The organism is Paraburkholderia pallida, assembly GCF_004524855.1.
GTDB classification, from domain to species: Bacteria; Pseudomonadota; Gammaproteobacteria; order Burkholderiales; family Burkholderiaceae; genus Paraburkholderia; species Paraburkholderia oxyphila.
In genome coordinates this window covers 1,095,761-1,326,446 of sequence record NZ_CP038149.1, presented here as the reverse complement: position 1 = coordinate 1,326,446, position 230,686 = coordinate 1,095,761, and the positions used below count along the sequence as shown (strand labels likewise).

Sequence of the window (230,686 nt, the reverse complement as noted above, 5' to 3'; positions counted from 1 at the left end):
TTTCGCGGCGGGCCGCAGGCGTTGCCCCTGTGCGGGGCGGCACCTACTTTTCTTTGCCGCGGCAAAGAAAAGTAGGCAAAAGAAAGCCGCTCAAACCGCTAGTGTGACGCCGTCCCCCACTGCCCTGTATATCGGAGCGGCTCCGGGGCGTCTGTCATCACGCGGCGTATAGCGGAGTGACTAAGGGCTCATTCATCCGGCGGCGCTGCGCGCGCCGTGGGGCATAACCAAAACCGGTGGGATGCACGGATTTTCGTAGGACTCCAATGTACTCACGCGGAAGCGCTTGCGCGTATCTGTAGGAATCCAACATATTAGACGGCAGCACTTCTGCGTATTCGCTTGGCTGCGCGCCCGGTTTCCCTTGCAGACCCTTCCGCCTGCGCGTAGCGCGTGGCGGGAAGTATGAGTCCTTTGTCACTAAGGTGGAATGTGCGAGGAGACGGATGCCCCGGAGCCGCTCCGATAATAAGGGCAGTGGGGGACGGCGTCACACTGGCGGTGTGAGCCGCTTTCTTTTGCCTACTTTTCTTTGCGGCTGCAAAGAAAAGTAGGTGCCGCCCCGCACAGGGGCAACGCCTGCATACCGAATGCAAAACAAGGAAACGCGTAAAGCGCGTAAGGCACGTAAGGCACGTAAGGCGCGCCAAGCACGCAAGCCTGCGACACCACCGAAATACTCACTTGTGCCCCGTGCGGCACACCCAATCACCTGGCCCACGCGCCATGGACATTCTTGTCTAGTCAACAAGAACACCATTTAGTGTTCGACCCCATCGTTTCCCTTTATTTCCCGCAAAAAACCCCGGCCAGGGTAACTCCCTAGGCCCAACTCACCAAAACGAGTTGTATATACAACTTACCAGCGGTAGACTAGCTCTCACGTTGCAGCGACACCGCTTGAGGTCATCGCCCGGTATGGGCACACAGGCCGCGCCGCGCAAGAAACCCCATCCCGAGACGAACGAACGCCATGAACCATCCCAACTTCACCGATCCCCGCCTCGATCCGTCCCGCACGATCCGCGCGCCGCGCGGCAGCGAGAAGGTGTGCAAGACCTGGCTGGCCGAAGCCGCCTACCGCATGATCCAGAATAATCTGGACCCGGAAGTGGCCGAGCATCCGCACGCGCTCGTCGTGTACGGCGGCATTGGCCGCGCCGCGCGCAACTGGGAGTGCTATGACCAGATCCTCGCCTCGCTGAAGGACCTGAACGAAGACGAAACGCTGCTGATCCAGTCGGGCAAGCCGGTGGGCGTGTTCCGCACCCACGCCGACGCGCCGCGCGTGCTGCTCGCGAACTCCAACCTCGTGCCGCACTGGGCCACCTGGGAGCACTTCCACGAGCTCGACCGCAAGGGCCTCATGATGTACGGCCAGATGACGGCGGGCAGCTGGATCTACATCGGCTCGCAGGGCATCGTGCAGGGCACCTACGAAACGTTCTTCTCGGTGGCGAACCAGCACTTCAAGGGCGACCCGAGCGGCCGCTGGATCCTCACGGGCGGCCTCGGCGGCATGGGCGGCGCACAGCCGCTGGCCGCGACGATGGCGGGCTTCTCGATGATCGCGGTGGAATGCGACGAGACGCGCATCGACTTCCGCCTGAAGACGCGCTACGTGGACCGCAAGGCCAAGACGCTGGACGAGGCGCTGGCCATCGTCGAGGAAGCGAAGAAGACGGGCAAGCCGGTCTCGGTGGGCCTGCTGGGCAACGCGGCAGACGTGTTCGCCGAATGCGTGGCGCGCGGCATCACGCCGGACTGCGTGACGGACCAGACGAGCGCGCACGACCCGATCAACGGCTACCTGCCGCAGGGCTGGACGGTCGAGCAGTGGCGCGAGGCGCAGAAGGTCGCGCCGGAAAGCATCGTGAAGGCGGCGAAACAGTCGATGGCGCACCAGGTGCGCGCGATGCTCGCGCTGCAGGAACGCGGCGCGGCGACGCTCGACTACGGCAACAACATCCGCCAGATGGCGCTGGAAATGGGCGTGGAAAACGCGTTCGACTTCCCGGGCTTCGTGCCGGCGTACATCCGCCCGCTGTTCTGCGAAGGCAAGGGTCCGTTCCGCTGGGTGGCGCTCTCGGGCGATCCTGAGGACATCTACAAGACGGATGCGAAGGTCAAGGAGCTGATCCCCGACGATCCGCACCTGCACAACTGGCTCGATATGGCGCGCGAGCGCATTGCGTTCCAGGGTCTGCCGGCGCGGATCTGCTGGGTGGGCGTGAAGGATCGCTATCGTCTGGGCCAGGCGTTCAACGAGATGGTCAAGAACGGCGAGCTGAAGGCGCCGGTCGTGATCGGCCGCGACCACCTGGACACGGGTTCGGTGGCGAGCCCGAACCGCGAGACCGAATCGATGAAGGACGGCTCGGACGCCGTGAGCGACTGGCCGCTGCTCAACGCACTGCTGAACACGGCAGGCGGCGCAACGTGGGTGTCGCTGCACCACGGCGGCGGCGTGGGCATGGGCTTCTCGCAGCACTCGGGCGTGGTGATCGTGGCCGACGGCACGCAGGCGGCGCATGAGCGTCTGGGCCGGGTGCTGCTGAACGATCCGGCGACGGGCGTGATGCGTCACGCGGATGCCGGCTACGAGCTCGCGCAGCAGACGGCGCGCGAAGCGGGTCTCAAGCTGCCGATGCTGGGCCGATGAGTCAGGCCCACGAAACGGGTACCGCGCAGCTCACGCTGCTGCGCGGCGCCGATCTCGTGGCGTCGCCGTGGAAGAATGGCGGCGGCGTCACGCGGGAGATCGCGGTCGCGTATGTGCCCAAAGCGGTGCCCAATGGGGTGTCCGGCGCGGCGCTGGACGCGTTCGCGTGGCGCGTGAGCGTAGCGGACGTCGCGCAAGCGGGTCCGTTTTCGCGCTTCGAAGGCGTGGCGCGCACGCTGGTGCTGCTCGAAGGCGCCGGCATGGTGCTCGACGAGATGGCGGCCGATGGCGGCGCGCCCTCTGGCGGTGCGCCCTCTGGCGGCGCGCTCGTGCGCACGCATACGCTCACGCGCGCGCTCGATGTCGCGCGCTTCGATGGCGAAGCGCCGATCGACGCGCGCCTCGTCGACGGCCCCACGCGCGACTTCAACCTGATGGTGCGCCGCGACGCGGCGCGCGCGTCGTTCGAGGTGTGGCGCGATAATGTGGCGCGCCGCATCGAAGCCGACACGGTGCTGCTCTATTGCGCGCAGGGCGCAGTGAACGTAGGCGTGAATGGCGGCGAGCCCACGCGGCTCGCGGCCGGCGACACGCTGCGCATCGACACCACCGCTGCAGCGGATTCTGGACGTGCCGTTCGAATCGAAACCCAAGGCGAGGGCGCGCTGCTCGCCATCGCGCTGGACATCGTGAACGCGCACGCGGATTGAGAACCTGATTGATAGCGACGCGGCGCTTCGCAGCGCCGCGCAATCTCCATGAACCAGACTGTCTGGCATCACCTGAAACTGTGCGCGCAGGGCGACCCGCGCGACACCATCGAAGACGCCGCAATCGCCGTCGACAACGGCAAGATCGCGTGGCTTGGCGCGGCATCGGCCTTGCCGGCGCAATTCGCGCAGTGGCCGCGTGAAGACCTCGGGGGCGCGTGGGTGACCCCGGGCCTCGTGGATTGCCACACGCACCTCGTGTACGGCGGCCAGCGCGCCGACGAGTTCGCGCAGCGCCTCGCGGGCGTGAGCTACGAAGAAATCGCGCGCAACGGCGGCGGCATCGTTTCGACGGTGCGCGCGACGCGTGCTGCGAGCGAAGCCGAACTCTACGCACAATCGGCCGCGCGCCTCGAGCCGCTGCTCGCCGAAGGCGTCACCGCCGTCGAGATCAAGTCGGGCTACGGCCTCGAACTCGCCGCCGAGCGCAAGATGCTGCGCGTCGCGCGCCAGCTCGGCGAGCGCTATCCGGTCACGGTGCGCACGACCTTCCTCGGCGCGCACGCGTTGCCGCCCGAATTCGCGGGCCGCGCCGACGACTATATCGACGAAGTGTGCGAGCGCATGCTGCCCGCCCTGGCCGACGAAGGTCTCGTCGATGCCGTGGACGTGTTCTGCGAACGCATCGGCTTTTCGATCGCGCAAAGCGAGCGCGTGTTCGAAGCGGCCGCGCGCCGCAATCTGCCGGTCAAGATGCACGCCGAGCAATTGTCGAATAGCGGCGGCGCGGCGCTGGCCGCGCGCTACGGCGCCTTGTCGTCGGACCATCTCGAGTTTCTCGACGAGGCGGGCGTGGTGGCCATGAAAGCCGCAAGCAGCGTCGCGGTGCTGTTGCCCGGCGCCTACTACTTCATTCGCGAGACGCAATTGCCGCCGCTCGAATTGCTGCGCCGCTACGAAGTGCCGATCGCGATTTCGACGGACAGCAACCCCGGCACGTCGCCGACGACTTCGCTGCTGCTCATGATGAACATGGCGACCACGCTGTTCCGCATGACCGTGCCCGAAGTGCTGCAGGGTGTGACGCAACACGCGGCGCGTGCGCTCGGCGATGCCGAGCGCCACGGCACGCTCGCCGAAGGACGTCCGGCGGACTTCGCGGTGTGGGACGTGCAATCGCTCGCGGAGCTCGCTTACTGGATCGGCCGGCCGCTTTGCGCGCGCGTCGTGCGCGGCGGCAAGACCGTCTTCGAGCGTCGTTTGAACACGATTTGAACGCATGAATCAGGCATCGAACATGAATTCCAACTCTCGCGCGCTGTTCGCGGCGCATGCCTGGCTGCCGCAAGGGTGGCGCCGCAACGTGCTGCTCGAATGGGACGCTACGGGCACCCTGCAACGCGTCCAGGCCGATCTTCCCACCGCGCCCGCAGGCGTTGCGCAGGCGGCAGGCCCGGTGATGCCAGGCATGCCTAATCTTCATTCGCACGCGTTCCAGCGCGCGATGGCCGGCCTCACCGAATACCGCGCCAACCCCACCGACAGCTTCTGGAGCTGGCGTGATCTGATGTATCGCTTCGCCGCGCGCATCACGCCGGACGACCTCGGCGCCATCGCGCGCTGGCTCTATGTGGAGATGCTCAAGGCCGGTTATACGTCCGTCTGCGAATTCCACTACGTGCATCACGCGCACGATGGGCAACGCTATGCCAATCCGGCCGAGCTTGCTCAGCGCGTGGTGGACGCCGCGAGCGAGACCGGCGTCGGCATGACGATGCTGCCGGTGCTCTATCAATACAGCGGTTTCGGCTCGCGCCCGCCGCGCGACGACCAGCGCCGCTTCATCAACACGCCTGAGCAACTGCTTTCGATCATCGAGACGGTGCGCGGCGAGCGGCCCGAGCACGGCGCATTGCGCTACGGCGTGGCGCCGCATTCGCTGCGCGCGGTCTCGCAGGCATCGTTGCGCACGCTGCTCGAAGGGCTCGATGCGTCGTTGCCCGGTGCGCCGGTGCATATCCATATCGCCGAGCAGACCGCCGAAGTCGACGCCTGTGTAGAGACCGAAGGTGCGCGCCCCGTGCAATGGCTGCTCGACCGTTTCGACGTGAACGCGCGCTGGTGTCTCGTGCACGCGACGCACGTCGACGCACAGGAGACCCAGGCGCTCGCGAAGAGCGGCGCGGTGGCGGGGCTGTGCCTCACCACGGAAGCGAATCTCGGTGATGGCATTTTCCCGGCGCACGATTACCTCGAAGCGCAAGGCGTGTTCGGCGTGGGCTCGGATAGCCATATCGGCGTGGACTGGCGCTCGGAATTGCGCCTGCTCGAATACGGCCAGCGTCTCGTGAGGCGCGAGCGCAACGTGCTTGCCGCACCGCAGTCGGCAAACGTGGCGGACCGGCTCTATACCGCCGCGCTGGCGGGCGGCGCACGCGCGGCTGGCCGTGCGGTGGGCGCGCTCGAAGCGGGCGCGCGTGCCGACTGGATCGTGCTCGATCCGCAGCATCCCGATCTCGCGGAAAAGACGCCGCAAACGTGGCTCTCTTCGGTCGTGTTCTGCGAACACGGCGAAACGCCCGTGCTCGACGTCTACACGGCCGGCGAGAAAGTGGTCGAGGGCCGGCGCCATCGTGCGGAGGAGCGCCTCTACGCGGACTATCGCAAGACGCTCGCACGCCTGCTGACCGACGCGTAAGCGCCGCGAGCACGACAATGTGCGCCTTAGGGGCCTGTTCACGCTAATAACAGGCCCTAATCTATTGAATGGACCGACTCATGACCGATCTCTACACACTCGAGCGGGGCGACGCGCCCCTGCTCATTTCGATTCCGCATCTGGGCACGTCCATTCCCGAGGCGCTGCGCGGGCAATATACGGATGTCGCGCTGAGCCTCGCCGATACCGACTGGCATCTCGACCGCCTCTATGCTTTCGCGAAGGCACTGGGCGCGACGATTCTGGGCGCGCGCGTGTCGCGCTACGTGATCGACCTGAACCGTCCGCCCAACGACGAAAGTCTCTATCCGGGCCAGACGACCACGTCGCTGTGCCCGACCGAAACGTTTCGTGGCGAGCCGCTCTACCGTGAGGGCTGTACGCCCGACGCCGCCGAGCGTCAGCGCCGCGTGGCCGCTTACTGGCAGCCGTATCACGACACGCTGCGTGCCGAACTGCAGCGCCTGCGCAGCCAGCACGCGAACGTGCTGCTCTGGGAGGCGCATTCGATCGCGAGCGTGTTGCCGCGTCTGTTCGAAGACAAGCTGCCGGACTTGAATATCGGCACGCAGGAAGGTCGCACCGCGCACGCGTCGGTGCAGGCGCGCGTCGAGCAGGCGGCTGCGGGCAGTGCCTATACATGGGTGGCGAACGGGCGCTTCAAGGGCGGCTATATCACGCGCCATTTCGGCGCGCCGGTCGATGGCATGCACGGCATTCAACTCGAAATGTGCCAGTCTACCTATATGAACGAGCACGCTCCGTTCGATTACGCGCCCGCGCTCGCGGAGAAGGTCGAGCCGACGCTGCGCGAGATGGTGGGCGGCGCGCTCGATGCCGTGAAGGCCCTGAACGCCGCCGCGGCCTGAAGCCGCGAAGTCCACGCGATTACGCGCGTTGTGCGCAATAAAAATGGCTCTGGATGATTGTTCATCCAGAGCCATTTTCATTTCAGGGCATTCAAAGAGATCGTGCGCAGTGCGCCGATCGCGCACTGCGCCGGCGGCGCCTCACTCTTGCTCGACCGGCAGAATCAGGCGGTCGGGAATCGCCTGCGGAGCGCTGCGCAGGGTGACGTAGTAGACCACGCCCGGAACGACGAGCCCGAGTATCCACGAGATATCGGTGCCGCCCAGCGCGTCGACGAACGGACCCGTATAGAAGCTCGTGGAGATGAACGGCAACTGCACGATCACGCCCAGCACGTAGATGGCGATGGCCCTCACGTTCCAGCGGCCATAGCGCCCGTTGGGGTCGGAGAGCGCGGGCACGTCGTAGCGCGATTGCGTGAAGCAGTAGTAATCGACGAGATTAATGGCGCTCCACGGCGTGAAGAACGCCAGCAGGAACAGGATGAACGCCGTGAATTCCTTGAGGAACGAATGGCGCCCGGCGAGCGCGACCAGCGTCGAAAGCCCCACCATGCCGACGATATAGACGAGGCGGTGGTGCGTGGAGATCGTGCGCCGCGCGCGAAACGCGCTGACGACCGTCGCCATCGACATAAAGCTGCCATAGGCGTTGAGCGTGGTGACGGTGAGCTTGCCGAACGCAATGCTGAAATACAGCATGGCCGCGACCGCACCGCTCGCGCCGAGACCGACGATATAGGCCACTTCGTGATGCGCGAACGCGTGCCCGGCGAGTGCCGCGGCGAATACGCCGAACACCATCGCGGCCTGCGCGCCGATCACGGAGCCGAGGCCGACGGCCAAAAACGTCTTCGCAGGCGAAGTCGAGCGCGGCAGGTAGCGCGAATAGTCGGCGACGTAAGGGCCAAATGCGATTTGCCACGAGGCGGAAAGCGACATGGAGAGCAGGAAGCTCGCCATCGAGAAGTGGCGGTTGGCGAGCAGGGCGCCAACGTCGTGATGCGCGAAGAGCTGCCCGAACATGTAGACGAACGCGAGCACGCCGATCACGCTCGCAATGCGGCCCACGAAGTGAATCGAGCGGTAGCCGAGGATCGTCAGCACGACGATCAGCGCCGCGAACAGGCAAATTCCGGTCGTATCGGAAACGTTCAGCAACTGGGCGGTCGCCTGGCCCGCGAGCACGGTGCCGCTCGCCGAAAAGCCCACATACATGATGCAGACGAGCACGATGGGAATGGCCGCGCCATAGACGCCGAACTGCACGCGGCTGGAGATCATCTGGGGCAGCCCGAGCTGCGGCCCCTGCGCGCCGTGCAGGGCCATGACCGTGCCGCCCACGAGTTGTCCAATCAAGAGCGCAATGAGCGACCAGAACACGTCGCCGCCGAGCACGACGGCCAGCGCGCCCGTGATGATCGCGGTGACCTGCAGATTGGCCGAAAGCCACAGCGTGAACTGGCTGAACAGGCTGCCGTGGCGTTCCGCGTCGGGAATGTAGTCGATGGAACGCGTTTCGAGCAACTTGCGGCCTTCGGGCTCGAGCTTGACGACGGATTCGGGAATGGCCACGGGCGGCTCCGATTTCGATAAGCAGACAGGGCGCCCGCAGGCGCGGACGATGAGATAGTCCGATATTCTTGTATAGACAACTTTGAGGGAATCGGGAATTACCCGGGCGCAGCGCGCTGGGGGCGCGAGTTTCGTTTCGGAAAAAAAATGTGCAGTGGCGCTTACAGCAGCCACTCGATGGGGAGGATGGAGAAGAACCAGACCGCAAGGCGCGTGCTCCAGCGCGAGTTCGGCTCCGTGTCATAGCGGATGACGTTATCGCCGGATTGGCGGATCCAGTAGAGCGAGCCGTCGGGGGCGAGCTTCACCTGATAGGCTAGCTGGGGCACCTGGGTCCAGAACGCCGATTCGATGCGGCTCGCGAGCACGGGGCTTTCGATCACGAGGCCGAGTTCGGTATTCAGGTTGGCGGAACGCGGGTCGAAGTTGAGCGAGCCGACGAAGACGCGCTGAGCATCCACCGCGAAGGTCTTCGCGTGCAGGCTCGAGCCCGAGCTGCCGAACATGCCCGGCGCCTGTTCCTTGCCCGCGCCCGCGGCCCTGCGCAATTCGAAGAGCTCGACGCCGCTTTTCAGGAGCGGCTTGCGGCGGCGCGCGTAGCCGGCGTGCACGGGCAGCACGTCGGTGGCTTCGAGCGAGTTCGTGAGCACGCGCACGATCACGCCGCGCGAAGCGAGCCGCGTGAAATACTGCGTGCCCACCTCGCCGGGAACGAAGTAGGGCGAGACGAGGTCGAGCTCGCGTTCGGGTTCGCCGAGGATGTCGCGCAACTGGCTGAGCACGAGCGACTCCGGCGCGGCTTTGCCTTGTGCTTTCGCGGGGTCGTCGCTCACGAGCCGCGTACGGGCCCATTCGAGCGGCAGCGTGCCGTCCAGCAGCCGGCTCACATCGGTCTTCTCGTTAAGCGTTGCGGTATAGGCCGCAGCGGCGGGATTGTCCTGAACCGCGTGCGCCGCGCGGTCGAGCGCGTCGAGCCCCCCGGGTGGCGGCGCGGGCAGGATTTCATGCGCGGGCCATGCCGGCGCGCTCGCCCAGTAGCGGTCGAAGTCTTGCGCGACATCCGTGGCCGCCGGGCCGATCGCGAGCACGTCCAGATCGGCGAAGAGGACGCCATCGGTGGCGCCGAAGTACTCGTCGCCGATATTGCGCCCGCCGAGGATCGTGGCGATGCCGTCGGCGGTCAGCGATTTGTTGTGCATGCGCCGGTTCAGGCGCGAGAAGTCCGTGAGGTAGCCGATGAACTTCGGCTTGCGCACGGCGAACGGATTGAACAGGCGCACCTCGATGTTCGGATGGGCATCGAGCGCCGCGAGCGTGCCGTCGAGCGAATGGGGAACGCCGTTGTCGTCGAGCAGGAGGCGCACGCGCACGCCGCGGTCTGCGGCTTCGCGCAGTTCCTCGAGCAGGAGCGTGCCGGTGAGGTCGTTGCGCCAGATGTAGTACTGCACGTCGAGCGTGCGCTGCGCGGTGCGCACGAGATCCACGCGTGAGGCGAAGGCTTCGAGCGGATTCGTGAGCGGATCGATGCCGGTCAGGTCCGGATGCGTCGCCAGCGCGCCTTCGATCGCCACGCCCAGTGCGGTGCCGCGCGCCTGCACGGCGGTGAGGGCGACCGAATGCGTGCGCTCGCGCGGCGGCGGGAGCTGGCACGCCGCGAGCGCCACGGCGCACAGCAGGACCAGCGCCCAGCTGACGGGTCCGTGGCCAGGCTTCGTCATCCGGGAGAGGGGCGAACTTTGCATGGAGCGTGTGGGCGGAGGATGGCGCTAGCTTAAGCGATTGTCGGAAACCGTTCCATGAGTGCGTATGCACGATGTCGGTGTTCTTTCGGGGTGCCTTTCAGCTTTTAACCGTTGGATATCGGTTCGGATCGCTAATGATCGGTCAACGCAGCATTTCCGCGAGCGTAGTAAAAAGCAACGTCCGCTTGTTCGACTTACGGTGAATCATGCCCACCGTGCGCATGAACGGTGGATTGCAAAGGGGAATCAGCCGCAGGTTCGCATCGTCGTGCCAGTTGCCGTTGTGAAGGACCGGCAGCACGCTCACCCCCACGTCGTTGCGCACGAGCGAGACGATCGTTTCGATGGAGTTCAGCTCCAGATACTCCTGCGGCTTGATGCCGAGCGTGCATAACGCTTCGTCGATCACCACGCCTGTCGGCACGCGGCGGTCGAAGCGCAGGAAGCCGCGTTCGCGCAAGATGCGGCGCGCGTCGCCGCCTGCCGTGGCGCGGCTGGCCACCAGCATGAGCGGCTCTTCATAGAGCGGTGTCCACGCGAGCGACTCATGCAGGGTGCCGTCGGAGTTGCCGACCACCACCGCGAGATCGACTTCGCCGGCTTCGACCATGTGTGCGAGCTCCGCGGAGCGCGCGGAGGTGAGCCGCACTTCGAGCTCGGGATGCCCGGTCTTCAGGTGCGCTACGGCGAGCGAGAGCGCGCCGATCACGGAGACCACGGCGCCGACGATGACCGAGCCGCGGATCGTATCGTCGGCGCGGGCCGGCAACTCGTCGATCAGCTCGAGAATGCGCTCGACCTTCGCGCAGATATCGCGGCCCTCGCGCGTCAGCGCCACCTGGCGCGCGCGGCGGTCGAAGATCTGCCGGCCCAGTGCCTCCTCGAGCCCGCGCATCTGCAGGCTCACGGCCGCCTGCGTGAGCGCGGTCTTTTCCGCGGCGAGGGCGAACGAGCCGCTACGGGCCACGGCTTGCAGGGTACGCAGCATGCGCAGGGAAAGCATGAAAGAAAAATTTAAGTATCGAAAACAAAATATTAATATTTTTTCGCTTGAGCCTTCAAGATAATCGTCATATTGACGGGTGCATCCGTATTGTCTGGGCGCGCGGCTTGCCGCGCAGCCCGCACGGACTGCCTTTTTCCGACCATTCCAGCCCATATCGCCATGACACGCTTCGACTGGCAGAACCCTTATTCGACGCCGCGCCTGCCGGTGTTCGCCCGCAACATCGTTTCGACCTCGCATCCGCTCGCGGCGCAGGCGGGCCTGCGCATGCTCTGGAAGGGCGGCAATGCCGTGGACGCGGCGATCGCGGCGGCGGCGGCCATCACCGTGGTCGAGCCGGTGTCGTGCGGGCTGGGCGGCGACGCGTTCGCGCTCGTCTGGGACGGCACGCAGTTGCACGGGCTCAATGCCTCGGGCACGGCGCCCGCGGCCTGGAATCCCGATTACTTCCGGCGCAAATACGGCGAGGAAAACGGCCTCGCGAAACAGCCGAAACGCGGCTGGGATACCGTCACCGTGCCGGGCGTGATTGCCGGCTGGGAAGCGCTGCACGCGAAATTCGGCTCGCTGCCGTTCGCGGATCTGATGGCGCCGGCGATCGAAATTGCCGAGCGCGGCTACGCCCTTGCTTCGATCGTCGCGCGTAAATGGCAGGCCGCCATTCCCGAGCTGCGCGACCAGCCCGGCTTTGCGGACACGTTCATGCCGCGCGGCCGGGCGCCCGAAGTGAGCGAGCGCGTGTGCCTGCCGGGACACGCGGCCACGCTGCGGCGGCTCGCCGAGCTGGGACCGCGTGCCTACTACGAAGGCGAAATCGCCGAGCGCATCGCCGCGTTCGCGCGCGAAGGCGGCGCGGCGCTCACGCTCGACGACTTGCGCAACTATCGCGCGCAATGGGTCGAGCCGATTTCGAAGGCGTACCGCGGCTATCGGGTGCACGAGATTCCGCCCAACGGGCAGGGCATTGCCGCGCTCATCGCGTTGGGCATACTCGAGCAATTCGACGTCGCCTCGTTGCCGCGCGATGGCATTGAATCGCAGCATCTGCAGATCGAGGCGATGAAGCTTGCCTTCGCCGACGTCTATCGCTACGTGTCCGATCCGGGCTCGATGGAAGTGACGCCCGAGCAGATGCTCGACGACGCGTATCTCAAGTCGCGCGCGAAACTCATCGACCCGAAGCGCGCCACGCATTTCAATTTCGGCATGCCGAGGTCGGGCGGCACGATCTATCTGTCCGCTGCCGACGAACGCGGCATGATGGTGAGCTTCATTCAGTCGAACTACATGGGCTTCGGCTCGGGCGTGGTGGTGCCGGGGCTGGGCATTGCGCTGCAGAATCGCGGCTGCGGATTCTCGATGGACCCGGTCTCGCCCAATGTCGTCGGCGGCGGCAAGCGTCCGTTCCACACGATCATTCCCGCGTTCCTCTCGCAGCAGGTGGACGGCCGCGAAGAGGCGGTCATGAGCTTCGGCGTGATGGGCGGCGACATGCAGCCGCAAGGCCATCTGCAGACGGTCGTGCGCATGCTCGACTACGGCCAGCAGCCGCAGGCCGCGTGCGATGCGCCGCGCTGGAAGGTGAACCGCGATTTCACGGTCGATATCGAATCGACGTTCGATCCGCAGGTTGCGCGGGCCCTGGAGGCGCGCGGCCACGAGATCAAGGGTTTCGACGATCCGTACATGGACTTCGGCTCCGGCCAGTTCATCTGGAAGCTCGATCGCAACGATCCCGAGCGCGGCTACGTGGCGGCAAGCGATACGCGGCGCGACGGTCTCGCGGCAGGGTTCTGAGCACAGGGTTGCGCCGGTCCGGCTGCGTGCGCAGCGCAGCCGGACCGTGCTGGAACGCCTGCGACCGATTCGGTTGGATCGATGAGTAGAGCAAAACAATAGAGCAGGGAGACGGGACATGAGAAGCGATTCGCAGTCCGTAGCGGATGTCGTGGAGATGGAGGGGGCCGGCAGCGCGAAGCCGCCGCTCACGCGCGCCATGGTGCGTCGCATCGTGTTCTCCTCGTCCATTGGCAATGCGCTCGAATGGTTCGATTTTCTCGTCTACGGCTATTTCGCGCCCGTGATCGCGAAGCAGTTCTTTCCCGTGCACGACGAGTGGCTCTCGACGCTGCTCGCGATCGGCACGTTCGGCATTTCGTTTCTGATGCGCCCGCTCGGCGCCATCGTGCTAGGCATGTATGGCGACAGGCAAGGGCGCAAGGCTGCACTGACGCTCGCCATCGCGCTCATGATGACGGGCACGCTCGCAATGGCTGTGATGCCGCCGTATGCCACGATCGGTCTCGCGGCGCCGTTGCTCGTCCTGCTCGCGCGCCTCGTGCAGGGATTTGCAGTGGGTGGTGAATTCGGCAGCGCGACCGCGTTTATGGTCGAGCACAGCAGCACGAGGCGCGGCTATTACGCCAGCTGGCAATTCGCCAGCCAGGGCGCCGCAGCAATTCTCGCGGCGGCTTTCGGCTCGCTGCTGGCGCTCTGGCTGCCGCCTGCGGCGCTCGCTTCGTGGGGGTGGCGCGTGCCGTTTTTCTTCGGGCTCGTGCTGGGCCCGGTGGGCTATTACATTCGCTCGCATCTCGACGAAACGCCGGAGTTTCTCGCGAACCGCGAGGCGATGAGCGCGCAGCGAGCGGTTGCCGGGACGAACGAACCGGCCGGCCGCCGCGGGCTCGATTTGCTGCTCGCCGTGGGCATCGTCGCGCAATCGACGGTGGGCGTGTATATCCTCCAGCTCTATATGCCGCTGTATGCGGTCAAGCAACTGCATATGGCCGCGGCGACTTCTTTTGGCGTGGTCGTGCTCAACGGCGGCCTGCAATTCGCGCTTTCGCCCGTGATGGGCGCGTTGTCCGATCGCATCGGACGCCTGCGCATCATGCTCACCACGTCGATTTTGCTGGCGGCGCTCACGTACCCCATGTTCGCGCTGCTCAAGGCGCATCCGACGCTCGGATGGCTGCTCGTGCTGCAGGGGGCGGCGGGCATCTTCAAGGCCGCCTATTCGGGCCCGATGCCGGCGCTGATGTCCGAGATCTTTCCGGTGCGGATGCGCTCGGCCGGATTGTCGATCGCGTATAGCCTCGGCGTGACGCTGCTCGGCGGATTCGCGCCCACTATCGCCGAGTTGCTGATTCACTGGACCGGCGATACGCTGGCCCCCGCGTATTACGTATCGCTTGCTGCGGTTGTTTCGGGCATATCGCTGTCGATCGTGGGCTGGCGGATGCGCAAGCCATTACTTGCCCATTGAATGCAATACAGAAATTCTTTTTTTGCCACGCGTGCCCGCGTCACTGAACGGATTGCGAAGCAGTGCTATATTCGCGACTTCGTCGCAATTTAGCGATGAAATGTTTACGTTTTGACAGGTAGCGGAGGGTGTATGGCGATCGAATACCGAGGCTTTCAAATCAATGTCGATACGAAAGCGGACGCGACGGACACGCAATGGCTGTGCCGCGCGGAAATAAACGGGGCAAAGGATGAAGTGCGCGGCGTCGCCCTGCCTGGCGTGGAGCTTGTGTTTCCCAAACTCAAGATCGACGTGCTGATGGTGGTCAGCATGGTGGAGCACAAGGCGCGTCAATCCGTCGATGAATGGTTTGCAGCGCATCCGGCAATGGCGTGAGCGTCATGACGGAGATTGTCTTTCAAGTCTGAAAGACTGAGCGTCATTGCAGGGGCCCGCAAGGGCCCCTTGTCATTTGTTTCGCGGCATCGGCTCTTCATCTGTCGCTTGTTTCCGGCAGGAAACGCCGGTTTCGTAATCAATGTGGGTGCACGCTATTGCGCGGTTGGCCGGCATAAAAGCTTGCAATGTTGTCGATCAGTTGATCGGCGAGCGCCTGGGTGGCCTCGTCGCTGGCCCATGCCACGTGGGGCGTGAGAATGAAACCCGGGTGTGCGAGTAGCGCCTGAAACGGGTGCGTGGCCGGCAGGGGTTCCTCCGACACGACATCGAAACCTGCCCCCGATATTTGACCGGACTGCAGCGCCTGCACGAGCGCCGCTTCGTCCACGAGCCCGCCGCGCGCGGTATTGATGAGGAGCGGGCGGCGCGCCATGCGCGCGAACGCGTCCGCATCGATCAGGTGGCGCGTCGCGGGCGTGAGCGGGCAGTGCAGCGAGACGATGTCGCTGTGCGCGAGCAGCGCGTCGAGAGGCATGCGTTCGTCGTCCGAGCCTGTGCCACTCTCGTGATCCTTCCGCGTCTCATGAGCGGCGAATATCACGCGCAGTCCCAGCGCGCGCCCCATGTCGGCCGTCGCACGGCCGAGCGCGCCTGCGCCGACGATCCCCAGCGTCGAGCCGGCCAAGTTGCGGATCGGAAAATCGAAAAAACAGAACTGACCCGATTCGAGCCAGCGCCCGGCGCGCACGGCCTCGCGATAGGCCAGCAGACTGCGCCGCAGCGCGAAGATCAGCGCGAACGTATGTTCCGGCACCGTGTGCACCGCATAGTCGCGAATATTGCTGACGATGACACCGCGCGCAGCGCAGGCCCGCAGGTCGACGTTGTCCGTCCCCGTGGCGGCCACCGCGATCATGCGTAGCCGGGGTGCCGCCGCAAGCGCCGCCGCCGTGATGGGTGTCTTGTTGGTGATGACGATCTCGGCGTCGCCAATGCGCTGCGCGACTTCGGCGGGTGCGGTGCGCTCGAACGTATGCAGGACATGCTCGAACGGCAGCGGACGTAACCGCGTTTGCGGGGGGAGCGTAGCGCGGTCGAGAAAGACGATCTGGGTTGGCGCAGCGGAGCGGGTCATGGGCGGGCGCGAAAAAAATGAGCGGAAGCGGAAACGCGCGAAACAAATGGCGCGCTGGGTCATGGGGTACGACGAGGCCGCATTGTGGAGCGCGCCGGACCGGCGCGGCTTGCTCATTGCGACACTCGACTTTCCGATGCGGAAATTGGCGGCTCCCGTTCCCACTACGCGCGCCATGCCGCACGGCCCGGCGCCGCCCAGCCTTTCCATTTGATCAAGCCAGATTGAGCAACCGTCGATTATCAACGCGCGTGATCCGGCTCATCATGGTGTCCAGAGTCGAAACCATTCTGGAGACAGCCATGTCACGTCCCCTCACCGGCATCCGCGTGCTGGAACTCGGGCAGCTCATCGCAGGCCCGTTCGCCGGGAAAATGCTCGCCGAATTCGGCGCGAGCGTCATCAAGGTCGAGCCGCCGGGCACCGGTGATCCGCTGCGCAAATGGCGCCTGCTGCACGAAGGCACCTCGGTCTGGTGGGCCGCGCAGTCGCGCAACAAGCAGTCGCTCACGCTCGATCTGCGCTCGCCCGAAGGTCAGGATGTGATCCGCCGTCTCGTATCGGAAACCGATGTGCTAATCGAGAATTTTCGTCCTGGCACGCTCGAAGGCTGGGGGCTCGGCTGGGAAGCGCTTAGCGCGATCAATCCGGGACTGATCATGCTGCGCGTGTCCGGCTATGGACAGACCGGGCCCTATCGCGACCGGCCCGGCTTCGGCGTGGTCGCCGAGGCGATGGGTGGCCTGCGTCACTTAAGCGGCGAGCCGGGGCGCACTCCAGTGCGCGTGGGCATTTCGATCGGCGATTCGCTTTCGGCGCTGCATGGCGTGATCGGCGTGCTGCTTGCGCTGCGCCATCGCGAGCAGCACGGCGGCAAGGGCCAGGTCGTGGACGTCGCGCTCTACGAGTCCGTCTTCAACATGATGGAGAGCCTGTTGCCCGAGTATTCGGTGTTCGGCGCGGTGCGCCAGCCTGCCGGCAGCAGCCTGCCCGGCATTGCACCGAGCAATGCGTACCGCTGCAGTGACGGCAAGTACGCGCTGATCGCGGGCAATGGTGACAGCATCTTCCGTCGCTTGATGGAGCTGATCGAGCGGCCGGACCTCGGCAGCGATCCAGCGCTCGCACAGAACGACGGGCGCGTGGCCCAGGTCGAGCGCATCGATGTGGCGATTGGCGACTGGTGTGCGCGCCGCACGCTCGACGAGGTGCTTGCCGCGCTCAACGAAGCACGCATTCCGGCAGGGCGCATCTATGACGTCGCGGACATTGCCGCCGACCCGCACTATCAGGCACGCGAGATGATCGTCGAAGACACGCTGCCCGACGGCACGCCGGTGAGCGTGCCCGGCATCGTGCCGAAACTGAACGCCACGCCTGGCGTCATCGAGCGCAGCGCGCCCACGCTCGGCGAGCACACGGACGCCGTGCTCGAATCCATCGGCGTGGATACCGCGACGCGCGAAGCATGGCGTGCGCGCGGTGTGATCTGAACGGAGACGAAGGCAATGACACAAGAGACCAAACCGGCCACCCAGGCGCAGCGCCTGTATCTGAACGAAGTCGCCACGCGCGATGGTTTCCAGAATGAAGCGGCGTTCATCGACACCGACGACAAGATCGCGCTCATCGACCAGCTGAGCGCATGCGGCTACGCGAAGATCGAGGTGACTTCGTTCACGTCGCCGAAGGCGATACCAGCGCTGCGCGACGCCGAAGCGGTAATGCACGGCATCGCACGCGCGCCGGGCGTCGTCTACACGGTGCTGGTGCCCAACGTGCGCGGCGCGGAGCGTGCGCTGTCGTGCAACGTCGGTGAAGTGAACCTCGTGATGTCGGTGAGCGAAAGCCACAATCGCACGAACCTGCGCATGACGCGCGAGCAGTCGTTCGCACAGCTATCCGATGTGATCGAGGCCGTGCGCGGCACCGGCGTGGCCATCAACGTGTCGCTTTCCACAGCGATGGGGTGTCCGATGGAGGGCGACGTGCCCGCTGCAACGGTGCTCGAGTGGATGCAGCGCTTCGCGGAGCGCGGCGTGAACGGCTTCACCCTTTGCGATACGACCGGCATGGCGCATCCGGCCCAGGTTCGCGCACTGTGCGCCCGCGCGAGCGAGGCATTCGGCGCCCTGGAACTCACACTGCATTTCCACAATACTCGCGGCATGGCGCTCGCGAACACGCTTGCCGCGCTCGATGCGGGTATCGTGCGCTTTGACGCCTCGCTCGGCGGCCTGGGCGGGTGTCCCTATGCGCCGGGCGCGACCGGCAATGTCTGCACCGAAGAGCTCGTTCACATGCTCGAACTCGACGGCTACGACACGGGCGTGGATCTTGCGGCCATACTCGAGGCAGCCGCGCGTCTGCCGGTGCTGATCGGGCACGACGTGCCGAGCCAGATCCTCAAGGCCGGCCGCCGAATGGACCTTCATCCGTTGCCCGCCGGCGCGCAGGACATGCCGGAGCAGCGTGCATTTCTTTAAGGAGCGAAGCATGGCACTGATCGATCACCTCGACCATCTGGTGGTGACCTGCGTGGACCCCGAGGCCACGAAGCATTTCTACACCGAGGTGCTGCAGATGCAACTCGAGACATTCGGCGCGGGCCGGATCGCGTTTCGCTTCGGCAACCAGAAGATCAATCTGCACGTGCGCGGCTCGGAGTTCGAGCCGAAGGCGCATGTGCCGGCGCCGGGCGCGCTCGACTTGTGTTTCATCGCAGCGGTGCCGCTCGACGACGTGATCGCGCATCTGGGCAAGTTCGACTGGCCGATTGTGCTGGGGCCGGTCGAGCGCACGGGGGCGACGCAGAAGATCCGCTCGGTCTACGTGCGCGACCCGGATCTGAATCTCATCGAGATCTCGGAGCTGATCTGACGATCCGGCACGCGGCGTTTCCGATCGGGGAATAATTTTTCTCATTTTCTCGATCGGTGCCGCGCCGCATTGCGCGGGGCTTGTCGCTTTCGTTGCCCGCACAAAGACGCGCCGCGTGCGCGTCTTTTTCATTCTCAGCCGGCTTGCGGACCTCCACGGCACCGCTTTGCGCATCTGGACGCGATAGCCGCCTACCCTGCGGCGGGCTACTTTCGCGCGCGACATAGATGCCGCACAATGGCCACTTCAAACGGTTTTCCTCCAGCGTATCCACCATGGTCAATCCGCTTCATTTCGATCTGCAGTCGCTGCGGGTCTTTCTGCTCGTCGCGGAGCACGGCAGCCTGACCAAGGCGGCCGAGCATGGCCAGCTCACGCTTTCCGCGGTCAGCAAGCGCATCGCGGAGCTCGAAAGCGTCACGGACTGCGCGCTTTTCATCCGGCGCGCGCGTGGCGTGGAGCTGACCCCGGCCGGTCTCGCCTTGCTCGAGCATGCGAGCCGCGTCATCGACCAGGTCAACCGCATGGCGAACGAAATGGGCGATTACGCCGCCGGCGTGCGCGGGCACGTTCGCATGTGGGCCAATACGTCGGCGATCGTGCAGTTCCTGCCCGTCGATCTCGCGGGCTTTCTCAACGGCCATCCGGGCATCAAGGTCAGTCTCGAAGAGCGCCTGAGCCACGAGATCGTGGAGGCGCTCGGCTCGGGCAAGGCCGACATTGGCGTGTTCGCCGACAACGTGCCCGCGCAGGGCATCGAGCGGCGTCTCTACAGGCGCGACGAACTGGTGCTGCTCGTGCCGCAGGGGCATCGTTTCGCGCAGCAGGACATCATCCGCTTCGCGGATACGCTCGACGAAGACTACGTGGGCTTGAGCGACGGCAGCTCGCTGCTCGCGCGCATGACCGACGCCGCGTTCGCCGTGGAGCGCTCGCTCAAGCTGCGCATTCAGGCGTCGAACTTCGACGGCGTCTGCCGCATGATCGAGGCGGGCCTGGGCATCGGCGTCCTGCCGCGCGATTCGGTCAGCGACGAGCGCGGCAAGATCGGTGTTTCCAAAGTGAAACTCAGCGACGCGTGGGCGACGCGCACGCTCTGGGTCGGGGTGAAGGCGGGCAGTGCGTTGAGTTCCGATGTCCTGAGCCTGTTCGACTACATGTCGGCGCGCACCTGAAACGCGCGCGGGCCGTGGCCACGCGAGGCGTGACGCACGGCCCATGACACGGGAGTGGCGGCGGATGTGAACGTCAGACGGGATTGATCTCGTCCTGGCTGCGTCGCGTGGTGAGCGGCCCGAGCATGCGCAGTGTCACCGCGACAATGGCGAGGGCGGCGGAAATCACGCCGAACATCGCGAGCGGGCCGTGCTGGTTGAGCACGGGCAGCAGAATGAACGGCAGGGCGCCACTGACGAAACGCGAGAGCGAGTAGGTGCTGCCGATTGCCGTCGAGCGCACGCTGGCGGGAAAGATCTCAGCCTGGTAGACGTGGTAGGCGTTGCTGAACACATTCGACGCGCACGTGGTCAGGACACCGAACAAGACGATCAGGCCGATATGGTTCGAATAAGCGAAGCCGAGGCCGAACAGGGCGATCGCAACGAGCGAGGCGATCACGAGCGTGCGCCGCTCGATCCAGTTGAGCAGCGGCACGGAGAGCAGCGAGCCGATGGGGTAGCCGAGAAACGAGAGCGCGACGAAGAGCGTGCTGCCCGTCACGTCGAAGCCGCGGCTCTTCACCACGACACCGGCGAGCGTGCCGAAACCGTAATAGCCGAAGCCCTGGAACAGGTGGAAGATGGTGAGCATCAGGTAGCGCTTGCCGTACGGCGCACGGCCCAGCAGGGCAATGCGCTCGCGCAGCAGCAGCGGGTGCTTGCGTTCGCCGGATTCCGCAAAGGCGGCGGGCATGGCGACGCCCGCACTTTGCGCGAACCGGCCCAGCGTGGCATGCGCTTCCTCTACGCGCCCTTGCGCGAGCAGCCAGCGCGGGCTTTCCGGAAGGCGATGCTTCACGGCCAGCACGAAGACGGCGCCCAGTCCGCCGATCGCGAGGATCACGCGCCAGCCCGTGATCGCGCCGGCATGCAGCGGATTGAGCCAGACCGCGAGAAAGCCCACGAGCGGCACGGCCACATACGAGGTGGTATAGGCCCATGCCGCAAGGCGCCCGCGGCGGTCTTTCGGCAGGATCTCGGAGAGGTAGCTGTCGGCGACCGGATAGATCGCACCCACGCCCACGCCCGTGAGAAAGCGGCAGGCGACCAGCATGATGGCGTTGACCGAAAACGCGCCGATCAGCGAGAACGCGCTGTACCAGACGAGCGTGAGCAGGAACGCGCGGCGCCGGCCAATACGGTCAGCGAGGCTGCCGAGGCAAAGCGACCCGAAGAACATGCCGATGAACGCCGAAGCGAGCAGCAGCTTGAAAGCGTTGCTGTGGCCGTCGAGACCGTACTCGTTTTGCAGCGCCGAGCCGATCGAGCTGACGAGGAAAATCTCGTACATGTCGAAGAACAGGCCGATCCCCACAACCCACACCACGAAGCGGTGCAGCGCGCCCACGGGCATCTCGTCCATGAAGCTGCCGAGCGTCGTTGCCGCGCGGTTGAGCGCCTCGCGCTGGCCGGTGGCGAGCGGAGCGGGCGAGCTATCGCGGGCCGAGGCCCCGCCCAGATCCAAAGGTTGGCTGTTCATCGTGTCTCCAGATATCGGTATGCCGCGGCTCTGCCAACGGTCGATCTCGCTACGGAGCAGGGCCGATTGAACCGCTGTCCGTGGCATGGTGCGCCGCATGGAACCCGCAGGGCGCAGGGAATGGGCGCTGAGGCCAAGTGTGGGAGATTTTTGCCAGCACGAAAATTGCGGATGCCTCAAGCATGCTTTCCCGCGGAGAAAGGCTCGCGGCGGATTGGTATTGAGCGATGCCGCAATTGCTTCTTGACTGGTAGCACCCGCTTAATAATCAATCGCCCCGGCTCGCCGATGGAACCTTCTACGCGCCTTCACGCGAGCGGATGCATGCGAAGGTCAGGGCGTTGATGGCGTTTCTCATCGAAAAGCGCGAGCTGATGTCTGCGCCTCAGGCCGGGGTGCGAGCTGGCACGGCCAAGGGTAAAAGCCGCAAGCGAACGCCCGGGCCGCCTCGTCAGCCCAGTTAATTCGTCATGCAGATTAATATTGTCTGGTGAAAGGCATCGCCGTCGCTCTGGATGACCCAATACTCGCGAGGACGAAGCCGGCGAGCGGCGCCGATGATGCGACACGAACACCCCCGGCCATTCCCCGGGCACCCGATATCGCAGACGGGCTAAAATCCGCTCATACTTGCATTCGATCAGGCTCCGGATGCAAGACGCAGCAAATCCATGTGCGCCGCAAGCGCCCATGGCGCCGGGGTTATAAGCGCAATAATAAGTTCCACATGTGAATATCGCTATGGGCTCAAGCGGGTGCGGATGCCAGAATGCGGGCCGCTCCGCAAGGCACAAACTGTCGCCTTGGCGAGTCGCGCACGCACCTGGAGGTCCCCTCATGAAAAACCACGGCCTGTCACGGCGAGGTTTTCTCAAAGCCAGCATGCTGGCGGGCGTGGCGGTATATGTGGCGCCGTTCGGCAGCCGCGCATTCGCTGCCCTGTTCGAAGAAAAACTCCTCACACCGGTCAAATGGGATGCCGCCAACGGCACACCCAAGTTCCGTATCGACGGCATTGCCAAAGTCACGGGCTCGAAAATCTTCGCGCGCGATGTGCGCGCGTCGGACATGCCCCATTGGCCGCAGCAGCAGGCTCACGCGCTGATCCTGCGCGCGACCCAGGCCGACCGCCTCTATGAAGGCTTCGACCTGACGCTGCTCGGCGACGACCTCAAGCCCGACCGCATCGTCACCGCCGAGGACCTCGCGCGCGATGGTGTCGCGTTCCCGGCGTTCTACGGCGACGACATGCTGCTGCCCGCGGGCAAGACGCCGGCCTACCTGGGCCACGCGGTCGCGATCCTCATCTACCACGATTTCGCGCGCTTCCGCTTCGCGAAGAACCTGCTCAAGTTCCGCGACGACGTGATCCGCTACGGCGCGGTGACCGGGCCGCTCGAACGCGACCCGTGGGGCACCTTCCGCTTCGTCCGCGTGGGCGGCAAGACGCCGTATGACGACGATGCCTATTCGAGCCTCAAGGACGCGCCGATTTTCCCGAGCATGATGCGCAAGCATCTGCCGGTCTGGCCGGACGCCAACGCGCACGGCAAGGTCGACGAGCAGGGGATGGCCTACGCCGCCCAGATCGCCGATGAACTCGACCATCCGTCCGCCGACTGGCTCGTGTTCGACCGCGAGTACAACACGCAGTCGATCGACACCGCCGCGCTCGAGCCCGACAACGCGAACGGCTGGTACGACGCCGCCACGCAATCGCTGCACCTCGTGGTGCCGACGCAGTCGCCGCTCGAAGTCGCGGAATCGGTCGCGGAAATGGCCGCGAAGAGCCACTACCCGGTCAGGCAACTGTTCCTGCACCCGTGCTACACGGTGGGCTACGGCTCGAAGGATCACTTCAACGTGCCGTACTACGGGCTCGTGGCCGCGCTCTATGGCGACGGCCGCCCGGTGCGCTTCGCGAACGACCGCTATGAGCAGTTCCAGACCTCGCTCAAGCGCCACGCGTTCAAGATGCATTACCGCATCGCCGTGGACCGCAAGACGGGGCTGCTGCAGTCGTTCAAGGGCGACTTCGAGGCGAATGGCGGCGGGCGCTGCAACTTCTCGCCTTCGGTGGCGATGGTGGGCGCGACGGCCGCGCAATCGATCTACTACTTCCCGAAGAACGACTTCGCCACCGTGGCGATCGCCTCGCGCGCGATCGACGCGGGCTCGGCGCGCGGCTACGGCACGCTGCAGAGCATGGCCGCGACCGAGATGGCTATCGACGAAATCGCCGCGCAGCTCGGGGTCGATCCAATCGACTTCCGTCTGAAGAATGCGCTGCGCTCGGGCATGAAGAACACCCAGGGCGCGATCCCCGCGGGCGCGATCCGCGTGGACGACGTGCTTGAACGCGCGAAGGCCCATCCGCTGTGGACGCAGCGCGCGAAGCGCAAGGCCGAGTACGAGGTCGCCAACCCGGGCAAGCGCTACGGCGTGGGCTTCGCCTGCGTGCAAAAGGACTTTGGTACGGGCTCCGAAGCATCGCTCGCGAAGGTCGAGATCGACGAGAACGGCGCCATCACGCTCCATCACACGGGCGCGGAGATCGGCACGGGCATGTCGACCTCGCAGGCCGTGGCCGTGGCGAAGTGGCTCGGCAAGCCCGCAGCGGACATCCGCGTGGCCGTGACCGACTGGCCGGACCTGCCGATGGTCACGAGCGGCGACCCCTACATCATGAGCCAGGCCGATCAGGACAAGTTCAGCGTGAATCCGCGCTGGACGCCCAACATCGCCTCGCCGTCGAGCGCCACCAACTCCGCGTTCTACTTCACGCACAGCACGCGCGAAGCCGCGCGCGCCGTGTTCCGCTATGGCCTGTGGCCGGCGGCCATGTCGATCTGGTCGCAGGGCATCGGCGGCGGGCAGGCCGCACCGCTCGTCGTGCGCATCGAAGACGCGCGCTGGGTGGACGGCAAGCTCACGGCAGCCGGCCTCGAACCGCTGCCGCTCGAGCAGCTCGCGAAACAGGCCCACGCGATGGGCCTCGCAACCGGCGCGGTCGTGCACGTGTTCAATCGCTGGCAATGGGCTGAAGCCGAATTCGATGTCGGCGGTGCGGTCGAACGTCTGCCGATCGACGGTCTTTCGCTGCGCTACGGCACGGCCGGCACGGGCGAGAACGGCACGCCAGCGACCGCCAACGCGGGCGAAAACGGCACGCCCGCCGCCGCCCCGGACGCGGCCGCAAGCAAGAGCGCGCCAGTTGCCATGGCGCCCACGACGCTGCCGCTCACGGCGAACGGCTATCGCGTGCTGGACCGCAAGCGCGTGTTCATCCCGCCGATGAGCCGCAACAACGCGGCGGTGACCTACTACAGCGCGGTCGGCACGCTCGTCGAGCTCGCCGTGCACGAGGCCACGGGCAAGGTGGAGCTGCTCACGCACCACTCGATCATGGAATGCGGCAACCAGATCTCGCCGCAGCTCGTCTCGGGCCAGTTGCAGGGCGGTGTTGCCATGGGCATCGGCCACGCGCTGCACGAATATCTGCCGCTCTATGAAGACGGCCCCGGCAACGGCACCTGGAACTTCAACCGGTATCACGTGCCGCGCGCTTCGGACGTCGCCGTCTGGACGCAGACCGGCGAAGTGCTGCCGGTGCTCTCGGAAACCGATCCGCCCAAGGGCATCGCCGAAGTGGTGATGATTCCCGTGGTGGGCGCGGTCGTGAACGGCGTCGCGCACGCCATCGGCCATCGCTTCACCGACTTGCCGGTGACCCCGCAAAAAATCCTGGAGGTGCTCGCATGACGCTCGCCCAATCCGCTGCATCCGCGGCCAGCGCCAGCGCCGCCGCGGTGGCTTCTCAGGCTGCTTCTCAGGCTGCGCCGCAAGCAGCCAGCCAACCCGACGCTGCATCGGCCGCGCAACCGGCCTCGCAACCTTCCGCGCAAGCTGGCGCGGCAGCGCCCGCGCCCGTTGAGCGTCCGCTCGTGCAGTACAAGCCGAAAGCGCTCTCGCTCACCATCAACGGCAAGGAAGTCGGCCCGCTGCAGGTGCCCGAGGGCCTCATGATGATCGAGTTCCTGCACGAGTACGCGGGCCTGACCGGCTCGCGCCTCGGCTGCGGGCAGGGCGTCTGCCACGCATGCGTGGTCATCCTCGACAAGCCGGACGGCTCGAGCGAGGAAATGCGCACCTGCATCACGGGCGCGCACTTCTTCAATGGCCGCAAGATCCGCACGATCGAAGGCCACGCGAAGCGCAACGAAGCCGGCGAGGTGGTCGAGCTCTCGCCCATCCAGCAGAAGTTTCTCGATCACTTCAGCTTCCAGTGCGGCTACTGTACGCCGGGCTTCGTCAACGCGGCGACCGTGCTGCTCGAGCGCCTCAAGCGCGAGCCCGTTGCGAAAGCCGATGTCGAAAGCACGATCATGAGCGCGCTCGACGGCCACATCTGCCGCTGTACGGGCTACGTTCGCTACTACGAGGCGGTGAAGGACGTGGTGATGAGCACGCCCGGGCTCGTGAAGGACGCGGCATGAAGCGCGCTCTCCTCAACCGCCTCGCGCATGGCGTGCTGCTGGCCGCCTGCGCACTCACGCTCGCGGCCTGCGGCCGCGAGGAATCGTCCACTTCGGGCGCGGCGTTCACGTCCACGCCCGAGCAGGTTGCACGCGGCCGTTACCTCACCAAAGCCGCCGACTGCGCCGCATGCCACACCGCGAAGGACGGCGCGCCGTTCGCGGGCGGCGCGCCGCTCGCTTCGCCGTATGGCACCTTCTACGGCTCGAACATCACGCCGGACAAGGACCATGGCATCGGCAACTGGAGCGCCGACGACTTCTATGCCGCGCTGCACGACGGCAACGCGCGCGGCAAGCGGCTTTATCCGTCGATGCCCTATACGTCGTACCGGCAGCTCTCGCGCGCGGACACCGACGCGATTTACGCCTACCTGATGACGGTGAAGCCGGTCGCGCTGGCGAACCGGGAGAACGAGCTGAAGTTCCCGTACAACATGCGCTTCGGCATGGCGTTGTGGGACATGGTGTTCCTGAAGGATGCGTTGCCCGATGCCTCGGCGGGGCAGTCCGCCGACTGGCAGCGCGGCCGCTATCTCGCGAACGCGCTGGGCCACTGCGCCGAATGCCATACGCCGCGCAACGTGTTCGGCCAGCTCGTCGACGCGAAGCCGCTCTCGGGCGCCGCGCTCGGCCGCGTGGTCGCGCCGGATATCACGCCCGCGGGCCTCGCTGGCCGCGGCTGGACCGCCGCCGACCTGCAGACGTTCTTCAGCGTCGGCATCGCGCCGCAGGGTTCGGCGTTCGGTGAGATGTATCCGGTCGTGCACCTGAGCACGCAGTACCTGAACAAGGACGATGTGCGTGCGCTGTCCGTCTATCTGCTCGGCGACACGCCGCCCGCGCCGCAGCCCGTGAAGGCCGTGGACGCCGACGCGGCGCAGCTCGCGGCGGGCCGCTCGGTGTATCTCGCCGTGTGCGCGGGCTGTCACGGGCTGGCGGGCGAGGGCAAGCCGCACGTAGCGGTGCCGATGAACGGCAACTCGACGGTGCGTCAGGCCGATCCGCACAATCTGCTCGTGGCGATGCTCGATGGTATCGATACGCAGAAGTTCGCGGGTCTGGAGGATATGCAGGCGATGCCGGCGTTCGCGTCCACGCTCAGCGACGATGAGCTTTCGCAGTTGGCGAATTATCTGCGTGCGACGTGGGGTGGGCAGCCGGCGAATGTTGCTGCGGCGGATGTGAAGGCGCTGCGGTAGCGTTGGATTAAGCGCTGTGCGCGGTTGTTTCTGAAAAGCGGGCCTCGATTTTCGAGGCCCGCTTTTTTTTGTCTGTTGCGCGGCCTCGGACAAAGGCAGGGCGCGGGAACGCCCGCATAGGCCGGATGATACGTCGGCGCAGCCTATCCTGAAGCAGCGACAGAACGCAGAGGATTGCGCGGCCTTCATCCGCGCTTTCCGTCGCGATGAGCAACTCTCCCGGCGCGGGTTCGTGGACAAGCCCCCAGGCTCGCGGCGAAACGAAAATCGGCAGCGCGTCCGGGTGCCGGAATTTTCCCGCAAGACTCATGCGTTCACGCCTCGCGGGTCGGGCCGCCGTCGTCACGCCCCATCACGATCCACGTAACCGGGCCTACCTTGCCGTCGCGGCCGACGCCCTCGGGGAAGGCGTCGCCTTCCTTGAAGAAGCGCTCCTGCACGAACGCGCCCGGCGATTCGAGCACGCCCCAGCGGCCCGCATGCGGGCATTGCTCGCCGGTTCTGCGTGAAATATGCGGCTTCGGAGCGTCCGCGGCGCGTGCCACGGCCTCGCGCTCACGCGCGAAGTCAACGAGGTCCTTCGGATACACGAGGTTGTCTCTATAGCTGCTGTCGTCAATGTCCCACAGCACCGTCACCAGCGCGGCCTCGAGGCACCAGTACCCAAAATAAATGCCGTCCGTATGCGCGCCATGCCAGTAGGTCGGCTTCATGCCCTTGTACCAGCCCTCGACAAACTCCTTGACTAGCGCGGGCCGTTCCTCGGGTGCCCGAACCGTCGCACTCGCGAGCGGCCGATACGGCACAGCATGGAGTACCACGCGCGGCGCTTCGACGCATGTACCCGTGAGCATCCGAACCACGTTCTCGAACAGCCCGTCACGTCCGCGGTTGAACTTTCGGGTATTGTCCACCCAGCCGATGATGGTCGGAATGAAGTCTGAATGCTCCAGCAGCTTGCAGAGTGCGAGCAGCCAGAACACGTACACATAGGCGTCAAGCTGGGTGATTTCGAACGTATCCGCCACGTTCTCGGGTGGACTCTTGCTCCGTGGTGATACCTCTTGGGCAACATAGACATTGAAGCGCTCAATGATTTCAGGCAGTTGCGCTTTCAGTTCCTCGATGGGCTTGCCTGCCGTGTAATCAAGCAACAGCAATTGGAGGCTTTCAGACGCGATTGACCAACGATTGCTGGAGTCTGCGCCACTCGCCTTTGGCTTTTCCGACGCCAGTGATTCGTAAGATAGTTTTATACCGTATTTGTATCCTCGTTCGTTGTCCAGATAGTCTTTTTCACTAAGAAATTTTTGTCGTCGTGTATTTTTAAAGTCAGTCATTCAAAACTCTCCGATGTATCGCTTTCAGGTTGCGAGGTCTTCTCAAGATTCATTGAAGCCCCGACAACGTCGATTAGCACAGACGCCTTGGACGATGATCCTGTCGGCCCCGGCAAGCAAATAAATATCCAGCGGACGTATCTTGAATCCTTTATTTCTTGATATTTAGCCCTTCTTTCCTCTGACGTCATATAGCCATTTTTCACATCTCGATTCAGTGCTTGAGGAATCCGTTCTTCAGTCCACGGCTCGCTCATCTGCGTACCGTCGCAGGTTTCGCCCAGCCGCCGCTTCGCTTCTTTCTGGATACCATCAGTATCACTGGGATCGAAGCCTTTCGAGATATGCTTCGCCTCGAACACCACGAACAGCGGATAGGCTACCGCGCCTGCCACTGCCGGGTTGAGCGTCCTGTATTGAGGTTTCGGTGGCCTCATCGCTTCGGGAATGAACACCAGCTTGCCTCCAGGCGGCGGCTCGCTCACGATCTGCGGCATTGGGTTCGGCGCGCTCATGTCGGCCTGCTTTTCGAACAGGCCATCGAGCCCGCGTCCCTTTGGCGGATCGACAAGCCGTTTGTAGCCTAAAGACTTTTCCATCAAGATATAACCGTCGTTCTCGCACTTCGCGCCGTTCTGCCTGTTGATTTCTGTCTGTGGCTTGCACTCCACCGTGAGCGTATCGACTTTCACAACCGTCTGGACTTGCGGAGCGGGAATCGCCACTTTCCTGTACAGTGCGTCGTTTTGCTGCTGCTTGCGGATCTTCTTCATCACTTCGTCTTCGCCATCGTTCAGGCTCGGCGAATAGGTGAGCAGGACGACGCCAACGAGAAACGGAATCGAGGTGATCTTCGTGAGCAACTGCGTCAGCACCGAGCCTTCCGCTTCAGCCGCGGCGGGGAGGACGGGGTTCGGTACGTCCGTCACTGGAGGTGTCTTTAGCCACGGTGAATTGTCCGGCGCCAGGAACGCGACCAGACTGGCCCCGGCATTCAGCTTGCAAACTTCTTCCTTGAGCACGGCCAGCCACGCCTGTGTCTCAGCCTGCGCCTTCTTGCCGCCTGCCGACCAGTCGAACTCCTCCACGTAGCGCTTCGCATTGCCGTAAGCCTGGCTGTGCATGAACGCGCGCACGTCCGGCCAGGTGCCGCCGTCATTCACGATGCCTAGGAGGGTGCGCGCCGTGCCGTAGCTCGGCATGAAGCCCGCAAAAGCACGAGAGCTGGTCCGAGGCCAGCGAGCGCTCGCCGCCACTGAGCACCCACGTCAGGAAATCGCGCGCCAGGTACAGGAAATCGTCGTCGTCGTGAAACCCTTTTACGCGGGAGAGCCACTGACCGGCAATCGCCAGCGCGGACTGCTGCTGGCGAATCGTGTCGATGGGATAGAACAAGGCGAGAAAGCGTTCGATTTCTGCCACGGACATGCGTACCGCGTCCTTCAGGTCCGGTTTGACCTGGGTGATGGGCAAGAACCTCGCGATCATGAAAGGAACGTCCTGACAAGGTTGATGCCGGATGACGCGTCACTTGCCGCGCCCGAGTCGTTATTGGGGCGTTTCGGCTCGCCCGCCCACTGGCGCACATCCTCGCCAAGATCGGCCGTGCCCTGGCCTGGCTGCACGCCATCGAGACGTGCGAAGCCCTTGTCGTCAAGCGTTCCGGACAGGGTCGTGCCGTTCTTCAGGCGCACCGTGTAGGGTGCGTTTTTGACCGGTTGAAGGTCTTCGTAGTGGTGGCTGAGTTCGAGGAAGTGAGGCAGGTCGCCCACCTTGCCGGAAGGCAGCACGGGAAGGTCCGGCCCCTGCGATGCCGTGCCTTTCTTCTGCACGGTGATGGTCTTGAGGAACAGGTCACCAGGGCCGCCGAGCGTAATGCTGCCGTCCTTGATCTGTACGAACGCGCCGCCACATTCCAGGATGATTTCCTTTGCCGCCGAAAGATTGACCTTGCCGTTGACGCTGGCGACGTTCACATCCTTTGCAGCGGTGAGTGACATGGGGCCGCCCTGAGCCTGGAATTCGACTGGGCCTTTGGCCGCAAAAATCTTGATGCCGGCCTTCTGCACGAACAGCGAAATCTTTTCGCCCGCCGCGACGGTCCAGCGCTTCAGCACGCTCCAGTCGGCGTTTTTTCCCGGCCACGGTGGACATGCTGTCCTGCGCCGCGAACTGGATGCCCTGGGCCGCGACGATCCCCGCCGAAGCGGGCGTGCTGGCGAGCAATCCCGGCTGCTTGAGGCCGTCGAAATCGTCCTTCATCTGCTGATGCGCGTCGGTGTCCGCAGGCTCGGCCTTCGCGCTGCTGGCGGATGCCGCCAGCGCCTTCGCAGTCGCCAGCGCGCTTTCCAGCTGTGCAATGGTCTCCTGCATGTCCAGTTGCTTGCCGGTCGCGGCGGGCCGGTCGTAGGCCGTCAACATCAAGCCCTTGCCCGCGCGATTGACCCCGTAGCCCGATGTGCGAAGCTCATAGCCTTCGCCCCTGTATTCGAGCTTTTTGTTAACCAGGTAGCCGAGATTCAGTTGTGACTTGCCCGAATGTTCCGTGCCAAGTTTGATGCCTTCCTGGCCCGCCCAGTCCTCGAAGCGAATCTTGTTGTTCTTCTGCGTGCGGATCATGTTGCGCGAAAGCCAGCGCCGGTCATTCGTCACCAGGTCGCGCGCCTGGCTGTGGTGGTGAAAAGCGGTAATTTCCGGCTTGTCCGGGTCGCCGTCACGGCAGGCGATCGAGGCTTCGGCATCGTTCAGCGCCGGGAAGTGCATACCGGTCTGGAACTTGCCCGCGAAGGGCTTGGCAAGGCGTAGCGGGACGCTCTCGCCGCCTTTGGGCCACGTCTCGAAGTCCGCGTCGAAGCGCACCGTATAGTGGCCGTCGGCAGTTATATACGCATAGGTGTAGGAGTCCGGGCTTGTGACGCGAGCCGAGAGCGTGCCACTCACTTTGGCCCAATTCTGCGGTTCCAGCTTCAGGCGGAAACGCCGGTCGGCGGGAATGGCCTTGAAACAGTTTGTATAGGGCCTGTCGCGTGCACCGCTGTGCGTGATCTCGACAACCAGCTGCCCCTGGGGCGCGTCGGGCAGCAGGATATCGGTTTCGAACACGCGCCCCGGCTGCAAGGCCAGCACATTGCTTTCGCCTTCATAGACAATCTGCGAGGCGATGGCCGCTTCGTGGCGCAGTTGTGCTTCCCACTTTGCTCCATCCTGGTCGAGGTGGTGAGTCCCGTACACGTAAGACTGGCCGTAGGTCGTGGTATCGCCTGGGGCAACGTTGGCCGTTGCGCGATAACGCTCCCAGGCGCTTTGAGGGTTGTAATCCGCGACGGTAAGCGACTGCGGCACGGTCACGGCATGGGTCTTGATCGACGTGACCGCCTCCACGCCGCCCGCTTCGAGTCCCGCCGCCTCGCGGTACGGCACGATCAGGCGCGGCTCGTAGATGTAGTGATCCACGTCATCGCCATAGACCACCTGATCGCCGTGTTCGGACTCCAGGATGAAGAAAAAGATGCCGGACTTCTCCTGCATCATGTGACCATATGCGGCGTCGGTCATGCCGTACTGCATGCGAAAGGCGTGCTTCGAATAGGTGCCGCGCAGCCGGAAAGTGAATTGATGCTCGCGCATCCCGTGTTCGCGCATCCCCGCCGCCAGAATGTCAGGTGTGCTCGCGTGCTGATAGATCTTCGTGCGCGTGGTCGCCGCCAGCCGTCCAACATGCGACTTCAGCAGGAATTCATGCTTGACCTCGTCATATGAGGATTGAATCACGGAGATGCGTTCGATGAAGCCGCTCATTTTCCGTATGGTTCCATCATCCTGGGTGACGGAAAACGTGGCGTCCTGATTGAGAAAATCGGCACGCGCAAGCTGGTGCGGATGCGTCGCCACGATGACGACTTCTGTAGGTTCGCTTATTTTTTCGGTGGCAGTGAACGACACCACCGAGAGCGCTTCGGCGCCTGTCGCTCCGGGCACGGCGAGGTGGTACGCTTGTCTGCCAGTCAGCAGGATTGAAACCGCATCAATTGCCGCCATTCATGCGTCTCCATAATCGGTCGAACGCTCATGCTGGCGGGATGGTGTATCACCGCCAATCAGATCCGTCCGAAAAGGAGATGGCGAATTTTTAGCGGGGCTCGAATTCTCGATAGGCAATCAATTGCGCCCGCCTCGATGCAAGGCGTGCAATGCGTTCGTAAAATACAGTTGTGGCTCGCCGAGTTCATGAAGCTGGCCGATACATGACAACTGGTTCAGCGCGCCACTCGCGGTCGCGCTACGCACGACTCACGCCGGGGCACGGTGCGGCGTGAACCCATAAAGGAGTAATCTTCGATACGCTACGCGAGACGCGCGGCTTACCGGGTCCACGCACGCGCGTCATCGCACATGAGACCCTTGCGGATTGCCGACGATATGACCCAGGAGCCAGGCCTATGGGAAGCATGGACGGAAGCATCAACGCAGTCGTGGCGGCGTCAGTCGCCTTCGTGGGCAGTCATTTCATCTTGTCCCATCCGTTGCGCAAGCCTTTGGTGGGCGCTATCGGCGAGACCGCGTTTCAGGGCGTCTATTCGCTGGTTTCGTTCGCGACGCTCGGCTGGATGGTCGTGGCGTACAGGCGGGCTCCGCTGACCGAGTCGCTCTGGGCGGTCGGCGACGGCCTCTGGGCGGTGGTCACGGTGCTGATGCTGATCGCGTCGATCCTGCTGATGGGCTCGCTGATCCGCAACCCCGCGTTGCCCACGGGCGGGCGTCCCGGTGCATTTCCGGAAGCGGCGCTCGGCGTCTACGCGGTGACGCGCCACCCGATGATGTGGGCCTTCGCGTTGTGGGGGCTGTGCCACATCGCCGTGTATCCGGTGCCGAAGAACATCGTGGTTGCGGCGGCGATAGTGGTGCTCGCGCTCGTCGGCGCCGCCTTGCAGGACCACAAGAAGGAGCGGCTGCAGCCCGAGCAGTGGCCCGCGTGGGAGGCGAAGACGAGCTATCTGCCGTTCGCGGCCATCGCCGCGGGCCGCGCGCGGCTTGGCGGCTTCGGCATGCACGCGCTGGCGGGCGGCGTCGTGGTCTGGCTCGTCGCCAGTTGGGCGCACAGGCCGCTCGCCGGCATGGTTGCCGGCATCTGGCGCTGGCTGTAGTGGCCAGTCGCTGCGGATAGCCACTGCTGCCTGGCGTGCCTGGCGCTGGCCGCGCGAGCGCATCGCGCGACTGCGCCTCAAAGCTTCGGACGGTCGGTCGGATCCATCGAGGTTCCCGGGATACCCGGCGTGCGTGCGCTCACCTCCAGCTCTTGCGCAAGCGCCGCGCGGCGCTCGCCAGAGGGCTGCGCGCGCTGCGCATTGGCGAGCGCCGGCACGATATAGCCGTTCACCATTTGCCGAAAGATCTGCACGTTTTTCGCGTCGCGCAGACCGCCTTCGATCGGCAGCATGCTCGTCATCACGATCACCGTGTTGCGCTTGGGCAGCACCGTGATGAACTGCCCCTTGAAGCCCATCGCGTCGTACTCGGGCTCGCTCTGCACGATGTTGTTGACCCACCAGTAGTACCCGAAGTGCGGCGATACCGCCGGTGTCGTCATCTGCGCGATCCATTGCTGCGGCACTACCTGGCGTCCCTGCCAGCGGCCGTGATCGAGCACGAGCATGCCGATCTTCGCCATGTCGATCGCGCGCAGCCTCAGGCCCCAGCCCGCCGAGACCAGCCCCTTGCTGTCGGCGCGTTCCCAGGCGGCGTGCTTCATGCCGAGCGGCTCGAACAGATGCGCCTTCGCGTATCGCTCGACGGGCTCGTGCGCCGCCGCGCTCAACATGGCAGCGGTCAGAATCGGATTGATGTCGGTGTATTCGAACACGGTGCCGGGCGCGGCCTTTGGGTTCGTTGTGGCCGCAAGCTTCAGGCGGTCGGGCGCCGCGTAATAGATGGGATCGTCCTTGGGCCGGAAGTCGTAGTGCAGGCCGCTTGACATCGAAAGAACGTGGCGCAGTTCGATGTCGCGTTTATCGGCGAAATCGGCGCGCAGGTCGGGGCGCCAGGCGCTCAGCGCGTCCGCAACCGAATCGTCGAGACCGATGGCGCCCTGGCCGATCAGGATGCCCGCGACGAGCGACGTCACCGACTTGGTGACAGAGTACAGCTCGTAGTTCGCTTCGCGCGACGCGCCCACGCCATAGCGCTCGAAAATCAGCTTGCCGTCTTTCACCACGAGCAGGCTGTAGACATCGAGCTTCTGCTCGCGGATCCATTGCGAGAGCCGCACGAGCTCGCGCGAATCGACGCCCACGTCCTCGGGCGAGACCGCTTCGATGCCGGTTTCGTGCAGTGGGGCGGGCGCGGCGCTTGCCTGCTGCGCGCAAGCCGCGAACGGCACGAGTGCGCTCGCGCCGACCACGAACGGCGCAAGGCGGGCGAGCAGGCCGCGCGCGCCCGGCGATGCAGCGCTTCGTGAACTCGACGCACTCGACGTATTCGACGCGGCGCGTCGCGAATGAAATAGCGGGAACGGTTGAGTTGTCATCGTCGCGGTTTCCATCAGGTTTCGGGGGCGTCGTTGAATGCGGCTGCCGTGCCTGGAATCCCCTGGGTCTGGCGGCTTTTCTCGAGTTCCTCGCGCAGCGCCTGTGTTTTCGCGGCCGTGGCGACGGGTTGGCTGGCGGGCGCGAGGGCGGGAAGAATGTAGTCGTTGACCATACGGCGATACTGCTGGAGGTAGGTGGCATCGCGCAGGCCGCCTTCTGTTGGCAGCAGGCTCGTCATGACGACCACGGCGTGCTGCGCGGGCAGCACGGTGATGAATTGCCCCTTGAAGCCCATTGCGCCGAATTCGGGCTGGCCTTTCTCGACCACGTGCTGGATCCAGCAGTAGTAGCCGTAGTCGGCGGCGGCGGGCGAGGGCGTCCGCATCTGCTTGATCCACGCGGCGGGCACGATCTGCTTGCCTTCCCAGCGTCCATTGTCGAGCAGCAGCATGCCGATTTTCGCCATGTCGACGGCGCGCAGGCGCAGTCCCCAGCCGCCTGAGACCGAGCCGGTCTTGTCGGCGCCGGTCCAGCGGTAATGGGACATGCCGAGTGGCTCGAACAGCTTCTCGCGGGCGAACTGGTCTTCGGGCTCTTGGGCGGCGATTGCGACGGCTGTGCCCGTTAGCACGGGATTGACGTCGATATAGTCGAAGTGTGTGCCGGGCGCCGCGGCGGTGGCGCGGCTTGTGACTGCGACGTGGAGTCGGTCGGGTGCTTCGTAGTACAGAGGGTCGGTGCCTTCGCGCGTCTGGTAGCTGAGGCCGCTCGACATCGACATCAGGTGGCGGAGCTCGATGTTTTGTTTGTCGGCGAGCTCGCCGGCGAGGTCGGGGCGTGCCTGCGCGATCATCGGGGCGACTTTGGTTGATGGGCTCAGTTTGCCTTCGCCTACCAGGATGCCGGTGAGTAGTGCGGTGATGGTTTTCGTGACCGAATATAGTTCGTAGTTGTTGTCGCGGGTTAGGCCGGCGCTGTAGCGCTCGAAGATGATGTTGCCGTCTTTTACTACTACGAGGCTGCGCACGTCCATCTTTTCGGTGCGGAGCCATTGAGATAGGTGGATTAGGGGCGTTGAATCGACGCCTAGCGATTCTGGAATCACCGTGGCCATGGTATGTGGTGCTGCGCTGGCGGTATGGGATGCATGTTCTTGTGCATGTGCTTGTGTCGCGGATGCCGCTGTTATTGATGCTGCTATCGCTAGCTTACACCACGATTTGGGTTTTCTCATTGGATGATCCTTGTTCGTATTGCTTACTGATTTTTCTTCTGTTATCGATTTGAAGGGTTTTTCGCGTTTCCTTGTTTTGCATTCGGCATGCAGGCGTTGCCCCTGTGCGGGGCGGCACCTACTTTTCTTTGCAGCCGCAAAGAAAAGTAGGCAAAAGAAAGCGGCTTAAACCGCCAGTGTGACGCCGTCCCCCACTGCCCTGTACATCGGAGCGGCTCCGGGGCATCCGTCTCCTCGCACACTCGGTGTCAGTGACAAAGGACTCATACTTCCCGCCACGCGCTACGCGCAGGCGGAAGGGTCTGCAAGAAAAACCGGGCGCGCTACCAAGCGAATATGCAGGAATGCTTCCGCCCAATATGTTGACGTCCTACTAATGCGCAATAGTGCTTCCATGTAATTTGACTGGAGTCCTACTTATTTGAGAGAGTGATTCAATCAAAATGCACTGGATCCCCATGAATGCGCGTATATCCCGATGGTTTTGGTTATACCCCACGGCGCGCGTAGCGCCGCCGGATGAATGAGCCCTTAGTCACTCCGATATACGGCCCGTGATGACAGACGCTCCGGAGCCGCTCCGATATACAGGGCAGTGGTGGACTGCGTCACACTAGCGGTGTGAGCCGCTTTCTTTTGCCTACTTTTCTTTGCGGCTGCAAGAAGTAGGTGCACCACACAGGGCAAACTGCGGCCCGCCGCGAAAACAAGTTAAGGCCAACGCCTAAAAACCCACAGCAAAAGGCCGCCTCAATCGAGGCAAGGTTTGCCAGCCGGCAGAAACCGCCCGCGCCCGGCCTGCGCGGCGACCAGCTTGCCGTCCTCGACGATCACTTCACCGCGCGAAAGACAATGCCGCGGCCACCCCGTCACCTCGATGCCCTCATAAGGCGTGTAATCCACCGCATGATGCAATGCCTCATTAGCGATCGTCACACGTTTCTCAGGATCCCAAACAACAATATCGGCATCCGCACCGACGGCAATCGTGCCCTTCCGCGGATAAAGGCCGTAAAGCTTCGCCGGCCGCAGCGAAGTCAGATCCACGAACTGATGCAGCGAAAGCTGCCCCTTCCGCACGCCATCGAACAGCAGCGGCAGGCGCGTCTCGAGCCCAGGAATCCCATTCGGAATGTGCTCGAACGATACCTCCTTGCCACCCGGCTTCTTCCCTTGGGGATCATCATAAGAAAACGGCGCATGATCCGACGATACGATCGAGAACACACCCTGGCGCAACGCCTTCCAAACAGCCTGCTGATTCGCCGGATCACGCGGCGGCGGGCTGCACACACACTTCGCACCCTCATAACCATCGCGACCCAGATCCGCAGCCGTGAGATACAAATACTGCGGACAGGTCTCCGCAAGAATCGGCAGACCACGCGACTGCCCCCAGCGGATCTGCTCGATCGCATCGGCGCCCGAAACATGCACGATCAGAATCGGCACATCCACGAGCTCCGCGAACGCAATCGCGCGATGCGTGGCCTCACGCTCGACCACGGCGGGCCGCGCAAGCGCATGCGCATGCGGAGCATGAAGCCCCTTGCCCAGCAGCCGCTCGGTCAGCCAGCCAATGCAATCCGAGTTCTCCGCATGCACCATCACCAGTGCGCCATGCTCGCGCGCGACCGTCAGCACGTCGAGCATCTCGCGGTCGTTCAGCTTGAGGTCGTCGTAAGTCATGTAGACCTTGAACGACGTATAGCCATTGGCGATCAGGCGCGGCAACTCCTCAGCGAGCACGTGCGGTGTCGGATCGGCGACGATCAAATGAAAGCCGTAATCGATCAGCGCACGTCCTTCGGCGCGCCGGTGGTAGTCGTCCACCGCGGCCTGCAGCGACTGGCCCTTTTCCTGCGCGGCGAACGGGATCACCGTGGTCGTGCCGCCGCAAATGGCCGAGCGCGTGCCCGTGAAAAAGTCGTCGGCCATGCGCAGCCCATCGGGCATCGGCTGATCGAGATGGCAGTGCGCATCCACGCCGCCCGGCAGCACCAGCATTCCGCTTGCATCGAGCTCGCGCGGCGCGCGCGGCAGTCCCTGCCCGAGCATCGCCACGCGGCCCTCGCGGATGCCGATGTCGCACGAAAATCGGTCCGACGCGGTCACCACGTCGGCGTGACGGATCACGAAATCGAGATCGTTCGACATGGCCCCGTCCTCAAACGACTTCGCTGAACAGACGACCCCAGCCCTGCACGCGGCGCGTGTCGTAGCCCGCGAGCTGCAGCGACTTCCAGACCACCGTCGAGATCGTGTCGTAGACGGGAATGCCCGTCTCTTCCTCGAGTGCCGGCACGAGATGCGCGGCCTTCAGGTTCGTGCAGAAGGTCGTGATCGCGCGCGGTTTGGCCGCCGCCACGTCGCGCACCATCTCGCGGATCTGGTCGGCCGTGACTTCCGAGAACGAGAAGTTGACCTTCAGGTTCAGGTGCCGCTCGGCGATGCAGTTCAAACCTTCGCTGCGGTAGTTGGCGACGATCTTTTGCTGGACGTCGTCGAGGTAGGGCGTGACGAGGCCGAATTCGTCGGCGCCGGTCTTCTTCAGGATCTCATTGAGCGCGAGCACGGAGGTCGTGGCCGGAATGCCCGTGGCTTCGGTGATGCGGCGGCACAGGCGCTCGTCGGCCTCGAAGCCGAGCCAGCCCGAGGAGGTGCCGTTCCAGCCGATCACATCGACTTTCGCGTCGGCCAGCAGTTGCGCGGCCTGCAGGATCTTCGAGTCGTCGAACTGGCCCAGCGCCTGGTCCGAGAGCGAGATCTCCGTCACGGGAAAGCGGGCGAAATGCGCCGAGACATCGGGCAGGCCCGCGACCATCGCGCTCGTGAGCGGCTCGAGCGAGGTGTTGGACGAAGGCGTGAGCATGCCGAGAAGGGTGCGCTTGTTCATGTTGATAGCTCTGTGTTGAGGTGTTGAGAGAGTAACGCGATGTGCCGGGGTATCGGGGCGGGGAATCGCGTCAGACGGGAATCTTCTTTTCGTAATCGATGATGCTCGAGCACACCAGCAGGCCGACGCCGGCTGCCGCGAAGAACATCAGCGCGAGGAAGTACGAGTGAGTGAGCTGCACGATCGCGCCGACGATGATCGGCACGGAGATGCCGCCGATATTGCCGCCGAGATTCATGAAGCCGCCCAGAAAGCCGACCTTGTTGCGCGTGCCGAGCGAGGACGGGATGCACCAGTAAAGACCGCACCAGCGCAGGAAAAAGAGCGTCGTCGAGAGCAGGGCGACCACGGCCACGACGTTGGTCACGTAGGCCACCGAGAAGATCGACACCGTGGCCACCACGGCCGCGATGCCGAAGAGCGTGCGCATCACGACGTTCGGGCGGCCGCCCGCGGCCTTCCACTTGTCGGCGATCAGGCCGCCGATCAGCTCGCCGACAAAGCCGCTGAAAAAGATGATGAAGCTCGAGCCGCCCATCTGCTTGATGTCGAAGCCGTGCACCATGTGCAGGTAGTTCGGCATCCAGGTGAGGAGTCCGTAGAACACGGTGTTGAAGCACATCCAGCCGAAGAACATGCCCCACACCGAGCGGTACTTGAAGAAGTCGCTCGTGCGGCCCGAGAGCGTGGCGGGCTCGAGCGCGGCGTCCCTCGCGTGCGATTCCTCGATATACGCGGCTTCCAGTTCATTCACGTCGGGGTGTTCGCGCGGCGTATTGCGCACATAGAACCACGCGAGGATGCCGGCAAGCACGGTGCCGATGCCCGCCACCGCGAACGCGAGGCGCCACGAGTCGAGCATCGCGATGAGCCCGGTGATGAGGATCGCACCGAGCGCCGCGCCAAGCGGCGCGCCGCCGTCGAGCAGGGTCGCGCCGCGGCCGCGCTCGGTCTGCGTCATCCAGAGCGCGTTGAGCTTGCCGCCCGCGGGCATGATCGGCGCTTCGGAGGCGCCGAGTCCGAGGCGCGTGAGCAACAGGCTCGGGGCGCTCGTGCACAGCGCGGCGACGGCCTGGAAGAAGCCCCAGAAGACGGTGGCGCAGGCAATCACGATGCGCGGCTTGAAGCGGTCGGCGAGCATGCCGCCGGGGATCTGCATGAACGCATAGGTCCAGAAGAACGAGCTGAGGATGAGCCCCTCCATGGCCGGGCCGACGTCGAACTCCTTCGAAATGAGCGGCATGGCAACCGACAGCGACGCACGGTCGATGTAGTTGATCGCAATGAGGCTCAGCATGACCAGAAAAATCTTCCAGCGGACGGTGGACTTGCGTACCGCCATTGCGGCAACACCGGATGTTGATGACATGAACTGCTCCTGGGATGGGCGGATGTTTTCATGACGTCGCGCAACGTTGGTGCAGAGTATAGAATTAGAGATCTATAATTACAAATGCGTTAAGTTATTGATTTATATGAAAACACGAAGAAATTCATGGTATGTCCCAGGATCGTGTTAAGCTTCCACTACGATGAATCAGTCGAACGGAACCCCACTGTTGTTGCGCACCCGCGGCATGGCCGCGGAGATCGCCGCGCGTCTGCGCGTCATGATCGACGAGGGCGAACTGCCCCCGGGCGCGCGCATCGACGAGAAAGACATGTGCGCGGCGTTCGACGTCTCGAAGACGCCTTTGCGTGAGGCGTTGAAGGTGCTGGTCTCGGAAGGGCGCGTGACGCACCGGCAATACATCGGCTACCGTGTAGCGGCAATCGATCTCGACGACCTCGCCAGCACCTTCGAGATGCTGCACGGGCTCGAGGCCATGGCGGGAGACCTCTTGCGGCAGCGTGTGAGTGCGGCGCAGGTGGCCGCCATTGCAGCGAAGCACCGGCGCATGGTGGAGTGCCACAACTCGGGCAAGCGGCTCGAGTATTTTCGGCTCAACCAGCAGATCCACCAGATGATCGTGGATGCGGCCGCGAATCCGGTTCTTTCGACTGTCTATGCGACGCTGATGGCGAAGGTGCATCGCGCGCGCGGCGCCGCCAATGCCGACATGCTGCGCTGGTCCGAATCCATGGACGAGCATGAAGCGATACTCGCCGCGCTCGAAGACCCCGCCCACGCCGATCTGCCCGAGATCCTGCGCACGCACTCTGAAAATACGGCTCGCGAAGTGCTGGCCGTGCTCGATCGCACGCGCGCGAATAGCGCCTCTGTGCAAGACGCGCGCACGCCGGAGTCTTCCGGCGAGCCCGAAGAAGTGGCGGGTTCAGATCAGGTTTGACGCCCGCGTAGCGGCTGCGCGGTTAGCTTCGCTTCGAACGCCTGATGCGCTTGATGACGAGCAGGCATAGCGCCGGCACATGAACGATGCCCATCCCGCAGGCGATCACGGCCCACGGCGGCGCGACGGAGCCGGTCAGCATCGCGCTCACCACGCCGAACCCCAGACCCACGAGCAGCAGCGACGCATGCGCGATGAGCCGTTTCGGCCCTGAGGGCGTAAAGCGGGGAATGTTCGCGTGGACAAAGACAACGATCAAAAGGGCGAGTGTGGCGACCAGGGGGGCCATGAGATTCCTGTGTTTCCTGTGCTTGCGACGATGAGTCGTGCGCGAGTGCGTACTTCGTGATTGTGCACGGACGCGCGTCGGGCTGTCATGGGCCACGCCGACGATCATGCGGAAACGCGCGGCAAATCGCCTAAACTACAAAACCGGCGGCGACGGGCCTTTCCCGCGCCGCCACCCGCCATGGCCCACATCTTCTTCGCCGCCTCGATTCAGCGGCATGTCGCAACGCCCGAGCGCGAGATCGATGCGCGCACGCTGGGTGAGGCGCTGGAGGCCGTGTTCGCGGCGCAGCCGCGGCTGCGCGGCTACATCCTCGACGATCAAGGTGCATTGCGCCGGCATCTGGCCGTATTCGTCGACGGCCGGCCCGTGCGCGACCGGCAGCATCTGTCCGACGCGATCGGCGAGGCAAGCCGCGTGTATGTCGTTCAGGCGCTATCGGGCGGCTAATTTTGGCGCAGATCCGTACTGCGAAGCATGGGATCGCACCAGGCGCTTTGCATGGGGCCGGAGTCAGTGCTGAAGCACTCACGCCGGCGGACAGCTAGAGCGCCAGGTGCGGTTGACAGGAGGCACTCCACATGAGCGATCGATTGCTTGTTGCAACGCGCAAGGGATTGTTCGTACTGCAAGACGATGGCAAGGGCGGCTGGACTTCGAACGCGCCGCATTTCGCGGGCGAGCCCGTGAGCATGGTGCTGCCCGATCCACGCGACGGGACGCTCTATGCCGCGCTCAATCTCGGCCACTTCGGCGTGAAGCTGCACCGGCTGCGCGCGGGCATGACGGATTGGGAGGAGTGCGCGGTGCCCGTCTACCCGCCGCAGCCTCCGGACGAGACCCGCGCAGGCAACGGCGCGAACGCAAGCGCAAGTGCAAGTGCAAGTGCGGACAAGGGCACGGGTAGCGACGCGCAAGGCAGCACGGACACAGCGGTGGACAGCGGCACGGACAACGCGGACGCCGCCGAGCCGCGCCCGCCGTCCCCGCCCTGGACGTTGCAGCAAATCTGGTCGCTCGAAGCGGGCGGCCCAGACGAACCGGGCGTCCTGTGGGCCGGCACGATTCCGGGCGGCCTGTTCCGCTCGGACGACGGTGGCGACACGTGGGCGCTCAACCGCGCGCTGTGGGACCGTCCGGAGCGCCCCGAATGGTTCGGCGGCGGCTACGACGCGCCGGGCATTCACTCGGTGATGATCGATCCGCGCGACAGCCGGCACGTGACGATCGGCATCTCGTGCGGCGGCGTCTGGCAAACCTTCGACGGCGGCGCGAGATGGCGCCTGAGCTCCGAGGGCATGGAGGCCGACTACATGCCGCCCGAGCGGCGCGGCGACGCCAATGTGCAGGACCCGCACCGCGTCGTGCAATGCGCGGCGAACCCCGATGCGCTGTGGACGCAGCACCACTGCGCGATTTTCCGCTCGACCGACGGCGCGGCGCACTGGCAGCGCATCGAGGCGCAGCCGTCGAGCTTCGGCTTCGCGGTGGCCGTGCATCCGCGCGAACCCGACACCGCCTGGTTCGTGCCGGCCGTGAAAGACGCCTGCCGGATTCCGGTGGACGGCAAATTCGTGGTCACGCGCACGCGCGACGGCGGCCGCACTTTCGAGCGTTTCTCGAACGGATTGCCGCCCGCGCCGGCCTATGACCTCGTGTATCGGCACGGCCTTGACGTGGACGATACGGGCACGCGACTCGCGATGGGATCGACAACCGGCGCGCTATGGACCTCGAACGACGGCGGCGAAAACTGGCGCCTGATTTCCGCGCATTTGCCGCCGGTTTATTGCGTGCGGTTTGGGTGAGGATTCCTGATTAAAATCCCCGCGCGTTGGCGATGCCGGTGCCCTGCATAGATGAAGTGGGGCGGGCAGACCCGGCGCGCTCTGTGGCGCGCCGGTCGCCCGTATTGTGCGGGAGCAGCCGCTGCCGCGCCTGACGCGCGCGGGCATGCCCCCGAAAAGGCTTTACGACTTGACGTTCCAGACCCAGCCTGCCGGGTCGGCAACCTTGCCGCGCTGGATGCCCGTGAGCAGCGTGCGCAGGCGGCGCGTGACTTCGCCTTCGCCGCCGTCGCCGATCGAGAACTCGCCGTCCGTATGGCGCACGCTGCCGATCGCCGTGACGACCGCCGCCGTGCCGCAGGCGAACGTTTCTTTCACGCGGCCCGAGGCGGCGTCGTCGCGCCAGGCGTCGAACGAGTAGGGCGCTTCATTGACGGTGAGGCCTTCCTTGCGCGCGAGCTCGATGATCGAGGCGCGCGTGATGCCCGGCAGGATCGTGCCGGAGAGCGGCGGCGTGACGAGCGAGCCGTCGTCGAGCACGAAGAACACGTTCATACCGCCGAGCTCCTCGATCCAGCGGTGCTGCGCCGCGTCGAGGAACACGACCTGATCGCAGCCGTGCGCCGACGCCTCGGTCTGCGCGATCAGGCTGGCCGCGTAGTTGCCGCCGCACTTGGCCGCGCCCGTGCCGCCCGGCGCCGCGCGCGTGTACTGGTCCGAGACCCACACCGTGACCGCCGACTTGCCCGACTTGAAATAGGGACCGACCGGGCAGGCGATCACGCAGAAGATGTATTCGTTGGCGGCCCGCACGCCGAGGAAGCTCTCGTTGGCGAACATGAAGGGGCGCAGGTAGAGGCTGCCGTCGCCGCCCGGCACCCAGGCGCGGTCGATGTCGACGAGTGCCTCGACGGCGCGCAGGAACAGCTCTTCGGGCAGGTCGGCCATCGACATGCGCGCGGCCGAGTTACGGAAGCGCTTGGCGTTTTCCTGCGGGCGGAACAGCGAGATCTGGCCGTTTTCGCCGCGATAGGCCTTCATGCCCTCGAAAATCTCCTGCGCGTAGTGCAGGACGGCGCAGGCCGGGTCGATCTGGAACGGGCGGCGCGCCTCGACCTTGGCGTCATGCCAGCCGGTGCCTTCCGTCCAGCGGATCGTGACCATGTGATCCGTGAAAACGCGTCCGAACACCGGATTGGTCAGCCGCGCGGCGATCTCGTCGGCCGGCGTGGGATTCGGGTGCCGTTCCACGGCGATTTCAAGGGGACGGGGGGTGTTCATATGCGTCGTCTCTCGCGGTTATTGATCGAAAAAGCCCAGGCCGATGTTCTATCAGATTTCGCGGGGTTCGGCGAATCGGCTTTGCCGTTTTCCGCCGCGCCGCTACGGGGCCGGCCATAGCCGGATCGGCATAAACGTGGCAAACGCGACGAAATCGCCGATAATCCGGGCAAATTGCCAACCGGAGCGGGCATTTTGACAAGTTGGCATGGCGCGAGCCCATGCTTCGCTGCATATTCGCAGCTCTCTCGCTCCCGCCAGGAATAATTAAGACATGATCAGCCTCGACGACGTCGACCGACAACTCATTGCGCTGCTGCGCGACAACGCCCGAACTTCCGTCGTCACCTTGGCGAAGCAGTTGCGGGTGGCGCGGGCGACGGTTCAGAACCGGATCGCGCGGCTCGAGCAAAACGGCGTGATCGTCGGCTACACGGTGCGCCTGAAGCCCTCGGCGGAGAAGCACCGCATCCGCGCGCTGATGTCGATTGCCGTCGAGGGCAACCGTGCCGCCGACGTCGTGAAGGCGCTGCGCGGCTATCCGAACGTGGCGGCCATCCACAGCACCAACGGGCGCTGGGATCTGATCGCGGAATTGCAGGCGGATTCGCTCGAGAATTTCGACCGCGTGCTGGCCTCAATCCGCCTCGTCGACGGCATCGCCAACACCGAGACCAGCATCCTGCTCTCGACGCACAAGGCCTGAGCGGGCGCCCCCGCGAGCAAGATGCCAGCCGGGCCTGGCAAAGTGGTCAGTTTGCTGCGCGTTTTGCCAGCTTTGCCTGCTATTTGTTGGCGCGCTTCATCGAAATAATCTCCTCATGGCGCGGCGCACGAGCGCCGCAGGCCGTCCAGCCAACCCAGGAGACATTTCATGACCCGCTTTCTTGACGTTCCCGCCACCAGCAAGCTGATCGCGCAAATCGGCGTGCCTCGATGCCTGAGCGAGCTCGTCGATGCGCTCGAAGCCGATTACCGGCGCTGGGCCGATTTCGATAAATCGCCGCGCGTCGCCTGCCACTCGCGCGACGGCGTGATCGAGCTGATGCCCGTAGCCGACTCGAAACTGTTCGCCTTCAAGTACGTGAACGGCCATCCCGTCAATGCGCAGCGCGGCCTGCATACCGTGATGGCGTTCGGCGCGCTCGGCGACGTCGACACCGGCTATCCCGTCCTCCTTGCCGAGCTGACGCTGACCACGGCGCTGCGCACGGCGGCGACTTCGGTCATGGCGGCGAAACGGCTCGCGCGCCCCGATGCGCGCACGATGGCGCTGATCGGCAACGGCGCGCAAAGCGAGTTCCAGGCGATCGGCTTTCATACGCTGCTGGGCATCGACGAGATTCGCGTATTCGATATCGACGCGCAGGCAACCGACAAGCTCGTGCGCAATCTCGCGGCCTTTCCGCGTCTGAAGATCGTGCACGCCCGCTCGACGGCAGACGCGGTGCGCGGCGCCGACATCGTCACCACGGTCACGGCGGACAAGGCCAATGCCACGATCGTCACGCCGGAGATGATCGAGCCCGGCATGCATCTGAACGCCGTCGGCGGCGACTGCCCCGGCAAGACCGAGCTGCACGAGAGCGTCGTGCGCATGGGCCGCGTGATCGTCGAATACGAACCGCAGAGCCGTATCGAAGGCGAGATCCAGCAATTGCCGGCGGACTTCCCCGTGACCGAGTTCTGGCGCGTGCTGCAGGGCGAAGTGCCGGGCCGCGAAAGCGCATCGCAGGTCACCATTTTCGATTCGGTGGGCTTCGCGCTCGAAGACTATTCGGCGCTGCGCTACCTCTATGAGAGGGCGATGCAATACGGGGTGGGCGACGACATCTCGCTGATTCCGCCCGCCGCGGACCCCAAGAATCTGTTCGCGCTGATTGGCGGCCACACGCCTGCGGCGCCTGCCTCGCCCGTGGCCAGCGTGGTTGAAGCCGTCGTGCTGGCGGATTGAGCGCACCGCATCGCCTGGTTCCCGTTGCCCGACACTCGCTACCACCTATGAGCCTTCTTTCGATTCAGGCGCCGTCCGCTGTCGTGATGATCCGGCCGCACCGCTTTCACCCGAACCCCGAAACCGCGGCCGACAACGCGTTTCAGTGCACGGCGACGCCGGGCGACGCCCCGGCCTCCGACGCCATTGCCGAGGCGGCGCGCGACGAGGTCACCGAAGCCGCGCAACGGCTGCGCGACGCGGGCGTGCAGGTGCACCTCTTCGACGACTTCGGCGAGCGCAGCACGCCGGATTCAGTGTTCCCGAACAACTGGTTTTCCACGCACCCTGGGGGGCACGTCGCGCTTTACCCGATGTATAGCGGCAATCGCCGGCGCGAGCGTCGCACCGATGTGATCGAGATGCTCAAGTCCGAGTATCGCGTGCAGGACGTGATCGATTTTTCCGGACTCGAATACGACGATGTCTTTCTCGAAGGCACGGGCGCGATGGTGCTCGATCATGTTGCGCGCGTGGCCTACACGGCGCGCTCGCGCCGCGCCGATCCGGTTGCGCTCGAACGCTTTTGCACGCATTTCAATTTCGAGCCGATGTGTTTCGATACGGCGGGCAGCGATGGGCAGCCCATTTATCACACCAACGTGATGATGAGCGTTGCGACCGAATTTGTGCTGATTGGGCTCGATATGATTCGCGATGCTGCTCGGCGTGAGGAGGTTCATCGGCGTCTTGCGCAGACTGGGCGCATCGTGATTGCGCTTGAGAATGCGCAGATTGAGCATTTTGCGGGGAATGCTATTGAATTGTCGGGGCGGGAGGGGCGCGTGTTGGCGCTTTCTCAGCGGGCGGTTGATTGTCTTTCGGTGGGGCAGCGGAGGGTGATTGAGCGGTCCGCGCAATTGTTGCCGCTCGATGTGGCGACCATTGAAATGGCGGGTGGGTCAGTGCGGTGTATGCTCGCTGGGGTTCATCTCGCGAAGCGGAATTGAAGGCGCTAGTGCGCTGTCCTTTTTCCCGCGTGGGTCTCTTTGCTTTGGCCTTAACTTGTTTTCGCGGCGGGCCGCAGGCGTTGCCCCTGTGCGGGGCGGCACCTACTTTTCTTTGCAGCCGCAAAGAAAAGTAGGCAAAAGAAAGCGGCTCACACCGCTAGTGTGACGCAGTCCACCACTGCCCTTCCAATCGGAGCGGCTCCGGGGCATCCGTCGCCTCGCACACTGCGCGTTAGTGACAAAGGGCTCATTCTTCCCGCCACGCGCTACGCGCGGGCGGAACGGTCTGCAAGGAAAACCGGGCGGGCTGGCCGGCGAATGCGTTAAGGGTGCCGCCCGTAAATGCGCGGCGGTCTTGAACGGAAAATGCACGGGAGTGCTAACCGGTAAATGCGATGGGGTTCGAGCCGGTGAATACACTGGGGTGCTGACTAGTAAATGCGATGGGGTTCGAGCCGGCGAATGCACTGGGCTGCTGACCGGTAAATGCGATGGGGTTCGAGCCGGTGAATGCACTGGGGTGCTGACTGGTAAATGCGATGGGGTTCGAATCGGCGAATGCACTGGGGGGGTGACCGGTAAATGCACCGGGGTACTAACCGTTGAATGCACGGGCGTGCTGGCTGGCGAATGCGTGGGCAACGCGCCGAGCGAATATATGCGAGCGCTGCCAATGGGTGTACATCCCACTGGTTTTGGATATACCCTACGGTGCGCGTAGCGCCGCCGGATGGATGAGCCCTTAGTCACTCTGGCGTGAAGCAAGTGGCGACAGACCCTCCGGAGCCGCTCCGATGGACAGGGCAGTGGGGGACGGCGTCACACTAGCGGTTTAAGCCGCTTTCTTTTGCCTACTTTTCTTTGCGGCTGCAAAGAAAAGTAGGTGCCGCCCCGCACAGGGGCAACGCCTGCGGCCCGCCGCGAAAACAAGTTAAGGCCAAAGCTTTAGAGCCAACCACGAATCAAACTGCAACCTGCTGCGAAACAGCAGCCCCAACCTTAACGCGACTAACATAAGCGAGCGCCCACAAACTAATCATCGCGGTAAGAATCAGCCAATACCCAGGCGCGCTCTTATCGCCGGTAGCGCTGAGCATCCAGGTAACGATAGCCGGCGTAAACCCACCAAAAACGGTGACACCGATGTTATACCCAATGGACATACCCGTAGCCCGCGTAGCAGCCGGAAAAATCTCAGCCATAAGCGCGGGCAAAGCCCCGAAATAAATCGACTTCAAAAGCGCCAGCCAGGCAATCAACACAAACAGCGGAAGCGCACTCGAATGACTCGTAGCCCACACGAACCCAGGATAAGCGCTAGCGAGAAATAGCACCGCCACGCAAGTCATCTGCGTACGCCGCCCGATGCGATCAGACAGATACCCCGCAAACGGCGTAACAACCGTGAGAATCACCCCACCCGCCATAGTCGCCGCAAACCCGGTAGCCGCAGGCAAATGCAACTGCCGGATAGCAAAAGTCGGAATGTACTGAAGCAGATAATTGACCGCCGTAGAGACGGTCATCAAACCAATAGCCGTAAGCACGAGCCGCTTCTGCTGGCTCAGCACTTCTCGCACGGGCGTCTCGGTGCGCTCGGCGCGCTTGAAGTCCTCGGCATCCTCGATATAGCGGCGCAGATAAAGCCCCACCGGCCCAATCAGCAATCCGAAGAAAAACGGCAAACGCCAGCCCCACGCCGCGAGATCGGCAGGCGCCATGAGGCGCGCCAGCCCATACCCGAACGAGGCCGCCAACAGCGTCGCGAGGCCTTGCGTCGCGAACTGCCAGCTCGCAAGAAAGCCGCGCCGGTGCGGCGCATGCTCGATCAGCATGGCCGTGGACGCGCCGAACTCGCCGCCCGCCGAAAAGCCCTGGATCAGCCGCGCGGCAAACACCGCAAGCGGTGCGGTCACGCCGATGGCCGCGTAGTCGGGAACGAGCGCGATGATCGCCGTGCCAACCATCATGAGGCTCACCGATGCCATCAGCGCCGCCTTGCGTCCGCGCCGGTCGGCATAGGCCCCCAGCACCGCGCCGCCGAGCGGCCGCACCAGATACGACGCGCCAAAGGTGCCGAACGTCAGCAGCATCGACACGGTTTCGTTGACGGCCGGAAAGAAGTGCTTGCCGATGTACACCGCAAAGAACCCGTAGATGGCGATGTCGAACCATTCGAGCGCGTTGCCGGCAGAGGTGGCGATAACGAGCCTCACAAGGCTCACGGGTTGCTTTGCGGTCATGGCGGCGTGCCTTATTGGTGAACGGCGTCGGAGGACTGCGGGGCTTGCGCCTGGCTCGGTGCCTGCGCGTGCGTCGAGGCGAGGCGCGCGGCGTCGTCGCCCAGGTCCCACCAGAGTCCGGCCATCACGGCCAGCGCCTCGCGCGCAACGGAGCCGAGCAGGTGTTCGTTCGGCGCATGCTGCGCGCAGGCCGGATACGAGTGCGGCACCCAGAGCGTCGGCAGGTCGAGCGTGTACGCGAACACGTCGTTAGGCACCGTGCCGCCCAGGTTCGGCAGCAGCGCCGGCTTCTTGTCCGTGGACGCGCGCAGCGATTCGAGCGCCCAGTGCACCCAGACGTCGTTGGGGTCGAGGCGCGTGGCCGCGGAAATCTGCGTGACACGCACTTTCACGTCGTCGAAGCCGAGCCGCGCGAAATGCGCTTCCAGGTGCTCGCCGGCGCGCTCGGCGTCCGTGCCCACCACGAAGCGCAACTGGCAGGTCGCCTTGGCCATCGGCGGAATCGCGTTGACGGGCGCGTCGGGATTGCCGGCCTTGAACGCGAGCACTTCGAGCGTGTTCCAGGCAATCACGCGCTCGGTGGGCGTGAGGCCGGGCTCGCCCCAGTCCGGGTCGATCGCGGGCGCGTCCTCGTCGCCGCCGAGCACGATGTCGGCAAGCGCTTCGCGCACGCTCGCCGAAATGGGCGGCGGACGCAGGCCGTCCACGGCAATGGCGCCGCGCCGGTCGACAAGGCTGGCGATCGCGTGCGAGAGCACGATGGCCGGGTTGCGCAGCGCGCCGCCCCAGTTGCCCGAGTGATGGGCCCCCTTGCGCAGATCGACGAGCAGCTCGAACGCCACACCGCCGCGCGAGCCGAGAAAGAGGGTGGGCCGCTCGGCCAGCACGCGCGGGCCGTCCGAGGCGATGAAGACGTCCGCCTCGAGCGTCTCGCGATGCGCCGCGCAGACCGCGTCGAGGCCCGGCGAGCCGATTTCCTCGCCGGTTTCGAAGATCAGCTTCACGTTGTAGCCGAGCTTGCCGCCGCGCGCGTCGAGCACCGCGGCGAGCGCCGCGAAGTTCACGGAGTGCTGGCCCTTGTTGTCGGCGGTGCCGCGGCCGTACCAGCGGTCGCCTTCCACGGTGATCGTCCAGGGCGCGAGGCCTTCGCGCCACTGTTCGTCGTAGCCGCGCACGACGTCGCCGTGACCGTAGGTCAGCACGGTCGGCAGCGCCGGGTCCTCGATACGCTCGGCGATCAGGAACGGCGCGCGCTCGGCCGCCGGATTCTCGACGATGCGGCTCGTGAAGCCGAGCGGCGAGAGCGACGGCGCCACCTCGTCGGTCAGATAGGCGCGCACGGCGTCGGCCTGGGCGGGATTCTGGCTTTCGGTTCGAAAGCCCACGCGGCGCTGGAGATCGCCCAGAAACTGGCCGGAGTCGTAGACGCGCAGCGCGCGGTCGATGGCGGTCTGGCGCGACCCGTTTTGTCGGGATTCGTTCAAAGTGGCTCCTCTCTGGCGTTCGGGCGGGACATTGCAGGAAATGAGCCCAGTCTAGAAACGCCAAAAATTCGCAACAATTTCAATATTTGCGGATAGCATTGCCAAAATGGCAACGCACTGCACAAGCACTGAGCAGGCACTGAACGGATAAGCCGATGCTTCATGGAATCGCCTTGCGCTACTTCGTCGAAGTCGCGCGCACGGGGTCGCTGGCCGCGGCTTCGGAGAACCTGCACGTCGCCGTCTCGGCGATCAGCCGGCAGATCAGCAAGCTGGAGGAGGACGTCGGCACGGCGCTCTTCGAGCGCATGCCGCGCGGCATGGTGCTGACCGAATCGGGCGAGCGGCTCGCCGAGCACGCGCGGCGCGCGCTGCTCGAGGGCGACGCCGTGCTCGCCGAAATCGCCACAGCCAAGGCGCTCGGGCGCGGCATCGTGCGCATCGGCTGCACGGAGGGCTTCACACGCTCGTTCCTGCCGCATGTGCTTGCGGAGCATCACTCCGCCGCGCCGCAGGTGCATTTCAATCTGCGCTCGGGCACGCCTTCGCAGGTCGAGCAGTGGGTGGCCACGGGCGAGGTGGATCTGGGGCTGACGTTTTCGAGCGGAGACCCCGCAAAGGTCCAGGTGGAATACAGCGCCGAGGCGCCGGTCTGCGCGCTGCTCGAACCCGGGCATCCGCTGGCGCGGCGCGCGTCGCTCACGCTCGCGGATCTGCGCGACTATCCCGTCGCGCTGCTCGCGCGCGGCAATACCGCCCGCCAGTTGTTCGACGAATGCTGCGCGCGGCACGGCATCACGCTCGAGCCGATCCTCACCAGCAACAATTCGAGCGCGTTGCACGCGTTCGCGTCGCTGGCCGGTGCGATCACGCTCGGCAGCAAGCTTTCGCTTTCGGGCCTCGCGAACGATCTTTCGCTGGTCGCGAAGCGCTTCGACGAACCGCTGCTCAACCAGCGCAACGTGTGCGTGATGACGATGCGCGAACGACGGCTTTCGCGTCCGATCGAGCGGGTGTTGAAGGCCTTGATCGCGGAGATCGAACGCGCGTCGTGAAGGCTGCCTCGCTTGTCGCGGGCGGCGGGGCCAGAGGCATCAAGCCGCTGCGATCTGTGTCGATAGCGACGCTTGATGGTGCAGCCAGTCGCGTAGTTGCGAGACCGGCCCGGGATGTTGAAGCTTGCGTGGAAACACGAGATAGAAGCCGGCGCCCGTGTGCAATTCGTCGTCGAAGACGCGCACGAGGCGTCCGGCCGCGACGTCGCGCGCGACAAACGCCCAATGCGCCAGCGCAATGCCTTGTCCTTCCAGCGCCGCGTCGATCGCCAGGGAAGTCTGATTGAAGCGGATGTTCTTTTCCGCGGCCGACGGCAACGGCTGATGGAGCTGCGCCAGAAACTGCGGCCAGAGATTGTGCGCGTCGTGCAGTAACGCGTGCCGCGCAACGATGCCGTTGCTCTTTCGGGCGCCGGCCATGGCGCGCGGAGCGGCCACGGCAATCAGAATGTCGTCGAACAGTAGCTCGGCATTGAGTCCCGCCCCGAATGGCGGACTGCCATAGCGCACCGCGAGATCGACGCCATCGGTCTGGAAATGCGAGATCCGCTCCGTCGCCACGATGCGCAAATCGATTTCCGGGTGCGCCGCCGTGAAGTCGGGCAGCCGTGGGATGAGCCATTTGGCGGCAAACGTCGGCGTAACGCTAACCGCGAGTTTCAGCGCCTGGGGCCGCAGCGCCTGCGTGGCCTCGACCAGCAGGTCGAATGCGCGGCGCACGCTGGCCGAATAGCTCTGCCCGTTTTCGGTGAGCGCGAGCCTGCGCGGCTGGCGCTCGAAGAGCTTGAGTCCGAGCGCCGTTTCGAGCCCGCGTATATGCTGGCCGACGGCCCCCTCCGTGACGCCCAGTTCCTCGGCGGCCCGGCGAAAGCTCAGGTGACGGCTGGCCGCTTCGAAGGCGCGTAGCGCATTGAGCGATGGAAGCGGCTCGTTCGGATTTTTCATGCGATAGTTTTTCTACTGCAAACCGGGATGGAAACTGCGGCATCGGGAGGGGGCGCCGGTGCTATGCTTCTTGCGGTACATCGCGCATTTTGCGGCATGTTCAAAGCGTCGCCCAACATCCGGAGATTAACACCATGACAGTAGAAAAAGTGGCCGTCGTTACCGCAGGCGGGAGTGGCATGGGCGCTGCAGCCGCGCGCCGCCTGGCCGCCGATGGCTTCAAGATTGCGATTCTTTCGTCCTCGGGCAAAGGCGAAGCGCTTGCCGCGGAACTCGGCGGCGTGGGGGTGACGGGCTCGAACCAGTCGAACGACGACCTGCGCAAGCTCGTCGACCTGACCGTGTCGCGCTGGGGCCGCATCGACGTGCTGGTGAACAGCGCCGGCCACGGTCCGCGCGGCCCGCTCCTCGAGATCTCCGACGAAGACTGGCATCGCGGCATGGACACCTACCTGATGAACGTGATTCGCCCGACCCGGCTCGTCGCGCCCATCATGCAGAAGCAGCAAGGCGGTGTCGTGATCAACATCTCCACGGCGTGGGTTTTCGAGCCGAGCGAGATGTTCCCCACCTCAACCGTGTTCCGCGCCGGCCTGGCCTCGTACACCAAGCTCTTTGCGGATAGCCAGGCCAAATACAACATTCGCATGAACAACGTGTTGCCTGGCTGGATCGACAGTCTCCCTGCCCTGGAAGAGCGCCGCGAGAGCGTTCCGCTGCAACGCTATGGAACCAGCGAGGAAATCGCGGCGACCATCGCCTTCCTGGCGTCCGATGGCGCGGCCTACATTACCGGCCAGAACATCCGCGTCGACGGTGGCGTCACCAAATCGGTTTGAGTCCGTGATGCGCGAAGTCGTCGACCGTGTCTGGGCCATGCTGAGTGCGGGCGCGAACGCGGGGGCAACGCGTTCGCCGTTCACCATGCTTCAGGCCGCAACCGTGGGCCTCGATGGCGGGCCCAAGGTGCGCACCATCGTTCTGCGCGGCGTCAGCCCGGAGGCGGGCGCGCTGACCTTTCATACCGACGTGCGCTCGGAAAAGGTCATGGAGCTGAGAAAAGACCCGCGAATCTCGCTACTCGGCTGCGACCTGGACGCGGGCATACAGATCCGGCTGGAAGGCATCGCGCGGATGGTGGATAGCCTCGACGAGAGAATGGCGCTCTGGAAGACAAGCAGACCGCACAGCTTGATTGTCTACCGTGCGCAACTTGTGCCCGGCACGCCCATTGCCTCGCCGGAGGAGGCGCACAGGGCGCCGGGCGGCATGTCCGATTCAATGGCCGGCTTCGAGAACTTTTGCCTCGTCACGGTGGACGTGCAAACAATCGACTATCTCGACTTGTCTCCCAACGGTCACGCGCGTGCGAAGTTGTCCCGCCAGGATGGCGCATGGCATGGTGGCTGGGTCGCGCCCTAGGCGCGTGTGGCGCTGGGTGTGAACGCCCAATGACGCACATGGCCCACGACTAGGGCTCCACACGCTGGCTGTGCGCCTCGGCAAGGCGTTCGATGGTCTTGCGCGCCTTGTCGATCTCGCTGGTCTTGTCGAAGAAGTAATGCGCGCCTGCTGCAAGGCAGGCTTCGCGAAACGGCTGGCTCGATTGATTGGTCAGCACGACCATGACGACCGGCGGGCCGCGCCGCGCGAGCGCGTGCACCAGATCGAGCCCGCTGCCTTCGGCCAGGCGCAAATCCGTGATCACGACATCGGGGCGGCTCGCCGCGATGTCTCTGAGCGCGGCCGCGATCTCCTCGGCTTCGCCGACCACACGGACCCCGGGTATCGTGTGCAGCAGCGCCGCGATCCGGCGTCGCAGCGATGCCGAATCTTCGACGAGGAAGACCTTCAATTCTGCCGATGGGAGGTTCGCGTCCATGTACCGAAGTATCGTTGCCGCCATGCCCCGGCGGAATCGGTCGGCGTTGAACTTCGGGTAGGGGAAACGGAAGTTGTGTAGGTGAATTCCTACGCACTCAAACTTCGTCGTGATCGTCGAAGAGCTTGTGGCGCATGGCGTAGCGCACGAGCGCGGCCTCGTGCGGCAGGCGCATCTTTTCGAGGATGCGGGTCTTGTAGGTGCTGATGGTCTTCGCGCTCACGCAGAGTTCCTGGGCGATTTCCGTGATGGTTTCGCCCGCGGCGATGCGGCGGAACACGTCGAATTCGCGGTCGGAGAGGCGCTGGTGCGGCAGCGCGTCGACGGGCTCGTTCAGGCTCTGTGCGAACTGCTCGGCCATCGCGAGGCTCACGTACACGCCGCCCGCCGCGACTTTGGTCACGGCCGACACCAGCTCCGCGCCGGCGCTTTCCTTCGTCAGATAGCCGGACGCGCCGGCCTTGAAGGCTCGCACGGCGTATTGCTGCTCGGCGTGCATGGTCAGCACGAGAATGCGCAGCTCGGGCTTTTCTTCCTTGATTTGCTTGATCAGCTCGACGCCGTTGCGTCCCGGCATCGACAGGTCGAGCAGCAGCACTTGCGCCGGCGTCGAGCGGATCAGCGCGATCGTGCTCACGCCGTCGCGTGCCTCGCCCGCCACGTCGAATCCGCTGGCGTTCTGCAAGATATGGCGCAGGCCGTCGCGCACGAGCGCGTGGTCATCGGCGATCAAAACTCGGGTCATCAGTGTGCGTCCTCCAGCTGTACCGCTGGTTGTGAGTCAGTCATTGCGTCGGTGTCGCGCCTGACGCCGGCCGTGGCGAGTGCAACCGATTCGCGAGGCATAGGCCGGCTGTCACGAGAGTCATGGGGCTGGCCGGTCCGGGCCAGCGTGAGTCGCTGTGCATGGCGGTTGGCTACCGTTTGCAACAGGCAGTATGCAATAGTTGCCTTCGGTGTGCATCATCTGCTCAAATGCCTTACTCGGGATTCTCTTCCAGGCACGCGCATGGGTCGCGATCGAGACGACGCCAACCAGATGTTTCTGTCGACCTTGCCCGCGGGGCGCAGCGAGCGGCGGCTCGCGCTCACGGTGATCGTCGTGAGCTTCGTGCTGTTCGCCGTGTGCGCGCCGTTCGCGCAGCGCCCGCTGCCGGTGGTGGGGGCGTTCATCCCGAGCTACGAAGCGGCGCTGGTGATGAACGACCTGATCACGGCCATGCTGCTGTTCGGCCAGTTCAATTCGTTGCGCTCGCGTGCGCTGCTTGCGCTCGGCAGCGGCTATTTGTTCACGGCCGGCATGACGATCGCGCATGGCCTCACGTTTCCGGGCCTGTTCGCGCCTACGGGCCTGCTAGGCGCGGGCCCGCAAAGCACCGCGTGGCTCTACATGTTCTGGCACGCCGGGTTTCCCTGCTTTGTCATGGCCTATGCGCTGCTCGGGAGCGCTTCAGGCGGTCTGCGCGGCGATATCCCCAGGCGCTCCACACTCGCATCGATCGCATTCTGCGTGGTGGCCACGGCGGCGCTCGTCGGCGGCCTGACCGCTTTGGCCACAGCGGGCAAGGCGCTGCTTCCCGACCTCCTCGAAAACGGCCGCTTCTCCTCGGGCTACCGTTACGTGATCGGCGCCGTGTGGCTGGCGAGCCCGGTTGCGTTCGCCATGCTGTGGCGCTACGGCAAGCGCACGGCGCTCGATATGTGGCTGATGGTCGTGATGGCGGCATGGATGATCGACATCGCACTCGCGGCGATGCTCAATCATGGCCGCTTCGATCTCGGCTTCTATGCAGGACGCATATATGGCCTGCTGGCGGCGAGCTTCGTGCTGATTGTGCTGCTGGTCGAGAGCGGCACGCTCTATGCGCGGCTCGTCGCGCTCACGCGCAGGGATATGCGCGAGCGCATGCGCGTGAGGGAGCTCGAGCATCTGGGGCATCTCTCGGCCGGCATCCAGGCCGCGCGCGAGGAGGAGCAAAAGCGCATCGCTCGCGAGCTGCACGACGATCTCGGGCAGCGGCTGACCGCCCTCAAGATCGATCTGACGATGCTCGAAGGCGATCTCGACGACCGCACGATGGCGCCGGCATTGCGCGGGCGGGCGCGCTCGATGATGACGCTGATCGACGAGACCGTGAGGTCAGTGCGCCACATCGCGGCGGGGCTTCGCCCGACCGTGCTCGACGACCTCGGGCTCGTGCCGGCGCTCGAGTGGCTCGCCGGCGATTTCGAAAGCCGCAATGGCATCGTGGTGGAGCTGCACATCGATATCGGCGAGCTGTACTTCGATTCGGCGGCCGCCACCGCCGTCTACCGGATCGTCCAGGAGGCGCTGACCAACATCGCGAGGCACGCGGAGGCCACCGAAGTGGAGGTCGAGGTCGTGCTCGACGGCGAGGCCTGCCACGTGAGGGTGGCGGACAACGGGCGCGGCACGGCGGCGAGCGCGATGCGCAAGGAGCAGTCGTTCGGCTTGCTCGGCATTCGCGAGCGCGTGCGGCAATTGAACGGCGCCGTGTCGGTGGACACCGCGCCGGGCGAAGGCTTTCGTTTGTCGGTCAGCTTGCCGGTGAGTGCGCTCAATCGCGAGGAATCGGCATAGGGCGGGGCGGCTTTTCGGAGCGGGCTACGCCCCGCGCTTCAGCTTCCGTTTCGGTTTCAGTTTCAGTTTGCTTTTCAGCCTCCTCACTTGCTCCATCCGCGCCGCAAGACGCGGCGGGCGCCTCTTTGCCTTTTGCGCGCTTGCCGGCGCGTGAAGGGGGCTGGCAGATCGCGCAGACTTTGCCATCCGGCGCATCGTATTTGTGGATGACGAATTTGCCGGCGCAGCGGCGGCAGGCCGTCAACTGCAGCAGTCCGCCCTTGAAGAAGCGCACGAGCGTCCAGGCGCGCGTCAAGTCGAGCTGCATCTCGAGACGGTTGTGCGCGCAGTGCTCGCGGTACAGGCGGAATCCCTTGGTGAGCGCGTCGAGATGCGAGCAGCCCGCCTGGTCCTTGAGAAACACATAGGTGTTGTAGAACAGCGACGCGTGGATATTGGCCTGCCAGGTCATGTACCAGTCGGCGGACGACGGCAGCATGCCCTTCGGCGGCGATTCCCCCTTGATCTCGTGATAGAGCCGGATCAGCCGGTCGCGCGGCAGCGCGAGCTCGCTTTCGAGCACCTGCATGCGTGCGCCGAGCTCGATCAGCGCGCTCGCGCGCACGACTTCGCGCGCGTCGTCGATGATACTGGTCCTGGTCATGGCTCGCCCCGGGCCGTTCAGGCGAACTGTTCGGCGGGCTGACCCGCGAGCAGCAGGGCCGCATGCGTGTGCGCGACGTTCGCGTGCTTCGCGGGCGTGGCCAGCACGGACAGCATCTGGTGGTCGTTGATCCGGAAGAAGCACAGCAACTGATTGCACGCGGCGAGCTTGACGACCTGGGCCAGGGTCAGCCCGGACAGCAGATCGGCCACTTGCTCGGACAGGCCCAGCCGGAACATGCCTGCCGGGCGGTCCTCGCGCAGGAGGCGTTGCGCGAGCGCGAGGTAGGACAGGTTGAGTTCCTGAATCGATTGCAGCGTTTCAGTGCTATGCATGATGTTCCCCGTTCAAGGGCCGCGTCACTATTTCCTGACAACTGGCTTTCGCAGCCGAGGCGTGCCCGATGGTTGTCAAACGTTTGCTTTGCTGGAGTCGTTTTGTCAGCATCCGCCGCGCATATCGGCGACGCCCTGAGCGATCAGGTTGGTGGCCAGCTCGCGGAGCAGATGTTGTGTCAGCGCGCCGGCGCCGCCGCGGGCCAGGCGGAGTAGTTCGATCAGGTCTTGTGCGGTGAGGCTCATGGACGTCTCCAACAGGCGGCGTCGGGGCTGGGGCGCCCAACGACTCGTGTGCCGCTCTGGTGACTGAAGTATTGCTTTTGTGGGAGGTAAGAAAAATCAGCGGGCAGCGAAGTTGATGTAGTCGCAATAGTAGGGGTGTCAGTGTTTTCCTACAGAAGGTGGGGCGGCAGCTCGGGATGCTGCGTGCATGGACGGAGTGTCCCGTCGGGGTGTTTGGTGATAAACGGTGATGCCCGTTCTGCTTTTTGCCGGTGGCCTTAACTTGTATTCGCGGCGCGCCGCAGGCGTTGCCCCTGTGCGGGGCGGCACCTACTTTTCTTTGCCGCGGCAAAGAAAAGTAGGCAAAAGAAAGCCGCTCAAACCGCCAGTGTGACGCCGTTCACCACTGCCCTGTATTTCGGAGCGGCTCCGGAGCGTCTGCCACCTCGCGACGTCACCCGGAGTGACTAAGGGCTCTTCCATCCGGCGGCGCTGCGCGCGCCGTGGGGTATAACAAAAACCAGTGGGACGCACGCGTTTGCGTAGGACTCCAGTCCATTCGATCAGCACTCGCCCACGCATTCGCCAGTCAGCACGACCGTGCATTCACCAATCAGCACTCCCCTGAATTTGCCGATCGGTACTCCCGCGCATTTACCAATCAGCACCCCAACGCATTTGCCGGTCAGCACCCCAGCGCATTTACTGGTCAGCACCCCAGCGCATTTACTGGTCAGCACCCCAGCGCATTTACTGGTCAGCACCCCAGCGCATTTACTGGTCAGCACCCCAGCGCATTTATCGATAAGCATTCCTTCGCATTTACCTGCCAGTACCTTCGAGCACTTCGGGCGGCACCCTCAGCGCATTCGCCGGCCCGCCCACTTGGTTTTCCGTGCATACCCTTCCACCCGCGCGTAGCGCGTGGCGGGAAGAATGAGCCCTTTGTCACTGAGGCGGAGTGTGCGAGAAGACGGATGCCCCGGAGCCGCTCCGATAGTAAGGGCAGTGGTGGACGGCGTCACACTAGCGGTGTGAGCCGCTTTCTTTTGCCTACTTTTCTTTGCGGCTGCAAAGAAAAGTAGGTGCCGCCCCGCACAGGGGCAACGCCTGCGGCCCGCCGCGAAAACAGGTTAAGGCCAACACAGAACAGGTCCACGAATAAACTAAGGAATCCAAATTCAATAAACAATAACTCTAATAGAGATCGATTGAATCGATCGGCCCTTCACCCCCCATGCCCGCCGCCGGCCGACGTCGCAACCAGATCGAGCATCGATCCATCGCGCTTAATAGTCGACAGCACGATGCTCGAATTAATCGACATGACACCGCTCGTGCGGTGCAACTTGTGGATCACAAAATCGGAATAATGCTCCAGATCACGCGTGCGCACGACAAGCACGTAATTGGAAGCCCCAGTAATGACCTGCGCCGACACCACTTCCGGCCACTCCCGAATGGCCTCGACAAACTTGTCGTGCCACTCGGGCGCGTCGGGCCGCATCGACACATGCACGAGCGCCTCGAACGCAACGCCGAGATTCTTCGGCGAAAGCGTGCATCGGTAGCCCTCGATCACGCCGCGCTCCTCCAGTAGCTTCACGCGCCGCAGACAGGCAGACGGCGACAGCGCCACCGCGTTCGCGAGATCCTGGTTGCTGATGCGGCCGTCCTGCTCGAGTTGCCGCAGGATCCGCATGTCGGTCCGGTCGAGATTCATGTTGAAGATCCCCTCTATTTTTGTCGGAAACGCCGCAGACTCTACTGCAAATGAGATGATTTGTCTTCGAAATATGAAGCTCATTCTATTTCGTCCTCGATAACATGCGGTCCAACGATGATCGCATCGACAATAACGATCTGGAGGCGCACTTGAGACTGAGACCCCATTTTCTGAGTGTCCGATGCTGGGCGCGCACAACGCACGCGCGCTCAGCCTGATTCGCCACGACTACCGAATTCGAACAAGGTCTGATACTTATGCATTCAGAAGGACAATTCCAGCAGATCGCCGCGCGCGAGCAGGGGCTGCGCCGCACGCTTTCCGCGCGGCAGATGGCGATGATCGCGATCGGCGGGGCGATCGGCACCGGGCTATTTCTCGGCTCCGGATTCGCGATCGGCTTTGCGGGGCCGAGCGTGCTCGTGAGCTACGCGATCGGCGCGCTCATCTCGCTGCTGCTGATGGGCTGCCTCGCCGAGATGACGGTCGCGCATCCGACCTCCGGCTCGTTCGGCGCCTATGCCGAATACTATGTGAGCCCGTGGGCGGGCTTTCTCGTGCGCTACGCGTACTGGGCGTGCATCGTGCTCGCGGTCGGCACCGAGGTCACCGCGATCGCGCTGTATATGAAGTACTGGTTTCCGGCGGTGCCGGGCTGGATCTGGATCCTCGGCTTCTCGTCGCTGCTCGTGTTCGTCAACGCGCGCAGCGTCGACGTGTTCGGCTCGGTCGAGTACGGCTTCTCGGTCGTGAAGATCGCCGCGATCATCGGCTTCATCGCGCTCGGCGCGTATGTCGTGTTCGTGAATCCGGAACTCGTCGGCAGCGAAGCGAACGGCGGCGCGGCGGGATTCCATCACTACGTCTCGCACGGCGGCTTCTTTCCGAAGGGTATGTGGGGGATGTGGGTCGCGGTGATCGTGTCGATCTTCAGTTACTTGAGCATCGAGATGATCGCGGTCGCGGCCGGCGAAGCCGAGGACCCGCAGCGCGCCGTCACGCGCGCATTCCGCTCGACGATCGTGCGGCTCGTGCTGTTCTATCTGGTCACGCTCGCGCTAATGCTCGCGATCGTGCCGTGGACCGTCGCGGGCCGCGACGAAAGCCCGTTCGTGAAAGTGATGGAGGCGATTCACCTGCCGGCCGCGGCCGGCGTGATCAACTTCGTTGTGCTGATCGCTGCGTTGTCGGCGATGAACAGCCAGCTCTATATCACGACGCGGATGATGTTCAGCCTGTCGCGCGCCGGCCATGCGCCGCGCGTGCTCGGCGAGGTGAACGCGCGCGGCATTCCGCTCGGCGCGTTGATGCTCTCGACGCTCGGCATCGCACTGGCGACCGTGCTGAGCGTGCTCTATCCCGATGCGTCGTTCACGATCATGATGGCGGTGTCGATGTTCGGCGCGCTGTTCACGTGGATGATGATCTTCGTGACGCATTACTTCTTCCGGCGCCGCTGGGACGCGAGCGGGCAGCCCGCGCCCGCGTTCCGGATGCGCGGCTTCCCGGTGCTGACGCTGCTTGGCGCGGCGCTAATGCTCGCAGTCACGGTGACGACGTTCTTTACGCCCGAGTTCCACATGACGCTGATCTTCGGCGTGCCGTTCCTGATCGCGCTGAGCGTGGCGTATGCCGTGTGGTATCGGCGGCCGGCGCTGCGCGCGGACGTGACTGCCGTCGAGTAAGGCAGAAGGCGAGAACGTCGCCGGACGGTACGCCCGGCGACAGCGCGTCTCCACACCGTCATACTAGGGTCCTAAGCTGTCCAGGCGATGCGCTCGCCGCTCGAGGAAGCTTTGAACCATGACCCGCAATGACGCCTTCGAGCCAATTTCCGCCACAGCGGCACCGCAGGTGGCTGCTGATACTGCCGAGTATCGTCGTCATCGCCCTGGCCGCCGTGGTGCTGGCGGGCTGGCTGACCTTGCGCGCCAGCCTGCCGCAACTCGACGGCACGCATGCCGCGCCGTTGTCCGCCACGGTGACGATCGGGCGCGACGCGCTCGGCGCGCCGACGGTGCAAGGGCGCACGCGTGACGACGTCGCCTATGCGATCGGTTTCGTTCACGCGCAGGACCGCTTCTTTCAGATGGATCTGCTGCGCCGGGTTGCTGCCGGCGAGATGAGCGCGCTCATCGGCCCGGCGGCGCTTGCTCTGGACCGGCGCGACCGGCCGTGGCGTTTTCGCGAGCACGCGCAAGCGGCGCTCGCCGCGTTGCCGGCGGACCAGCGGCTACTGATCGAGCGCTATGCGGCGGGCGTCAATGACGGCCTGCGCTCGCTGCGCGCGCGGCCGTTCGAATACTGGCTGCTGCGCACGCGGCCGGCGCCGTGGCGCGCGGAAGACACGCTGCTTGTCGTCTACGCGATGTACTTCGATCTTCAATACGACCAGGTGACGCGTGCGCTGTCGCGCGCGGCGCTGCGCGAGCGCGTGCCGACCGATTTGCTCGCGTTTCTGCTGCCGGCGACGAGCCATTGGGATGCCCCGCTCGATGGGCCGGGCGCATCGGCAGCGCTGCCCGCCGCGTTGCCCGCGCCGCTGCCCGCGACGCCGCCGCCTTGGATAAGCTCGACGCCGTCCGCCACGCGCGACGAAGCGGTGGCCGCGGGGCTGACTGGCGCCGTGCCCGGTTTCGTCGACGCAGGGGGCGCGCTCAACGCGATGGTCGGCAGCAACGGCTTCGCGGTCGACGGCGCGCATAGTGCGCATGGCGGCGCGCTGGTTGCGAACGACATGCACCTCGGCCTGTCGCTGCCGAACATCTGGTATCGGGTATCGCTGGTCTATCCCGCGCCCGATGGCAGCACGCGGCTGATCACCGGCGTCAGCTTGCCGGGGGAGCCGCTCGTGGTGGCCGGCAGCAACGGTCATATCGCGTGGGCGTTCACCAACAGCTACGGCCGCTTCGTCGATCTGATCGAACTGCAGCGTGACCCGGCCGACCCGTTGCGCTATCGAGTCCAAGGCGGCGGATGGGAGAGGGCGCAGGTGATCCATGAGCGTCTCGACGTGAACGGCGGCGCGAGCGTCGATCTGCCGGTCGTGCAAACCCGCTGGGGACCGCAGCTCGTGGTCGGCGCGCATGCGTATGCCGTGCATTGGGTCGCGCAGGACCCGGAGGCGGTCAACATGAACTTCGTGCGGCTCGAAGGCGCGACGAATGTCGCCGACGCCTTGCATGCCGCGCAGACCTTCGGTTTGCCGACGCAGAACTTCACGGTGGCCGATGCACAAGGCCATATCGGCTGGACCCTTGCCGGGCCGCTGCCGCGCTTTGCCGATGCAGATGCGAGCACGGCGTCACTCGCCAGCTTGCCGTTCAGCTCTGACACGTATCCCGGTTGGCAGGGATACCTGTCACCCGATGCGTATCCGGTGCGCGTCGATCCGCCGGCCGGCCGCATCTGGAGCGCGAACAACCGGACCTTGCCGCTGGCCGAGGCGGCGCGCATCGGCGATGCCGGCACCGATCTCGGCGCACGCGCGACGCAGATTCGCAACGATCTTCTGGCGCTGCCGCATGCGACCGAGCGTGATCTGCTGGCGGTGCAGACCGACGACCGTGCCTTCTGGATCGAAACCTGGCGACGCGTCGCGCTCGACGCACTCGATGCGCAAGCGCTCGGCGGCCATCCCCAGCGCGCGGAATTCCGCCGGCTCGTCGAAAGCTGGGACAGCCGCGCGGATACGGATGCGGTCGGCTACCGGCTGGTGCGCGCGTTCTACTTCTCGCTGTACGACGCATGGTTCGGCGCGCTCGACAAGCAGATGGCCGATGTTGCGCCGGGGCTCGCCTATCGCGCGGCCAACACGCGTTATGAAGCGACGATGGAGACGCTCGCTGACCATCACGCCTGGATTCCCGACGGCTTCGCGGACTGGCGCGCGTTCATGCTGGAACGGATCGACGACTCGATCGCCCAGTTGCCGAAGGGCGTGAAGCTCGCCGATGCGCGCTGGGGCGAGCGCAATCGCTCGGCAATCGCGCATCCGTTCGCGCGGCTCCTGCCGCCGTGGCTGCCATGGGTACGCGCTTGGCTCAGCGCCCCGCGCGATCCGCTGCCGGGCGACATCAACATGCCGCGCGTGCAGTCGCCGGTATTTGGCGCGTCCGAGCGTTTTGCGGTGTCGCCGGGGCGCGAGCAGGACGGCATCTTCGAGATGCCGGGCGGGCAGTCGGGCAATCCTCTGTCGCCATACTTCATTGCGGGGCATGAATCCTGGGTGCATGGCGAAGCGGCACCGTTCCTGCCGGGCACGGCCGTTCACACGCTGAGGCTCACCGCGGTCGACGCGCGCTAGCACGCGGTTATTCGGCTGGCGTCCGCGTCTAAATCCCACGATGCGAAACGATGTCGCGTATGCCAGAAAAATCTCCCGCGACGCAACATACGGACGTTGCGTATCGTTGAGTGCCATTGCACATTGCGATATCAAGATTCTATGTAATTGAATTTACGGTATTTTTTCTTGTCAGTTCGGCGACGAATCTGGGGCCACGGCCGTCACGTATCTCGATACTCTCTTTCCATGGAGAACACAGACGGAGATTCGCAACACTCCGGCTTGCAAGGTGTACGCGTTCCGATAATTTTTTTAAACCTGTGGAGAGACGAGATGCTGCACGTTTATATCGAACCGGTGCCGAAGGGCCAGTGGGGGCCAATCGACGGATACCGCATTGAAACTCAGGATGGGACCAGGCTTTCTGGCGAACTGCTTCGCTCCGAGAGACTGGCGGTGAGTCAGGCCAAGCTGCACGGCTACGTGCCGCTGCTTGCGACGGTGCGCATACCGGACAAGGCAGTCGCCGAGCACTGGACACCCGCCGACAAAGCCCCCGTAACTGTCTAACTCATGACTGATGTGGCCACTATTTGCAGCGCGCACTTCCCGCCTGCGCAGGCGGGAAGTGCGTGTGCAATCAGCCACGATGACTTGCAGAGAATCCTTTCTCGCGCCCTCGAATTGAATCCTGCGTTCGCCTCGTCGTGAGGCGTCGATCACGGGCGCATACCGGCACCTAGAACCGTGTTTCGATGCCCACGCGGCCAAGAAACTGGTTCGGACTACTTGAAGTGCCGTTGACATCGAGCACGCCGCTGATCAGCGCTTGAGCGCCGGAATTGGTGCGCTGGTACACGGCCGCGGCATACACGAAGGTGCGCTTGGACAGGAAATAGTCCAGCGCGGCGCTCACCTGGTGCGCGTGGTTGTTGTCGAGGTAGCCGTTGCCCTTCATATACATATAATCGATCCCCAGTTGCACAGCGGGGTTGAAGAGATAGGTCGCCCCGATCTCGCCTTGCGCAATGGCGCCTCCATTCGCCGTGTTGCGTACCGTCGTAATGAGCGCGCTCGTGGAGAACTGGCCGAAGTCGTAGTGCGCGCCGACACCCCAGTTGCGAACGCCGACCTGCGGCCCGCCTGCCTGTAGATACTTGACCTCGGTGTACGCCGCCGCCACGCCGAACGGCCCACGATCGAAGTTCAGCCCCGCACTGATCGTATCGCCACTGCCGAACGCGCCCGGCACGCCGCCGAAGCCATAGAGCACGCCCACGCGAAAGCCATTAAGCGACGGCGACTGGTACTTGACCGAATTCGTCACCGTTTCGCCGGACATCCGGTCCCAGTCGAACTGGCCGGCATACGGCGGGTTATACGGCAGCGCAATCTTCTGGAAAGGGCCGGCGCGGAAGTTGTACAGGCCGCCCACCGTCATGGCCGCATCGGTACGGCTGAAGAAGAGCGAGTCGACCATGAAGTCGTACTGATTGCCGAGCTTGATCGATCCATAGCGATCGTCGGCGAGGCCGACCCACGCGTTGCGGCCAAATATCCCCTTGCCGGGCGGCTGGATCGCACCGGTCCCCACCGCGAACTGGTTGACGAGGTCGAACACCGCGTGCGTGCCGCCTCCGAGGTCCTCGTCACCCTTGATGCCCAGCATGTTCGGCGACATGATGCCGTCATCGAACTTCAGGTTGCCGTGTCCGCCGGAATTGCTGATGTAGGTGACGCCGGCATCCATCACGCCATACAGCGTGACGCTGCCGCTAGTGTCCGCGTACGCTTGCGCTGCCATGGCGAATATCGTCAAGGCCGTGCTCCACCGTGCCAAGTTCCTCATTTGCTGTCTCCGTAAACCTTGTTGGTTATATAGTTATTTCGTAATGCGAATAATGTTGCAGTCGATGAGTCCCGGGCTCATGTTTGGAATGCTTTGCTACAGGTGTTTCAAGCGAGGTTCCTCATGCCGGACATCTGCCAGGGCATAAGGGGCTGCCGAGTCCAGCGGCGGACGCCGCCCCTGGACTCGGCGCCGCTATCACACCGCACTGGGCCACTTGGCGGTGGCACTCGGCGCGCATTTACTGCTGGAGCGCTTGCGCGCGCTTCTTCAAATCAAGCGCCACGTCCACGATCATGTCTTCCTGTCCGCCCACCATGCGGCGCTTGCCCAGTTCGACGAGGATGTCGACGGTTTTCAGGCCGTACTTCTTCGCGGCCACTTCCGAGTGGCGCAGGAAGCTCGAATACACGCCCGCATAGCCGAGTGCGAGCGTTTCGCGGTCCACTCGCACCGGGCGGTCCTGCAGCGGGCGCACGATGTCGTCGGCGGCGTCCATGAGCGTGTAGAGATCGGTTCCGTGGTTCCAGCCCATGCGCTCCGCTGCCGCGATAAACACTTCGAGCGGCGCATTCCCTGCACCGGCGCCCATGCCCGCGAGCGACGCGTCGATGCGGTCGCAACCTTCTTCCACCGCGACGATCGAATTCGCCACGCCGAGCGAGAGGTTGTGGTGCGCGTGCATGCCCGTTTGCGTTTCGGGTTTCAGCACCTGTTTTACGGCGCGAAAACGGTCACGTACGTCGTTCATGGTGAGCGCGCCGCCCGAGTCCACCACGTAGATGCAGGTCGCGCCGTAGTTCTCCATCTTCTTCGCCTCGACGGCGAGATTCTCCGGCGTGGTCATGTGGCTCATCATCAGGAAGCCGACCGTGTCCATGCCGAGTTCGCGCGCGTATTCGATGTGCTGCTTCGAGATATCGGCCTCGGTGCAATGCGTGGCCACGCGCACGACGCGCGCGCCGGCGTTGTACGCCGCCTTCAGGTCGTGAATCGTGCCGATGCCGGGCAGCAGCAGCGTGGCGATCTTCGCGTGCTTCACCACGTCGGCGACAGCCTCGATCCATTCGAGATCGCTGTGCGCGCCGAAACCGTAGTTGAAGCTCGAGCCTTGCAGGCCGTCGCCATGTGCGACTTCGATCGAGTCGACCTGAGCCTTGTCCAGAGCGCGTGCAATGTCCTGAACGTTCTGGATCGAGTACTGGTGACGGATTGCATGGCTGCCGTCGCGCAGCGTTACATCGGAGATATAGAGTTTCTTGCTCATGGCGTTAGGCTCCTTGCACGCTAAGCAGCGTTTGCGCCATGCGCTCGGCGGTGGCGAGCGCAGCGGAAGTCATGATGTCGAGGTTGCCTGCGTACGCAGGCAGGTAGTGCGCAGCGCCTTCGACTTCGAGGAACACCGAGGTCTTCAGGCCGCTGAACTTGCCGAGGCCCGGAATATTGAGCGGCGCGCTGGCGGGAATTTCGTCGAATTGCACCTTCTGCTTGAGGCGATAGCCCGGCACGTACGCATGCACTTTTGCGACGGTCTCCTCGATCGACTGCTCGATCTTTGCGCGGTCCTCGAGATCGGAAAGCGTGTAGACGGTGTCGCGCATCATCACCGGCGGCTCGGCCGGGTTCAGCACGATGATGGCCTTGCCTTTCGCCGCACCGCCCACCACTTCAATCGCCTTCGAGGTGGTCTCGGTGAACTCGTCGATGTTCGCGCGCGTGCCCGGTCCCGCCGACTTGCTGCTGATCGACGCGACGATCTCCGCGTAATGCACCTTCGCCACGCGCGACACCGCGGCCACAATGGGGATGGTCGCCTGGCCGCCGCACGTGACCATGTTCACGTTGGGCGCATCGATATGCGCGTCGAGGTTCACCACTGGCACGCAATACGGGCCGATCGCGGCGGGCGTGAGGTCGATCATGCGGATCGAGGGTTTCAGCTTGCGCAGCAGCGCATCGTTCTTCACATGCGCGCCGGCCGAGGTCGCGTCGAACACAAAGTCGATGTCGTCGAACACGGGCAGGCGCGTGAGGCCTTCCGCGCCTTCATGCGTGGTGGCCACGCCCAATCGCGCGGCGCGTGCAAGACCGTCCGATTCAGGGTCGATGCCGACCATCGCCGCCATTTCCAGATGCTGGCTGTTGCGCAAGATCTTGATCATCAGATCCGTGCCGATGTTTCCCGAGCCGATGATCGCGGCCTTGAGTTTTTCCGAAGCCATTTGAGTTCCTCAATCAGGCGGTAAAGGTCGCGCGAACGCTGCCGAGGCCATCGATCTGCGCGGTGTAGGTGCCGGCGTCCTTCACGGCCACCATGGGCCCGAGCGCGCCGGTCAAGACCACGTCGCCCGCGCGCAGCGGCGTGCCGAGCTGCGCCATGCGGTCGGCGAGCCAGACTGCCGCGTTCAGCGGGTTGCCGAGGCACGCGGCACCATTGCCGCGCGAAAGCACTTCGCCGGCGCGCGAAAGTTCCATCGCGCAGGCGCTCAGATCGATCTGCGAAAGCGGCACGGGACGGCTGCCCACCACGAAACGGGCGCTCGATGCGTTGTCGGCCACCGTATCGACGAAGCGGATGTCCCAGTTCTGGATACGGCTATCCACCACCTCGATCGCCGCGAGTGCATATGCAGTGGCGTTCAGGATGTCGACGAACGTGTGCTTCTCCTGCGTGAGATCGCGTTCGAGCACGAGTGCGATTTCCGCCTCGACCTTCGGCTGAATCAGCTGCGAAAGTGGAATGGGTTCGCCGTCGCCATACGCCATCGAAGCGAACAGGGCGCCGAAGTCGGGCTGATCAACGCCCAGTTGCTTCTGCACCGCGAGCGACGTGAGGCCGATCTTGCGGCCCACGATGCGCTCGCCGTTCGCCACGCGCAGATCGACGTTGGCTTGCTGCACGGCATAAGCGGTTGCCATGTCGTCAAGCGGGTCGACGCCAGTAACGATCTCGCCACGCACGGGCTCGATCGCTAGACGCGATACTTCGGCTTCGCGCAACCGCGTGGCGAGGGCCTGAATGAGTTTGGAATCGGACATCGAATATTCCTTCTTCGGAGCAGGGCGGCCTGCCGCCAGTGCAGGCCCGCGCATCATCAGTTGTTCGCGATGAAGTCGATCACCGCCCGATTGAACTCGTCCGGATGCTCGATCATCGCCCAGTGCCCACAGCGATTGAGCAGCAGCAGACGCGAATCCGGAATGTTCGCGAGCAGGAACAGCGAAGTCTCGAACGAGACCACGCGGTCGTCCCGTCCGTGTATCAGCAACGTCGGCACCTTGATGGACGCAAGCAGTTCCGGCTTCACCCACTTCGGCAGCGGAGCGCCTTTCGGCAGGCCCGCCACATAGTTGCGCAGGTGCTCGGGGCGCGCGAGCGCCGCGTCGGAGCGGGCCTGGCACAAGTCGGGCGTGGCGAAGCGCGCCTTGTCGTACACCATGATCTCCACCAGGCGGCGCATGTTCTGCGGCGACGCGTCCTGATAGGCCTGAATCAGCACCTTGAGCCCTTCGGACGGACCGTCGCCGGCGCCGAAAAGCGTCGGCATGCGGCCGACCGGCGGCCCCATGGTGACGAGATGCGTGATGCGTTCGGGATGCTCGGTGGCGAGCCGCAGCGAGGTCTGCCCGCCCATCGAGTTGCCGACGAAGGCGGCCTTCTCGATGCCGAGCGCGTCCATGAACTGGATGGCCGCATCGACATGATCGAGCTGCTCGACGGTGGCGGCATCCGATTGCCCCCAACCCGGCATATCGACGGCATAGACGTGAAAATGCCTCGCGAGGGCTTCGATGTTGCCGCGGAAATTGCTCCAGCCGGTCGCGCCGGGTCCGCTGCCGTGGAGCAGGATCACGGGGTGGCCCTGGCCGGCTTCCTCATAGTGGAGCTGCCAGTCGCGGGTCTTGATGGTACGGCTCGTTTGAGCCTGCGTGAGCGTCATGGTGTAGGCCTTCCAAAATGGTTCGTTGAGCGGTGCCGCGGCACCGATGGGGCGGCGTCCGGTGGCGCCGCAATCACGCCTGAAGCAGGTCCGCCACGAGATTCGGCGGCCGATGCCCCCAGCTGCTGAGCCTGTCGAGGTGCTGGACCTGCCAGCTGGACTCGTCGATGACCAGCCCGCCCCAACCGAACTCCACGTTGAAGCCCGAGGGCGTGCGCACGTAGAAGCTGAACATGCGGTCGTTCGGATGCATGCCGAGCGTCATTTCGAACGGCTGCTTCGCGTCCATGCAGCGGTCGTAGGCCAGGCCAACATCGCTGATCTCGGTGGCCTCGACCATGAAGTGATGCATGCGCTTCGGAAACGGCATGTTGGCCAGCGCCACCGTGTGATGGCGGCCATTGCAGTGCAGAAACGTCACGCTTGCGACAATGCCCGGCGCCAATTCCTGATCGATGACATCGGTCACCTTGAAACCAAGGAGTCCATACCAGTCGAGCAGGACCTGGCGATCCATGCCTCGCTCGATCAGCACCTGATGCCCCGCGCCGCCCGCACCCGTCACGAAGTCCGATACCAGCCGCCCGGACGCGAACGGCGTATCGGCAACGGCCAGCCCGACATACAGTTCGACACGATTGCCGAGCGGGTCGGAGGTGACCACGATGCGCTGGACCTGTCGCGCTGCGCAGAGCTGCGCGTCGCCTTCCGTGACCGTGTTGCCGGCCGCGCGCAGCCGCGCGGCAATGGCGTCGAGATCGCTTTGCGTCGCGCAGCCGAAACCGGTGAATGCGAGATCGTCGGCATCGCCTTCGACGACGATCCAGCGGTGTACGGCATCGTCCATCCGCAGGGTCAAGGCCTCGTTGCTGCGGCTGCCCACCTGCATGCCCAGAAGATCGACGCCAAAGCGCTCCCAGGCCGCCAGATCGCTCGCCTCGATGCCGACATAGCCGAGCTCCGTCACTGTGCTCAATTCATTCTCTCCTTCATTGCTTCATTGATCGGCGCAGTTTCCCTGTCGCCCGGCGCATCAGGCGGGTACGGCGAGGCCGCTCACGTCGGCGGCGGCCACGAAGCGATCGGGCCGCAGCGCCACCGCACGAACGCCGTACTTGCGCAGCCAGGGACGCAGCACGCCGTCCAGATCGATGAACTCGTCGGGACCCTGCGTGTGCTCGTCCTGCTGACGCAACGCGATGTAGCGCGCGCCGAGCTTGTCCCACGCTGCCTTTTCCTGAGGCGTGAGTAGCGTGGCGGGGTCGATGTCGTCGCCGAGCAGCACGAAGCCGTCGCCAAGCAGATCGTCCAGTCGTGCCATCGCGCCGCGGTTGTCGCCCACGACCGGCTGCGGCACCATGCGGCCGACGATGCTTGCGTCGGCGAGCGGGCCGCGCAGCCATCCGGCGGCCAGCACCGGCGGTGCGATCAGCGGCGACTCGGGCGCATTCTCCGGAGGCGGTGCATGCAGCGCGGCCTGTTCCTCTTCCGAAAGCTCCTGCTTGATGATGCGGCCGAGCTGAACGGCGAGCTGCGTATAGAAGGTCGCGTTGGGCCGGCGTTCCGTCTCGTAGGTGTCCAGGAAGTGCTCAGGCAAGGTCTTGTTGAGCACGCCCGCGAGCTTCCAGCCAAGGTCGAACGCGTCGCGCATGCCGGTCTGCATCCCCGCGCCGGCCCAAGGCGGCATCAGATGCGCGGCGTCGCCCGCGAGGAAGACACGGCCAACGCGCCACTGGTCGGCCATGCGGGTGTGATGCCGGTAGAACGCGTACTGGTGAATCTCGACATCGGCCTCGCTCACGCCAAGGGCCTTGAGCAGCGGCCAAACCTGCTCGTGCGTCTGGAAGTCGGCTTCGCTCTCGCCGGGCTTGAGCGGCAGCTCCCAGCGGTGATTGCCGCCCGACAACGCGATGTCCACCACGGGCCGCTCCTTGTCGGACCAGAAGGTCAGCAGGTTGCGGTCCGGCCACCAGCGCTTGACGCGGCAGTCGATCACGATCCACTGCACATCGAGCGTATCGCCCAGCAGCTTCACGCCCATCATGCCGCGCGTGGCGCTGCTGCCGCCGTCACAGCCAATCACGTAGCGCACGCGTGTGCTGAGTGTTTCACCCGTCGCGGCGTCTCTCGAGGTGAGCGTGACGCCGTCGTCATCCTGCTCGAGCGACACCACTTCCTGGCCGTAGCGCACGTCGATTTCGCGGCCGTAGCGAGCGGCGCACTCGCGCAGGGCGGCTTCCATCGTCGGCTGATAGATGTTGAAGAAGCGCGGCTTGATGCCGAGCGTCGAAGGCGGATGCTCGATGCGCATGATTTCGGTGCCGTCGTAGCGCATCCAGCGCAGCGCGCGTTGCGGATCGATCTGCTTGAGCACGGGCTCGTCGACGCCCAGATTCTGGAAGATGCGCATCGTCCAGTCATTGACGGTCACGGCACGGGCGCGCGGATAAATGTCGCGATGCCGCTCGAACGCGACGCTGGAAATACCGTGCTTCGCCAGGGTGAGCGCGGCGATGACGCCGGTTGGGCCATAACCAACGATGGCAACGTCGGCGTCGAATTGCTGGGTCATATGAGGGTCTCCATTCGTTCTTTCGCCACGTGGCGGTGCAACCCACGCCTGCGACGAACGAATTGTACCGATGGGTCCAAAAGTGACCACCCAGGGGAAACGATTATTGGACCAATTGGTCCAATAATTTGCGGAGGTGCGTGGGACGTATACTTGCGGGATGGAAAATTCACAGCAAATCGGCAATCGGCGCGGTCAGCGATCGCGCCAGGAAATTCTCGACGCGGCAGCGCGCGTGATGTCGGCCTATGGCTACGCCGGCACCTCGATGTCGGCGCTCGTGGAGGCCACCGGCATCCCCAAGAGCGCGATCTACCATCACTTCGGCTCCAAGGCCGGCTTGCTCGCGGAGGTCATGGCGCGCGGCGCGCACGGCTTCTTCGCGGCCATGCACGAGGCTCACCAGAATCCACCGGAGGGCACGCCGCGCGAACGTCTGGGCTGGTACCTGCGGAAGACGGGCGAGGTGTTCCAGCACCGCGAGAACTTCCTGCGCCTGTTGTTCGTCATGGTCATGAGCGACGAGGCCGGGGAGCCGGAGGCCATGCAGACGGTGATCGAGGTGCGCAACGAAGGCCGCAACTACATGCAGGAGATGATCCGCAACGCGTTTGGCGCAGAGGGGGAGGCGATGGCGCCGGCGGAGGCCGAAGACCTTGCGTACTTCGGCATGATGGGTTTCGACGGCGCCTTCGTGTCGCTGCAGTCGGGCGATGCGCGATCGATGAAACGGCACATGGAGCAGCTCACCGACGCCCTGATCGCGCTGGGAGAGGCCCGCGCGCGCTCACTTCAGGAGAAGGGGGCGGCGTCGCGACGTAAGAGAGCTACGGCGGCAACGGGTGGCCGAGCAAAGAAAAAAGCGCAGGATAGCTAATCAATACGCAGGGCTGGAATTGTTGGCCAACGACGGGTGACGAACCCGGAAATTGTTCGCCACGCCATCACCCCTTCCTTGACCACGAACCCCGCGCCCGTGCGGGCGGCAAGACGCTAGTGGTCGGCACACGCGCCATCTCCCTTCCACCGCGCACGAAGATCGCGTGCCTCGGGCCCGGGAAACAGCTCGTCCTCGCCGGACAGTATGGCCTCGACAATCATGTTGGCCACATCGTGCGGAGAGACCTTGGCGACGGGGAGCCCGGCGCTCATCGGGGTGTCCATGGGGCCGGGATACACGCCGATGACACGCACGTTGGACGGCCGCAATTCCTCGCGCATGCCTTCCGTGAGAGAGTGGGCCGCTGCCTTGGATACCGAGTACGACCCGCATGCCACCAGGTGGTCAATCGAAAGCACGCTGAGGACATTGACGAACAGGCCTTCCTGCCGCTCTCTCATGAAAGGAGCGAGCGCTCGAGCGAGGCGCAAAGGGCCGAAGTAGTTGACTTCCATTTCTTCACGCGCCGCGTGCTCGTCGCGGCAAAATAAAACGCTATCCGCACGGTTGACGCCGGCATTGTTGATCACGATGCTGGTGTCCCGAAGGCGCGGTATCGACGCATCGATACTGGCTGGATCGGCCAGATCCATCGATATCGGCACGACCGTGGAAGGCAGACCTTGCTCGCGGAGGCGGCCCGGCGTTCGGGCAGCCGCATAGACCGTGCAGCCGAATCGCGAGAAGGTGTGAACCAGTTGCAACCCGAGCCCGCCCGTGGCGCCAGTGACCAGAACGGTTCTGCCTTTGAAGAAGTTCAAATCTCGCGGGTCCATCCCATATCCTCTCAAGATCGTGCCTCGCGGCCTTGCTGGCGGTGTCACGGTGAAGCCCGCGTGACTCGACGCCAATGTCAATCGGCAGGTGACAGCGCCTAGCCCTTCACCGGTCGAGCATCCTTTCTGGCCGCGCTCGTGCGGGAGAGCGCCTGGCCGGGCGTCTCGTCGAAACTCCCGCCAATAATGGCCTCCTGCGTGGTGTAGTAGAACGTCGCCGCGAGGCGCAGGCTGGCTGTGGTCTTCACTTTCGCGGCTTCGGCATCCGCGTGCATGAATGCCTCCAGAATGGCCCGATTGTTCTCGAGCGCCGCCTTCTGGACCTCCCTGTCGCGCAGCGTCGCCAGCCGAACTGCTTCGACATGGTCGCGCAGCCGATCGATGGTCTGGACGAGGTGCGGATTGGGCACCATGCCGATCCACGCTGTGCGAAACGCCTCCGACGCCTCGATGAATCGAGCCGCGTCGTCTGACGCGTAGGCCTGCTCGGCCGCCGATATCGCGGAGCGCATGCGGCCGAGTCCTTCGAGCGTGGTGTGCCTGCAAGCCTCACTGGCGGCAGTGGGCTCGAGAAGCAGGCGGGTCTCGAAGATGTTCGCGATGTCGGTGGGCGTGAAGCGCCTCAAGATGAAGCCGCGGGCCGTGCCTTCCAGCAGGCCCTCGCTTTTCATCTGCAACAGGGCTTCCCGCACCGGCATACGCGAGACGCCCAGCAAGGCCGCAATTTCGTGGTCCACGAGTTTGTGCTCGAACGAGACCTCACCCTTTCGGATCTGGTTGCGAACGTAGTGATAGACGCGTTCGCGGATGTTCTGTTTGGGTTCTTGACTCGCGGAGTCGACGGGGGTTTTCGTTGCCATAGTCAAAGGTGCATGGGTCGACGTTTTCGAAATTCTATCATGGTTGATCGCCGAATAGTATTCTATTTTTGTATCGTTAAGTTATTGATTTATAACGATAAAAACGTGCATATCAAAAATTTCTTGTGGGATGGCAAGTAAACAGTATACTGTTCTCAACAGTGCCGCAGCCTCAGGCCGCGAAGTGTGAGAACCCCTTGATGGTCGTGTCCTCGCGAACTGTGCGGCGCCTGGGAGTGGACAAGCCTGGAGGAGTCAGTGATGAGTGGTACGACGATCAGCATTTCTGAACATGGCAACACAAGCTTTACGGGATACCTGGCGTTGCCGCCGTCAGGCAGCGGTCCCGGCCTGATCCTTTGTCAGGAGATTTTTGGCGTCAACGCGCATATCCGTGAAGTCGCCGACCTCTACGCGCAAGAGGGTTATGTCGTGCTGGCCCCGGACTTCTTCTGGCGCCAGGCCGAGGGATGCGAACTCGAACCGGACGAAGCGGGCATGCAGAAGGCGATGGCGCTGCTGGAGGCGTTTCGCGACGACGAGGCGGTGGAGGATCTGCATGTGGCACTGGCCGTGCTGCGCGCAAGGCCCGAGGTCACGGGCGACTGTGGCGTGGTGGGCTTTTGTCTCGGAGGCAAGCTCGCGTATCTGGCCGCGGCGCACACGGACGCCTCCGTTTGCGTGGGATATTACGGCGTCGGCATCGAGCACCTCGTCGATCGCGCGCACGCGCTGCGCGGCAGGCTCGTGCTCCATTTCGCCGGCAACGACGCGCACTGCAACGAGGCCGCCCGCGCAACGATCTTCGCTGCGCTCGGACAGCGCGACAACGTCAGCCTGTATGTCTATCAAGGCGTGGACCACGCCTTCGCGCGCTTCGGCAGTCCCCATTTCGACAAATCGGCCAGCACGCTCGCGCACGATCGCACCATCGGCGCATTGCGGCGGGTGCTGGGACCGCACTATGACCTCGAAGCGCTGTGGGAACGGCATCTGCAACTCGAGTTCGAAACGCGCGACGCCGACGCGACGATGCAGACCATGGTCGCCGAGCCCTACGTCAATCATGTTCCAACCATGACGGGAGGCGTGGGCTACGCGTCGCTGAGGCGCTTCTACCAGCATCACTTCATTCACGCCAATCCGCCCGACACGCGGCAGATTCCCGTCTCGCGCACGGTTGGCGCGACGCAGATCGTCGACGAGATCCTGTTCTGTTTTACCCACACGCGCGAAATCGACTGGCTGCTGCCCGGTATCGCGCCGACTGGCCGCCAGGTCGAGATTCCGCTTGTGGGGATCGTGAAGTTTCGCGGCGACAAGCTTTGCCATGAACACATTTACTGGGACCAGGCGAGTGTGCTGGTGCAAATCGGGTTGATCGACGCGGGCGAGTTGCCGGTCGCCGGCATGGAAGCCGCGCGCAAGGTGATGGACGAAACGCTGCCCAGCAATACCCTGATGAATCGTTGGTCCGAAAGCGAAATGCTTTCGTCGTGAACTGATACCTGTCTTTTCGGACGTTCGGCGTTTCGTGCCTTGAATTCGTCCGGATTCATTTATTCATTTATTTAGTCATGCAAATGAAAATTTCAACGGACCCGACCCGGCCCGGTTTTTCCGACGTGGCGCCAGGATTACATGCACCGGCTTCACAGCGCACGGTGCCCGCCTTGTTGAAGGCGCGTGCTTCGGCCATGGGCGAAGCACCGCTGTTTTCCGACAGGACAACACAATGGTCCGGCGCCGACGCGCTCGAAGCGGCATCGCGCAGGGCTGGCGCATTACAGGCGGCTGGCATCCGGCAGGGCGATCGCGTTGCGTTGATGTGCTCGAACCGGGTCGAATTCATGGAAATCGTGCTCGGCTGCGGATGGCTCGGCGCAGTTGTCGTTCCGATCAATACCGCGTCGCGCGGCATGCAGCTGCAGCACATTCTTGCGAACTCGGGAGCCCGGCTGCTGGTCGCCGAATCGTCTTTGACCGGAGCGCTCGCCACGCTGGAACTGTCGGCACTTGCTCTGGAAAGCGTGTGGCTGATCGACGACGGCAAGGCCGCGGCGTCCCTGCCGCTCGCCTGCGAGCCCATGCCGCCACTTGGCGATGCGGTGGAGGCGTCGAATATCGGACCGGGCGATACGCTTGCGATCCTTTACACCTCCGGGACGTCTGGACTCTCGAAGGGCGTGGTTTGTCCGCATGCACAGTTTTACTGGTGGGGTGTGTATGCGGCGTTGCACATTGGCATTACGCGCGCGGACATCCTCTACACCGTGCTTCCGCTGTTCCATACCAACGCGTTGAACAGCTTCTTTCAGGCGCTGGTTTCGGGCGCCTCTCTGATTGTCGATACGCGGTTTTCGGCAAGCCGATTTTTCTCTTCGCTGATCGAGACTGGTGCAACGGTGACCTATCTGCTCGGCGCGATGGTTCCCATCCTGCTTTCGAAGCCAACGACCGACGCGGAGCGCGCGCATAAAGTCAGGATCGCATTGGCGCCGGGCGTCCCGGAGCAGTTTCTCAGCGACTTCACCGGACGCAGCGGCATCGAGCTGCTCGAAGGATTTGGCTCCACGGAGACCAACTGTGTGCTGGGGCGTGGCCTCGCGGACCAGCGTCCGGGATGGATGGGGCGCGTCGCTGAGGGCTTCGAGGCGCTCGTCGTCGATGAACATGACCAGCCCGTTGCGGACGGGCAGCCGGGCGAACTGCTGTTGCGCGCGACCGAGCCTTTCGCCTTTGCGACCGGCTATTTCGGCATGCCCGAGAAGACGGTCGAGGCGTGGAAGAACCTCTGGTTCCACACCGGCGACCGGGTCGTGCGCGATGCCGATGGGTATTACCGGTTCGTGGACCGGTTAAAGGACGCGATCCGGCGCCGCGGCGAGAACATTTCGTCGTACGAGGTCGAACAGACCCTGCTCAGCCATCCGGACATCGAGACCGCCGCGGTGTACGCGGTGCGCTCGGAACTGGCAGAAGACGAAGTGATGGCCGCCGTCGTATTGCGAGCGGGTTCGACACTGACTCCGGAGATGCTCGTAGCGCACTGCGAGCCGCGTCTCGCGTATTTCGCCATCCCGCGCTTCATCGAGTTCATGGATGACCTGCCCAAGACGGAAAACGGCAAGATCCAGAAATACCGGTTGCGTGAGCGTGGTACCGGAATCGATACCTGGGACCGCGAGGCGGCGGGCTATCAATTGAAGCGGGCCTGATCGGGTGAATCCAATCTGATGTCGGAACATTGCAATGAGTAAGCCAAAAAACTTCGATGGCGCCGTGATTACGGCCGCTGTCGAGATTCCGTACCGGCGGCGTCCCGAAGGTGTGACGACCGGCGGCCTGCTCGCTCAGGCCGTCGCGAAGGCGCTGGCGCAACTGGGCCTGCGGGCGTCGGACGTCGACGGGCTCGGTGTCGCTTCGTTTACGCTGGCTCCCGATCACGCCATCGACCTTGCGTGGCGCCTCGGCATCAGCCCGCGCTGGACGATGGACGACTGTCATGGCGGGGCAAGCGGGATCAATCTGCTTCAGCATGCGGTGCGAGCCGTGCAATCGGGCGATGCCTCGGTTGTGGTCCTCGTAGCGGGCGATCATTTCGGCCCCGGGGATTTCGCACAACTGACGGAGAACTACAACGCCACGACACGAAAGTACCTGCGCCCACTGAATTTCTCGGGCCCCAACGCGGTCTTTGCGATGTTGACGTCGCGCCATATGCAGCGCCACGGTCTTTCCCGTCACGACTATGCCGCGATCGCGGTGGCGCAGCGCGCATGGGCGTCCGGGAACCCCGACGCGGTATATCGCGCGCCCCTCACGCTCGACGACTACCTGGGCGCGCCGGTCGTCGCCGAGCCGCTGTGCCGCTTCGACTGCGTTCCGGTGGTCTCCGGCGCGAATGCGATAGTCGTCATGGCGTCGGACGACCGGCGCACGCCGTTGAACAGGGTTCGCGTGACTGCCCTGGAAGCACGGCACAACCCCGACCATCAGCAGGCAGACGGACTCACGACGGGCCTTGCGAATGTCGCGGGACGACTGTGGGCGACGGCTGGGTTTGGCCCGGACGAAGTCGATATCGTGTCTGTCTACGACGATTACCCGGCGATGGTCCTCATCCAGCTGGCGGACCTCGGATTCGCGCCATCCGGCGATCTACGCGACTTGATCGAGCGGATCGCCGCGCGAAAGCTGGCCGTGAATACATCGGGCGGCCAGCTCTCCGCGGGACAGGCGGGCGCAGCCGGTGGCATGCATGGTCTCGTAGAGGCAATCAGGCAGCTTCGCGGCGAGGCGGCGGGGCGCCAGGTCGAAGGCGCGCGCTCGGCCGTGGTGAGTGGCTACGGGATGGTCGAATATCGCTACGGCATGTGCGCGAATGCCGTCGTCATGGAGCGTATCGAATGATCTTTCACGTTTATCAATGCGCCGATTGTCAATTGACGCTCTTTCCCGAGCGCTACTTTTGCCCGGCGTGCGGTGGAATGCATTGGCGTGCTATGGAAGCCGGTGTCGGCACGATCGAACAGATCACACGCCTCTTCAGTCGCGCTGAAGCACCGGAAAACGAGCCGCTGGTACTGGCCACGGTACGCACCGAACCCGAAGCCTGGGTTGTCGCGCAGCTCGAAGGGACGATGGCGCGAGGCGAACGTGTCCGCCTGCAGATGCTCGATGACGGAAAAGTGATGGCTGTGCGGGCCTGACCTGCGGATTCCACCGGTCCGCCGATAGCGGGCTGATGAGGCTGAAGCATTTAACTACGGTTGAGAAATGGGATCGATCGACTCCCGGAAGGACTGTCATATGATTAGTACTCCATCATTCATTGCAGCAGCGATCCAGGCTGCGCCGGTGTATTTGAACACGCAGGCGACCATCGAAAAAGCGGTCAGGCTCATTCATGAGGCTGCCGCCAACGGAGCGCGCCTGATCGCGTTTCCGGAGGTGTTCGTTCCCGGCTACCCCTACTGGAGCTGGATGATGTCTCCAGTCAAGGGCAGCGCGTGGTTCGAGCGACTGGTGCGGCAGTCGATCACGGTGCCGGGTCCGGAAGTCGACGCGCTTTGCGAGGCGGCGCGGCAAGCGAACGCGTACGTTGTCATCGGGGTCAACGAGCGCCCGTCGCACAGCCTGGGCACGCTGTACAACACCATTCTGACCATCGGTTCGGACGGCCGGCTGCTCGGGCGACACCGCAAGCTCGTCCCGACCTGGGCCGAGAAGCTCACGTGGGGGAACGGCGACGCGAGCGGCTTGAAGGTGCATCAAACGGAGATTGGCCCGCTCGGCGCGCTCGCTTGCGGCGAAAACACCAATACGCTCGCCCGCTTCAGCCTGCTGGCACAGGGCGAACTGATTCATGTCGCCAGCTATATCGCGCTGCCGGTCGCGCCGCCCGACTATGACATGGCCGAGGCCATCAAGGTACGGGCGATGGCACATAGCTTCGAAGGGAAAGTCTTCACGATTGTCTCGTGCTCGACCGTGTCGGAAGAGATCGTTGCCGCAATGGAATCCGAATGTGATGAAGCCAGGTCGCTTCTCACGCGCCGCAATAGCGCATTTTCGGGCGTGATCGGGCCGGACGGGCGCGTCGTCGGAAATCCGCTGATCGACGAAGAGGGCATCGTCTATGCCGAAGTGGATCTGGCTCGCTGCATCCAGCCAAAGCAGATGCACGACATCGTCGGGCACTACAACCGCTTCGATATTTTCGATCTGCGTATTAACGCGAGTGAGCAGCCGCCCTTGCAAATCAGCAGGCCGTTACAGGCACGCGCTGACCTGTCTGCTTCGAAAACAGACGACACCACGGCCGCGGGCGTGCGCTGCACGGATCCATTCTTTTGACGATTGAGGAGACCAACATGCGAGACGACGTAATTGGCCGCGCGAACGTACAGGACACGCCTGAACTCGTGCAGTACTACGCGGAACTGGCGCAGTATGACGCCGGTGCGCTGTGGACGGTGGCAAACGACATCGAGCCTTGGGAGCCGCGCTCGTCCTCCGTGCCGACGCTGTGGCGCTACCGGGATCTGCGCGATCTCGTGATCCGCTCGGCCGAACTGGTGACACCGGAAAAGGCGGGGCGGCGGGTCGTGATGCTGACCAATCCCAACCGGAAGGACGTGAGCGCATGCGTCGGATGGCTTTACTCGGGCCTGCAGGTGATGCGACCCGGGGAGGAGGCGTCGGCACACCGTCATTCGGCTTCCGCGCTGCGCTTCATCATGGAAGGCAGCGGCGCCTATACCGTGGTCGACGGGCACAAGATTCCGCTCGGCGCGCGAGATTTCGTGCTCACGCCGAACGGCACCTGGCACCAGCATGGGGTGCGCGCGGACGGCGGCTGGTGCATCTGGCAGGACGGCCTCGATATTCCCTTGATCAACGCCCTCGAAGCGAACTTCTACGAAGTCCATCCGCAGCGCTTTCAGGAGGTGACAAAGCCCATCGACGACTCGGCCAAGACCTACGGCGGCCCAGGCGTCTTGCCCGTGAATCACGTGTGGGCAAAACCCTACTCGCCGTTGTTCAAGTATCAGTGGGACGCCACCTACGAAGCCTTGCAACGGTACGCGAGTGTTAGCGACGCTTCGCCTTATGACGGCACGATGCTGCAATTCGTGAACCCCGTCACCGGCAAAGACGTCATGCCGACAATCGGCGCGGCGATGCAGATGCTGCGTCCTGGCGAGCAGACCCAGGCTCACCGGCATACCGGAAGTGTGATGTATCAGGTGGCGAAAGGACGAGGCCACTCGATCATCGCGGGGCGCCGTTTCGACTGGGAGGAGCGCGACATATTCTGCGTGCCTTCGTGGGCGCTGCACGAGCATGTGAACGCGTCGGATACCGAAGATGCCTGTCTCTTTTCGTTCAACGACTTGCCGGTCATCCGTTCGCTGGGCCTGTATCGCGAGGAAGCATACACGGACAACGGCGGACATCAGGCCGAGCACTGACCACCAGCGTGGCAAACAAATGCCGAGTCCTCAAAGGACCGCGCAACCGTAATCGGAGAGCAATGTGAAGTTGATCACCTATCGTAATCGGGACCTCGAAACGCGCCTCGGCGCGATAGTGGGGAATCTGGCCATCGACCTCGAAAAGCTCGGCGAGGCACACGGCCTCGCGATACCGGGCAGCATGCTGGAGTTTATCGACGCATCGCCCACTGCGTTGAAGCAATGCGCCGCCTTGATCGCCGAGACGGGCGATGCGTGGCCGTTGGGTGTGGCGACGCCGCTCGAGAATGTGAAGTTGCTGGCACCCATTCCGCGTCCTCGCAAGAATATTTTCGGCATTGGTCTGAACTACGTCGAGCACGTTGCAGAGTCGTCGCGTTCGCTCGATACGTCCTCCGATTTGCCCAAGCAGCCTGTTATTTTCTCGAAGCCGCCGACGACGGTGATCGGCCATGGCGACGCGATCCAGCATAACGGCAAGATCACGAAGCAGCTTGACTGGGAGGCGGAACTCGCGGTCGTCATTGGCAAGACTGCCACGCGGATCGACGAGAGCGACGCGATGTCCCATGTGTTCGGCTACTGCGTCCTGAACGACATCAGCGCGCGCGATTGCCGCCGCGCAGGGCAGTGGATTTTCTCGAAAGGTCAGGATACCTATGCGCCTATGGGACCGTGCATCGTGACAGCCGACGAGATTCCCGATCCCCACAACCTGGCGATCTGGTTGAACGTCAACGGCGTGGAAAAGCAGAAGTCCAACACACGCTACATGCTGTTCAAGGTGCCTCAACTGATCGCGGATATCAGTTCTGGCATCACGCTGGAACCGGGCGACATCATCGCCACGGGGACACCGTCAGGGGTAGGCGCTGGAAGAACGCCTCAGGAATGGTTGAAGCCAGGCGATGTGGTGGAGCTGGGTGTCGAGGGGATTGGCACGTTGCGCAACCCCGTTGTCGCGATCTGAGAGGTTCGACATGTTTACCACAGAGAAGCCGCGCGCAATCCGCGTCGGCCAGATCGTGCCAAGCTCGAATACGACGATGGAAACCGAAATTCCCACCGTGTTGCGCGCGCGGGAGTCGGTCCTTCCGGAGCGTTTCACGTTTCATTCGAGCCGGATGCGGATGAAGCATGTCACGAAGTCTGAGCTGGAGCGCATGGATGCGGACTCGGACCGCTGCGCGGATGAGCTGTCCGATGCGCGCATGGACGTGATCGGCTACGCGTGTCTCGTCGCGATCATGAGCATGGGCCATGGCTATCACCGCCAATCCGAACTGCGGCTTCAGCAGCGCACCGTTCTGAACGGTGGATCCGCTCCGCTCGTCACCAGTGCCGGGGCGCTCATCGACGGACTCACTGCGATGAAGGCGCGGCGCATCTCGATCATCTGTCCGTACATGAAGCCGCTGACCAGACTGGTGGTCGACTACATCGAAAACGAGGGCTTCGAAGTCCACGACTATTGCGCACTGGAAATCCCGGACAACCTGGAGGTGGGTGCGCGCGATCCCATGGCGCTTGTCGAGATCTACAAAAAGGTTTCCCTGGCGAATATCGACGTGCTCGTCCTGTCCGCATGCGTACAGATGCCGTCTCTGGCTGCGATCCCGGTCGTGCAGGGCGCCTCGGGCATACCGGTGGTGTCGGCTGCGGCCTGTACGACCTGGCAAATGCTCAAGAAACTGGGGCTCGCAACGAAAGTCCCCAGCGCCGGAGCGTTGTTGTCCGGAGACTATTGACAGGACACGTCGAGCAACGCGCGAAGACATCCGAACAGCGAGCAGGTCAATCGAATGATCGATGCTCGTATTCAACCACCTCGTTTGTGATATCGAGGAGACAATCTTGAACTCAAGTACATCTATTTCGGCCACGGGTCGCGATGCCGAAGTATCGGAATCGACTTTACGGCGCACGGTCATCACTTCCGTAGTGGGACAGGCCCTGGAGTGGTACGACTTCTTTCTCTACGGCACAGCCTCGGCACTGGTGTTCGGGGAATTCTTCTTTCCAATCGGCAAGGATCCCCTTATTGGCACGATGCTGTCGTTCGGCGGATTTCTCGTGGGGTTCATGGCGAGGCCGATTGGCGGGATTGTCTGTGGGCACCTCGGCGACCGGATCGGCCGCAAACGGGTGCTGATCCTGACGCTGCTCATCATGGGCACCGCGACGTTTCTCATGGGCCTGCTGCCGACTTACAACCACATTGGCATCTGGGCGCCGGTGCTGCTGCTCGCGTTGCGCGTCGTTCAGGGCCTGGCCGCGGGAGGCGAGTGGAGCGGCAGCATCCTCATTATCAGCGAAAGCGTGGCGCCTTCGCGGCGCGGCTTCCTTTCCGCATGGAGCCCCGGTGGGGCGACGACGGGGTTCGTGCTGTCGTCGGCCGCGTTCCTGCTGGCAAGGATGCTGCCCCATGACGATTTCGTGCAGTGGGGCTGGCGGCTGCCGTTTCTTGGCAGTGTCGTCATTGTCGGGCTCGGGTACTACGTGCGCCGGCGCATTCCGGAGAGCGCCGAGTTCGTCAAGCTCGAAAGTTCTAATGCCCGGGTCCGGATGCCGGTGCTCGAAGTGCTGCGACATCATCCCAAAGAATTGCTGATGGTATTTGGCCTGCGCTTTGGCGAAGGTGGCGCTTCTTATGTGCTCTTTGCGTTCTCGCTGGCCTATGGGAAGTTCATGGGCCTGCCGGGCAACCTGTTGCTGATGGCCTTGACGGTCTCGATGGTGTTGATGATCCCGTTTTCGCTGTGGTTCGGTTACTTGTCGGACCGGTTTGGGCGACGCCCCATCTATCTGGTGGGCGCAGTCGGGATCATGGCCGTGGCGTTTCCGTTCTTCTTCATGCTGCAGTCCGGGAATACAGCGTTGATCGTGATGGCCTATGTGCTCTCGACGAGTATTGCGATCGGCGCGCTCGAAGGCGCTCAGCCAGCCTATATGTCGGAGCTCTTCGCAGCAGATGTGCGCTACTCGGGCTTGGGGGTGGGGCGTGAAATCGCGTCGGTGCTGGGTGCCGGCCTCGCGCCGATGCTCTCGACAGGGCTGCTTGCCCACTATCGGAGCCCGTGGCCGGTTGCTGCGTATCTGTTCCTGCTGGGCTTGAGCATTGTTATCGCGTTGAGGTTCACGCCGGAAACCTTGCCTCGGCATCTGCGCGCCGGCGGAGCACGACGATGAACGGCATCGTTTCGCGCCTCGAACACGATCTGGAGCAGGGCGAAATCCTGGACGGCAAGCGCCGCTATCTGCTGATGCGCCCCGATGTGCTGATGGGGATACTCCGTGGTCTCGACGAGACGACCCGTGCAGCGGTCTTGAAGAGCTTCACGCGCGCCGCGTATGAAAACGGCGGCCGGAGCATCGAGGCCTACGCTAGAGACGCCGATGGGCGGGCCCTGCTTGACGTGGTCTGCGAGACTTCCGCGGGCCTTGGCTGGGGAAAGTGGGACGCCGAGCTCGAGCACGACCGCCTGCGGCTGACGGTGCGCAACAGTCCGTTTGCCTGGGGGCATGGCGTGTCGTCATGCCCGGTGTGTGCGCCCGTCGTGGGCATATTGCAGTCAGTGGCGAAGCAGATTCTGGGTGGTCCTATCGTGGCCGAAGAGGTTGCGTGTGGCGCGATGTCGGGAGGGGCCTGCGAATTCGTTGCGTACCGGGAAGACCGGAGTCAGGAGGGCAATCTGAAATGAGACCGTCATTTTCATTCCGTCATGATCCGGAGGCAATCCGGACGTTGTTCGACGACGATCGCGTCCATCGCGACGTCTATCTCAACGACGAACTCTTTCAGCTCGAATGCGAACGCTTGTTCGCGCGATCATGGGTCTATGTGGGACACGAGAGCCAGGTGCCGGGCGCCGGAGACTTCATCACCACGTCGGTTGCCGGTCAGCCACTGGTCATGATCAAACAGGCCGACGGCACGGTCCGGATCATGCTCAATCGCTGCGCACACAAAGGCGCGATGCTGGTATCCGCGCCTTCCGGCAATGTCGGGAAATTCTTCAAGTGCCCCTATCACGCATGGACTTACCGGACCGATGGCAAACCGCTCGCGGTGCCATTGCGCGCAGGCTATGAGGGCACACGGCTCGCCGCCTGCGAGAACTCACGTGGACTCGAAAGCGTCGCCACGGCAACGTATCGCGGCTTTGTATTTGCCCGGCTGGCGCGCGATGGCATCGCTTTCGAGGATTACTTCGGCGACATGCTGGGCGTGCTGGACAATCTCGCTGACCGGTCGCCAACCGGCGAACTGCGGATTGCCGGAGGCGTCTTTCGCAGCGTGATGAACTGCAACTGGAAGATGTACCTCGAGAACGTGATCGACGCGGTGCATCCCATCTCGACGCACGCGTCGGCCTGGCAGACCGCGCGCGACATTGCGCAGGAGTGGGCACACGACGAGCCGAAGCCTATGGAACTGGAGCAACTGCTCCCGTTCGGGTCGAGCTATGACTTCTATCAGCAGGCCGGCGCGCGCATCTTTCCAAACGGCCACTGCATTCTGGGCACGCGATCCAGCATCCATACGGGGCAGGACTTGCCTGCGGACTACCGCGACGCGTTGGTGAAGGCACACGGAGAGCCGCGCGTATCGGAGATCCTCGCCTTTACACCACAGAACTCCGTGCTGTTTCCGACGCTCGCGATCAAGAGCACGCCGCAAACCATGCGGGTGATCCGGCCGCTTGCGGTCAACCGCACGCTGGTCGAGATCTTCGCGCTGGAACCGGTTGGCGCGCCGACGGAGCTGTTGCAACGCACGCTGTCATACAACCGGCTCGTCTTCTCGCCGATGTCGGTGGTGGCCCATGACGACATTCAGGTATTCGAAACGATGCAGGCGGCGTTGGCGGCGCGAGGTAATCCATGGGTCAGTTTGCATCGGGAATGCCGGGGGGGCGAGCACGGGGGAGCGCCCGCGGACGTCAGCGGCAACGACGAGGTCCTGATGCGCAACATGTATCGCTCGTGGGTCGATTTAATGGGACAGCGGGCTGATGGAGAAGACGAACTGGCGCGGGAGCAATGCGATGAACTGTCATGACGAAGCGACGCTCGAGCTGATCGTCGATGAAATCCGGTCGTTGACGCCCGAAATCCAGTCCTACCGGCTAGTGCTGCCGGACCGTTCTGCGCTCCCAGCCTTTGCGGCCGGTGCGCACATCCGGGTGCGCGTGTTTCCAGACGGCGGCGTGCAGTGGCGACACTATTCGCTCGTGAACTTCGACACCGACGCCGCGGCAACGGCAGGCCCGCAGAGTTATGACATCGCCGTGAAGCGGGAAGACGGCGGCAAAGGCGGATCGCGATGGATGCATGAGCAGGTCCGGGAGGGGGACAGGCTGGTGGTCGGGCATCCCGTCAACGGGTTTGGTCTCGATCCCGAGGGGTACGCCGTTCTGATCGCGGGCGGAATTGGCATCACGCCTATTACTTCGATGGCTGCCGCACTCGCAGGTGCGGGGCGGAAGTTTCAGTTGCACTACAGCGCACGCAGCCGCTTGAACATGCCATTTATCGAGGAACTGTCCGCATTGGCAGACAAGCGGCTCGCGCGTCATTACGACGACGTTCCCGAGACCCGCCTGGATCTCGCACGTGTATTGGACGCGACAAATCCGGCCACGTCGCTGTATGTCTGCGGCCCGAAGGGCATGGTCGACGCTGCCATCAGCCTCGCGATCGAGCGTGGCTGGGCGCGCAGTCGAATTCATGTCGAGCTGTTTTCGGAAACCGGGCCAGACGCAGCCGACACGGCATTCGAAGTGGAATTGCGCCAATCGAACCGGGTGCTGCAGGTCCGGCCTGACAAGACGATTCTGGACACGCTGCTCGAAGCGGGGCTGGACCCCCTCTACGACTGCAGGCGAGGTGAGTGCGGTGTTTGCCAGACAGCGGTTATTGAGGGTGACGTCGATCACCGGGACTACTGCCTGAGTGAGGCGGAAAGGCGCTCAGGGCGTGTCATGCAGATTTGCGTCTCCAGGGCGCGTCAAGGCCGGCTGGTCCTTGACCTGTAGAGCCGTCACGCGACGCGGCGCATCTCCGATGGCGCGGCAGTCACGGCACACGAGGGGCATGATTAGTTTGAGGACACAAGCATGAAAAGTAGCGATTCGATGCGCGATGCGGTGATTGAATTCATCTATGAAGAGGCGCGGTTGCTGGATGAGAAGCGCTTTGATGAGTGGTATGAGCGCTTCGCGACGGGCGGCGTGTACTGGATGCCGATGGTGCCGGGGCAATCGGATGCGGCTAACCACGCTTCGCTCATGTACGAAGATCTTGTGATGCTGAGGCTTCGGATTGAGCGGTTGAAGCAGCCTCACGCCCATTCCCAGCAGCCGGCGAGCCGCTGTCTGCATGTCCTGCAGCGGCCCTTCGTCAACCTGCCGGAAGAGGGCGGCGAGGAAATCTATCGGGCCCATACCCCAATGATCTATAGCGAGACGCGTGGTGGCGAGCAGTGGATATACGCCGCCACGGCGAGTCATGAACTGGTTCTGGAAAACGGGGACTTGAGGATTCTTAAGAAGCGGGTCGAATTGCTTAATTGCGATGCCCCTCTGCCTGCCATTCAGATATTTCTGTGATTGCGGCTGCTTCGTTGCCCGAGGTTTCGGGCTAACCAATTGTGGATCTATCGAGGTCATCCCAATTCCATAAATTTAGCATAACTATATTTATTCAAAGGTTTACGCATAAGGAGACATGGCAATGAACTATAAACTGGCAAGCCTGATGGTCCTTTCGACCATCACGGCAGGAGCACACGCTCAAAGCTCCGTAACGCTTTACGGCATCATCGCGACGGGTATCGAGTATGTCAGCAATGAAGGTGGCCATAGCGCTGTAGCCATGGTGTCGGGGGCAAACCAGAACAATCGCTGGGGATTGCGTATTGTTGAAGACCTGGGCGGGGGATTGAAGGCGGTCGCGACACTGGAGAACGGTTTCAGCAGCACGAACGGCGAGTTGGGGCAAGGCGGGCGGATGTTCGGGCGTCAGGCGTTCGTCGGTCTGTCCAGCACGCAATACGGTACGTTGACGGCCGGCCGCCAGTATGACGTGCTGTTCGACTACCTGGACCGGATTGAACCGCAGGCATTGGGGCCCGGCCTCGGAACGAGCGTCGGGAGCAACGACAATGTCGAAGGCAACTTCAGGTACAACAATTCGATCAAGTACCGCTCGCCCAACTTCTTTGGCGTGGAATTCGAGGCCCTGTATGCCTTTTCCAACAAGGCCGGCGCCTTCCAGCAAAACCGGGCGTTCAGCACCGGAATCAACTATGCCAAGGGCCCCGTGCAGTTCGCGGTGGCCTATCTGGACCTCGACTACCCGGGTGCCGTCCTCAACGCTTCGGGGGCCGTCACCGATGATTATTCGGGCGCACCGTTTGCGCTCTTTCATTCGAGTCCGCTGAACAGTCAGGTGGGCGTCCGACGTCAACAGGTCATCGCAACAGGGGGCGAATACGATTTTGGCCGCGTGCAACTCGCCGGCATGTATTCAAATGTCCAATACTCGTATCTGGATCACACCAGCCTGCACCTGAATAACGTGGATGCAATCGCGGTCTACGACGTGACGCCCGCGTTGTTCGTTTCCGCTGCTTATCTTTATACGAACGGCGTGTATGGCGGGATCGTCGCAAGTTCACACTGGAATACGGCGCAGGCTGCGATCGACTATTTCCTGAGCAAGCGAACCGATGTCTACCTGTACGCGGACTATATCCGTGCCTCGGGACCGTTGGCAGAGGCGGTGACGTTCCTGAACGCGCCGTCGAGTTCAAAAAACCAGACGGCGGTCCTCGCGGGCATTCGACATAAGTTTTAAGGTTCCTCGCCCTTGAGCGGACATCGCGCCTTTGGCGCAATGACGCTCGCGGACGCTGCTTCGCTTACCTCCACACACCCGAGCCCGAGCCTGCCGATCGAACGCTGGCCTTTCTTGCACAGGAAGGCGTCGGCTCGGGCCAGCCGGTAACTTTCCTCTCCGTTGGCGGCGACACCGTGCGCCGTGCCCAGCCCGATTTTGGCGAGCGCGTACTCGACAGGTTCCACGTCGCCATGCCGGCAAAGGACCTCGAGCAGATTTGTGGCAATTTGTGGCATTTGCGAATCCACAACTACCAGCACCCCTAAACGGCACTTTTTGGCATCTCCGCCCATCAGGAATAAGACGCTGCCAGATGACCGCCTGGTCCCTGACGCCATGCCGTGCAAACCGAATCGGGCTCAGCCACGCGGAGCCTGACGGCATTTCTTACGAACAGCCTGCGCTGTATCGCTCGCCGAGTGAAAAATCATGGCGATCTGCGATCGGTATATCCCCTGGTAATGTGGCGATTTGTTGCATATTGACTGATTTTGTTGCGTCCCATAAAGTGACGCAACAGTGCAGTGACGCAATGACCGACCCGACATCCACGGAGACACATCATGACGGCCACATCCCTCTCGTCCCCTCCCGCAGCTTCAGAAACCGGCGATCCGCTTCTGCTCACGCCCGGCCCGCTCACCACCTCGCGCACCGTCAAGGCCGCGATGGTTCACGACTGGGGATCGCGCGACGCGAACTTCGTCGAAATCAACCGCTCGGTGCTCGCGAGGCTGGCGGAGATTGCGAACGGCGCGGGTGACTGGGTGACCGTGCCGATGCAGGGTTCCGGCACGTTCGCCGTCGAGGCGATGCTCACCACCTTCGTGCCCGCGAAAGGCGAGGTGCTGGTGTTGATCAACGGCGCCTACGGCAAGCGCGCGAAGCGCATTCTCGATATAGCCGGCCGCAAGACTGTCGTGTACGAAACGGCCGAAGACACGCCGCCTGATCTCGCGCAGGTCGAAGCGCTGCTCGCGAGCCAGCCGTCGATCACGCATGTGTTCACGATTCATTGCGAGACCACCTCGGGCATCCTGAACCCCATCGCGCAGATCGGCGCGCTCGCGCACAAGTACGGCAAGGGCTATCTCGTCGATTCGATGAGCGCATTCGGCGCGTTGCCGCTCGACGTGCAGACCATGCATATCGACGCGGTCGCGGCATCGTCGAACAAGTGCATCGAAGGCGTGCCGGGCCTCGGCTTCGTGATCTGCCGGCGCGAGGCGCTCTCGCGCACCCAGGGCAACGCCACCACGCTCGTGCTCGATCTGTACGAGCAATCGACCAACCTGGAGAAGACGAGCCAGTACCGCTTCACGCCGCCCACCCATGTGATCGTGGCGTTCCACCAGGCGCTCAACGAGTTCGATGCCGAAGGCGGCGTGGCGGGGCGCGGCGCGCGCTATCGCGCCAACTGCAAGATCCTGCTCGAAGGCATGCGCGCACTCGGCTTCAAGCCGCTGCTGCCCGATGCGCTGCAGGCACCCATCATCGTCACGTTCCACATTCCCGACGACCCGCGCTTCGTATTCAATCAGTTCTACGAAAGTCTGAAGGCGCGCGGCTACGTGATCTACCCGGGCAAGCTTACCGTGGCGGACTCGTTCCGCATCGGCTGTATCGGCCGCCTCGGCGAAAAGGAAATGCGCGCTGCGCTCGCCGCCATCGCCGAGGTTCTCGAATCCATGGGCATGACCGGCGCCCTTGCAAAGACGGCATGAAAGGAGACGCCATGAGCGCACTGAAGGACACCACACTGACCGTGAACGGCCGCGAATACCGGCTTCCCGACGCGCCCGTCGTCGTGATCTGCCTCGACGGCTCGGAGCCGGCCTATATCGAGGAAGCCATCAAGGCCGGGCGCGCCCCGAACCTCGCGAAGATGCTGCGCACGGGCATGAACCGCATCGCCCAGTGCGTGATTCCGAGCTTCACGAACCCGAACAACCTCTCGATCCTCACGGGCCGTCCGCCCAAGGTGCACGGCATCGCGGGCAACTACTTCTACGACCGCACGAGCGGCGAGGAAGTGATGATGAACGACGCGCGCTTCCTGCGTGCGCCCACGATCTTCGCAGCGTTTCACGACGCCGGCGCCAAGGTGGCCGTGGTCACCGCGAAGGACAAGCTGCGCACGCTGCTGGGCAAGGGGCTCGATTTTGCGAGCGGCCGCGCGATCGCCTTCTCCGCCGAAAAAGCCGACCAGGCGACGCGCGCGGCCAACGGCATCGATGATGTGCTCGCGTTCGTCGGCAAGCCGCTGCCCGATGTCTACTCGGCCGATCTCTCCGAGTTCGTGTTCGCGGCCGGCGTGAAGCTGCTCGACACCTTCCGCCCCGACCTGATGTATCTGTCGACCACCGACTACGTGCAGCACAAGGCCGCGCCGGGCTCGCCGAAGGCCAACGACTTCTACGCGATGTTCGACCATTACGTGGGCCAGCTCGATGCGGCAGGCTGCGTGCTCGCGATCACCGCCGACCACGGCATGAACGACAAGCACCGCGCGAACGGCGAGCCCGACGTGCTCTATCTGCAGGACCTGTTCGACGAGTGGACCGGCAAGGGCAACGCCCGCGTGATCTTGCCGATCACCGATCCGTATGTCGCGCACCACGGCGCGCTCGGCTCGTTCGCGACTGTCTATCTGCCCGAAGGCGCGGATCAAGCGGCGCTGCTCGAGCGCCTGCGCAAGACCGACGGCGTGGAGCTCGCGCTCGACAGCGCGGCGGCCTGCGAGCGCTTCGAGCTGCCGCCCGACCGCGTCGGCGACATCGTCGTGATCGGCACGCGCAGCAAGGTGTTCGGCACGAGCGCTGCGCGCCACGACTTCTCGGGCCTCACCGAGCCGCTGCGCTCGCACGGCGGGATCTCGGAGCAGGGCGTGCCGCTGCTCGTCAACCGCAAGACCGACTGGCCGGCGGACCGCGCGCTGCGCAACTTCGACATCTTCGACGTCGCGCTGAACCACGTCGTGCAAATCGCCATCGCCTAACGCAAGTTACGCCCCGCACGCCGCTGCCCACATTCTTCGGCGGCGTGCATCACAGGATCCCAGAACGAGGTAAGTGATGAACGTCATGACGCAACCCGCAGTCAAGCAGGAGTCCATGCGCATCGCCGGCCGGCAGGTCGCGACCGACGAAGTGATCGAAGTCCTGAACCCGTACACGAACGAAGTGGTCGGCACCGTGCCCGCTGGCCGGCCCGAGCACGTCGCGCAGGCGTTCGCCAAGGCCCACGCGGCAGTCCCGAAGCTCACGCGCTTCGAGCGCCAGCGCATCCTGCAAACCACCGCCGAGGTGCTGCGCGACCGCAAGGAAGATTTTGCGCGCCTCATCACCGCGGAGTCGGGGCTGTGCTGGAAGGACTCGCTCTACGAGGCGAGCCGCGCCTACGATGTCTGGTCGTTCGCGGCCCAGCTCACGATCAAGGACGACGGCGAAGTCTATGCGTGCGACATCAGCCCGAACGGCAAGAACCGCAAGATCTTTACGACGCGCACGCCGCTGCTCGGCGTGATCTCGGCCATCACGCCGTTCAACCACCCGCTGAACATGGTGAGCCACAAGCTCGCGCCGGCCATCGCCACCAACAACCGCGTGGTGCTCAAGCCCACCGAGCTCACGCCGCTCACGGCGCTCGCGCTTGCCGACGTGCTCTATGAAGCGGGCCTGCCGCCCGAGATGCTGAGCGTCGTGACCGGCAACCCGCGCACGATGGGCGACTCCATGATCACGGACCCGCACTGCGATCTCGTCACCTTCACGGGCTCGGTGCGCGTGGGCAAGTACATCGCGCAAAATGCCGGCTACCGGCGCACCGTGCTGGAGCTCGGCGGCAATGACCCGCTGATCGTGATGGAAGATGCGGACCTCGACCGCGCCGCGCAGCTCGCCGTGGCTGGTGCGACCAAGAACTCGGGCCAGCGCTGCACGGCGGTCAAGCGCATTCTGGTGGTGGAGAGCGTAGCGGACGAGTTCGTCGAACGGGTGCTCGTGCATGCGAAGAAGCTCAAGTGCGGCGACCCGATGGACCCGAGCGTGGACGTGGGCACCGTCATCAACGAGGCGTCCGCGCAACTGTTCGAGCGCCGCGTGGCCGACGCCGAGGCGCATGGCGCGCGCGTCCTGTATGGCGCCCCGCGCAAGGGCGCGCTGTTCGCACCCACGGTCGTGGACCACGTGCCCTACAACTGCGAACTCGTGCGCGAGGAAACCTTTGGCCCGGTGATTCCGGTCATCCGCGTGCCGGACCGCATCGACGAGGTGATCCGCATCTCCAACTCGACCGCTTATGGCCTGTCTTCGGGTATCTGCACGAACCGGCTCGACTACACGACGAAGTTCATCAAGGAGCTGGACGTCGGCACCGTCAACGTCTGGGAAGTGCCGGGCTATCGCACGGAGATGTCACCGTTCGGCGGCATCAAGGATTCGGGCAATGGCCACAAGGAGGGCATGGTCGAGGCGATGAAGGGCTACACGAACATCAGGACGTGGTCGATGCCCTGGGAGTGACATGGGTGCCGGGCCGGTCATGCATGACGACCGGCCCGGGGTTTCCAGTCGGGCCGCGCGGTGATCCTGGCCGAGGTACGCGTCACGCCGCCACCCGCCGTTACACCCTCGCAACTGCCAGGCGCTCCGGCAATACGCGAGGAAGCCATTGCCGCGGGGACGTACGCCGTGCACGCGCACACCCCGCAAAGGAGGTACCGGATGATCCTGATCGTGCTACATCTCGCAGGCGGTGTCGCGTTGCTCACATGGGGCCTGCATATGGTCGAGTCGGGGCTGATGCGCGCGTTCGGCGCATCGCTCAGGCGATTCATGGCGAGAAGCCTTGGCAACCGCTTCAACGCGTTCTGCGCGGGGCTGGCGATCACGGGCGCGCTGCAAAGCAGTACGGCAACCGGCATGATCGCGTCGTCGTTCGCGGCGCGCGGGCTGATGGCCCCCGTGACCGGGCTCGCGATCATGCTGGGCGCGAACGTGGGCTCCACGCTCATTGTTCAGGCCTTCGCGCTCGACCTGAGCTGGATCTCGCCCGCGTGCCTGCTGGTAGGCATGGTCCTGTTTGAACGCGCCAGGGACTCGCGCAACCGCGACATCGGCCGCGCCTCGATCGGCCTCGGCCTGATGCTGCTCGCGCTCACGCTGCTCGTCTCCACGGTGCAGCCCGCCGAAACCGCGCCCGCACTGCGCACGGTGCTCGGCGCACTGGCTGGCGAACCAGTGCTCAACGCCGCACTGGCCTGCGTGCTCACGTGGGCCGCGCATTCGAGCATTCCCGTCGTGCTGTTCGTGATGTCGCTTGCGAACCTGCATTCGATCCCGATGGACAGCGCGATCGCCATGGTGCTCGGTGCGAACGTGGGCAGTGCGCTCAACCCGTATTTCGAAGCCGCCAAAGGCGAGGACCGCAGCCGCCGCAGGCTGCCGGCCGGCAACCTGCTGCTGCGCGGCGGCGTGTGCGTGCTGCTGCTCGGTGTATGCTCGCCCCTCGCGAACCTGCTCGACAGCCTGCCCGGCGATGCGAGCCGCGCGATCGCCAACTTCCATACGGGCCTGAACGTGGCGATCGCCGTGGTGTTCATCGGCCTGCTCGATCCGGTGGCCCGCCTGCTCGAACGGCTGCTGCCGGCGCAAAGTGTTGCCGACGATGCCGATGCGCCGCGCTACCTCGATGAAGTCGCGCTGCAAGCGCCGTCGCAGGCGCTCGCCTGTGCGGCGCGCGAGGTGCTGCGGATGGGCGAGATCGTGGAGTCGATGCTGCGCGCGAGCGTGCCGGTGCTGCTCGCCGACGACCGCCGCGCCGTAAGCGAGCTTGCGGACCGCGACGACGCCGTGGACAGGCTGCACGACGCGATCAAGCGCTATGTCACCGAGGTGACGCGCGAGCCGCTCAGCGAGGAGGATCGGCGCTGGGCCTCGGCGATCATGACGGCGGTGATCAACCTCGAGCATATTGGCGACATCATCGACAAGAACCTGCTGGAGCTCGCACAGAAAAAGATCAAGATGCAACTGAGCTTTTCGCCCGAGGGCGCCGAGGAGCTGCGCGCGATGCATGCGTCCGTGATCGACAGCTTCCACCGTGCTCAGGCGCTGCTCGTCTCGGGGCGCAAGCAAACCGCGGCGCAGCTCATCGACGACAAGCAGGCGCTGCGGCGGCTCGAACGCGCGGCGCGCGAGCGTCACCTCGAGCGGCTGCGCGAGGGCCAGCCGGACAGTCTGGCGTCGAGCTCGCTGCACCTGGACGTGCTGCGCGACCTCGTGCGCATTCAGTCACACATCTGCGCGCTCGCCTATCCGTTGCTGGAGCGCGAGCGAGCGGGCCCAAAGGCCACTGACACGGACGCTGCACGCGTTCCGGAAATGAATCATTCGATGTCCTGATGTAGCTGTTTTCCCCACGAATCAAGCAGTTTCCGATAAATAGACGAGACACGGGAAGAGACATGCAACAACCACTGAATTCTTCGCAGAACGGCGGGTCGGCAACATTGGCCGTTGCACCGGGTGCCGAGGGCATGGAGTATCCGGATAGCAGTGACGCCTTCGCAGCGCCCAGCAATCACGCACTCGGCGCGGGCCTGAAGCAGCGCCACGTCGTCATGCTTTCGATCGGCGGATGTATTGGCGCCGGGCTTTTCGTCGGCTCCGGGCACGCCATCGCCGAGGCGGGGCCGGCCTCTATCCTGGCTTACCTGTTCGCCAGCCTGCTAGTCGTGCTCGTCATGCGCATGCTGGGCGAGATGGCCTGCGCGATGCCCGACTCCGGCTCGTTCTCGACTTACGCCGACAAGGCAATCGGCCCGTGGGCCGGTTTCACGATCGGCTGGATGTACTGGTGGTTCTGGGTGCTCGTGGTGCCCATGGAGGCAACGGCCGCGGCCAACATTCTGAATACCTGGTTTCCCACGGTCCCGGTGTGGGAGCTCTGTCTGGGCGTGACACTGCTGATGACCGGCGCGAACCTGGTGAGCGTCAAGCATTACGGCGAGCTCGAATTCTGGTTCGCGGTCATCAAGGTCGTCGCCATCATTGGATTCATTGGATGCGGCGTCGTTGCCTTGTCAGGCATCCTGCCGAAAGTCCATCCGACGCCGGTCCAGACCATCATGGGGCACGGCGGTTTCATGCCACGCGGCTTCCTGCCTGTTGTGGGCGCGCTGCTCACCACCATGTCGACTTTCCTCGGTACCGAGATCGTGACCATCGCCGCCTCGGAGTCCGCCAATCCCGCGCGAGAAATTTCGCGGGCCATCAAGTCGGTCATCTGGCGCATCTCGTTCTTCTACATCGGCTCGATCGCCGTGATCATTTGCGTGATCCCCTGGAACAATCCGAGTCTTGTGCAGATCGGCTCCTACCAGTCGGTGCTCGAAGCGTTCCACATTCCTTACGCGAAGCCGATCATGGACGTGCTCATTCTCACTGCGGTGGGTAGCTGCCTCAACTCTTCGCTTTACACGTGCTCGCGGATGTTGTTCTCGCTTGGCAAGAGAAAGCAGGCGCCCTCGATCGTGACGAATACGAACGCCGCCGGTGTCCCCGTGTATGCCGTGCTCGGATCGACCATCGTGGCCTTCGGCGGCGTCGCCGCCAACTATCTGGCGCCCAAGTACGTTTTCGAAGCGCTGCTGTCCACGACCGGCATGATTGCGCTTCTCGTCTACTTCGTCATTGCCATCTGCCAGGTACGGCTGCGTCGCCATCTCACGGCCGCGCAGCTGCGGGTCAAGATGTGGTTTCATCCGTTCCTCGCGCTTGCCGTGATCGTCATGATCGTTGCAGCCAGCGTGGTCATGCTCTGCAACCCGGATCACCGTCAGGAAGTGGTCGCAACCCTCGGCAGCAGCCTCGCCCTTGCCGTAGTGGGGTACTGGCGGCAACGGCGCTCTGCCGCTGTCCGCTATTGATTGCGTGTGGCAGACAACTGGAGACCCATCATGCGTTTGATTCTGTTGGGCGCCCCCGGCGCCGGCAAGGGCACGCAGGCCGCGTTCATCAAGGAGACGTTCGGCATTCCGCAGATCTCGACGGGCGACATGCTGCGCGCGGCCGTCAAGGCCGGCACGCCGCTCGGCGTGCAAGCGAGAGGCTACATGGACGACGGCAAGCTCGTGCCGGATGCGCTGATCATCGGCCTGGTCAAGGAGCGCCTGACACAGCCCGACTGCGAGAAGGGCTATCTGTTCGATGGGTTTCCACGCACGCTCGCGCAGGCCGAGGCCATGAAGGATGCCGGTGTCGCGATCGACTATGTGCTTGAGATCGACGTGCCGGCGTCGGAAATCGTCGAGCGCATCACGGGCCGCCGCACGCACCCGGCGTCGGGGCGGACCTGGCACGTGCGCTTCAATCCGCCCAAGGTAGAGGGTAGGGACGACGTCACGGGCGAGCCGCTGATCCAGCGTGACGACGACAAGGAAGACACGGTCAGGAAGCGCCTCGAGGTGTATGAGGCGCAGACCCGGCCGCTGATTGGCTACTACGCCGACTGGGCCAGCCGCGGCGCTGAAAACGGCCTTCGGGCGCCGGCTTACCGCCGGGTCTCGGGACTGGGCTCGATCGGGGAGATTCGCCAGGGTGTCGCTGCCGCGCTGAATTGAATGCGATGCCCGCGCTTTCGAGACACTTTACGGAATAGACATGTCTGCAATTGAATCGGTGCTTCACGAAAACCGCGTGTTTGCGCCTTCCGCGCAAACGGTGGCGGACGCCACGGTGTCCGGCATGGACGCCTACAACGCGCTCTGCGCCGAAGCCGAACGCGATTACGAAGGTTTCTGGGCGCGCCTTGCGCGCGAAACGCTGACGTGGCAAAAGCCCTTCACGAAGGTGCTCGACGAGTCGAAGGCGCCGTTCTACACCTGGTTCGAGGACGGCGAGCTCAATGCCTCGTACAACAGCCTCGACCGTCATGTGGAAGCGGGCAACGGCGAGCGCGTCGCGATCATCTTCGAAGCCGACGACGGCACCGTCACGAACATCACCTATAAGGACCTGCTCTCGCGCGTCTCGCGCTTCGCCAACGCGCTCAAGAAGCGCGGCGTGAAGAAGGGCGACCGCGTGGTCATCTACATGCCGATGTCGGTCGAAGGCGTGGTGGCGATGCAGGCCTGCGCGCGCATTGGCGCGACGCACTCGGTGGTGTTCGGCGGCTTCTCGTCGAAGTCGCTCAACGAGCGCATGGTGGACGTGGGCGCCGTCGCGCTCATCACCGCCGACGAGCAGATGCGCGGCGGCAAGGCGCTGCCGCTGAAGAACATCGCCGACGAAGCCATCGCCATGGGTGGCTGCGAGGCGGTGAAGAGCGTGATCGTCTACCAGCGCACGGGCGGCAAGACCGGCTGGACCGAAGGCCGAGATCACTGGATGCACGAAGTCTCGGCCGCCGAGAGCGACACCTGCGCGCCGGTACCAGTGGGCGCGGAACACCCGCTCTTCATCCTCTATACGTCGGGCTCGACGGGCAAGCCCAAGGGCGTGCAGCACAGCACGGGCGGCTACCTGCTGTGGGCCGCGCAGACCATGAAGTGGACCTTCGACTGGAAGCCCACCGACGTGTTCTGGTGCACGGCCGACATCGGCTGGGTCACAGGCCATAGCTATATCGCCTATGGGCCGCTCACGACCGGCGCGACGCAGGTGATGTTCGAGGGCATTCCCACGTACCCGAACGCGGGCCGTTTCTGGGAGATGATCCAGAAGCACAAGGTCACGGTGTTCTACACGGCCCCCACGGCCATCCGCTCGCTGATCAAGTCCGCGGAAGCCGATGCGAAGGTCCATCCGAAGAGCTACGACCTTTCCTCGCTGCGCATCCTCGGCACGGTGGGCGAGCCGATCAATCCCGAAGCGTGGATCTGGTACTACGAGAACGTGGGCGGCAAGCGCTGCCCGATCGTCGACACCTGGTGGCAGACCGAAACCGGCGGCCACATGATCACGCCGCTGCCGGGCGCGACGCCGCTCGTGCCGGGTTCGTGCACGCTGCCGCTGCCGGGCATCATGGCGGCGATCGTCGACGAAACCGGCCAGGACGTGCCCAACGGGCAGGGCGGCATTCTCGTCGTGAAGCGCCCGTGGCCCGCGATGATCCGCAACGTCTGGGGCCAACCCGAGCGCTACAAGTCGGGCTACTTCCCCGAGGAACTCGGCGGCAAGCTGTATCTGGCCGGCGACGGCAGCGTGCGCGACAAGGACACGGGCAACTTCACGATCATGGGCCGCATCGACGATGTCCTGAACGTCTCGGGCCACCGCCTGGGCACGATGGAGATCGAGTCGGCGCTGGTGGCGAACCCGCTCGTGGCCGAAGCCGCCGTGGTGGGCCGCCCCGACGACACCACCGGCGAAGCCGTGGTGGCGTTCGTGGTGCTCAAGGCGACGCGTCCGCAGGGCGAGGATGCCGTGAAGCTCGCCGCGGAACTGCGCGCGTGGGTGGGCAAGGAGATCGGTCCGATCGCCAAGCCCAAGGACATCCGCTTCGGCGAGAACCTGCCGAAGACGCGCTCGGGCAAGATCATGCGCCGCTTGCTGCGCTCGCTCGCGAAGGGCGAGGCGATCACGCAGGACACTTCCACGCTGGAGAACCCGGCGATTCTGGATCAGCTCGGCGAGTCGTGCTGATAGCGACGTCATGAACTCTGGTGGGAAACGCATTTCTCGCGTGATTGTGCGCAAGTCGCCGCGCTTGGGTCGCGGGGTATTCGCGCGGCGCGACTTGCGCGCCGGCGAAGTTCTGCTCGAATACAAAGGCACGTGCGTGGACCCGGAAACGGCGCTTGCGGCTCCGACTGCCGGAGCGTTGCGGTATGGTCGCGTGTTCTTGTTGGGCACCCGTGACGGTCGCATCATCGACGGCGAATGCAACGGCAATCCGGCGCGCTGGATCAACCATTCTTGCGACCCGAATTGCGTGGCGGACGAGCGCGCCGGCCGCATCTTTGTCCGAGCATCGCGCCCGATCCGTATCGACCGGGAGATTACGCTGGACTACGCGCTCGGTCTTGGCCGGGAGATCAGCCCGGCGATGCGCGAGCGATTCGTTTGCCGATGTGGCGCCCGGCGCTGTCGCGGGACGATGCTCGTTGCGGCGGGTGGGGAGCCGCGATGTGTGCCGGGCCCCGACCACGTGATCGCTGCCATGCGTCCACCTCAGGCACAGCCGTTCCCGCCGCCGCATATCCAGGTGCTGGAACGTTTGGGCAGAAATCGTATTGTCGTGTCGTGGCGCCAAGCAGGGCGAGCCTGCTATGGCGAGCAGATCTGGTCGCCTTCGACCGCCTCCGAGGCCGGCACATGCGCACTGTCAATGGCTTCATTTGAGGCCGGAGCGCAGGTATTCCTGCCGACGATCGGCGAGTATCCGCCGCACAACCGCGACGAGAGAATCCTTGCTGACGCGATCAGCTCGCTGGATCTCGACTGCCCCGCAAAACGCGTTCGATGTTGAAAAAAGGGGGCGGGATGCCGCGTTCGAGCGGTCGTCCCTGAAGCGGCACCCAATGCCAATATGACAACAATATGTCGCCGTCATCCGCAAAAACGCCTATTGCAGGGAGAAGGTGGGTCCGGTCAATATGCTTGACCCGACCGGCAAGTCCCCGTCGGCGTTCAATTTAACGGTTTATGGAAGCGACAGAGAAATGGCAACAGGTTCAGTGAAGTGGTTCAACGATGCGAAGGGTTTTGGGTTCATTACGCCGGACGACGGCGGCGATGATCTGTTTGCGCATTTCTCCGAAGTCCAGGCGAAGGGCTTCAAGTCCTTGCAGGAAAACCAGCGCGTGAGCTTCGAGGTGAAGCAGGGCCCCAAGGGCAAGCAGGCGGCGAATATCCAGCCGCTGTAATCGGGGTCAGCACGACCTTCGATAAAGTCAATGGCCCGTTACGGGCCATTTGCGTTTCCTGGGGGCGCCTGACGATCGCGGCTGCGTTTCAGCGCCTGTCGCGCGACGGCCTCCATCTCCCGGTCGCTGAGTGCGTTCGCGACGGCACACGCGTAGGCGTGGTGCCGCTGCGTCATCGGCACGGATAGATCGCGCGCATCCATATAGCGCAGCAAGGCGATCCGCTTGTGCCCGGCGGCAATGCTGTGCTCGTACAGCGATAATGCGGCCTGCGGGTCGCGGCATTGCGCGACCCGCTTGACCAGGACTCTGGTTTCCGTACGGTTCATGGGTTCACGGCTCCCGTGTTGGCCACACCGGCCGCTCATCCCATCGCAGTGCGCTTTTTCTTTTCAGGGTCGTCGAAGGGCAGCTCGGATGCGGTCGCGCGCGCCTCGATACTGCCCCTGACCTCGAGCGGGGCGCCGTTGTGTGCCTGATCGACATCCAGTCGCGCGATGGCCAGCGAGCGCCTCGTGAGCCGCGAGTACATCCCACAGGTAATGACGCCAACCTGGCGGCCTTTCTGCCACAACGTGTCGCCCGCAGCGGTGGCGCGAGACGCGCTCACGTCGACGCCATAAATCTTGAAGCGCTCCTTGCCGGCGAGCCGGAAGTGCTCGCTGGCGCCGCAGAATTCGGTTTTCCCCGGCGACACGGTGAAGTCGAGGCCCAGCTCCCACAGGGTGTCGCCGGCCTTCTCGTTGCTGAATGGGTAGGTTTCCGAATTATCGTAGGGGTAGAACAGCAGATAGCTTTCCACGCGCAGCCAGTCGAGCGCGGCGAACGCGCAGGGAATGATGCCGAAGCCCGCACCTTTCGAGAGGATCGTGTCCCAGATCAGCGGCGCATCCACGGCCTTGCAGAAGATTTCATAGCCGCGCTCGCCCGTATAGCCGGTGCGCGAGATCGTGACCGGACGGCCGAACAGGCGCGTCTGCACGTGGTGGAAGTAGGGCAGCTCGCGGATGCCTGGGACGTGCTCGGCAAGAAATTCCACGGCGGCCGGTCCTTGCAGCGAGAGATCGTGCAGGTCGTCGTCGAACAGCACGGCCACCTGGCGGCCATGGGCGGAGCGCACGAGGCGCTCGTAGCCGGTGCCCGCGCCGTGCACGACCATGAACGCGTTCGGGCCGGTACGGTACACGATGCAGTCGTCGATGAACTTGCCGTCTTCGTTGAGGATGGACGCATAGGCCGACTTGCCCGGATAGAGCTTGCCGATATCGCGCGTGGTCGCCCAGTTCAGCAGGCTCTCGGCGTGCGGGCCGACGTAATGCACCTTCTTCAGGCCCGAGACATCCATGAGGCCGGCCTTGGTGCGGATCGCCTCGTGATGGTCCGCGAGATCCGCCGTATAGCTCCATGCCATGCCCATGCCGTTCCAGTCTTCCAGCCTGGAGCCCAGCGCGCGATGACGGTCCGCGAGTGCCGAAATACGCCACGAATTTGCCATGGAAGACGCTCCGTAATAAGCGATGAGGGATGGGCGAAGCGCGCAACACGGGCCATGCTGCCGAAGCTTTCTTGCCGATGCGCGCAGTGTCTTTAAGCGGCATTTTTTACGAACTTGTCCAGGGCCGCTATCCAGAAGAGGGGGTATGCCCACAGTGGTAGCGGCAGGCGCTACGCGCGCCGTGCCTGGCTATGCTTCATCAATGCGTTAGAAGCGGTGCAGAAAACCGACGCGCACAACGGCCTGGTTCTCACTCGAAGAGAGATCCGCGGCGCCGACGATGTGTGCCCCATCGAGGTCGGTGCCCGTCTTGCCGTTCGTGTGCTGATAAGCGCCTTGCGTATAGATCGAAGTCCGCTTGCTCAACGAGTAGTTCAGCATGAGCGCGACCTGATGCCAGTTCGGACTCGATCCTTCCGAGGTCTCCTTGAGGTTGCCATGCGTGTAGGTGTATGAGGCGGCGAGCGAGAGCGCGGGATTGATGAAGTACTGGCCGTTGATTTCGACGTTGTCGAACTTCCACGACGACCACGCTTGCGTGCCGATGTCGGGGGCATAGGCGTTGGCGGTCGGTTGATAGACGTCGGTATGCGAGTAGGCGAGACCAACGTTCGAGCCGTCGCCGAAGGTCCATTTCACGCCTGCGTCGATGTTCTGCTGGCGCGCGGCGGTGAATACGCCGTCGCCGCCCACCGCGCCCGTGCTGTTCAGGTTGCCGTTGGCCTGCCGCATGTAGGCCACCGCCGCCGAGAACGGTCCGGCGCCATAGGTGATGCCCGCGCTGTACGCGCGGTTGTCGGCGAAGTTGGTGGCGTTGCTGAAGCCATAGACGCCTTCGGCCTGAAACCCCGCCAATGTCGGGCTCACGTACTTGACGGCGTTGTTGAAGCGGAAGTCCTGGTCCGAGTTGTCGTTGTCGAACGGATGCGCCGCGAGGTCGCCGATCGTGTTGCCCGCCGCCGTGAAGGGGCTCCACATGTCGACGGTCGCGTCGTACTGGCGCCCGAGCGTGAGCGTGCCGTAGGCCGCGGAACTGAGCCCGACGAATGCCTGGCGGCTAAAGATCGACCCGCTCATGCTCAACGCGCCGTTGTTCACATTGAAGCCGCTTTCGAGCGTGAAGATGGCGGAGAGGCCGCCGCCGAGATCCTCCGTGCCCTTGAGCCCGAAATTCGAAGCGTTGGTATCGCCGCTGACCATCGCGTAGGCGCTATGGCCACGAGCGTTCGACGTGTAGTTCAAGCCATCGTCGATCACGCCATAGAGCGTGACGCTGCTTTGCGCATGGGCCTGGCCGGCAACGAAGAGTGCCGCGAGCGCGGCGCAAGGAAGGTGTTTATTCATGAGCTGGCATTGGATCCTGATTTGACGGGCGTGGACAGGGAGGTTCGTGCTGGTGCTGGCGCATTGCCGGGCCGCCCGAACCCGTGCAGTACTGCATGGATAGCCCGCCTGTGACGCGAACGACGCAGGCGGGACATTCACCAGGAACCGATGATGCGGGACTTCCACTTGCATTCTTCCCACTCGCGCGCCGGGTCCGAATCCATGACGATGCCGCCGCCCACGCAATAGACGCCCTCGCCGCTACGATCGAGGACGAGGGTGCGTATGGCGACGTTCATCGAGAATCGGCCATCCGGCGCGAGCCATCCGATGCTTCCGCAATAGACGCCGCGCGGCGCGATTTCGAGGCGGCGGATGTGATGCATCGCAGCGATCTTCGGCGCGCCCGTGACCGAGCCGCACGGAAAGAGCGCGCGCAGGATGCGTTCGAGATTTGGCTCGCCGATATCGGCGGTGATCGTCGAGGTGAGGGTCCAGACCGTCGCGTACTGTTCCAGCGCGAACAGGTTCTCCACGGCGACCGAACCGGTGCGCGCAATGCGCCCGAGATCGTTGCGCAGGAGATCGACGATCATGAGGTTCTCGGCCTGATCCTTGGCGCTCGCCTGCAATTGCGCGCCGAAACGGCGGTCTTGCTCGGGATCGGCATCGCGCGGCGCGGTGCCCTTCATGGGCCGTGTCGTCAGCTTGCCGCCGCCGTGGTGCAGGAACAGTTCCGGGGAGAACGAAAGAATCCGGCGATCGCCATCCTCGATATAGGCCGCATGCGCGGACGGGTTCGCGTTGGCGAGGCGCCGGTACAGCGAACCGGCGTCGCCGCGGGTATGCACGTCTAGCGGAAACGTATAGTTGATCTGATAGACCTCGCCCGCGGCGATCAGTCTGCGGATCTCGGACACCTGCTCCATGTAGCGATGCTTGCCGATGCGCGGTTTGATCGAGAGGATCTCGCTTTGTGTGTCAATTGCGAGGGGTTCGCAGGAGGGTTCCTCATGGACTTCGTCGAAGACTAGCGCGCTTAGGTGCGGGTGCTTGTCGTCCGCCGGTTCGCTTCGGTCATGCAATGACGGTTCGAGCCAATAGCCCACTTCATAGTTGGCGATCAAGGCGATCCATTGGCCTTTTGCGCGAGCCGCGTCGATTTTTTGCATTGCGTGTGCGAACTCGCTGCGGTCGCGAGCCGTGATTCGCGAGTGCGCGCCGCGCATGACTAGTGCGCGTCCTGCAACGAAATCGTCGAAGCGGCAAATGTCCATGGGCGGGAATGTGGTCCGGCGTATCTGTGCGGCGAGCATCAGCCGCCAAAAGTGCGCTATCAATGATTCGGAGTGGGTATCACCCAAGGGGTAGAGGGCGTGCGTAGGGGGCGTGCGCGGGAGGCACGCCGGGTGTGCTGTGCCAGGTGATCGCATTGCTGTAGTGGCCGCGTACTGATGCCTATGCTCTGCTTGAGTATTTGCCTTAACTTGTATTCGCGGCGGGCCGCAGGCGTTGCCCCTGTGCGGGGCGGCACCTACTTTTCTTTGCAGCCGCAAAGAAAAGTAGGCAAAAGAAAGCGGCTCAAACCGCCAGTGTGACGCAGTTCACCACTGCCCTGTATATCGGAGCGGCTCCGGAGCGTCTGTCGCCACGGGGCGTATAGCGGAGTGACTAAGGGCTCATCCATCCGGCGGCGCTGCGCGCGCCGTGGGGTATATCCAAAACCAGTGGGATGTACACGCATTTGTTGCGCTCAAATATATTCGCTCGGCGCCTTGCACACGCATTCGCCAACCAGCACGCCCGTGCATTCTCCAATCAGCACCCCCGTGCATTTACCAATCAGCACGCCAACGCATGCACCGGTCAGAACCCAACGCGTCTACCGGTCAGCACTCCCGCTCATTTACCGGTCAGCGCCTTCGCGCACTCACCGGGCGGCACCCCAGCGCATTCGCCGGCCACCCGCCCGGTTTCCCTTGCATACCCTTCCGCCCGCGCGTAGCGCATGGCGGGAAGGATGAGCCCCTTGTCACCAAGGCGGAATGTGCGGGAAGACGGATGCCCCGGAGCCGCTCCGATCAACAGGGCGGTGGTGGACTGCGTCACACTAGCGGTGTGAGCCGCTTTCTTTTGCCTACTTTTCTTTGCGGCTGCAAAGAAAAGTAGGTGCCGCCCCGCACAGGGGCAACGCCCGCGGCCCGCCGCGAAAACAAGTTAATCCGCACCGCATAGCAAACCACTTTAAAAAGCGGCCCTCAAGCGCTCCGCAAAAGCGCGCCCCCATCCCACTTAGGGTCTCTATCTACCCCCAAAAACAGTATTGACACGCGGAGCCCAATCCACAATAAATACCACGGTGAAACTTTGTTGCTGAAAGGGAAACACGAAGGGCGATACCGAACACCTTACCGTTTCACCTCACCAATGGAGGGATTGAGCATGAATTACCGAATGCGAAAGCGCGTCGACAGCATGTTTGCCCGAGACCGTTTGATGGCGGGCATTGCCTTGCTGGCGCTGTGGGTGGCGCTGGGATATGTCTACTTTGCAGTGAGCCTGTCCGTGACGGATCCCGCGGTCCGCGTCGCGCTTACGATCGGCGCCATCGGTGTGCTCGTCTTCAACACCGCGTCGGTGACGGCAATGGTGCGGCACTACAAGGAGGACAAGGACCACATCTACGGTCTGGACATCCACCATCTCGACGAAAACCGCCTGCGCAAGGCCGCGCTTCGCGACGACGAGAAAGAGGAAGTGCTTGCCTGACCCCGCCCCACGGCTTCCCGTGGCACGCGGCCTCCTCAATGCTGAACCGTTCAACGCAATGCCAACTGAAGAGGAAACTCGACATGGCATCGGAATACGTTCCTCCTGTACAGAAGGGTTTCGGGCAACTGGTGGATAGCCTGTTTCTGCTGGTGCTCGTGTATTGCAGCCTGCTCGCGCCACTGCTGCTCAAGGCGCCGGACCAGCAGCCGGCGCCGGCGCAAGCCGCGGCAACGCCGGTGTCGTGGCAGGCGCTGGGCCAGAATCCGACGATGCAGGCGCAGTGGCAGAAGCTCGGCTACGACGCCGCGCAGGCGAAACCCATCATCACCACCAAGTTCGACTACGTAGTCGATCCGGGATCGTTGATCGTCACGGCGCTCGTGATCGTCGGCTATTTCGTCTTCGTGCTGCGCGTATCGGAAAGACAATACCGGCAGGTGATCGCCGAAAAATTTGGAGAGTGACGCCATGAACTTCTGGGCACTGCTGAGCCATGCCGCCTGGGCGCTTTCGATCCTGTTGTTCGCATGGATTCTCGTCGATGCGTTGCGCGTTTCCCGCGCGTATAGCGACGATTTCCTGATGAGCTCGACCGAAGGCAGCGAATAGCCCTCACCGAATCACGATGACACCTTTCCGGCGGCCTCAGCGGCGCGCCGGCTTCGATCCATTCAGATAAACCTGTACAGGAGCGGTGCATGAGCGACGCAGCAGTGTCAGGTCAGCAGGGAGAGCGTATCGCACTCCTGAAAGTGCTGGGGCCCATTCACGTTTGGGCGCTCGGCGTGGGCATCGTGCTCGTGGGCGAGTTCATGGGGTGGAATTTTTCGGTGGCCAAAGGCGGTGCATATGGATCGCTGATCGCCTGCTGGATCATCGGCCTGCTCTATACCTGCGTGGCCATGATCGATTCGGAAGTGACCTCGACCGTGGCCGCGGCCGGCGGCCAGTATACGCAGGCGAAGCACATCATCGGGCCGCTCATGGCGTTCAATGTGGGCCTCTATCTGGTGATGGCCTATACGATGCTGGAAGCGGCCGATGCGCTCGTGGTCGGCGACCTGATCAAGGCCGTGGCGGCCGACTCGGGTTATGCGATCGACTCGCGCCCGTTCGCGCTCGTCACGATCGCCTTTCTCGCGTGGCTCAATTATCGCGGCGTGTTCGTCACGCTCACGGTCAATTTCGTGATCACGGCGATCGCCTTTCTTGCCATCGTCGTGCTGTTCTTCGGCGTGCAGCCGTGGAATCCGGGCCAGGTCCTGCTCCATCATCAACTGCTCACGCAGTTGCCGTATGGCTGGCTCGGCGTGGTTGCCGCGTTGCAGTTCGGCATGTGGTACTACCTCGGTATCGAAGGCACCTGCCAGGCCGCCGAAGAGGTGCGCTCGGCGGGTCGCTCGATCCCGCTCGGCACGATGTGCGGCATGATCACGCTGCTGATCGCCGCCGCGCTGACCTGGTACGTGGCCAGCGGGCTCATGCCGTGGGAGTATCTCGGCCAGGCCGTGACGCCGCTCTACGACGCCGCGCGGCTCACCGGCAACAAGGGGCTGCAGACGCTGCTGTTCGTGGGCACGCTGTTCTCGGCGATCGCTTCGGCCAACGGCTGCATCAACGACGCTTCGCGCGCATGGTTTTCGATGTCGCGCGACCGTTATATGCCGATGTGGTTCGGCGCAGTGCATCCGCGCTATCGCACGCCTTACCGCGCCATCATCTTTCTCGTGCCGATCGCCATTTCGTTCGCCTTCACGGGGCTGCTCGATCAAGTCATTACGTTCTCGATTCTGTCCGGGCTCCTTGGCTACACGTTCATGTCGATCAATATCGTGAAGTTTCGCCGTAAATGGCCGCTGGGCAGCATCAACCGGGGCTACGTGCATCCGTTTCACCCGATACCGGCGATCGTGCTGGCCTGCCTGTGCTCCGCGACCTATTTCGCCACTTATCTCGGCTATGGCGCCTCGCTGCTGTCGATCATGGCGTTCTACATCGTCGCGTCGATCTGGTTCGCGCTGCATCGCTACAAATACGTCAAGCGCGGCGACCAGTTCACGATGAACTGGCCACGCCCCAAGGACTACTGATGCGCAGGCATTGAAACCGGCAAAAAGCAGTGGCAACGGCGCGGGCGGCTCATACCGCCCGCGCCGCATTCGCAAATGGAGATTCCCTATGTCAGTCGCAGGCATCGCTCTCACCACGGCGTGCGTCGCGGCGCTCGCCGCCCTTTACCGGCGTGAGCGCGAGGCGTTCAGGGCGCAGCGCCGCACCTTGTTCGATGGATGCTTCGCGATATTCGACCATGCCACCCTGACGCAGGACGACGTCGCCTTTCCCGTGCTTACGGGTTCGTATCAAGGGCACAGCGTCCGCATCGAGCCGCTCGTCGATCAAGTCGTGTTCCGGCAGGTGCCGTCGCTCTGGCTCGTCGTGTCCGTGAGGCGGGACTTGCCCGTGGCCGGGACCTTCGACTTGCTCGCGCGCAGGGCGAACGTCGAATTCTGGTCGCAGGCGGGCGCGCTGCCTCTGCACGTGCGGCTACCCCATGAATGGCCAGAACATACCTCGCTCAAATCCGATCATCAGGTCTCCGAATCGCTGCTGGGCGTACTCGATCCGCACGTCAGGGAATTGTTCTCCGACCCGCGTTCGAAAGAGCTGGTCGTGATGCCGCGCGGCGTGCGCGTCGTCTACCAGGTCCAGGCGGCGGACCGCAGCGAGTACCTGGTGCTGCGCCGCGCGACGTTTCGCGGCGCGCAGGTGAGCGTCGCATTGCTCGAGTCGCTGCTCGAGCGCGCGACGACCGTATGCGCCGATCTGATGCGAGGAGGCGATCATGCCAATGCCTGAAGCCGACGCGGCGGCGGTAGCCATCGACGCCACCACCGATGAAGCCCGCAAGCGGCCACGGGAGCCAGCCATACGCCGCCCCCTGCATCCGCGCCTCGTGTTGGCCGCAGCGGTGCTGCTGCCGGGCGCAGGGCAGGTCCTCAACCGCATGCCGACGCGCGCGCTCATCATGGTGTTCTTCATGCTATTGCTGGGCTTCCTGACGCTGCAACTCGCCGCGCCCGAGCGCTCGTTCGTGGGCCGTCACGCGGGGGGCATCTTCGTCTATGCGATCGCCGTGCTCGACGCCTATACGGTGGCCCGATATCGCTGGGAATGCTTCAGGCAACGCTCGCAAGCAAAGGGCGTATAAGGGGCCGGAGGCGCGGGGGGCTACCCACCGGGAGGTAGTTCTTACCCCGCGAGCAATACGCCCGATGGGGTTCCTGACAGGAAATAAAGTTTATTGGTGTTGACAGCGGAAATTCCGCTAGCTACTTTTGATTCACGTTCACTCCAGTCGAGAATCAGGTGGCCCTCATGTCAGAAACGCGCCGCTTTACACTGACGTTGTCATGCCCCGACCGGGTCGGCATTGTCGCTGCAGTCAGTGCGTTCATCGCCGAGCATCACGGTTGGATCATCGAGGCGACGCATCACGCCGACGAAATCGAGAAGCGCTTCTACATGCGCCACGAGATCGCGACCGACTCGCTGCCCATCAGCGTCGAGGCTTTTCGCGAGCGCTTCGCGCGCATTGGCCGCGAATTCTCGATGGACTGGAAGGTGACCGATCATTCGCAGAAAAAGCGCGTCGTGATCCTCGTCTCGAAGCTCGAGCATTGCCTGTACGACTTGCTCGCGCGCTGGAAGGCCGGCGAGCTCGACATCGAGATCCCGTGCGTGATCTCGAACCACGAAACGTGGCGCAGCTTCGTCGAATGGCATGGCATTCCGTTTCACTACGTGCCGGTGACGCCGGAGACCAAGCAGGAGGCCTACGACCAGGTGCAGCGCCTGTTCGAGGATGCGCGCGCCGACACCATGGTGCTCGCGCGCTATATGCAGGTGTTGTCGCCCAAGCTCTGCGCGGCGTATCCGGGCCGCATCATCAATATCCATCATTCGTTCCTGCCGAGCTTTGTGGGCGCGAAGCCATACCACCAGGCGTATACCCGCGGCGTCAAGCTCACGGGCGCGACCTGCCACTACGTGACGGAAGAACTTGACGAAGGCCCGATCATCGAGCAGGACGTGATCCGCGTGCGCCATTCGGACCGGCCCGACGACCTCGTGCGGCTGGGCCGCGACATCGAAAAGGCCGTGCTGGCCCGAGGCTTGCGTTATCACCTCGAAGACCGCGTGCTGATACACGGCAACAAGACGATCGTGCTGCGCTGAAGCGGTCCGCAATCGGATCCGCAGTCAGCCCCGTAATCAGCCCTAGCTGTCCAACCCGCTTTGCCCGCGCGGCGTGTACGCGGGCGAGAACAAGGAGTGAGCCATGCCGTGGCGTCTCGTGCGTTTTGCCATGTCGAAGAAGCACCCCGAGCCGAGGATGTTCACCCGGCATGACACTTTGCGCAGTTCTTATGACGTTGTGATCATCGGCGCGGGTGGCCACGGGCTCGCGAGCGCGTACTACCTCGCCCGCGAGCACGGCATCAAGAACGTGGCGGTGCTGGAGAAGGGTTATATCGGCGGCGGCAATACGGGCCGCAACACCACGATCATCCGCTCGAACTACCTGACGCCCGAGGGCGTGCAGTTCTACGATACGTCGGTCAAGCTGTGGGAGGACCTCTCGCAGGACTTCGATCTGAACCTGTTTTATTCGACGCGCGGCCACTACACGCTCGCGCATACGGATTCGGCCATGCGCACGATGCGCTGGCGCGCGGAGGTGAACAAGCACTTCGGTGTGGACTCGGAGGTGGTCGGTCCGAAAGAGGTCAAGCAGGCCGCGCCGATGATCGACCTCTCGTGCGGCGGCGTGGCGCCCATTCTGGGGGCGCTCTATCACGCACCGGGCTCGGTCGCGCGCCACGACGCCGTGGCATGGGGCTACGGACGCGGCGCCGACCAGCGTGGCGTCGAGATTCATCAGCAAACCGAAGTGCTGGGCATCGACGTGGTGGGCGGCAAGGTGAAGGGCGTGAAGACCTCGCGCGGCTATATCTCGACCAACAAGGTGTTGTGCGCGGTGGCCGGCTCCACGCCGCGCATCACCGACATGGTCGGGCTGCGCACGCCCATTTACATTCACCCGCTCCAGGCGATGGTGAGCGAGCCGCTCAAGCCGTGGCTCGATCCGATCCTGGTTTCGGGGAGCCTGCACGTCTATATCAGCCAGTCGGCGCGCGGCGAGCTCGTGATGGGCGCCTCGCTCGATCCCTACGAGCTGCACGCCACGCGCTCGACGCTCGATTTCGTGGAAGGGCTCACGGCGCACATGCTCGAGATGTTCCCGTTCCTCTCGAATGCGAAGGTCATGCGCCAGTGGGCCGGCATGGCCGACATGACACCGGACTTCGCGCCCATCATGGGCAAGACCCCGGTGGAAGGGTTCTATCTGGACTCAGGCTGGGGCACGTGGGGCTTCAAGGCCACGCCGGTGTGCGGCAAGACCATGTCGTACACCGTCGCGAACGACACGAACCATTCGCTGATCACCGGCTTCACCCTCGATCGCTTCAGCCGCTACGCGCTGACCGGCGAGAAGGGTGCGGCGTCGGTCGGGCACTGAACGGAGGGCACGACGATGAAGATCATGACCTGTCCCGTGAACGGCGCGCGCCCCGTTTCCGAGTTCGTCTACTGGGGCGAATTGCGCGCCATGCCGGACCCGGCGAAGGCGACCGACGCCGAGTGGGCCGACTACGTGTACTGCCGCAACGGCGCCGCGGGCGTGAAGAAGGAATGGTGGTGCCACACACCGAGCAACACCTGGTTCATCGCCGAGCGTGACACCGCGAAGGATCGTGTCATCCGCACGTATCTGAACGACGAGGAGGCGTAAATGCGTCTGGCACCGCATGCAGGCGAATGGATCGATCGCAGCAAGCAGATCGAGTTCGGCTTCGAAGGGCAGCGTTACGTCGGCTTTGCAGGCGACACCGTCACGAGCGCGCTGTGGGCGTCGGAGGTCTCGGTGCTCGGGCGCAGCTTCAAGTATCACCGCCCGCGCGGCGTGCTCTCGCTCGCGAACCACGACGTGAACGCGATGTTCCAGGACGGCGCGCGCCTGAACGTGCGCGCCGACGTGACCGAGCTGATCGCGGGCGCCAACTGGCACGCGGTCAACACCACGGGCGGCGTGGCCGCCGACCGTGGCCGCTGGATGGGCAAGCTCGCGCCGTTCCTGCCGGTGGGCTTCTATTACAAGGCGTTCTACAGCAAGCGCTGGTTTCCGCGCTGGGAACGCATGTTCCGCAAGATGGCCGGGCTCGGCACGGTCGATCTCAATGCGCCGCACGTGCGCACGCCCAAGCGTTACGGGTTTTGCGACGTGCTCGTGATCGGCGCGGGGCCGTCGGGCCTGGCGGCCGCGCTGGAGGCGGCGCAGCAGGGCGCGGACGTGGTGATCGTCGACGAGAATGCGCGCTCGGGCGGCAGCGGCACGTATCAGGCGGGCGGCGAGATGGAGCGCCTGGAAGCGGTGCGCGCGCTCGAAGCCCAGGTCCGTGCGCATCCCCGCGTGCGCATGTTCAACCGCACGCTGGCCGCGGCCTACTATGCGGACCACTGGGTGCCGCTCGTCGAGCCCGGGCGCATCACCAAGATGCGCGCGAAGGCGGTCGTGGTGGCCAGCGGCGCCTTCGAGCAGCCGGCCGTGTTCCACAACAACGACCTGCCGGGCGTGATGCTCGCCTCGGCGGCACAGCGGCTCGCGTGGCGCTATGGCGTCGCGCCGGGACAGCGCGCGGTGGTGCTGGGCGCGAACGCCGATGCCTATCGCGCGGCGCTCGACATGCTCGAGCGCGGCATCAAGGTGAAGGCGCTGATCGACATGCGCGCGACGCATCGCTGCGGCGCGCTCGCCCGCGAGCTGGAGGTGCGTGGCGTGGAGGTCATCGGGGCGAGCTGCGTGACCGAGGCCGTTCCCGACACCGACGGCGCCAGGCTTGCGGCGGTACGCGTGGGCCCGATGCCGCCCGCAGGCATGAGCGTTTCGCATGACCGCACCCGCCAGATCGAATGCGACACGCTGCTGATGAGCGTGGGCTGGGCGCCGGCTGCGAATCTGCTTTACCAGGCGGGCACCGCGATGCGCTACGACACGCACGTCGAGCAGTTCGTCCCCGAGCGATTGCCCGATGGCGTGTTCGCGTGTGGCCGCGTGAACGGTGTGCATACCTTCGAGAGCAAGCTGCAGGACGGCCGCCGCGCAGGCGCTCAGGCCGCTGGGCATGTGGGTGCCGCAGCGCTTTCAGATGGCAAGGTGTCCTTCGCAATTGCCGCCGAGCCGGAATCGCCGTCGCACGCGTGGCCGATCGTGCCGCATCCTGCGGGCAAGAACTTCGTCGACTTCGACGAAGACCTTCAGCTGAAGGATTTCGAAAACGCCGTGCAGGAAGGCTTCGACAACATCGAGCTGCTCAAGCGCTTCTCGACCAACGGCATGGGGCCGAGCCAGGGCAAGCACTCGAACATGAACGGCTTGCGCATTCTCGCGCGCCTGACCGGCAAGGCGCCGCAGGAAGTGGGCACGACCACGGCGCGCCCGTTCTTCCATCCCGTGCCGATGGCGCTGCTCGCCGGACGCGGCTTCAACCCCGAGCGCCGCACGCCGATCCACGCGCAGCACGAGCGCCTGGGCGCGAAGTGGATGCCGGCCGGCGTCTGGCAGCGGCCCGAGTACTACGCGGTGGCGGGCAAGGACCGCGCGCGCTGTATCCAGGAAGAGGTGCAGGCGGTGCGCACGGGCGTGGGCATGATCGACGTGGGGACGCTCGGCAAGCTCGAAGCGCGCGGGCCGCAAGCCGCGCAGTTCCTCGAGCGCGTATACGTGTCCAAGTACGCGGGGCTGAAGCCGGGCATGACGCGCTATGCGCTCATGTGCGATGAAGCCGGCGTGGTGATCGACGACGGCGTGGTCGCACGGCTCTCCGACGATCACTTCTACTTCACGACGACGACATCGGGCGCGGCGGCGATTTACCGCGAGCTTTCACGCCTGAACACGATCTGGGGGCTCGATTGCGGCATCGTCAACGTGACGGGCGCCTACGCGGCCATCAACCTCGCGGGTCCGTATTCGCGCGCCGTGCTCGCGAAGCTGGTCGATCTCGATTTGTCGTCGGAAACATTCCCGTATCTCGGCATCCGCGTGACGGGTATCGCGCTGGGCGCGAACCGCGTGCCGGCCAGGCTGATGCGCGTGGGCTTCGTCGGCGAGTGGGGGTACGAGATTCACATTCCCGCCGAATATGGCGCGGCATTGTGGAGCGCGATCCAGGAAGCGGGCAAGGAGTTCGGCATCCGGCCATTCGGCGTCGAGGCACAGCGGCTCCTGCGGCTCGAGAAGGGCCACGTGATCGTGAGCCAGGACACCGACGGCCTGACGACGCCGCGCGATGCCGCCATGGAGTGGGCGGTCAAGATGGACAAGCCGTTCTTCGTGGGACAGCGCAGCCTGCAGGCCATCGACAGCCAGCCGCAGCCGCAGCGCCTCGTGGGCTTCGCGCTGGACGACGGCGTCAAGAACGAGGCCTTGCGCGAGTGCCATCTGGCGATCGAAGGCACCGAGATTGCGGGCCGCGTAACCAGCGTGTCGTGGAGCGAGACGCTGCAGAAGACCATCGGCCTCGCGTTCGTGCGGCCCGCGATGGCCACCCCAGGCACGCGCATCCGCTTTCGTCTGAGTGACGGCACCATGGTGTCCGCCACGGTGGTGCCCACGCCGTTCTACGACCCTGACAACGCGCGCCAGAAAGATGCCGCACCCGCGCACGCCACTGCACCGAGGGAGGAGACCGCATGAGCGCAGCGAACCCGTCAAGCGCAGCCCATGTCTTGCTGCGCACGAGCCCCGTACGCGACGCACGGTACGCCGCAGAGCCGCAGTGGGGCGTGGTCGAGAACATGCAGATCGCCGAGCGCTTCGGCGCGAACGACGATGCGCGTGCACGCTGCGCCGGCATCGCGGACGTCTCGCATCTGTACCGCACGGGCTTCAAGGGCCAGGGCGTGGCCGCCTGGCTTGCGGATCAGGGTCTGCCCTTGCTGCAGCAGCCCAACACGTGGGCGCCGCTTGCAAGCGGCGGGCTGATCGCGCGCCTGGGCCTTACCGAGTATCTGATCGAGGACGGCTTGAGCGGCCGCGCCTCGGCCAAGCTGGCCCACCGCGAGCCGGCGCTGCGGGTCTATCCGGTGCTGCGCCAGGATCTGGCGCTGGTGCTGTGTGGCGAAGCGATCGACGAGCTTTTGCTGCAGACCTGCAACGTCAACTTTCGCGCGCTGGACCTCGCAACCCGCCCCGTCGTGCTGACTTCGATGGCGGGGGTCGCCGTCACCGTCCTGCCGGGCGAGCGGTTGGGCCGGCCGTACTACCGTGTGTGGGCCGACGGCACGTACGGCGTGTACTTGTGGGAAACCCTTGCCGGCATCGCTGCCGAACTGGGAGGCGGGCCGGTCGGTCTCGCCGTGATAGACGAAATCGACCAGGCACCATCGCAATAGGCTCACATCAGGCCCGTTCCAGGCCCGCATCAGGCTCAGCAGGCAGCTGGCGGAGGTACCCGGCGCAACCAGGCGCCAGGCGCTTCCTCGACACCGTAATCACGACGCTTGAGGACAATCGACATGACACCCGCAGAAGCCAAGCAGTTCCTTGCAGACAACGACGTCAAGTACATACTCGCGCAATTCGTCGACATTCACGGCGTCGCGAAGACGAAGTCCGTGCCCGCCGCCCACCTCGACCTGATCCTGACCGATGGCGCGGGCTTTGCCGGCTTCGCGGTGTGGGGCCTCGGCATCGATCCGCAGGGGCCGGACTTCATGGCGGTGGGCGACCTCGACACGCTCACGCTCATGCCGTGGCAGCCGGGCTATGCCCGCATCGCTTGCGACGGCTACGTGAAGAAGGAGCCGTGGCAGTTCGAGAGCCGCGTCACGCTGAAAAAGCAGGTCGCGCGTCTGCAGGAGCGCGGCTGGATCCTGAACACCGGTCTCGAACCCGAGTTCTCGCTGCTGCGCCGCACTGAGGACGGTCGCATCGTGCCGTGCGACGACACGGATGCGCTGCCCAAGCCGTGCTACGACTACAAGGGCCTGTCGCGCTCGCGCGTATTTCTCGAGCGCCTGACCGAGTCGCTGATCAAGGCCGGCATCGACGTCTATCAGATCGATCACGAGGACGCAAACGGTCAGTTCGAGATCAACTACACGTACTCGGACTGCCTGAAATCCGCCGATTCCTATGTGTTCTTCAAGATGGCAGCGGCGGAGATCGCCAACGAGCTCGGCCTCGTTTGCTCGTTCATGCCCAAGCCGTTTTCGAACCGGCCGGGCAACGGCATGCATATGCACATGTCGATCTCGGACGGCGAGCGCAACCTCTTCGCCGACAAGCACGACGAGCGCGGCCTCGGGCTCACGAAGCTCGCCTATCACTGGACGGCCGGACTGCTCAAGCATGCGGCGGCGCTCGCGGCCATCTGCGCGCCCACGGTCAACTCGTACAAGCGCCTCGTGGTAGGGCGCTCGCTGACCGGTGCCACGTGGGCGCCGGCTTATGTGAGCTATGGCGACAACAACCGCTCGTCGATGGTCCGCATTCCGGGCGGCCGCATCGAGCTGCGCCTGCCCGATGCCGCCTGCAACGCGTATCTGGCGACGGCCGCCGTGATCGCCGCCGGCCTAGACGGCGTGAACAACAAGCTCGAGCCCGGCGAGCCGTGCAACCTGAACCTCTATGAGATGTCGCCGCAGGAGCTGCGCCAGCGCGAGATCAACATCTTGCCGCAGAACCTCCAGGATGCGCTGCGCGAGCTCGAACGCGACGAAGTCATGATGGAGGCGCTCGGCCCGGCCGGCACCGAGTTCCTGCGCCTGAAGCACATGGAGTGGATCGAGTACATGCGCCATGTGTCGGACTGGGAGCAGAAGACCTACCTCGAGTTTTTCTGAACTGTCTTACATGCAGCGGCGTGGCGCCCGCGCGGGCGCAGCTACGCCAGCCGTCCATGAAACGCAGGAAATACGTGCAGGAGAGCACTCATGTGTGGAATTGTAGGATTGCTTATCAAACAGCCAGCGTTGCGTGAGCGGCTGGGCGAGCTGATGGTGCCCATGCTGCTCGGCATGACCGAGCGCGGGCCCGATTCGGCGGGGCTGGCCGTGTTCACGGAGCCGGTGGGCGAAGAGGCTCGCAAGATCAGCCTCTATTCTGGTCTCACGGAAGCGGCCGAGGACTTCAACTGGCAAGGCCTCGCGCACGAGATGAACACCCATCTGGGCGCCGGTGCGTCGGTTCACGCGAAGGGCAATCACGCGGTGCTCACCGTGAGCATCGCGCCGGAGACCGCGAAACGCTGGATCGCCGAGCAGCATCCGAAGCTGCATATCCTCTCGACGGGCCGCGCAATCGACCTGTACAAGGATATCGGCACGCCAAAGGAAGTGTCGGACCGCTATGCGTTCAAGAACCTCACGGGCACGCACCTGGTCGGCCACACGCGCATGGCGACCGAGTCGGCGGTGACGCCGGACCGCGCCCACCCGTTCACGGCGGGCGAGGACTTCTGTCTCGTGCACAACGGCTCGCTCTCGAATCCCTTTGGCGTGCGCCGCATGCTCGAACCGCACGGCATCCACTTCGATACCGACAACGACACCGAAGCGGCCTGCCGTTTCCTCGAGTACCGGCTGCGCGAGGGCGACGATCTCGAAGTGGCGCTGCAACAGGGCTTCGAGCAGCTCGACGGCTTTTACACGTTCCTGATGGGCACGCCCGACAAGCTCGCGCTGATCCGCGATCCGTTCGCGTGCAAGCCCGCGGTGGTGGCCGAGACCGACGACTACGTCGCGATCGCCTCCGAGTTCCGCTCGCTGGCCCATCTTCCCGACATCAAGCATGCAAGCGTGTTCGAACCGGCTCCCGAGGAGATGTACGTATGGAAAGTGTGAACTTTGACCTGGCAAGCACGTCGGTGACCGAAGTCAACCGGTTCTTGCACAAGGAGGCCGCCGGCCAGGCCGTGCAGGCGGTGCGCATCGCGAACCCCGATGGCGCGCACAACATCGCGGTCGGGCTCGACCTGCCGATCGAGGTCGAGATCGACGGTCACGCCGGCTACTACGCCGCCGGCATGAACAAGGAGGCGAAGGTCACCATCGCGGGCAGCGCGAGCACCGGCGTGGCGGAAAACATGATGAGCGGGCGCGTGCACGTGAAGGGCTTCGCATCGAATGCGGCGGGCGCTTCGGCGCAAGGCGGCCTGCTCGTGATCGAAGGCGACGCGGGGCTGCGCTGCGGCATCTCGCTCAAGGGGGCCGATATCGTCGTGAAAGGCTCGGTGGGCAGCTTCTCGGCCTTCATGGCGCAGGCCGGCCGGCTGGTGATCTGCGGCGACGCCGGCGACGCCCTGGGCGATTCGTTGTACGAAGCGGTGCTATACGTGCGCGGCAACATCAAGTCGCTGGGCGCGGATGCGCGCGAGGAGCCGATGACGGCGGCCGACATCGAGGCGGTGGCGCAACTGCTGCGCGCGGCGGGCCCCGCATTCTCCGGCTTCCAGGCGAGGGAGTTCAAGCGCATCGCCTCGGCCCGCTCGCTCTACCACTGGAATGCCGACGCGAACCAGGAATATTGACCCAAGGATCCCGACCATGGAAATCAAGCCCATCCACCTGAAGCAACTGGCGACCGAAGAATCCTGGGGCTTCGACCGCAAGACGATCAACTATATCCAGAACGCCGCGGCGCACGGGCTGTACGAGATCCGTGGCCTTGGCGCGAAGCGCCACGTGCCGCACTTCGACGACCTGCTGTTCCTCGGCGCATCGCTGTCGCGCTACCCGCTGGAAGGCTATCGCGAGAAGTGCACCACGAAGACCGTGCTCGGCACGCGCTTCGCGAAGAAACCCATCGAGCTCGCGATCCCGATCACGGTCGCGGGGATGAGCTTCGGCGCGCTCTCCGCGAACGTGAAAGAGGCGCTGGGGCGCGCGGCGACCGAGATGGGCACCTCCACGACCACCGGTGATGGCGGCATGACCCCAGAAGAGCGACGCTCCTCGAAGACGCTCGTCTATCAATGCCTGCCGTCGCGCTACGGCTTCAATCCCGACGACGTGCGCAAGGCCGACGCGATCGAGGTGGTGATCGGCCAGGGCGCGAAGCCGGGCGGTGGCGGCATGCTGCTCGGGCAAAAGATTTCGCCGCGCGTTGCGAAGATGCGCACGCTGCCCGAAGGCATCGACCAGCGCTCGGCCTGCCGCCATCCGGACTGGACCGGCCCTGACGATCTGCTCATCAAGATTCAGGAGCTGCGCGAGATCACCGACTGGGAGAAGCCGATCTACGTAAAGGTGGGGGCGACGCGCACCTTCAACGACGTGAAGCTCGCCGTGCACGCGGGCGCGGACGTGATCGTGGTGGACGGCATGCAGGGCGGCACCGCGGCCACGCAGACCTGCTTCATCGAGAACGTCGGGATTCCTACGCTTGCGGCGTTGCGCCAGGCCGTGGACGCGCTCGAGGACCTGAACATGAAGGGCACGGTGCAGCTCATCATTTCGGGCGGCATCCGCAGCGGCGCGGACGTGGCGAAGGCGCTGGCGATGGGCGCGGATGCGGTCGCGATCGGGCAGGGCGTGCTGGTCTCGCTGGGCTGCAACAGCGCCTCGTATGTCGAGAACGGCCAGCATGTGCAGGTGCTCGACGACTACGCGAACTTGGGAACGGCGCCGGGCTATTGCCACCACTGCCACACCGGCAAGTGTCCCGTGGGGATCACCACGCAGGACGCGGTGCTGCAGGAGCGGCTGCAGCCCGATGTGGGAGCGAAGCGTCTGCGCAACTATCTGAAGACGCTGAACATGGAGCTGACCACGATCGCGCGCGCCTGTGGCAAGCAGAACGTGCATCACCTCGAGCCGGAGGATCTCGTCGCGCTCACGGTCGAGGCCGCGGCGATGGCGCGTGTGCCGCTTGCGGGCACCAACTGGATCCCGGGCGTGGTCTGACTCGCGATGACGGCGCAGATCATCGATGGGAAACACCTTGCGCGGCGTTTGCGGGCGCGCTTTCGCGAGCGCGTCGCCGCGCTGTCCATGCGCGGCGTCGTGCCGGGCCTCGCCGTGGTGCTGGTGGGCGACAATCCGGCCTCGCAGGTCTATGTCGCGAACAAGGTGAAGGCGTGCGAGGAGAGCCGCGTGCGCTCGTTCATGCACCGGTTCCCCGCCACCTGCACAGAAACGGAGCTGCTCGAGCGCATTGGCGAGCTGAACCTGGACCCGGCCACGCACGGTATCCTCGTGCAATTGCCGCTGCCGCCACAGGTCAACGTGCGGCGTGTGCTGGAGAGCATCGTCGTCGACAAGGACGTGGACGGCTTTCATCTCTACAACGTTGGCGCGCTCGTGGTCGGCAATTCGATCTTTCCGCCCTGCACGCCCTATGGCGTCCAGCTCCTGCTGGAAACCACGGGCATCGACGTGGCGGGCAAGAACGTGGTGGTGGTGGGCGCGAGCAACATCGTCGGCAAGCCGATGGCGCTGATGCTGTTGCAGAAGGAAGCCACGGTGACCATCTGCCATGCGAAGACGCGCGACCTCGCGCATCACACGATCCACGCGGACATCCTCGTGGTGGCGGCGGGCAGGCCGGGGCTCATCAAGGCGGAGATGGTGAAGGAAGGCGCGATCGTGATCGACGTGGGGATCAACCGGCTTGCGGATGGGCGGATCGTGGGCGACGTCGATTTCGAAGCGGTGCGCGAGCGCGCCTCGTGGATCACGCCGGTGCCCGGCGGCGTGGGGCCGATGACCGTGACCATGCTGATCGAGAACACGCTGCGCTCGGCGGAGCGCTTCGCGCAGGGCGAGGCGTTTCATCCGGCACAGCCGTTCTGGCAGGTGCCGGCGCGCTAGAGCGGAGAGTGCTGCGGGAGCACGCGGCGACATCAGGGGAAAGGAGCCGCTGTGCCCGAGTTCAAGAGGATGCCGGAAGATGAAGCAGGCGCCGCGTTCGACGCGGCGCACCGGCTCGCGCTGGATTTTCATCGCACCCGCGCGACGCGCCCGCCTGCAGCCACGGCGGGCTTCGCGGCGTTGCTCGAAGCGTTGGGCGGACCCACGCCGGAGAGTGGCATGCCCGCGAGCGAAGCGATCGAGCAGCTGGCCGCGGCGGCCGGTCCCGGCTTGATGGGGACGGCGGGCCCGCGCTTTTTCGGCTGGGTCGCGGGCGGGTCGCATCCGGCTGGGGTCGCGGCGGACTGGCTCACGAGCGTCTGGGGGCAGAATGCGGCCTGCTACGAAGGCGCGCCGGCGGCCGCCGTGGCCGAGCAGGTGGCCGCGCAATGGCTGGTCGACCTGCTGGGGCTGCCGCCCGAGTGCTCGGTGGGCATCACGACGGGCGCGACGATGAGCAATTTCGTCTGCCTCGCGGCGGCGCGCGGCGCGCTGCTGCGCCGGATGGGCTGGGATGTCGAGGCGGACGGCCTGTTCGGGGCGCCGCCTATTGCCGTTTTCATCGGCGAGGATGCGCACGCTAGCGTGCTTGCCGCGCTGCGCTATCTTGGGTTTGGAGAGCGCAGGCTGGTGAGGATTGCTACTGATGAGGCGGGGCGGATGCAGGTTGACGCGCTGCGTGCCGCGCTTGCGCATTGCCGTGGGCCGCATCTCGTGATTGCTCAGGCGGGTCATATCATGACTGGCGCGTTCGATCCTGTGGGGGAGATTGCGGCGCTCACGCATGAGCATGGTGGCTGGCTGCATGTGGATGGTGCATTCGGGTTGTGGGCGAGGGCGTGCCCGGCGCGGGCGGCGCTCGCTGTTGGTGTGGAACAGGCGGACTCCTGGGCGACCGATGCGCACAAATGGCTGCAGGCGCCATACGAGTGTGGTTGTGCATTTGTGCGCGATGCTGACGCGCATCGGCGGGCGATGACGATTGGTGCGGGTTACTTGCCGCCCGCGGAAGAGGGCGGGGTGCGCGATCCTGTGCATTATGCGCCGGAGCTTTCGCGGCGGGCGCGGGGGTTTGTGTTGTGGACGCTGCTGCGCGCGTTCGGCCGGAGTGGCATTGCGGCGATGATTGAGCGGCATTGCATGCTTGCGGAGCGGCTGGCGCGCCGTGTGGCCGGTGAAGCTGGCATCGCGGTGCTCAACGAGGTCGAGTTGAACCAGGTTGTTGTGCGGTTTGGGGCGCACGAGCCCGCTTCTCTTGGTGATGCACTCACCGATGCTGCGATCGCACGTATCCAGCAGGATGGCGTGTGCTTTGCGCTCGGCGCGCAGTGGCGAGGGCGCCGTGTGATGCGGGTTTCTATCATTGCCTGGTCCACCACTGAGGACGATATAGAGCGTGCCGCCGATTCCATGATCACGGCGTGGCGTGAGGTCCGGCCTGTCTCCGTTGATGAAGGGGGCGTTGCTGTGAACGCCTAGGTAGCGGTTGGTGTCGCTGGTTTTAAGGCGTTGGCCTTAACTTGTTTTTGCGGCGGGCCGCAGGCGTTGCCCCTGTGCGGGGCGGCACCTACTTTTCTTTGCCGCGGCAAAGAAAAGTAGGCAAAAGAAAGCCGCTCAAACCGCTAGTGTGACGCCGTTCACCACTGCCCTGTATATCGGAGCGGCTCCGGAGCGTCTGTCACCACAGGGCGTATAGCGGAGTGACTAAGGGCTCATCCATCCGGCGGCGCTCCGCGCGCCGTGGGGCATAACCAAAACCAGTGGGATTCACGCGTATTCGTAGGAATCCAATGTATTCACTCGGCGGCTTGCCCACGCATTCGCCAGCTAGCAGGCCAGTGCATTCACCGGTTATCACTCCAGCGCATTTACCAGTTAGCATCCAATCGCATTCACCAGTCAGCACTCAAGCACATTTACCGGTCAGCACCGCCGCGCATTTACGGACGGCACCCCTAACGCATTCGCCGGCCAGCCCGCTTGGTTTTCCATGCAGACCCTTCCGCCCGCGCGTAGCGCGTGGCGGGAAGAATGAGCCCCTTGTCACTAACGCGGAGTGTGCGGGGAGACGGATGCCCCGGAGCCGCTCCGAATTACAGGGCAGTGGTGGACTGCGTCACACTGGCGGTTTAAGCCGCTTTCTTTTGCCTACTTTTCTTTGCGGCTGCAAAGAAAAGTAGGTGCCGCCCCGCACAGGGGCAACGCCCGCGGCCCGCCGCGAATACAAGTTAAGGCCACGAGCGCGCGGCAGCGCACCACCATAACCACAAGCGCTCAGCGCTTCCCCTCATCAATAGCCCGCGCGGTAGAAATCAGCGCCTCAGCCATCCGAATACTAGCCGCGTCGATCAGACGCCCATCCAGCGACACAGCGCCCTTGCCGTCCTTGGCGGCCTGAGCCATCGCATCCATAATCCGCTGTGCACGCGACACTTCAGCATCACTCGGCGTAAACACGCGATTCGCCAACTCGATCTGCGAAGGATGAATCGCCCACTTCCCATCATAACCAAGCACCGCGGCACGCCTGGCAGCCGCATCATACCCATCCGGATCGCTGAAGTCACCAAACGGCCCATCCACAGGCCGCAATCCATACGCCCGGCAGGCCACCATCATGCGCGTCTGCGCGGCGTGCCACTGGTCGCCCCAGAAGTACTCACGCTCGCCGTTGGCATCCTTGTCGCTGAGCACGCCATAGTCGCGATTCACGCCGCCAATCACCGTCGTGCGCGCACGCGTCGAAGCCGCATAATCGGCCACACCGAACGACATCGCTTCGAGCCGCCGGCTCGACTGCGCGATCGCCTCCACATTCGCCATGCCAAGCGCGGTTTCGATCAGAACTTCGAAGCCAATGCGCCGCGTGCGCTTCTTCGCCGTCTCGATCTGCGTGACAAGCATGTCGATCGCATAGACGTCCGCGGCCACGCCAACCTTCGGAATCAGGATCATGTCGAGGCGCGGACAAGCCTCCACAATATCCACGACGTCGCGATACATGTAATGCGTATCGAGCCCATTGATACGCACCATCACGGTCTTCTTACCCCAGTCGATGTCGTTCAGGCCTTCGATGATGTTCTTGCGCGCCTGCTCCTTGTCGTCGGGCGCGACCGCATCTTCGCAGTCGAGAAAGACGATGTCGGCGGCCGAGCGCGCGGCCTTTTCAAACATGGCGGGGTTGGAGCCCGGCACAGCGAGTTCCGAGCGGTGCAGCCGTGGCGTGGCCGGTTCGATTGCAGTAAAGCTCATGAATAATCTCCTCGATAGTTGGGGCGCGACCAGCAACAGCAGGCAGGCACACGGCCTAGCCCGTCGCGCCGAATCCCGATGCGATGCAATTGATGGACAGTAAGAGCGGCACCAGATAACTGCGCCGCTCCTGATCGGCGCTTGCTGCGCGATACAGGCGCAGCAACTCGATCTGCTGCCGGCTCACGAGGTTGATGGCCGGCAGCCGCCGCGCAAGCCGCTCGCAGAACTGCGGGAAGCGTTCCGCAACCGCGCTGCCGCCGCTCACTTTCAGCACCATCGCCGTGGTGAGGCGGTACTCGGCCTCGATTTGCGTGAAGATCGTTTCGCGCAACCGCGCGTCAGGCACAAGGCTCGCGTAATCACGCGCGATGTCGAGATCGACCTGGGCGAGCGTCTTCTCCACCTCGTCCACGATCAGCCGGAACAGGCGCGATTCATTGAACATCCTGCGCAGCAGATCGAGCCCGCGTTCCTGGCGCACGGCGAGAAAGGACGAGATCGCGCTGCCCACGCCATACCAGCCCGTGAGCGCGTGGCGGTTCTGCGACCACGCGAACACCCACGGAATCGCGCGCAGGTCTTCGAGGCTGCGTGCACCGAAGCGCCGGGCAGGGCGCGAGCCCATGTTCAGCATCGAGAGCTCTTCGAGCGGGCTGGCCGCCTGGAAGTACGCGATCAGCTCGGGCTGGTCGACGAGCTTCACATAGGCTGCGCGCGAGGCGCCCGCGAGCGCTTCCATCGCGTCGTCGAATTCGCCGCGCGGTTGCAGCTCGTCTTCGCGCTCGGACTTGAACGTATGCTCCAGCACGCTCGACGCGAGCAGCTCGACGTGATACTGCGCGGTGCCCCGGTTCGCGTACTTGTACGAGACGACTTCGCCTTGCTCGGTCACCCGAAAGCGCCCGTTGACCGAGCCCGCCGGCAGCGCGGCAATCGCGCGGCCCGCTGGCACGCCACCCCGGCTCACCGAGCCGCCGCGGCCGTGGAAGAACGAAATCGTGATGCCCAGTTCGCGTCCGACCCGCGCGATCTTCGTCTGCGCCTTCGACAGCTCCCAGTTGCTAGCGAAGAACCCGCCGTCCTTGTTCGAATCGGAGTACCCGATCATGACCTCCAGCACGCCGCCTTGCGCGCGTATGCTGCGCTTGACCATCGGCACGGCCAGCAGCTCGCGCAGGATCTCGGGGGCGCGGCGCAGGTCGTCGATGGTTTCGAGCAGCGGCACGACCGGCAGCGTGCAGCTTTCCACACCGGCGGCATCGCTGAAAAGCCCCGCTTGCTTGGCGAGCAGGTAGACGCCGAGCACGTCGGTCGCGTGGTGCGTCATGCTCAGGATGAACGCGCCGAACGCATTGCGGTCCACCTGTTCGCGCATCGCGCGGACCATGCGGAAGATCTGGACCGTTTCGGCTTCGACGTCCGCGAGGGACTCGGGCAGCGCTGCTCCCGCTTCGCCCGGGCCGAGCGGGCGCGCGAGCTCTGAGACGAGCCACGCTTTCCATGCTTCGGACTGCAAATCGGGTGGCTCGGAGCCGGGCTTCGCGCGCGCGCGCCAGAGCGCGAGCAAGGTCTTGTTGATGACCGTGGAGTTTTCGCGCAAATCGAGCTGCACCGTGCTGAAGCGGAACGTCTCGACTTCATGGCGCAGCGGCCGCACGTACGAGCCGGCCAGCGTGTCGCTGCCGGTCGCGAGCAGGGCCAGCTCCATCGCGCGCAGCTCGGCCGCCAGTTCGTCGGCGCTCGCGTAGCCGCCGGGAATGGGCGTGCCTGCGCCGCGCCGCTGCGCGTCGGCGAGCGTTGCGTCGAGCTTGCGCAGCATGCAGGTCAGGTACTGGCGGAACACCTCGCCCGGATTGCGTGTGGCAATGGCCGGGCCGTCGCCGCTTTGCTCCAGCACGCGCGCGAGTTCCGCACCGAACGCCTCGGGCACGGGCAGCGCCTCGGCGGTAATGCTGAGCGTCTGTGCGAGATCGAGCAGTTGCTGCCGGTAGCGCTTGAGGCACGCGAGCCGGTTATCGTAGAGCGTCGCGCGCGTGACGTCGTTGTTGACGAACGGATTGCCGTCGCGGTCGCCGCCGATCCACGAGCCGAACTGGAAGAAGCGCGGCATCTCGAAGTGCTCGCCGGGGTAGAACTGGTGCAGCGCGTCTTCAAGGCGCTCGAACAGCAGCGGCACGGCCTCGAAGAGCGTCTCGCCGAAGAAGTGCAGCCCCCAGGCCACCTCCTGCGCAACGGTGGGCTTCTCGCGGCGCAACTCGCCGCTCATCCACAGCAGTTCGATCTCGTTGGCAAGCTGCCCGACCAGCTTGCGACGCTCGCGCGGCGTCCAGCGCGGCGACTCCAGATCCATCAGCTTGCGATAGATGCGCCGGTGGATTTCGAGCACGGTGACGCGCTTGGCCTCGGTCGGGTGCGCCGTGATGACGGGGCGGATCTTCAGATGCTGGAGCACCGCGCGCACTTCGTCGGCGGGCACGCCGGCTGCAGCCGCGTCGGCCACCACGCGCGAGAACGAAGCCGTGAGCCGCGCATAGCCGCTCTCGATCTCGATCTCGCGGCGTCGGCGCATGGCGGTGCTCTGCTCGGCCACGCTCAGCAGTTGGAACCAGATGCCCTGGGCCTGCAGGCTGCGCCGCCATACTGCGCGCGGGACGTCGGGGGGCAGCGGCTCACCACGCAGCGCCAGTTCGACCTGCGGCTGGCGGCGCCGCGCGACGTCGCACAGCAAGCCGAACAGCAGGTCGACCACGCACGGTTCGTAAGCCTCGGCATCGAGCGTCGGCAACGCCGACGAGGCCGTGGCGAGACGGTCGAGCAGCGAGGGCGGAGCGGGGGGCGAGGACGGTGGTGCAGCCGGTTGACGGCGCGGCGCCTCCACGCCGCGCGACGTCACCTTGCGAGCCTCGGCCCCGGCGGACTCGATGGCCTCCATGGCCTCAAGCGACGCGGCGGGCATCATTTTGCGTCAGCGCCGCAGCGACGGTGGAGCCCAGCTCGGAGGCGCTGGGTGCAACGAAAAGACCGTGAGCGCGCATGATTTCCGCTTTCTCGGCGGCGCTGTCGCCAGCGGCCGAGATGATCGCGCCCGCGTGGCCCATGCGGCGCCCCTTCGGGGCCGTGAGGCCGGCGACGTAGCCCACCACGGGCTTCGTCATGTTCTCCTGTACCCAGCGCGCCGCCTCGGCTTCCTGCGGGCCGCCAATCTCGCCGATCATGATCACGACCTCGGTCTCGGGGTCGTTCTCGAAGAGCCGCAGGTGGTCGAGGAACGAGCTGCCGTTGATGGGGTCGCCGCCGATGCCCACGCTCGTCGTCACGCCGAGACCCAGCGTGTTGAGCTGGGCGGCCGCCTCGTAGCCGAGCGTGCCCGAGCGCGAGACGATGCCGACCGAGCCGCGCCGGTAGATGTGTCCCGGCATGATGCCGAGCATGGCTCTGCCCGCGCTGATGATGCCGGCGCAGTTCGGCCCGACCAGCATCGTGCGGGTTTCTTTCGGATACCGAAGCAGATAGCGCTTCACGCGCATCATGTCCTGGGCCGGAATGCCGTCGGTGATCGAGCACACGAGCTGCAGGCCCGCGTCGGCGGCTTCCATGATGGAGTCGCCGCAGAAGGGCGGCGGCACGAACACGAGGCTCGCCGTGGCGCCGGTCGCCTGCACGGCTTCCTTCACGGTGTTGAACACGGGGCGGTCGAGGTGGCGCTGGCCGCCCTTGCCGGGCGTGACGCCGCCCACCACGTTGGTGCCGTACGCGATCATTTCCTTTGCGTGGAAGCTCGCCTTGTCGCCGGTGAAGCCCTGCACGATCACGCGGGTGTTTTCGTCGATCAGGATGCTCATGGGTACGCTCCTATTTGCTCTTGCTGGCGCGGTGCGCCTTGGACGCTTCCACGGCCTTCTGGGCCGCTTCGAGCAGCGTTTCGGCCGCGATGATCGGTAGCCCGCTCTCGCGAATGATGCGGCGTCCCTCTTCGACATTGGTGCCCGCGAGCCGCACAACGAGCGGCACGCGCAGGTTCTTCGCGGCTTGCACGACGCCCTCGGCGACCCAGTCGCAGCGGTTGATGCCGGCGAAGATGTTGACGAGAATCGCCGAGACGTTGGTGTCGGAGAGCACGAGCCGGAAGGCCGCGGCCACCCGCTCGGGCGAGGCGCCACCGCCCACGTCGAGGAAGTTCGCGGGCTCGCCGCCGGCGTACTTGATGGTGTCCATGGTGGCCATCGCGAGGCCGGCGCCGTTGATGATGCAGCCGATGTCGCCGTCGAGACCCACGTAGTTCAGGCCGAACTGCGCCGCCTCCGATTCGCGCGGGTCTTCCTGCGAGGCGTCGCGCATCTCGGAGACGTGCGAGTGCCGGAACAGGCCGTTGTCGTCGAACGTGACCTTGGCGTCGAGCGCGATCACGCGGTCGTCGGCGGTCACCACCAACGGGTTGATCTCCACCATCGTCGCGTCGAGGTCGCGGAAGGCGCGGTAGGCGCCCATGATGGCGGCCACGGCGCGGCTCACCTGCTTGATGTTCAGGCCGAGGCCGAAAGCGAGTTCGCGCGCCTGGAACGGCTGCAGGCCCACGGCCGGCTCGACGATCGTCTGCAGGATGGCCTCGGGATGGGTGTGCGCGACTTCTTCGATCTCCATGCCGCCTTGTGCGGAGACGATCACGCGCACGCGTTCGGTCTTGCGGTCGAGCACGATGCCCAGATAGATCTCGCGCTCGAACTTCTCGGCCACTTCGATATAGACGCGCTCGACGACCTTGCCTTCGGGCCCGGTTTGCGTGGTCGCGAGACGCTTGCCGAACAGCGAGGCCGCCGCGCTGTGCACGTCGTGATAGGTCTCGCAGAGCTTGATGCCGCCGGCCTTGCCGCGCGCGCCCGAGTGGATCTGCGCCTTGACGGCCCAGTGCCAGCCGCCGAGCTCGGTGGCGCAATAGACGGCCTGGTCCGGTGTATAGGCGACCAGCCCGCGCTGGATCGGCACGCCGAAGCCGGACAGCAGTTCCTTCGCCTGGTATTCGTGGATGTCCATGATGGTGTTCCGTGCGAATGAGAAAAGCGGTATGAGAAAGAGAACGCCGCCCGGTGCTCAGGCGACCAGATGCTGCGGTTCGCCGCTCACGTAGGCCTCGAGGTTGTCGATCAGCTGGTCGGCGAGAAACTGCATCGCGCCGTCCGACGCCCATGCCACGTGCGGCGTGAGGATGAAATTCGGCAGATCGAGTTCGAGGAGGGGATTGCCTGCTTTGGGCGGCTCGCTCGTCAGGACGTCGAAGCCCGCACCCGCGATCAGCCCTTCGCGCAGGGCCGTCGCGAGCGATTGCTCGCAGACGAGCCCGCCGCGCGCCGTGTTGATGAGCAGCGCGCTGCGCTTCATCGTGCGCAGTTGCTCGAGCGCGATCAGGTTGCGCGTTTCGGGCCTCAGCGGCGTGTGCAGCGAGACGATGTCCGACTCGCGCAGCAACTGCTCGAGCGGCATGAAGGCGACGTCGCGCGGCTTGTCCTTCGTCGACGCATGCTCGGCGAACACCACGCGCATGCCGAAGCCGCGCGCGATGGCCGCGGTGCCCCGGCCGAGCGAGCCGTCGCCGACGATGCCGAGCGTCGCGCCGTGCAGGTCGCGAATCGGGTGGTCGAAGAAGCAGAACTGGTTCGACGCCTGCCAGCGGCCGCGCCGCACGTCCGCGCGGTACGCGAGCAGATTGCGGCGCAGCGCGAGGATCAACGCGAAGGTATGTTCCGGAACCGTGTGCGTGGCGTAGTTCCGGATGTTGGCCACCGCGATGCCGTGTGCGCGGCAGTACGCCGTGTCGATCACGTCGTAGCCCGTGGCGGCCACCGCGATCAGTGCGAGACGCGGCAGCTTCGCCAGCGTCTCGGCACGCAGCGGCACCTTGTTGGTGATGGCGATGGTGGCCCCTTCGAGACGCTGGGCCACCTCGTGCGGCGCACTCACGTCGTACTCCGCCCAGCAATGCTCGAAGGCGGGACGCCGCACATCGGCCTTCAACGTGGAGCGGTCGAGAAAGACGATTTCATGACGCATGATTTCGGTATCCTACCTTTTGGCTTGAAGCGTTGAGGGCCTTGAAAGCACGTCGATCAGGCGGCAGCCACGCGGCGCAGGGGCTCGACAGGTTGCGTGTGTTGCGCGTCTTCCGTGCGGGCCTTGCGCGGGTCGTGCGTGCGCCAGTACTGCGTGGCTGCACCGGTGCCGCTGCCGGGACGCACGTCGATGCCCACGTCGAGCATCGCCATTTCCGCGCCCGCAATGGCGCTCGTGAGCATCAGCTCGTTGAGGTCGCCAAGGTGGCCGATGCGGAACACCTTGCCCGCGACCTTCGAGAGGCCCGCGCCGAGCGCGAGGTTGTAGCGCCGGAAGGCCACGTCGATCACATTCGCCGCGTTGAAGCCCTGCGGCACGACAATGGCGCTGACCGTATCCGAATGCCACTTCGGCGCCTTGGCGCACAACTCGAGTCCCCAGCCTTCGGTCACGGCCGCGCGCACGCCCTGCGCGAGGTAATGATGGCGCGCGAACACGTTCTCGAGCCCTTCCTGGAAGATCAGGTCGAGCGCCGCACGCAGGCCATAGAGCAGGGAGAGGGCGGGCGTGTACGGGAAGTAGCCGGTCGCGTTGGCCTTGATCATGTCGCCGAGATCGAAGTAGCAGCGTTTGGACTGCGCGTGCTCCATCGCCTTGAGGGCCTTCGGGCTCACGCACAGGATGCCGAGGCCCGCAGGCAGCATGAGGCCCTTCTGCGAACCGGTCACGGCCAGGTCGACGCGCCAGTCGTCCATGCGGAAGTCGATGCAGCCGATCGAGCTCACGCCGTCGACGAACAGCAGCGCCGGGTGATGCGCGTTGTCCATCGCGTGGCGCAGCGCGCCGATGTCGCTCGTTACGCCGGTTGCGGTTTCGTTGTGGCAGGCGAGAATGCCCTTGATCTGATGCTTCTTGTCGGCCTTGAGCACTTCCTCGATACGCTCGACAGGCACGCCTTCGCCCCAATCCACGTCGACGATCTCGACTTCGAAGCCCAGCCGCTTCGCCATGTCGGCCCACAGATGGCTGAACTGCCCGAAGCGCGCCACGAGCACGCGGTCGCCGGGCGAGAGCGTGTTGGTCAGCGCGGCTTCCCAGGCGCCCGTGCCCGAAGACGGAAAGATGAACGGCTGGCCGCTCGTGGTCTTGTACAGGCGCTTGAGGTCGCTGAGGACGCCGTTTGCCAGCTCGGGAAAGCGCGTCGAGCGGTGGTCCTCCATCGAGACGACCATTGCGCGCAGCACGGCGTCGGGAATGTTGGTGGGGCCGGGCACGGCGAGAATGTTGCGACCCGGGATACGCGTTCCAGTGATATTCGACATGTCTGCACTCCTGAGTGATTAGATAAGGGCGGGATGCGTTGACCGCTCGGGCGGGTGGATCAGACTGCGGGCCGGTGGGCCGTGGCGCGCGACCGTTCGTCGGGCGCGTCGCCGTAGACGGGGAAGCGTGTCGTGAGGGCGTGCACGGCATCGGCCACGCGGCGGATCACGAGATCGTTCGCGGGGGCTTCGAGCACGTCGGCGATCAGATTCGCGAGATGGCGCGCCTCGGTCTCGCCGAAGCCGCGCGTGGTCATCGCGGGCGAGCCCACGCGGATGCCGCTGGTGACGAACGGCTTTTGCGGGTCGTTCGGAATGGCGTTCTTGTTGACTGTGATGCCGGCCTTGCCGAGCGCGGCCTCGGCGTCCTTGCCGGTGATGTTCTTCGCGCGCAGATCGACGAGAAAGAGATGCGACTCGGTACGGCCCGAAACGATGCGCAGCCCGCGCGCCTGAAGCTGCTCGGCCATGGCGCGCGCGTTGATCATCACTTGGCGCTGATAGTGCTTGAACTCGTCGCTCATCGCCTCGCGGAACGCCACCGCCTTGGCGGCGATCACGTGCATGAGGGGGCCCCCCTGGATGCCGGGAAAGATCGTGGAGTTGAGCGCCTTCTCGTGCTCGGCGCTCGAGAGAATCAGGCCGCCGCGGGGGCCGCGCAGCGTCTTGTGCGTGGTCGAGGTGACGAAGTCGGCGATGCCGACGGGGCTCGGGTAGAGACCTGCTGCAATGAGGCCCGCGTAGTGCGCCATATCGACGAAAAGCCACGCGCCCACGCTGTCCGCGATCGCACGAAAACGCTGCCAGTCGATCACGAGCGAATAGGCCGAGGCGCCGGCGACGATCATGCGCGGCTTGTGCTCGTGCGCGAGGCGCTCGACCTCGTCGTAGTCGATCACCTCGGTGTCCGGATGGAGTCCGTAGGTGACGGCATTGAAGAGCTTTCCGCTCACGTTCACCGAAGCGCCGTGGGTCAGATGGCCGCCGTGCGCGAGCGACATGCCGAGGATCGTGTCGCCGGGCTTGAGCACGGAGAGATAGACGGCCTGGTTTGCCTGCGAGCCCGAATGCGGCTGCACATTCGCGTATTCGGCGCCGAAGAGTTGCTTCGCGCGGTCGATGGCGAGCTGCTCGGCCACGTCCACGTGTTCGCAGCCGCCATAGTAACGCTTGCCCGGATAGCCTTCGGCGTACTTGTTGGTGAGGAGCGAGCCTTGCGCTTCCATTACGGCCGGTGACGTATAGTTCTCCGATGCAATCAGCTCGATGTGATCCTGCTGCCGCGTGGATTCCGCGGCGATGGCCTGACGCAATTCCGGATCGGTTGCTGCGATGGTCTGCTGGAAGCTGAACATGAGGGTCGCCTTTGTGTCGATGGTCTGTGTCGAAAGCTTGAGAACGATGGTAGTGGCGCGGCGCCCAAAACATTCATTCCGGTTTCTTATCCAACCCATAACCCGGCCTGGAAGCCAATGCTGGCGGGGCTCCGGCGCGCGGGAATACCTCGTCGTGGGCATTGCCGCACTGGCCCGCGCTGGTAGAGTGACGACATGGGACGGACGCCTTTTTCGGGGGCGGACGAATGAACCTGGGAGGTTGGCGACTAGAAGAGGAAGCGGATGCTTAACCTGACATTGCGGCAATTGCGGGTCTTCGAGGCGGCGGCGCGCCACCTGAGTTTTTCGCGCGCGGCCGAAGAGCTGCATCTGACGCAGCCGGGCGTGTCCGCGCAACTCAAGCATCTTGAAGAAGCGATTGGCATGAAGGTGTTCGAGCAGATCGGCCGGCGCATTTTTCTGACCGAGGCGGGCCGCGAGGTCTATGGTCATACGCGCTCGATCCAGGAGCAAATGACGGTACTCGAGGAGTCGCTTGACCAGTTGCGCGACACGACGCAGGGGAAGATTCGGGTTTCTGCGGTGACGGGCACCGCCGGTCATCTCTCGCTTGCGTGCATTTCGCGGTATACGAAGGCGTTTCCTGGCGTGCGTGTGCGCCTGAAGTTTGGCAACCGCGAGAGCGTGCTTGGCGCGTTGGCCGGTAACGAGGCCGATCTGGCGATTATGGGGCAGCCGCCCGAAGGGCTGGGGCTGGTGGCGCAGCCGTTCATGAAGAATCCGCTGGTGGCGATTTCGCCGCCTGATCATCCGCTGGCGCGGCAGCGCGATATTCCGCTTGCGGCGCTTGAAGATGAGGTTTTTGTGGTGCGCGAGCCGGGGTCAGGGACGAGGCGCGCTATGGAGCGCTTTTTTGCTGAGCATCGGGTGAGATTTCGGCCGGGGCTCGAGGTGAGTAGTAACGAGGCCGTCAAGTGCTGCGTGCATGTGGGGATGGGGCTCGCAGTTGTACCGTTGCAGACGGTCTTGCCTGAGCTCGAGACGCTGCGGTTGAAGGTGCTCGATGTCGAGCGGTTTCCTATCGTTCGGTATCTGTATATCGTGCATCGGGAGAGTAAGCATCTCTCTGCTGCCGTTGAGGCGTTTAAGCGGACGCTTCTTGGTGAGGCGCAAAAGGTTATGGATGATGCTTACTGACGTCGATATTGGTGACGGTTTTTTCGGCGTTGGCCTTAACTTGTATTCGCGGCGGGCCGCAGGCGTTGCCCCTGTGCGGGGCGGCACCTACTTTTCTTTGCAGCCGCAAAGAAAAGTAGGCAAAAGAAAGCGGCTTAAACCGCCAGTGTGACGCAGTCCACCACTGCCCTGTCCATCGGAGCGGCTCCGGGGCATCCGTCTTCTCGCACACTCCGCGTTAGTGACAAAGGACTCATGCTTCCCGCCACGCGCTACGCGCGGGCGGAAGGGTCTGCAAGGAAAACCAGGCGGGCTGGCCGGTGAATGCGTTAAGGGTGCCGCCCGTAAATGCGCGGCGGTCCTGACCGCTGAATGCACTGGGGTACTAATCAGTGAATGCGCTGGCGGGCTGACCGGTCAATGCGCCGGGGTGCTAACCGGTGAATGCGCTGGGGGACGACCGGTAAATGCACTGGGGTTCGAACCGGTGAATGCACTGGGATGCTGATCGGCAAATGAGCCGGGGTACTAACCGTAAAATGCACGGGCGTGCTGGCTGGCGAATGCGTGGGCAAGGCGCCGAGCGAATATATGCGAACGCTGCCAATGCGTGTACCTCCCACTGGTTTTGGATATACCCTACGGCGCGCGTAGCGCCGCCGGATGGATGAGCCCTTAGTCACTCCGGCGTGAAGCAAGTGGTGACAGACGCTCCGGAGCCGCTCCGATGTACAGGGCAGTGGTGGACAGCGTCACACTGGCGGTGTGAGCCGCTTTCTTTTGCCTACTTTTCTTTGCGGCTGCAAAGAAAAGTAGGTGCCGCCCCGCACAGGGGCAACGCCTGCGGCCCGCCGCAAATACAAGTTAAGGCCAAAGCGCCTAAAAACCCACCAAGAAGAAGCATCAAACTGCAAGAAGAAAACCGCGAATCATGCGCGCTCAAGCTGCAATTAGCAGCTCACCTTTACCGTCCACGGAGACATCCCCAACGAGCCGTCGCGGCTCCCGCATCGCCAACTCACTAAACGGCCCGCCTTCACGCGCGAGGCTACGCGTAATGAGCCGCCAGAAGACGCTCACCTCGGCATGGTTCTCGACGAACCGGTTCGTCTCCGGCAGTTGCCGCACGCCGGCCAGAACCAGCGACCCACGTCGCATCCCATACGCAAGATGCTCCCCCACGCAGCCAGCGATGCCAATCGTCCCCGCCACCATCCGCGAGGCCGCAAACGCGCCCGCATCACCGAACACGAGCGCCGTGCCGCGCCGCATGCGATCACCAAAGCGCTCGCCAGCATGCCCGCGCACGATGAGCGTGCCACCGCGCATGCCGTCCATGCTGCCCGGCAACGCCGCCCCCGCGAAATCACCGGTATTGCCGCCAATCTCGAGGCGCCCGCCCGCCATCTCGCAGGCCGCGAACTCACCGCTGCTGCCGCTAACGACGATCGATCCAGCGCTCATCTGCGAGCCAGCAAGGTCGCCCACGTCGCCCTCCACGACGATCAGGCCGCCGTCCATCGCGCAGCCCACGCGATCGAATCGCCGCAAGTCGCCCTCAAACGCGATGCAGGGCTCGCCCTCGGGTATCGCGTGCATACGCACATCAAAGAGGTCTGCAAGTGCGATACGCTCAGTCCCATGCCACAGCGGCAGACGCTCGATTTCGCTCTCGCTCAAAGGAGCGAGCATAGCCGGCAGGAGCGTGCGCGCGTCGATGCGCAGCGCGGGCGCGTCCTTCACGCGCAGCGTGATGCGCTTCATGAGGTTTCTCCGTTGCCGCACAGGCGATGCAGATGAAAATGGAACGGCCCGAGCTTGCCGCCATAGTTCCCCGCGCTAATGCGCGTGACGCCGGCCTCCGCGCCGCGCGCGGTCACGGCTTCGATGCCGGTGCGCATCGCGTTCGCGACATCCGCTTCGCTGAGCCCGTCCACGACGATCTCCAGCACGCAGCGCGTCTCGTCGGTCAATGCGGTGCGCGGCGCGAGGCCCGCGAGCGTGGGGCAATACGCGTCGTTGGTCGAGGCGGGCAGGGCCGAGTACTTCGAACCGACTTTAGAGCCCGAGCGCACCACGCCGCCTGGGAACGGCATGATGATGCCGGGCACGCGCCGCATCGCTTGCACGGCGGCTTCGGCGCCCGCGAGCGCGGCGTCGGGGTCGCGCGCGAGCAGCAGCAGGTTGCCGCCGCCCACGCCCTTGATCACCGAGGTCGTTTCTTGCGCAACGAATTCGCCGTCCATCACCGGCACGCGCCAGTAGCGCACGCCGTCGATCATCTTCGAGATCTGCCAGCCGTCGCCGAAAAAGCGCAGGTTCTTGCCGAGCGCAATGGCCTCGCCCTCGGTGATGCCCGCATAGACGGCCGTGGTCGGGCAGGTCAGCACGCACTGGCCCACGCGTCGCTCGACCTGCTTGGCCAGCTCCTTGCCCGACATCGAGAAGAGCAGGACAGCGATGCCCGGCCTGCCGTCGGGCGAGGCGTCCGGCGCGATCTCGCGTTCGATGGCGGCCTCGCAGCCGCAGGCGATCACCGAGGTTGCAAAGCCAGTGGCGGCCACGGCCGCGTGGCGCGCCCAGGTGGCGTTGCGCGCGGTGATCACGAGCCGTGTCGCCTTCATCGGGAAGGCTTCGGCGAAGGTGTCGTCGATGGTGACGCCGTTGATCGTGAGCGGCGCCTTCTCCGTGGTGCTCGCGGTGGCACTCATGACGGCTGGTCTCCCGTGTTGCCTCCGTGTACGCCGCAGGCCGCGGGCAGGAGGCGGCCGCCGTTGCAGCACGAGCACAGCTCGTCGCGGCCGATGGCGGCGTGGCGGAAGTTGTACGCGAGATGGCGTTCTCCGTATTCGTCGAGCGTGCGCTCGATCGAACGGTCGAACTCCGGCTCGACGAAGTGCGTGCCCCCCACGGGCGTGGCCACGATGCGCCCGTGGCGCGCCACCAGCTCGCCGTCCTTGAAGACGTATTCCGGTGTGCTGAACATGGCCTCGCGGTTGGCGTCGTCGCGATAGACGGCGATGTCGGCGGCGGCGCCCGCGCTCAGGCGGCCGCGGTCGGTCAGCCCGAGCAGGCGCGCCGGCGCGGCGCGCGTGAGAATCGCGATCTCCTCGAAGCTCAACTCGCGCGTCATGCTCGCGAGCGCCGATTGCTGCGCCACTTCGGGATGCAGCCTCGCGAGCTGCTCGTCGCGGAACGATTTGTCCATCAAGAGCCGGATCAGGTGGGGGTAGCTCGTGAATGGGCCACCGTTCGGATGATCGGTGGTCAGCGTGATTTGCCAGGGGTTCTTCACCATCAGGAACAGTTCGAGGCCGATCGTCCATTGCAGCGCATTCACATAGCTCTGCTCACGATAACGGAACGGCACGACGCCACAACCCGCATCGCATTCGATGTCGCCGGCGATCCATTTGCGCGGCGTGGCGAACTCGGCCTGCTTGACCTGTTTCATGATGTCGCCGGACGCGGTGACGGTCTGTCCGAACATGATCTGGCCTACGTCGATCGAGATGTTCGGATGTGCGTTGACCGCGTCGGCAATGCGCTCGGCCGCCGAGGAGAACTTGCGCGGCCCTTCGGTGCCGTAGCTGTGGAACTGGATGTGCGTGAGATGGCCCGGCAGGCCTTCGAGCGCGTCGATGGTGGCAAGCGTGGAGTCGACGTTGCCCGGCACGCCCAGGTTGCTCGCGTGGATATGCAGCGGATGAGGCACGCCCAGTTCGGCCAGCGCGCGAGAGAGGGTATGCAGCACCTGGCGCGGCGTGATGGCGTAATGCGCGTGCGTCTCGTCCACGTCGAGGCTGCGCTGGTTGAACTTGAACGCGGAGATCCCGCCCGGGTTCACGACCTTCACGCCCAGCGCCTTCGTGGCGTTGATGGACCAGCCGACGTAATCGCGCACGCGTTCGAAGTCCTCGCCTTGCGCGAGCATGCGCAGGAACAGCTCGTCGTTGCCGAGCATCACATAGGCGCCGTGATCGATGATCGGCGTGTCGCCCATTTCCAGGTGCGTGTGGCGCGCGTTCGAGGCGATCATCGCGGGCTCGAAGGCTGCCGTGTAGCCCATTTCGGCGTAGCGGTAGCCGGTCGCGAGCGTGCCCGGCGTGCAGACCCCGCACGAAGCCAGCTCCAGCGCGCTTTCGGCTTGCTCGCGCTGCATCCGGATCCGGTGATCCTCGGGCATCAGCATGCGGGCGAGATTCACCTTGCCGCCGCCGATGTGCGAATGCATGTCGATGCCGCCCGCCATCACCGTCATGCCGGTGACGTCGTATTCGCGGTCCACGGACTCTTCGGCGCCGAGTTCGACGATGCGGCCATCGCGCACGCAGATGTCGGCAATCGACCCGTCGATGCGGCTGGCCGGATCGAACACGCGGCCCCCGCGCAGACGAAACGTGCTCATGTGGCGTTCTCCTTGCGGGCTGCGAGCTTGGCACCCAACTGTCCCGCGAAAGCGGCCACGGTGGGAAGCGTGTCCTCGTAGACGGGCGTGAGAGGCAGCACGACGCCGCCGTCGGCGCGGAACAGATGGCCTGGCGAACCGATGCCCGGCGTGGAGACGGGCACGAACACGGTCGGACCTTCGCGGTCCGCACAGATTGCGGCAAGGCCTGGATGGCCGAGTACGATCGTCGGCAGGGTAGTGTGCGGCGGCGGCAGATCCGCGCCGAAGCTCGCGACCCAGACCAGCGCATCGACGTTCTGGTCCGCGAGCAGGCGTGCCGTGTCATAGCGCTGGGGCGCGTGCTCGAGCCCGCTGCGGTGCACGCCCGTGCGCAGCGGTAAGCCTGAGAGCCATGTGAGTGTCTGGTTGACGCTCGCACCGCCGTCGTCGCCGCCGAGTGCGAGGCCACCCGCGCGCCGCGTGCGGTTGAGTGCCTTCAGCAGGCGGTCGAATCCCTCCACGAGCAGCGTGGCATGAGTTCCCGGCAGATCGGAAGGAATCCATACGATTGCGGTGTACTCCGCCGCGAGCATGCGTTCCACGAGGGCGGTCAACGCGGGATCGTCCGGCGTTCGAAGGGATTTGCCGGCGAGCAGCGCGTTGAGCGTGGCCACCGTGTCGTAGAGGTCGCCATGCAAGGGCACGGCGAGCGTCTCGACTCCTGCTTGCTGCGCGAGCGCGGCATCGGCATCACAGCCGAGAAAGACGACCGTGCGCCGTGCCGGCCCGACGCTGCCGGCCTCGCCGCCCACCGCGCAGCGCGCGAAGAACTCCGGATAGCGGGACGAAGGGGAGGAACCGACGCAGATGATCAGATCGGCGCGATTGCGGATCTCGGCGAGCGTCGTCGTGAAGGCGCCGCGGTCCTGCATGGCCGTCAAGCCGTGCATCAGCGCGCGGCCATGGGCGTGATCGACGATCGCGCCGCACGCGTTGGCGACGCGATAGAGCGCGCGTGCGCCGGCCACGTCGGTGGCCATGCCGCCAAAGAGCGGCTGGCGCGCGTGGGCGAGCCACTGCGCGGCGGTGTCGAGCGCCGTCTGTGCGTCTGCCGGCTGGCCGTTCACGGCGGGCCTCGCCTGAGAGGGCGCGCCGCCGAACTGGGCGAGCGCGCGCGCGGCGCGCGGGCAACTCGTGCCCGCCGGTGTCAGCGTCTTGCCTTGAGCGACGCCGAAGCGGTCGCACAGCAGCGCGCAGAACGGGCAGGTCCAGGGGGGAGAGTGAAGAGTGGCATCCATGCCTGCCGATCTGCAAGGGCTATGCCATGCGCGCGGCGGCGGCGGGGCACGAGGGCCCAACGCGACTTGCAGGCGGACCTGCGGGCGACAGGGGGGCGGACCTGCAGGCGGACTTGCCGGCGATAGACAGGCGGGCGTTGCTGGATGATCGGCGGTTCGATCCGCGTTCCGCGTGGGCAACGGCGCGCGCCGTGTGCGGCACACAATGCGCACGACGATGCCCGAGCGCGTCACACACTGTCACGCCCGCTTCTCACCGGCTTTACATCTGCTTCACACCCGCGCCGCCTCGGCGTTGCATCCACGCTGCCCCCACGCGGCACCGGCGCGGCACCGGGGCGATGGCCCATCCGCGGCCGATTCGCTGCCAATGCACGACCAATGCACGGCCGAATGCGCTACTCAATCCACAACTCAATGCGCTAATCAATGCGCTCCGACCACGCTCACAAGCCGCGAGACACGCACGCGATCGTCTGCGCCCGGCGTTGGCATGAAACGTGATTGTCGCGAAGTGGCCGGTGCAGCGCGCGGGCCATGCATTCAGGACGCGGGGGGAATGCGCCGCTCGTGCAGGGCGGAGGCCACGAGCCACGCCGTCGCGCCCGATGCGGCCGCCGCTTGCAGATCTTCTGCGTTACGAATGCCGCCCGCGCCGATGATCTGCCGCTGCCCCGCGCGTTCGCGGACCTCGGCGATCGTGCCAAGCGCAGGGCCGTCGAACGAGCCCACGCGCTCGAGCGTCATGACGATGAGGCGCGCGGGCCAGTGCGATGTGTCGGTCCAGCAATGCGGGTCGCCGAGCGGCGTGTCGTGGCGGCGGTCGAGCGAGAGCAGCGCATCGGCGGGCAGATGCGCCATCGCGCCGGGGCGCAGCGATTCGCTGCCGAAGACGGGCGTGAAGGTGGCGCCGCGGGACGCGCCAGTCTCGCGCAATGGCGCAAGCAGTGCATTGGCGGCGTGCGGATCGGCAAAGCCCGCATCGAGCCACAGTTCGACGCCGGGCAGCGCGCCGGCGAGGCGGGCGAGCAGGTCGCGTTGCGGCGCGCCGTGCATGATGCCGTCGAGATCGGCGACATAGAGCACGGCGGAGCCGCAGTAGTCGAGGAGCGCGCGCGCGGCGTCCACAGGATCGCTGCCGCTGCAGAGCTGCGATTCGAGCGGGCGATAGCGGCTGCGTTCGCCACGTACGGCACGCACCGCGGTGCCGCCGAGCACGTCGATAACGGGAATGATTTGCATGGGGAGCGAGCGATGACGAAGGTGCTGGTCTACGAATATATCAGTGCTGGCGGCGATGCGGCAGCAGCTGCCAGTCCCGAACTGCTCGCGATGGGACGCGCGATGCGCGACCCGGTGGCGGGCGACCTCGCGCGCATGCCGGGCGTCGAGGTGACCTGCGTGTGCGCCGCGGGCGATACCGCCGCTACGCCGCGTGCACCGTCGCTGACATGGCGTGTGCCGCCACGCGGGCACGACGCCGTCGCGTTCGTGGGCGAGGAGGCGCAGCGCCACGACGCGGTCTGGGTCATCGCGCCCGAGACGGACGGCGTGCTGGCCGCGCTGTGCAACGCAGTGGACGCGCCGCGCTGGATCGGTTGCGACGCCGCCGCGCTGCAGGTGGCGGGCAGCAAGCGCAGGACGGCGCGGCATCTCGCGCAAGCCGGCATCGCGGCCACGCGCGCGTGGTCGGCCGACGCGCCGCTTGAGCCGCGGGCGAGCGCGTGGGTCGTGAAGCCCGACGACGGCGCGGGCGCGATCGACACCCATGTCTATCACGATTTTCGCGCGGCCCAGTCCGCGTTCCTCGCACGCTGCGCCGCGCGGGAGCAGGTGACCTTCGAGGAATGGGTGGAGGGCGACGCGCTGAGTCTCTCGCTGCTGTGCACGCCGGGCCACGCGGAGCTGCTGAGCGTCAACTGGCAGCATGTGAACGTCACGCAGGGGCGTCTCGCCTATGAGGGCGTCACGGTTGGCGCCATCGCGCTCGACAGCCTCGTTGGTCGCGCATGCTCGGAGCTGGCGGCACGGGTGGCGCGTGCGCTGCCCGGATTGGCGGGCTTTGTCGGCATCGACGTGGTCTGGCATCGCGAGCGCGGACCCGTGATCATCGAAATCAATCCGCGCGTGACCTGTGCGTATGCAGGGCTCGCTGCGCGGCTCGACACGAATCTGGCGGCGCGCGTACTGGCGGCGCACCGCGAAGTCCAGCGCGGCACGCATGATGCAAAGCACGAAATAGCGCACGACACGGCGCACGACGGCGCCGAACGGATCTGCCATGTCGCATGACCTCGTGATTGGCTGGGACATCGGAGGCGCGCACGTCAAGGCGGCGCGCGTGGAGGATGGCCGCGTGCTCGACGTTGCGCAGTGGCCCTGCCCGCTGTGGCAGGGCCTTTCGCAACTGGACGCCGTGCTGGCCGAGGCTGCCGCGCGCTGGCCCGATTACCGCGAGGCGGGACATGCGGTGACGATGACGGGCGAGATGGCCGATCTCTTCGAGCATCGCGAGGCCGGCGTAGCCGCACTCGCGCAGCGGCTCGCCGCCCGTCTTGGCGAGCATGTGGCCTTCTACGCGGGCGAGGGGCTCTGGTGCGGGCTGGACAGTGTGGCGACGCACTGGGCACGCATCGCCTCGGCCAACTGGCTCGCCACGGCGCAGGTGGTTGCGAGGCGGCTTCCCGATGCGGTGCTGGTCGACATCGGCAGCACGACGACGGACCTGATCCCGTTGCGCGGCGGCCGGATTGCCGCGCACGGCGCTGACGACGCAGCGCGACTGCGCACGGGCGAGCTGGTCTATCAGGGCGTCGTGCGCACGCCGCTGTGCGCGCTCGCGCAGCGCGTGGGCTTTCGTGGCGAGACCTATAACGTGATGAACGAGCACTTCGCGACCACGGCTGACGTGTACCGGCTCACCGGAGAGCTTGCGCCGATGCACGACCAGCATCCCGCCGCGGATGGCGCGAGCAAGGACGCCGTGGCTACGTACCGGCGGCTCGCGCGCATGATTGGTCATGACGCGAGAGATGCATCGGAGACCGAATGGATTGCGTTCGCCCACCAATGGCGCGACCTGCAGCTCACGTACCTGGCCGCGAATCTCACGCGCGTGCTGGGGCGGGTTGCGCCGGTGCGAGGTGCCGTGCTGGTGGCGGCGGGCTGCGGCGGATTTCTGGCTGAAGCGCTGGCGCGTTCGTGCGGGTATGAGAGCGTGCGTTTTGCTACGCTCGTCGAGGCGCATGGTGGCGCGGCTGGCTGGGTGCAGGTTTGTGCGCCGAGCGCGGCGGTTGCGCTGCTGTTCGCGGAGACGGCCGATGCGGCGCTTGCCTGACGCGGCGGGGCGGACGATGCCGTTGAGGGAGCGCCTATGTGGGTGGTGAAGATCGGCGGGAGCTTGAGCCGCGATCCCTTGCTGCAGACCTGGCTGCGCGAATTGAGCGAGCTGGGCGGCGGGCGCGTGGTGATCGTGCCGGGCGGCGGCGGCTTTGCGGATCAGGTGCGCGAGCATCAGGGGCTCTGGCGATTCGATGATCTTGCTGCGCATAATATGGCGGTGCTTGCCATGGCGCAGCATGCGCTGATGATGCAGGGGTTGTGTCGTCGGCTTGTGGTGGCGACTAGTGAGCCGCAGATTCGGCATGCGTTGCATGAGGGCAGGACGGCGGTGTGGGCGCCGTTTGGGTTGCTGCGGCAGGAGGCCGATACGCTCACGAGTTGGGATGTGACTTCGGATTCGCTGGCCGCGTGGCTTGCTAATCGGCTCAATGCTGAGCGTCTTTTGATTGTGAAGTCTTGTGAGGTGGATTCTGCGTCTAGCGTCGCGATGCTGGCCGCTAGTGGTGTGCTCGATAAGCGATTTGCTGAAATTACGAGGGATGCTTCTTATCCGTTGGATATCGTTAATAAAAAGGAATGGATGCGTGTTCGTGAATTGCTCTTGCATGCTGCTACTTCGTGAGGAATGCTTTTTTGTGGGTTTTTTGGCGCGTTGGCCTTAACTTGTATTTGCGGCGGGCCGCAAGCGTTGCCCCTGTGCGGGGCGGCACCTACTTTTCTTTGCAGCCGCAAAGAAAAGTAGGCAAAAGAAAGCGGCTCAAACCGCTAGTGTGACGCCGTCCACCACTGGCCTTATATCGGAGCGGCTCCGGGGCGTCTGTCACCACTGGCCGTCAACCGGAGTGACTAAGGACTCATCCTTCCGGCGGCGCTGCGCGCGCCGTGGGGTATATCCAAAACCCGTGGGATGTACACGCATTTGTTGCGCTCAAATATATTCGCTCGGCGGCTTGCCCATGCATTCGCCAGCTAGCACGTCCGTGCATTCACCGGTTAGCGATCCCCTCGCGTGCACCGGTTAGATCCCCGGCACATTCAACGGTCAGCCTCCAGCGCATTCACCGGTTAGCACCCCGGCGCATTTACCGGTCATCCCCTCAGCGCATTCACCGGTTAGCACTCCAGCGCATTTTACGGTAAGGATCGCCGCGCATTTACAGGCGGCACCCCTAACGCATTCGCCGGCCGGCCCGCCCGGTTTTCCTTGCGGACCCTTCCGCCCGCGCGTAGCGCGAGGCGGGAAGGATGAGCCCTTTGTCACTAACGCGGAGTGTGCGAGGAGACGGATGCTCCGGAGCCGCTCCGATAAGAGGGGCAGTGGTGGACAGCGTCACACTAGCGGTGTGAGCCGCTTTCTTTTGCCTACTTTTCTTTGCGGCTGCAAAGAAAAGTAGGTGCCGCCCCGCACAGGGGCACCGCCTGCGGCCCGCCGCGAAAACAAGTTAAGGCCAAAGCCTTAAAAACGCCTACGCGGCAAGCACCGACTCAAACTGCACCACGGGCGTCTCACCGTGCAACGCCTCCCGCACGTCCCGCACCCTCGCGGCTTCAAGCCGCCCCGTCCTCGCCCCATCGCACAAAGCACTACGAAATCCCGCAAAATCGGGCAGCAGAGCCCGCACCCGCGCCACATGCTCAAGCCGCAATGCCCCCGCCAACCCCACCATCACATCATGCGCCCGCGCAATCTGCACCATACTATCAAGCACAGCAAGCGGCACACACCGAAACAGGCTCCCGGCGTCCTTGCGCGCCGTATCCGCCATCACTCCAACAAACCCAAGCTCGCAGGCATACTCGACGAGCCTCAAATCGAGCCCATCATCGCAAAGCAGCACCGGCACCATACTCCAGCGCAACGCGCGCATGCGCTCGAGCGTCTCGCGCGCCGCGGGCCCGGGGGCCACGCCCGCCTTCACGTAATCCACGCCGCAACGGCCAATGCGGTTCGCATGATGCGCGACAGCCGCATGGTCGCCTGGCCGCAGGTCGCCAATCGTTGCGCTAACGGGCAGCCCCGGATGGCTCTCTCGCAATGCGCAAACGATGCTCGCGACGCGCGCCGGCGGCAACGCGCCCAGCGCACCCGCGCGCGGCTCCTTGAGGTCGATGAAATCCGCGCCCGCGGCGGCTGCTTCGCGCGCCTCGGCGAGGTCGCGCACACTGGTGAGAAGTCGGATCATGTCGGTTCGCGCACGCAGGCGCGCTCGTTGGGGGTATCGCTGTGTGAATAAAATGCGGCCACGGCTGCGGTGAGCCACTGCCACGCTTCGCGTTCGGCGGGGCCCGCCGTCTTCTCGATGGCGATCGTGAGCCACGCCATTTCCGTTTCGATCTTCTCGCGCGGCAACAGGTGCAGGCGGCTCACCAGCACCGCAGCTTCGATCACGGCAGCCTGCGCGCGATTGAAGCCCGTGAAGGGCGCGTGCGTCGCTTCGGCTACGCGGCGCAGTGTCAGCACCGGGCGGCCCGGGTCGCCGCTCGCGTCGACGAGGCGCAGCTCGGCATGCGCGAGCGAGCCCGCGAGCCGCACGCACGGCATCGTGCTGGCGGGCAGCGTCGGCCAGCTTCGGCGGCCCGTCACGCAGCCGGCGAACACGCGTACGTCGGTGGTGAAATTCATCACCGCGCAGCCGCTCGCCATGATGTTGTCGTAGGTGGTGGAGGGCGTGAACGGCATCAGCACGACGTTGCCGCGCTCGAAGCGCGCGCCCATTGGCGCGACGTGCGGCGTGCCATCGGCGGAGCAGGTGGTGACGACGGTTTCATGGATCATTCAGGCCTCCTTGCGCAGCGTCGTGCCGGGCGCGCATTGTTCGAGCAGATTCTCGGCGTCGCGCTCGGCGGCGCAGCCCCAGTCGAGCGATTGATCCTGCGCGTAGCGCTTGCCAAGGCGCCACGCCACTTCGGCGCGCGCCAGTTCCACGCCCATGTAGAACGCGTGCGCGCCGTCGTCTTCGAGCTTCAGGCGCGGCCAGAGCGCGAACGGATCGACGGCGACATGGTGGCCGTCGCGGTTGTAGACGTGCACGCCAGCGCTCGACACCTGCACGCGAAAGTTCGGATCGCGGATCGCGCGCGCGGTCTCGGCAATCTCGTCGGGCGAGTCGGGGAAGGGCCGCTTCGCGTGGACCGTCATCAACGCGTCCGAGATGCCCTTGGGCAGCGTGCGCTGCTCGCGCGCGGCATACATGATGCGCCGCGCGACGTCCGCTTCGCGTATCGCGCGGCGGGCGTGCTGGCTCACCTGGGTCGTCAGGATCGCGGCGATGCCCAGTTCCGCTCCCATGCCGAGCAGCACGGCGTTGATGCCGCATGTGTCGGCTTCGGTCAGCTCGGTGACGTTGCCGACGCCCATCATGATGGGCGCATCGGGAAACGCGTCGCGCACGCGCTGGTAGCGCACCAGAGATTTCAGGAGGCCGAACGGAATCGGGTCGAGAATCGGATCGGCGAGAAACGGTCGGCCCATCGCACTCACGGCCTCGATCGCGCTGAAGAGCGACGCTTCGTCGGCGGGTTCGCGCGACACCAGAATAGGCGTCGATTCGACCTCGTTGAGGATCCACAGCGTCTCGGTCGAGAGGCTGAGCAAGTAGTCGGCGCCGGCACGGCCGCCGCGCACCAGCTCCTTCGCGTCCATCGAATCGACGCTGACCATGAAGCCACGCTCCTTGAGCGCGCGCACCGCATCGGCCAGATGCGGGAACGGCGTGGAGGGCAGGCAGCCGAGATCGATCACGTTGGCGCCGTCGGCCTGGAGCAGCGCGGCGCGCCGGCAGATGGCCTCGACGTCGAGTCGAGGCGCATCCACGATCTCCGCGAAGATCGCGATGTCGTACTTCGAGAGGTCGACCGGCCGCGCCGCGCGGTTGAAGTAGGCGGGCAGATCCTTGAGCTCCTCGGGGCCGCGCATGAAGGGAATACCGTAGTGGGCGGAGAGCGCGTCGAGATCGCCGCGGCAGCGTCCCGGCACGATCACGCGGTCGGCCGCGATGGGCGCGCTCACGCGGCGGCGGATCATGTCCGCCGTCATGAGCGCGGCGACCTGCAAGCCGATCTCGCGGATCTCCCAGGTGAACGGCGCGGGCTCGAGGCTGCGCAGCACCCGTTCGAGTCCAGGCTGAGCCAGGCGTCCGGTGAGAAAGACGATGTGTTCCATGGTGTGTGTGTCGGGCACGCCTTCAACCGTTTACCGTGTAACTGTCTATTAGCCGGGCACGGCCGCGAGCAGGCCGAGCGTTCTGTAGCGGGTGTCGAGCGCCGCGCGCAGCGCATCGATCGAATTGGCCACCAAGCAGTGATCGATCTGGCGCAGGCGCTCGACGTTGTGCAATTCGATGTTGCGCGGCCGCAGTTCGACCCAGTCCAGCGGGCTTTTCGTGACCACCACCGGTTCCGTGTCGCATGCAAAGATGATGCCGGGTATGCCGAGCTTGCCGGCCTGGGCGAACAGGTTGGTCGGCAGCGTGTCGGAGATGCCGAACGCGCATTTCGCTACCGTGTTGCTGGTGGCCGGCGCGATCACGAGCGTGTGGTAGAGGCCGGTTTCGTAGAACATGCCCACCGGCACGGCGCTCGCGCTGTTGTCGCGGAACACGCGAAAGCGCGTCTTCAGTTGCGCGATGCCGATCTTGTAGAGCGGCAGCACTTCCTCGGCCGCGCGCGAGAGGAACAGGTCGACGTTGGGCATCTCGGCGGCCAGCGCGAGCGATTCTTCGAGGCAATGTCCCGATCCGGTAATGGCCCACGCAAGACGCGGCCTCGCGAGCACCGCGTGGTCTTGCCCGTCGTGGGTGGGGTGCGCCTCGTTGGCTGGATGCACTCGCGTCATTGTCTGCCTTTCGTCGTTGCCGGATGCCGTTGTCGTGCGCCGTTTGCGCATGCGGGTGTCGATGAACAGGCAGCTTGCGCAGTTTGCGATACACAGTGTCACCGCGGACGTTGCGCGCTGGATGCGCCTTGCGACGCTGGACCCGCGCCTTCGCCGTGTTTTTGCCGTGTGTTTACCGTGTATTCGCCGAGCTGCCGCCTTGCCGTCGACCATTACGCGCATTCTGCTTGCGACATTCGTGCCTGGGACGGTTCTTGCATGGCATCGGGCCGACCCATCCAGGGCAAGCGAGAGGAGCAAGAATGAACGCAATCGACACCAGCATGTTCGACCGGCCCGCGAGGCAGGCAGGCAGTATGGCGCGCCACGCCGAAAGCGAGGGCGCGCAGCCGATGGATCTCATCTTCATCGAGGGCTTCACCGGCGAGACGGTGATCGGCATCGACCCGGAGGAGCTGCACGACCCGCAACCGGTGCAGATCGATCTCTGGGCGGGCTTGCCGCGCAGCCGCGCGTGCGATACCGACGCGATCCACGACACCATCGACTACGGGAAAGTCCATGGCGCGCTGCAGGCCTTGCTGTCGAACCACGGCGTGCAACTGCTCGAGGCGCTGGCCGAAGTGATTGCGCAGATGCTGCTGGTGGATTTTGGCGCGCACTGGGTGCGGGTTGCGCTCGTGAAGCCGCACAAGTTCTCGAATGTGAGGGCGGTGGGCGTGACGATCGAGCGGCGCCGCGCGAGCGTGTCGCCTGCGCACAAGCGCGAGGGCGCGGCGCTCGCGCTGCTGGGCGCGGGAATGTTTCCACCGGAAGGGACGTTTTGAAAGGGCGGCCGGGCGGGCGGTGTTGCAGTCCGCCCGACGCCGTTGACGCATTGCGGTGTCGCGCGCCGCTTGTTTGGCTCGGCTAAACGGCGCGCTATGCTCCTTGCGCCGCGACCGGAAAGGCGCATTCGCGAGCCTGTTGTTAGCGTGAACAGGCCGTAGCGTGTTGGGGCTTTCGCTGCGCGTGTGCCGGCTAGCTGGCGGCGAACGGATGCTTCGTCTCGCCCTTGCGGCGCACCACCTCGGCCGCGCGTGGCTCGCGGTTCACCGCGCGCTTGAGCGCCTCGCGCGTCGCGCGGTAGTTGTAGTCCTGGATCTTCTGGTCGTCTTCGGCCTGCCAGTGAATGAACACGCCCACGCTGATGAAGACGTCGTCGGCTTCGTCGGCGGGAATCGTGCCGTCTTCCACGCTGTCCGCGACCGCGAGCGCCACCGCGCGCTGCGCCGGGCCGAACATCTGCACCGCCTGCTTCGCGCCCTTGATGGTCACCTTGTTGAACAGCACCGTGTTGGGCTTGGCGAGCAGGTTGGGCGCGACCACGGCGAGCAGCGAGGTGAAGCCGTCCTTGTTGTTGGTGAGCGCGTTGCAGAAGGCGCTTTCCGCCGCCGAGCCACGCGGGCCGACGATCAGGTCGATATGCGCGACCTCGTTGCCTTCGCCCACGAGCGATTCGCCTACGAGCACGCGGTCTATCTTGGCCATGGTTGGGTCTCCTGTGAATCCAGTGAAGGGTGAGTGGATAGCGTGGTGATCGATGGGTCGAGGCAGGCGGCCGCGAAGAGCGTCGCGACCGTGAGGTCCGCGCTCGTGCCCGGATTGATCCCGCTGGCTTTGAGCGCGGCATCCCAGCCGTCGAGCGCATGTGGCGCGCAAACGCGCGCGTCGCCCTGCGCGAGCCACGCCGCCGCTTCGTTCGACACACGCTGCGCGCAGGCGTTGCCGTGCTTGCGCTCGATGTGCGAGTCGGGCCAGCGCGCGAGAAAACCAAGCCAGGTGAGCAGCACCGCGTCGGCGAGCGCAGTGGGCGAAGCGGCCCGCATTGCGCACGCCGCGCGAAACGTGGCTAGCCCGAAGCCGAGCACGTCGCGGAAGTCCTCTGCGTACTGGCGCGCGATGCTGTCGCGGTCGGCGGCGAGAGCCATGGCGGCGCGCAGGTCGACCGTGGGCGTTGTGCCGACACTCTGGCTGTCCGCCTCGCCGAGTCCGCCCGGGTTCGCTAGCGCGATCGCGCGGTAGGCGGCGCAGGCGTCCTCGACGCTCAGCGCGCGCAGGACCTGCTGCACGGAAGCCTCGAAGGCTGGTAAGGAGTCCTGCAGCGCCTGCGTTTCGAATGCGTCAGCCAGCGGCGCGCAGAGCAGCACGATGCCGAGATTGGTATTGCATCCCGCTGCGGCGCGCGTGTTCGCAATGGCCGCCTCGATGCGTGCGCCCACTGTTGCGCCCGCCCGCGAGAGCGGCTCGCGGGCCGCCTGGGCGCTGGCGAGAAAGAGCTCGGCGTTCATGCCGTGCCCGGCGGAGGCGACGCTGACGTTGCCGGGCTTCGCGCACATGACGTCCAGCTCGCAGGCCCAGAGAAACGCGGCTTCGATCTTTGCTGCTGTCGCGGCTATTGCGGGCGCAGCGATCGCCGCGATCGTCTCGTGATCGGGCCGTGCGTTCATGCGACCGCCTCGCGCGGCGCGGCCGTGCGTCCAAGCCTGCGCGTGAGCAGATCGTCGACGATGCACCCGGCGATATCGAACGATGTCACGGACTGCAAACCGCGCCACGCGGCCACGCCGTTGACTTCGATGACCTGTGCGCCGGCGTCGGTTCCGCCGCACGGCACCAGGTCGATGCCGGCATAGTCGAGCCCGAGTGCGGCGCTCGCGCGTTCGGCAAGCTGCGCGAGTTCCGGCGTCAAGGGCTGCGCCTCGCAGCGTCCGCCTTGCGCGACGTTGTGGACCCAGTGCTCGCTCACGCGCCGCATGGCCGTGACCGCCTTGCCGCCCACCACCAGCACGCGCCAGTCGAAGCCGGGCGTGGAGACCGGTGGGACGAAGCGCTGCAGATACGCGAGCCCTCCATAGGCCCGCAGCGCAGGCAGCGCCGCGCAGCCGCTTTCGTCGCCGCCCAGGCGCACGAGCCCCTTGCCTTGCGAGCCGAACAGCGGCTTGAGCACGACCTCGCGGCCCGCGGCCGCCTCGCGCATCACGATGCGGCGTGCGTGCGGCACGGACTCGCCGGCCCACGCGGGCGGCGTGGGGATGCCGGCGCGATGGAGCAGGAAGGACGTCATCGACTTGTCGACGCTGCGCTCGATCGCGCGCGCGTCGTTGTAGACGGGCACACCCAGCTCGCGCAGCGCATGCAGGATGCCAAGGCGCACGGTCACCTGCTCGAAGCTGCCGCCCGCGATCCCGCGCACGATCACGGCGTCGGGCAGGCCGCGGCCGAAGCCTGGAATCGCGAGGCCATGGGCGGCCCAGGTGGTGTCGAAGCGGCAGTCGGCGAGATCGATGCAACGGCCCTGCGCGCCGCGCTCGCGCAGCGCGCGCTTCAGGCGCGAGGTGTGCCAGCCGGTCTCGTCGGTCATGATGGCGATGCGCGGTCCGCCTGGCGTCATGGCCGGGCTCGTGTTCGGGCTTACTTTCGCGCTCATTTGCGGGCTCATCTCAGGCCTCGCCGAGCCAGCGCGGATGCAGCAGGTCGAAGCGCGTGGCGCCCGCGTGCCAGGTGCGGCCCGTCGCGAGACTGCTGACCCAGACCTCGGCGGGAGCGAAGAGGGCGGGGTCGATGCGATAGAAGTCGTATTCGTATTCGGTGAAGATCTCGGCGAACGAGCGGCCAAAGTCACGCGACGCCGACGAAGGCATGCGCTGCGCGAGATCGCGCGCATCCTCGTCGCTGCCGTTGACGGTGAGGTGGACGCGCCCGCCGTAGAGGATCGCGTCGTTGGTGCGGCCCATCGCTTCGATCGCCTCGCGCGCCGGCGGCGGCAGCGGCGCGCTCGCGCTGCCCTCGACGATGTCGCCGAGCGCGAAGCCGAGCACATGCGCCTTGTGCAGCGCCACTTCGAGCGCGCGCGCGACCACTTGCGTCGTGCCCGCGCGGCTGGCCGTGGGCGTGAGGATCAGCGTGAGGCCGCGCGCTTCCAGCGCGCAATAGCGCAGGATCTTGTCGATGACGACCTCGGGCGGCACGCGGTCCACCTCCAGCACGAGACAGCCGTGTTTCGACACATCGCGATAGCCCAGGTCTTCGTAAAGCGGCTCCTTGCAGGAGAGCGAGCGCGCCGGGCCCGAGCCGAGCGCGAAGAACTTCTTGCCGCCTGTCTCCTCTTTCGAGGCGGCAAGGCTCCAGCCCGCGTACTGGCTCGCGAGGCAGGCGAGCACCGGCTGCGCGCTCGCGATCTCGACCATGGTGGGCCACTCGTCGCGCGCGCTCGCGCCGCTGTTCGCGCGCACGCGCACGGTGCCGAGCCCGCCCATGCAGATCGCGGCGATCTCGGCGCCGGCGGCGACGCTGCCGGGCGCTTCGATGCCAGCGTCGACGATCAGCACGCCGCGCTCGTCGCGGCGGGCGGCGATCCCCAGCTCGGCCTGCCGCTCGAGGAGCGAGGCGATCAAGGGTTGCGCGAGCGCGTTGACGCTGAGCGACGCGGCGCTGGTTGCGGATTCAACGACAGGCGTATGAGCGTTCATGGGACACCTTCATCAAGGGTTCGATGGCCGCGGCGCGCGCGGCGAGGGCGGCGCGCACCGCGTCCACGGAGGTACCCGGCGCGCAGGTCGCCGAGACGGTGCAAAGCGGCGTGCCGGCGGCAATCGCGTTGCCGGCGACCGGAATGTCGTGGCACCAGCCAAGCCGCCGCGCCTGGTCTTCGAATGCGGGCGTGACGGCATGATCGGCCTGCGCGAACACGACGAGTTGGCCGCGTACCGGCGGCGCGTGCGTGGTTGCGCGTGCTTCTTCGGGCGTTTCCAGGGCTTCGCCCTGGCAGGCACGCACGTGACGCGCGAGCAACGGGGCGTGAGGTTCGCAGTCGTAGAGCGCCATCGTCGCCGAGGGGCGCGCGTTGACTTCGAGGACGACGCAGCGTTCGCCGTCGCTCAGGAAATCGAGGCTGTTGAGCCCGACGAGCCCGCTCGCGGCGACGATCGCCTGCACGGCGTGGTGTACCGCGTGGGCGAGGCGCTCGCCCACCTGAACGGGGCCGATCGCACCGCGCCAGGCGAACGGATGTTCGCCGTGCCGCGCGACGATCTGCTCGTTGATGCCGAGCACTTGCGCGTGGCGTCCATCGGCGAGAAAGAGCGCCGACATCGGGCGGCCCGTGCAGATACGCTGGTAGTAGTGGTTGCCGTGCTCGTCATGAGCCGGAGCATCGGATACATTCGCAAGACGAATATGCCAGCCGCCGGTACCCGAGGCTTCCTTGCGCAACCAGCCGCTCGCGTCGTGCGGTGGCTCCATGCGTGTTTCAGGACAGGCGATGCCGTGTTCGTTCAGTATTGCGAAGAAATGGTCGGGCGTACGCACGGCGTCCCAAGCTTGCGGAGCATTGCCAATGCGCGGCAACCCATCGATCTCCGCGTGCAGCAGCGCCGGACAGGCTTCGAAGCCGCTGCCCGCGATCCAGCCCATGACGCCGGGCACATCGCTCGCACGTTCGAGCGCGGCGCGCGTGCGTGCCGGATCGAGTGCGAGCGCGGCGGCCTGGCCGACCGGGTGCCAGCGCTGTGCGGCGCCGCGCGTGTCGCTGTCGCCGAACAGGTCGAGCGCGATGACACGCCAGCCCGCGCGCCGTGCCGACTCGGCGAGCATCCGCACGGAAAGCCCGGCCACGACGATGGCGGGCCGCGTCATGATCGCGCCTGCTTGCAGCGGCGAGTGGGCTTCGCGTGGCGCATCGCGGCTTCGGGCTCGCTCACGCTGCCTGAACCTCAGCCTCGGCCACGACCTCGCGCGCGAGCGCGAAGGCCTCTTCGAAGCCGAGATAGACCGGTTTGGCGCTCGCCAGCATCCGTTCGAACAGCCGCCGCTGCACCTGATACTTGACGTTGCCGATCGCCAGCGCGCCGATGCCGAGTGCACGGTGCATCCCGAATGGCTTGCCGTCGTCGGCGACGCCCACGCCGTCGATGCCGGCTGGCGGCACCGCGTTCACGTCAGCGGCCACGAGTAGTTGGGAAGCCTGATCGACCTGGCGCGTGTTCATCACCTGCACGCCCGCAGCCGCGGTCGCAAAGACCAGTTCCGCGCGCGAAAGCGTGGTGTCGAGCGCTTCGGTAAGCTGAGCGTCGGCGCCGCGCGTCTGCACGTCGAAGCGCGCGTTGATGCGGCCGCTCGCGGCCTGCGCAGCTTCGAGGCCGCGGCTGCTCGCAATCGACACGAGCGCGCCCGCGCGCGCGGCTAGCACGCCCGCGATCACGCCCACCGGCCCCGTGCCGCCCAGCACGACGACGCGCTTGCCTTCGAGCGCCGCGCCGTGCGCGCGCCGCAGATGCCACTCGACGCTCGCGACGAGCGCGGCCGCTGTCGTGTAGGCGCCGCTCGGGTCGGCGAACACGGAGACCTCGAACGGCGGCACCATCGCTTCGCGCGCGCGCTTGAGCATGTCGGCGGCCAGCACGACATCGCGTCCGCCGATGAAGAGGCCCGTGCGCGCCACGCCTTTGGGACCGCGCGAGAAGATTGCGTCCTGCGTGAGCCCGGCGATGTTGTCGATGCCGACGTCGGCATAGGGCACGACGACCTGGTATCCCGCATCGACGGCCATGTTCACGTCAAATGGGCTCATCTGCCGGGTCGGCGTGAACATGTGGAGAATGAAGGGACGTTCCATAGTGTGTGTCGGGTGTCCAGGAGAGGTTGAAAGAGGGCGTCAGGCGTCGCCCGGCGCATGAATGATGGTGGCGCCCGCGTTGCGCCCTTTGACGATCTCGAGCCGCAGCGTGGGGCCGACCACGCCGGCCGCGCGCGCGGCCGCGACGGCGTGCGTGGCCTCTTCGTGCGAGGCGAGGATCGCGAAGCCCGTGGGGCCCCACGAGCTCTGTCCAATGCCGGCGCAATGCCGTGCACCAATCCAGTCGAGCACGCGCGCGACAGCCGCGCTCGTATAGATGCCGCCTTGCGAAGGCGCGAAGTAGCGGCCGATGCCCTCCTGCAGCTCGCTCACGCCGCGCGCGAACGGCGCGAAGTCATGCTCCGCGGCAGCCGGCAGAATCTGCATCAAGGCAAGGTGACAGGCGTGGGCGGCCAGGTCCTGCGGAAACGGCGGCAGCGCGGCCATCGCCTTGCGTTCGGCGGGGCCGGACAAGCCGCTGCGCGCGTCGTCGAGCACTAGCAGCACGCGCCATTCGTCGGGAAAAGGCAGGCGCGCGAGCACGGGCGGCAGCTCCGTTGCCGAGCGCGGACCGCCGTCGAGGATCAGCCCGCCGTGCTCGAAGCCCGCCACGCCGACCCCCGAGCGCGCGCCGCGGGCGAGGGCGAGTGCAAGCTGCGCCGCGTCGAGATCGAGCCCATGCAGCCGCGCGAACGCATGACCGGCGCACAGCGCGAGCTGGGTGCCGGAGCCGAGACCCGCATGCACCGGCAGCACGTGGCGCAAGCGCACGTCGAGCGGCTCGCGCCGGCCGCTCAGGCGCTTGAGCGCCTCGATATGCTCGCGCAGGCGCGGCAGCTCCTCGCTCGCATAGGGCGGGGCGGTGTAGCGATCGTCGTCGCTGTTGACGTGGTTGTCGTTGTTGTCGTTGTGGCTGCGGGCGAGCCGCATTTCGAGCGTCGTGCTGATGCCGTCGATCACGAGGCCGAGGCTGCCGAAGCGCCGGCCGAGAGATGCGCCGGGATCGAGAAAGCCGAGATGCAGCCGCCCGGGTGCATTCACGGTGACGGCACTCGCTGCTTTCATGGGGTATTGCGTCGTGGCGTATTGCGTCATGAGCGCTTCCTTGCATCGGTGAGCGGACGGCCTGGTCCGCCGACTCATGCAAGCGTCATGCCACACGGGCCGCGTGCGAGCACATATCGACTGAAGAGCCTGCGTAGATCGTGCCAGCCGAGAGCGTGCTTCTCATGGGCGCATCGCGAGCGTCACGCTGCTCAAACCCACGCGTGCGCCGTATCGGTGACAGTGTGTCACTCGCCCCGCTTGATTCGCACGGGGTGCGTGGGCAGATCCACGTATTCGCCGGCGAGATACGTCTCGGTGTTTTCCAGTACGAAGCGGCGGAACGACTGGCAGGTAGGCGAGAGCTGCCGCGCATTCAAATGGACGATCTGCCATGCGCGGTCGATGGGCGTGCCGCTCACGTCGAGCAGCGCGATTTCGCGCGTGCGCAGCTCCAGCCTCAGCGTGTGCAGCGAGAGCAGGCTGATGCCCATGCCCGCCATGACGGCCTGTTTGATGGTCTCGTTGCTGTCGAGCGTGACGACCTTCGCGGGCGTGAAGAGGTGATGCTTGAACATTTGCTCGACGACCGTGCGCGTGCCCGAGCCCGGCTCGCGCATGAGGAAGGTCTCATGGCGCAGCTCCTGCACGTCGATGCGCCGCGCCGCCGAGAACGCGTGATCGCGCGCCGCGACGATCACCTGCGGGTTGTACGCGAGCGGCTCGGCGACGGCGTCGAGATCGCGCGGCGGGCGGCCCATCACCGCGAGGTCGATGGCGTTGTCCTGCAGCATGCGCAACAGCGGCTCGCGCGGCGCAATCGTGAAGCGCACGTCGACCTTCGGAAACTGAGTGCAATAGCGCGCGATCAACTGCGGCACGAAATAGCGCGCGGTGCTCACGAGGCCCACTGAGATCGCGCCGCTATCGGCAAGCGAGAGCGACTGCAGCGCGTCCTGGGCGTCCTTGACCTCGCCGAGGATACGTTGGGCATGATGCGCGAGCGTCGTGCCGGCTTCGGTCAGCGCGATGCGTCGCGCGATGCGCTCGAACAGCGGCAGGCCAATGGCCTCCTCGAGCTGCTTGATCTGCATGGAGACGGCCGGCTGCGAGAGATGAAGCTCCTGCGCCGCGCGCACGAAGCTCACATGCCTCGCCGCGGCGGCAAAGATTTGCAACTGGCGCAGCGTGAGCGTGCGGACGAAGTTGAGCATGGGAGGACGCCTGGAAAAGCGCCTGAACAAGGATGCCAATGGCGCGCGAGGACAGGTAAGGGATCCCTTATAGGCTGACTAAGAATATCTGAATTTCGCTGAATCGATGCGCACTTTATCGTTGAGCCGTGCGCTTGACCATGCGCTTGAGCCTGGTTCGGCAGGCGCGCGATTCTCATCGAACCCCGCCGCAGTGCGGGCCGAAAAGCGCGGAGGTGGACGCGGCTGGAGAAGGTTGCCGCAGAAACGGGTTGCAGAGACTGGCAGGCATCTTGCTCCTGCTGCCGGTATTCACGCGGGCCGCCTGTTTCGTGCGGCGCGAAGCATTCTGAACTCCTGCAATGAGGCGACCATGCCAGGCCGATACATGACGCTCGACGATTTTCTTGCACGCGAACTGGACGGCAAGCACGACGCAGCCGGCGCGCACCGGCTGCGCATGGTGCTTGGCGAGATCGCGCTGGCGGTACGTGCCATCACCGCGATGATCGAGCGGATCACGCTATACGGCGGCGCGGGCGCGGGCGTGGATGCGAAAGCGGCCGCGCGCGAATCGATGATGGCGCTGTGCGAGCGCAGCGCGTACATCGCGGGCTATGCGGCGGCGGGATCGAATGGCACTCGTGCCACGGCGGCCGCGGTGCGTGGCGGCTATCTGCTGGCTTTCGAGGCGCTCGATGGGGCCGCGCAGATCGCGGAAAACGGCGTGGCAGGCAGTGTTTTTTCGGTGCGCGAGGCCACGCGTGAATCGATGGACGAGGATGCGCGCGAAGCCGCGTGGCTGTGCAGCGATGGAACCCCGTGCGCGGCGGCCTACGCACTCTATGGCCCCTCGACGCAGCTCGTCTTGACGCTGGGACGCGGCACCCACGGCTTCACGCTCGATCGCGCCAGCGGCACGTTCGTGCTCACGCATCATGCGATGCGCGTGTCGGACGAGGGCGTCGAACTGGCGATCGACGGTGCGCGCGAGCACGCGTGGGAGCCGCCCGTGCAGCGCTACGTGCGCGAATGCCGGGCGGGCAGCGTGGGCGCGCGCGAGCGTGAATTCAGCCAGCGCTTTGGCGGTTGCGCCGTGGCGGACCTGCATCGCGTGCTGATGCGCGGCGGGGTGGGCATCGTGCCGCGCGAGCCTCGCGAGCTGCAGGGAACAAGCGGCCTGCGGCTCGTGCACGCGGCACAACCGCTCGCGATGCTGGTCGAGCAGGCGGGCGGCGCGGCCAGCACGGGGCGCGAGCGCGTGCTCGACCTGCGGGCCGGCGCGCTCGACGAACGTGTTGGTGTCGCGATGGGGGCGAAGAGCGAAGTCGCGCGGCTCGAGCGCTACTACGGCGAGTACGAGCGCGGCGTGGACCGGCCGTTCGATTCGCCGCTGTTTAACGAACGTTCGCTGTTCCGTCCCGAAGCCTGCGCCTGAGCGAGACACCATGTCGATCAAACATCCGATCGTGGCGGTCACCGGTTCGAGCGGCGCGGGCACGACCACGGTGATGAAGAGTTTTCAGCACATCTTCCGGCGCGAGAAGCTCAAGGCGCAGATCGTGGAGGGCGACGCCTTTCACCGTCATGATCGCGAGGGGATGCACATTGCGATGAAGGAAGCGGAAGAAAAGCGCCAGCAGTTCAGCCACTTCGGCCCCGATGCGAATGTGCTGGACCGGCTGGAGGATCTGTTCCGGCAGTATGGCGCGACGGGCCGGGGCCACGTGCGCAAGTACATCCACGACGAGGCCGAAGCGCTGCAATACGACGTGGAGCCCGGCAAGTTCACGGCGTGGACCGACGTCGAGCCGGACACCGATCTGCTGTTTTACGAGGGCCTGCATGGCGGCTTCGTGGGCCACGGCATCGACGTTGCGCAGCATACGGATCTGCTCGTGGGCGTGGTGCCCATCATCAATCTCGAGTGGATCCAGAAGCTGCATCGCGACAAGACGCTGCGCGGCTACTCGCAGGAGGCGGTGATGGACACGATCCTGCGCCGCATGCCTGACTACGCGCATTACATATGCCCGCAGTTCAGCCGCACGCATGTGAATTTTCAGCGCGTGCCGACCGTGGATACGTCGAATCCGTTCACGGCGCGCGATATCCCGAGCGCGGACGAGAGCTTTGTCGTGATCCGTTTTGCCAATCCGAGGGGGATCGACTTTCCCTATTTGCTGACGATGCTGCAGGACTCGTTCATGAGCCGGCCCAATGTGATTGTCGTGCCGGGCGGCAAGATGGGGCTTGCGATGCAGCTGATCTTTACGCCGATGATTCTGAAGATGATCGATCGGCAACAACGCGCGGCTTGAAGGCACGAGGACACGCGCTTATTAACGTTTATTGCAGACAAATGGCCTTTGAAGGCTCAATACCAGGAGATACTCAAATGCAAGTCATGTCGCGCAAATTGCCCATTGACGCAGTACTGTTCGATCTTGCCAGCACCTTGCATGGCAAGCGCATTGGCGGTCACTTCGCCGAGCTTTTTCCCGACGTCGAGGCCGCGCTTGATGGATTGCGGCAGATGGGGCTCAAGCTCGGGGTGGTGACCGATAAGGCCATGGACGCTGTAGAGCCGATGCTGCAGCGCTTCGGGCTGTCGATGTGGTTTGATATTGTGGTGGATGGGGGCGCTGTGGCGGAGCGCAAGCCGCATCCGGCACCGTTGTTGCATGCCTGTGAGGCGCTGGCGGTGCAGCCTGCGCATGCGCTTTATGTTGGGGATTCGGAGAACGATGCGCTGGCCGCGCAGGCTGCTGGGATGCAGATGATTCGTGTTAGCTATGCTGAAGGGTCTAATGATGCGACGGAGGCGTCGCCGTGCTTGCGGGTTATTGATACGCTCTCTGAGCTGCTCGAGATGATCGGTAGTCCCCATCAGGGGAATCGGACCAGGCGCGTCGTGCAGGCCGCCTATCGGCATGATGATTGGGCTGGGTTGTATATCTGATTTTTTTCCGCGGTTCGCGGTTCGCTGGGCCGTTGGCCTTAACTTGTTTTCGCGGCGGGCCGCAGGCGTTGCCCCTGTGCGGGGCGGCACCTACTTTTCTTTGCCGCGGCAAAGAAAAGTAGGCAAAAGAAAGCCGCTCACACCGCCAGTGTGACGCAGTCCACCACTGCCCTTTTATTCGGAGCGGCTCCGGAGCGTCTGTCGCCACGCGTCGTCACACGGAGTGACTAAGGGCTCATCCATCCGGCGGCGCTGCGCGCGCCGTGGGGTATATCCAAAACCACTGGGATTCGCGCGTATTCGTAAAACTCCAGCGTACTCGACCGGCGCTCGCCCACGCATTCGCCAGCCAGCACGCCCGTGCATTCACGGTTAGCATCCCAACGCATTCACCGGTTAGCATTCCAACGCATTTACCGGTCAGCACCCTGTGCATTTACCGGGCGGCACCCCCAGCGCATCTACCGGTCGGCCCTCTGCGCATTTACCGGTCAGAACCCCCGCGCATTTACCGGGCGGCGCCGCAACGCATTCGCCGGCCAGCCCGCTTGGTTTTCCATGCAGACCCTTCCGCCCGCGCGTAGCGCGTGGCGGGAAGGATGAGCCCTTTGTCACTAACGTGGAGTGTGCGAGGAGACGGATGCCCCGGAGCCGCTCCGATGGACAGGGCAGTGGTGGACTGCGTCACACTAGCGGTGTGAGCCGCTTTCTTTTGCCTACTTTTCTTTGCGGCTGCAAAGAAAAGTAGGTGCCGCCCCGCACAGGGGCAACGCCTGCGGCCCGCCGCGAAAACAGGTTAAGGCTAAAGCCTTAAAAGCAACATCAGCGTTTGATATTAACGCGCCGCATCTTCCGATACAGCGTATTACGCGTAACACCGAGCGCATTAGCGACTTCGCTAACATTCCACCGATGCGTATCGAGCAATCCCATGAGCGCCTCGCGCTCGGCCAGCAATATTGCATTGAGCGGCACGCAGTCCTCATCAGCCTCATCGATCTGATCAATATTGCCGCCCGCATCGGAGCTCATCGCGCCTGGCGCGCACGCACCAGCATCCCCACGCTGCACAGCGGGCAACCTCAACCCGGCACCGCGCACAAGATCCGCAGGCAAATGAGCAGCACCAAGCTCCGGCCCCTCACAAAGCGCGGCCGCCGTCCGCAACACATTCCGCAACTGCCGCACATTACCGGGCCAAGGACTAGCCAGGAGGATCTCCCGAGCATCCCTGCCAAGCATAGGCGCCACCTCATTATCCTGCTCAAGCAGATGAAGCATCAGCGCCAGCTTATCCTCACGCTCCCGCAGCGGAGGCACACTCACCGCAACACCGCTAAGCCGGTAATAAAGATCCTCACGAAACTGCCCGCTAGCAACAAGCGCGGCCAAATCTCGATGGCTCGCGCTAATGAGCTGGAAATCCACCTTAATGACGGTCTCCGATCCCAGCGGCGTCACTTCGCGCTCCTCGAGCACACGCAACAGCCGCGCCTGCAGCGCAAGCGGCATGTCGCCAATCTCGTCCAGAAAGAGCGTGCCGCCGTTGGCCTGGAGGATCTTGCCGCGTCGCCCTTCACGCTGCGCGCCCGTGAATGCGCCCGCACGATAGCCAAACAACTCGCTCTCGATCAGATGCTCGGGCAACGACGCACAATTGATCGCGACAAACGGCCCGTCGCGGCGTGCGCTCGCTGCGTGCAGCGCGTTGGCAAAGACGTCCTTCCCCGAGCCCGTCTCGCCGCGCACGAGCACGGCAATGCCGCGATCGATCACGCGTTCACCCAGGCTCAACTGGCTCGCGAGATGCGCGTCGCCGAACTCGACACGCGGGCCGCCCTGACGCGCGCCTTCTGGATTGCGTGCGCGGTTGCGCGTGCCGTCGCGGCGCAGCGCGGCCATCTCACGCTCTTGCGGCGCCTGGGGTTCCTGCGCGGCTTGTGCATGCGCGCGAGACCGGCCCACGTTGGCTGAAGACTGCTTGAGCGGCGCCTGCGCAACGGCGAAGAAGCGGTTCGGCGCATGAGCGCGATACACCGCAACCGGGTGAAACGAGCTCTGCACGCTGCGCGCAACGAGGTCCGCAAGCGTGGCGTTGAAGAGATCGGTGATGCGCTTGCCGGCGATCTCGGCAAGCGTGCCAAAGCCGAGCTGGAACAGCGCGCTGCGGTTCGCGCCGAGCACGAGCCCGCTCTCGTCGATCGTGAGCTTGCCGGCGTGCAGCGTATTCACGAACTCCGGGCGGCTATGAAAATGCACCATGTGCGCCTGCGTGTGTCGCGCGTCGAGCAGGCGATTCTCGATCATCTGCCGCGACATGCCCACGAGCACGAGCGAATGTTGTTGCTGCAACTGAGAGCGGCTCGTCACGTCGAGCACCCCCGCGAGCGCGCCGCGCTCGTCGAACACGGGCGCGGCCGAGCAGGTGAGGGCGGCATAGCGCGAGAAGAAATGCTCGTGCTGGCGCACGGCAAGCGCTTCGCCTTCGGCGAGGCACGTGCCCATGCCGTTGGTGCCCGCTTCGCGCTCGTTCCAGAGCGCGCCCGCGCAAAAGCCCCAGTCTTCCACTTGCTCCGCGAAGCTCGTCGAGGACACCAGATGCAGAATCACGCCGTCCGCGTCGGTCAGCACGACCGCGAGATCGGCGTCACCCAGCTGCTGATAGAGCGTCGTCATCTCGAGCTTCGCGCAGCCGATCAGATCCGCCTGGCGCTCGCGGCGCTGTGCGAGCTCGGCGCTCGTGAGCACGGGTGGCGGCCGGCACGTGTCGGGGTCGAGCCCGTAGTCGTTCAGGCAGCGCGTCCACGAGCGCACGATGGCCGCGCTCGGCTCGTAATGTCCGAGCCGCTGGCGCAATACGCCGTCGACGCCGCTCGCGCGGGCAGCCCGCTCAATACATTCTTCGGCATATTGGGTTGACTGCATGACACGTGTCTCCGGAGTCTCCGACTGCCATTCATGGGCACATCGACGGTCGCATCGCCCTCGAACGGCGGCGCTGCGGCCAGCTTGTGTCCAATTATTTGCAGTCAAATATCCGGTGACAATTCGCCTTATGGGGCTACCCCCTTGTGGGTAGCCGCGTGTCATGCAGCCGTTCGGGACTCAGGCAGGCGCGAGGGGACGGTGGCGTCTCAGCGTTCGCGCGAGCCGTGCTCGTGGCGCCATACCACGGCCTCGAGGCGCGAATGCAGGTCGAGCTTGCGCAGCACGTGCTTCACGTGAACCTTGACGGTACCCACGCTGATGCCGAGCTTGCGCGCGATGACCTTGTTGCACATCCCCTCGACGAGGTAGTCGAGTACCTCGACCTCGCGCGCGGTGAGGTCCGATTGCGCGGCTGGCATGCGCTGGCCGCCCGAGAGGGCATGCACGAGGCTGCCCGTGACCGCGTCGCTGAGCACGGCGGCGCCCGCCAGGGCTTTCTGCAGCGTGACGCAGAGGTCCTCGGGGTCCATGTCCTTGAGCAGATAGCCGTGGGCGCCCGCGCGCAGCGCGGCGACCACATCGCGCTCGTGGTCCGAGACGGTCAGCATGATGAAGCGCGCGTTCACGTCGGCATCGCGCATCAATTGAAGGGTCTCGATGCCGCTCACTTCCGGCATGTTGAGGTCAATCAGCACGATCTCGGGCTTCAGGCGCGTGGCCATCTCGACCCCTTCGCGACCCGAAGCGGCTTCGCCCGCGATCGAAAACAGCGGATTCATCTGGATGAGCTGCGCGACGCCTTTGCGAAAGAGGGCATGGTCGTCGATAAGCAGAACGGTATGGGGGGGCATGGAGCTTCCTTGGCGCGTTAACCAGACTACCTGTCTCTACTGGAACGGCGTGATCCGTGTCTTGCCGCGCATGTCTACGTCATTGCATATGCACAGCAGGCACAGCAACCGGATCTTTTCTTGATTAGAGGTTCAAGTCTACGCGTGGATACCCGATGGACAATATTCAATCGTAAGAAAAAAAACGGGCTGGCTCATGGCAGGCCAGCCCAAACGACTTCTCACTTCCCCCGCAATGCGCTGTTACGCCTAAAAGTGACTGCGCAATTCCTCAGCGATGTCGAAGATGTCACCGACAATGCCGTAGCGCGCGATCGTGAAGATCGAGGCTTCGGGGTCGGTGTTCACGGCGATGATGTTGTCCACGTGCTTCATGCCGGCCATGTGCTGCACCGAGCCCGAGATGCCCATCGCGATGTACATCTTGCAGGCCGCCGCGGTCTTGCCGGACTGCCCCACCTGATGCGCTTTCGGCAGCCAGCCCGAGTCGGCGATCGGGCGCGAGCAGCCGAGCGTGGCGCCCACGGTCTCCGCGAGCTCGCGGAATTGCTCGACGTGCGTTTCCTCGCCGATGCCCCGGCCAACCGAGAGGATGAATTCGGCGCCCGGGATGTCGACGTCGCCGCTCGCCGCCGGCTCCTCGAACGCGAGGTGCCTGCTGCGCGGCGTGAGCGCCGGCGCGGCGAAGGTGCTCACGGCGGGGCTGGCGGCGGTTTCGGGCGCCTTGAAGGCGCCGGGGCGCAGCGTCACGATCGTGGTCTCCTTGCCCGGAAACTCGATCTCCATGTTGACCTTCTGCCCGTAGCCCGAGCGCGTCGCGAGCCAGTCCGCGCCGTCGCGCGCGAGCCCGAACGCGTCGGTCGTGAACCCGTAGTTGCCCTTGGCCGCGAGCGGGGCGGCATAGCCGAGCGTGTCGATCGTGTGTGGCAGCAGCACGAGCGAGGGCTTGCGCGCCTCGATCAGTGCACGCGCAACGGTTTCGTAAACTTCGGGGTCGAAGGCGTCGGTGCTCGTCTCCACGGTGACGATTTCGTCCACGCCCGCGAGCTTGAGGCTTTCCACCCATGCGTTGGGCTGCGCGCCCAGCACGGCAACCGTGACGGCTTCGCCGCTCGCGGCTTTCGCCTGCACGGCGGCGCCGAGCACTTCGAGACTGACCGGGCGCAGTTGCCCTTGACGGTGTTCTACCAGGACCAGAATGCCGCTCATTTCGTTTCTCCCCTGAATTCCTTGATCAGGCCTGCCAGGCGTGCCGCCTGCTCGGCGGGCGTGCCCTCGATCATTTGCGCGCGGCCCGTGGCCGGCACATAGACGCGGCGGATGCGCGAGAGCGATCCCGCCGCGCCGGTCTCGCCAGCGGCAAGGCCGAGCTCGTCCGGCGTGAACGTTTCGATGGGCCGCTGCGCGGCCTGCTTGATGCCGCGCAGCGAGGCGTAGCGCGGCGTGTTGATGCCGAGCTGGATGGTCAGCACGGCGGGGCACTGCACCTCGACGGTGGCGTACGAGCCGCCCTCGAGTTCGCGGCGCGCGGTGGCCGTCTTCGCGCCGGGTGCGTAATCGAGCCCGGCCACCACCGCGGCGTGCGGCCAGTCGATCAGGCCCGCGAGCGCCATGCCCGTCACGCCATAGGCGTGATCGGAGGCCTGCACGCCCGCGAAAATCATGTCCGGCGCTTCCTTGCGCGCGAGCGCGGCCAGCACGCGGGCGATGGCGACCGGATCGGCGTCTTCGAGCTCGTCGCTCCAGATCCGTATCGCGCGGTCCGCGCCTTTCGCGAGGCACTTGCGCAGTTCGTCGTCGGCGCCTTCGGGGCCGACCGTGGCCACCACGATCTCGATGTCGCCGTTCGCGCCCTCCTTCAGGCGCATCGCTTCTTCCAGTGCGTAGTGGTCCCACTCGTTCAGGTCGAAGACGTGGAAATCGGCGCTGACGTCGCGGCCGTCGTCGTTCAGCTCGAAGTCTTCATCGAGCGAGGCGACCTGCTTGATTGTGACTAGTATTTTCATCTTGACTCCATCGTGTTCGTCGGACAGGGCGAATCGTGTTGCATGTCTTGCTCGGGTAACTCGTCTTGCAATGCATCGTCATCCAGCGGATGGGGGGAAGCGGCAGCGGGCGGCGGCGCGCCGGCAGCGGCGGACACGACCGGGCCGAGCGCGCGCCCGAAATAGCCGAACAGGCGCGCGCGGGCCTCGCGATCGGGGTCGAAACGCATGCGCCAGCGGTCGGCGTCCGTGAGATTGGGGTGTTCGAACACCAGCACGCGGTGCAGCGGGTAGGGCTCGTGGCGCAACTGCAGCAGCACCCGCCGCGAGGCCTCGCGGTTCAGGATCACGCCGCGGCGCACGTCCGCGACGGGGTGGGCGGCGAGCCGCGCGAGCTGTGCCTGCGGGGTCGCGGGATGGCGCGCGATGCCGGAGAGCACGTCGACGTCTTCGTCGGCGGCGAGGCGGCGCAGCAGCGCGCCCGGCAGGTCCGCGCGCATCGCGACGCCCGCGCGGACCCACGGCGCCGGGTCGCCGGCCAGTTGCGCGACGAGGCGCGCCGGGCAGTCCGGATGGCGCGCCACCGCGCGGCGCACTTCGGATTCGGCGTCGTTGACGAGTCGCTCGAGCCACTCGGCCGGGCAGGCGGGGTTGCGCGCGAGCGTGCGGCGCACCCACGGATCGTCATTGCCGATCAGCCACTCGACGACCTTGAGCGGCAAGTCGCGGCGCGTGGCCACCACGCGCCGCACGATGGCCTGCGCATCGAAGCACAGCCCGATCAAGGCGCCGGCGGGCGTGTTCGCATTGAGCGCCGCGGCGCGGCGCACGCCGGGGTCTTCGTCGCGGGCGAGCTGTGCGAGGATCGTGGCGGGCGCGCGCGCCTGGAGCGCGAGGCTGCGCCGCTCGGCCGGCGACGAGGGCAGCGTGTGCAGCAGCGTTTCGGGGCAGCACGGATGGCGCAGCACCTGGGCGCGCACCGCGCTCGTGCGTGTGCTCTTCCAGAGCTGCAACAGCGTTTGCGGATCGGTCGCGAGATGGATCGCGAGCAGGCGCTGCAGCACGGCAATGCCGCGCTGCTCGACGAGCGTGAGCAGTTCCGAGGGCACGCCCACGTTCTCGCACAGCGCACGCAGCACGTCGAGATCCTCGCTTTGCGCCGCGAGCGTGGCGAGCAGCGCGCGCGGGGCTTGCGCGTGGCGCGCCAGCAGGCACGCAAGGCGCGGTGCGGGGGCGTCGTGCGTGTCGGCGAAACGCGCGAGCGCGTCGCCGGGCGTGGCGGGGTTTCGCGCGAGGCGCAGCTTCAGCGTCTCGTCGCGGTTCGCCGCCGCGAGCCGCGCGAGCTCGGCAAGCACCGCGCCGTGGGCGAAGGTGCAGGCCGCGAGCGCGAGGCAGTCGCGCCGCGCCACAAAGAGCCGCGCGCCTAGCCGTTCGCGGTCCGCGTCGTCCGCGTGCGGGTAGAGCGCGGCGGCCGCGTAGATGTCGTCGGCGGCCAGCGCGAGCTCGACCAGCTCGCGCCAGTGCCGGCGCATCGTCGGCGTGCGTGCACGCCGCTGCCTGGCGCGCCGTTCGTGCGCCTTGTGCGGCTCGTGCAACTCGGGCGTTTCGTGCGACTCGGGCATTTCGTGCGACTCGGGCGTTTCGTGCGGTTCGTGAGTCTTCTGCATCTCGTGCGTCCCATGCCTCGCGTGCCTTCCGTGCATCACGCGCGCGCGGTCTTGCGGGGTGGCGGTGCTGGGCGTCATCTCGGGCAATCCTCGCCGGGGCTCAGGTAGCGATCGGGCAACATCAGTCAGCATCGGGCCGCACCAGGCAGCATCAGGCCGCGGCGATGGCGTGCACGTCGCCAGCGGGACCCGCATCGTCGTCGGCGGGCTCCGCGAGGCTCTCGGCGATCAGCTCGATCAACTCGCGCACGACGAACTTGCCTTCGTAACCGCTCGTCTTCAGCGCGTCCTCGAACATCGTCAGATCCTTGGGGCAGCAGACGACGAACACTTCCAGCCCTTCGATGCGCGCGGCCTCGTGCATGCGGTTCTGCGAGGGCTTTTCCTTGCCGACCGGATCGCTCATCCAGATCCGGCCGCCGCCGGCGCCGCAGCAAAACGAGTTGTCGCGCGAGCGGGGCATCTCCACGAGATCGCAGCCGAGCGCCGCGAGAATCTGGCGGGGCGCGTCGTAGCCCTTGTTGAAGCGGCCGAGGTGGCACGGGTCATGGAAGGTCACGCGGTAGCCGAGCTTGCGCTTCACCTTCAATACACGTTCGGTGAGCATGCGCGCGACGAGGCTCGTGTAATGCTCGATCTCGTACTTGCCGCCGAAGTCGGGGTACTCGTTGCGGATCGTGTTGTACGAGTGCGGGTCGGTCGTCACGATGCGGCGGAAATTCGACTGCCCGAGCATGGCGATGTTGTTCTCGGCGAGCAACTCGTAGAGGCCTTCCTCGCCCACGCGGCGCACGTCGTTGCCCGCGTTCGACTCTCCCTCGTAGAGCAGGCCGAAATCCACTTCGGCGTTGTGCAGCAGCGTGGCGAAGGCTTGCGTCACGCGCTGGTTGCGCGGATCGAACGAGGCATAGTCGCCGACGAACCACAGCAGATCGACGCTCTCCTTGCGCGCGTCCTTGATCTGGAAGGGCAGCGGCTTGGTCCAGGCGGCGCGCTTGCGCTTCGATTCGTTGAACGAATTGCCATTCTTGTGGATGGCCTGCAGCGTTTTTTGCACCTGCGGCTCCATCTCGCCGTCCTCGACGAGCTTGCGGCGCATCTGCACGATGATCGGCACGTGCTCGACGGCCACGGGGCAGATCTCGACGCAGGCCATGCAGGTGCGGCACGACCAGACGGTTTCCATGAACACCTGGCCGATGCCCTTGCCGTGCACGTCGAGCTTCACTTCGTCGGGCAAGGTGTTCTTTTGCAGCGCCTCGTTGGCGAACTCGCGCAGCGAGAGAATCACATCGCGCGGCGAGAGCGGGGCGCCTACGGCGTTCGCGGGGCAGGCCTCGTGGCAGCGGCCGCACTTCGTGCAGGCGTCGAGATTGAGCAGGTGCTTCCAGGTGAAGTCGGTGATGGTCTTGTAGCCCACCCGCTCGCTGCCTGCCGGCGCGCCTTCCACGACCTCGGCGGCCTCGATGCGCGGCAGGCGCTGCGCCGCGAGCGGATCGCGCATCATGAGCGAGCCCGAGGCCGTGAAGATGTGCTTGACTTTCGTGTACGGGATCAGCGCGATGAAGGTGAGCGCGAGCAGGCCATGGAACCACCAGAGGCCGGTGCGCATCACGTAGGCGGCCGAAGCGCTCACGCCCACGCCCTTGAAGATCTCGGCGAGCAGGGCGGCCACCGGCGACCACCAGCGCGTGTCCCACACCACCGCGCGGTCCTGCAGCCAGACGAGGCGCAGCCCGCTCAGCACGAAGCCGGTGATGCCGATCAGCACGAGCGTCCAGAGGAACGCCCAGTCTTCGCGGCGGTAGCCGCTGCGGTCGTAGTCGGGGTCGCCGGGCTGGCGGTCGGGGCGCTTGTAGTCGAGCTTGGGGGGCTTGATCCAGCCGCGGCGCGCCATCATGTAGATGAGCCCGGCGATCATGGAGACGCCCGCCACGTTCATCACGAGCTTGAACAGCAGATAGAAGTCGCCGTTCCAGAAGTGAAAGCCGAGAAAGCGCGCCGTGATGTCGTAGTCGACGGTGACGGTGGCGGTGCCGAGAAACAGCACCGCGAAGCCGTAGAAAATCATCCGGTGCGCGCGGCCCGCGGCGGGGTCGCGGCGCGCGACGGTGCGGTGGCTCAGCACCACGCGCACCATGTCCTTGAAGCGCGCCTGCAGATCGATCTTGCCGAACGACTTCGACAAGGGCTGCCCGCGCCGGTATTTGCGGATCTGGACGTAGACACCCCACGCGAATACGCCGACGGCAGTGAGGCCGATGAGATAGAACAGCGCGATCGCAAACGACGGGAAGCCTTCGAACAGGATGCGCGTGACGGTCGCGGGGTCGAAAGTCGCTGGGGTCTGCATGGCTCGTCCGTTGATTGAATGGGGGAAAGGGGTGTGCTTTTTTCAGGCAAAGCACGCCCGTGCCAGGCCGTCGAGCGCGCCTGACGAGACCACTGCGCCGTGGTGCCCGGCGATGCGGGCGCCACGGCGGCGGGGCGCGTCCCGGCCTGATGTCGGTCCGCAGTGAGTGCTTGAGCACTGACTGCGGTCCCACGCAGAGCGCCGGGCGCGCGCCGCCTTTTTACTTCTTGTAGACGATCTGGTAATTGCCTTCGGGCAGGTGCGGCGTGCCCCAGACCGCCACTTCGCGCTTGTACGGCAGCGGGAACTGCGGGTTCGCTTCCTCGATCTCGCGCGCGACGCGGTGGCCCGTGAAGGTCGCATCGGCGATCAGGCGCGGTGCTTCGGCGTCGCCGATCAGGTATACCCCCTTGATGCCCTTGCTCTCCCACTGGTCCTGCTTCGCCTTGATCTCGCGGTAGAGCGTGTCGTTCGAGCGGCGGCCCGTGACGAGCACGAGCGAGTCGAACTCGAGCCAGCGGTGGGTCTTGTTCGCGTCGCGCGGCAGTTGGCCCGCGCCCCGGTAGGTGCGCTTCGAGCCATCGCCCCAGATGTTGTAGATCTCGATGCGGCCCTTCTCGATGCGGCTCGCGAAGTGGTCACCCAGCTCGGTCACGTGCAGCTCATGGAGCCGGCGCATCATGTTCGGATACTCGAGCGTGAAGTGCATGTAGTTCGCCAGATGCACGCCGCTCACGATCGTGACTTCGTGGCCGGCCGCCGCGAGCTTCTCGGCGAGGCTCGGCGCCATGAAGTAGGTATCCGCGTTGAGAATCACGACGCGCTTGCCAATCGGCTTCTTGCCGCCGAGCACCTGCTCGGGCGTCAATTGATCGGGCTGCGAAGCATCGGCGCCGGGGATCGGATCGTGCGTGAGGCAGTTGGTGCCGTCGCCGACCCAATGCGAGCCCGTGGCGATCACCACTTTTTCCGCGCCGTAGTCGAGCACGTCGTCGGCAGTGAGCGGCTTCACGCCGAGTGCGAGCTGGCTCTGCTTGTTCTTCTTCAGCAGCTTCGTGATCTGCGTCTCGCGATAGTCGCGGTGGTAGCCCCATTCGCCGAGGCCCGGCAGCGTGACGACGCTGTTCAGATGGCCGCCGATCTTCTCCGCGCTGTCCACGAGGTGGACCGTGTAGCCGCGCTGCATCAGCACGCGTGCGCATTCCGAGCCCGACGGGCCCGCGCCCACCACGAGCACCGAGTCGTTCGACTTGCATTCCTCGAACTTCTCCGGGTGCCAGCCGCGGCGATACTCTTCGCCGGCCGTGGCGTTCTGCGTGCAGATCATCGGCGGGCCGCCGATTTCCCAGCGCGAGATGCAGACGTTGCAGCCGATGCACACGCGCACGTCGTCGACGCGGCCTTCCTCGATCTTCTTCGGCAGGAACGGATCGGCGATCGAGGGACGTGCCGCGCCGATGATGTCGGCATAGCCCTTCGTGACGATCTCGGTCATCTTCTCCGGATCGGTGAAGCGGCCCACGCCGAGCACCGGCTTCTTCGAGACCTGCTTGATGAACTTGGTCCACGGGACCTGATGGCCCTGCAGATAGAAGCGCGACGGGCCGGCGTCCTCGCCCCACTCGGCGATGTCGCCCACGTCCACGTCCCACAGGTCGACGAGCGAATCGGCCATTTCGACGAACTTCATGCCGTCCTTCTCGACTTCGACGCCGCCGGCGCCATAGAGCGAGTCCACGGCGAAGCGCGTGGCGATGGCGCAGTCGCTGCCCACGGCGCGGCGCACTTTCTCGAGCGTCTCGAGCCAGAAGCGCGCGCGGTTTTCGAGCGAGCCGCCGTAGCCGTCGGTGCGCTTGTTGTAGTAGGGCGAGAGGAACTGCAGTGGCAGATACGAGTGCGCGCCGTAGACGTAGACGATATCGAAGCCGGCGTCGCGTGCGCGCAGCGCGCCCTCGACGTAGTACTGCTGGACGTCGCGGATGTCGTCGAGATCCATCTCCTTGCAGTACGTGAGCGTTTCGAACTCCGAAGCGTACTGGCTCGGCCCGCGCGGCGTGGCGCGGCTTTCCATGCAGGGCGCGTGCGCGCCGCCGTACCACATTTCGATGCCGGCGAGCGCGCCGTACTTGTGGACTTCCTCGGTCATCGCGCGCAGGTTGCGCACGTCGCCTTCGTCCCAGATGCGTGCCGAGAGGCGGTGCGTGTCGTCTGACTCGGGATGGATCGAGCAATATTCGGTGTTCATCGCCGCCCAGCCGCCTTCGGCCTTCATCGAGCGGTGCGCGGCCTGGAAGCCGGGCAGGTTGCTGCCCGCGCCAATGCAGTGCGGGACTTGATAAAAGCGGTTGCGCAACGTCTTCGGGCCGATCTGGATGGGCTCGAACAGCACGTCATAGCGGGGATCGCGGGACATGGGGACGTATCTCCTGATGTGTTTGGTCTGCTTGTTGGGCTACGTGAGTCGAGGGTGGGGCGAGGTCGAGTCGAAACTCAGGCCGCCACGCGGGTGCGCACGCGTTGCGGGTCGTAAAAGGGCGTGCGGGTGACGGTGCCCGAGAAGGTGCCCGAGGCGTCGCGAATCTCGACCTTGGTGCCGAGCGCCGTATGCGAGGGCTTCAGGTGGACCATCGCGAGCGACTGCATCAGATACCGGCTGAACGTCGCGCTCGTGACGACGCCCACCTGCTCCTTGCCGATGAAGATCTTCGCGCCGGCCGCTACCGGGCCGTCGTGCTTCACGAGCACGCCGGCCTGCTTGAAGCGCTCCTTGCCGCGCGCATTGAGCAGCGCCGCCTTGCCGATGTAGTCGCCGGGCTTCTCGACGTCGATCATCCAGTCGAGGTTCAGCTCCCACGGCGTGACGTCGCCCTCGGGCATGTCGAAGGGGTAGAAGAGCAGGGCGGCTTCGATGCGCGCGAGCTCGAGCGAGGTCCACGAGGCCGGCACGATGCCGAGCGGCTTGCCTGCCTCGAGAATGGCGTCCCACAGCGCAATGGCGTCGTTCGCGCTGCACGAGACTTCGAAGCCCTGCTCGCCGGAATAGCCGCCGCGCGAGATGATGATCTTGCGGTCGAACAGCTGGGTTTCGACGTGGGCGAAATACGGCAGCTTCGCGAGATCGATGCCGATATGGGGCTGCAGGATGGCCGCGGCGCGCGGGCCTTGCAGCGAGAGCATGTGCACGTCGAAGTCCTGCTGCCATTGCACGTCGCGGCCTTGCGCGGCGCGGCGCAGATGGTCCTGGGTCGTGCCGCCGCCGTGCGAGATGCGGTATTGATTCGGCGCGTCGCAGATCACCATGAGGTCGTCGCACACGACGCCGCGCTCATCGACTTCCGCGGCGAGGCGCGCGGTGCCGGGCTTCAACTTCGTGACGTCGATGGCGCAGATGCTGTCGATCACGGCGCAGGCATCGGGGCCGCTCACGCGAAGGATGTTCAGCGCGCTGATATCGTAGAGGCCTGCAGTCGAGCGCACGGCGACGACTTCGTCGTTCGGGTCGCTGTTGTAGTACCAGGGCAGCGGCATGTCGTTCCACATATCGCCGTCCAGCTTTGAGCCCAGTTCGCGATGGCGGATATTCAGAATTGATTGCCTTGTCATAGCGTTTTCCCGAGGTTGAGAGCCTTGCGTGACTCACATGAATAAAGGCCGACGAAGCTGGGCCGGTAGGCCATGACGAGGGCCGCTGGATAGTCGCTGGATGGCAATCAGTCTGAGTCGTTAAAATCGGCGTCACAATCGCCCCGTGGCGCTACCTCCGAGTGGGTAGGCGCGCTACTTCGGCCCGCTGCGCGAACCTTTCAAATGCGCCGCAACACGGGCTTGCGCGTAAGCGTGCATATACCTTGAAAAGCCTCGCATGCCCGCCAGATGGACATTGCGCTGCATGGCGAGCGCCAAAATGCACCCCCCTGGGCGTAGCAGAGGGGCTACCCCCAATGAATCATTGCTCTCCCTTTTTTGCTCGCCGATTCTGTTCGTACAGATTCGCAGCCACGAATGCGCATGTCCGGTTCGGGGTCTCGACTGGGAGATCGGCGTGATTTCGTTCGGTCTTTCATGAGGCTCTCACCGGCTGCGCGCTCACCTGACGTGAGGATCAATGGGCATGAACGGACCCAAGGCGATACCAGTACGCGTCGAACGTGTGGAGAGCATCACGGCCGATATCCGGCGCTTCACGCTCGTGCCGGCGCAAGGCGGCTCTTTGCCGGCGTATTCCGCAGGCAGCCATGTTGTCGTGACCATGCGAGGGGAGGCGCGCACCTGGCGCAATGCCTACTCGCTGACGAAGGCGGCGGGCGCGCGCGACGCGTATCAGATCATGGTGCGCCGCGTACCGGCCTCGCGCGGCGGCTCGGCGTTCATGCACTCGCAGGTGCACGAGGGCAGCGAGCTCGAAATTTCGATGCCGTCGAACTTTTTTCCGCTCGCGCGCCTGGCGACCAAGCATGTGATCGTTGCGGGCGGCATCGGCATCACGCCGTTCCTCTCGATGCTGCCGGAGCTGGCCGCGAGCGGCGCGCGCGTGGAGATGCATCTGTGCTGCCGCCCCGAGGACGCCGAGGCGCTGGAGGCCCTGATCGCCGAGCGCATCGTGGGCGGCGTGGCCATCTACACCGACCTGCAAGATGTCGAACCGCGCTTTGGCGAACTGCTGGCGGCGCAACCGCCCGGCACGCATCTCTATACTTGCGGTCCGCTCGGCTTGATGGAAGGGCTCGCCCAGGCGGCACGCGCACGCGGCTGGCCCGAGAGCCATTTTCACCAGGAGAGCTTCGGCGGCGCGTCGCACGGCGAGCCGTTTGTCGCCGTGCTCGCGAAGAGCGGCTGCGAGGTAGCGGTAGGCGCCGACCAGAGCCTGCTCGAAGCACTGGAAGCGGCGGGCATCGACGCGCCGTACATGTGCCGGGGCGGCGCGTGCGGCACCTGCTCGCTCGAAGTGCTGGAAGGCGAGCCCGAGCATCGCGACTTCTTCCAGAGCGCCGCTGAGCGCGCGACGAACTGCAACGTGCTGCCTTGCGTGTCGCGTGCGCGCAGCGAGCGTCTCGTGCTGAACATCTGACGAATACGAGGAAGCCCAACGCCATGTCCATCGCCTTCAAGCCTGACGAGTCGTTTCGCGACGTCTACACGTATCGCAACAGCGAAGAAGCCATCCTGCGTTTTCCGTTTCCGTTCCCGGAAGACCGCTACATGTATTCGGTCAATATCGAGCCGCACACGAGCGGCGCGCCCGGGACGGTGTTGCGGGCCGCGTTCGATATCGACGAGCACTACATCGCCGAATGCCGCGACCGCGCGCTGACACTCGAACACGACCCATTGCGCTGCCAGGTGCTGGACCACATGGATGCCGCCCAGTGGGACACGCTCGAGCTGATCATGGAAAGCCTCGCGCACGATTACCCCGAGTATTTCCAGCTCGAGCGCGACGGCACACGCTGGCACTGGACCAACCGCCCGCTCGGGCTCACACAATCGTTCGTGTTCGGCGACGCCGACACGCTGCCGTGCCCGCCGTTCGAGTACATCACGCGCCAGGCGCAGGGCGACTACGTCCTGCTCGATCATCGCGACGACAACCTGTTCATGGACGGGGGCATGGTGACGACCCAGGCGGACTGGTCGCTCGACTTCGACCTCGGCATGAGCTTCATGGAGTGGCACGGTCCCGTGCCGCTCGCGCATCAGGCCGGCATCTTCGAGCGCGCGCTGAAATTCCTGTTGCGCCTGCAATCGGGCGCGCCGGTGCGGCGCCTGAACTGGACGATGACCGTCAATCCGCGCCTCGACACCTCGCCTGAGCACTACCCCGAGTGGGGCCCGGACCGCGCGAGCATCACGCCGGAGAACGTCGGCGGCAAGCTGCATTTGCGCGTCGAGCTGCAGACGCTGTTCAGGCTGCCGCGCAGCAACGCGATCCTGTTCGGCGTGCGCTGCTATCTGATCGGCCTCGACGAGCTCGCGCGCGTGCCGAAATGGGGCAAGCGCCTGCATCGCGTGCTGAGCACGCTGCCGCCCGAGCTTGCCGAATACAAGGGGCTGGTGCGCTATCGCGAGACGGCGTGCCAATGGCTCGCGCAGTTCGACGACGGCGCGCCGACCACGCCCGGCACGCAGGCCGAGGTCGACCGTCTGAGCCCGCCGCTCGACGAGTCCCAAGCACGGCCGAGTTTCGCCGGGTCCTGAGTTCTTCGTGGTCACGCCGCGTGCCGTGTCCGGCGCCGCGCTTCAGGCGGCGCCGGTCTACGGTGCGCGGCGTGGCGGCGGTCGCATCTCCTGAGTTCCGTATTCCGGCCGCCACCCAGCGGTCCCTCATCAGAGAAAGGAAGAGATCTATGAATACGATTACCGAAGATGTCGTTGTCGAACCGGAGGGTTCGTTACAGCGAAAAATCAGTTGGACCGGCGCATTCTGGGTGGCCAGCGGAGTGCCGGCGCTGGTGCTGTTCTCGATCGGCTCGATCGCGGCCACCGTCGGCAAGCTCTCGTGGGCCGTCTGGATCATCTCGATCGGCCTCGGCTTCATCCAGTCGTTCTCGTACGCGGAGATCGCGGGGCTCTTTCCGCACAAGTCGGGCGGTGCGTCGGTCTACGGCGCAATCGCGTGGGTGCGCTACTCGAAGCTGTTCGCGCCGCTCTCGGTCTGGTGCAACTGGTTCGCGTGGTCACCGGTGCTCGCGATCGGCTCGGGGCTCGCGGCGGGCTACGTGCTCTCAGTCCTCTTTCCCGCGGACTCCGCCATCAACACCTGGCAGATCACGCTGGTGAGTCTGGACTGGCTGCGCACCGGCCTGAGCTTGCGTATCAACGCAACGTTCATACTTGGCGCCGCCATTCTGCTCGTCACCTTTGCGATCCAGCACCGCGGCATCCTGAACGCCGCGCGCATCCAGACCATCCTTGGTGTGGCCGCGCTGATTCCGCTGATTCTCGTCGGCACGGTGCCGCTCTTTACCGGCGAAGTACCGTTGCACAACCTGTTTCCGCTGGTGCCGTTCGCAAAGGACAGCGCAGGGCAGATCATCGACGGCACCTGGGACCGCGCGGCGGTCACGCTGATGGCGGGGGGGCTCTTCGTGGCCGCCTGGTCGACCTACGGGTTCGAGACAGCCGTCTGCTACACGCGTGAGTTCCGCGACCCGAAGGTCGACACGTTCAAGGCCATCCTGTATTCAGGCCTCCTCTGCATCTTCGTGTTCACCGTGGTGCCGCTCTCGTTCCAGGGTGTGCTCGGCCTCGGCCATATGGTCTCGCCCGACGTGAAGGACGCGGCTGGCAACGTGGTGACGCCGGCGGTCTATAGCGGCATGCTCTCGCCGGACATCTACAGCGGCTCGGGCGTGGCCAAGGCGATGGCGCCCATGATCCACGGTGGCCTGCTGGTCGAGCGCGTGCTGGTCGTGATGCTGGTGCTTGCACTCGTGCTTGCGATCATGACCTCGATGGCGGGCTCGTCGCGCACGCTGTATCAGGCCTCGGTGGACGGATGGCTGCCGAAGTACCTCTCGCACGTGAACGAGCACGGCGCGCCCACCCGCGCGATGTGGACCGACCTGTGCTTCAACCTGATCCTGCTCTTGATGTCGGACTATGTGTTCGTGCTTGCCATGTCCAACGTCGGCTACATCATCTTCAACTTCCTGAACCTGAATTCCGCGTGGATTCACCGCCTCGACCGCCCCGACTGGAACCGGCCGTTCCGCGCGCCCAACTGGCTGCTCGTGCTGGGCACGCTGTTCTCGTTCGTCAATCTCGCGCTGATGGGCATGGGCGCGGACACCTGGGGCAAGGGCACGCTGGTTTCGGGCCTGTGCTTTGCCGCGCTGATCCTGCCGGTGTTCCTGTTCCGCCACTACGTGACTGACAAGGGGCATTTCCCCGACACGATGAAAGAGGACATGGAGCTGCTCAGCAACGGCAAAGTCGCGAAGCGCGCCGGCATATTGCCTTACTTGACCATTGCGGCCGGGGTAGCGGTGGTCGTGGTCACCCATAGTCTCGGGATCTACTGATAGCCATGCCAACGGAGGGCGCCCAGATGATGACCTCGCTTAACAAGAGCCGCCCGGAGTACGTGCCGATTCAGGCCGACCCGCAGGGCACGCAGCACTGGTTCCTCACCTCGGGCGCCACCGAGGCCGATTGTGATCGCGTGTTGAAGGTGTTGGGCACGCTGGGCAGCGTGCCGGTCGAGGTCTGGTCCGTGGATGAGGACCTGGCGCATGCGGGCGCGGGCGGCGTTTGCGTATTGCCTCACGCCGTAGCGCGGCACTTTGATGGCGAGGGCGAGATGCTTGGCGCGCTCGGTGAGGCGCTGCGCGGCGCGCGCGTGGGCATTCGGGTTTATGCGCTCGGGACCGAGCCGTTTATCTGGTCGGTGAGGCAGGTTGCCGAGCGGGGCGGTGTTGCGGCTGAGGCGGTGAAGGTGGAGCATAGCGGGAGCCTTCAGCGGCGTGTGTATTGCATTCACTGTCGCTCCATGAGCGAAGGTGTCACGACCAATGTGACGCCGTGTACGGGCTGTGGCAGGAAGCTGTTCGTGCGCGATCACTTTTCGAGGCGGCTGGCTGCGTTTATGGGCGTGCAGGCCGATGCTGAAGTGCCTGGGGAGCTTCCAGTTGCTGAGCAGGCATGGGGTTGATAGGCCTTGTGACAGGCCTTGTGGCATTGGCCTTAACTTGTTTTCGCGGCGGGCCGCAAGCGTCGCCCCTGTGCGGGGCGGCACCTACTTTTCTTTGCCGCGGCAAAGAAAAGTAGGCAAAAGAAAGCCGCTCAAACCGCCAGTGTGACGCAGTTCACCACTGCCCTGTATATCGGAGTGGCTCCGGGGCGTCTGTCGTCACTCGACGTCACCCGGAGTGACTAAGGGCTCATCCATCCGGCGGCGCTGCGCGCGCCGTGGGGTATAACCAAAAACAGTGGGTGCACGGGCATTTTCGTAGGACTCCAGCGTATTCAATCGACGGCTCGCCCACGCATTCGCCAGCCAGAACGCCCGTGCATTGACCAATCAGCACTCCCGCGCATTTACCAATCAGTATTCTCGTGCATTTGCCAATCAGCATTCCAGAGCATTTGTCAATCAACGCGCCAACGCATTTACCGGTCAGCGCCTTCGCGCACTTACCGGGTGGCACCCCCAGCGCATTCGCCGGCCCGCCCGCCTGGTTTTCCTTGCAGACCCTTCCGCCCGCGCGAAGCGCGTGGCGGGAAGAATGAGCCCTTTGTCACTAACGCGGAGTGTGCGAGGAGACGGATGCCCCGGAGCCGCTCCGATATACAGGGCAGTGGTGGACAGCGTCACACTGGCGGTGTGAGCCGCTTTCTTTTGCCTACTTTTCTTTGCGGCTGCAAAGAAAAGTAGGTGCCGCCCCGCACAGGGGCAACGCCTGCGGCCCGCCGCGAATACAAGTTCAGGCCAACGGCCAAAAGGCACATTTATATCGCCCGCCGATTTCCCCAGCTACCTCCAAAGTAGAATCCCCTCTTGTAGATTGCCGCCCGGCAAGGACCCGCCATACTTAAAGGCGTCTAGCCTTGCCCCATCAAGCAGGAGAATTTGGCATGGAATCTCTCACCACTGTTCTTCTCGTCGACGACCACGCACTATTCCGCCGCGGCGTGGCGCAACTCATCCAGATGAACCCAGCCTTTAGCGTAGTGGGCGAAGCAAGCTCAGGCCAGGAGGGCATGGAGATGGCCCTCAAACTCGACCCCGACGTGATGCTGATCGACCTGAACATGCCGGAGATGAGCGGCGTGGAAACCATCGCCCTACTGCGCGAGCGGGGCATCAAGGCGCGCCTCGTCATGCTGACCGTTTCCGACAGCGAACGGGATATCGTAGCTGCACTGCGGGCCGGCGCACACGGCTATCTGCTCAAGGACATGGAGCCCGAGGAACTCTGCGCGAATCTGCAGAAGGTGCTGAAAGGCACCGCCGTGCTCAGCGAGGCCGCGACCGGCAATCTGGTTCAGGCGCTCTCGGGCAGCCAGTCCTTCTGCGCGAGCGAGACGCTGCTCTCGGCACGCGAGCAGGAAGTGCTCGACTACCTCGTCGAAGGGCTCTGCAACAAGGCAATCGCGCGCAAGCTCGACATCAGCGTCGGCACGGTCAAGGTGCACGTCAAGCATCTGTTGCACAAGCTCGATCTGCATTCGCGCCTCGAGGCAGTCGTATGGCACCGCGAGCACGTCGGGCGACGCCTCGCCTCGAGCGCCTGAGCAGAGGCCTCGCGCGCATCCCCGTTCGGCGCCGTCGCGGCCACGCGCCATATGAACGCGCTAGCGCGGGGCGCTCCCCGTTCCAATGCGCGTTTGCTGCGCGAAAGAGGCCGGCACGAAGGTCACCACGATGCGCGAGCCCGGTTCGTTCGCCCGGATCTCGAGCCGCCCGCCAAGGCTGCGCGAGCGCTCGCGCATGATCGAGAGCCCGTAGTGATGTTCGCCGCCCGATTCCGTGGCGATGCCGCGCCCATCGTCCTCGATCGTGACTGTGACTTCGCGCTCGTTGGACGCGAGCGTCACGAGCGCGCTCGACGCGCGCGCGTGGCGCACGACGTTGGTGAGCGCCTCGCGCACGATCTGCCCGATATGCAGCTCTTCGTTGACCGTGAGGCGCACGCGGCGGATGCGGTTGTCGACTGAGATCTGCACCTCGCTGCGCGAGGAGAGCTCTTCGGCGACTTCCTCGAGTGTCGCCGCGAGTCCGCGTGCGTGCACCGAGGTGCGGAAGGTGGTCAGCAACTCGCGCAGTTGGCGGTACGCGCTGTCGATCCCTTCGCGGATCGCCCGCGCGATCTGGCCGGCATCGCTCTGCGAGAGCTCTTCGGGCAGCACGGCCTGCAGCCGCGCGAGCTGGATTTTCATGTACGAGAGCGATTGCGCGAGCGAATCGTGGAGCTCACGCGCGATCGCGTTGCGCTCTTCCAGCAGCGTCATGCGCCGGTCGCGCACGTCGCGGCTCAGGTTGGAGATGGCCTGCGCGAGCACGCTCGCGATCGTCTCCAGCAGATGCACATGGCGCTGCTCGCAGCGCATATCGGCGTCGCCTTCGCCGATCAGCACGCCATACGTGCCGGAAGGCACGCGCACGGGTGCCGCGATGATCGTCAGCAGTTCATCGGACTGGCCGTGCGGCAGCGAGCGCACGCCCGAGAGCGACATCAGCTCGTTCACGACGCGCTCGCGCACGACGTGCGGCGCGAGGTCGGCGGGCGCCACGATCGCGTCGACGCCAAGCAGCTGAGCCGAAGGCTCCGAGAGCACGAGCGCGATGCGCTGCACGCGCAGGATGCCGACCAGCCGTTGCAGCAGCGCTTCGAGCGTGCCGCCTGTGGGCGCGTCTTCGGCGAGCTGGGCGCAGATATAATGCAGCAGGTCGAGCGACTGGTCAGCGAACGCAATATGGTCTTCGACGATACGCTTGAGCCGGGCCGATTCGTCCTGCTCGCTGCGCAGCCGCGCCACGAGGCCATTGAGCACCTTGATCAGGCGGTCGATTTCGTCGCGACCCGCGGGCACCTCGAGACCGACCTGGCTCAGCAGGTGCAAGGGCAGCGCCGGGCGCAACACGAGCGCGCGCCGCGCGCCCCATGCGAGCGCGAAGATGCCCGCGAACAGCAGCGCGGCCGTGCAGGCTTCGAGCAGCGTGATGACGGCTTCGAGCGCGTCGCCCTGACGACCGATTTCGACTCGCAGCGCATCGAGCATGTCCGGTGCCGCGCGCTCGCTGTCGAGCGTCTGCAGTTGCGCGGCGATGAGCGGCGTGGGCGCATCACGTTGCCGCCAGTGCGCCAACAAAGTATCGTTGTGGATGAGCTCGGTGGCATGGGCGTTCAGCCTGGCGGCGGCATCGGGCGAGGCCGCCGCGATGCTCGCGGCGATGCGGTGCAGCCTGGCGGCGTCGCCGAGCGTGACGGCGGCCTGCTCATAGAGGCCCTTGTTGTCCAGTTGCACGCGCGTGCAGACGAACAGCAGCGCGATGAGCGCGACAAGGCACGCGAGGACGATGCAGGTTTTCGCATAGAGCGGGTAACGGCGCAACCAGGCGCGGTCAGCGGCATTCATCTGGAGACAAGTAGCGAAGAAGGTACTGAGGGGCGCTTACTGCAACGTCACTGCACGTAGCTGCTGCGCCCGGATTGCGGATTCGCGAGGGCAACGCATGATGACAGTGTATCTGTTTTCCACCACGCTGCTGGTGCTTGTCGTGGGGCTGGTGCTGCCAAGGCTCGGTCCGGGCCAGGGCGTCGACGTGCTGCTCTATATCGCCATTGCCTTCGCGCTCGCGCTCGCAAGCGGGCTGCTCGGACTCGCTTTCACGTTCGGCGCGAAGCGGGCGGTGCGGCGCGGCATGCGCAGCTCCGCGGCGCCCGAGCTCACCGCCTTCGCGGAAAATCTCTCCACGCCCGCCGTGCTGCTCGACAACGACGCGCTGGTGTTCGTCAACGGCGCATTCCTCAAACATGCGCGCTGGGAGCACCATGTCGACGAGATCGTCGGCATGCCGTTCGGCAATCTCGTGCATCCGCAGTCGCTGCTGGAGCTCACGAAGCTGCTCGCGCAAGCCGGCGGCGAGGCCGAGCGCACCTCCGGCTCGCTGCGCCTCGCTTACGGCGACGGCACGTTCAGGCGCCATCCCGTCACCGTGCTGCGCGGCCGGGGCTCGCGGCTGACGCTGCTGCAGTTTCCCGCGCCGTACGCGAGCGCCGAGGCGCAGCGCAGCGAAGCGCAGATCCAGCAGCACTGCCAGGACGTGGTCGCGCAACTGCCGCAAGCGCTGTTTCGCATCGACCGCGAGCAGAATCTGATCTTCGTGAATCCCGCGTGGCGCAGTATGCTGCGCATCGTCGGCGGCGGCGGCGATTTTCCGCCGCTCGCCGGCTTCGTGCATCCCGAAGACCGCCCGACGCTGACCGCACGGCTCACGACGCTGCTCGACGGCCATATCAGCGAGCTGATCACGGTCGTGCGCATGATTCGCGCCGACGAAACCATGTTCCATGTCGAATTGCGCTGTCATGCCGTGGCGGACCAGGAAGGGCACCTGGTCGGCGCGGTCGGCCTCGCGCTCGACGTGTCGAGCAGCCGGCGCAACGAGGAGGCGCTGCGCGCGAGCCGCCGCAGCCTGCGCATGCTGCTCTCGAACGTGCGCGCGATGATCTATCGCGGACAAAATAACCGCCTCTGGTCGATGGAGTTCGTGAGCGAGGGCTGTTTCGAATTGACCGGCTATGAAGCGAGCGAACTGATTGACGAATCGGTGACGAAGTTCGTGTCGCTCATTCATCCCGAGGACCGCGAGCTGGTCTGGAATGAAATTCAGGCGCGCGTGGCGGTGGGCGAGCCTTACGAGCTGACGTACCGCATCATCGACCGCTCGGGCCAGACCAAATGGGTCTGGGACCAGGGGCGCGGCATCTTCACCGCGCGCAATGAGCTGCTCGGTCTCGAAGGCTTCATCATCGAAGTAACGCGGCGCCAGCTCGCCGAGGAAAGCGCGCGGCGCAGGTTCGTGTTCGAGCGCTCGACGGGCCTCGCCAATTCCGCCATGTTCATGGACCGGCTGAGCTTCGCGCTGGCGTTCGCGCGCCGCAACGCCCAGCCGTGCGCGGTGTTCGCGGTGCGCGTGATCGACTTCGACGAGGTGAGCGCACGTTTCGGCCCGGAGTATGCGGACCGCGTACTGGTGCAACTGGGCCAGCGCTTGCAGGCGATCGAGAGCGACCTGAATGGCGCAACATTGCTCGACAAGCAAGATTTTGCGATCATGCTTACCGACTTCTCGACGGCGGCGCTCGGCTGGTGCGAGGATGCGGCGCGAGTGGCTGCGCTGGGGCCTGAGAACAGCACGGCAGCGGTCGAGATCGTCGCCGAGAGCCTGCGCACGATGGTGGGCCGTCCGCTGCGCGTCGAGGGGCATGAATTCCGTGTCACGGCGCACGTGGGCTGGTCGCTCGCGCAGAGCGAGTTCCCGAGCGCGCTCGACATGATCGACACCGCGCTCGCGGCGGCCGAAGCCACGGGCAAGGGCCGCACGCCAGGCACCCCAGGCACATTGGATCAACAGGAACAGGCAGATGACGAAGCGGGTTGAGCGGGACGAAGAAGAAGCGCTGCCGGCCGCGGCGGAGGCTTCCGATGCCTCGATGTCGATCGAGCATTTCATCGGCAAGGTCGTGCGCGAGAACCGCACGAATCAGGGGCTCACGATCGCCGAGCTCGCGGAGCAGAGCGGGCTCTCGCGCAGCATGGTGTCGAAGATCGAGAACGGCCAGGTGTCGACCAGCCTCGAGTCGATGGTGAGCATCGCACGCGCGCTCGGCATCTCGATGTCCACGCTGTTCCGCAATTTCGAAGGCCAGGAAGGCACCGCGCAGCACGTCAAGGCAGGCAAGGGCATGGAGGTGGTCCGGCGCGGCACGACCAAGGGCCACACCTATCATCTGCTCGCCTACGACCAGGGGCCGGCCAAGCTGTTCGAGCCGTTCCTCATCACGATGGACGACGAGTCCGAGATCTTCCCGACCTTCGAGCATCCGGGCACGGAGTTCATCTACATGCTGCAGGGCAAGATGGAGTACCGGCACGGCAATCGCAGCTACCTGCTCCAGCCCGGCGACGCATTCACGTTTCGCGGCTCGGTGCCGCATGGACCGGAGCGCCTGATCAAGCTGCCGATCCGCTTTATCACGGTCATCATGTATGGGCATGCAAGCGGTTCGGATTACTGAGCACAAGCACACGCACGCACGAGGAATCGATGCTCAAGCCGCCACGGGATGCTCCCGATCCCGCTGATGGTCCGCTGCGATAAACATATACATCGCGGGCACGACAAACAGCGTAAACAACGTGCCAATCGACAGCCCCGTAAATATCACCAGCCCCATCGCGTTGCGGCCCGCCGCGCCCGCGCCCGATGCGATCACGAGCGGCAGCACGCCGAGCACCATCGAGGCCGTCGTCATCAGGATCGGCCGCAGGCGCACACCGGCCGCTTCCTCGAGCGCTTCACGCTTGCCGCGCCCCGCGCGTTGCAGCTCATTGGCGAACTGCACGATCAGAATGCCGTGCTTGCTCACCAGCCCCATCAGCGTGACCAGACCCACCTGCGTGTAGATGTTCAGCGTCGAGAGCCCCATGTTGATGAAAATGAGCGCGCCAAACAGCGCCATCGGCACCGACACCAGAATCACCACGGGATCGCGAAAGCTCTCGAACTGCGCGGCGAGCGCGAGAAACACAATGATCGTCGCGAACATCAGCGTGATCACGAAGCCGCCCGATTCCTGCACGAACTGGCGCGACAGGCCCGAATAGTCGATCGAATAGCCGGTCGGCGCGGCCTGCGCGGTGGCCTGGCGCAAGAAGTCGAGCACTTCGCCCTGCGAGATGCCCGGCGCGACCACGCCGGAAATGGTCGCGGAGTTCAACTGCTGGAAGTGATTGATCGACTCGGGCACGACGGTCTGCTTCAGATGCGTGACGGTGGACGCCGGCATCACGCTGCCGTCGGGCGTGCGCAAGTAATAATCGAGGACTTGCGACGGGTTCAGGCGGTCCGTTTGCAGCACCTGCGGAATCACCTTGTATGAGCGGCCCGCAATCGAAAAGTAATTGACGTAGTTGCCGCCGAGCGCCGCGCCCAGCGCCTGCCCGACGTCGCTTTGCGACAGGCCAAGCGAGGCGACCTTGTCGCGGTCGACGAGCAGCACGCTTTCCGGCTTGTCGATCTTCAGGTCGCTGTCGACGAAGAAGAACATGCCGCTTTCACGCGCTTTCTGCAGCACGGCTTGCGAGACTTCGTTGAGGTTCTCGAACGGCTCCGTCGTGCTGATGACGAATTGCACGGGCAAGCCCTGCGCGCCCGGCAGCGGCGGAAACTGAAACGCGGCAACGCGGGCGCCCGCAATGCCATTCCACTTCTGCTGCAAGACTTGCTGCAGCTGGGTCGCGCCTCTCTTGCGCTTGTCCCACGTCTTGAAGAGCACGCCGCCGATGCCCTGATTCAGCGTCGGCGCGCCCGTGAGCTGGAACATCTGCGCATACTCGGGCAATTGCTTCGAGAGCTCGAACACCTGGTCCGCGTAAGTCTGCATCTGCTGGATCGTCGCATTCGGCGGACCCTGTATCTGCGAGAGCACGATGCCCTGGTCTTCCTGCGGCGCAAGCTCCGATTGCGACGTCATGAACAGGTAGACCGTGCCGGCCAGCAGCAGCGCGCCCATCACGATGAATACGGGCCACGTGTCGAGCATCGAATGCAGAAGACGCTCATAGCCGTGGTGCACGCGCTCGAACTGCCGGTCGACGAAGCGCGCAAAGCGGCCCGATTCCTGATCCGCGCGGAAAAAGCGCGAGCACATCATCGGCGACAGACTCAGCGCAATCACGCCCGACACGGCGACGGCGCCCGCCAGCGTGAACGCGAACTCGGTGAAGAGCGCGCCGGTCAGGCCGCCCTGAAAGCCGATCGGCAGATACACGGCAATCAGCACGACGGTCATCGCGAGAATGGGCCCGCCGAGCTCGCGCGCCGCGATCAGCGCGGCTTCGAAAGGCGGCTTGCCTTCTTCCTTCATATGCCGGTCGACGTTCTCGACGACGATGATCGCGTCATCGACAACGAGCCCGATGGCCAGCACGAGCGCAAGCAGCGTCAGCAGATTGATCGAATAGCCGAGTAGCTGCATCACGAAGAACGTGCCGATCAGCGAGAGCGGCATCGCGATCACGGGCACGATCACCGCGCGGAAGCTGCCGAGGAAAAGGAAGATCACGACCGTCACGATCAGCAGCGCTTCGACGAGCGTCTTCACGACTTCCTCGATGGCCGTGTTGATGAAGTCGGTTGCGTCGTACACGATGTCGCCGGTCATGCCGGTCGGGAACTGCCTCTGCAAGTCTGGAAAGACCGCTTTCACGCGCTTCGCGACGTCCAGCACGTTCGCATCCGGCGCGACCTTGATGCCGATGAACACCGAGCGTTTGCCGCTGAACGCGACGTTGAAGTCGTAGTTGTCCGCGCCGAGCACGACATCGGCGACATCTTCGAGGCGCACGATCGAGCCGTTCTTCTGCGTGACGACCAGCTTCTTGAAGTCGTCGACGGAGTGCAGGTCGGTGCCCGCATTCAGATCGACGCTGATCATCTGGCCTTTGGTCGTGCCGAGCGTCGCCAGATAGTTGTTGTTGCCGAGTGCCGTAAATACATCGGAGGCCGTAACGTTGTGCGCGGCCAGCTTGTTCGAATCGAGCCATGCGCGCAGCGCGAACTGACGGCCGCCGAGAACCTCCGCCGTCTGTACGCCCTGGATCGAATCGAGCTTCGGCTTCACGACGCGCAGCAGATAGTCGGTGACATTGTTGCTCGGCAGCACGTCGCTGTAGAAACCCATGTACATCGCGTCGGTGGTTTGACCCACCTGCACGGTCAGCACCGGCTGCTGCGCCTGCGGCGGCAACTGGTTGCGCACCGAAGCGATCTGCGTGTTGATTTCCGTGAGCGCGCGATTCGAGTCGTAGTTCAGGCGCAGCGTCGCGGTGATCGTCGAGACGCCCGTGCTGCTGCTCGACGACATATAGTCGATGCCCTGCGCCTGCGCAATCGCGGCTTCGAGCGGCTGCGTGATGAAGCCCGCCATCGTGTCGGCGCTCGCGCCATAGTAAGCCGTGGTGATCGTGACGACGCCGTTCTCGGTTTGCGGATATTCGCTGACCTTGAGCGCAGAAAGCGAGCGCAAGCCGAGCACGAGAATCAGCAGACTCACCACCGACGCGAGCACCGGACGTTCAATGAAGAGATCGGTGAATTTCATCGCGTGGCCTCTTACTGTTCCTGAGGCATCGGGTTCGGGTTGTCGGCGGGCAGCACGCGGTTGTCGATCACGAGCGACGTGCCGTTCTTCAGTTTCAGTTGCCCGCTCGTCACGACTTGCGTGCCTTCGCTGATGCCCTTGAGAATCGCGACCTGATCGCCGCGCGTGGGCCCCGGCGTCACGAACACCTGCTGCGCGACGGGCATCGTGTTGCCATGCGCATCCTTGCGCGTGCCCGGCTTGACGACGAACACCGTCGCGCCATACGGGTTATAGGTGATGGCCGTTTGCGGCAAGGTCAGATAGCGCTGCGCGCTGCCCGCGTCGATCTTCACGTTCGCGTACATGCCGGGCAACAGCTTGCGCTCGCGGTTGTCGACGCTCGCTTCGACCTGCACGTTGCGCGTCGTGCTGTCGACGCGTGGATTGATGGTGCGGATCGTGCCGTCGAACGTCCGATTGCTGAACGCATTCGTATCGACGACGATCGCCTGGCCGACCCGCAATTGCCCGAGCTGCTGTTGCGGCAGAGTGAAGTCCGCGTAGAGCGTATCGATCGCCTGCAACGTAACGATGGCGTCGCCCGGATTGAGGTACTGGCCCGGGTTGACGGTCGTGATGCCGACACGGCCTGCAAAGGGCGCGCGGATCGTTTTCTTGTCGACGAGCGCGGCCTGTTGATCGACCTGGGCGCGCTTGCTCTTGAGGTCGGCGGCATCGGCGTCGAGTTGCGCCTTCGCGATGGCCTGAATGCCGTATTGCGCAGTATCGCGCGTGTAGACGGTCTGCGCGAGGTCCGCCGCGGCTTTCAGCGAAGCGAGCAGCGCGCGGTCGGAATCATCGTTCAGGCGCACGAGCACCTGGCCCGCTTTCACTTCCTGCCCCGAGTTGAAGGTGAGTTCGCGCACGAGCCCGGCCACTTCCGTCGTCACGTCGACGCCGCGCTCCGCGCGCAGGCTGCCTACGGCCGCAAGCTGTGGCTGCCACGTCTGATAGCCCGCAACGGTGGCCGTGACAGTGGCGGCCGGCGCGGTGTTGCTCGCCATGAATTTTTTGATCATGTGCGCCCTGAACAGATTGAAGCCGATCAGGGCGCCGAGCAGCAAGCACACGCAGACCAGCATGATGATCATCCGCCTTGCCATCGGTTTTTTTGTCATCGTCGTGTCCTTGTGCGGCAAACAGGTGAGGCACACACTCGTCCGGCGGCGCGGCTGTCGTTGCGCTTGCGACGCGCGGCTACCGGGCACGGAATCGCGGCGCGTGGATTCACGGTGTTTTAACGGCTTGAGAGGCCGGTGCCGCCTGGGTAGCCTGGCTGGCCGCCGTGTCGTTCCACCAGCCGCCGCCGAGCGCCTGAAACAGCGCGGCAGTGTCCGCGTAGCGCGCGGCTTGCGCCTGCGCCAGATTGACGACGGTCTGCTGGTACTGGCGCTGCGCATCGAGCAACGCCAGGTAGCTGACGCCGCCGACGCGAAACTGGCCGCGCGTCAGCTCGAGCGAATCGCGCGCGGCGCGCCATGCTTGCGTTTGCGCGGACAGGCCCGTTGCATCGTGCTCAAGCGCGCGCAGCGTATCGGCGACGTTCTGGAACGCGAGCAACACCGTCTGCCGGTATTGCGCGTTGGCCTGATCGAATGCCGCCTCCGCCGCCCGTTTTTGCGCGCTCAGCTGGCCGCCATGGAAAATTGGCTGCGTGATGCCGGCGCCGATGCTCCAGATCATGTCCGCAGACTTGAACAGGCCGGCTGGCGTCAGCGCTTGCGGGCCATAGCTCGCCGAGAGCGTGAGCTGCGGATACAGGTTCGCCGTCGCCACGCCGACCTGGGCGCTCGCCTGATGCAGCGTGGCGTCGGCGGCGAGAATGTCGGGGCGCTGTCTGACGAGCGACGAGGGCACGCTGACGGGCAAGGTCTGCGGCAGCGTGAACATCGAGAGCCTGAATTCGGGCACACCCGTGTCGCTCGGCGGCTGGCCCGCGAGCACGGCCAGCTGGTGACGCGTCTGGTCGAGCGACTGGCGCAGCGGCGGCAAGCTCGCGCGCGTCTGCGCGACCAGCGTTTCCTGCGCCAGCACGGCCGTACGGCTCACGCCGCCAAGCTCGAGCTGCTTGCGCAGCACGTCGAGTTGCGCGTCCTCGTCGGCGGCGATGCGCTCGGTCGCATCGATCTGCTCACGCAGCGACGCTTCCTTGACCGCCGCCGTCACGATATTCGCCGACAACGCGAGCCAGGTGGCTTGCAACTGAAAGCCCTGGTAGTCGACTTGTGCGCGCAGCGATTCGATCTGGCGTTTTTCGCCGCCGAACACGTCGAGGTTGTACGACACGTTCACCGACGCGTTATAGAGGTTCAGCAGCTCTGTCAGCCCCGGCTCGCCGAACGTGACGCCGTTGAACTTCTCACGCGTCGCATTGGCCGTCGCATTGACGGAGGGGTACAGCGTGCTGCCCACTTGCGCGCGCAGATTCTCGCTGGCCTGCCTGAGCGCCGCTTGCGCCGCGGCGACGTTGGGACTGTTGGCGAGCGCGTCGCGGATCAGCGTATCGAGCGGCTCGCAATGAAAGAGCGTCCACCATTGCGCGGGAATGTCCAGGCCGGCGGCGAACCGCTGTGAGACACCCGCTGCGCCCGGTGACGACGCCGTCTGCTCGGGCAGCGGCGTGGGGGTGTAGGTGTCGGTCGCGGGCGGGGCGGGCGTGCGGTAATCGGGGCCGACTGTGCAGCCGGAGAATGAGCCGAGCACAGTGATAAGGACAACGATTGATTTATTCGTTGAGGGTAGCCAGGGCAAATGCTGAACAACTTCCAACCAGAATTTGCGTGGCATATCGGAGATGTCCTGCGGTCCATTTGCAAAACATTCAAGTGATAGCGGGTGCTGGATTCCAGGCGTATGCCAGAAGCTGTTTTTATTTTCACTCGAGCAAAACCCGCTGATTCAACGAGCAACATTTCCTTCGTTTAATAACGTTGAACTCGCAGTTTAGCTCCATTAGGCACCATCGCGGTGCTTTTGAAAGTGCAGCTACCGGGTCAAATAGAAAGTGACCCACAGCAGTTGTTGTGGATGCCTTACTTGTGCGGACGCGGTGCAGGGGCGTCCCAACTCAGGGCGATGGGACGCGAAAGCATCCGTACGCCATGCTCACGCTATTTAGGGGACGGACTTGCTGCAGTGCGCAGCGGAAAAACGCTGCTCGACAAACGCGCGCAGTTGCGTGGTGCCGGTTCTCGCGCAGGCTGCGGTGGTTTACACCGGGGCGTGGCCTGGCAGCGCCTGGGCGACCGGCAGCAACAGGCGTACCCGGCAGGCGCGGCCCGGTTCGTGGCCCGATTTGTGGTCCGGTTCGTGACCCGATTGGCGCCGTCGTCTCAGGCCGGCCGTTGGCAAATCACGCCGTACCAGCCCAGCCCGCGATAAGTCTCGTATCCCGGCGTCGCGGCAAACGAGACGATCGTGCCATCGGTAGTGCGATAAAAGCCCGTCTGTCTACCGTCGGTTTGCAGGCGAAAGCGCTCGCTCAGGAGGCCTTTTTCGTCGGACGCCGCGATCACGCGAAACGATGAGTCGACAATCATGCAGCGCGAGCGAGCCCATTCTTCCGCGCTCAGCCGCACGCCCTTGACGACGGCGCTGGCCTGTGGCGCCCAGTCGAAGAAAATGACGAGCGCGCCGAGCACGCGGCCGTTCGCGTGACCGCCTTCACGGATTGCGGTCGAATAAGTGGCCACCTGCGCGTGGCGCAGCGCGCCGAGCGTCTCGACATCCGAGGCGACATACTCCGCACCGGACTTCGTTTTCATGGCGGCCTTGAACCACTCCGCGCCCGAGACGTTCTGGCCGCGCACCGGATAAAGACCCGGGCGTCCATTCGCGACCACGACGCCGCGCGCGTCCACGATCCATAGATCCCGGTAGACCGTGTAGCTGTTGAGGATGACCGAAAGCCGCTCGCATGCGTGTTCCGCAGAGACTGTGTCGCCGGCCGCGAGACATGCCACGACCGACGAGTCCGTCGCCCACCAGCGCACGTCGCACGAGCGCTCGTACAGATTGCGGTCGATCACGTCGATCATGTTGAGCGCGAGATCGGCGCAGCGTTGGCCGTCATGCGAGCGCAGACGCTCGATCATGCTGTCGCCGAGTTGCGTCAGCGTCGCGAGCGAGCCGGCCAGATCCTTGTTCAGGTCCGTCGTGATTTCGGAGATGCGTTTGGAGACGTGCTTCACCTGGTTTGCGACGACCGCGAAGCCCTTTCCGGCGTTGCCCGCGCGTGCAGCTTCGATGAGTGCGTTGAGCGCGAGGAAGGTGGTCTCGCGGTTGATGTCGTTAATGTCACTGATTTTGCTCGTGGCGAGGCGCTTGACTTCGTGTGTGAGGTCGACGATGGCTTGGGGATTCGACATGAACGGTCCACTTGTGCGTTGTTTTCGGTGGACCATCATGCAAGCTTTGGGCCAGCCTGATCCGATGCATTGAAAGCGAACGCAAACGTTTATTCCCCATCATGAGGCAGTGGATGACTGACGGGTCCGATACTGTGCACCGATTTGGAAGTGGCGGGGGCACCCATGAGGCGCATCACGCCGTCAGGAATGATTGTCCTTCAGCGGGTATTCATTTTTCACCAGCGGCGAAGCGCCGGAAAAACGAAAAGGGCGACAAGAACCGAGCCCGTCGACGATTTTATCCATCGCGGCACACCGCGTAATCGACCGCATTTCGACTGAAGTTTGCCGCGCGAAGAACAGACAAAAACGCCATTGCCCGCGCGAAATTCTCGTCTATGCTTTCAGAGGTGTCATGTACGGTCCGGTGCGCCGTTAAACGACACGCCAGACGACAGATAACAAGCAAGCCCGCGCAGCTTTTAGATTGTTTGCATTCCTATCCATATCGGCAGGGCGCGGGGCGTCGGGGCGCACTGCGCGATCCGGAAGGTGAACGCCATGGCTTCCTTCGATGAACTGCTCCTTCAAACGCTCCAGACACCCGGGTTGCTGTCGCCCGATGTGTCGCTGGACGAGGAGCGCAAGCAATTCGAGAGCGACCATCCCGAACCGACCTTGCTCATGCTCGACATCGCGCCGATCTCGGATCGCGCGGTCGACATGATCGTCGCGTTCGAAGTCACGAGCGAAGCCGTGTACGACCGCCTCTATCAGCACCCGACCTGGCCGTCGGGCGCGTCGGGCGTGACGATCGGCATCGGCTATGACATCGGCTATACGACCGGGGCGCAGCTGGCAAAAGACTGGGCCGCGCTCGGCGCGGCGGCACTGACGACGCTCACGCCCACCTGCGGCAAGACCGGCGCGGCCGCGAGCCAGATCCTGCCGCAGACGAAGGGCGTGTCGGTGCCGTTTGCGCTTGCGAATACGGTCTTTCGCCAGACGGACGTGCCGCGCTACACCTCGCGCACGCTCGCTGCGCTGCCCGCTTCCGCGGCGAATCTCAAGCCCGATTGCCTTGGCGCGCTCGTCTCACTCGTGTTCAACCGGGGCGCGTCGTTCAATACCGCCGGCGACCGCTACACGGAGATGCGCGCGATTCACACCGATATCCAGAACCAGACGTTAGGGGACATTCCAGCGCAGATCCGCTCCATGAAGCGCTTATGGGCAGGCAACCCGAGCCTGGCCGGCCTCGTGGCGCGGCGCGAGCTGGAGGCCGTCCTCTTCGAAGAGGGGCTTGCCGCGTGAGCGAAACGTGAGCCGCTGCGCAGTCCGCACGCGAAGGAGACCGCGATGCCGATCCGCAACATTCCCGGTGGCAACATCACTTACTACCTGATCCTGTACGACGATCAAGGCAGGGAGCGTCCCGAGGTCGACGGCACGATGCTGAGCGCCGCAGTGACGGCGCGGCTGGCCGCGGCGCAGGAGCCGATCACCGACGTGTTCGTGTGCAGCCATGGCTGGCAAGGCGACGTGCCGGCCGCCATCGACCAGTACGATCGCTGGATCGGCGCGATGGCGCAATGCGACACGGACCTCGCCGCGATGGAAGCACGCGACCCGGACTTCAATCCGATGGTGGTCGGCGTGCACTGGCCGAGCCTGCCGTGGGGCATCGAGACGGTGCCGGCGGGTTCCGCGGCGAGTGGTGCGGCCAGCACTACGCCCGGCACCGGCGTCCTCTCGCCAGGCACGAACGCAGACGATGCGCTCGACACGCTGGCCGCGCAAATCGGCGGCGACGGCGCCGTGCGCGCCGCGCTGCAACGCATATTCGATCACGCGGACACGGCGCAAGACACGAACTTGCCGCCCGGCGTGCTGGCGGATTTCGAAACGCTGTTCGCATCGTCGGGCTTGCGCACGGGCAGTGCGGGCGGCCGCCCCGGTGCCGATCAGGACGGCTTCGATCCACAGGCCATCATCGACGAGATGACGCACGAGCCGGGCAGCGCCGCTTCGACGGCGTCGAGCACGGCGAGCGCGGGCGCGCCGCACGTGCTCGGCATCGTCAGCGCGATCAAGGATGCAGTGCTCGCGCCGTTGCGGCAGCTCTCGTTCTGGACCATGAAGGATCGCGCGCGCCGCTTCGGCGAAGGCGGCGCGCATGCGCTGCTCGGCGCGATGCAGAACGCGAGCGCGACCGCGCGCTTTCACCTGATGGGCCATAGCTTCGGCTGCATCGCGGTGTCGGGCATGGTCGCCGGAGAGAACACCACGAGCGCGATTCCAGCGCTGCACCGGCCCATCGATTCGCTGTTCCTCGTGCAGGGCGCGCTGTCGCTTTGGTCCTATGCCGCGGACGTGCCGTTCGCGCCAGGCACCCCCGGCTACTTCGCGCGCATCCTCGACAATGCGCTCGTGTGCGGTCCGCTGCTCACGACGCAATCCAGGTGGGACACGGCGGTCGGCAAGTTCTATCCGCTCGGCGCGGCGGCGAAGGGCCAGTTTTTGCTTGGCGCGGAGGCGTTCCCGAAGTATGGCGGCGTCGGCGCGTTCGGCATTCAGGGCGCGTCCTTGACCGTGCCGCTGACGCTCGGTCCGGTCGACACGCGTTATGACTTCAGCGAAGCGCACGTATTCAACTTCGATGCGAGCGGCGTGATCCGCAACGGCAGCGGCCCGGCCGGCGCGCATAGCGATATTGCACATCCCGAGGTCGCGCATGCGTTCTGGTCGGCGGCGCTGGCCGGCGTCGCCGCGAACGCGTCGAGTGCCGCGCGGCGCGGTGCTGAGGGCGTCACCACGCTCGGGCCGCCCGTTGTGGAACCGCCGAAGGGCATGCCTCCGCCGCGCAGCGGACTGCTCGACATCGACGATGCGGCGCCGATGATGGGCGACGCCCAGGCGGTGCAGCGCGGCGGGCTGCTCGATATCGCGGAGGACGCCACCGTCGAAAGCGGATTGGGCAACGCCTTGCCCGCTACTGGCGCGCCGCCCGCGGCTGCTGGGCAATCTGGTTCAGGCAATGCCTCGCCCGCTACTGGCGCGCCGCCCGCGGCTGCTGGGCAATCCGGTTCAGACGACACCTCGCCCTCAACCGCCGCGCCGTCCGCAACCGCCGCGCAATCCAGTTCAGGTGCCGCTAACCCGCCGCCTGCCGGCACGCGCTGGATCAATGCGGAATTCGAGGACATGGCGCCCGGCGACGCGCTCGCCAAGGGGCAGTGGTACACGCTCGCCTTCGGCGTGGACGTGACCGCGGATCCCCACGCTGCGGCGCGCGCGATCTTTGAGGAGCGCGGCGTGTTCGCGCCCGACGAGACGTCCATTGCGCTCACGGTGCAGATCGACACCGACGATTTCGACGTTTCGGGCCAGACCGCCTCGATGCGCGTGCCGCCGTCGGGCAAGGGCTACACGAAGGCGCGCTTCGACCTCGCGCCGCGCAAGGAGGGACCGTGCACGCTGAAGGCGACGATCCTGAAGGCCGGCCAGTTCATCCAGCAGATCGACCTCACATTCGACGTGGGGCAGGCGGGTGGCGCGACCGCGCAGGTGGCCACGCGCGGACGCGCGCTCGATGGCCTCGCCGCGCTCCAGCCGCGCGACCTGAGCCTGCTGATCTATCCCGGCGCGGCGGGTGACTACGAATGCGTGCTGTGCGGCGCTGTCGCGACGCACGTGCGGCTGCCGCTCAACGCTGGCCTCATCGACGCGTATATCCAGTCCGCGCGCGCGAGCCTCATGAAGGTCGTGCTGTATCAGGACGCAACTAATCAATACGTGTTCCAGGGCGGCATCGACGTGCCGCAGGACGCGCTCGACAAGGCGCTGCCGATCATGGCCGATGCGGGCGCGCGGCTGATGAACACGCTCTTCTTCGGCGCGGGCGCGGGCGACGATGTGCGCTCCGTCGGCAACACGCTGCGCCAGCTCGGAACGCGGCCCGATCTGCAACTGAAGATCCAGATCGTTGCGCAGACGCTGCCCGTGCCCTGGCCGCTGCTCTATCTCGGCGACGTGAGCGGCGACACGCCGTATTCGTGGGACAACTTTCTCGGCATGCGGCACATCATCGAGCAGATCCCGCTGCAGAATCCGATGGCCGTGACCGAGCCCGAGATCGCGAGCACGCCCAGCCTGAACGTGAGCCTGAATCTCAACGCGGGCATCGACGCGGCGATGGGGATCGACGTCGTCGCCTCGCAGCGCGCGTTCTGGCAGGCGCGCGCAGGCACGACGGTGCTCGATCGCGAGAATGGCGGCGATTTCATCAAGGCGCTGCGCAACGCGCAAACGCCCGACCAGATCCTCTACCTGTACTGCCACGCCGTCTCGAAGGGCTTGACGGAGGCGGGCGGCCCCGGTGCTTCGTGCATCGAGCTCACGGACGGACTCATCAGCCTCGACGACCTGAAGCTGCGCGCGCCGACTGATACGCGGCTCGCCGGCAAGCCGCTCGTGTTCATCAACGCGTGCGAGTCGGCGGAAATGTCGCCCACGTTCTACGACGGCTTCGCGCCGTACTTCATGGACAAGGGCGCGCGGGGCGTGATCGGCACCGAGTGCAAGACGCCGGCGCTGTTCGCGAAGGCGTGGGCCGACCGCTTCTTTGATACGTTCCTCGCGGGCGAGCCGCTCGGCAAGGTCATGCTCGATCTGCGCAAGTCGTTTTTGTCGTCGCATCGCAATCCGCTCGGCCTGCTGTATGCCGTGCATTGCGACGCCGATACGCGCATCGATCCGGCGCTGCAGGCGGCTCAGGCGATCACGGTGACGCAAGCGGCTCAAGCGCCGCAAGCAACACAAGCACCTCAAGCACCGCAGGCACCTCAAGCACCGCAAGTGGCGCAAACGCCTCAAGCACCGCAAGCGGCGCAAGCACCTCAGGCGCCCAAGGCGGGTGACGCTCCCGCAGCCGCGCACGGAGCGCCGTGATGAGCGTTGCCGGCGCCCTCGGCGATATCGCCGCGACGGCTGCACCCGCGTCGCCCGCGCAACCGTTGGCCGCGCCGACCGCCGATGCGGCTGGCAGCGTGCTCACGCGATGGTCCGGCGTTGCGGCCGCGGGCGCCGCCGCGCCGCAGCGTGGCGCGTCGCTCGGGCAACGCCATCCGGTGCTGGAGACCGCCGCGCAGAGCGCAGCGCCGCAGGCCGCGCCCAACCCGCCGCTGCGCATCGAAGTCGTCAATGCCGACCTGAAGTTCGTCGACGAGCCCGTGATATGCGGCCACTATCGCGGCAGCGTGCTCGCGGGTGCGGAGTGCCTGCTCGACTGGCTCGTGGGCCGCGCGATGAGCACGTCGATCCGCCTCGGACGCTATCCTCAGGGGCTCAAGGCCCAGCAGGTCTTCGTCAACGCAGCGGGCGACCGCATCAATCCGCTGCGCAGCATGCCGCGTCCAGCCGGCGTGATCGTCGTGGGGCTCGGCGACGAAGGGCATTTGCGCGCCAGCGGGCTCGTGAACGCGGTGCGGCTCGGCGTCATTGCATGGGCCCAGCATCTGGCCGAGGAGGCGCGCAACCAGCAGGGCGGCGCGGGCGAGCCGTGCGTGCCGGCGTGGTTCGACCTCGCGGCCACGCTCGTCGGCAGCGGCGGCACGGGCATGTCGCCGGGGCTGGCGGCCCGCTCGGTGGCGGAGGGCGTGCTCGAGGCGAGCCGCATGCTCGCAGCCGTGAACTGGCCAAAGGTCAGCAAGCTCACGCTCGTCGAGCTGTATCTCGATCGCGCCGTGGAAGGCTGGCGCGCCGTGCAGTTGCTGAGCGATTCCGCGCGCGGTTGCTACGACGTGCAGCATTACGTGCGCAGCGGCGCAGGCGGGCAATTGCGGCCACTCGAATCGAGCTATCGCGGCGCGGATTTCGACCTGATCTCCGCGGCGACGCAGATCGACCAGGACGGCGCGGCCTCGATCGTGTACACGCTCGACACGCGCCGGGCCCGCACCGAGGTGCGCGCGGTCGCGGCGCAAGGGCGTCTGTTGCAGGAGCTCGTGAGCGTTGCGTCGTCGAGCACGTGCAACGACGCCAGCGTCGGACGCACCTTGTTCAAGCTGCTCGTGCCCGTGGAAATGCGGCCGCTGCTCGACGGATCGAGTGAAATGCAGATCGAGCTCGACTCCGGCACGGCAGGCATTCCGTGGGAGCTGCTGGACACGACACGCGATCTCGAGAGCGCGGAAAACACCGGAAGCGCTGACCACAAGCCGTGGGCGATACGCACGAAGCTGTTGCGCAAGCTGCGCACGCCGGAGTTTCGCCGCGACGTGGAAGACACCGGCCGCGAGGCGCCGATCCTGTTGATCGGCGATCCGAGTGCCGACGACCGCCGCTATCCGCTGCTGCCCGGCGCGCGGCGCGAAGTGCGCGCGGTGCACAGCCTGCTCGACGCCAGGCTGGCTGGCGCGCGGCGCGTGACGGCGCTCGTCGCGGCGACGGACACCGCTCGCGGGCCCGACGCGCGCGAAGTGGTCGTCAGCCTGCTCGATAGCGACTGGGGCGTCGTGCACATCGCCGGCCATGGCTTGCCGGTGTCCGATCGTCTCGTCGGCGCCGATGCATTTGCACGCTGTCCGCCGGCTTATGGAACGGCTTATGGAGCGCCCTATGGTGCGTCCGCCGCCGCGTCGATGAACGGCGCGGGCACGGCCGCAAACGGCGCGGCGGCAAACGGCAATGGCGCGGCTGCCGGGCGCGCTCCCGACGTTGCGGCCGCTGCGCCGGGCGCCGCCGCGCGCGCGGGTGGCGTGGTGCTCTCGAACGGCGTGTTCCTTGGCGCGGAAGAGTTCGCGAAGATGCAGCGCGTGCCGGAGCTCGTGTTCATCAACTGCTGTTATCTGGGGCAGAGCGAACCGGGCAGCCTGCTCGAAGTCGCCATGCCGCCGATGAACCGGCCGTACTTCGCGGCGAGCGTGGCCGAAGCGCTGATTCGCATCGGCGTGCGCTGCGTGGTGGCCGCCGGATGGGCCGTCGACGACGCCGCCGCCGAGACGTTCGCGACGAGCTTCTACGACGCGCTGCTCGACCGGCGGCGCTTTCTCGACGCCGTGGCCATCGCGCGCGAGGCCGCGTACTCGCCGGACAACAACACATGGGCCGCGTATCAGTGTTATGGCGACCCGGACTGGTATCTGCGCGCGCCGCTCCAGGATCACGAGCGGCCGACCGCGGACGGCGTACGCGGGCGCGCGTTCGACGACAAGGCCATTGCCGACCGCTATGCATGCATCGCGTCCTCGCATGGCCTGATGATCGCGTTGCGGCAAATCCAGACGGAATTGCGCGTGAACAATGCCGATGTGGCGGCGGCGCGGCGGCGGCTCGACTACCTGCACGCACAATACGCGCAGCCTGCGCCGCATTGGGAGCGCATTGGCGAAGTGGCCGAAGCGTTCGCCGATGCGTGGAAGGAAACCGGCGATCTGGAGCAGGCCGCGAAGTGGTATCAGATGGCCGTGCAGGCCAACGACGGCAGCGCGACGCTGAACGCGACCGAGCAGCTCGTGCATACGCAGGTGCGTCTCGCGCTGCAGCGCGTGCGCGAGGCGGCGTCCGGCGATCCGCAGCGGCTGGAGGCCGCGATCGTTGCGGCGCGCGAGGTGTTCCGCGTGATGACCGCGAGCCTCAGCCATCTCGTGACGCTGTATCCGTCGATGGACCGGCTTGCGTTGTTCGGCTCGGCGAGCATGAGGCTCGCGATGGTCGAACGGTATGCGAGGTGCCGCGACGCGCAGCTTGCCGCGATCGGGCAGACGGTGAGCCACTTCTGCCAGGCCGAGGCGATGGGCTGCGACGCGGGAAATGCCAAGGTGTACTACATACGTATCGCGCGCTGCTCGACGGAACTCGTTGCGCATCTGGCGGGACAGCTGCACGCGTATCGGGAACCGGACTGGAAAGCGATCGGCGCCGCCCTGCATGCGGACGACGAGTCCGAGCCCGACTTCTGGAGCCGTTCGGCGCGCAGCATGGTGTGGATCTACGAGTGTATTGCGAGCGGCGAGCTCGCGCAGAACGTGCAGTCCGTCATCGTCGATCTCGCGGAGCTGCACCGCTGCCTGCCCGCGCGCAACAACTGGAGCGTGCTCTACGATCAGTGCGATTTCGTGCTGGCCGAATACGCGGAGGCGGCGAAAGGCCCCGAGCGCGACGCCGCGCGGCTCTTGCTGACGCAGGTGGAGACCTGGATGGCGAGCGAAGCCGCGCCGGGACCGTAGCGCGCGCCATGCCGCGCGCGCAGGCGTGTGCCGTTTGCGTGCCGTTTGCGTGTCGTTAAAGGTCGGGCAACTGGCTGATGAAGCTCTTGCTGTGTTGCGCGACGCGATTGCTGAGGTCGGGTTCGAGCGAATCGAGTATCGTGGTGTCGATCTGCGCCTGCGAGGCGTAGTGCGAGAACTGGACGTCCTCCTGCTTCGCCTTGAAGAACAGCACCTGCGTGACGACGCTGTTCGCCTTGAGCACGAACGCCATCAGCGAGACGACGAAGCTGCCGTCGGGCGCCGTATCGGCCAGCGCGACCTGGAAACTCGATGCGTTGACCGCGTGCGACTCGCGGTCGAAGATCGTGATCCAAGGCTGGCTCGTGTCCATGCTGGCGAGCGCATCGAGCGTCGTGGTTATCAGCGCGAGCGCCGTCACCGCGCCGGGGCCGAGCAGCAGCGTCGCGACGGCGAGGATCGCCTTGTGCGTATCGAAATCGTCCGAGGTGTCGGCGGTGTGGGTCGTGGTCGTCGTCTGCACGAGCCAGCCGATGTTCGCGAGCACGGACGTGTACTGCTTGTACCAGTCGTCGAGATCGCCGCCGTCGGGCACTGCCTTGCGCGCGACGAGCTGCGCGAGCAGCAGCGAGTTCGTGACTCCGAGACGACGCGCGGGCGGCACGCCTTGCGCAAACGTTACGACACCGGATCCCACCACGACGGCCTGATCCCTGGTTGCGTCGAAGCTGGGCGTGGTGTCGTCGAGCAGCAGCGAAGTGCGCGAGGGATCGACCGGCGGCAGCGTCACGCCGAGCAGATAGCTACGGGCGGAATCGATCGTTGCGTTCGTCATGAGCGGCCCCTCGAATGCACCTGTGAAATACATCGTAGTGCATGCGAAGGGCCATTGAAACACGCTAAGATAAACATTTTCATCGGCACGGGAACAGGTATGGCGACGGCTTCACAGGACATGGATCGCTACGCGAAGCGGCGCGATCCCGTCGACGTCGAAATCGCCGCTCGTGACGGCGTCATGACGACACTCGAAGGCCCCGTCTCCTATCGCGCCGGTGACGCGTTGATCACCGGTGTGCGCGGCGAGCGCTGGCCGGTCGATCGACAACGTTTCGAGCGGACCTATGAGCCTGTTGCGCCCACGCTGGCGGGGCAGTCGGGCCGCTATGCGCGTTTGCCGAACGAGGTGCGCGCGCGTCAGATGGCCAACGCGTTCAGCGTCGTGACAGGCAGCGGCGACACCTTGCACGGCCAGCCCGGGGACTGGCTGCTCGAATACGGCCCCGGCGACTGGGGCATTGTCGCGAGCGATATTTTTGCGCAGACTTACGTTCGTATTCAGGATTCGAATTGAGCCGCGCGCCAATGCGCGCCGCATAACGAAAACAACCAGACCAACTCTCCATGCAAGCAAGCTATCGGCAAGCGCATGTTCCGGCGATATTCGGGGTCGCCGTGTCCGCCCAGGCATCCCGGGCATTCGTTGGGGATCTCCTCGGCACGCTGGAAACGTCCTATACGCATACGGACTGGATCGTTGTCGTCGCAAACGGCGCGGACCACGTGCAAGTCCTGGCCCGCAACGCCGAAGGCAAGTTGATCGAGCGCGAACGAATCGATCCGCGCGCCAGCCTCGCGCACGACGACGTCATCACGCTCGAGGACGCCAGCGCCACTTATTTGTTGCGCAGTTGTGCGCTGGTATTCGTGGCGACCGGCGACGCGGCGCCCGCCGAAACGCTGCGCACTGCGCTTGCGGACCACGCGAAAACGCTGCCGCTCAATACGCCGAACGCCGGCAACCAGGTCTCCGTGTTCAGCTTGCCCGAACCGGCGCCGATCGTGCGCGTGCCCGACGACCTGCCGTTGCCGCGTCTCGCCGCCGACGCGTCCCGCGCGATCGACGGGTTGCGCGCCCGTCCCGCGCGCGTCGCGGCGAGCCTGCTGTCCGGCGAGCGCGAGGTCGAGATGCCCGATGAGGAACCCGCGCGCGCCCTGTTTCGCGCGCGGGAAGTGCTGCGCCAATGGGCGAGCATCGAAGAGTTCAATCGCGACGCGCGCGCGTGGGAGGCGGCGCACGGCACTGGCGGCGCGGCGCCGGGCGATACGCCGCTGGCGCTGCGCGCCGGGGCGCTGGACGCGCTCGGCGTCGCGGCCGAGCCGCGCGCTGACCTCGCGATGATGAACCGCGTTTTCGTGGTGGCCGACCGGCTATCGGGCCAGTGGCAGCGCGAATGGAGCCGGTTGCGCCTCACGGAAGTGAAGGCGCTGGCAAGCGGAAGCCTGTCCGGATGGCCCCGGCCGTTGTCGCTGTTCGTACTCGCGATTCTGGCCGCGGGCTCCCTCGCGCTCGCCTCCGAGTTCGCCGAGGCGTCGCCGTTTCCGCGCGGCCTGCTGCCTGAGGGGCTCGAGCGGCTGCCGGGCTCGCTGTTCTTCATTGCGTACGCATCGATCCTGGTGTTCGGGCTGTGGCGCCTGATCGTCCATCGTGCGCGGCGCATCGAGGGCCGGCACCAGGATTACCGGCTGCTGGCCGAGGGCCTGCGGATCCAGTTTTTCTGGTCCGCCACCGCGCCCTATGGTTCGGACCCGGATGGCGCGATGCGTTCCTATGTGGCCGACCACATTCCGCTCGCCCGGCGCAGCGCGATGTTCTGGGTGCGCGCCGCCCTGCATGCGATCCGCTTCTCCGCCGCGCCGGCGCGCAGCGTCGCGGCCGACGCGCCGCTGCGCGCGAAAGCCGAGTGGGATGCCATTGGGCAGGCGCTGATCGAGGATCAGCTCAAGTATGGAGAGGACACCTTACTATCTCGCCGCCGGCATGCGCTGCGCAAGCTGCATGGGTGGTCGCGTCTTTGCCTTTCCACCTTCTTGCTGTGCCTTGGCGTGCTGTTCGCGCGCGCGGTCGTGCAAGTGCTGGATTCGCTGCACGGGGACCTCGTGCCCGAGGCGGTCGTGCGGTTTTTCGATCAGCCCATGCTGGGGCACTGGCTCGTGATCGGCATGGTGGTGTCGCTCGTGATCAGCCTTTCGTCGAGCGAAGCCGCGGAGGGTTTCGGGCTCGAAGCGGAGATTCGTCGCGGCGAGGCGACCAATGCCATGCTGGCCTCGGCCATGCACCATTGGGAAGCGACGCATCATGACGCGTCCACTGGGGACGCACAGGGCCTCGCGCGCGCTGTCAAACAGCGCGAAAAGCTGCTGTTCGACCTCGGCCGGCTGATGATCGACGACTACACCGAGTGGTTCCATATCCATCGCGAACGCCCGGCGCAGGCGGTTCACGGCTGACGAACGCGGCCACGCGGCAGCCGGTTCTCCCTCGTTCGCCGCTGGCCTTGTCTGCCGATCGATGCAATGCGCATCGTTTCCGGATTTTCCCGGTGCGAACTGTCGTTGCAGATTCTTATGGCGACGCTAGAATCGGACAAGCGTTTCGACGGGTTGCGGTTTCACGGCCGCGCGGGGCCGTCGAAGAAAAACGAACAACACTAACGAACCATTGCAGACCATGAGCGCGACACTTGAATCCAACGGGGAACCGCAGCAGCATGGCAGGTCGGTATTCATCAGCCACGCCAGCAAGAACTTCAACATCGCCGACCAGCTCCGCTCGCTGCTCGAAGCGCAGCGTGTGAGTTGCTGGATCGCGCCGCGCGACATCCCGGCCGGTGGCCAGTACGGCACGGAAATCGTCAAGGCCATCCACGATTGCAGCATCGTGGTCCTCGTCCTGACCGAAGAGGCGAACCGCTCGAAAGCCGTTGCGAACGAGATCGAGCGCGCCTTCGGCAACGAAAAGGTGATCGTGCCGGTGCGGCTGCGCGACATCAAGCCCTCCGCGGAGCTCGAATTTTTCGTGTCGAACGCGCAGTGGGTCGACGCAATGGACTCGCCGCTCAAGTCGCGCGTGAACGAGATCATTGCCATCGTGCAGGCCGTGGAAATGCGCAAGCCGGTCGCGCCGCCCGCACCCGAGCGCAAGACCTTCGCCGGCACGCTGGAGCGCGCTCTGGAGCGCGCGCTGCGCCACAAGATGCTCAGTGCGGTGACGGGCTTCGCTGTGCTGGCGGGCCTGGGACTCGCGACGCTCGGCCTGCAGGCGAGCATGCACGCCGATCTTGGCAACGCCACGCATGCCATTTCGAATTCGGCCGAGCGCATCGACAGCGCCGCGTCCTCCATTGCGGGCACGGGGCACGCCGTGGCCGAAATGGACCAGAAGCTCGACAAGGTCAAGCTCGAAACGAGCAGCGACCCGCGCAAGGAACTGGCCAACCGCGGCATTCTCTGGACCTGGGGCAGCTTCAACACGGCGGTCACCGACGGCGATACGCCTACCGTCGCGCTGTTCTTGCAGGGCGGCATGGGGCTCAACGAGGGCACGCTGCGCAACGCCTATGAGCGCAGCAACGACGCCACGCGGGAGCTGCTGCTGGAGAAGGTCGCGTCATGGCCCGAGCGGGGCTGCTTCGCCGTCTATCTCGCCCACGTGGACCCGCAGGCCGCCACGCCTTCGCAGAAAGCCATTTTCCAGCGCTCCTGCGGCAATCCCGATGGACGCAAGATGGTTGGCGAGATGCTGGCCACGCTCGAAAGCTCGCACCAGAATGCGGTGCAGGCATACGAGCAAGAACTGAAGGCGCGTCCGACCTTCGATCAGTGCGTGAAAGAAAACATGTCGCCGGCGGGCTTGCAGAAGCTCGTGCAGCTGGCGCCCGTGGGCGCGATGAGCGGCGATCCCGGTTGGGGCGGCAACGGTCCCGACCCGCAGCGGGACATGTACCGCGCGGTGCTCGACGCACAGCAGGACACCAACCACGCGCACGCGCTCGAGACCGTCAGGACGGGCGTGCAGAAGTACTGCACGTTCGAGGCCAACGCGAAGCCCAACATCGACACCAGCGACAAGAGCGTGCAGCAGTACCGCACGCTCATGCAGTGGATCAGTTGAACGCCCGCGCGTGAGTTTTGCGTCCATGCCGGCGTCGAGCGACAGTGCCTGGCCGGTCAGTACCAGAGGCCCACGTAGTTGCCGTCCGCCGTGCCGCGCTCGACGATGACGAGCCTCGTCTGACCGGATGCCGATACGTACTTGTACGCACTCCAGACGATCTGGCCTTGCTGCGAATCCCCGTAGGGCGTGCCGTTCAGCGCCGCCTGAAAGGCCGCCGCGGGCACGGGCACGGCCGAGGTCGAGCCCGCGTTGGACGATCCCGTGTAGACGTTGAATGTCGCGTTGCCCTGTGCGTCGAACAAAAGCGTCTCGTTGCCCGACGCGGTGGCCGAAGAGCAGTACTGGTTGAACTTGAAGGTCTCGTTGGCGAGCTCGCTCACCTGCGTGACGGGCGTTGCATCGGCGGTGATCAGCACGTCGGTGCTCACGTAGCCGGTCGTGCTCTGGCTGCCGTTTGGCGCGGCCGCGCACAGTTCATAGGCGCCGTCCAGATTCGCATCCTTCTGCGTACCTTGGGGGGCGCCGCCCACGGCCCACGCGGGATCGAAATTCTGCTTGACCGGTGCGCCGAACGCGATGCCGCTCACACCGGCCAGCGCCGTGTTGCTTGCTGTCACGGTATTGGCGCTGCTCGCCGTGCCGTAGTGGAGTTGACCGCTCCAGCCGCTTTGCGCGAGCGTCGGCGTGCCGGTGGCAGGATCGTTGTCGACGAAGGTCGCGCTCCATGGCGACGCCGCAAGTCCGGCGGCGGCGTTGTAGTCGAGATACGTGAAGCTGGCGGCTTTCGTCGCCGCGTTCGACGGCGCGCTGCTGCCGTTGCTGCTCGGAGTGTTGCCGTCGCCGCCCCCTCCGCCGCAAGCGGCAAGCAGGGCGAGGGTGGAGATGGCGATACTCAGTTTTGATGCTTGCATGAATGCTCCCCGGAGTCGGTTTGAATGAATCACATATCAGGGCGGGTGGCACGGCACGCGTGCGTGGCGCCTGTGCTCCTCTATTCGATTCGATCCGGCGATTTGTTCGGTTTTTTTGAAGGGCGTGCGGATGCATGCCGGTTATTCGCCACGCATCAGGAAGCCCGCGATCGGGTTGCGGATGAAACGAGCGTTGCCATGAGCAAAAAAAAGCGAACAAATCGAGCGCGCCAGGCGAATAGGACAACAGGGCGCTTCCTCGGGAGCGCAGCACTCCGTCCACGCCTTTTGGAAGCCATTTGCAGATGATTTACCTCCGCTTCGGCGATGAAGCCATAAAAGCGCTGACGTATAGTCCGCCGGGGTCCGAGGCTGGCTGGCATACGGCCTGGCGTTGGAAGAACGGCCGCCATGCCATGGGGCCATGCCGCCGGTATGTCTCGTTGCTGCTTGCGCTTCTGGCGCTGTGGCTGCCCTTGGAGGCCAGGGCGGTGCAGACGCCGCAGGGCCAGCAAGGGCACGCCGCCTCCGCGCCTCGTGTCGCGCTCGTCATTGGCAATGCGGTTTATCACGCGCCCGACCGGCTCGGTTCGCCTTCGTCCGATGCGAGTCTCATTGCGGGCACGCTGCGCTCGATCGGCTTCGTGGTCGATCTCGAGGAAAACCAGACGCGCGCGCAGATGCTCGACGCGCTGGACCGCTTCGGTGCGGCGGCCTCAAAAGCCTCCATCGCCGTGATCTACTACGCTGGCCACGGCTTCGAAAGCGGTGGCGAGAACTATCTGATTCCCGTCGATCTGCCCATGCCCGTCGGCAAGGTTTCGCTAAGCGACCTGCAACGCTACGCGGTGCCGCTGCGCTATGTGCGCAGTATTGCGAGCCGCGGCGAGCCGCGCGCGCTTGTGGTGCTGCTCGATGCTTGCCGCAGCGCGGCGTTGCGCGGTTCCGTAAATCAATCGATGGCATCCGTGGACGCGGGGCACGGCGAACTCATCGCGTTCGCCACGCAGCCCGGCGGCGCGGCGCTGGATGCATTCTGGCTTGGCGGCACGCGCTACGAGCACAGCCCGTTCGCGTGGTATCTGAACCAGCAGATGCAAAGCGGCGACGACGTGCTGACCATGCTGCGCCATACACAAGTAATGGTTGCGGCCGCAACGGCGGATACGCAGCGTCCGTGGTTCAACGACGGCCTCGTTGGCGACCTGAAGCTGTCCGACACCGTGGCGCCTGGCCCGCGCGCCAACGTGCGCCAGCCGATGACGATGGCGGCCGGCACGCGCGGCGGCGCGCAGCCGCCGCCCGACGCCGGCGACATGACGTGGAGTGTCAGCGCGCGGCCGCCGATCCATGACCCCGTGAAGGAGGCGGCGCACTGGGACGCCGAGCTGGACCGGATGCTCGAGCTGCTCCCGCGGATCTGGAGCGATAGCGGCGTGGCGAACGAAGTGCACGAGCGCGCCGAGCGCGGCGATTTGTTCGCGCAAACCGCACTGGCGATGGCGCTCCAGGTGCGCGCGCCGAACGAGACCGACGAAGCGTGGTACATGACGAACGCGCTCGTCAACGAGTATGCGGTCTACGCGACGGGACGCCATTACCCGCTCGCCGAGGCGTTCTACGGCAACTACCTCCTGCGAACGGGCAGCTCCCCGCAGAACCTCTATACCGCGTCGCTGTTTCTGCGGCGCGCGGTGGACGACGGTTTCGCCAAGGCGCTCGACAAGCTGATTCCGTTGCTGGTGCAGATCCATTACGCGGACGTTGCGAAGTACGAGGCGCGCTATCGGGCGATCTACGGCCACGATTTCGTATTCGCGGCCTCACGCCAGGCGATACCGGCCATGCCGTCCTCCCCATCGAACCGCGTCCAGTAGCAGGGGAATCATCCGTTTCGTTATGCAAAATAAATCCGTTTGCCTATGACGGCCAAAGATCCGCTCCCATCGCACGAAACCGCCGGTAATGTTTCGTTGCGCGATTTTGCCGACGGTGCCCGCTTCGAGCCCTTCCTTCACAAGGCATGTGCCGTCTTCTACAAGTACGCCCGCTCGGAATACCGCTGGTCGTTGCGCGAGGATATGGAAGACGCGTGGCAAGCGGCCGTGACCGACGTTTTCGTCGAGAAGCCGCACAACTTCCGGCTCAGCGAGGAGGGCGCCGCGTCGCCCGGCGAGTTCGAAGGCGCGCTGGGGCGCTATCTCGGCAAGGTGGCGGCCAACAAGCTGGCCACGCGTCTGCGCTCGGTCGGCAAGGGGATGCAGCGCGTGCAGTCGTTCGAGGAGATGCTCGCGCGGTGTCCCGATCTCGACCGCTTCATGCACGAGACGGGCCACACGGCGCCCGCCGCCGACGAGGAGGCCGAGCGGCTGGCCATGCGGCGCGTGCTCGACACGTGCCTCGCGAAGCTCTCGGCCCGCGTTCGGGAAACGTTCAAGCTCGCGTTGCTCGGCTATTCCGATGTGGAGATTCAGGCGATGACGAGCTCCGGTTCGGCAAGCGCGATTCGACGACGTGTTTCCGAGGCCAAAATGCTGGTGGTCGCGTGTGTGAGGAACAAATGGGGAGGCGGACATGACCGAGGTACGTGAACCGTTCGATGACAAGGCGGACGACCTCCTGATCGCCTGGCTGCGGCGCGAGCTTTCCGATGAGGCGCGCCAGCAAGTCGAAATGCGCATCGCACGCGAGAGCGGATTGCGCGAAGAACTGCGCGTTCTGGAAGCGGCAGCGGATTTGTTCTGGGACGAGGCCGCTGCCGCCACGGCGCAGGCGTCGTGTGCGGACATCCGCGCGAAACTTGGCGTCGCGCGCGACGGCGAAGCGCACGCCGTGGCGGCGGCGCGAGCGCAACCGGAGCGCGCGAGCGCGCCGTGGTTCGCGCGGTTCCGGCAATGGCTCGCTGCGCATGCCTCGATCGTGCAACCGGCACTCATTGCACTCGTACTGGCGCAGTCCGGCGTGATCGCGCATTACCTGAGCGGCGCGCAGGACGGCGCGGCGCCGATGCTCGCCGTGCGCGGCGCCGCCGGCTCATGTAACGACGCCTGGGTGACGTTCAAGGACGGCGTGACGGAGCAGCAGATGCGCCATCTGCTCACGCTTTACGGCGCGAGCATCGTTGCCGGTCCCGACGATTCGGGGCGCTACCGTCTGGGTTTTGCCGACGTTACCGCGCGTGAGGCGCTGCAACAGAGTGTCGAGGCCGCGCAAACCGTGGCGCGCTTCGAAGCACCGGCAGGGTGCGATGCAGGCGCAGGCGGCCAGCCGTCATCGATCACGCAGGGGCGCTGAGCGTATGGCGCCTCTGCCAACAAAACAGATCATGCAAACAAAGGGGAAGATTCAGATGCGATTCAAGTTGACGACCAGTTGCCTGATTGCTGCGGCGTTGCTTGCCGGTTGCGGCAAGGACGTCGATCCGCAGGCGCAAGCGTACGCGGCCATCAAGGCGCAGAGTCCGCGGGCGATTCAGATCAACGACAAATTCTATGGGCCCGCCGATGCGCCATACGAGCAGTTTCCCACTGTGGTCATGCAACGTCGTGACCAGCTTGGCCACATCTGGACGGCGACCCTCATCAATTTCAGCCCGTTGATCGTGCGCTCCAATCGGCTGATCATCTACGTGGGTACGCACGCCGCCACCGGCGTGCAGCGGCACGAAGACAACCACGTGCTGGTACGGTGGGGACCGGACGAACTGGGGCTCAACCCCGACACCTGGGTCGACGAATGGCGGATTAAGGTGGTCGATGTGGACGAGGCGCATCACACGCTGGTGATGGAGCAGTTCTATGAACTAAGTCCGAAGAAGTATCTCGAGCATGCTTCCGCCGGCTAGCCGAATCAGCCGGCCGCCCTCTATAGATCGAGATGCATTCGCAATCCTTCACGATTTCAATGCCGGAAGCGAAGCATGGATATCGGGTCTCGATCTTGAGGGCGGCGCGCCTTTGCAGGCTGATAAACGCTGGCGATTACTCACCAAAGAAGATCGGCTTCATGCCGTCGTTGGCGTCGGGGCGAATCGACGAGCGGATCGCATGTCCCAGCGAGTGAGCCGAGCGATCGAGTGCCTGCAACGGATGATGTGAACCCGACGCCGACGTGCCATCGGCCGCGCCGCCGTAGCTCGACACAGCAGCGTTGTTCGCGGTGGTGTTGGCGTTCGACTGAGCGAACGAAACGGCCGGGATGCTGAGCACAGCGGCAATGGCAACGGCTTGAATGAGCGATTTCATGATGAACCTCCAGTCTTGGTTTTGCTGCGGACGGTTGTCTGTAGCAGGTGATACCAAGTCTAGGGAAGCGATCGCTCTTGATTAAGTATCTCGCGAACAAAGCTGACTTCTCGATTTATTGAAAAATCGTGATTTGATCTGGTCCTAATATGAGGTGGCCGATCCGCCATGGATGCGCGCACGCGCCCGGCTGGTTGGGCGCCACGGGACGACCGAACCCGGTTCGACGGCCATTCGAGACTGCTCATGCGCAACACATTGTTGCAGCCCTGACACGCAGATTGGCCGGTGCTAGACCGAACTACGCGATCCCCATGCCGACAACAATTTCTGCCCCACCTCGGCAAATATGTCGATCGCAGGAAGCAACTCACGCCCCAGTTCCGTCAGTTCATATTCGGCTGAAGGCGGCGAGCTATTGAGCGCGCGTTTTGCTACCAGTCCGCGGGATTCGAGTTCATGAAGACGCGCGCTGAGTACGCGCGCGGAGATACGTGGAATGTCATGACGAAGTTCGCCAAAACGCCTCGCCTGGCCACGCAGTTGCCAAATGACGTTCAGCGCCCATGCACCCCGTAGAAACCCAAGGGCATCGGTAACCTGGCATGCAGGCGGCGATGAGGCTGTGCTTTTGCGGACAGGCAAACCCATGATTTCCGATTTCCTTCGATTCAGTAACCTTCGAGTTACCGCATTATATCGGCCAGGGCCTCCGAAACGACCTTCGGTTCGTTACTATCTGCTGCGCGTAACGTCTTCGCCATATGTCATGGCACACCGAAATATTGAATCTCCTAAGGACACGCGATGAAGCTTTACTACTCACCCGGAGCCTGCTCACTCGCACCACATATCGTCGCGCGCGAGGCTGAGATTGCACTGGTCCTCGAAAAAGTGGACATCGCAACGAAGCGTACTGAATGTGGTGCCAATTTTCTCGAGATCAATCCGAAAGGCAGCGTACCGGTCCTCGAGTTGAGAGATGGGGAACGGCTAACGGAAGGACCTGCAATCGTGCAGTATCTCGCCGACCAGAAGCCGGAGCGCGGACTTGCCCCGCTAAGTGGCACGATGGCGCGGTATCGTCTCCAGGAGTGGCTGGGCTTCATCAATTCCGATCTGCACAAGACATACTCGCCACTCTTTAATCCAGTCACGCCTGAACCGGTACGGTCAGAGAGAAAGGCCGCATTGCTCAAGTACTACGCGTTTCTGGAGCGTCATCTAGGCGCGCAACCATGGTTGCTCGGGGATCGCTTCTCGGCTGCCGACGCTTATCTTTTTGCCGTGACCAACTGGGCTCCGCACGTCGGATTGGACATCTCCGGACTGGTTGCCATCGCATCGTTTCAGCAGCGAGTTGCGGGAAGGCCCGCGGTACAAGAGGCACTCCTGGCCGAAGGGTTGCTGAGCATGTCAAATGATGCAATCCATAAATGATCCTGCCAGATAAACATATATAAATAGAATAATTCTCAGGGCCCGGGTTCGCCGTTACGCTTGCATGGACATTGCAAGCGAGGACCTATGCCGAACTCTGTTTCACCGTCGTTTTATCTGCGCCGGCGGCTGCTCGGTGCCTTCGTCGCGGCATCGGGCAGCGCGGTCGCGGGGCTGGGGGCGGCAAGCGGCGCGAAGGCGGCTGATCTCAGCGCAGTCACGCTCGTGCTCGGCGATCAGGCGGGCGGCACGCGCGCGCTCGCCGAGGCGTCGCGCGTGCTCGACGGAGCGCCTTACGCGTTCAGGTGGGCGAACTTCCAGGGCGCCGCGCCGCTTTTCGAGGCGCAGCGCGCCGGTGCCGTGGACACGGCGCCAGCCGGCGATTTGCCCGTGCTCGCCGCGGCGATCGGCGATCCCTCCCTGCGCATCGTGGCCACGCGTGTGGGTGCGCCCACGCAGCTAGGCATCCTCGTGCCGCAGGATTCGGCGCTTCGCAGCGTCGCTCAGCTCCGGGGGCGGACCGTGTTCGTCTCTTCGGCGCGCGGCAGTATTGCCGAATACCAGCTCGATGGCGCGCTCGCCGAAGCCGGCGTTTCACGCGCCGACGTGCAGGTGCGCTACATCCTGCCCGTCGATGCGTTCGCCGCGTTCATGTCCGGATCGATCGAGGCGTGGGCCACGTTCGATCCGTACTACGGCATCGCCGTCTCGCGCGGCGCGCGCGTGCTGCGCGACGGCACCGGCATCAACAGCGGGCTCGGCTTCATCACCGCATCGGGCGCGGCCCACGCGAACCCGCTCAAGCGCGCGGCCATCGCCGATGTGCTGCTGCGCCTGCAACGTGCGGGCGAGTGGGCGCTTCAGCATCCCCAGGCCTATGCCGAGGTCTACGCCAGGCTCACGCGCACGCAGCCCGACACCGCGCTCACGATCACGCGGCGCTCAGCGCTGAAACTGCGCTTCGTGACGGACGCCGACATTGGCGTGCTGCAAAAGGTGGCTGACGTCGCCGCGCGCGACGGCATCCTGCCGCGCCGCCTTGACGTGCGCGCGTTGACCGATACGCGCATCGGCGTTGCAGGCTGATTTCGAAAGGATAACGAACTGATGTCTACTCAAACGCAAACGCTCGATCTCACGGCGCAAGAGGCGGCGCCCGCGCAAAAGATCGCCAGCACAAGAGGCCTGGCGGGCGTGCTCGCCGCGCTGGCATGGCTTGGCGCGGGGGCAGTGACGCGGCTTTGGCCGAGCCTCGACGACTGGCCGCATACGGACGCGCTGCTCGCCCTCGAACTGTTCATCGCCGCAGCCGCGTTGCTTATTGCCTGGCGCACGCGTCGCACCGCTGGAGCAGCGGATGCCGGCGCGGCGCAGGGCGGCTGGCTCGCGGCGGGGCCATGGCTGCTCGCGCTGGCCCTCGGCGTGAGCGCCTGGGAGATCGTGACGGCCAAGCTCGAATGGCTGCCGCGTCCGTTCTTTGCGCCACCCGAGGCGCTGATCGCGGTGTTCTTCGACGACTACCCGCGTCTCGCATCGAGCGTGGCACATTCGTTCGGATTGCTGGCTTTTGGCTATGCGATCGGTGCGGCGACCGGCTTCGTCGTGGGCGTGAGCATCGGCTGGTCACGCACGGTGGGATACTGGCTGCATCCCGTGCTGCGGCTCATCGGGCCGCTGCCTGCCACCGCCTGGCTGCCGCTTGCATTCTTCTTCTTTCCCTCGAGCTTCAGTGCGAGTGTCTTTCTCATCGCGCTCGCTTCGGCGTTCCCGGTGGCCGTGCTCACGTGGTCGGGCGTGGCGGCCGTGAGCCCGGCGTTCTATGACGTCGCGCGCACGCTCGGTGCGCGTGCGGGCTTCCTGATCCTGCGTGTCGCAATTCCCGCTGCGCTGCCTTCCGTGTTCGTGGGGCTCTTCATGGGGCTCGGCGCGTCGTTCTCGGTGCTCATCGTCGCCGAGATGATGGGCGTGAAGGCGGGCCTTGGCTGGTATCTGCAATGGGCGCAGGGATGGGCTGCGTACTCCAACATGTACGCGGGACTGCTCGTGATGGCGCTGATGTGCTCGGGGCTCATCACCTTGCTGTTTCGCGTGCGCGACCGCCTGCTCGGCTGGCAAAAGGGTTTGCTCAAATGGTAGCCACGATAGAAGCGGCCGCGAACGCGCCGCAAGCCAGTACGCCGCGCCCGGGCGCGCGTATCGACATTCGCCATGTGAGCCACGGCTTTGCGCTGCGTGGCGACCTGCTGCCCGTCCTCGAAGACGTGAGCCTCACCGTGGCGCCTGGCGAGTTCGTCGCGCTGCTCGGCCCGAGCGGCTGCGGCAAGTCTACGCTGCTGAGGCTCGTCGCGGGACTCGACAAGCCTCGCGCGGGTGCCGTCGACGCGGACGGCGCGCCGGTCGCCGGACCGGATCCCTCGCGTGTGCTCGTGTTCCAGGATCCGACGCTGTTCCCCTGGCGCACCGTGCGCGAGAACGTCGCCATCGGCCCACAGGCGCAGGGCGCGCTGCGCGAGCGCACGGCTGCGGACGCGCAGCGGCGCATCGACGCCGCGCTCGAACTTGTTGGCCTGACGAAGTTCGCCCACGCGTGGCCACATCAGCTTTCCGGCGGCATGGCGCAGCGCGCCGCGCTCGCGCGCGGCCTCGTCAACGATCCTGCTCTGCTCGCACTCGACGAGCCGTTCGGCAAGCTCGATTCGCTCACCAGGATCCGCATGCAGGCGGAGCTCGTGACGCTCTGGCAGCGCGCGCGCTTTTCCGTGCTGTTCGTCACGCACGATGTGGAGGAGGCGCTCGTCATGGCCAACCGCGTGATCGTGTTCAGCGATCGGCCGGCGCGCATCGTCGCCGAAGTTCGCAACGATGCGCCGTATCCGCGCCATCGCGACGATCCCGCACTCGTCGAGCTGCGCCGTGGCGTGCTCGCGCAACTCGGGCTCGAAGCGTGAAGCCTCAGCCCAAAAAGCCCGCCAGTCTTCTCCAACTCATTCCAACGGAACTGATACGACAATGAATCCGATCGACGAACGCGCGCCGTTCAGACCCGCGCGCCGCGAGTGGCTGCGCAAGAGCGCGCTGGCGGCAGGGGCCGCCGCAATGGGAGGCCTTTCTTTTGGCTTGCCGGCGACGCGCGCGCTCGCAGACGAAAACGCGAAGTCGCTCAAGCTCTCGTGGAACGCGGGTGCGATCTGCACCGCGCCGGTGCCGGTCGCGCTCACGCAGGGCTTTTTCCGCAAGCGCGGGCTTGACGTCGAGCTCGTGAACTTCGCAGGCTCGACCGACCAGCTGCTCGAGGCGATCGCCACGGGCAAGTCGGATGCGGGCGTGGGCATGGCGCTACGCTGGATCAAGCCGCTCGAGCAGGGCTTCGACGTCAAGCTCACCGCGGGCATTCACGGCGGCTGCATGCGCCTGCTCGCGACGAAAAGCTCGGGCATCGTCGACCTCGCGGGGCTCAAGGGTCGCACGGTCGGCGTAAGCGACATGGCGAGCCCGGCGAAGAACTTCTTCGCGATCACGCTCAAGAAGATCGGCGTTGATCCGGACAACGATGTGCGCTGGCGCCAGTACCCGGCCAACCTCCTTGGCGAGGCGCTGAAAAAGGGCGAGGTGCAGGCGATCGCCGATGGGGATCCGACCATCTGGACGCTGCGCGAGTCGGATCACCTCTATGAGGTCTCGGATAACCTCTGCGGCGAATACGCGAACCGTGTGTGCTGCGTGCTGGGCGTGCGCGGCTCGCTGATCCGCAAGGATCGTGCGACGGCGCAGGCGCTGACCCAGGCGCTCATCGAGGCAACCGAGTGGACGGCCAACCACCCCGACGACGCGGCCAAGATCTTCTCGGCCTACGCGCCCAAGGCGGACGTGGGGCAGCTCGCCGCCATGCTCAGGAGCCACACGGACCGTCATCATCCGGTAGGCGACGCGTTTCGCAAGGAGATTGCGCTCTATTCCGACGATCTGAAGACGGTGGGCGTGGTGAACGCGGGCACCGATTCGAGCCGTTTCGCGTCGCGCGTTTTCGCGGACGTGCTGGCCTGAGGAGAGCCCATGCGGCAAGCCCCATTCGAAGCGCGGGGTGCCGTCGTGCCGTGCGCGTGACGCGCTGGGAAGGTGCCGCGCCCGAAGCGTTCGCGCCGCCGCGCTTCGTCGAGCGCGGCGGCCAGGGCGCCACAGAACCGGCTTCAAGCCGCCTGACGCGCGGCCGCTTCCTGCGCGACGGCTGCGCGCACGAGCGGCAGCAGGTCACGGCCATAGGCGAGCGCGTCTTCGAGCGGATCGAAGCCGCGGATCAGGAACGTCGAGACGCCGAGCTTGTGATATTCGAGTAGCGCGTCCGTGACTTGCTTCGGCGTACCGACGAGTGCCGTAGAGTTGCCGGCCGCCCGGGTGAGGGAGGCGATCCCGGTCCACAGCCGCGTATCGACGACATGGCCTTTCGCCGCCTCGGCAAGCAGGCGCTTCGAGCCGATGTTCTGCGGATCCTTCGGACGGCGCGTGAAGTTGGGCGAGCGCGCGACCACATCTTCTGCGCGCGCGAGAATCGATTCGGCGCGCTCCCACGCGGCGTCTTCCGTCTCAGCGAGAATCGGGCGCAGCGAAAGGCTGAAGCGGATCTGCCCGGCGCGGCCATGCACGGCGGCTGCCGCGCGCACGCGCGCGATGGTTTCGCGCACGGCATCGAGCGACTCGCCCCACAGCGCGAACACGTCCGCATGCTTGCCGGCGACGGCAATGGCCGCATCGGACGAGCCGCCGAAATAGATCGGCAGATGCGGCTGCTGTAGGGGCCGCACCTGCGAGCGGTGCCCCGCGATGCGGTAGTGCGTGCCTTCGTGATCGAATGGCGCGTCGCTGGTCCACGCACGCTTGACGACGTCGAGATATTCGTCCGTGCGTTGATAACGTTCGTCGTGCGTGAGCCAGTCGCCGTCGCGCTGCTGCTCGGTGTCGTCGCCGCCGGAGATGATGTGCACCGCGGTGCGGCCCGCGCTGAAGTGATCGAGGGTGGCGAGCTGGCGCGCGGCGAGCGTCGGCGCGACAAAGCCGGGGCGGTGGGCGAGCAGGATGCCGAGGCGGCGCGTCTGCTGCGCGACGAACGAGGCGATCTGGAAGCCGTCGGGCGAGGCGCTCGAATGCGCAATGAGCACGCGGTCGAAGCCGCCGTACTCGTGCGCCTGCGCGACCGCCGCGATCCACGACGGATTGACGGCCGGCCCCTCGGGCAAATGAATCTCGCTTGACTCCTGATGACTGACGTAGCCGATAAATTCGATGCTCATGATGGATTTCCTTGTCGATCGCGGGACGGGGCGGCCACGTGCGCCGCAAACGCGGCGCGGCCGAGATTGCCGAGCACGGTGTCGTTCTGCGGCGTGTGGATGCGCGCGCAGAGGACGTCGCGATAGTGCCGCTCGAGCGGATTGTCGCGGGAGAGGCCCGGGTTGCTGCTCGCCTCCAGCGCGATCTCGACGGCATCGATCGCGTTGCGGCTCACGAGGTACTTGATCGCTTGCGCTTCGGCCACGGGCACCGCGCCCGCGGCGCCGGCATCGAGCAGCACGCGGTTGCTGAGCAGCAGCGCGTCGATGCGGCCCACGTTCTGCTGGTAGCTGTCGAGGCTTGCAAGCGGCGCGTTGAGCCCGGAAGGCACGCGGTGCGCGGCCCACTGAACGAACCAGTCGCGTGCGGCGCGCGCCACACCGTCGTAGATCGCGGGCAAGAGCACGTTCATCCACAGGGCGGTGACGGGGTCCATGCCGTTCGCGGGGCCAGGCGTTTGCAGATCGACGGCGTATTCGAGCGGCACCTCGACGTTTTCGAAGAGCACCTCGTGGCTGCCCGTCGCGCGCATCCCCAGGTGATTCCACGGCGCACCGATGCGCACGCCCGGCGAGTCGCGGTGCACGAGCCAGGTGCCGACGCGCGGCGAGGCCTCGTCGGTGCGGGCCCAGACGGCGAGCCACGTCAGGCCGGGGCTGCCGGTGGAGTAGAGCTTGCGTCCGTTGAGGATCCAGCGCTCGCCGTCACGGTGGCCGACCGTTGCGGGCAGTCCGCCGCGCGAAGGCGAGCCCAGCTCGGGCTCGACGCGCAGCGAGTTGATGAGCGCGCCGCGTTCGACGGCGTCGCGCGCCAGCCGTTCCTTCAGTGCCGCGGGCCAGTTCAGATTGGCCTGGAGCCGCAGATGGTAGAGGCACTGCATCACGAAGATGAGCGCCGTGGACGGCTCGCCGCGCGCAATCGCGCGCACCACGCGCAACGCCTGCGCGAGCGTTGCCTCGCGCCCGCCCAGCGCGCGCGGCACGGTGAGCGAGAGGAGGCCCGCGCGGCGCAGGCGCGCAAGATTGTCGTGCGGAAAGTGCGGGCCGGCGTCGAGTGTGGCGGCGCCACGCGCGAATTCCGCGCTGAGGTCGGCGAGCCAGGACGCGGCGGCGTCCGAGTCGAGATCGGCCAGCGCGGCGAGGGCGCCCGGGTCGCGCTCGACGTCGGCGAGGACAGTCTCGGGAGGTCGGTGTGTCATCAGGAGTCCGGATTGGGTCATCGGGTCATGGCGCGTTGGGCGAGAACTGCCTGTCGAAGCTCGGCGCGACGTTCAGGCGTGCCTTGATCACGTTCGCGCGCAGGTAGAGGTCGGCGGTGCGCTGCTGCTCGGCGATCAGGCTGTCGTCGATCGACACCGGATGCAGTTGCGCGCGTTGATAGACGGTCTTCAGCACGTCGGCGGGCAGGCCGGTCACGCGAGACTGGATCGCCGCGACTTCGTCGGGATGCGAGAGTGCCCAGCGCTGGCCCGCCGCGACGCGGCGCAGAAAATCGGCGAGTTCGGCGTGCTTTTCGCGGATCGCCGTGTCGGTCGCTGCCTCGAAGCTCAGGCCCGAGGAGAGGCCCACGCCGTTCGCAATGCTGCGCGCGTGGTCGCGCGCCTCGGTCAGCGCCACGTAAGGGTCCCATGTGGACCACGCATCCACGGTGCCGGAGGCAAGCGCGGCGCGTGCGTCGGCGGGTTGCATGTAGGACCAGCTCACGTCGGTGAGCTTGAGGTTCGCGCGCTCGAGCGTCGCCACGGCAAGATAGTGTCCGATCGAGCCGCGCGTTGTGGCGATGCGCTTGCCCTTCAGGTCGGCGGCGTTGCGGATGGGCGAGCCGGCGGGCACGACGATCGCGAGATCGACCGGTGTCGAGCGCGTGGCCGAGACCGCACGAATCTTTGCGCCGGCTGAATACGCGAAGATGAGCGGCGCGTCGCCCAGCCCGCCCACGTCGATGGCGCCCGCGTTGAGCGCCTCGCCAAGCGGCTGCGCGGCGGGGAAGTTGAACCATTCGATCTGGTAAGGCACGTCCTTCAACTGGCCCGAGGCTTCGAGAATGCCGCGCGTCTGAAGCTGCTGGTCGCCCACCTTGAGCGTGGCGGCCGATGCGCCGTACGGCAGTGTGACGGTGAGCGCAAAGAGCAGGCTGGCATAAATACGGCGCATGAAAATATCCTCGAATGATGCGTGGGGCAAAGAGAATGCTGAAATGATGACGATAAGGAGCGCGTCTCCATAAGGCAAACGCATTTTTCTTCTATCGAAATATGCATGAGGCAAATGGAGAAAAATGGCATGCAATGGGCTCGATGCTTGAGCGCATGCCGGTAAGACGCTAAGCTACGCAATCACCACAACGGGCAAATACGCATCCGCAGCCGCAGAAAATCATCATGAAACTCGACGAGATCGAAGCCTTCGTCGCCGTCGTGCGCAGCGAGTCGCTGAGCCAGGCGGCCGAGCGGCTCGAGCTGACCCAGCCGGCCGTCACGCGGCGCATCCAGAACTTCGAGGAGGCGCTGGGCGTGGAGCTGCTCGACCGCAACACCAAGCCCATGCGCACGACGCCGATGGGCCGCGCCGTCTATGACCAGTGCCGCGCTATCGTGCGTGAGATCGATGCGCTGCGGCAACTCGTGAACGACGGGGCGCCGCTCGCGGGCGTGCTGCGTCTCGGCGTCGCCCAGACCGTCGCCGACATTGCGATGCTCGAAGCGCTACAGGCGCTGCGTCACGCGCATCCGGAATTGCAGGCGCGTGTCACGACGGGATGGGGGGCGCCGCTCCTGCAAAAGGTGGAGGACGGCGAGCTCGATGCGGCCGTCGTGCTGCTGCCCGTGAACCGCGCGTTGCCGGAATCGCTTGCGGGCGAATCGCTCGGCTCGCTCAAGCTGGCCGTGGTCGCGCAAAAAGGCTTGCTCAAGCGCCGCGCGCATACGCTCGCCGAATGCCAGTCGCTCGGCTGGGTGCTCAATCCGGACGGCTGCGGTTTTCGGGCGGGCCTGCAACATGCGCTTGCGGCGCAGGGGCACGTGCTCAAGCTGAATCTGGAAACGCTCGGCACCGGGTTGCAGCTCGGCCTCGTTGCGGATGGCGTTGGACTCGGGCTCGTGCCGCAGCCGCTCGTGGCGGCGAGCGCGCACGCCGCAGCGCTGGATATCGTGCAGGTGAGCGACTTCAAGCCCGAGATCGCCGTATGGATCGTGCGCTCGCGGGCCATCGGCAAGATGGAATCTGCGCTCGCGGTGCTCGCGCAGAGCATCGCGCGCAGCTTCAAGGCCGCGCGGCTCGCGCGCGCGGCCTGAAACGCGCGTCTTGCTCAGATCACGAAGAAGCCGTGGGTGCCGTCGCGCCCGAGTTGCGCGACGAGACCATATTCCCATTCGAGGTACGCGTTCATCGCCTCGCGCGCGTTGTCGGTGCCCTCGTAAGGGCGTCGATAGCGGTCGATGCGCGGCGAGGCCAGATGCGTTTCGCCGCTCTCCACGGGCAGGCCCGCGCGTATCCACGCGGCCGTGCCGCCCTCCAGAACCTCGACCGGCTTGCCGGTGAGTGCCGCAATCTCGGACGCGGCATACGGTGCGAGCACATTCGTCATGCAGACGGCGACGTAGCGCTTCGCGTCGGGCAGTGCGCGCACGTCGTCGAAGCCCGGCGTGAGGTGCGAGCGCAGCGCCCACCATGCGCCGGGAATGTGCGACTTCACGTGATTCGCGCTCGACGTGAAATCGAGCACGACGGTACCGTGCCCGGCCTCGGCCAGACGCGCCGCGAGCGCTGCCGGCGTGATCGCCGCGACGCTCGCGGCGGCGGGCCTCGGTGCGCGCCATGCGCCTGCTTCGGCAAGATCGGCGGCGCGCGCTTCGTCAACGACATGCACGTCGACATTCATCTGCGCGAGCCATGATGCGGTCATGTTTGCGCGCACGCCGTCGTCGTCGAAGAGCACCACGCGTGCGCCGCGCACGGGCGCGAACATGTCGGTCTCCTGAACGAGCTGGCCGCCGGGCGCCCCCTGGAAGCCCGGCGCGTGCGCGTGCTCGTATTCGCGAGGCGTGCGCACGTCGAAGCGATACGTCGTGCGCGACGTATCGTCGGCCCAGCGCGCGGCTTCCTCGAGCGTCGTGCGTCCCACTCCGGCGCGCCCGGCGAGCGCTCGCGCGGCGTCTCGAGACTGCGCGAGCGTGGCCTCGTCGCGTCCCGCCTGCGGATCGAACTGGCGGGCGCTGCCATGCTCGAGCGCCAGGCCGGCGAGCGTCCAGCCGATCGTGCCGTTGCGCAGCGCCGCCACGGGATTCGGCAGCCCCGCATTGACGAGCGACTGCGCGCCGATGATGCTGCGCGTGCGTCCCGCGCAGTTCACGATGACACGCGTGGCTGGATCGGCAGCGAGCGCGCGGGCGCGCAGCACGAGCTCCGCGCCCGGCACGCTGATGCTGCCGGGAATGTTCATGGTCTGGTATTCGTCGAAGCGGCGCGCATCGAGCACGGCGATGCGCTCGCCGCTAGCGAGCAATGCCTCGACCGCCTCGGCGGAAAGCGAAGGCGTGTGGCGCTCCGACTCGACGAATTCGCCGAACGCCTTGCTCGGCACGTTCACGTCGCGAAACAGCTCGCCGCCCGCGCGGATCCAGCCCGCGACGCCGCCATCGAAGAGGGCGATATCGGTGTAGCCAAGCGCGTCTAGCTTGTCCGCCGCGCGCTGCGCGAAACCTTCGCCGTCATCGAGCAGCACGATCGGCACACTGCGTCGCGGCAGCTTCGTCCAAGCGTCGAGCTCGAGCTTCGAGAGCGGCAGGTTCGCCGCGAAAAGCGGATGGCCCTGCGCATGCGGATCTTCTTCGCGCACATCGAGCAGCGCGATTTCGCGCCGGGCGAGCAGAGCGTCGCGCACGTCCTGGTATGAGCGCGTCGGGAATGATTTCATGAGGCAGCGGGTTCCTTGCTGAGATCCCAGAGATTCGGGAGAACGTCGTTCGAGTAGCCGGAGATGAAGGGCCTCGGAGGCCCATCGAGCGGGTAGGTGGAGCGCTGCACCGCGCCGATGTTCGCGCCGTACACGTGGATACTGACCGAGACGCGATCATGGTGCGCGTTGCGCACGCGGTGGACGTCGCCGATCGCCGGCGAGACGGCTTCCACCTCGCCGCGTTCGAGCCGGACCTCGGCTCCGTGCGCGTGGAGTGCGCCTGCGGCGTCGCACGCATAGGGCTGCGCATACTCCGCGCCGCGCAGTACGCCGATCAAGCCCCATACGGTGTGGTCGTGGACGGGCGTCTGCTGGCCCGGTCCCCAGACGAAGCTGACCACCGAGAAGCGCTGGCGTGCATCCGCATGCAGCAGATATTGCTGATAACGTTCGGGAGAGGGCATGGCATAGGCGTTGGGCAACCAGTCATCGACACGCACGAGTTCGCGCAGCGCGTCGAGCCCATGCTCGATGAGTCTGGATTCGTGCGGCGCCTCTTCGACGAGCTGCGCAATCGTGCCGACGAAGCGTCGTAGCTTGTGAAGGGACATCAGTCGAGCAGCTCCGGTTCGCGCACGACGAGGTCTGCGTACAGGCTCTCGAACGCGTGCCGCGCGCCAGCCGGGCGTCCCACCTGCGTGTGAGTGAGTGCGGCAATATCGTGGGGAATGCGCTGCGGCTCGCCCGCGGCTTCGGCCAGCAGTTGCGCATGGCACGCGTTGTCCAGCGCGATGTACCACCGTGCGGCCGCTTCGACGCTCGGGCCGGCTGTGAGGATGCCGTGGTTCTTGAGGATCACCGCCTTGTGGTTGCCGAGCGCATCGGCAATGCGCGCGCCTTCGCTGGTGTCGAGCACAACGCCGCGGAAGTCGTCGAAGAGCGTGTGATCCTCGTAGAAAGAGCAGGAGTCCTGTGTGAGCGGATCGAGCGTGCGGCCGAGCGTCGACCAGGCCTTGCCGTAAAGCGAATGCGTGTGGGCGGCCGCGACGACGTCGGGGCGTGCTTCATGAATCGCCGCATGGATCGCGAAAGCAGCCTGATTCACGGGGCCGGCGCCTACGACGATCTCGCCATGCCGGTTCACGAGCAGCAGGTCGGAGACGCGCACGCGTCCGAAATGCAGCCCGAGCGGATTGACCCAGAAGTGATCGGCCCATTCGGGGTCGCGCGCGGTGATGTGCCCCGCGAGCCCCTGGTCGAAGCCGTAGCGCGCGAAGAGCCGGAACGCGCCGGCGAGCCGTTCCTGGCGATGGCGGCGTTCTTCGGCGAGCGTGCGAACGGGGGCGTTCTCGTCGTCGTCGAACCAGAACTTGCGGATGGGCGCGTGCCGCGGGTCTGCGGACGGCGCGCCGGTGGTGATGGCTGCGATGGCGGTGTCGCTCATGGTGTTCCTTGCAATCGGGCTAGCGGACGTTCAAGCGGCGGCGCGCACACGCGCGGTCAGTTCGCGCGTGGCGGGAATCAGCACGCGGCCGTAGTCGGCGGCATCTTCGAGCGGATCGAAGCCACGAATCAGGAACGTGGTCACGCCCAGTGCGTGATACTCGGCGAGCGTCTGCGCGACCTGTTCGGGCGTGCCCACGAGTGCCGTGGAGTTCGAGCGTCCACCGATCTCCTTCGCGACCGCTGTCCACAGGCGCTCATCGGCGCGCACGCCGTCGCCGCCAGCGGCGAGCAGGCGTCGTGCGCCTTCGCTCTGGAGCGGAGCGCCCTGGTCGAGACCTTGCTCGGTGCGCAGGCGCCGCGTTTCGGACAGGATGTGCTCGGCGCGCTCCCAGGCGGCCCGCTCCGTGTCGGCGAGGATCGGCCGGAACGACACGGAAAAGCGCACATTGCGGCCATGTTTCGCGGCCTCGGCGCGCACACGGCCAATCAGGTCGGCGACGCCTTGCTTCGATTCACCCCAGAGCGCGTAGACATCGGCGTGCTTGCCCGCGACCGCGAGTGCGGCCTCGGACGCGCCGCCAAAATAGATCGGCACATGCGGCTGCTGCCGTGGCTTGACCTCCGACCACGCCTGTTCGAAGCGATAGAAGCGGCCTGCGTGGTCGAACGGCTTTTCTTCGGTCCAGACGCGCTTGAGGATCTGCAGATACTCGTCGGTGCGCGCGTAGCGCTCGTCGTGGCCCAGAAAGTCGCCGTCGCGGCGCTGGTCGGCGTCGCTGCCGCCCGAGATGAAGTGCACGGCGAGACGGCCGCCCGAGAAGTGATCGAGCGTGGCGATCTGGCGCGCGGCGAGCGTGGGCGCCACGAAGCCGGGGCGGTGCGCCAGCATGAAATGCACGCGCGAGGTCACGCTCGCCGCATAGGCGATGGTGAGCGTCGCGTCGGGGCTGACGGCACTGTGCGGCACCAGAATGCGATCGAAACCCGCGCGCTCGTGCGCCTGGGCGAAGTCGCGGACGTAATCGACGTCGATCGCCGGGCCGGTGGCGAGGTGCGTCTCCGACACCTTGCGCTGCTGGATCATCCCGATGAATTCGATGCTCATGCTGTCTCCCTCGTGAACAGTGGTCCGCGCCATGCGAAGCGAACGGATCTCCGGGCGAGTGCCCGACTTGGGAAGACTAGCAGCAGGTCATGCGAATCTTAAATATTGAATGCAGATAAACATTCTACTTTCGCATGGGGGATGGCGCCGATGTGCTTACGCCTTTGCGCCGGTAGTCCACGTGGACGATGTTATCCGTCCGTCGTGCGTACACCATCACGAGATTCGACGGGGCGGAGGAGAGCAGCGGTTCACCGCGCTTGCCGCCTCGGAGGACGCACGTTTCATCACCGACGCGCAAGTCCGCACCGGCAATGGACCGTTGCTCGTCCAGCGAGCGCCGCAACGAAGGAATGCAGACGATGGAAAACACAGAATGGCAACGACGTTGGGATGCGCTCGAAGGAACGGTGAAAGCGCTGTCCGACGAACTGGCGATCCACCGTCTGATTGCCTCATATGGGCCTCTGGTCGATAGCGCGACCGATCCCGCCCGGTGCAGGGAGGCTGCCAGCTTGTGGACGGTGGACGGCATCTACGATCTCGGGCCCGGCGCCGTCGCCAGGGGGCATACCGAGATCGCAGCGCTCTTCGAGCACCCGATCCATCAGACGTTGATCCGTGGCGGTGGGGCGCATGTGATGGGACTACCGCAGATCACGCTCGACGGGGACCGCGCGACCGTGATTTCCTGTTCGCGAGTCTATCGGGCGCATGCGGGCGGCTTTGAAGTCTGGCGGGTGGCCGCCAATCGCTGGGAACTGGTGCGAGTGCAAGCATCAGGCCGTGCCATGCCGCAATGGCGCATCGCGTGCCGTGTCAACCGTCTGTTGCAGGACAGCGCCGAGGCGCGTGAATTGATGCGGCTCTGACGCGGCCACACCACCGGCCACCGGCAAGTATTTTCGGCAATACGGTCTTGCCGGGATGGCACGTTCCAGGGCACGCGGGCGGCGTGCCCTGAGAAGGAACCCAATCAGCGCTGGGAGGGAATGTTGCCCCCGTCGACGACGATCTCCGCCCCCGTGATGTAGCTGGCCTCGTTGGAGAGCAGGAAGCGGACCACGCGGCCGACTTCGGCGGGTTCCCCGAGACGGCCCAGCATGATGCGGCGCTCGAACGCGCCCGCGGGCAGGGTGTCGACAACCGGTTGAATCATCGGCGTGAGGATCTGGCCCGGCGAGACCGAGTTGACCCGGATTCCATCGTTGCCGAGGCTGTCCGCGAGCGAGCGCACGAGTGACAGGACGCCGCCTTTCGAGGCGGAATACGAGGGGATGAGCCCGTTGCCAAGCGTCGCGTTGATCGAAGCGATGGCCACGACGGCCGAACCCGGGTTGGCGCGGAAATCGGGGAGCATCGCCTGGACGAGTAGGGCCAGCGCGCGCAGATTGATGTTGAGCACGGCGTCCCAGCGTTCGACGCTGAGTCCGTCGATCCCGCTCTGGTCGACTACGCCCGCCGCGTGAACCAGGCCGCCGAGCGCGGGCAGCGCCGCGCGTGTTTGCGCGAGCGCCGGCTCCAGTGCGCTCGCGTCGCGCAGGTCGACGCCGTGCCCGTATGTGGCGATGCCGTAGCGTTCAGCGAGCTGGGCCGCGACGGCTTGCGCCTTGTCGCGTTGAATATCCCAGATGGCGACCGGGCGGCCGACGGCGGCAAGCGCCGCCGCTGACGCCTCCCCGATACCGGAGGCGCCGCCCGTGACCACGACGGCTGTGGCAGGCAGGTTGAACGATACGTCGGCGGAGTCTGACTGCGATGAGGAAGGATGAGTGGTCATGGAGGATCTCGATGGGTTGTCGAACCGCCTCGTGCCCGGAGGACGAGGCGGCGTACTTCTTCAATGCACGGCAGGGCGGTCCGCCTCGCCGTGCCCGGTGGGTGCCGCCGCCGCGCGCAGCGACTGCTTGAGCACCTTTCCGGATGCGTTGACGGGTAGCGCCGCAACGAACTCCACGCTGCGCGGCACCTTGTAGTTGGCCATGCGTGCCCGGCACCAGCCGATCAGCTCCTCGGCGCCGAGGTCGAGGCCCGCGCGCAGTACGACATAGGCCTTGCCGACCTCGCCCTGCCGGTCATCGGGCACGCCTATCACCGCAACCTGAGCGATCGACGGGTGTCCGGTCAGCAGGTTCTCGATCTCGGCCGGGTAGCAGTTGAATCCGCCGACGATGAACATGTCCTTGAGCCGGTCGGTGATGCGCAGATAGCCGCGCTCGTCGAGCGTGCCGATGTCGCCGGTGTGCAGCCAGCCCGCGCTGTCGATCGTCTCGCGCACGGCCGCCTCGTCGTCGAGGTAGCCCTTCATCACCGTGTAGCCGCGGATCAGGACTTCGCCCGCCGCGCCCGTTGGCACCGCGCGTCCCGTCTCGTCGACGACGCGCAGTTCGACGCCGTCGAGCGGGCGTCCGCAGGTCGTCGCGACGGTGTACGCGTCGTCGCCGGGGCGGCATACGGTGGCCAGGCCACAGCACTCTGTCAACCCGTAGGCGGTCACCACCGTGCCGAAACCCAGTTCCCGCTGCATGCGCCCGATCAGCTCCGGCGCGACGTTCGAGGCGCCCGTGACAGCGACGCGCAACGAGGAGAGATCGAAGTCGGCGAGGCGAGGGTGGGCGAGCAGGCTCAGATAGAGTGTCGGTGAGCCCGGCAGGAAGCTGATCCGCTCGGTGGCGATGCGCCGCAAGACGGACTCGGTGTCGAATATCCGTTGAGGAACGATGGTCGCACCGCGAATGAGGGCGGCGAGCCACCCGGCCTTGTAGCCGAACGCGTGGAAGAACGGGCTCACGATCAGATAGCGGTCGCCCTGCCTCAACCCCACGATCCCGGACCAGTCGGCGAAGGCGCGAAGGTTTTGCCCATGGGCCGTCACCACGCCCTTCGGACGCCCGGTCGTTCCCGACGTGAACAGCACGTCCGACGCCGTCTCGCTCGTGATCGAGGCGAGCCGCGCTTCCAGTTCGGCTTCGTGCGTCCCGGCGGCGCGCGCGAGAAAGGCCTCCCAGCCTGCATCGCCCGCCTGCGGATCGCGCAGTACGACACGGTGCTGCAACGTCGGGATGTCATGGTCCGCCAGCATGTCCGGATAGCGGACGTCGAGAAACTCGCCGATGCAAAAGAGCACGCGGGCCCGGCTGCGAACGAGGATATCCGCGGCCTCGACACCCTTCAGGCGGGTATTGACGGGCACGAGCACCGCGCCGGCGCAATGCACGCCTAGCGCGGCGACGATCCATTCGTGAATGTTCGGCGCCCAGATCGCGACGCGTTCGCCGTGCTGCACGCCGAGTGTGATCAGCGCGCGGGCCACCGTCCGGGCCGACTGGTACAGCTCGGCGTAGCTGATCCGCACGCCGGCATCGTCGATGGCAGTCAGGTCTGCATAACATTCGGCCGATTGCGCGAGCAGGTTCGGAATGGTCGGATGGGTTGGAAGACGATCGGTCACGGCTGGGTCCTTTCTGCAGCAAAGCCTGAGGCGCCTTCTGAAAGAGGCGGGTAGTCCGTATAACCGTGCGCGCCCGTCGTATAGAGCGAAGCGCGGTCGAATCCCGCGAGCGGCGCGCGCTCCTTCAGACGCGTCACGAGATCGGGGTTGCCGATGAAGTGCCGGGCGAACGACA

General features: G+C 65.1%; 195 protein-coding genes and 2 pseudogenes (1 of these 197 only partly in view). 104 read left to right on the top strand and 93 right to left on the bottom strand.

Annotated elements, in window-relative coordinates; genetic code table 11:
- Positions 1-973: 973 nt before the first annotated feature.
- The 5 genes from hutU (at position 974) to hutG (ending at position 6,960) form a co-directional block, all read left to right on the top strand.
- A complete protein-coding gene (hutU, locus tag E1956_RS21125; protein WP_134752594.1) occupies positions 974-2,662 on the top strand; it encodes a urocanate hydratase in 1,689 nt (562 codons plus the stop codon).
- Positions 2,659-3,372 (top strand): HutD/Ves family protein, encoded by a 714-nt coding sequence (locus tag E1956_RS21120; protein ID WP_134752592.1) that lies wholly within the window; start codon positions 2,659-2,661, stop codon positions 3,370-3,372. The genes hutU and E1956_RS21120 overlap by 4 nt, the downstream gene beginning before the upstream one ends.
- A 48-nt stretch (positions 3,373-3,420) precedes the next feature.
- Entirely contained in the window at positions 3,421-4,647 is a 1,227-nt protein-coding gene (hutI, locus tag E1956_RS21115; RefSeq protein ID WP_134752590.1) for an imidazolonepropionase, read from the top strand.
- A gap of 22 nt (positions 4,648-4,669) precedes the next feature.
- Positions 4,670-6,070, top strand: a complete 1,401-nt coding sequence (locus E1956_RS21110; RefSeq protein WP_134752588.1) for a formimidoylglutamate deiminase — start codon at positions 4,670-4,672, stop codon at positions 6,068-6,070.
- A gap of 80 nt (positions 6,071-6,150) precedes the next feature.
- A complete protein-coding gene (gene hutG, locus E1956_RS21105) occupies positions 6,151-6,960 on the top strand; it encodes an N-formylglutamate deformylase (RefSeq protein WP_134752586.1) in 810 nt (269 codons plus the stop codon).
- A gap of 141 nt (positions 6,961-7,101) precedes the next feature.
- Here the strand turns inward: hutG and E1956_RS21100 are convergent, their stop codons facing one another.
- The 3 genes from E1956_RS21100 to E1956_RS21090 all read right to left on the bottom strand — a co-directional run bounded on the left by E1956_RS21100 (position 7,102) and on the right by E1956_RS21090 (position 11,280).
- Positions 7,102-8,487: a purine-cytosine permease family protein gene (locus E1956_RS21100; RefSeq protein ID WP_134754698.1), complete on the bottom strand. Its 1,386-nt coding sequence runs from the start codon at positions 8,485-8,487 to the stop codon at positions 7,102-7,104.
- 209 nt (positions 8,488-8,696) lie between these two features.
- On the bottom strand, positions 8,697-10,253 hold the full coding sequence (locus tag E1956_RS21095) for a phospholipase D family protein (RefSeq protein ID WP_134754696.1): 1,557 nt from the start codon (positions 10,251-10,253) through the stop codon (positions 8,697-8,699).
- Between the two features lie 166 nt (positions 10,254-10,419).
- On the bottom strand, positions 10,420-11,280 hold the full coding sequence (locus tag E1956_RS21090; RefSeq protein WP_134752584.1) for a LysR family transcriptional regulator: 861 nt from the start codon (positions 11,278-11,280) through the stop codon (positions 10,420-10,422).
- A gap of 162 nt (positions 11,281-11,442) precedes the next feature.
- Here E1956_RS21090 and E1956_RS21085 point away from each other — a divergent pair, with 162 nt between their 5' ends.
- The 3 genes from E1956_RS21085 to E1956_RS21075 all read left to right on the top strand — a co-directional run bounded on the left by E1956_RS21085 (position 11,443) and on the right by E1956_RS21075 (position 14,926).
- Positions 11,443-13,080 carry a gamma-glutamyltransferase family protein gene (locus tag E1956_RS21085; RefSeq protein ID WP_134752582.1) on the top strand — a complete coding sequence of 546 codons (1,638 nt, stop codon included), beginning with the start codon at positions 11,443-11,445 and terminating at the stop codon, positions 13,078-13,080.
- Positions 13,081-13,237: 157 nt separating this feature from the next.
- Positions 13,238-14,548, top strand: coding sequence for an MFS transporter (locus E1956_RS21080; RefSeq protein ID WP_134754694.1), 1,311 nt, complete (start codon positions 13,238-13,240; stop codon positions 14,546-14,548).
- A 132-nt stretch (positions 14,549-14,680) separates the two neighbouring features.
- A complete protein-coding gene (locus E1956_RS21075; protein WP_134752580.1) occupies positions 14,681-14,926 on the top strand; it encodes a hypothetical protein in 246 nt (81 codons plus the stop codon).
- 139 nt (positions 14,927-15,065) lie between these two features.
- Here E1956_RS21075 and E1956_RS21070 read toward each other — a convergent pair whose 3' ends face one another.
- Positions 15,066-16,064: a D-2-hydroxyacid dehydrogenase gene (locus E1956_RS21070; protein ID WP_134752578.1), complete on the bottom strand. Its 999-nt coding sequence runs from the start codon at positions 16,062-16,064 to the stop codon at positions 15,066-15,068.
- Between E1956_RS21070 and E1956_RS21065 the strand changes: the two genes are divergently transcribed.
- From E1956_RS21065 to E1956_RS21050, 4 genes are all read left to right on the top strand, one after another.
- Positions 16,063-16,278 carry a hypothetical protein gene (locus E1956_RS21065; RefSeq protein ID WP_134752576.1) on the top strand — a complete coding sequence of 72 codons (216 nt, stop codon included), beginning with the start codon at positions 16,063-16,065 and terminating at the stop codon, positions 16,276-16,278. The two genes, E1956_RS21070 and E1956_RS21065, sit on opposite strands and share 2 nt — an antisense overlap.
- An 88-nt stretch (positions 16,279-16,366) precedes the next feature.
- On the top strand, positions 16,367-17,557 hold the full coding sequence (locus E1956_RS21060) for a CaiB/BaiF CoA transferase family protein (protein WP_134752574.1): 1,191 nt from the start codon (positions 16,367-16,369) through the stop codon (positions 17,555-17,557).
- Positions 17,558-17,572: 15 nt separating this feature from the next.
- Positions 17,573-18,550 carry a hydroxymethylglutaryl-CoA lyase gene (locus tag E1956_RS21055; RefSeq protein ID WP_134752573.1) on the top strand — a complete coding sequence of 326 codons (978 nt, stop codon included), beginning with the start codon at positions 17,573-17,575 and terminating at the stop codon, positions 18,548-18,550.
- Between the two features lie 10 nt (positions 18,551-18,560).
- On the top strand, positions 18,561-18,944 hold the full coding sequence (locus E1956_RS21050) for a VOC family protein (protein WP_028221947.1): 384 nt from the start codon (positions 18,561-18,563) through the stop codon (positions 18,942-18,944).
- On the opposite strand, the gene E1956_RS21045 is transcribed toward E1956_RS21050, so the two are convergent.
- Positions 18,919-19,221, bottom strand: coding sequence for a hypothetical protein (locus E1956_RS21045; protein WP_134752571.1), 303 nt, complete (start codon positions 19,219-19,221; stop codon positions 18,919-18,921). The genes E1956_RS21050 and E1956_RS21045 overlap by 26 nt on opposite strands.
- Here E1956_RS21045 and E1956_RS21040 point away from each other — a divergent pair.
- Positions 19,220-20,119 (top strand): LysR family transcriptional regulator, encoded by a 900-nt coding sequence (locus E1956_RS21040; protein ID WP_134752569.1) that lies wholly within the window; start codon positions 19,220-19,222, stop codon positions 20,117-20,119. The two genes, E1956_RS21045 and E1956_RS21040, sit on opposite strands and share 2 nt — an antisense overlap.
- Positions 20,120-20,192: 73 nt before the next feature.
- On the opposite strand, the gene E1956_RS21035 is transcribed toward E1956_RS21040, so the two are convergent.
- Positions 20,193-21,641 carry an MFS transporter gene (locus E1956_RS21035; protein WP_134752567.1) on the bottom strand — a complete coding sequence of 483 codons (1,449 nt, stop codon included), beginning with the start codon at positions 21,639-21,641 and terminating at the stop codon, positions 20,193-20,195.
- Between the two features lie 837 nt (positions 21,642-22,478).
- Here E1956_RS21035 and E1956_RS21030 point away from each other — a divergent pair.
- The 3 genes from E1956_RS21030 to E1956_RS21020 are packed head-to-tail and all read left to right on the top strand — an operon-like array spanning position 22,479 to position 27,378.
- Positions 22,479-25,403, top strand: coding sequence for a xanthine dehydrogenase family protein molybdopterin-binding subunit (locus E1956_RS21030; RefSeq protein ID WP_134752565.1), 2,925 nt, complete (start codon positions 22,479-22,481; stop codon positions 25,401-25,403).
- Positions 25,400-26,137 carry a (2Fe-2S)-binding protein gene (locus E1956_RS21025; protein WP_134752563.1) on the top strand — a complete coding sequence of 246 codons (738 nt, stop codon included), beginning with the start codon at positions 25,400-25,402 and terminating at the stop codon, positions 26,135-26,137. Before E1956_RS21030 ends, E1956_RS21025 begins: the two co-directional genes overlap by 4 nt.
- Entirely contained in the window at positions 26,134-27,378 is a 1,245-nt protein-coding gene (locus E1956_RS21020) for a cytochrome c (RefSeq protein ID WP_134752561.1), read from the top strand. The genes E1956_RS21025 and E1956_RS21020 overlap by 4 nt, the downstream gene beginning before the upstream one ends.
- A 7-nt stretch (positions 27,379-27,385) precedes the next feature.
- Here E1956_RS21020 and E1956_RS21015 read toward each other — a convergent pair whose 3' ends face one another.
- The 5 genes and pseudogenes from E1956_RS21015 to E1956_RS21000 all read right to left on the bottom strand — a co-directional run bounded on the left by E1956_RS21015 (position 27,386) and on the right by E1956_RS21000 (position 32,756).
- Entirely contained in the window at positions 27,386-27,688 is a 303-nt protein-coding gene (locus E1956_RS21015) for a hypothetical protein (protein WP_134752558.1), read from the bottom strand.
- Between the two features lie 4 nt (positions 27,689-27,692).
- Positions 27,693-28,718, bottom strand: a complete 1,026-nt coding sequence (locus E1956_RS21010) for a PoNe immunity protein domain-containing protein (protein ID WP_134752556.1) — start codon at positions 28,716-28,718, stop codon at positions 27,693-27,695.
- Complete coding sequence (locus E1956_RS21005) at positions 28,715-29,920, bottom strand: hypothetical protein (RefSeq protein WP_232071495.1); 1,206 nt, start codon at positions 29,918-29,920, stop codon at positions 28,715-28,717. The genes E1956_RS21010 and E1956_RS21005 overlap by 4 nt, the downstream gene beginning before the upstream one ends.
- Positions 29,874-30,191 carry a hypothetical protein gene (locus tag E1956_RS46910; RefSeq protein WP_232071776.1) on the bottom strand — a complete coding sequence of 106 codons (318 nt, stop codon included), beginning with the start codon at positions 30,189-30,191 and terminating at the stop codon, positions 29,874-29,876. Before E1956_RS46910 ends, E1956_RS21005 begins: the two co-directional genes overlap by 47 nt.
- 11 nt (positions 30,192-30,202) lie before the next feature.
- A pseudogene (locus E1956_RS21000) lies at positions 30,203-32,756 on the bottom strand (type VI secretion system Vgr family protein).
- Positions 32,757-33,157: 401 nt separating this feature from the next.
- Between E1956_RS21000 and E1956_RS20995 the strand changes: the two are divergent.
- Positions 33,158-33,862, top strand: a complete 705-nt coding sequence (locus E1956_RS20995) for an NnrU family protein (protein ID WP_418789294.1) — start codon at positions 33,158-33,160, stop codon at positions 33,860-33,862.
- Positions 33,863-33,939: 77 nt separating this feature from the next.
- Here the strand turns inward: E1956_RS20995 and E1956_RS20990 are convergent, their stop codons facing one another.
- The 5 genes from E1956_RS20990 to E1956_RS20970 form a co-directional block, all read right to left on the bottom strand.
- A complete protein-coding gene (locus E1956_RS20990) occupies positions 33,940-35,241 on the bottom strand; it encodes a serine hydrolase domain-containing protein (protein ID WP_134752554.1) in 1,302 nt (433 codons plus the stop codon).
- A 14-nt stretch (positions 35,242-35,255) separates the two neighbouring features.
- Positions 35,256-36,356, bottom strand: coding sequence for a serine hydrolase domain-containing protein (locus E1956_RS20985; protein ID WP_232071774.1), 1,101 nt, complete (start codon positions 36,354-36,356; stop codon positions 35,256-35,258).
- Between the two features lie 870 nt (positions 36,357-37,226).
- On the bottom strand, positions 37,227-38,633 hold the full coding sequence (gene hydA, locus E1956_RS20980) for a dihydropyrimidinase (RefSeq protein WP_134752550.1): 1,407 nt from the start codon (positions 38,631-38,633) through the stop codon (positions 37,227-37,229).
- 10 nt (positions 38,634-38,643) lie between these two features.
- The gene (locus tag E1956_RS20975; RefSeq protein WP_134752548.1) at positions 38,644-39,372 is read right to left on the bottom strand and encodes a maleate cis-trans isomerase family protein; all 729 of its coding nucleotides are present in this window, start codon (positions 39,370-39,372) and stop codon (positions 38,644-38,646) included.
- Positions 39,373-39,442: 70 nt separating this feature from the next.
- On the bottom strand, positions 39,443-40,741 hold the full coding sequence (locus E1956_RS20970; RefSeq protein WP_134752546.1) for an MFS transporter: 1,299 nt from the start codon (positions 40,739-40,741) through the stop codon (positions 39,443-39,445).
- Positions 40,742-40,949: 208 nt separating this feature from the next.
- Between E1956_RS20970 and E1956_RS20965 the strand changes: the two genes are divergently transcribed.
- Positions 40,950-41,663 carry a GntR family transcriptional regulator gene (locus E1956_RS20965; protein ID WP_418789304.1) on the top strand — a complete coding sequence of 238 codons (714 nt, stop codon included), beginning with the start codon at positions 40,950-40,952 and terminating at the stop codon, positions 41,661-41,663.
- Between the two features lie 22 nt (positions 41,664-41,685).
- Here the strand turns inward: E1956_RS20965 and E1956_RS20960 are convergent, their stop codons facing one another.
- Positions 41,686-41,952 carry a hypothetical protein gene (locus tag E1956_RS20960; protein ID WP_134752542.1) on the bottom strand — a complete coding sequence of 89 codons (267 nt, stop codon included), beginning with the start codon at positions 41,950-41,952 and terminating at the stop codon, positions 41,686-41,688.
- 180 nt (positions 41,953-42,132) lie between these two features.
- Here E1956_RS20960 and E1956_RS20955 point away from each other — a divergent pair, with 180 nt between their 5' ends.
- Positions 42,133-42,402: a MoaD/ThiS family protein gene (locus E1956_RS20955; RefSeq protein WP_134754690.1), complete on the top strand. Its 270-nt coding sequence runs from the start codon at positions 42,133-42,135 to the stop codon at positions 42,400-42,402.
- Between the two features lie 131 nt (positions 42,403-42,533).
- Positions 42,534-43,760, top strand: a complete 1,227-nt coding sequence (locus E1956_RS20950; RefSeq protein WP_134752540.1) for a WD40/YVTN/BNR-like repeat-containing protein — start codon at positions 42,534-42,536, stop codon at positions 43,758-43,760.
- Between the two features lie 162 nt (positions 43,761-43,922).
- On the opposite strand, the gene E1956_RS20945 is transcribed toward E1956_RS20950, so the two are convergent.
- Complete coding sequence (locus tag E1956_RS20945; RefSeq protein WP_134752538.1) at positions 43,923-45,020, bottom strand: branched-chain amino acid aminotransferase; 1,098 nt, start codon at positions 45,018-45,020, stop codon at positions 43,923-43,925.
- A gap of 274 nt (positions 45,021-45,294) precedes the next feature.
- Between E1956_RS20945 and E1956_RS20940 the strand changes: the two genes are divergently transcribed.
- The 3 genes from E1956_RS20940 to ctlX all read left to right on the top strand — a co-directional run bounded on the left by E1956_RS20940 (position 45,295) and on the right by ctlX (position 47,963).
- Positions 45,295-45,726 carry an Lrp/AsnC family transcriptional regulator gene (locus E1956_RS20940; RefSeq protein WP_134752536.1) on the top strand — a complete coding sequence of 144 codons (432 nt, stop codon included), beginning with the start codon at positions 45,295-45,297 and terminating at the stop codon, positions 45,724-45,726.
- Between the two features lie 168 nt (positions 45,727-45,894).
- Positions 45,895-46,974, top strand: a complete 1,080-nt coding sequence (locus E1956_RS20935) for an ornithine cyclodeaminase (RefSeq protein WP_134752534.1) — start codon at positions 45,895-45,897, stop codon at positions 46,972-46,974.
- Positions 46,975-47,021: 47 nt separating this feature from the next.
- Positions 47,022-47,963 carry a citrulline utilization hydrolase CtlX gene (gene ctlX / locus E1956_RS20930; RefSeq protein WP_134752531.1) on the top strand — a complete coding sequence of 314 codons (942 nt, stop codon included), beginning with the start codon at positions 47,022-47,024 and terminating at the stop codon, positions 47,961-47,963.
- A gap of 962 nt (positions 47,964-48,925) precedes the next feature.
- On the opposite strand, the gene E1956_RS20925 is transcribed toward ctlX, so the two are convergent.
- Both E1956_RS20925 and E1956_RS20920 read right to left on the bottom strand, forming a co-directional pair.
- Positions 48,926-50,206: an MFS transporter gene (locus tag E1956_RS20925; RefSeq protein WP_134752530.1), complete on the bottom strand. Its 1,281-nt coding sequence runs from the start codon at positions 50,204-50,206 to the stop codon at positions 48,926-48,928.
- 11 nt (positions 50,207-50,217) lie between these two features.
- Positions 50,218-51,690: a M20 family metallopeptidase gene (locus tag E1956_RS20920; protein WP_134752528.1), complete on the bottom strand. Its 1,473-nt coding sequence runs from the start codon at positions 51,688-51,690 to the stop codon at positions 50,218-50,220.
- A gap of 155 nt (positions 51,691-51,845) precedes the next feature.
- Here E1956_RS20920 and E1956_RS20915 point away from each other — a divergent pair, with 155 nt between their 5' ends.
- Positions 51,846-52,745: a LysR family transcriptional regulator gene (locus E1956_RS20915; RefSeq protein WP_134752526.1), complete on the top strand. Its 900-nt coding sequence runs from the start codon at positions 51,846-51,848 to the stop codon at positions 52,743-52,745.
- 39 nt (positions 52,746-52,784) lie between these two features.
- Here the strand turns inward: E1956_RS20915 and gcvA are convergent, their stop codons facing one another.
- Positions 52,785-53,690 (bottom strand): transcriptional regulator GcvA, encoded by a 906-nt coding sequence (gcvA, locus tag E1956_RS20910; RefSeq protein ID WP_134752524.1) that lies wholly within the window; start codon positions 53,688-53,690, stop codon positions 52,785-52,787.
- A 134-nt stretch (positions 53,691-53,824) separates the two neighbouring features.
- Here gcvA and E1956_RS20905 point away from each other — a divergent pair, with 134 nt between their 5' ends.
- Positions 53,825-54,529, top strand: a complete 705-nt coding sequence (locus E1956_RS20905; RefSeq protein WP_134752522.1) for an SDR family oxidoreductase — start codon at positions 53,825-53,827, stop codon at positions 54,527-54,529.
- 7 nt (positions 54,530-54,536) lie between these two features.
- Positions 54,537-55,112, top strand: coding sequence for a pyridoxamine 5'-phosphate oxidase family protein (locus E1956_RS20900; RefSeq protein WP_134752520.1), 576 nt, complete (start codon positions 54,537-54,539; stop codon positions 55,110-55,112).
- Positions 55,113-55,161: 49 nt separating this feature from the next.
- Here E1956_RS20900 and E1956_RS20895 read toward each other — a convergent pair whose 3' ends face one another.
- Together E1956_RS20895 and E1956_RS20890 are read right to left on the bottom strand one after the other, a co-directional pair.
- Complete coding sequence (locus E1956_RS20895) at positions 55,162-55,572, bottom strand: response regulator (RefSeq protein ID WP_134752518.1); 411 nt, start codon at positions 55,570-55,572, stop codon at positions 55,162-55,164.
- A 97-nt stretch (positions 55,573-55,669) separates the two neighbouring features.
- The gene (locus E1956_RS20890; protein WP_028223526.1) at positions 55,670-56,317 is read right to left on the bottom strand and encodes a response regulator; all 648 of its coding nucleotides are present in this window, start codon (positions 56,315-56,317) and stop codon (positions 55,670-55,672) included.
- Between the two features lie 264 nt (positions 56,318-56,581).
- Here E1956_RS20890 and E1956_RS20885 point away from each other — a divergent pair, with 264 nt between their 5' ends.
- Complete coding sequence (locus tag E1956_RS20885) at positions 56,582-58,174, top strand: sensor histidine kinase (protein WP_167760084.1); 1,593 nt, start codon at positions 56,582-56,584, stop codon at positions 58,172-58,174.
- On the opposite strand, the gene flhC is transcribed toward E1956_RS20885, so the two are convergent.
- The 5 genes from flhC to E1956_RS20860 all read right to left on the bottom strand — a co-directional run bounded on the left by flhC (position 58,152) and on the right by E1956_RS20860 (position 61,100).
- On the bottom strand, positions 58,152-58,817 hold the full coding sequence (gene flhC / locus E1956_RS20880; protein ID WP_134752514.1) for a flagellar transcriptional regulator FlhC: 666 nt from the start codon (positions 58,815-58,817) through the stop codon (positions 58,152-58,154). The genes E1956_RS20885 and flhC overlap by 23 nt on opposite strands.
- A 17-nt stretch (positions 58,818-58,834) precedes the next feature.
- Positions 58,835-59,155 (bottom strand): flagellar transcriptional regulator FlhD, encoded by a 321-nt coding sequence (flhD, locus tag E1956_RS20875; protein ID WP_197732911.1) that lies wholly within the window; start codon positions 59,153-59,155, stop codon positions 58,835-58,837.
- A 102-nt stretch (positions 59,156-59,257) separates the two neighbouring features.
- The gene (locus tag E1956_RS20870; protein ID WP_134752510.1) at positions 59,258-59,398 is read right to left on the bottom strand and encodes a hypothetical protein; all 141 of its coding nucleotides are present in this window, start codon (positions 59,396-59,398) and stop codon (positions 59,258-59,260) included.
- A 542-nt stretch (positions 59,399-59,940) separates the two neighbouring features.
- The gene (locus E1956_RS20865) at positions 59,941-60,189 is read right to left on the bottom strand and encodes a hypothetical protein (protein WP_134752508.1); all 249 of its coding nucleotides are present in this window, start codon (positions 60,187-60,189) and stop codon (positions 59,941-59,943) included.
- Between the two features lie 416 nt (positions 60,190-60,605).
- On the bottom strand, positions 60,606-61,100 hold the full coding sequence (locus E1956_RS20860; RefSeq protein ID WP_134754688.1) for an Lrp/AsnC family transcriptional regulator: 495 nt from the start codon (positions 61,098-61,100) through the stop codon (positions 60,606-60,608).
- A 260-nt stretch (positions 61,101-61,360) separates the two neighbouring features.
- On the opposite strand from E1956_RS20860, the gene E1956_RS20855 reads away from it, so the two are divergent.
- From E1956_RS20855 to E1956_RS20845, 3 genes are all read left to right on the top strand, one after another.
- On the top strand, positions 61,361-62,788 hold the full coding sequence (locus E1956_RS20855) for an amino acid permease (protein ID WP_134752506.1): 1,428 nt from the start codon (positions 61,361-61,363) through the stop codon (positions 62,786-62,788).
- Positions 62,789-62,916: 128 nt separating this feature from the next.
- Positions 62,917-65,409: a penicillin acylase family protein gene (locus E1956_RS20850; protein ID WP_134752504.1), complete on the top strand. Its 2,493-nt coding sequence runs from the start codon at positions 62,917-62,919 to the stop codon at positions 65,407-65,409.
- A gap of 315 nt (positions 65,410-65,724) precedes the next feature.
- Positions 65,725-65,961, top strand: coding sequence for a hypothetical protein (locus E1956_RS20845; RefSeq protein WP_134752502.1), 237 nt, complete (start codon positions 65,725-65,727; stop codon positions 65,959-65,961).
- Positions 65,962-66,130: 169 nt separating this feature from the next.
- Here E1956_RS20845 and E1956_RS20840 read toward each other — a convergent pair whose 3' ends face one another.
- The 7 genes from E1956_RS20840 to E1956_RS20810 form a co-directional block, all read right to left on the bottom strand.
- Complete coding sequence (locus E1956_RS20840) at positions 66,131-67,240, bottom strand: porin (protein WP_134752500.1); 1,110 nt, start codon at positions 67,238-67,240, stop codon at positions 66,131-66,133.
- A 241-nt stretch (positions 67,241-67,481) separates the two neighbouring features.
- Entirely contained in the window at positions 67,482-68,507 is a 1,026-nt protein-coding gene (gene dmpG, locus E1956_RS20835; protein ID WP_134752498.1) for a 4-hydroxy-2-oxovalerate aldolase, read from the bottom strand.
- A 4-nt stretch (positions 68,508-68,511) separates the two neighbouring features.
- Positions 68,512-69,462 carry an acetaldehyde dehydrogenase (acetylating) gene (locus E1956_RS20830; protein ID WP_134752496.1) on the bottom strand — a complete coding sequence of 317 codons (951 nt, stop codon included), beginning with the start codon at positions 69,460-69,462 and terminating at the stop codon, positions 68,512-68,514.
- Positions 69,463-69,475: 13 nt separating this feature from the next.
- On the bottom strand, positions 69,476-70,279 hold the full coding sequence (gene mhpD, locus E1956_RS20825) for a 2-keto-4-pentenoate hydratase (protein WP_134752494.1): 804 nt from the start codon (positions 70,277-70,279) through the stop codon (positions 69,476-69,478).
- Positions 70,280-70,335: 56 nt separating this feature from the next.
- Positions 70,336-71,181: an alpha/beta fold hydrolase gene (locus E1956_RS20820; protein WP_134752492.1), complete on the bottom strand. Its 846-nt coding sequence runs from the start codon at positions 71,179-71,181 to the stop codon at positions 70,336-70,338.
- A gap of 73 nt (positions 71,182-71,254) precedes the next feature.
- Positions 71,255-72,148, bottom strand: a complete 894-nt coding sequence (locus E1956_RS20815; protein WP_232071851.1) for a VOC family protein — start codon at positions 72,146-72,148, stop codon at positions 71,255-71,257.
- Positions 72,149-72,214: 66 nt separating this feature from the next.
- Positions 72,215-73,753 (bottom strand): bifunctional 3-(3-hydroxy-phenyl)propionate/3-hydroxycinnamic acid hydroxylase, encoded by a 1,539-nt coding sequence (locus tag E1956_RS20810; protein ID WP_134752488.1) that lies wholly within the window; start codon positions 73,751-73,753, stop codon positions 72,215-72,217.
- A gap of 160 nt (positions 73,754-73,913) precedes the next feature.
- On the opposite strand from E1956_RS20810, the gene E1956_RS20805 reads away from it, so the two are divergent.
- Positions 73,914-74,630, top strand: a complete 717-nt coding sequence (locus tag E1956_RS20805) for a TetR/AcrR family transcriptional regulator (RefSeq protein WP_134752486.1) — start codon at positions 73,914-73,916, stop codon at positions 74,628-74,630.
- Between the two features lie 116 nt (positions 74,631-74,746).
- Here the strand turns inward: E1956_RS20805 and E1956_RS20800 are convergent, their stop codons facing one another.
- Together E1956_RS20800 and E1956_RS20795 are read right to left on the bottom strand one after the other, a co-directional pair.
- Positions 74,747-75,469, bottom strand: coding sequence for an SDR family NAD(P)-dependent oxidoreductase (locus tag E1956_RS20800; RefSeq protein WP_134752484.1), 723 nt, complete (start codon positions 75,467-75,469; stop codon positions 74,747-74,749).
- A gap of 98 nt (positions 75,470-75,567) precedes the next feature.
- Positions 75,568-76,329: a GntR family transcriptional regulator gene (locus E1956_RS20795; RefSeq protein WP_134752482.1), complete on the bottom strand. Its 762-nt coding sequence runs from the start codon at positions 76,327-76,329 to the stop codon at positions 75,568-75,570.
- A 261-nt stretch (positions 76,330-76,590) separates the two neighbouring features.
- On the opposite strand from E1956_RS20795, the gene E1956_RS20790 reads away from it, so the two are divergent.
- The 24 genes and pseudogenes from E1956_RS20790 to E1956_RS20675 all read left to right on the top strand — a co-directional run bounded on the left by E1956_RS20790 (position 76,591) and on the right by E1956_RS20675 (position 103,080).
- On the top strand, positions 76,591-77,829 hold the full coding sequence (locus tag E1956_RS20790; protein ID WP_134752480.1) for a dienelactone hydrolase family protein: 1,239 nt from the start codon (positions 76,591-76,593) through the stop codon (positions 77,827-77,829).
- Positions 77,830-77,912: 83 nt separating this feature from the next.
- Complete coding sequence (locus E1956_RS20785; protein ID WP_134752478.1) at positions 77,913-79,547, top strand: ATP-dependent acyl-CoA ligase; 1,635 nt, start codon at positions 77,913-77,915, stop codon at positions 79,545-79,547.
- Between the two features lie 34 nt (positions 79,548-79,581).
- The gene (locus E1956_RS20780) at positions 79,582-80,742 is read left to right on the top strand and encodes a thiolase family protein (protein ID WP_134752476.1); all 1,161 of its coding nucleotides are present in this window, start codon (positions 79,582-79,584) and stop codon (positions 80,740-80,742) included.
- Complete coding sequence (locus E1956_RS20775; protein ID WP_134752474.1) at positions 80,739-81,041, top strand: zinc ribbon domain-containing protein; 303 nt, start codon at positions 80,739-80,741, stop codon at positions 81,039-81,041. The genes E1956_RS20780 and E1956_RS20775 overlap by 4 nt, the downstream gene beginning before the upstream one ends.
- Positions 81,042-81,141: 100 nt before the next feature.
- Positions 81,142-82,188, top strand: coding sequence for a carbon-nitrogen hydrolase family protein (locus E1956_RS20770; RefSeq protein WP_134754686.1), 1,047 nt, complete (start codon positions 81,142-81,144; stop codon positions 82,186-82,188).
- A 17-nt stretch (positions 82,189-82,205) separates the two neighbouring features.
- A complete protein-coding gene (locus E1956_RS20765; protein WP_134752472.1) occupies positions 82,206-83,306 on the top strand; it encodes a cupin domain-containing protein in 1,101 nt (366 codons plus the stop codon).
- A gap of 64 nt (positions 83,307-83,370) precedes the next feature.
- Positions 83,371-84,279 (top strand): fumarylacetoacetate hydrolase family protein, encoded by a 909-nt coding sequence (locus E1956_RS20760; protein WP_134752470.1) that lies wholly within the window; start codon positions 83,371-83,373, stop codon positions 84,277-84,279.
- Between the two features lie 10 nt (positions 84,280-84,289).
- A complete protein-coding gene (locus tag E1956_RS20755; RefSeq protein ID WP_418789303.1) occupies positions 84,290-85,057 on the top strand; it encodes a maleate cis-trans isomerase family protein in 768 nt (255 codons plus the stop codon).
- 106 nt (positions 85,058-85,163) lie between these two features.
- A complete protein-coding gene (locus E1956_RS20750) occupies positions 85,164-86,498 on the top strand; it encodes an MFS transporter (protein ID WP_232071768.1) in 1,335 nt (444 codons plus the stop codon).
- Positions 86,495-87,010, top strand: coding sequence for a V4R domain-containing protein (locus E1956_RS20745; RefSeq protein ID WP_134752464.1), 516 nt, complete (start codon positions 86,495-86,497; stop codon positions 87,008-87,010). The genes E1956_RS20750 and E1956_RS20745 overlap by 4 nt, the downstream gene beginning before the upstream one ends.
- A complete protein-coding gene (locus E1956_RS20740; RefSeq protein WP_335930003.1) occupies positions 86,932-88,371 on the top strand; it encodes an aromatic ring-hydroxylating dioxygenase subunit alpha in 1,440 nt (479 codons plus the stop codon). The genes E1956_RS20745 and E1956_RS20740 overlap by 79 nt, the downstream gene beginning before the upstream one ends.
- On the top strand, positions 88,325-89,347 hold the full coding sequence (locus E1956_RS20735) for a PDR/VanB family oxidoreductase (RefSeq protein ID WP_232071766.1): 1,023 nt from the start codon (positions 88,325-88,327) through the stop codon (positions 89,345-89,347). Before E1956_RS20740 ends, E1956_RS20735 begins: the two co-directional genes overlap by 47 nt.
- 81 nt (positions 89,348-89,428) lie before the next feature.
- The gene (locus E1956_RS20730) at positions 89,429-89,920 is read left to right on the top strand and encodes an aromatic-ring-hydroxylating dioxygenase subunit beta (RefSeq protein ID WP_134752462.1); all 492 of its coding nucleotides are present in this window, start codon (positions 89,429-89,431) and stop codon (positions 89,918-89,920) included.
- Positions 89,921-90,044: 124 nt separating this feature from the next.
- Positions 90,045-91,169 carry a porin gene (locus E1956_RS20725; protein WP_232071764.1) on the top strand — a complete coding sequence of 375 codons (1,125 nt, stop codon included), beginning with the start codon at positions 90,045-90,047 and terminating at the stop codon, positions 91,167-91,169.
- Positions 91,170-91,204: 35 nt separating this feature from the next.
- Positions 91,205-91,441, top strand: a pseudogene (locus E1956_RS20720) (ISKra4-like element ISBte1 family transposase); the annotation flags it as partial.
- A gap of 333 nt (positions 91,442-91,774) precedes the next feature.
- Entirely contained in the window at positions 91,775-92,935 is a 1,161-nt protein-coding gene (locus E1956_RS20715) for a 2-aminoethylphosphonate--pyruvate transaminase (protein ID WP_134752459.1), read from the top strand.
- Positions 92,936-92,946: 11 nt separating this feature from the next.
- Positions 92,947-94,209: a phosphonoacetate hydrolase gene (phnA, locus tag E1956_RS20710; protein ID WP_134752457.1), complete on the top strand. Its 1,263-nt coding sequence runs from the start codon at positions 92,947-92,949 to the stop codon at positions 94,207-94,209.
- 76 nt (positions 94,210-94,285) lie between these two features.
- Positions 94,286-95,734, top strand: coding sequence for a phosphonoacetaldehyde dehydrogenase (gene phnY / locus E1956_RS20705; RefSeq protein ID WP_134752455.1), 1,449 nt, complete (start codon positions 94,286-94,288; stop codon positions 95,732-95,734).
- A gap of 201 nt (positions 95,735-95,935) precedes the next feature.
- On the top strand, positions 95,936-97,615 hold the full coding sequence (locus E1956_RS20700; protein ID WP_134752454.1) for a Na/Pi cotransporter family protein: 1,680 nt from the start codon (positions 95,936-95,938) through the stop codon (positions 97,613-97,615).
- 134 nt (positions 97,616-97,749) lie between these two features.
- Positions 97,750-99,141, top strand: coding sequence for an amino acid permease (locus E1956_RS20695; RefSeq protein ID WP_134754678.1), 1,392 nt, complete (start codon positions 97,750-97,752; stop codon positions 99,139-99,141).
- Positions 99,142-99,171: 30 nt separating this feature from the next.
- Positions 99,172-99,834, top strand: a complete 663-nt coding sequence (gene adk, locus E1956_RS20690) for an adenylate kinase (RefSeq protein WP_134752452.1) — start codon at positions 99,172-99,174, stop codon at positions 99,832-99,834.
- A gap of 40 nt (positions 99,835-99,874) precedes the next feature.
- Positions 99,875-101,857 (top strand): acetate--CoA ligase, encoded by a 1,983-nt coding sequence (gene acs, locus E1956_RS20685; RefSeq protein WP_134752450.1) that lies wholly within the window; start codon positions 99,875-99,877, stop codon positions 101,855-101,857.
- Between the two features lie 10 nt (positions 101,858-101,867).
- Entirely contained in the window at positions 101,868-102,683 is an 816-nt protein-coding gene (locus E1956_RS20680; protein WP_134752448.1) for an SET domain-containing protein-lysine N-methyltransferase, read from the top strand.
- Positions 102,684-102,876: 193 nt separating this feature from the next.
- Positions 102,877-103,080 carry a cold-shock protein gene (locus E1956_RS20675; protein WP_134754676.1) on the top strand — a complete coding sequence of 68 codons (204 nt, stop codon included), beginning with the start codon at positions 102,877-102,879 and terminating at the stop codon, positions 103,078-103,080.
- A 38-nt stretch (positions 103,081-103,118) separates the two neighbouring features.
- Here E1956_RS20675 and E1956_RS20670 read toward each other — a convergent pair whose 3' ends face one another.
- From E1956_RS20670 to E1956_RS20655, 4 genes are all read right to left on the bottom strand, one after another.
- Complete coding sequence (locus E1956_RS20670; RefSeq protein WP_134752446.1) at positions 103,119-103,409, bottom strand: hypothetical protein; 291 nt, start codon at positions 103,407-103,409, stop codon at positions 103,119-103,121.
- Positions 103,410-103,444: 35 nt separating this feature from the next.
- Positions 103,445-104,575 carry an aminomethyl transferase family protein gene (locus E1956_RS20665; RefSeq protein ID WP_134752444.1) on the bottom strand — a complete coding sequence of 377 codons (1,131 nt, stop codon included), beginning with the start codon at positions 104,573-104,575 and terminating at the stop codon, positions 103,445-103,447.
- Between the two features lie 207 nt (positions 104,576-104,782).
- A complete protein-coding gene (locus E1956_RS20660; RefSeq protein ID WP_134752442.1) occupies positions 104,783-105,919 on the bottom strand; it encodes a porin in 1,137 nt (378 codons plus the stop codon).
- Positions 105,920-106,056: 137 nt separating this feature from the next.
- Entirely contained in the window at positions 106,057-107,178 is a 1,122-nt protein-coding gene (locus E1956_RS20655; RefSeq protein ID WP_134754674.1) for an aminodeoxychorismate synthase component I, read from the bottom strand.
- Positions 107,179-108,343: 1,165 nt separating this feature from the next.
- On the opposite strand from E1956_RS20655, the gene E1956_RS20650 reads away from it, so the two are divergent.
- From E1956_RS20650 to folD, 16 genes are all read left to right on the top strand, one after another.
- Positions 108,344-108,670 (top strand): hypothetical protein, encoded by a 327-nt coding sequence (locus E1956_RS20650; protein ID WP_134752439.1) that lies wholly within the window; start codon positions 108,344-108,346, stop codon positions 108,668-108,670.
- Between the two features lie 83 nt (positions 108,671-108,753).
- Positions 108,754-109,137: a hypothetical protein gene (locus E1956_RS20645; RefSeq protein WP_134752437.1), complete on the top strand. Its 384-nt coding sequence runs from the start codon at positions 108,754-108,756 to the stop codon at positions 109,135-109,137.
- Positions 109,138-109,141: 4 nt separating this feature from the next.
- Positions 109,142-109,282: a hypothetical protein gene (locus E1956_RS46200; protein ID WP_028223261.1), complete on the top strand. Its 141-nt coding sequence runs from the start codon at positions 109,142-109,144 to the stop codon at positions 109,280-109,282.
- Positions 109,283-109,371: 89 nt separating this feature from the next.
- The gene (locus tag E1956_RS20640) at positions 109,372-110,763 is read left to right on the top strand and encodes an APC family permease (RefSeq protein ID WP_134752435.1); all 1,392 of its coding nucleotides are present in this window, start codon (positions 109,372-109,374) and stop codon (positions 110,761-110,763) included.
- An 88-nt stretch (positions 110,764-110,851) separates the two neighbouring features.
- Positions 110,852-111,529: a hypothetical protein gene (locus E1956_RS20635; protein WP_134752433.1), complete on the top strand. Its 678-nt coding sequence runs from the start codon at positions 110,852-110,854 to the stop codon at positions 111,527-111,529.
- Complete coding sequence (locus E1956_RS20630) at positions 111,516-111,881, top strand: hypothetical protein (RefSeq protein WP_232071762.1); 366 nt, start codon at positions 111,516-111,518, stop codon at positions 111,879-111,881. The genes E1956_RS20635 and E1956_RS20630 overlap by 14 nt, the downstream gene beginning before the upstream one ends.
- Before the next feature lie 167 nt (positions 111,882-112,048).
- Positions 112,049-112,909: a formyltetrahydrofolate deformylase gene (gene purU, locus E1956_RS20625; RefSeq protein WP_134752431.1), complete on the top strand. Its 861-nt coding sequence runs from the start codon at positions 112,049-112,051 to the stop codon at positions 112,907-112,909.
- Between the two features lie 103 nt (positions 112,910-113,012).
- Positions 113,013-114,254 carry an FAD-dependent oxidoreductase gene (locus E1956_RS20620; protein WP_134752429.1) on the top strand — a complete coding sequence of 414 codons (1,242 nt, stop codon included), beginning with the start codon at positions 113,013-113,015 and terminating at the stop codon, positions 114,252-114,254.
- A 15-nt stretch (positions 114,255-114,269) separates the two neighbouring features.
- Positions 114,270-114,527, top strand: a complete 258-nt coding sequence (locus E1956_RS20615; protein ID WP_028223255.1) for a sarcosine oxidase subunit delta — start codon at positions 114,270-114,272, stop codon at positions 114,525-114,527.
- Positions 114,528-117,491 (top strand): glycine cleavage T C-terminal barrel domain-containing protein, encoded by a 2,964-nt coding sequence (locus tag E1956_RS20610; RefSeq protein ID WP_134752427.1) that lies wholly within the window; start codon positions 114,528-114,530, stop codon positions 117,489-117,491. It abuts the gene before it with no gap.
- A complete protein-coding gene (locus E1956_RS20605; RefSeq protein ID WP_232071760.1) occupies positions 117,488-118,189 on the top strand; it encodes a hypothetical protein in 702 nt (233 codons plus the stop codon). Before E1956_RS20610 ends, E1956_RS20605 begins: the two co-directional genes overlap by 4 nt.
- A gap of 123 nt (positions 118,190-118,312) precedes the next feature.
- On the top strand, positions 118,313-119,641 hold the full coding sequence (gene glnT / locus E1956_RS20600) for a type III glutamate--ammonia ligase (RefSeq protein ID WP_134752425.1): 1,329 nt from the start codon (positions 118,313-118,315) through the stop codon (positions 119,639-119,641).
- A gap of 90 nt (positions 119,642-119,731) precedes the next feature.
- Positions 119,732-120,640: a class II glutamine amidotransferase domain-containing protein gene (locus E1956_RS20595; protein WP_028223251.1), complete on the top strand. Its 909-nt coding sequence runs from the start codon at positions 119,732-119,734 to the stop codon at positions 120,638-120,640.
- A complete protein-coding gene (locus tag E1956_RS20590) occupies positions 120,628-121,326 on the top strand; it encodes a GltB/FmdC/FwdC-like GXGXG domain-containing protein (RefSeq protein ID WP_028223250.1) in 699 nt (232 codons plus the stop codon). The genes E1956_RS20595 and E1956_RS20590 overlap by 13 nt, the downstream gene beginning before the upstream one ends.
- Positions 121,327-121,342: 16 nt before the next feature.
- Positions 121,343-122,701, top strand: a complete 1,359-nt coding sequence (locus E1956_RS20585; RefSeq protein ID WP_028223249.1) for an FMN-binding glutamate synthase family protein — start codon at positions 121,343-121,345, stop codon at positions 122,699-122,701.
- Positions 122,702-122,707: 6 nt separating this feature from the next.
- Entirely contained in the window at positions 122,708-123,607 is a 900-nt protein-coding gene (gene folD / locus E1956_RS20580; RefSeq protein ID WP_134752423.1) for a bifunctional methylenetetrahydrofolate dehydrogenase/methenyltetrahydrofolate cyclohydrolase FolD, read from the top strand.
- Between the two features lie 128 nt (positions 123,608-123,735).
- On the opposite strand, the gene E1956_RS46905 is transcribed toward folD, so the two are convergent.
- Positions 123,736-123,960, bottom strand: a complete 225-nt coding sequence (locus tag E1956_RS46905; protein WP_232071874.1) for a hypothetical protein — start codon at positions 123,958-123,960, stop codon at positions 123,736-123,738.
- On the opposite strand from E1956_RS46905, the gene E1956_RS20575 reads away from it, so the two are divergent.
- On the top strand, positions 123,881-125,125 hold the full coding sequence (locus E1956_RS20575; RefSeq protein ID WP_232071849.1) for a pyridoxal phosphate-dependent decarboxylase family protein: 1,245 nt from the start codon (positions 123,881-123,883) through the stop codon (positions 125,123-125,125). The genes E1956_RS46905 and E1956_RS20575 overlap by 80 nt on opposite strands.
- A gap of 795 nt (positions 125,126-125,920) precedes the next feature.
- Here the strand turns inward: E1956_RS20575 and E1956_RS20570 are convergent.
- The 7 genes from E1956_RS20570 to glyA are packed head-to-tail and all read right to left on the bottom strand — an operon-like array spanning position 125,921 to position 135,626.
- Positions 125,921-126,901, bottom strand: a complete 981-nt coding sequence (locus E1956_RS20570; RefSeq protein ID WP_134752421.1) for an HpcH/HpaI aldolase/citrate lyase family protein — start codon at positions 126,899-126,901, stop codon at positions 125,921-125,923.
- Between the two features lie 55 nt (positions 126,902-126,956).
- Positions 126,957-129,863, bottom strand: a complete 2,907-nt coding sequence (locus tag E1956_RS20565) for a phosphoenolpyruvate carboxylase (RefSeq protein ID WP_232071758.1) — start codon at positions 129,861-129,863, stop codon at positions 126,957-126,959.
- Entirely contained in the window at positions 129,841-130,746 is a 906-nt protein-coding gene (gene sucD / locus E1956_RS20560; RefSeq protein WP_028223489.1) for a succinate--CoA ligase subunit alpha, read from the bottom strand. The genes E1956_RS20565 and sucD overlap by 23 nt, the downstream gene beginning before the upstream one ends.
- Positions 130,747-130,756: 10 nt before the next feature.
- Positions 130,757-131,935 (bottom strand): malate--CoA ligase subunit beta, encoded by a 1,179-nt coding sequence (locus E1956_RS20555; RefSeq protein ID WP_134752419.1) that lies wholly within the window; start codon positions 131,933-131,935, stop codon positions 130,757-130,759.
- Positions 131,936-131,992: 57 nt separating this feature from the next.
- On the bottom strand, positions 131,993-132,949 hold the full coding sequence (locus E1956_RS20550) for a D-2-hydroxyacid dehydrogenase (protein ID WP_134752417.1): 957 nt from the start codon (positions 132,947-132,949) through the stop codon (positions 131,993-131,995).
- A 56-nt stretch (positions 132,950-133,005) separates the two neighbouring features.
- The gene (locus E1956_RS20545; protein WP_134752415.1) at positions 133,006-134,271 is read right to left on the bottom strand and encodes an aminotransferase class V-fold PLP-dependent enzyme; all 1,266 of its coding nucleotides are present in this window, start codon (positions 134,269-134,271) and stop codon (positions 133,006-133,008) included.
- Positions 134,272-134,330: 59 nt separating this feature from the next.
- Positions 134,331-135,626 (bottom strand): serine hydroxymethyltransferase, encoded by a 1,296-nt coding sequence (gene glyA / locus E1956_RS20540; protein WP_134752413.1) that lies wholly within the window; start codon positions 135,624-135,626, stop codon positions 134,331-134,333.
- A 264-nt stretch (positions 135,627-135,890) separates the two neighbouring features.
- Here glyA and E1956_RS20535 point away from each other — a divergent pair, with 264 nt between their 5' ends.
- A complete protein-coding gene (locus E1956_RS20535; RefSeq protein WP_134752411.1) occupies positions 135,891-136,805 on the top strand; it encodes a LysR family transcriptional regulator in 915 nt (304 codons plus the stop codon).
- 918 nt (positions 136,806-137,723) lie between these two features.
- Here E1956_RS20535 and E1956_RS20530 read toward each other — a convergent pair.
- From E1956_RS20530 to E1956_RS20510, 5 genes are all read right to left on the bottom strand, one after another.
- Positions 137,724-138,548, bottom strand: a complete 825-nt coding sequence (locus E1956_RS20530; protein WP_134752409.1) for a formylmethanofuran dehydrogenase subunit C — start codon at positions 138,546-138,548, stop codon at positions 137,724-137,726.
- Complete coding sequence (fhcD, locus tag E1956_RS20525; RefSeq protein WP_134752407.1) at positions 138,545-139,495, bottom strand: formylmethanofuran--tetrahydromethanopterin N-formyltransferase; 951 nt, start codon at positions 139,493-139,495, stop codon at positions 138,545-138,547. Before fhcD ends, E1956_RS20530 begins: the two co-directional genes overlap by 4 nt.
- Complete coding sequence (locus tag E1956_RS20520) at positions 139,492-141,192, bottom strand: formylmethanofuran dehydrogenase subunit A (protein ID WP_134752405.1); 1,701 nt, start codon at positions 141,190-141,192, stop codon at positions 139,492-139,494. The genes fhcD and E1956_RS20520 overlap by 4 nt, the downstream gene beginning before the upstream one ends.
- On the bottom strand, positions 141,189-142,472 hold the full coding sequence (locus tag E1956_RS20515) for a molybdopterin-binding domain-containing protein (RefSeq protein ID WP_167760083.1): 1,284 nt from the start codon (positions 142,470-142,472) through the stop codon (positions 141,189-141,191). The genes E1956_RS20520 and E1956_RS20515 overlap by 4 nt, the downstream gene beginning before the upstream one ends.
- A 543-nt stretch (positions 142,473-143,015) precedes the next feature.
- Positions 143,016-143,714: a HisA/HisF-related TIM barrel protein gene (locus E1956_RS20510; protein ID WP_134752403.1), complete on the bottom strand. Its 699-nt coding sequence runs from the start codon at positions 143,712-143,714 to the stop codon at positions 143,016-143,018.
- Positions 143,715-143,726: 12 nt separating this feature from the next.
- Here E1956_RS20510 and E1956_RS20505 point away from each other — a divergent pair, with 12 nt between their 5' ends.
- The 3 genes from E1956_RS20505 to E1956_RS20495 are packed head-to-tail and all read left to right on the top strand — an operon-like array spanning position 143,727 to position 146,436.
- Entirely contained in the window at positions 143,727-144,764 is a 1,038-nt protein-coding gene (locus tag E1956_RS20505; protein ID WP_134752401.1) for an ATP-grasp domain-containing protein, read from the top strand.
- Positions 144,754-145,809: a hydantoinase/oxoprolinase family protein gene (locus E1956_RS20500; protein ID WP_134752399.1), complete on the top strand. Its 1,056-nt coding sequence runs from the start codon at positions 144,754-144,756 to the stop codon at positions 145,807-145,809. The genes E1956_RS20505 and E1956_RS20500 overlap by 11 nt, the downstream gene beginning before the upstream one ends.
- A 36-nt stretch (positions 145,810-145,845) precedes the next feature.
- A complete protein-coding gene (locus E1956_RS20495) occupies positions 145,846-146,436 on the top strand; it encodes an amino acid kinase family protein (protein ID WP_134752397.1) in 591 nt (196 codons plus the stop codon).
- A gap of 844 nt (positions 146,437-147,280) precedes the next feature.
- On the opposite strand, the gene E1956_RS20490 is transcribed toward E1956_RS20495, so the two are convergent.
- Genes E1956_RS20490 through E1956_RS20475 form a run of 4 tightly spaced genes read right to left on the bottom strand, consistent with a single transcriptional unit; the run spans position 147,281 to position 150,648 of the window.
- Entirely contained in the window at positions 147,281-147,997 is a 717-nt protein-coding gene (locus tag E1956_RS20490) for a (5-formylfuran-3-yl)methyl phosphate synthase (RefSeq protein WP_134752395.1), read from the bottom strand.
- Positions 147,994-148,590 carry a DUF447 domain-containing protein gene (locus E1956_RS20485; protein WP_134752393.1) on the bottom strand — a complete coding sequence of 199 codons (597 nt, stop codon included), beginning with the start codon at positions 148,588-148,590 and terminating at the stop codon, positions 147,994-147,996. The genes E1956_RS20490 and E1956_RS20485 overlap by 4 nt, the downstream gene beginning before the upstream one ends.
- The gene (locus E1956_RS20480; protein ID WP_134752391.1) at positions 148,591-149,976 is read right to left on the bottom strand and encodes a DUF6513 domain-containing protein; all 1,386 of its coding nucleotides are present in this window, start codon (positions 149,974-149,976) and stop codon (positions 148,591-148,593) included.
- A gap of 48 nt (positions 149,977-150,024) precedes the next feature.
- The gene (locus E1956_RS20475; protein WP_134752389.1) at positions 150,025-150,648 is read right to left on the bottom strand and encodes a flavoprotein; all 624 of its coding nucleotides are present in this window, start codon (positions 150,646-150,648) and stop codon (positions 150,025-150,027) included.
- Positions 150,649-150,950: 302 nt separating this feature from the next.
- Here E1956_RS20475 and E1956_RS20470 point away from each other — a divergent pair, with 302 nt between their 5' ends.
- A complete protein-coding gene (locus E1956_RS20470; protein ID WP_134752387.1) occupies positions 150,951-151,475 on the top strand; it encodes a dihydroneopterin aldolase in 525 nt (174 codons plus the stop codon).
- 193 nt (positions 151,476-151,668) lie between these two features.
- Here E1956_RS20470 and fae read toward each other — a convergent pair whose 3' ends face one another.
- The 8 genes from fae to E1956_RS20430 form a co-directional block, all read right to left on the bottom strand.
- Positions 151,669-152,178, bottom strand: coding sequence for a formaldehyde-activating enzyme (gene fae / locus E1956_RS20465; protein WP_028223313.1), 510 nt, complete (start codon positions 152,176-152,178; stop codon positions 151,669-151,671).
- Complete coding sequence (locus E1956_RS20460) at positions 152,166-153,137, bottom strand: triphosphoribosyl-dephospho-CoA synthase (protein ID WP_134752385.1); 972 nt, start codon at positions 153,135-153,137, stop codon at positions 152,166-152,168. The genes fae and E1956_RS20460 overlap by 13 nt, the downstream gene beginning before the upstream one ends.
- Positions 153,134-154,117 (bottom strand): ATP-grasp domain-containing protein, encoded by a 984-nt coding sequence (locus E1956_RS20455; protein ID WP_232071756.1) that lies wholly within the window; start codon positions 154,115-154,117, stop codon positions 153,134-153,136. Before E1956_RS20455 ends, E1956_RS20460 begins: the two co-directional genes overlap by 4 nt.
- A 13-nt stretch (positions 154,118-154,130) precedes the next feature.
- Positions 154,131-155,159 (bottom strand): methenyltetrahydromethanopterin cyclohydrolase, encoded by a 1,029-nt coding sequence (mch, locus tag E1956_RS20450; protein WP_134752383.1) that lies wholly within the window; start codon positions 155,157-155,159, stop codon positions 154,131-154,133.
- The gene (locus tag E1956_RS20445; RefSeq protein ID WP_134752381.1) at positions 155,134-156,324 is read right to left on the bottom strand and encodes an ATP-grasp domain-containing protein; all 1,191 of its coding nucleotides are present in this window, start codon (positions 156,322-156,324) and stop codon (positions 155,134-155,136) included. The genes mch and E1956_RS20445 overlap by 26 nt, the downstream gene beginning before the upstream one ends.
- A 61-nt stretch (positions 156,325-156,385) precedes the next feature.
- Positions 156,386-157,303 (bottom strand): NAD(P)-dependent methylenetetrahydromethanopterin dehydrogenase, encoded by a 918-nt coding sequence (locus E1956_RS20440; RefSeq protein ID WP_134752379.1) that lies wholly within the window; start codon positions 157,301-157,303, stop codon positions 156,386-156,388.
- Between the two features lie 39 nt (positions 157,304-157,342).
- Positions 157,343-158,398: a beta-ribofuranosylaminobenzene 5'-phosphate synthase family protein gene (locus E1956_RS20435; protein WP_232071754.1), complete on the bottom strand. Its 1,056-nt coding sequence runs from the start codon at positions 158,396-158,398 to the stop codon at positions 157,343-157,345.
- A 197-nt stretch (positions 158,399-158,595) separates the two neighbouring features.
- On the bottom strand, positions 158,596-159,561 hold the full coding sequence (locus E1956_RS20430) for a LysR family transcriptional regulator (RefSeq protein ID WP_134752377.1): 966 nt from the start codon (positions 159,559-159,561) through the stop codon (positions 158,596-158,598).
- Between the two features lie 352 nt (positions 159,562-159,913).
- On the opposite strand from E1956_RS20430, the gene E1956_RS20425 reads away from it, so the two are divergent.
- The 3 genes from E1956_RS20425 to E1956_RS20415 all read left to right on the top strand — a co-directional run bounded on the left by E1956_RS20425 (position 159,914) and on the right by E1956_RS20415 (position 162,502).
- The gene (locus tag E1956_RS20425; protein WP_167760082.1) at positions 159,914-160,978 is read left to right on the top strand and encodes an FIG domain-containing protein; all 1,065 of its coding nucleotides are present in this window, start codon (positions 159,914-159,916) and stop codon (positions 160,976-160,978) included.
- Between the two features lie 10 nt (positions 160,979-160,988).
- On the top strand, positions 160,989-161,861 hold the full coding sequence (locus E1956_RS20420; protein ID WP_134752373.1) for a phosphoribulokinase: 873 nt from the start codon (positions 160,989-160,991) through the stop codon (positions 161,859-161,861).
- Between the two features lie 77 nt (positions 161,862-161,938).
- On the top strand, positions 161,939-162,502 hold the full coding sequence (locus E1956_RS20415; protein ID WP_134752371.1) for an HAD-IA family hydrolase: 564 nt from the start codon (positions 161,939-161,941) through the stop codon (positions 162,500-162,502).
- An 822-nt stretch (positions 162,503-163,324) separates the two neighbouring features.
- Here E1956_RS20415 and E1956_RS20410 read toward each other — a convergent pair.
- The 8 genes from E1956_RS20410 to E1956_RS20375 form a co-directional block, all read right to left on the bottom strand.
- Positions 163,325-165,427, bottom strand: a complete 2,103-nt coding sequence (locus E1956_RS20410; protein WP_134752369.1) for a sigma-54-dependent Fis family transcriptional regulator — start codon at positions 165,425-165,427, stop codon at positions 163,325-163,327.
- Between the two features lie 209 nt (positions 165,428-165,636).
- Positions 165,637-166,281 carry a two-component system response regulator NarL gene (narL, locus tag E1956_RS20405; protein ID WP_028223208.1) on the bottom strand — a complete coding sequence of 215 codons (645 nt, stop codon included), beginning with the start codon at positions 166,279-166,281 and terminating at the stop codon, positions 165,637-165,639.
- A gap of 249 nt (positions 166,282-166,530) precedes the next feature.
- Entirely contained in the window at positions 166,531-167,490 is a 960-nt protein-coding gene (locus E1956_RS20400) for an electron transfer flavoprotein subunit alpha/FixB family protein (RefSeq protein ID WP_134752367.1), read from the bottom strand.
- Positions 167,487-168,287: an electron transfer flavoprotein subunit beta/FixA family protein gene (locus E1956_RS20395; protein WP_134752365.1), complete on the bottom strand. Its 801-nt coding sequence runs from the start codon at positions 168,285-168,287 to the stop codon at positions 167,487-167,489. Before E1956_RS20395 ends, E1956_RS20400 begins: the two co-directional genes overlap by 4 nt.
- Positions 168,284-170,011: a hypothetical protein gene (locus E1956_RS20390; RefSeq protein WP_232071752.1), complete on the bottom strand. Its 1,728-nt coding sequence runs from the start codon at positions 170,009-170,011 to the stop codon at positions 168,284-168,286. The genes E1956_RS20395 and E1956_RS20390 overlap by 4 nt, the downstream gene beginning before the upstream one ends.
- A 73-nt stretch (positions 170,012-170,084) precedes the next feature.
- On the bottom strand, positions 170,085-172,286 hold the full coding sequence (locus E1956_RS20385; RefSeq protein WP_134752363.1) for a heterodisulfide reductase-related iron-sulfur binding cluster: 2,202 nt from the start codon (positions 172,284-172,286) through the stop codon (positions 170,085-170,087).
- A gap of 220 nt (positions 172,287-172,506) precedes the next feature.
- Entirely contained in the window at positions 172,507-174,699 is a 2,193-nt protein-coding gene (locus tag E1956_RS20380; RefSeq protein WP_134752361.1) for an oxidoreductase, read from the bottom strand.
- A 77-nt stretch (positions 174,700-174,776) separates the two neighbouring features.
- The gene (locus tag E1956_RS20375; protein ID WP_134752359.1) at positions 174,777-175,889 is read right to left on the bottom strand and encodes an aminomethyl transferase family protein; all 1,113 of its coding nucleotides are present in this window, start codon (positions 175,887-175,889) and stop codon (positions 174,777-174,779) included.
- 508 nt (positions 175,890-176,397) lie between these two features.
- On the opposite strand from E1956_RS20375, the gene E1956_RS20370 reads away from it, so the two are divergent.
- From E1956_RS20370 to narL (E1956_RS20350), 5 genes are all read left to right on the top strand, one after another.
- Positions 176,398-177,354 (top strand): PDR/VanB family oxidoreductase, encoded by a 957-nt coding sequence (locus tag E1956_RS20370; protein ID WP_134752357.1) that lies wholly within the window; start codon positions 176,398-176,400, stop codon positions 177,352-177,354.
- Positions 177,355-177,377: 23 nt separating this feature from the next.
- Positions 177,378-178,481: a heme-dependent oxidative N-demethylase family protein gene (locus tag E1956_RS20365; protein ID WP_134752355.1), complete on the top strand. Its 1,104-nt coding sequence runs from the start codon at positions 177,378-177,380 to the stop codon at positions 178,479-178,481.
- Positions 178,482-178,630: 149 nt separating this feature from the next.
- Entirely contained in the window at positions 178,631-180,307 is a 1,677-nt protein-coding gene (locus E1956_RS20360) for an APC family permease (protein ID WP_134752353.1), read from the top strand.
- Between the two features lie 26 nt (positions 180,308-180,333).
- Positions 180,334-180,936: a dimethylamine monooxygenase subunit DmmA family protein gene (locus E1956_RS20355; RefSeq protein WP_232071750.1), complete on the top strand. Its 603-nt coding sequence runs from the start codon at positions 180,334-180,336 to the stop codon at positions 180,934-180,936.
- A gap of 923 nt (positions 180,937-181,859) precedes the next feature.
- Positions 181,860-182,519, top strand: coding sequence for a two-component system response regulator NarL (gene narL / locus E1956_RS20350; RefSeq protein ID WP_134752351.1), 660 nt, complete (start codon positions 181,860-181,862; stop codon positions 182,517-182,519).
- Positions 182,520-182,579: 60 nt separating this feature from the next.
- Here narL (E1956_RS20350) and E1956_RS20345 read toward each other — a convergent pair whose 3' ends face one another.
- Entirely contained in the window at positions 182,580-184,364 is a 1,785-nt protein-coding gene (locus E1956_RS20345) for a histidine kinase (protein WP_134752349.1), read from the bottom strand.
- A gap of 97 nt (positions 184,365-184,461) precedes the next feature.
- On the opposite strand from E1956_RS20345, the gene E1956_RS20340 reads away from it, so the two are divergent.
- Both E1956_RS20340 and E1956_RS20335 read left to right on the top strand, forming a co-directional pair.
- Complete coding sequence (locus tag E1956_RS20340; RefSeq protein ID WP_232071748.1) at positions 184,462-186,393, top strand: PAS domain-containing protein; 1,932 nt, start codon at positions 184,462-184,464, stop codon at positions 186,391-186,393.
- 52 nt (positions 186,394-186,445) lie between these two features.
- Entirely contained in the window at positions 186,446-187,030 is a 585-nt protein-coding gene (locus E1956_RS20335; protein ID WP_134754652.1) for a helix-turn-helix domain-containing protein, read from the top strand.
- Between the two features lie 33 nt (positions 187,031-187,063).
- On the opposite strand, the gene E1956_RS20330 is transcribed toward E1956_RS20335, so the two are convergent.
- From E1956_RS20330 to E1956_RS20315, 4 genes are all read right to left on the bottom strand, one after another.
- A complete protein-coding gene (locus tag E1956_RS20330) occupies positions 187,064-190,117 on the bottom strand; it encodes an efflux RND transporter permease subunit (protein ID WP_134752347.1) in 3,054 nt (1,017 codons plus the stop codon).
- 11 nt (positions 190,118-190,128) lie between these two features.
- Positions 190,129-191,277, bottom strand: coding sequence for an efflux RND transporter periplasmic adaptor subunit (locus E1956_RS20325; protein ID WP_134752345.1), 1,149 nt, complete (start codon positions 191,275-191,277; stop codon positions 190,129-190,131).
- 109 nt (positions 191,278-191,386) lie between these two features.
- Positions 191,387-192,946, bottom strand: coding sequence for an efflux transporter outer membrane subunit (locus E1956_RS20320; protein WP_134752343.1), 1,560 nt, complete (start codon positions 192,944-192,946; stop codon positions 191,387-191,389).
- 545 nt (positions 192,947-193,491) lie between these two features.
- Entirely contained in the window at positions 193,492-194,526 is a 1,035-nt protein-coding gene (locus E1956_RS20315) for a methyl-accepting chemotaxis protein (protein ID WP_134752341.1), read from the bottom strand.
- Positions 194,527-195,069: 543 nt separating this feature from the next.
- On the opposite strand from E1956_RS20315, the gene E1956_RS20310 reads away from it, so the two are divergent.
- Genes E1956_RS20310 through E1956_RS20295 form a run of 3 tightly spaced genes read left to right on the top strand, consistent with a single transcriptional unit; the run spans position 195,070 to position 202,736 of the window.
- A complete protein-coding gene (locus E1956_RS20310; RefSeq protein ID WP_134752339.1) occupies positions 195,070-195,822 on the top strand; it encodes a lysozyme family protein in 753 nt (250 codons plus the stop codon).
- A 45-nt stretch (positions 195,823-195,867) separates the two neighbouring features.
- Complete coding sequence (locus E1956_RS20305; RefSeq protein WP_134752337.1) at positions 195,868-199,458, top strand: CHAT domain-containing protein; 3,591 nt, start codon at positions 195,868-195,870, stop codon at positions 199,456-199,458.
- Positions 199,458-202,736 carry a CHAT domain-containing protein gene (locus E1956_RS20295; protein WP_167760081.1) on the top strand — a complete coding sequence of 1,093 codons (3,279 nt, stop codon included), beginning with the start codon at positions 199,458-199,460 and terminating at the stop codon, positions 202,734-202,736. The genes E1956_RS20305 and E1956_RS20295 overlap by 1 nt, the downstream gene beginning before the upstream one ends.
- Positions 202,737-202,791: 55 nt before the next feature.
- Here the strand turns inward: E1956_RS20295 and E1956_RS20290 are convergent, their stop codons facing one another.
- On the bottom strand, positions 202,792-203,571 hold the full coding sequence (locus E1956_RS20290) for a hypothetical protein (RefSeq protein WP_134752333.1): 780 nt from the start codon (positions 203,569-203,571) through the stop codon (positions 202,792-202,794).
- A gap of 99 nt (positions 203,572-203,670) precedes the next feature.
- Here E1956_RS20290 and E1956_RS20285 point away from each other — a divergent pair, with 99 nt between their 5' ends.
- The 3 genes from E1956_RS20285 (at position 203,671) to E1956_RS20275 (ending at position 207,690) form a co-directional block, all read left to right on the top strand.
- Entirely contained in the window at positions 203,671-204,090 is a 420-nt protein-coding gene (locus E1956_RS20285; RefSeq protein WP_134752331.1) for a PGDYG domain-containing protein, read from the top strand.
- Positions 204,091-204,191: 101 nt separating this feature from the next.
- Positions 204,192-206,027, top strand: a complete 1,836-nt coding sequence (locus E1956_RS20280) for a hypothetical protein (RefSeq protein ID WP_134752329.1) — start codon at positions 204,192-204,194, stop codon at positions 206,025-206,027.
- A gap of 220 nt (positions 206,028-206,247) precedes the next feature.
- Positions 206,248-207,690 (top strand): toll/interleukin-1 receptor domain-containing protein, encoded by a 1,443-nt coding sequence (locus E1956_RS20275; RefSeq protein WP_134752327.1) that lies wholly within the window; start codon positions 206,248-206,250, stop codon positions 207,688-207,690.
- A 56-nt stretch (positions 207,691-207,746) separates the two neighbouring features.
- Here E1956_RS20275 and E1956_RS20270 read toward each other — a convergent pair whose 3' ends face one another.
- A complete protein-coding gene (locus E1956_RS20270; RefSeq protein ID WP_134752325.1) occupies positions 207,747-208,604 on the bottom strand; it encodes a hypothetical protein in 858 nt (285 codons plus the stop codon).
- Between the two features lie 491 nt (positions 208,605-209,095).
- On the opposite strand from E1956_RS20270, the gene E1956_RS20265 reads away from it, so the two are divergent.
- The 4 genes from E1956_RS20265 (at position 209,096) to E1956_RS20250 (ending at position 212,448) form a co-directional block, all read left to right on the top strand.
- The gene (locus E1956_RS20265; RefSeq protein ID WP_167760080.1) at positions 209,096-210,481 is read left to right on the top strand and encodes a caspase family protein; all 1,386 of its coding nucleotides are present in this window, start codon (positions 209,096-209,098) and stop codon (positions 210,479-210,481) included.
- A 96-nt stretch (positions 210,482-210,577) separates the two neighbouring features.
- Positions 210,578-211,195, top strand: a complete 618-nt coding sequence (locus tag E1956_RS20260) for a sigma-70 family RNA polymerase sigma factor (protein ID WP_134752321.1) — start codon at positions 210,578-210,580, stop codon at positions 211,193-211,195.
- Positions 211,179-211,898 (top strand): hypothetical protein, encoded by a 720-nt coding sequence (locus E1956_RS20255; RefSeq protein WP_134752319.1) that lies wholly within the window; start codon positions 211,179-211,181, stop codon positions 211,896-211,898. The genes E1956_RS20260 and E1956_RS20255 overlap by 17 nt, the downstream gene beginning before the upstream one ends.
- A 4-nt stretch (positions 211,899-211,902) precedes the next feature.
- Positions 211,903-212,448 (top strand): hypothetical protein, encoded by a 546-nt coding sequence (locus E1956_RS20250; RefSeq protein ID WP_134752317.1) that lies wholly within the window; start codon positions 211,903-211,905, stop codon positions 212,446-212,448.
- 136 nt (positions 212,449-212,584) lie between these two features.
- Here the strand turns inward: E1956_RS20250 and E1956_RS20245 are convergent, their stop codons facing one another.
- Together E1956_RS20245 and E1956_RS20240 are read right to left on the bottom strand one after the other, a co-directional pair.
- Positions 212,585-212,848: a hypothetical protein gene (locus E1956_RS20245; protein ID WP_134752315.1), complete on the bottom strand. Its 264-nt coding sequence runs from the start codon at positions 212,846-212,848 to the stop codon at positions 212,585-212,587.
- Positions 212,849-213,139: 291 nt separating this feature from the next.
- Entirely contained in the window at positions 213,140-213,499 is a 360-nt protein-coding gene (locus E1956_RS20240) for a winged helix-turn-helix transcriptional regulator (RefSeq protein ID WP_134752313.1), read from the bottom strand.
- Between the two features lie 156 nt (positions 213,500-213,655).
- Here E1956_RS20240 and gstA point away from each other — a divergent pair, with 156 nt between their 5' ends.
- The 5 genes from gstA (at position 213,656) to E1956_RS20215 (ending at position 218,332) form a co-directional block, all read left to right on the top strand.
- Positions 213,656-214,288: a glutathione transferase GstA gene (gene gstA / locus E1956_RS20235; RefSeq protein WP_134752311.1), complete on the top strand. Its 633-nt coding sequence runs from the start codon at positions 213,656-213,658 to the stop codon at positions 214,286-214,288.
- Between the two features lie 87 nt (positions 214,289-214,375).
- Positions 214,376-215,374: an ABC transporter substrate-binding protein gene (locus tag E1956_RS20230; RefSeq protein ID WP_134752309.1), complete on the top strand. Its 999-nt coding sequence runs from the start codon at positions 214,376-214,378 to the stop codon at positions 215,372-215,374.
- Positions 215,375-215,395: 21 nt separating this feature from the next.
- The gene (locus tag E1956_RS20225; RefSeq protein ID WP_134752307.1) at positions 215,396-216,424 is read left to right on the top strand and encodes an ABC transporter permease; all 1,029 of its coding nucleotides are present in this window, start codon (positions 215,396-215,398) and stop codon (positions 216,422-216,424) included.
- On the top strand, positions 216,418-217,236 hold the full coding sequence (locus E1956_RS20220) for an ABC transporter ATP-binding protein (protein ID WP_134752305.1): 819 nt from the start codon (positions 216,418-216,420) through the stop codon (positions 217,234-217,236). Before E1956_RS20225 ends, E1956_RS20220 begins: the two co-directional genes overlap by 7 nt.
- A gap of 61 nt (positions 217,237-217,297) precedes the next feature.
- The gene (locus E1956_RS20215) at positions 217,298-218,332 is read left to right on the top strand and encodes an ABC transporter substrate-binding protein (protein WP_134752303.1); all 1,035 of its coding nucleotides are present in this window, start codon (positions 217,298-217,300) and stop codon (positions 218,330-218,332) included.
- 143 nt (positions 218,333-218,475) lie between these two features.
- Here E1956_RS20215 and E1956_RS20210 read toward each other — a convergent pair whose 3' ends face one another.
- Genes E1956_RS20210 through E1956_RS20200 form a run of 3 tightly spaced genes read right to left on the bottom strand, consistent with a single transcriptional unit; the run spans position 218,476 to position 221,766 of the window.
- Positions 218,476-219,573 carry an LLM class flavin-dependent oxidoreductase gene (locus E1956_RS20210; protein ID WP_134752301.1) on the bottom strand — a complete coding sequence of 366 codons (1,098 nt, stop codon included), beginning with the start codon at positions 219,571-219,573 and terminating at the stop codon, positions 218,476-218,478.
- Positions 219,570-220,811, bottom strand: coding sequence for an acyl-CoA dehydrogenase family protein (locus tag E1956_RS20205; protein ID WP_134752299.1), 1,242 nt, complete (start codon positions 220,809-220,811; stop codon positions 219,570-219,572). Before E1956_RS20205 ends, E1956_RS20210 begins: the two co-directional genes overlap by 4 nt.
- A gap of 25 nt (positions 220,812-220,836) precedes the next feature.
- On the bottom strand, positions 220,837-221,766 hold the full coding sequence (locus tag E1956_RS20200; RefSeq protein ID WP_134752297.1) for an ABC transporter substrate-binding protein: 930 nt from the start codon (positions 221,764-221,766) through the stop codon (positions 220,837-220,839).
- Between the two features lie 227 nt (positions 221,767-221,993).
- Between E1956_RS20200 and E1956_RS20195 the strand changes: the two genes are divergently transcribed.
- Positions 221,994-222,905 (top strand): LysR family transcriptional regulator, encoded by a 912-nt coding sequence (locus E1956_RS20195; protein ID WP_134752295.1) that lies wholly within the window; start codon positions 221,994-221,996, stop codon positions 222,903-222,905.
- 14 nt (positions 222,906-222,919) lie between these two features.
- Here E1956_RS20195 and E1956_RS20190 read toward each other — a convergent pair whose 3' ends face one another.
- From E1956_RS20190 to E1956_RS20175, 4 genes are read right to left on the bottom strand one after another with little or no spacing between them, the layout of a single operon-like run.
- On the bottom strand, positions 222,920-224,527 hold the full coding sequence (locus E1956_RS20190) for a rhodanese-related sulfurtransferase (RefSeq protein WP_134752293.1): 1,608 nt from the start codon (positions 224,525-224,527) through the stop codon (positions 222,920-222,922).
- Entirely contained in the window at positions 224,524-225,120 is a 597-nt protein-coding gene (locus tag E1956_RS20185; protein WP_134752291.1) for a cysteine dioxygenase family protein, read from the bottom strand. The genes E1956_RS20190 and E1956_RS20185 overlap by 4 nt, the downstream gene beginning before the upstream one ends.
- Entirely contained in the window at positions 225,120-225,953 is an 834-nt protein-coding gene (locus tag E1956_RS20180; RefSeq protein ID WP_134752289.1) for a class II aldolase/adducin family protein, read from the bottom strand. The genes E1956_RS20185 and E1956_RS20180 overlap by 1 nt, the downstream gene beginning before the upstream one ends.
- Before the next feature lie 30 nt (positions 225,954-225,983).
- A complete protein-coding gene (locus E1956_RS20175; protein ID WP_134752287.1) occupies positions 225,984-227,060 on the bottom strand; it encodes an LLM class flavin-dependent oxidoreductase in 1,077 nt (358 codons plus the stop codon).
- A 362-nt stretch (positions 227,061-227,422) separates the two neighbouring features.
- Between E1956_RS20175 and E1956_RS20170 the strand changes: the two genes are divergently transcribed.
- Entirely contained in the window at positions 227,423-227,932 is a 510-nt protein-coding gene (locus E1956_RS20170) for a nuclear transport factor 2 family protein (protein WP_167760079.1), read from the top strand.
- A 104-nt stretch (positions 227,933-228,036) separates the two neighbouring features.
- Here E1956_RS20170 and E1956_RS20165 read toward each other — a convergent pair whose 3' ends face one another.
- The 3 genes in view from E1956_RS20165 to E1956_RS20155 are tightly spaced (at most 60 nt apart) and all read right to left on the bottom strand, a layout consistent with a single transcriptional unit that may run on beyond the window.
- Complete coding sequence (locus E1956_RS20165; RefSeq protein WP_134752283.1) at positions 228,037-228,840, bottom strand: SDR family NAD(P)-dependent oxidoreductase; 804 nt, start codon at positions 228,838-228,840, stop codon at positions 228,037-228,039.
- Positions 228,841-228,900: 60 nt separating this feature from the next.
- Positions 228,901-230,511 carry a FadD3 family acyl-CoA ligase gene (locus E1956_RS20160; protein WP_134752281.1) on the bottom strand — a complete coding sequence of 537 codons (1,611 nt, stop codon included), beginning with the start codon at positions 230,509-230,511 and terminating at the stop codon, positions 228,901-228,903.
- Positions 230,508-230,686 carry the end of an alkene reductase gene (locus E1956_RS20155; RefSeq protein WP_134752279.1) on the bottom strand. It continues 925 nt past the right edge of the window, so only the last 179 of its 1,104 coding nucleotides appear in the window; its start codon lies beyond the right edge, outside the window; the stop codon is at positions 230,508-230,510. The genes E1956_RS20160 and E1956_RS20155 overlap by 4 nt, the downstream gene beginning before the upstream one ends.

Excerpts from the sequence above, each read along its gene's own strand:
- hutU (WP_134752594.1), top strand. The coding sequence starts at position 974 with ATGAACCATCCCAACTTCACCGATCCCCGCCTCGATCCGTCCCGCACG.
- E1956_RS21120 (WP_134752592.1), top strand. The coding sequence starts at position 2,659 with ATGAGTCAGGCCCACGAAACGGGTACCGCGCAGCTCACGCTGCTGCGC.
- hutI (WP_134752590.1), top strand. The coding sequence starts at position 3,421 with ATGAACCAGACTGTCTGGCATCACCTGAAACTGTGCGCGCAGGGCGAC.
- E1956_RS21110 (WP_134752588.1), top strand. The coding sequence starts at position 4,670 with ATGAATTCCAACTCTCGCGCGCTGTTCGCGGCGCATGCCTGGCTGCCG.
- hutG (WP_134752586.1), top strand. The coding sequence starts at position 6,151 with ATGACCGATCTCTACACACTCGAGCGGGGCGACGCGCCCCTGCTCATT.
- E1956_RS21095 (WP_134754696.1), bottom strand. The coding sequence starts at position 10,253 with ATGACGAAGCCTGGCCACGGACCCGTCAGCTGGGCGCTGGTCCTGCTG.
- E1956_RS21090 (WP_134752584.1), bottom strand. The coding sequence starts at position 11,280 with ATGCTTTCCCTGCGCATGCTGCGTACCCTGCAAGCCGTGGCCCGTAGC.
- E1956_RS21085 (WP_134752582.1), top strand. The coding sequence starts at position 11,443 with ATGACACGCTTCGACTGGCAGAACCCTTATTCGACGCCGCGCCTGCCG.
- E1956_RS21080 (WP_134754694.1), top strand. The coding sequence starts at position 13,238 with ATGGAGGGGGCCGGCAGCGCGAAGCCGCCGCTCACGCGCGCCATGGTG.
- E1956_RS21075 (WP_134752580.1), top strand. The coding sequence starts at position 14,681 with ATGGCGATCGAATACCGAGGCTTTCAAATCAATGTCGATACGAAAGCG.
- E1956_RS21065 (WP_134752576.1), top strand. The coding sequence starts at position 16,063 with ATGGGCGGGCGCGAAAAAAATGAGCGGAAGCGGAAACGCGCGAAACAA.
- E1956_RS21070 (WP_134752578.1), bottom strand. The coding sequence starts at position 16,064 with ATGACCCGCTCCGCTGCGCCAACCCAGATCGTCTTTCTCGACCGCGCT.
- E1956_RS21060 (WP_134752574.1), top strand. The coding sequence starts at position 16,367 with ATGTCACGTCCCCTCACCGGCATCCGCGTGCTGGAACTCGGGCAGCTC.
- E1956_RS21055 (WP_134752573.1), top strand. The coding sequence starts at position 17,573 with ATGACACAAGAGACCAAACCGGCCACCCAGGCGCAGCGCCTGTATCTG.
- E1956_RS21050 (WP_028221947.1), top strand. The coding sequence starts at position 18,561 with ATGGCACTGATCGATCACCTCGACCATCTGGTGGTGACCTGCGTGGAC.
- E1956_RS21040 (WP_134752569.1), top strand. The coding sequence starts at position 19,220 with ATGGTCAATCCGCTTCATTTCGATCTGCAGTCGCTGCGGGTCTTTCTG.
- E1956_RS21045 (WP_134752571.1), bottom strand. The coding sequence starts at position 19,221 with ATGGTGGATACGCTGGAGGAAAACCGTTTGAAGTGGCCATTGTGCGGC.
- E1956_RS21035 (WP_134752567.1), bottom strand. The coding sequence starts at position 21,641 with ATGAACAGCCAACCTTTGGATCTGGGCGGGGCCTCGGCCCGCGATAGC.
- E1956_RS21030 (WP_134752565.1), top strand. The coding sequence starts at position 22,479 with ATGAAAAACCACGGCCTGTCACGGCGAGGTTTTCTCAAAGCCAGCATG.
- E1956_RS21025 (WP_134752563.1), top strand. The coding sequence starts at position 25,400 with ATGACGCTCGCCCAATCCGCTGCATCCGCGGCCAGCGCCAGCGCCGCC.
- E1956_RS21020 (WP_134752561.1), top strand. The coding sequence starts at position 26,134 with ATGAAGCGCGCTCTCCTCAACCGCCTCGCGCATGGCGTGCTGCTGGCC.
- E1956_RS21015 (WP_134752558.1), bottom strand. The coding sequence starts at position 27,688 with ATGAGTCTTGCGGGAAAATTCCGGCACCCGGACGCGCTGCCGATTTTC.
- E1956_RS21010 (WP_134752556.1), bottom strand. The coding sequence starts at position 28,718 with ATGACTGACTTTAAAAATACACGACGACAAAAATTTCTTAGTGAAAAA.
- E1956_RS21005 (WP_232071495.1), bottom strand. The coding sequence starts at position 29,920 with ATGCCGAGCTACGGCACGGCGCGCACCCTCCTAGGCATCGTGAATGAC.
- E1956_RS20995 (WP_418789294.1), top strand. The coding sequence starts at position 33,158 with ATGGGAAGCATGGACGGAAGCATCAACGCAGTCGTGGCGGCGTCAGTC.
- E1956_RS20990 (WP_134752554.1), bottom strand. The coding sequence starts at position 35,241 with ATGACAACTCAACCGTTCCCGCTATTTCATTCGCGACGCGCCGCGTCG.
- E1956_RS20985 (WP_232071774.1), bottom strand. The coding sequence starts at position 36,356 with ATGGCCACGGTGATTCCAGAATCGCTAGGCGTCGATTCAACGCCCCTA.
- hydA (WP_134752550.1), bottom strand. The coding sequence starts at position 38,633 with ATGTCGAACGATCTCGATTTCGTGATCCGTCACGCCGACGTGGTGACC.
- E1956_RS20975 (WP_134752548.1), bottom strand. The coding sequence starts at position 39,372 with ATGAACAAGCGCACCCTTCTCGGCATGCTCACGCCTTCGTCCAACACC.
- E1956_RS20970 (WP_134752546.1), bottom strand. The coding sequence starts at position 40,741 with ATGTCATCAACATCCGGTGTTGCCGCAATGGCGGTACGCAAGTCCACC.
- E1956_RS20965 (WP_418789304.1), top strand. The coding sequence starts at position 40,950 with ATGGCCGCGGAGATCGCCGCGCGTCTGCGCGTCATGATCGACGAGGGC.
- E1956_RS20960 (WP_134752542.1), bottom strand. The coding sequence starts at position 41,952 with ATGGCCCCCCTGGTCGCCACACTCGCCCTTTTGATCGTTGTCTTTGTC.
- E1956_RS20955 (WP_134754690.1), top strand. The coding sequence starts at position 42,133 with ATGGCCCACATCTTCTTCGCCGCCTCGATTCAGCGGCATGTCGCAACG.
- E1956_RS20950 (WP_134752540.1), top strand. The coding sequence starts at position 42,534 with ATGAGCGATCGATTGCTTGTTGCAACGCGCAAGGGATTGTTCGTACTG.
- E1956_RS20945 (WP_134752538.1), bottom strand. The coding sequence starts at position 45,020 with ATGAACACCCCCCGTCCCCTTGAAATCGCCGTGGAACGGCACCCGAAT.
- E1956_RS20940 (WP_134752536.1), top strand. The coding sequence starts at position 45,295 with ATGATCAGCCTCGACGACGTCGACCGACAACTCATTGCGCTGCTGCGC.
- E1956_RS20935 (WP_134752534.1), top strand. The coding sequence starts at position 45,895 with ATGACCCGCTTTCTTGACGTTCCCGCCACCAGCAAGCTGATCGCGCAA.
- ctlX (WP_134752531.1), top strand. The coding sequence starts at position 47,022 with ATGAGCCTTCTTTCGATTCAGGCGCCGTCCGCTGTCGTGATGATCCGG.
- E1956_RS20925 (WP_134752530.1), bottom strand. The coding sequence starts at position 50,206 with ATGACCGCAAAGCAACCCGTGAGCCTTGTGAGGCTCGTTATCGCCACC.
- E1956_RS20915 (WP_134752526.1), top strand. The coding sequence starts at position 51,846 with ATGCTTCATGGAATCGCCTTGCGCTACTTCGTCGAAGTCGCGCGCACG.
- gcvA (WP_134752524.1), bottom strand. The coding sequence starts at position 53,690 with ATGAAAAATCCGAACGAGCCGCTTCCATCGCTCAATGCGCTACGCGCC.
- E1956_RS20905 (WP_134752522.1), top strand. The coding sequence starts at position 53,825 with ATGACAGTAGAAAAAGTGGCCGTCGTTACCGCAGGCGGGAGTGGCATG.
- E1956_RS20900 (WP_134752520.1), top strand. The coding sequence starts at position 54,537 with ATGCGCGAAGTCGTCGACCGTGTCTGGGCCATGCTGAGTGCGGGCGCG.
- E1956_RS20895 (WP_134752518.1), bottom strand. The coding sequence starts at position 55,572 with ATGGACGCGAACCTCCCATCGGCAGAATTGAAGGTCTTCCTCGTCGAA.
- E1956_RS20890 (WP_028223526.1), bottom strand. The coding sequence starts at position 56,317 with ATGACCCGAGTTTTGATCGCCGATGACCACGCGCTCGTGCGCGACGGC.
- E1956_RS20885 (WP_167760084.1), top strand. The coding sequence starts at position 56,582 with ATGGGTCGCGATCGAGACGACGCCAACCAGATGTTTCTGTCGACCTTG.
- flhC (WP_134752514.1), bottom strand. The coding sequence starts at position 58,817 with ATGACCAGGACCAGTATCATCGACGACGCGCGCGAAGTCGTGCGCGCG.
- E1956_RS20870 (WP_134752510.1), bottom strand. The coding sequence starts at position 59,398 with ATGAGCCTCACCGCACAAGACCTGATCGAACTACTCCGCCTGGCCCGC.
- E1956_RS20865 (WP_134752508.1), bottom strand. The coding sequence starts at position 60,189 with ATGCTTATCGATAAATGCGCTGGGGTGCTGACCAGTAAATGCGCTGGG.
- E1956_RS20860 (WP_134754688.1), bottom strand. The coding sequence starts at position 61,100 with ATGAATCTCGACCGGACCGACATGCGGATCCTGCGGCAACTCGAGCAG.
- E1956_RS20855 (WP_134752506.1), top strand. The coding sequence starts at position 61,361 with ATGCATTCAGAAGGACAATTCCAGCAGATCGCCGCGCGCGAGCAGGGG.
- E1956_RS20850 (WP_134752504.1), top strand. The coding sequence starts at position 62,917 with ATGACGCCTTCGAGCCAATTTCCGCCACAGCGGCACCGCAGGTGGCTG.
- E1956_RS20845 (WP_134752502.1), top strand. The coding sequence starts at position 65,725 with ATGCTGCACGTTTATATCGAACCGGTGCCGAAGGGCCAGTGGGGGCCA.
- E1956_RS20840 (WP_134752500.1), bottom strand. The coding sequence starts at position 67,240 with ATGAGGAACTTGGCACGGTGGAGCACGGCCTTGACGATATTCGCCATG.
- dmpG (WP_134752498.1), bottom strand. The coding sequence starts at position 68,507 with ATGAGCAAGAAACTCTATATCTCCGATGTAACGCTGCGCGACGGCAGC.
- E1956_RS20830 (WP_134752496.1), bottom strand. The coding sequence starts at position 69,462 with ATGGCTTCGGAAAAACTCAAGGCCGCGATCATCGGCTCGGGAAACATC.
- mhpD (WP_134752494.1), bottom strand. The coding sequence starts at position 70,279 with ATGTCCGATTCCAAACTCATTCAGGCCCTCGCCACGCGGTTGCGCGAA.
- E1956_RS20820 (WP_134752492.1), bottom strand. The coding sequence starts at position 71,181 with ATGACGCTCACGCAGGCTCAAACGAGCCGTACCATCAAGACCCGCGAC.
- E1956_RS20810 (WP_134752488.1), bottom strand. The coding sequence starts at position 73,753 with ATGACCCAGCAATTCGACGCCGACGTTGCCATCGTTGGTTATGGCCCA.
- E1956_RS20805 (WP_134752486.1), top strand. The coding sequence starts at position 73,914 with ATGGAAAATTCACAGCAAATCGGCAATCGGCGCGGTCAGCGATCGCGC.
- E1956_RS20800 (WP_134752484.1), bottom strand. The coding sequence starts at position 75,469 with ATGGACCCGCGAGATTTGAACTTCTTCAAAGGCAGAACCGTTCTGGTC.
- E1956_RS20795 (WP_134752482.1), bottom strand. The coding sequence starts at position 76,329 with ATGGCAACGAAAACCCCCGTCGACTCCGCGAGTCAAGAACCCAAACAG.
- E1956_RS20790 (WP_134752480.1), top strand. The coding sequence starts at position 76,591 with ATGAGTGGTACGACGATCAGCATTTCTGAACATGGCAACACAAGCTTT.
- E1956_RS20785 (WP_134752478.1), top strand. The coding sequence starts at position 77,913 with ATGAAAATTTCAACGGACCCGACCCGGCCCGGTTTTTCCGACGTGGCG.
- E1956_RS20780 (WP_134752476.1), top strand. The coding sequence starts at position 79,582 with ATGAGTAAGCCAAAAAACTTCGATGGCGCCGTGATTACGGCCGCTGTC.
- E1956_RS20775 (WP_134752474.1), top strand. The coding sequence starts at position 80,739 with ATGATCTTTCACGTTTATCAATGCGCCGATTGTCAATTGACGCTCTTT.
- E1956_RS20770 (WP_134754686.1), top strand. The coding sequence starts at position 81,142 with ATGATTAGTACTCCATCATTCATTGCAGCAGCGATCCAGGCTGCGCCG.
- E1956_RS20765 (WP_134752472.1), top strand. The coding sequence starts at position 82,206 with ATGCGAGACGACGTAATTGGCCGCGCGAACGTACAGGACACGCCTGAA.
- E1956_RS20755 (WP_418789303.1), top strand. The coding sequence starts at position 84,290 with ATGTTTACCACAGAGAAGCCGCGCGCAATCCGCGTCGGCCAGATCGTG.
- E1956_RS20745 (WP_134752464.1), top strand. The coding sequence starts at position 86,495 with ATGAACGGCATCGTTTCGCGCCTCGAACACGATCTGGAGCAGGGCGAA.
- E1956_RS20735 (WP_232071766.1), top strand. The coding sequence starts at position 88,325 with ATGGAGAAGACGAACTGGCGCGGGAGCAATGCGATGAACTGTCATGAC.
- E1956_RS20730 (WP_134752462.1), top strand. The coding sequence starts at position 89,429 with ATGAAAAGTAGCGATTCGATGCGCGATGCGGTGATTGAATTCATCTAT.
- E1956_RS20725 (WP_232071764.1), top strand. The coding sequence starts at position 90,045 with ATGAACTATAAACTGGCAAGCCTGATGGTCCTTTCGACCATCACGGCA.
- E1956_RS20715 (WP_134752459.1), top strand. The coding sequence starts at position 91,775 with ATGACGGCCACATCCCTCTCGTCCCCTCCCGCAGCTTCAGAAACCGGC.
- phnA (WP_134752457.1), top strand. The coding sequence starts at position 92,947 with ATGAGCGCACTGAAGGACACCACACTGACCGTGAACGGCCGCGAATAC.
- phnY (WP_134752455.1), top strand. The coding sequence starts at position 94,286 with ATGAACGTCATGACGCAACCCGCAGTCAAGCAGGAGTCCATGCGCATC.
- E1956_RS20700 (WP_134752454.1), top strand. The coding sequence starts at position 95,936 with ATGATCCTGATCGTGCTACATCTCGCAGGCGGTGTCGCGTTGCTCACA.
- E1956_RS20695 (WP_134754678.1), top strand. The coding sequence starts at position 97,750 with ATGGAGTATCCGGATAGCAGTGACGCCTTCGCAGCGCCCAGCAATCAC.
- adk (WP_134752452.1), top strand. The coding sequence starts at position 99,172 with ATGCGTTTGATTCTGTTGGGCGCCCCCGGCGCCGGCAAGGGCACGCAG.
- acs (WP_134752450.1), top strand. The coding sequence starts at position 99,875 with ATGTCTGCAATTGAATCGGTGCTTCACGAAAACCGCGTGTTTGCGCCT.
- E1956_RS20680 (WP_134752448.1), top strand. The coding sequence starts at position 101,868 with ATGAACTCTGGTGGGAAACGCATTTCTCGCGTGATTGTGCGCAAGTCG.
- E1956_RS20675 (WP_134754676.1), top strand. The coding sequence starts at position 102,877 with ATGGCAACAGGTTCAGTGAAGTGGTTCAACGATGCGAAGGGTTTTGGG.
- E1956_RS20670 (WP_134752446.1), bottom strand. The coding sequence starts at position 103,409 with ATGAACCGTACGGAAACCAGAGTCCTGGTCAAGCGGGTCGCGCAATGC.
- E1956_RS20665 (WP_134752444.1), bottom strand. The coding sequence starts at position 104,575 with ATGGCAAATTCGTGGCGTATTTCGGCACTCGCGGACCGTCATCGCGCG.
- E1956_RS20660 (WP_134752442.1), bottom strand. The coding sequence starts at position 105,919 with ATGAATAAACACCTTCCTTGCGCCGCGCTCGCGGCACTCTTCGTTGCC.
- E1956_RS20655 (WP_134754674.1), bottom strand. The coding sequence starts at position 107,178 with ATGGACATTTGCCGCTTCGACGATTTCGTTGCAGGACGCGCACTAGTC.
- E1956_RS20650 (WP_134752439.1), top strand. The coding sequence starts at position 108,344 with ATGAATTACCGAATGCGAAAGCGCGTCGACAGCATGTTTGCCCGAGAC.
- E1956_RS20645 (WP_134752437.1), top strand. The coding sequence starts at position 108,754 with ATGGCATCGGAATACGTTCCTCCTGTACAGAAGGGTTTCGGGCAACTG.
- E1956_RS46200 (WP_028223261.1), top strand. The coding sequence starts at position 109,142 with ATGAACTTCTGGGCACTGCTGAGCCATGCCGCCTGGGCGCTTTCGATC.
- E1956_RS20640 (WP_134752435.1), top strand. The coding sequence starts at position 109,372 with ATGAGCGACGCAGCAGTGTCAGGTCAGCAGGGAGAGCGTATCGCACTC.
- E1956_RS20635 (WP_134752433.1), top strand. The coding sequence starts at position 110,852 with ATGTCAGTCGCAGGCATCGCTCTCACCACGGCGTGCGTCGCGGCGCTC.
- E1956_RS20630 (WP_232071762.1), top strand. The coding sequence starts at position 111,516 with ATGCCAATGCCTGAAGCCGACGCGGCGGCGGTAGCCATCGACGCCACC.
- purU (WP_134752431.1), top strand. The coding sequence starts at position 112,049 with ATGTCAGAAACGCGCCGCTTTACACTGACGTTGTCATGCCCCGACCGG.
- E1956_RS20620 (WP_134752429.1), top strand. The coding sequence starts at position 113,013 with ATGCCGTGGCGTCTCGTGCGTTTTGCCATGTCGAAGAAGCACCCCGAG.
- E1956_RS20615 (WP_028223255.1), top strand. The coding sequence starts at position 114,270 with ATGAAGATCATGACCTGTCCCGTGAACGGCGCGCGCCCCGTTTCCGAG.
- E1956_RS20610 (WP_134752427.1), top strand. The coding sequence starts at position 114,528 with ATGCGTCTGGCACCGCATGCAGGCGAATGGATCGATCGCAGCAAGCAG.
- E1956_RS20605 (WP_232071760.1), top strand. The coding sequence starts at position 117,488 with ATGAGCGCAGCGAACCCGTCAAGCGCAGCCCATGTCTTGCTGCGCACG.
- glnT (WP_134752425.1), top strand. The coding sequence starts at position 118,313 with ATGACACCCGCAGAAGCCAAGCAGTTCCTTGCAGACAACGACGTCAAG.
- E1956_RS20595 (WP_028223251.1), top strand. The coding sequence starts at position 119,732 with ATGTGTGGAATTGTAGGATTGCTTATCAAACAGCCAGCGTTGCGTGAG.
- E1956_RS20590 (WP_028223250.1), top strand. The coding sequence starts at position 120,628 with ATGGAAAGTGTGAACTTTGACCTGGCAAGCACGTCGGTGACCGAAGTC.
- E1956_RS20585 (WP_028223249.1), top strand. The coding sequence starts at position 121,343 with ATGGAAATCAAGCCCATCCACCTGAAGCAACTGGCGACCGAAGAATCC.
- folD (WP_134752423.1), top strand. The coding sequence starts at position 122,708 with ATGACGGCGCAGATCATCGATGGGAAACACCTTGCGCGGCGTTTGCGG.
- E1956_RS20575 (WP_232071849.1), top strand. The coding sequence starts at position 123,881 with ATGGGGACGGCGGGCCCGCGCTTTTTCGGCTGGGTCGCGGGCGGGTCG.
- E1956_RS20570 (WP_134752421.1), bottom strand. The coding sequence starts at position 126,901 with ATGAGCTTTACTGCAATCGAACCGGCCACGCCACGGCTGCACCGCTCG.
- E1956_RS20565 (WP_232071758.1), bottom strand. The coding sequence starts at position 129,863 with ATGATGCCCGCCGCGTCGCTTGAGGCCATGGAGGCCATCGAGTCCGCC.
- sucD (WP_028223489.1), bottom strand. The coding sequence starts at position 130,746 with ATGAGCATCCTGATCGACGAAAACACCCGCGTGATCGTGCAGGGCTTC.
- E1956_RS20555 (WP_134752419.1), bottom strand. The coding sequence starts at position 131,935 with ATGGACATCCACGAATACCAGGCGAAGGAACTGCTGTCCGGCTTCGGC.
- E1956_RS20550 (WP_134752417.1), bottom strand. The coding sequence starts at position 132,949 with ATGCGTCATGAAATCGTCTTTCTCGACCGCTCCACGTTGAAGGCCGAT.
- E1956_RS20545 (WP_134752415.1), bottom strand. The coding sequence starts at position 134,271 with ATGTCGAATATCACTGGAACGCGTATCCCGGGTCGCAACATTCTCGCC.
- glyA (WP_134752413.1), bottom strand. The coding sequence starts at position 135,626 with ATGTTCAGCTTCCAGCAGACCATCGCAGCAACCGATCCGGAATTGCGT.
- E1956_RS20535 (WP_134752411.1), top strand. The coding sequence starts at position 135,891 with ATGCTTAACCTGACATTGCGGCAATTGCGGGTCTTCGAGGCGGCGGCG.
- E1956_RS20530 (WP_134752409.1), bottom strand. The coding sequence starts at position 138,548 with ATGAAGCGCATCACGCTGCGCGTGAAGGACGCGCCCGCGCTGCGCATC.
- fhcD (WP_134752407.1), bottom strand. The coding sequence starts at position 139,495 with ATGAGTGCCACCGCGAGCACCACGGAGAAGGCGCCGCTCACGATCAAC.
- E1956_RS20520 (WP_134752405.1), bottom strand. The coding sequence starts at position 141,192 with ATGAGCACGTTTCGTCTGCGCGGGGGCCGCGTGTTCGATCCGGCCAGC.
- E1956_RS20515 (WP_167760083.1), bottom strand. The coding sequence starts at position 142,472 with ATGGATGCCACTCTTCACTCTCCCCCCTGGACCTGCCCGTTCTGCGCG.
- E1956_RS20510 (WP_134752403.1), bottom strand. The coding sequence starts at position 143,714 with ATGCAAATCATTCCCGTTATCGACGTGCTCGGCGGCACCGCGGTGCGT.
- E1956_RS20505 (WP_134752401.1), top strand. The coding sequence starts at position 143,727 with ATGACGAAGGTGCTGGTCTACGAATATATCAGTGCTGGCGGCGATGCG.
- E1956_RS20500 (WP_134752399.1), top strand. The coding sequence starts at position 144,754 with ATGTCGCATGACCTCGTGATTGGCTGGGACATCGGAGGCGCGCACGTC.
- E1956_RS20495 (WP_134752397.1), top strand. The coding sequence starts at position 145,846 with ATGTGGGTGGTGAAGATCGGCGGGAGCTTGAGCCGCGATCCCTTGCTG.
- E1956_RS20490 (WP_134752395.1), bottom strand. The coding sequence starts at position 147,997 with ATGATCCGACTTCTCACCAGTGTGCGCGACCTCGCCGAGGCGCGCGAA.
- E1956_RS20485 (WP_134752393.1), bottom strand. The coding sequence starts at position 148,590 with ATGATCCATGAAACCGTCGTCACCACCTGCTCCGCCGATGGCACGCCG.
- E1956_RS20480 (WP_134752391.1), bottom strand. The coding sequence starts at position 149,976 with ATGGAACACATCGTCTTTCTCACCGGACGCCTGGCTCAGCCTGGACTC.
- E1956_RS20475 (WP_134752389.1), bottom strand. The coding sequence starts at position 150,648 with ATGACGCGAGTGCATCCAGCCAACGAGGCGCACCCCACCCACGACGGG.
- E1956_RS20470 (WP_134752387.1), top strand. The coding sequence starts at position 150,951 with ATGAACGCAATCGACACCAGCATGTTCGACCGGCCCGCGAGGCAGGCA.
- fae (WP_028223313.1), bottom strand. The coding sequence starts at position 152,178 with ATGGCCAAGATAGACCGCGTGCTCGTAGGCGAATCGCTCGTGGGCGAA.
- E1956_RS20460 (WP_134752385.1), bottom strand. The coding sequence starts at position 153,137 with ATGAACGCACGGCCCGATCACGAGACGATCGCGGCGATCGCTGCGCCC.
- E1956_RS20455 (WP_232071756.1), bottom strand. The coding sequence starts at position 154,117 with ATGAGCGCGAAAGTAAGCCCGAACACGAGCCCGGCCATGACGCCAGGC.
- mch (WP_134752383.1), bottom strand. The coding sequence starts at position 155,159 with ATGAACGCTCATACGCCTGTCGTTGAATCCGCAACCAGCGCCGCGTCG.
- E1956_RS20445 (WP_134752381.1), bottom strand. The coding sequence starts at position 156,324 with ATGACGCGGCCCGCCATCGTCGTGGCCGGGCTTTCCGTGCGGATGCTC.
- E1956_RS20440 (WP_134752379.1), bottom strand. The coding sequence starts at position 157,303 with ATGGAACGTCCCTTCATTCTCCACATGTTCACGCCGACCCGGCAGATG.
- E1956_RS20435 (WP_232071754.1), bottom strand. The coding sequence starts at position 158,398 with ATGACGCAATACGCCACGACGCAATACCCCATGAAAGCAGCGAGTGCC.
- E1956_RS20430 (WP_134752377.1), bottom strand. The coding sequence starts at position 159,561 with ATGCTCAACTTCGTCCGCACGCTCACGCTGCGCCAGTTGCAAATCTTT.
- E1956_RS20425 (WP_167760082.1), top strand. The coding sequence starts at position 159,914 with ATGCCAGGCCGATACATGACGCTCGACGATTTTCTTGCACGCGAACTG.
- E1956_RS20420 (WP_134752373.1), top strand. The coding sequence starts at position 160,989 with ATGTCGATCAAACATCCGATCGTGGCGGTCACCGGTTCGAGCGGCGCG.
- E1956_RS20415 (WP_134752371.1), top strand. The coding sequence starts at position 161,939 with ATGCAAGTCATGTCGCGCAAATTGCCCATTGACGCAGTACTGTTCGAT.
- E1956_RS20410 (WP_134752369.1), bottom strand. The coding sequence starts at position 165,427 with ATGCAGTCAACCCAATATGCCGAAGAATGTATTGAGCGGGCTGCCCGC.
- narL (WP_028223208.1), bottom strand. The coding sequence starts at position 166,281 with ATGCCCCCCCATACCGTTCTGCTTATCGACGACCATGCCCTCTTTCGC.
- E1956_RS20400 (WP_134752367.1), bottom strand. The coding sequence starts at position 167,490 with ATGAGCGGCATTCTGGTCCTGGTAGAACACCGTCAAGGGCAACTGCGC.
- E1956_RS20395 (WP_134752365.1), bottom strand. The coding sequence starts at position 168,287 with ATGAAAATACTAGTCACAATCAAGCAGGTCGCCTCGCTCGATGAAGAC.
- E1956_RS20390 (WP_232071752.1), bottom strand. The coding sequence starts at position 170,011 with ATGACGCCCAGCACCGCCACCCCGCAAGACCGCGCGCGCGTGATGCAC.
- E1956_RS20385 (WP_134752363.1), bottom strand. The coding sequence starts at position 172,286 with ATGCAGACCCCAGCGACTTTCGACCCCGCGACCGTCACGCGCATCCTG.
- E1956_RS20380 (WP_134752361.1), bottom strand. The coding sequence starts at position 174,699 with ATGTCCCGCGATCCCCGCTATGACGTGCTGTTCGAGCCCATCCAGATC.
- E1956_RS20375 (WP_134752359.1), bottom strand. The coding sequence starts at position 175,889 with ATGACAAGGCAATCAATTCTGAATATCCGCCATCGCGAACTGGGCTCA.
- E1956_RS20370 (WP_134752357.1), top strand. The coding sequence starts at position 176,398 with ATGAACGGACCCAAGGCGATACCAGTACGCGTCGAACGTGTGGAGAGC.
- E1956_RS20365 (WP_134752355.1), top strand. The coding sequence starts at position 177,378 with ATGTCCATCGCCTTCAAGCCTGACGAGTCGTTTCGCGACGTCTACACG.
- E1956_RS20360 (WP_134752353.1), top strand. The coding sequence starts at position 178,631 with ATGAATACGATTACCGAAGATGTCGTTGTCGAACCGGAGGGTTCGTTA.
- E1956_RS20355 (WP_232071750.1), top strand. The coding sequence starts at position 180,334 with ATGATGACCTCGCTTAACAAGAGCCGCCCGGAGTACGTGCCGATTCAG.
- narL (WP_134752351.1), top strand. The coding sequence starts at position 181,860 with ATGGAATCTCTCACCACTGTTCTTCTCGTCGACGACCACGCACTATTC.
- E1956_RS20345 (WP_134752349.1), bottom strand. The coding sequence starts at position 184,364 with ATGAATGCCGCTGACCGCGCCTGGTTGCGCCGTTACCCGCTCTATGCG.
- E1956_RS20340 (WP_232071748.1), top strand. The coding sequence starts at position 184,462 with ATGATGACAGTGTATCTGTTTTCCACCACGCTGCTGGTGCTTGTCGTG.
- E1956_RS20335 (WP_134754652.1), top strand. The coding sequence starts at position 186,446 with ATGTCGATCGAGCATTTCATCGGCAAGGTCGTGCGCGAGAACCGCACG.
- E1956_RS20330 (WP_134752347.1), bottom strand. The coding sequence starts at position 190,117 with ATGAAATTCACCGATCTCTTCATTGAACGTCCGGTGCTCGCGTCGGTG.
- E1956_RS20325 (WP_134752345.1), bottom strand. The coding sequence starts at position 191,277 with ATGACAAAAAAACCGATGGCAAGGCGGATGATCATCATGCTGGTCTGC.
- E1956_RS20320 (WP_134752343.1), bottom strand. The coding sequence starts at position 192,946 with ATGCCACGCAAATTCTGGTTGGAAGTTGTTCAGCATTTGCCCTGGCTA.
- E1956_RS20315 (WP_134752341.1), bottom strand. The coding sequence starts at position 194,526 with ATGTCGAATCCCCAAGCCATCGTCGACCTCACACACGAAGTCAAGCGC.
- E1956_RS20310 (WP_134752339.1), top strand. The coding sequence starts at position 195,070 with ATGGCTTCCTTCGATGAACTGCTCCTTCAAACGCTCCAGACACCCGGG.
- E1956_RS20305 (WP_134752337.1), top strand. The coding sequence starts at position 195,868 with ATGCCGATCCGCAACATTCCCGGTGGCAACATCACTTACTACCTGATC.
- E1956_RS20295 (WP_167760081.1), top strand. The coding sequence starts at position 199,458 with ATGAGCGTTGCCGGCGCCCTCGGCGATATCGCCGCGACGGCTGCACCC.
- E1956_RS20290 (WP_134752333.1), bottom strand. The coding sequence starts at position 203,571 with ATGACGAACGCAACGATCGATTCCGCCCGTAGCTATCTGCTCGGCGTG.
- E1956_RS20285 (WP_134752331.1), top strand. The coding sequence starts at position 203,671 with ATGGCGACGGCTTCACAGGACATGGATCGCTACGCGAAGCGGCGCGAT.
- E1956_RS20275 (WP_134752327.1), top strand. The coding sequence starts at position 206,248 with ATGAGCGCGACACTTGAATCCAACGGGGAACCGCAGCAGCATGGCAGG.
- E1956_RS20270 (WP_134752325.1), bottom strand. The coding sequence starts at position 208,604 with ATGCAAGCATCAAAACTGAGTATCGCCATCTCCACCCTCGCCCTGCTT.
- E1956_RS20255 (WP_134752319.1), top strand. The coding sequence starts at position 211,179 with ATGACCGAGGTACGTGAACCGTTCGATGACAAGGCGGACGACCTCCTG.
- E1956_RS20250 (WP_134752317.1), top strand. The coding sequence starts at position 211,903 with ATGGCGCCTCTGCCAACAAAACAGATCATGCAAACAAAGGGGAAGATT.
- E1956_RS20245 (WP_134752315.1), bottom strand. The coding sequence starts at position 212,848 with ATGAAATCGCTCATTCAAGCCGTTGCCATTGCCGCTGTGCTCAGCATC.
- E1956_RS20240 (WP_134752313.1), bottom strand. The coding sequence starts at position 213,499 with ATGGGTTTGCCTGTCCGCAAAAGCACAGCCTCATCGCCGCCTGCATGC.
- gstA (WP_134752311.1), top strand. The coding sequence starts at position 213,656 with ATGAAGCTTTACTACTCACCCGGAGCCTGCTCACTCGCACCACATATC.
- E1956_RS20230 (WP_134752309.1), top strand. The coding sequence starts at position 214,376 with ATGCCGAACTCTGTTTCACCGTCGTTTTATCTGCGCCGGCGGCTGCTC.
- E1956_RS20225 (WP_134752307.1), top strand. The coding sequence starts at position 215,396 with ATGTCTACTCAAACGCAAACGCTCGATCTCACGGCGCAAGAGGCGGCG.
- E1956_RS20220 (WP_134752305.1), top strand. The coding sequence starts at position 216,418 with ATGGTAGCCACGATAGAAGCGGCCGCGAACGCGCCGCAAGCCAGTACG.
- E1956_RS20215 (WP_134752303.1), top strand. The coding sequence starts at position 217,298 with ATGAATCCGATCGACGAACGCGCGCCGTTCAGACCCGCGCGCCGCGAG.
- E1956_RS20210 (WP_134752301.1), bottom strand. The coding sequence starts at position 219,573 with ATGAGCATCGAATTTATCGGCTACGTCAGTCATCAGGAGTCAAGCGAG.
- E1956_RS20205 (WP_134752299.1), bottom strand. The coding sequence starts at position 220,811 with ATGACACACCGACCTCCCGAGACTGTCCTCGCCGACGTCGAGCGCGAC.
- E1956_RS20200 (WP_134752297.1), bottom strand. The coding sequence starts at position 221,766 with ATGCGCCGTATTTATGCCAGCCTGCTCTTTGCGCTCACCGTCACACTG.
- E1956_RS20195 (WP_134752295.1), top strand. The coding sequence starts at position 221,994 with ATGAAACTCGACGAGATCGAAGCCTTCGTCGCCGTCGTGCGCAGCGAG.
- E1956_RS20190 (WP_134752293.1), bottom strand. The coding sequence starts at position 224,527 with ATGAAATCATTCCCGACGCGCTCATACCAGGACGTGCGCGACGCTCTG.
- E1956_RS20185 (WP_134752291.1), bottom strand. The coding sequence starts at position 225,120 with ATGTCCCTTCACAAGCTACGACGCTTCGTCGGCACGATTGCGCAGCTC.
- E1956_RS20180 (WP_134752289.1), bottom strand. The coding sequence starts at position 225,953 with ATGAGCGACACCGCCATCGCAGCCATCACCACCGGCGCGCCGTCCGCA.
- E1956_RS20175 (WP_134752287.1), bottom strand. The coding sequence starts at position 227,060 with ATGAGCATCGAATTCATCGGGATGATCCAGCAGCGCAAGGTGTCGGAG.
- E1956_RS20170 (WP_167760079.1), top strand. The coding sequence starts at position 227,423 with ATGGAAAACACAGAATGGCAACGACGTTGGGATGCGCTCGAAGGAACG.
- E1956_RS20165 (WP_134752283.1), bottom strand. The coding sequence starts at position 228,840 with ATGACCACTCATCCTTCCTCATCGCAGTCAGACTCCGCCGACGTATCG.